Source organism: Umezawaea endophytica (assembly GCF_025061645.1).
Classification (GTDB): Bacteria; Actinomycetota; Actinomycetes; order Mycobacteriales; family Pseudonocardiaceae; genus Umezawaea; species Umezawaea endophytica.
In genome coordinates, this window is sequence record NZ_JANYMP010000001.1 from 261,591 (window position 1) to 492,276 (window position 230,686).

Annotated in this window: 156 protein-coding genes and 3 pseudogenes (1 of these 159 running past the window's edge); 81 read left to right on the forward strand and 78 right to left on the reverse strand. The window is 73.3% G+C overall.

Features of this window, described 5'->3' with window-relative positions:
• Window positions 1-34: 34 nt before the first annotated feature.
• Window positions 35-1,345 carry a hemolysin family protein gene (locus tag NZH93_RS01140; protein ID WP_259620960.1) on the reverse strand — a complete coding sequence of 437 codons (1,311 nt, stop codon included), beginning with the start codon at window positions 1,343-1,345 and terminating at the stop codon, window positions 35-37.
• Between the two features lie 74 nt (window positions 1,346-1,419).
• Window positions 1,420-2,382: a helix-turn-helix transcriptional regulator gene (locus NZH93_RS01145; protein ID WP_259620961.1), complete on the reverse strand. Its 963-nt coding sequence runs from the start codon at window positions 2,380-2,382 to the stop codon at window positions 1,420-1,422.
• A 62-nt stretch (window positions 2,383-2,444) separates the two neighbouring features.
• Between NZH93_RS01145 and NZH93_RS01150 the strand changes: the two genes are divergently transcribed.
• From NZH93_RS01150 to NZH93_RS01165, 4 genes are all read left to right on the forward strand, one after another.
• Window positions 2,445-3,062 (forward strand): DinB family protein, encoded by a 618-nt coding sequence (locus tag NZH93_RS01150; RefSeq protein ID WP_372506452.1) that lies wholly within the window; start codon window positions 2,445-2,447, stop codon window positions 3,060-3,062.
• A gap of 61 nt (window positions 3,063-3,123) precedes the next feature.
• Window positions 3,124-3,537: a DUF1761 domain-containing protein gene (locus tag NZH93_RS01155; protein ID WP_259620962.1), complete on the forward strand. Its 414-nt coding sequence runs from the start codon at window positions 3,124-3,126 to the stop codon at window positions 3,535-3,537.
• Window positions 3,538-3,582: 45 nt separating this feature from the next.
• On the forward strand, window positions 3,583-4,614 hold the full coding sequence (locus tag NZH93_RS01160) for an aldo/keto reductase (protein ID WP_259620963.1): 1,032 nt from the start codon (window positions 3,583-3,585) through the stop codon (window positions 4,612-4,614).
• Window positions 4,611-5,708: a winged helix DNA-binding domain-containing protein gene (locus tag NZH93_RS01165; protein WP_259620964.1), complete on the forward strand. Its 1,098-nt coding sequence runs from the start codon at window positions 4,611-4,613 to the stop codon at window positions 5,706-5,708. The genes NZH93_RS01160 and NZH93_RS01165 overlap by 4 nt, the downstream gene beginning before the upstream one ends.
• Before the next feature lie 6 nt (window positions 5,709-5,714).
• Here NZH93_RS01165 and NZH93_RS01170 read toward each other — a convergent pair whose 3' ends face one another.
• Window positions 5,715-8,993 carry a P-loop domain-containing protein gene (locus NZH93_RS01170; protein WP_259620965.1) on the reverse strand — a complete coding sequence of 1,093 codons (3,279 nt, stop codon included), beginning with the start codon at window positions 8,991-8,993 and terminating at the stop codon, window positions 5,715-5,717.
• Between the two features lie 184 nt (window positions 8,994-9,177).
• Between NZH93_RS01170 and NZH93_RS01175 the strand changes: the two genes are divergently transcribed.
• The gene (locus NZH93_RS01175; RefSeq protein WP_259620966.1) at window positions 9,178-9,933 is read left to right on the forward strand and encodes a hypothetical protein; all 756 of its coding nucleotides are present in this window, start codon (window positions 9,178-9,180) and stop codon (window positions 9,931-9,933) included.
• A 1-nt stretch (window position 9,934) separates the two neighbouring features.
• On the opposite strand, the gene NZH93_RS01180 is transcribed toward NZH93_RS01175, so the two are convergent.
• From NZH93_RS01180 to NZH93_RS01200, 5 genes are read right to left on the reverse strand one after another with little or no spacing between them, the layout of a single operon-like run.
• On the reverse strand, window positions 9,935-10,780 hold the full coding sequence (locus tag NZH93_RS01180; RefSeq protein ID WP_259620967.1) for a MurR/RpiR family transcriptional regulator: 846 nt from the start codon (window positions 10,778-10,780) through the stop codon (window positions 9,935-9,937).
• A gap of 8 nt (window positions 10,781-10,788) precedes the next feature.
• Complete coding sequence (locus tag NZH93_RS01185; protein WP_259620968.1) at window positions 10,789-11,697, reverse strand: ABC transporter substrate-binding protein; 909 nt, start codon at window positions 11,695-11,697, stop codon at window positions 10,789-10,791.
• Window positions 11,694-12,368, reverse strand: a complete 675-nt coding sequence (locus tag NZH93_RS01190; protein WP_259620969.1) for an ABC transporter permease — start codon at window positions 12,366-12,368, stop codon at window positions 11,694-11,696. Before NZH93_RS01190 ends, NZH93_RS01185 begins: the two co-directional genes overlap by 4 nt.
• A gap of 4 nt (window positions 12,369-12,372) precedes the next feature.
• Entirely contained in the window at window positions 12,373-13,008 is a 636-nt protein-coding gene (locus NZH93_RS01195; protein WP_259620970.1) for an ABC transporter permease, read from the reverse strand.
• Window positions 13,005-14,066 carry an ABC transporter ATP-binding protein gene (locus NZH93_RS01200; protein ID WP_259620971.1) on the reverse strand — a complete coding sequence of 354 codons (1,062 nt, stop codon included), beginning with the start codon at window positions 14,064-14,066 and terminating at the stop codon, window positions 13,005-13,007. The genes NZH93_RS01195 and NZH93_RS01200 overlap by 4 nt, the downstream gene beginning before the upstream one ends.
• A gap of 139 nt (window positions 14,067-14,205) precedes the next feature.
• Here NZH93_RS01200 and NZH93_RS01205 point away from each other — a divergent pair, with 139 nt between their 5' ends.
• On the forward strand, window positions 14,206-15,684 hold the full coding sequence (locus NZH93_RS01205) for an aromatic amino acid ammonia-lyase (RefSeq protein WP_259620972.1): 1,479 nt from the start codon (window positions 14,206-14,208) through the stop codon (window positions 15,682-15,684).
• Here NZH93_RS01205 and NZH93_RS01210 read toward each other — a convergent pair.
• Window positions 15,681-16,271, reverse strand: a complete 591-nt coding sequence (locus NZH93_RS01210) for a TetR/AcrR family transcriptional regulator (protein WP_259620973.1) — start codon at window positions 16,269-16,271, stop codon at window positions 15,681-15,683. The two genes, NZH93_RS01205 and NZH93_RS01210, sit on opposite strands and share 4 nt — an antisense overlap.
• A gap of 106 nt (window positions 16,272-16,377) precedes the next feature.
• Between NZH93_RS01210 and NZH93_RS01215 the strand changes: the two genes are divergently transcribed.
• Window positions 16,378-17,217 carry an alpha/beta fold hydrolase gene (locus NZH93_RS01215; protein ID WP_259621430.1) on the forward strand — a complete coding sequence of 280 codons (840 nt, stop codon included), beginning with the start codon at window positions 16,378-16,380 and terminating at the stop codon, window positions 17,215-17,217.
• On the opposite strand, the gene NZH93_RS01220 is transcribed toward NZH93_RS01215, so the two are convergent.
• A complete protein-coding gene (locus tag NZH93_RS01220; protein ID WP_372506453.1) occupies window positions 17,201-18,280 on the reverse strand; it encodes an enoyl-CoA hydratase/isomerase family protein in 1,080 nt (359 codons plus the stop codon). The genes NZH93_RS01215 and NZH93_RS01220 overlap by 17 nt on opposite strands.
• A gap of 412 nt (window positions 18,281-18,692) precedes the next feature.
• Here NZH93_RS01220 and NZH93_RS01225 point away from each other — a divergent pair, with 412 nt between their 5' ends.
• The 6 genes from NZH93_RS01225 (at window position 18,693) to NZH93_RS01250 (ending at window position 25,407) form a co-directional block, all read left to right on the forward strand.
• Window positions 18,693-19,211: an SCO2322-related protein gene (locus NZH93_RS01225; RefSeq protein WP_259620975.1), complete on the forward strand. Its 519-nt coding sequence runs from the start codon at window positions 18,693-18,695 to the stop codon at window positions 19,209-19,211.
• Window positions 19,212-19,520: 309 nt separating this feature from the next.
• Entirely contained in the window at window positions 19,521-20,915 is a 1,395-nt protein-coding gene (locus tag NZH93_RS50460) for a prenyltransferase/squalene oxidase repeat-containing protein (protein ID WP_259620976.1), read from the forward strand.
• Window positions 20,912-21,757, forward strand: coding sequence for an SCO2322-related protein (locus NZH93_RS01235; RefSeq protein ID WP_259620977.1), 846 nt, complete (start codon window positions 20,912-20,914; stop codon window positions 21,755-21,757). Before NZH93_RS50460 ends, NZH93_RS01235 begins: the two co-directional genes overlap by 4 nt.
• Window positions 21,754-22,878, forward strand: coding sequence for a CbiQ family ECF transporter T component (locus tag NZH93_RS01240; protein WP_259620978.1), 1,125 nt, complete (start codon window positions 21,754-21,756; stop codon window positions 22,876-22,878). The genes NZH93_RS01235 and NZH93_RS01240 overlap by 4 nt, the downstream gene beginning before the upstream one ends.
• Window positions 22,875-24,482 (forward strand): ABC transporter ATP-binding protein, encoded by a 1,608-nt coding sequence (locus tag NZH93_RS01245; protein WP_259620979.1) that lies wholly within the window; start codon window positions 22,875-22,877, stop codon window positions 24,480-24,482. Before NZH93_RS01240 ends, NZH93_RS01245 begins: the two co-directional genes overlap by 4 nt.
• 94 nt (window positions 24,483-24,576) lie before the next feature.
• Window positions 24,577-25,407, forward strand: coding sequence for an ECF transporter S component family protein (locus tag NZH93_RS01250; protein ID WP_259620980.1), 831 nt, complete (start codon window positions 24,577-24,579; stop codon window positions 25,405-25,407).
• A gap of 18 nt (window positions 25,408-25,425) precedes the next feature.
• Here the strand turns inward: NZH93_RS01250 and NZH93_RS01255 are convergent, their stop codons facing one another.
• The 16 genes from NZH93_RS01255 to NZH93_RS01330 all read right to left on the reverse strand — a co-directional run bounded on the left by NZH93_RS01255 (window position 25,426) and on the right by NZH93_RS01330 (window position 44,469).
• Complete coding sequence (locus NZH93_RS01255) at window positions 25,426-26,427, reverse strand: prenyltransferase/squalene oxidase repeat-containing protein (protein ID WP_259620981.1); 1,002 nt, start codon at window positions 26,425-26,427, stop codon at window positions 25,426-25,428.
• A 240-nt stretch (window positions 26,428-26,667) separates the two neighbouring features.
• Window positions 26,668-28,131, reverse strand: a complete 1,464-nt coding sequence (locus tag NZH93_RS01260) for a type 1 periplasmic-binding domain-containing protein (RefSeq protein WP_259620982.1) — start codon at window positions 28,129-28,131, stop codon at window positions 26,668-26,670.
• A complete protein-coding gene (locus NZH93_RS01265; RefSeq protein ID WP_259620983.1) occupies window positions 28,128-30,071 on the reverse strand; it encodes a hypothetical protein in 1,944 nt (647 codons plus the stop codon). The genes NZH93_RS01260 and NZH93_RS01265 overlap by 4 nt, the downstream gene beginning before the upstream one ends.
• A 282-nt stretch (window positions 30,072-30,353) precedes the next feature.
• Window positions 30,354-31,088 carry an SDR family NAD(P)-dependent oxidoreductase gene (locus NZH93_RS01270; protein WP_259620984.1) on the reverse strand — a complete coding sequence of 245 codons (735 nt, stop codon included), beginning with the start codon at window positions 31,086-31,088 and terminating at the stop codon, window positions 30,354-30,356.
• Window positions 31,085-32,893, reverse strand: coding sequence for a flavin-containing monooxygenase (locus tag NZH93_RS01275; protein ID WP_259620985.1), 1,809 nt, complete (start codon window positions 32,891-32,893; stop codon window positions 31,085-31,087). Before NZH93_RS01275 ends, NZH93_RS01270 begins: the two co-directional genes overlap by 4 nt.
• 84 nt (window positions 32,894-32,977) lie before the next feature.
• Window positions 32,978-33,682: a TetR/AcrR family transcriptional regulator gene (locus tag NZH93_RS01280; protein WP_259620986.1), complete on the reverse strand. Its 705-nt coding sequence runs from the start codon at window positions 33,680-33,682 to the stop codon at window positions 32,978-32,980.
• Between the two features lie 2 nt (window positions 33,683-33,684).
• Entirely contained in the window at window positions 33,685-34,443 is a 759-nt protein-coding gene (locus NZH93_RS01285) for an ABC transporter ATP-binding protein (RefSeq protein WP_259620987.1), read from the reverse strand.
• Complete coding sequence (locus tag NZH93_RS01290) at window positions 34,443-35,522, reverse strand: branched-chain amino acid ABC transporter permease (protein WP_259620988.1); 1,080 nt, start codon at window positions 35,520-35,522, stop codon at window positions 34,443-34,445. Before NZH93_RS01290 ends, NZH93_RS01285 begins: the two co-directional genes overlap by 1 nt.
• Window positions 35,519-36,427: a branched-chain amino acid ABC transporter permease gene (locus NZH93_RS01295; protein ID WP_259620989.1), complete on the reverse strand. Its 909-nt coding sequence runs from the start codon at window positions 36,425-36,427 to the stop codon at window positions 35,519-35,521. Before NZH93_RS01295 ends, NZH93_RS01290 begins: the two co-directional genes overlap by 4 nt.
• A complete protein-coding gene (locus tag NZH93_RS01300) occupies window positions 36,424-37,161 on the reverse strand; it encodes an ABC transporter ATP-binding protein (protein WP_259620990.1) in 738 nt (245 codons plus the stop codon). The genes NZH93_RS01295 and NZH93_RS01300 overlap by 4 nt, the downstream gene beginning before the upstream one ends.
• Window positions 37,162-37,166: 5 nt before the next feature.
• Complete coding sequence (locus tag NZH93_RS01305) at window positions 37,167-38,492, reverse strand: ABC transporter substrate-binding protein (protein ID WP_259620991.1); 1,326 nt, start codon at window positions 38,490-38,492, stop codon at window positions 37,167-37,169.
• 77 nt (window positions 38,493-38,569) lie between these two features.
• Window positions 38,570-39,352: an enoyl-CoA hydratase/isomerase family protein gene (locus tag NZH93_RS01310; protein WP_259620992.1), complete on the reverse strand. Its 783-nt coding sequence runs from the start codon at window positions 39,350-39,352 to the stop codon at window positions 38,570-38,572.
• Window positions 39,349-40,389, reverse strand: a complete 1,041-nt coding sequence (locus NZH93_RS01315; protein WP_259620993.1) for an acyl-CoA dehydrogenase family protein — start codon at window positions 40,387-40,389, stop codon at window positions 39,349-39,351. The genes NZH93_RS01310 and NZH93_RS01315 overlap by 4 nt, the downstream gene beginning before the upstream one ends.
• On the reverse strand, window positions 40,386-41,537 hold the full coding sequence (locus NZH93_RS01320) for an acyl-CoA dehydrogenase family protein (protein ID WP_259620994.1): 1,152 nt from the start codon (window positions 41,535-41,537) through the stop codon (window positions 40,386-40,388). Before NZH93_RS01320 ends, NZH93_RS01315 begins: the two co-directional genes overlap by 4 nt.
• Window positions 41,534-42,298, reverse strand: a complete 765-nt coding sequence (locus tag NZH93_RS01325) for an enoyl-CoA hydratase/isomerase family protein (protein ID WP_259620995.1) — start codon at window positions 42,296-42,298, stop codon at window positions 41,534-41,536. The genes NZH93_RS01320 and NZH93_RS01325 overlap by 4 nt, the downstream gene beginning before the upstream one ends.
• Window positions 42,295-44,469, reverse strand: a complete 2,175-nt coding sequence (locus NZH93_RS01330; RefSeq protein ID WP_259620996.1) for an acetate--CoA ligase family protein — start codon at window positions 44,467-44,469, stop codon at window positions 42,295-42,297. The genes NZH93_RS01325 and NZH93_RS01330 overlap by 4 nt, the downstream gene beginning before the upstream one ends.
• A 109-nt stretch (window positions 44,470-44,578) precedes the next feature.
• On the opposite strand from NZH93_RS01330, the gene NZH93_RS01335 reads away from it, so the two are divergent.
• Window positions 44,579-45,454 carry an LLM class F420-dependent oxidoreductase gene (locus tag NZH93_RS01335; protein WP_259620997.1) on the forward strand — a complete coding sequence of 292 codons (876 nt, stop codon included), beginning with the start codon at window positions 44,579-44,581 and terminating at the stop codon, window positions 45,452-45,454.
• A gap of 23 nt (window positions 45,455-45,477) precedes the next feature.
• Window positions 45,478-46,443 (forward strand): phosphotriesterase family protein, encoded by a 966-nt coding sequence (locus NZH93_RS01340; RefSeq protein ID WP_259620998.1) that lies wholly within the window; start codon window positions 45,478-45,480, stop codon window positions 46,441-46,443.
• Here the strand turns inward: NZH93_RS01340 and NZH93_RS01345 are convergent.
• Window positions 46,430-46,846 (reverse strand): hypothetical protein, encoded by a 417-nt coding sequence (locus tag NZH93_RS01345; protein ID WP_259620999.1) that lies wholly within the window; start codon window positions 46,844-46,846, stop codon window positions 46,430-46,432. The genes NZH93_RS01340 and NZH93_RS01345 overlap by 14 nt on opposite strands.
• 197 nt (window positions 46,847-47,043) lie before the next feature.
• Here NZH93_RS01345 and NZH93_RS01350 point away from each other — a divergent pair, with 197 nt between their 5' ends.
• From NZH93_RS01350 to NZH93_RS01410, 13 genes are all read left to right on the forward strand, one after another.
• Complete coding sequence (locus tag NZH93_RS01350) at window positions 47,044-47,466, forward strand: hypothetical protein (RefSeq protein ID WP_259621000.1); 423 nt, start codon at window positions 47,044-47,046, stop codon at window positions 47,464-47,466.
• Window positions 47,463-48,488, forward strand: a complete 1,026-nt coding sequence (locus NZH93_RS01355) for a hypothetical protein (protein ID WP_259621001.1) — start codon at window positions 47,463-47,465, stop codon at window positions 48,486-48,488. Before NZH93_RS01350 ends, NZH93_RS01355 begins: the two co-directional genes overlap by 4 nt.
• A 33-nt stretch (window positions 48,489-48,521) precedes the next feature.
• Window positions 48,522-49,367, forward strand: a complete 846-nt coding sequence (locus NZH93_RS50465) for a pentapeptide repeat-containing protein (protein ID WP_259621002.1) — start codon at window positions 48,522-48,524, stop codon at window positions 49,365-49,367.
• A 38-nt stretch (window positions 49,368-49,405) separates the two neighbouring features.
• Window positions 49,406-49,951, forward strand: a complete 546-nt coding sequence (locus NZH93_RS01365; protein WP_259621003.1) for an AAA family ATPase — start codon at window positions 49,406-49,408, stop codon at window positions 49,949-49,951.
• Between the two features lie 124 nt (window positions 49,952-50,075).
• Window positions 50,076-50,951, forward strand: a complete 876-nt coding sequence (locus NZH93_RS01370; protein ID WP_259621004.1) for a LysR family transcriptional regulator — start codon at window positions 50,076-50,078, stop codon at window positions 50,949-50,951.
• Window positions 50,952-51,031: 80 nt separating this feature from the next.
• Window positions 51,032-51,862, forward strand: a complete 831-nt coding sequence (locus tag NZH93_RS01375; protein ID WP_259621005.1) for a sulfurtransferase — start codon at window positions 51,032-51,034, stop codon at window positions 51,860-51,862.
• Window positions 51,859-53,208 (forward strand): FAD-binding oxidoreductase, encoded by a 1,350-nt coding sequence (locus tag NZH93_RS01380; protein ID WP_259621006.1) that lies wholly within the window; start codon window positions 51,859-51,861, stop codon window positions 53,206-53,208. Before NZH93_RS01375 ends, NZH93_RS01380 begins: the two co-directional genes overlap by 4 nt.
• A 32-nt stretch (window positions 53,209-53,240) precedes the next feature.
• Window positions 53,241-53,978 (forward strand): alpha/beta hydrolase, encoded by a 738-nt coding sequence (locus NZH93_RS01385; RefSeq protein WP_259621007.1) that lies wholly within the window; start codon window positions 53,241-53,243, stop codon window positions 53,976-53,978.
• The gene (locus NZH93_RS01390; RefSeq protein ID WP_259621008.1) at window positions 53,975-54,973 is read left to right on the forward strand and encodes a ketopantoate reductase family protein; all 999 of its coding nucleotides are present in this window, start codon (window positions 53,975-53,977) and stop codon (window positions 54,971-54,973) included. Before NZH93_RS01385 ends, NZH93_RS01390 begins: the two co-directional genes overlap by 4 nt.
• A gap of 78 nt (window positions 54,974-55,051) precedes the next feature.
• Window positions 55,052-55,513, forward strand: a complete 462-nt coding sequence (locus tag NZH93_RS01395; RefSeq protein ID WP_259621009.1) for a nuclear transport factor 2 family protein — start codon at window positions 55,052-55,054, stop codon at window positions 55,511-55,513.
• Window positions 55,514-55,559: 46 nt separating this feature from the next.
• Window positions 55,560-56,171 carry a TetR/AcrR family transcriptional regulator gene (locus NZH93_RS01400; protein WP_259621010.1) on the forward strand — a complete coding sequence of 204 codons (612 nt, stop codon included), beginning with the start codon at window positions 55,560-55,562 and terminating at the stop codon, window positions 56,169-56,171.
• Between the two features lie 79 nt (window positions 56,172-56,250).
• Complete coding sequence (locus NZH93_RS01405; RefSeq protein ID WP_259621011.1) at window positions 56,251-56,808, forward strand: dihydrofolate reductase family protein; 558 nt, start codon at window positions 56,251-56,253, stop codon at window positions 56,806-56,808.
• Window positions 56,809-56,884: 76 nt separating this feature from the next.
• On the forward strand, window positions 56,885-58,060 hold the full coding sequence (locus tag NZH93_RS01410; protein WP_259621012.1) for a hypothetical protein: 1,176 nt from the start codon (window positions 56,885-56,887) through the stop codon (window positions 58,058-58,060).
• A gap of 227 nt (window positions 58,061-58,287) precedes the next feature.
• Here the strand turns inward: NZH93_RS01410 and NZH93_RS01415 are convergent, their stop codons facing one another.
• From NZH93_RS01415 to NZH93_RS01435, 5 genes are read right to left on the reverse strand one after another with little or no spacing between them, the layout of a single operon-like run.
• Window positions 58,288-59,382 carry an LLM class flavin-dependent oxidoreductase gene (locus tag NZH93_RS01415; protein WP_259621013.1) on the reverse strand — a complete coding sequence of 365 codons (1,095 nt, stop codon included), beginning with the start codon at window positions 59,380-59,382 and terminating at the stop codon, window positions 58,288-58,290.
• Window positions 59,379-61,034: an ABC transporter ATP-binding protein gene (locus tag NZH93_RS01420; RefSeq protein WP_259621014.1), complete on the reverse strand. Its 1,656-nt coding sequence runs from the start codon at window positions 61,032-61,034 to the stop codon at window positions 59,379-59,381. The genes NZH93_RS01415 and NZH93_RS01420 overlap by 4 nt, the downstream gene beginning before the upstream one ends.
• Window positions 61,013-61,855: an ABC transporter permease gene (locus NZH93_RS01425; protein ID WP_259621015.1), complete on the reverse strand. Its 843-nt coding sequence runs from the start codon at window positions 61,853-61,855 to the stop codon at window positions 61,013-61,015. Before NZH93_RS01425 ends, NZH93_RS01420 begins: the two co-directional genes overlap by 22 nt.
• Window positions 61,852-62,829 carry an ABC transporter permease gene (locus NZH93_RS01430; RefSeq protein ID WP_259621016.1) on the reverse strand — a complete coding sequence of 326 codons (978 nt, stop codon included), beginning with the start codon at window positions 62,827-62,829 and terminating at the stop codon, window positions 61,852-61,854. The genes NZH93_RS01425 and NZH93_RS01430 overlap by 4 nt, the downstream gene beginning before the upstream one ends.
• A 14-nt stretch (window positions 62,830-62,843) precedes the next feature.
• The gene (locus NZH93_RS01435) at window positions 62,844-64,505 is read right to left on the reverse strand and encodes an ABC transporter substrate-binding protein (protein WP_259621017.1); all 1,662 of its coding nucleotides are present in this window, start codon (window positions 64,503-64,505) and stop codon (window positions 62,844-62,846) included.
• A gap of 155 nt (window positions 64,506-64,660) precedes the next feature.
• On the opposite strand from NZH93_RS01435, the gene NZH93_RS50470 reads away from it, so the two are divergent.
• Complete coding sequence (locus NZH93_RS50470) at window positions 64,661-66,949, forward strand: molybdopterin-dependent oxidoreductase (protein ID WP_259621018.1); 2,289 nt, start codon at window positions 64,661-64,663, stop codon at window positions 66,947-66,949.
• Here the strand turns inward: NZH93_RS50470 and NZH93_RS01445 are convergent.
• The 3 genes from NZH93_RS01445 to NZH93_RS01455 all read right to left on the reverse strand — a co-directional run bounded on the left by NZH93_RS01445 (window position 66,942) and on the right by NZH93_RS01455 (window position 70,322).
• A complete protein-coding gene (locus tag NZH93_RS01445) occupies window positions 66,942-68,123 on the reverse strand; it encodes an acyl-CoA dehydrogenase family protein (RefSeq protein ID WP_259621019.1) in 1,182 nt (393 codons plus the stop codon). The genes NZH93_RS50470 and NZH93_RS01445 overlap by 8 nt on opposite strands.
• Window positions 68,120-69,340 (reverse strand): LLM class flavin-dependent oxidoreductase, encoded by a 1,221-nt coding sequence (locus NZH93_RS01450; RefSeq protein ID WP_259621020.1) that lies wholly within the window; start codon window positions 69,338-69,340, stop codon window positions 68,120-68,122. Before NZH93_RS01450 ends, NZH93_RS01445 begins: the two co-directional genes overlap by 4 nt.
• An 82-nt stretch (window positions 69,341-69,422) precedes the next feature.
• Window positions 69,423-70,322, reverse strand: a complete 900-nt coding sequence (locus tag NZH93_RS01455) for a LysR family transcriptional regulator (RefSeq protein WP_259621021.1) — start codon at window positions 70,320-70,322, stop codon at window positions 69,423-69,425.
• Between the two features lie 206 nt (window positions 70,323-70,528).
• On the opposite strand from NZH93_RS01455, the gene NZH93_RS01460 reads away from it, so the two are divergent.
• Entirely contained in the window at window positions 70,529-71,068 is a 540-nt protein-coding gene (locus tag NZH93_RS01460) for a flavin reductase family protein (protein ID WP_259621022.1), read from the forward strand.
• A gap of 7 nt (window positions 71,069-71,075) precedes the next feature.
• On the opposite strand, the gene NZH93_RS01465 is transcribed toward NZH93_RS01460, so the two are convergent.
• The 3 genes from NZH93_RS01465 to NZH93_RS01475 all read right to left on the reverse strand — a co-directional run bounded on the left by NZH93_RS01465 (window position 71,076) and on the right by NZH93_RS01475 (window position 74,665).
• The gene (locus NZH93_RS01465; RefSeq protein ID WP_259621023.1) at window positions 71,076-71,468 is read right to left on the reverse strand and encodes a nuclear transport factor 2 family protein; all 393 of its coding nucleotides are present in this window, start codon (window positions 71,466-71,468) and stop codon (window positions 71,076-71,078) included.
• Window positions 71,469-71,572: 104 nt separating this feature from the next.
• Window positions 71,573-72,559 (reverse strand): ADP-ribosylglycohydrolase family protein, encoded by a 987-nt coding sequence (locus tag NZH93_RS01470; protein WP_259621024.1) that lies wholly within the window; start codon window positions 72,557-72,559, stop codon window positions 71,573-71,575.
• Between the two features lie 81 nt (window positions 72,560-72,640).
• Entirely contained in the window at window positions 72,641-74,665 is a 2,025-nt protein-coding gene (locus tag NZH93_RS01475; RefSeq protein ID WP_259621025.1) for a glycosyl hydrolase family 28-related protein, read from the reverse strand.
• A 245-nt stretch (window positions 74,666-74,910) separates the two neighbouring features.
• Here NZH93_RS01475 and NZH93_RS01480 point away from each other — a divergent pair, with 245 nt between their 5' ends.
• Window positions 74,911-75,459 (forward strand): PadR family transcriptional regulator, encoded by a 549-nt coding sequence (locus NZH93_RS01480; RefSeq protein WP_259621026.1) that lies wholly within the window; start codon window positions 74,911-74,913, stop codon window positions 75,457-75,459.
• Here NZH93_RS01480 and NZH93_RS01485 read toward each other — a convergent pair.
• Window positions 75,414-76,397, reverse strand: a complete 984-nt coding sequence (locus NZH93_RS01485; RefSeq protein ID WP_259621027.1) for a MucR family transcriptional regulator — start codon at window positions 76,395-76,397, stop codon at window positions 75,414-75,416. The two genes, NZH93_RS01480 and NZH93_RS01485, sit on opposite strands and share 46 nt — an antisense overlap.
• Before the next feature lie 117 nt (window positions 76,398-76,514).
• On the opposite strand from NZH93_RS01485, the gene NZH93_RS01490 reads away from it, so the two are divergent.
• Window positions 76,515-77,363 carry an NYN domain-containing protein gene (locus NZH93_RS01490; RefSeq protein WP_259621028.1) on the forward strand — a complete coding sequence of 283 codons (849 nt, stop codon included), beginning with the start codon at window positions 76,515-76,517 and terminating at the stop codon, window positions 77,361-77,363.
• A gap of 9 nt (window positions 77,364-77,372) precedes the next feature.
• Here the strand turns inward: NZH93_RS01490 and NZH93_RS01495 are convergent, their stop codons facing one another.
• Entirely contained in the window at window positions 77,373-78,110 is a 738-nt protein-coding gene (locus tag NZH93_RS01495; RefSeq protein ID WP_259621029.1) for a class I SAM-dependent DNA methyltransferase, read from the reverse strand.
• A gap of 43 nt (window positions 78,111-78,153) precedes the next feature.
• The gene (locus tag NZH93_RS01500; protein WP_259621030.1) at window positions 78,154-79,215 is read right to left on the reverse strand and encodes a DUF4037 domain-containing protein; all 1,062 of its coding nucleotides are present in this window, start codon (window positions 79,213-79,215) and stop codon (window positions 78,154-78,156) included.
• Window positions 79,216-79,388: 173 nt separating this feature from the next.
• Between NZH93_RS01500 and NZH93_RS01505 the strand changes: the two genes are divergently transcribed.
• Complete coding sequence (locus tag NZH93_RS01505; RefSeq protein ID WP_259621031.1) at window positions 79,389-79,928, forward strand: hypothetical protein; 540 nt, start codon at window positions 79,389-79,391, stop codon at window positions 79,926-79,928.
• 24 nt (window positions 79,929-79,952) lie between these two features.
• Here NZH93_RS01505 and NZH93_RS01510 read toward each other — a convergent pair whose 3' ends face one another.
• Window positions 79,953-81,722 carry a fibronectin type III domain-containing protein gene (locus NZH93_RS01510; RefSeq protein WP_259621032.1) on the reverse strand — a complete coding sequence of 590 codons (1,770 nt, stop codon included), beginning with the start codon at window positions 81,720-81,722 and terminating at the stop codon, window positions 79,953-79,955.
• A gap of 220 nt (window positions 81,723-81,942) precedes the next feature.
• Between NZH93_RS01510 and NZH93_RS01515 the strand changes: the two genes are divergently transcribed.
• Window positions 81,943-83,514, forward strand: a complete 1,572-nt coding sequence (locus tag NZH93_RS01515) for a lipase family protein (protein WP_259621033.1) — start codon at window positions 81,943-81,945, stop codon at window positions 83,512-83,514.
• Window positions 83,515-83,602: 88 nt separating this feature from the next.
• Window positions 83,603-85,396 (forward strand): annotated as a pseudogene (locus NZH93_RS01520) (RICIN domain-containing protein); the annotation flags it as partial.
• Here the strand turns inward: NZH93_RS01520 and NZH93_RS01525 are convergent.
• Both NZH93_RS01525 and NZH93_RS01530 read right to left on the reverse strand, forming a co-directional pair.
• On the reverse strand, window positions 85,389-85,811 hold the full coding sequence (locus NZH93_RS01525) for a hypothetical protein (RefSeq protein WP_259621431.1): 423 nt from the start codon (window positions 85,809-85,811) through the stop codon (window positions 85,389-85,391). The pseudogene NZH93_RS01520 and the gene NZH93_RS01525 overlap by 8 nt on opposite strands.
• A gap of 128 nt (window positions 85,812-85,939) precedes the next feature.
• The gene (locus NZH93_RS01530; protein ID WP_259621034.1) at window positions 85,940-86,872 is read right to left on the reverse strand and encodes an SDR family NAD(P)-dependent oxidoreductase; all 933 of its coding nucleotides are present in this window, start codon (window positions 86,870-86,872) and stop codon (window positions 85,940-85,942) included.
• 84 nt (window positions 86,873-86,956) lie between these two features.
• Between NZH93_RS01530 and NZH93_RS01535 the strand changes: the two genes are divergently transcribed.
• On the forward strand, window positions 86,957-87,883 hold the full coding sequence (locus NZH93_RS01535; protein WP_259621035.1) for an AraC family transcriptional regulator: 927 nt from the start codon (window positions 86,957-86,959) through the stop codon (window positions 87,881-87,883).
• A 270-nt stretch (window positions 87,884-88,153) separates the two neighbouring features.
• Here the strand turns inward: NZH93_RS01535 and NZH93_RS01540 are convergent, their stop codons facing one another.
• Window positions 88,154-88,927, reverse strand: a complete 774-nt coding sequence (locus NZH93_RS01540; RefSeq protein ID WP_259621036.1) for a beta/alpha barrel domain-containing protein — start codon at window positions 88,925-88,927, stop codon at window positions 88,154-88,156.
• A gap of 626 nt (window positions 88,928-89,553) precedes the next feature.
• Here NZH93_RS01540 and NZH93_RS01545 point away from each other — a divergent pair.
• Genes NZH93_RS01545 through NZH93_RS01585 form a run of 9 tightly spaced genes read left to right on the forward strand, consistent with a single transcriptional unit; the run spans window position 89,554 to window position 108,398 of the window.
• Window positions 89,554-90,828, forward strand: coding sequence for an MFS transporter (locus NZH93_RS01545; protein WP_259621037.1), 1,275 nt, complete (start codon window positions 89,554-89,556; stop codon window positions 90,826-90,828).
• Window positions 90,821-91,741: an aldo/keto reductase gene (locus NZH93_RS01550; RefSeq protein ID WP_259621038.1), complete on the forward strand. Its 921-nt coding sequence runs from the start codon at window positions 90,821-90,823 to the stop codon at window positions 91,739-91,741. The genes NZH93_RS01545 and NZH93_RS01550 overlap by 8 nt, the downstream gene beginning before the upstream one ends.
• A complete protein-coding gene (locus NZH93_RS01555) occupies window positions 91,738-93,066 on the forward strand; it encodes a condensation domain-containing protein (RefSeq protein WP_259621039.1) in 1,329 nt (442 codons plus the stop codon). The genes NZH93_RS01550 and NZH93_RS01555 overlap by 4 nt, the downstream gene beginning before the upstream one ends.
• The gene (locus NZH93_RS01560) at window positions 93,059-95,275 is read left to right on the forward strand and encodes a penicillin acylase family protein (RefSeq protein WP_259621040.1); all 2,217 of its coding nucleotides are present in this window, start codon (window positions 93,059-93,061) and stop codon (window positions 95,273-95,275) included. Before NZH93_RS01555 ends, NZH93_RS01560 begins: the two co-directional genes overlap by 8 nt.
• Entirely contained in the window at window positions 95,272-100,419 is a 5,148-nt protein-coding gene (locus tag NZH93_RS01565) for an AMP-binding protein (RefSeq protein WP_259621041.1), read from the forward strand. The genes NZH93_RS01560 and NZH93_RS01565 overlap by 4 nt, the downstream gene beginning before the upstream one ends.
• Window positions 100,416-104,762, forward strand: a complete 4,347-nt coding sequence (locus tag NZH93_RS01570) for a type I polyketide synthase (protein ID WP_259621042.1) — start codon at window positions 100,416-100,418, stop codon at window positions 104,760-104,762. The genes NZH93_RS01565 and NZH93_RS01570 overlap by 4 nt, the downstream gene beginning before the upstream one ends.
• Window positions 104,762-105,880 (forward strand): MupA/Atu3671 family FMN-dependent luciferase-like monooxygenase, encoded by a 1,119-nt coding sequence (locus tag NZH93_RS01575; protein ID WP_259621043.1) that lies wholly within the window; start codon window positions 104,762-104,764, stop codon window positions 105,878-105,880. Before NZH93_RS01570 ends, NZH93_RS01575 begins: the two co-directional genes overlap by 1 nt.
• Window positions 105,877-106,782: an aminotransferase class IV gene (locus tag NZH93_RS01580; RefSeq protein ID WP_259621044.1), complete on the forward strand. Its 906-nt coding sequence runs from the start codon at window positions 105,877-105,879 to the stop codon at window positions 106,780-106,782. The genes NZH93_RS01575 and NZH93_RS01580 overlap by 4 nt, the downstream gene beginning before the upstream one ends.
• A complete protein-coding gene (locus NZH93_RS01585; RefSeq protein ID WP_259621045.1) occupies window positions 106,779-108,398 on the forward strand; it encodes a DUF4135 domain-containing protein in 1,620 nt (539 codons plus the stop codon). The genes NZH93_RS01580 and NZH93_RS01585 overlap by 4 nt, the downstream gene beginning before the upstream one ends.
• An 18-nt stretch (window positions 108,399-108,416) precedes the next feature.
• On the opposite strand, the gene NZH93_RS01590 is transcribed toward NZH93_RS01585, so the two are convergent.
• On the reverse strand, window positions 108,417-108,758 hold the full coding sequence (locus NZH93_RS01590; RefSeq protein ID WP_276022680.1) for a hypothetical protein: 342 nt from the start codon (window positions 108,756-108,758) through the stop codon (window positions 108,417-108,419).
• 283 nt (window positions 108,759-109,041) lie between these two features.
• Between NZH93_RS01590 and NZH93_RS49495 the strand changes: the two genes are divergently transcribed.
• Both NZH93_RS49495 and NZH93_RS01600 read left to right on the forward strand, forming a co-directional pair.
• A complete protein-coding gene (locus NZH93_RS49495) occupies window positions 109,042-110,076 on the forward strand; it encodes a hypothetical protein (protein WP_276022548.1) in 1,035 nt (344 codons plus the stop codon).
• A gap of 55 nt (window positions 110,077-110,131) precedes the next feature.
• Entirely contained in the window at window positions 110,132-110,911 is a 780-nt protein-coding gene (locus NZH93_RS01600) for an endonuclease/exonuclease/phosphatase family protein (RefSeq protein WP_259621047.1), read from the forward strand.
• Here the strand turns inward: NZH93_RS01600 and NZH93_RS01605 are convergent.
• Window positions 110,899-111,666, reverse strand: coding sequence for an MBL fold metallo-hydrolase (locus NZH93_RS01605; RefSeq protein ID WP_259621048.1), 768 nt, complete (start codon window positions 111,664-111,666; stop codon window positions 110,899-110,901). The genes NZH93_RS01600 and NZH93_RS01605 overlap by 13 nt on opposite strands.
• An 80-nt stretch (window positions 111,667-111,746) precedes the next feature.
• On the opposite strand from NZH93_RS01605, the gene NZH93_RS01610 reads away from it, so the two are divergent.
• Entirely contained in the window at window positions 111,747-112,178 is a 432-nt protein-coding gene (locus NZH93_RS01610; RefSeq protein WP_259621049.1) for an Rrf2 family transcriptional regulator, read from the forward strand.
• Between the two features lie 4 nt (window positions 112,179-112,182).
• Here the strand turns inward: NZH93_RS01610 and NZH93_RS01615 are convergent, their stop codons facing one another.
• Window positions 112,183-112,830 (reverse strand): TetR/AcrR family transcriptional regulator, encoded by a 648-nt coding sequence (locus tag NZH93_RS01615; RefSeq protein WP_259621050.1) that lies wholly within the window; start codon window positions 112,828-112,830, stop codon window positions 112,183-112,185.
• A 109-nt stretch (window positions 112,831-112,939) separates the two neighbouring features.
• Between NZH93_RS01615 and NZH93_RS01620 the strand changes: the two genes are divergently transcribed.
• From NZH93_RS01620 to NZH93_RS01630, 3 genes are read left to right on the forward strand one after another with little or no spacing between them, the layout of a single operon-like run.
• Window positions 112,940-113,992: a medium chain dehydrogenase/reductase family protein gene (locus NZH93_RS01620; protein ID WP_259621051.1), complete on the forward strand. Its 1,053-nt coding sequence runs from the start codon at window positions 112,940-112,942 to the stop codon at window positions 113,990-113,992.
• On the forward strand, window positions 113,989-114,624 hold the full coding sequence (locus NZH93_RS01625) for a TetR/AcrR family transcriptional regulator (RefSeq protein WP_259621052.1): 636 nt from the start codon (window positions 113,989-113,991) through the stop codon (window positions 114,622-114,624). The genes NZH93_RS01620 and NZH93_RS01625 overlap by 4 nt, the downstream gene beginning before the upstream one ends.
• Before the next feature lie 34 nt (window positions 114,625-114,658).
• Window positions 114,659-115,255: an ABC transporter permease gene (locus tag NZH93_RS01630; RefSeq protein ID WP_259621053.1), complete on the forward strand. Its 597-nt coding sequence runs from the start codon at window positions 114,659-114,661 to the stop codon at window positions 115,253-115,255.
• Here NZH93_RS01630 and NZH93_RS01635 read toward each other — a convergent pair.
• Both NZH93_RS01635 and NZH93_RS01640 read right to left on the reverse strand, forming a co-directional pair.
• Window positions 115,246-116,265, reverse strand: a complete 1,020-nt coding sequence (locus NZH93_RS01635) for a serine hydrolase domain-containing protein (protein ID WP_259621054.1) — start codon at window positions 116,263-116,265, stop codon at window positions 115,246-115,248. The two genes, NZH93_RS01630 and NZH93_RS01635, sit on opposite strands and share 10 nt — an antisense overlap.
• Window positions 116,266-116,370: 105 nt before the next feature.
• The gene (locus NZH93_RS01640) at window positions 116,371-116,691 is read right to left on the reverse strand and encodes a 2Fe-2S iron-sulfur cluster-binding protein (protein WP_259621055.1); all 321 of its coding nucleotides are present in this window, start codon (window positions 116,689-116,691) and stop codon (window positions 116,371-116,373) included.
• Between the two features lie 454 nt (window positions 116,692-117,145).
• Here NZH93_RS01640 and NZH93_RS01645 point away from each other — a divergent pair, with 454 nt between their 5' ends.
• The 18 genes from NZH93_RS01645 (at window position 117,146) to NZH93_RS01730 (ending at window position 138,049) form a co-directional block, all read left to right on the forward strand.
• Window positions 117,146-118,666, forward strand: coding sequence for an AfsR/SARP family transcriptional regulator (locus NZH93_RS01645; protein ID WP_259621056.1), 1,521 nt, complete (start codon window positions 117,146-117,148; stop codon window positions 118,664-118,666).
• A gap of 37 nt (window positions 118,667-118,703) precedes the next feature.
• Window positions 118,704-118,844: a hypothetical protein gene (locus NZH93_RS01650; protein WP_259621057.1), complete on the forward strand. Its 141-nt coding sequence runs from the start codon at window positions 118,704-118,706 to the stop codon at window positions 118,842-118,844.
• A 4-nt stretch (window positions 118,845-118,848) separates the two neighbouring features.
• A complete protein-coding gene (locus NZH93_RS01655; protein ID WP_259621058.1) occupies window positions 118,849-120,537 on the forward strand; it encodes a putative PEP-binding protein in 1,689 nt (562 codons plus the stop codon).
• On the forward strand, window positions 120,534-121,523 hold the full coding sequence (locus NZH93_RS01660; protein ID WP_259621059.1) for an ABC transporter ATP-binding protein: 990 nt from the start codon (window positions 120,534-120,536) through the stop codon (window positions 121,521-121,523). Before NZH93_RS01655 ends, NZH93_RS01660 begins: the two co-directional genes overlap by 4 nt.
• A complete protein-coding gene (locus tag NZH93_RS01665) occupies window positions 121,520-122,317 on the forward strand; it encodes an ABC transporter permease (RefSeq protein ID WP_259621060.1) in 798 nt (265 codons plus the stop codon). Before NZH93_RS01660 ends, NZH93_RS01665 begins: the two co-directional genes overlap by 4 nt.
• Entirely contained in the window at window positions 122,304-123,107 is an 804-nt protein-coding gene (locus NZH93_RS01670) for an ABC transporter permease (RefSeq protein WP_259621061.1), read from the forward strand. Before NZH93_RS01665 ends, NZH93_RS01670 begins: the two co-directional genes overlap by 14 nt.
• A gap of 47 nt (window positions 123,108-123,154) precedes the next feature.
• Window positions 123,155-125,071 carry a RiPP maturation radical SAM C-methyltransferase gene (locus NZH93_RS01675; RefSeq protein ID WP_259621062.1) on the forward strand — a complete coding sequence of 639 codons (1,917 nt, stop codon included), beginning with the start codon at window positions 123,155-123,157 and terminating at the stop codon, window positions 125,069-125,071.
• Window positions 125,071-126,135: a hypothetical protein gene (locus NZH93_RS01680; protein WP_259621063.1), complete on the forward strand. Its 1,065-nt coding sequence runs from the start codon at window positions 125,071-125,073 to the stop codon at window positions 126,133-126,135. Before NZH93_RS01675 ends, NZH93_RS01680 begins: the two co-directional genes overlap by 1 nt.
• A complete protein-coding gene (locus NZH93_RS01685; RefSeq protein WP_259621064.1) occupies window positions 126,125-128,308 on the forward strand; it encodes a peptidylprolyl isomerase in 2,184 nt (727 codons plus the stop codon). The genes NZH93_RS01680 and NZH93_RS01685 overlap by 11 nt, the downstream gene beginning before the upstream one ends.
• A gap of 15 nt (window positions 128,309-128,323) precedes the next feature.
• Complete coding sequence (locus NZH93_RS01690) at window positions 128,324-128,572, forward strand: acyl carrier protein (protein ID WP_259621065.1); 249 nt, start codon at window positions 128,324-128,326, stop codon at window positions 128,570-128,572.
• Window positions 128,569-129,393, forward strand: coding sequence for a class-II aminoacyl-tRNA synthetase family protein (locus NZH93_RS01695; RefSeq protein ID WP_259621066.1), 825 nt, complete (start codon window positions 128,569-128,571; stop codon window positions 129,391-129,393). Before NZH93_RS01690 ends, NZH93_RS01695 begins: the two co-directional genes overlap by 4 nt.
• Window positions 129,390-130,517 (forward strand): nucleotidyltransferase family protein, encoded by a 1,128-nt coding sequence (locus NZH93_RS01700; RefSeq protein ID WP_259621067.1) that lies wholly within the window; start codon window positions 129,390-129,392, stop codon window positions 130,515-130,517. Before NZH93_RS01695 ends, NZH93_RS01700 begins: the two co-directional genes overlap by 4 nt.
• 1 nt (window position 130,518) lies before the next feature.
• Window positions 130,519-131,526, forward strand: a complete 1,008-nt coding sequence (locus NZH93_RS01705; RefSeq protein WP_259621068.1) for an LLM class flavin-dependent oxidoreductase — start codon at window positions 130,519-130,521, stop codon at window positions 131,524-131,526.
• Window positions 131,527-131,822: 296 nt separating this feature from the next.
• The gene (locus NZH93_RS01710) at window positions 131,823-132,770 is read left to right on the forward strand and encodes an arabinan endo-1,5-alpha-L-arabinosidase (RefSeq protein ID WP_259621069.1); all 948 of its coding nucleotides are present in this window, start codon (window positions 131,823-131,825) and stop codon (window positions 132,768-132,770) included.
• Between the two features lie 43 nt (window positions 132,771-132,813).
• Entirely contained in the window at window positions 132,814-134,298 is a 1,485-nt protein-coding gene (locus tag NZH93_RS01715; RefSeq protein ID WP_259621070.1) for a family 43 glycosylhydrolase, read from the forward strand.
• Window positions 134,299-134,479: 181 nt separating this feature from the next.
• Window positions 134,480-136,105: an FAD-binding oxidoreductase gene (locus NZH93_RS01720; RefSeq protein ID WP_259621071.1), complete on the forward strand. Its 1,626-nt coding sequence runs from the start codon at window positions 134,480-134,482 to the stop codon at window positions 136,103-136,105.
• A 25-nt stretch (window positions 136,106-136,130) separates the two neighbouring features.
• The gene (locus NZH93_RS01725; RefSeq protein WP_259621072.1) at window positions 136,131-137,411 is read left to right on the forward strand and encodes a sensor histidine kinase; all 1,281 of its coding nucleotides are present in this window, start codon (window positions 136,131-136,133) and stop codon (window positions 137,409-137,411) included.
• Window positions 137,408-138,049: a response regulator gene (locus NZH93_RS01730; protein WP_259621073.1), complete on the forward strand. Its 642-nt coding sequence runs from the start codon at window positions 137,408-137,410 to the stop codon at window positions 138,047-138,049. The genes NZH93_RS01725 and NZH93_RS01730 overlap by 4 nt, the downstream gene beginning before the upstream one ends.
• A 5-nt stretch (window positions 138,050-138,054) precedes the next feature.
• Here NZH93_RS01730 and NZH93_RS01735 read toward each other — a convergent pair whose 3' ends face one another.
• From NZH93_RS01735 to NZH93_RS01810, 14 genes and pseudogenes are all read right to left on the reverse strand, one after another.
• Window positions 138,055-139,224, reverse strand: coding sequence for an alpha-hydroxy-acid oxidizing protein (locus NZH93_RS01735; protein ID WP_259621432.1), 1,170 nt, complete (start codon window positions 139,222-139,224; stop codon window positions 138,055-138,057).
• A 45-nt stretch (window positions 139,225-139,269) separates the two neighbouring features.
• Window positions 139,270-139,977: pseudogene (locus NZH93_RS01740) on the reverse strand (thioesterase II family protein); the annotation flags it as partial.
• Window positions 139,974-146,048: pseudogene (locus NZH93_RS49500) on the reverse strand (type I polyketide synthase); the annotation flags it as partial. The pseudogenes NZH93_RS01740 and NZH93_RS49500, both read right to left, overlap by 4 nt.
• A 157-nt stretch (window positions 146,049-146,205) precedes the next feature.
• Entirely contained in the window at window positions 146,206-159,510 is a 13,305-nt protein-coding gene (locus tag NZH93_RS01760; RefSeq protein WP_259621074.1) for a type I polyketide synthase, read from the reverse strand.
• Window positions 159,511-159,559: 49 nt separating this feature from the next.
• Window positions 159,560-160,723 carry a cytochrome P450 gene (locus NZH93_RS01765; RefSeq protein ID WP_259621075.1) on the reverse strand — a complete coding sequence of 388 codons (1,164 nt, stop codon included), beginning with the start codon at window positions 160,721-160,723 and terminating at the stop codon, window positions 159,560-159,562.
• Complete coding sequence (locus NZH93_RS01770; protein ID WP_259621076.1) at window positions 160,723-161,901, reverse strand: pyridoxal phosphate-dependent aminotransferase; 1,179 nt, start codon at window positions 161,899-161,901, stop codon at window positions 160,723-160,725. The genes NZH93_RS01765 and NZH93_RS01770 overlap by 1 nt, the downstream gene beginning before the upstream one ends.
• 32 nt (window positions 161,902-161,933) lie before the next feature.
• Window positions 161,934-163,106 carry a class-II aminoacyl-tRNA synthetase family protein gene (locus tag NZH93_RS01775; RefSeq protein WP_259621077.1) on the reverse strand — a complete coding sequence of 391 codons (1,173 nt, stop codon included), beginning with the start codon at window positions 163,104-163,106 and terminating at the stop codon, window positions 161,934-161,936.
• A 28-nt stretch (window positions 163,107-163,134) separates the two neighbouring features.
• Entirely contained in the window at window positions 163,135-163,941 is an 807-nt protein-coding gene (locus tag NZH93_RS01780) for a thioesterase II family protein (RefSeq protein ID WP_259621078.1), read from the reverse strand.
• 26 nt (window positions 163,942-163,967) lie between these two features.
• Complete coding sequence (locus NZH93_RS01785; RefSeq protein ID WP_259621079.1) at window positions 163,968-165,209, reverse strand: MFS transporter; 1,242 nt, start codon at window positions 165,207-165,209, stop codon at window positions 163,968-163,970.
• A 40-nt stretch (window positions 165,210-165,249) separates the two neighbouring features.
• Window positions 165,250-165,459, reverse strand: coding sequence for an MbtH family protein (locus NZH93_RS01790; protein WP_259621080.1), 210 nt, complete (start codon window positions 165,457-165,459; stop codon window positions 165,250-165,252).
• Between the two features lie 32 nt (window positions 165,460-165,491).
• Entirely contained in the window at window positions 165,492-168,803 is a 3,312-nt protein-coding gene (locus tag NZH93_RS01795; RefSeq protein ID WP_259621081.1) for a non-ribosomal peptide synthetase, read from the reverse strand.
• Complete coding sequence (locus tag NZH93_RS01800; protein ID WP_259621082.1) at window positions 168,796-170,574, reverse strand: carbamoyltransferase family protein; 1,779 nt, start codon at window positions 170,572-170,574, stop codon at window positions 168,796-168,798. Before NZH93_RS01800 ends, NZH93_RS01795 begins: the two co-directional genes overlap by 8 nt.
• 1 nt (window position 170,575) lies before the next feature.
• A complete protein-coding gene (locus NZH93_RS01805) occupies window positions 170,576-190,387 on the reverse strand; it encodes a non-ribosomal peptide synthase/polyketide synthase (RefSeq protein WP_259621083.1) in 19,812 nt (6,603 codons plus the stop codon).
• 7 nt (window positions 190,388-190,394) lie between these two features.
• Complete coding sequence (locus NZH93_RS01810) at window positions 190,395-196,889, reverse strand: non-ribosomal peptide synthetase (RefSeq protein WP_259621084.1); 6,495 nt, start codon at window positions 196,887-196,889, stop codon at window positions 190,395-190,397.
• A 442-nt stretch (window positions 196,890-197,331) separates the two neighbouring features.
• Between NZH93_RS01810 and NZH93_RS01815 the strand changes: the two genes are divergently transcribed.
• Window positions 197,332-198,642, forward strand: a complete 1,311-nt coding sequence (locus NZH93_RS01815) for a Zn-dependent hydrolase (RefSeq protein WP_259621085.1) — start codon at window positions 197,332-197,334, stop codon at window positions 198,640-198,642.
• A gap of 37 nt (window positions 198,643-198,679) precedes the next feature.
• Here NZH93_RS01815 and NZH93_RS01820 read toward each other — a convergent pair whose 3' ends face one another.
• Both NZH93_RS01820 and pcp read right to left on the reverse strand, forming a co-directional pair.
• On the reverse strand, window positions 198,680-200,767 hold the full coding sequence (locus NZH93_RS01820; RefSeq protein ID WP_259621086.1) for an AfsR/SARP family transcriptional regulator: 2,088 nt from the start codon (window positions 200,765-200,767) through the stop codon (window positions 198,680-198,682).
• Window positions 200,768-201,688: 921 nt separating this feature from the next.
• The gene (pcp, locus tag NZH93_RS01825) at window positions 201,689-202,318 is read right to left on the reverse strand and encodes a pyroglutamyl-peptidase I (protein WP_259621087.1); all 630 of its coding nucleotides are present in this window, start codon (window positions 202,316-202,318) and stop codon (window positions 201,689-201,691) included.
• Window positions 202,319-202,394: 76 nt separating this feature from the next.
• On the opposite strand from pcp, the gene NZH93_RS01830 reads away from it, so the two are divergent.
• Window positions 202,395-202,922 carry an ABATE domain-containing protein gene (locus tag NZH93_RS01830; protein ID WP_259621088.1) on the forward strand — a complete coding sequence of 176 codons (528 nt, stop codon included), beginning with the start codon at window positions 202,395-202,397 and terminating at the stop codon, window positions 202,920-202,922.
• A 67-nt stretch (window positions 202,923-202,989) separates the two neighbouring features.
• Here the strand turns inward: NZH93_RS01830 and NZH93_RS01835 are convergent, their stop codons facing one another.
• The 4 genes from NZH93_RS01835 to NZH93_RS01850 form a co-directional block, all read right to left on the reverse strand.
• Window positions 202,990-203,184, reverse strand: a complete 195-nt coding sequence (locus NZH93_RS01835; protein WP_259621089.1) for a PspC domain-containing protein — start codon at window positions 203,182-203,184, stop codon at window positions 202,990-202,992.
• Window positions 203,185-203,303: 119 nt separating this feature from the next.
• Window positions 203,304-205,388, reverse strand: coding sequence for a xanthine dehydrogenase family protein molybdopterin-binding subunit (locus NZH93_RS01840; RefSeq protein WP_259621090.1), 2,085 nt, complete (start codon window positions 205,386-205,388; stop codon window positions 203,304-203,306).
• Window positions 205,385-206,371 (reverse strand): FAD binding domain-containing protein, encoded by a 987-nt coding sequence (locus tag NZH93_RS01845; protein WP_259621091.1) that lies wholly within the window; start codon window positions 206,369-206,371, stop codon window positions 205,385-205,387. Before NZH93_RS01845 ends, NZH93_RS01840 begins: the two co-directional genes overlap by 4 nt.
• Window positions 206,368-206,871: a 2Fe-2S iron-sulfur cluster-binding protein gene (locus tag NZH93_RS01850; RefSeq protein WP_259621092.1), complete on the reverse strand. Its 504-nt coding sequence runs from the start codon at window positions 206,869-206,871 to the stop codon at window positions 206,368-206,370. The genes NZH93_RS01845 and NZH93_RS01850 overlap by 4 nt, the downstream gene beginning before the upstream one ends.
• A 161-nt stretch (window positions 206,872-207,032) precedes the next feature.
• On the opposite strand from NZH93_RS01850, the gene NZH93_RS01855 reads away from it, so the two are divergent.
• From NZH93_RS01855 to NZH93_RS01880, 6 genes are read left to right on the forward strand one after another with little or no spacing between them, the layout of a single operon-like run.
• Complete coding sequence (locus NZH93_RS01855) at window positions 207,033-207,893, forward strand: STAS domain-containing protein (protein ID WP_259621093.1); 861 nt, start codon at window positions 207,033-207,035, stop codon at window positions 207,891-207,893.
• A complete protein-coding gene (locus NZH93_RS01860; protein ID WP_259621094.1) occupies window positions 207,893-208,279 on the forward strand; it encodes an STAS domain-containing protein in 387 nt (128 codons plus the stop codon). Before NZH93_RS01855 ends, NZH93_RS01860 begins: the two co-directional genes overlap by 1 nt.
• Window positions 208,276-208,689 carry an anti-sigma regulatory factor gene (locus NZH93_RS01865; RefSeq protein ID WP_259621095.1) on the forward strand — a complete coding sequence of 138 codons (414 nt, stop codon included), beginning with the start codon at window positions 208,276-208,278 and terminating at the stop codon, window positions 208,687-208,689. Before NZH93_RS01860 ends, NZH93_RS01865 begins: the two co-directional genes overlap by 4 nt.
• Window positions 208,677-209,714, forward strand: coding sequence for an ATP-binding SpoIIE family protein phosphatase (locus NZH93_RS01870; RefSeq protein WP_259621096.1), 1,038 nt, complete (start codon window positions 208,677-208,679; stop codon window positions 209,712-209,714). The genes NZH93_RS01865 and NZH93_RS01870 overlap by 13 nt, the downstream gene beginning before the upstream one ends.
• Before the next feature lie 2 nt (window positions 209,715-209,716).
• Window positions 209,717-211,477: an ATP-binding protein gene (locus NZH93_RS01875; RefSeq protein WP_259621097.1), complete on the forward strand. Its 1,761-nt coding sequence runs from the start codon at window positions 209,717-209,719 to the stop codon at window positions 211,475-211,477.
• Window positions 211,474-213,057: a fused response regulator/phosphatase gene (locus NZH93_RS01880; protein ID WP_259621098.1), complete on the forward strand. Its 1,584-nt coding sequence runs from the start codon at window positions 211,474-211,476 to the stop codon at window positions 213,055-213,057. The genes NZH93_RS01875 and NZH93_RS01880 overlap by 4 nt, the downstream gene beginning before the upstream one ends.
• 27 nt (window positions 213,058-213,084) lie before the next feature.
• On the opposite strand, the gene NZH93_RS01885 is transcribed toward NZH93_RS01880, so the two are convergent.
• Both NZH93_RS01885 and NZH93_RS01890 read right to left on the reverse strand, forming a co-directional pair.
• The gene (locus tag NZH93_RS01885) at window positions 213,085-213,489 is read right to left on the reverse strand and encodes an ATP-binding protein (RefSeq protein WP_259621099.1); all 405 of its coding nucleotides are present in this window, start codon (window positions 213,487-213,489) and stop codon (window positions 213,085-213,087) included.
• A 126-nt stretch (window positions 213,490-213,615) separates the two neighbouring features.
• Complete coding sequence (locus NZH93_RS01890) at window positions 213,616-214,362, reverse strand: hypothetical protein (protein ID WP_259621100.1); 747 nt, start codon at window positions 214,360-214,362, stop codon at window positions 213,616-213,618.
• Between the two features lie 256 nt (window positions 214,363-214,618).
• Between NZH93_RS01890 and helR the strand changes: the two genes are divergently transcribed.
• Window positions 214,619-216,802 carry an RNA polymerase recycling motor ATPase HelR gene (helR, locus tag NZH93_RS01895; protein ID WP_259621101.1) on the forward strand — a complete coding sequence of 728 codons (2,184 nt, stop codon included), beginning with the start codon at window positions 214,619-214,621 and terminating at the stop codon, window positions 216,800-216,802.
• A gap of 247 nt (window positions 216,803-217,049) precedes the next feature.
• Here the strand turns inward: helR and NZH93_RS01900 are convergent, their stop codons facing one another.
• Entirely contained in the window at window positions 217,050-218,081 is a 1,032-nt protein-coding gene (locus NZH93_RS01900; protein ID WP_259621102.1) for a DUF6461 domain-containing protein, read from the reverse strand.
• 147 nt (window positions 218,082-218,228) lie between these two features.
• Here NZH93_RS01900 and NZH93_RS01905 point away from each other — a divergent pair, with 147 nt between their 5' ends.
• Window positions 218,229-218,879, forward strand: coding sequence for a class I SAM-dependent methyltransferase (locus NZH93_RS01905; RefSeq protein WP_259621103.1), 651 nt, complete (start codon window positions 218,229-218,231; stop codon window positions 218,877-218,879).
• 21 nt (window positions 218,880-218,900) lie between these two features.
• On the opposite strand, the gene NZH93_RS01910 is transcribed toward NZH93_RS01905, so the two are convergent.
• Window positions 218,901-219,818, reverse strand: a complete 918-nt coding sequence (locus tag NZH93_RS01910) for a LysR family transcriptional regulator (RefSeq protein WP_259621104.1) — start codon at window positions 219,816-219,818, stop codon at window positions 218,901-218,903.
• A gap of 203 nt (window positions 219,819-220,021) precedes the next feature.
• Here NZH93_RS01910 and NZH93_RS01915 point away from each other — a divergent pair, with 203 nt between their 5' ends.
• Entirely contained in the window at window positions 220,022-220,459 is a 438-nt protein-coding gene (locus tag NZH93_RS01915) for a DUF6069 family protein (protein ID WP_259621105.1), read from the forward strand.
• Here the strand turns inward: NZH93_RS01915 and NZH93_RS01920 are convergent.
• Together NZH93_RS01920 and NZH93_RS01925 are read right to left on the reverse strand one after the other, a co-directional pair.
• Window positions 220,440-221,456 carry an ABC transporter substrate-binding protein gene (locus tag NZH93_RS01920; protein WP_259621106.1) on the reverse strand — a complete coding sequence of 339 codons (1,017 nt, stop codon included), beginning with the start codon at window positions 221,454-221,456 and terminating at the stop codon, window positions 220,440-220,442. The genes NZH93_RS01915 and NZH93_RS01920 overlap by 20 nt on opposite strands.
• A gap of 732 nt (window positions 221,457-222,188) precedes the next feature.
• Window positions 222,189-222,812 carry a TetR/AcrR family transcriptional regulator gene (locus NZH93_RS01925; protein ID WP_259621107.1) on the reverse strand — a complete coding sequence of 208 codons (624 nt, stop codon included), beginning with the start codon at window positions 222,810-222,812 and terminating at the stop codon, window positions 222,189-222,191.
• A gap of 49 nt (window positions 222,813-222,861) precedes the next feature.
• On the opposite strand from NZH93_RS01925, the gene NZH93_RS01930 reads away from it, so the two are divergent.
• Window positions 222,862-223,806 (forward strand): NADP-dependent oxidoreductase, encoded by a 945-nt coding sequence (locus NZH93_RS01930; protein ID WP_259621108.1) that lies wholly within the window; start codon window positions 222,862-222,864, stop codon window positions 223,804-223,806.
• Window positions 223,807-223,919: 113 nt separating this feature from the next.
• On the opposite strand, the gene NZH93_RS01935 is transcribed toward NZH93_RS01930, so the two are convergent.
• The gene (locus NZH93_RS01935; RefSeq protein ID WP_259621109.1) at window positions 223,920-225,149 is read right to left on the reverse strand and encodes an MFS transporter; all 1,230 of its coding nucleotides are present in this window, start codon (window positions 225,147-225,149) and stop codon (window positions 223,920-223,922) included.
• Window positions 225,146-230,686: the end of a non-ribosomal peptide synthase/polyketide synthase gene (locus NZH93_RS01940; protein ID WP_259621110.1), read on the reverse strand. The gene runs 13,968 nt beyond the window's last position; 5,541 of the gene's 19,509 nt are visible here — the last part of the coding sequence; its start codon lies off the right edge, out of view; its stop codon occupies window positions 225,146-225,148. The genes NZH93_RS01935 and NZH93_RS01940 overlap by 4 nt, the downstream gene beginning before the upstream one ends.

Genomic DNA, 230,686 nt, shown 5'->3' on the forward strand with positions numbered 1-230,686 from the left:
GTCGGCGCTTCCCGGCCGACCACGACCGCCGGGGTCACCCCTGCTCCACCTCGTCCTCGTCCTCGTCCGCCTTCGCCTTCGCGGCACGGCGCAGCCGCACCGACGTGATCGCGTGCCGCTCGGCGCCGAGCACCTCGACGCTCCAGCCCGAGACCTCGACCCGGTCCCCCGGCTCCTCGGGGATCCGCCCCAGCAGGACCAGCACGAGGCCCGCGATGGTGGTGTAGTCGCCGTCCGGCGCCTCGGGCAGTTCCACGCCGATGTCGACCAGGTCGTGGATCGGGAACGTGCCCGCCAGCACCATCGACCCGTCCGGGTCCGTGCGGACCGCCATGACGTCGCGGTCCGTCTCGTCGTAGATCTCGCCGACGACCTCCTCCAAGAGGTCCTCCAGCGTCACGATGCCCTCGACCGCGCCGTGCTCGTCCAGCACCAGCGCGAACTGCTCGTGCTCGGCCTTGAAGCGGCGCAGCGCGTCGGCGACCCGCAGCGAGTCCGGCAGCACCACGGCCTCGCGAGCGCGGTCCACCAGCACGCCTTCGTCGACCAGCAGGTCGCGCAGGTGGACCACGCCGACCACGTCGTCCAGGTGCCCGTCCCGCGCCACGGGCGCACGGGAGAAGCCGGACGCGGCCAGTTCGGACCGCGCCTGCGCGACGCTCAGCTCCGCGTCCAGGGTGAAAACGGCCCGGCGTGACACCAGCACCTCCTTCAGCCTGCGCTCGTGGATCTCCAGCGCGCCGTTGATGATCATGCGCTGCTCCGCGTTGAGCCCCCGCTGGCTCGCGACCAGCTCCCGCAGCTCCTCGGGGGTCAGGTCCTCGCTGTCCGCGTCCGGGTTGCCGCCGAACAGCCGCACGACCACGTTGGTCGCGGTGCTCAGCGTCCACACCACCGGGCGCGAGATCGTCGACAGGAAGTCCAGGGGCCGCACCACGAGCAGCGCCCACCTCAGCGCGTACTGCATCGCCAGCCGCTTGGGCGCCAGTTCGCCGAACACCAGGGTCACGAACGTCAGCACGATCGTCACCAGCGCCACGGCGACGGCGTTCGCCCCGCCGCCGAGGAACCCGAACAGCGGCACCAGCGGTTGTGCCAGCGACACCGCCGCGGTCGCCGACGCGAGGAACCCGGCCAGCGTGATGCCGATCTGGATGGTCGCTAGGAACCGGTTCGGGTCGCGGGCCAGCCGCACCAGCGTGCGCGCGCTCCGCCCGCCCTCCCGCTCCAGCGCCCGCAACTGCCCCTCGCGCAACGAGATCAACGCCATCTCGCTGCCCGCGAACACCGCGTTGATCAGCACCAGCACCGCGACCAGCACGATGTCGAAGCCGTATTCACCCACTTGATCCCCACCCCGACTCCGGTACATCCGTCCGGGTGATTGGACCGCACCTGACGATCACCCGCGACACCGCCCTAGTCCCGCGCCGCGGCGGCGTAGCGGCGGGCCAGGTGGGCGAAGGCGTCCTTCAGCTCGGGCGGCCCGACGACCTCGATGTCGGCGTCGAACCGGCCGACGGCCGCGGCCAAGCCCGCCCACGACCACGAGGTGAGGACCAGGCGGCAGCGGTCCGGGCCGAGCGCCTCGACGAGCCCGTCGCCGACGTACGGGGACACGGCCCGAGCGGGGAGGTCGAGGATCACCTCCCCGCGGCACGGCAGGCCGCCCTCGCCCTGGAACCTGCCGACCACGAACGCGGCCACGTCCCCGCCCGGCAGGTCGCGTGGTGTGAAGCGCGGCCCGGTGGGCGTGCGCGGGGTGATCCGGTCAGCGCGGAAGGTGCGCCAGTCGTCGCGGTCGAGGTCCCAGGCCACGAGGTACCAGCGCCCGCTCCAGGTGACGAGGTGGTGGGGCTCCGCCCGGCGCGGCGGCGTGTCCGCGTCGGCGCCGGGCGAGGTGTAGTCGAAGCGCAGGACCTCGCGGGCGTGGACGGCGGCGCCGAGCGCCACGAGCACGGCGGTGTCCACCTGCGGGGTCGGTCGGACCGCGGGCCGTTCGACCGCGGTGACCTGGAAGGTGTCGATGCGGCGGCGCAGCCGTGCGGGCATCACCTGCCGGACGGTGTTCAGCGCGCGCACGGCGGCCTCCTCGATGCCCGCGCCCGCGGTGATGGAGATCTGGAGCGCGACGGCGAGCGCCACGGCCTGCTCGTCGTCGAACAGCAGCGGCGGCAGTTCGGCGCCCGCGTCGAGCCGGTAGCCCCCTTCGGGGCCCTTGAAGGCCGCGATCGGGTAACCCAGCTCGCGCAGGCGGTCGACGTCGCGGCGCACGGTGCGCGAGCTGATGTCCAACCGTTCGGCCAGCAGCGCCCCCGGCCAGTCCCGCCGTGACTGGAGCAGCGAGAGCAGCGACAGCAGCCGTGCCGAAGTTTTCTGCATGAATCGATGGTGCCATGGAGAAGCGGCCACACCCTGTCCTCTTCCCCTGCGACTGTTGTGCCGTGCCCGACACCGAGGACGACCGGAAGGACCCGATCACCGTGACCGCCACGACCACCTCCACCCCGACGCTCGACGCCGAGCGGACCGAGCTGCTCGCCGCCCTGTCAGCCGCGCGATCCGCGCTGGTCAGGACCACGCAGGGGCTGACTGACGAGCAGGTCGGCGAACGCCCGACGGTCAGCGACCTCTGCCTGGGCGGCCTGGTCAAGCACGTCGCGTCCATCGAGGAGGGGTGGCTGCGCTTCGCGGTCGAGGGACCGTCCGCGATGAGCTACGACCTGCCGGAGGGCGTCACCTGGGCGGAGTTCGCCGCCGGGACCGCCCGCGAGTTCCCGAAGTGGGCGATCGACCACCAGAACGAGTTCCGGATGCAGCCCGGCGACACGCTGGCCGGGATCCTCGCGCGCTACGAGGAGGTCGCCGCCCGCAGCGCGGAGGTCGTCGCCTCGATCCCCGACCTGTCCGCGACCCACCCGCTGCCGGAAGCCCCGTGGAACGAGCCGGGAGCCGTGCGCAGCGTGCGCGGGGTGCTGGCGCACCTCATCTCCGAGACCGCGCAGCACGCCGGGCACGCCGACATCCTGCGCGAGGCGCTCGACGGTCGTAAGTCCAGTTGATCCCCCGCCGGGCGGCGACCGCTCGCCGCCCGGCACCCCCACACCCCTTTCGGAGATGACGATGTTCGACGTTCTCGGCGATGTGAACTGGATCGGCGTCCTGGTCGCCTTCCTGGCCCTGTCCGCGCTGGGCGGCCTGTGGTTCGCCGTGCTGTTCGGCAAGTTGTACAACGCCTCGCTGGGGCGGGACGCGGCGGCGAAACCCGTGGCGTCACCCCTGTTCTTCGCCGGGCCGCCGCTGGTGGCACTGGTGGTCAGCACGACCAGCGCGTTCCTGATGGCCGTGCTGAAGATCGACTCCTTCCCGGACGCGCTGCTGTTCGGCCTGGTCGTCGGCGTCGGGTACCTGGCGGCCAACACGGTCATGATCGCGATCAACCCCAACTTCCCGCGCCCGCTGCTGTACGCGCTGATCTCGGGGTCGTACAACCTCGTCGGCAGCCTGCTGACCGCGGGCCTCCTGGTCGCGATCTAGCCGCCCCATCCCGCACACCCCACCGAACCAGGGAAAGATGACACCGTGAAGACGCGCGAACTGGGGCGGACCGGTATCCGGGTCAGCCCGTACTGCCTGGGCACCATGATGTTCGGCCAGGCGGGCAACCCCGACGCCGACGAGTGCGCCCGGATCGTCCACAGGGCACTGGACGCGGGGATCAACTTCGTCGACACCGCAGACGTGTACTCCGGCAGCGAGTCGGAGGTGATCCTCGGCAAGGCGCTCAAGGGCAGGCGCGACGACGTCGTGCTGGCCACCAAGGTCAACGGCTCGATGGGCGCCGACCCCAACCGGGGCGGCAGCTCGCGGCGGTGGATCGTCACCGAGGTCGAGCACTCGTTGCGGCGACTGGGAACCGACCACATCGACCTCTACCAGGTCCACCACCCGGACCCGCTGACCGACGTCGAGGAGACGCTGTCCGCGCTGACGGACCTGGTGCGCGACGGCAAAGTGCGAGCCATCGGCTCGTCGAACTTCCTCGCGTCGGAGATCGTGGAGGCGCAGTGGGTCGCCGAAAGGCGTGGCCTGCACCGCTTCCGCACCGAGCAGCCCACGTACTCCGTCCTCAACCGCGCCGTCGAGCACGAGGTCCTGCCCACGTGCCAGAGGTACGGCATGGGCGTGCTCGTGTGGAGCCCGCTGGCGTCGGGGATGCTGACCGGCCGCTACCGCAAGGGCATGGCCAGGCCGGACAACGCGCGGATGCACTGGGTGTCGCGGCACCTGACCGACGAGCGCAAGCTCGACGCCGTCGAACAGCTCATCCCGGTGGCCGCGGAGGCGGGCCTGTCGCTGACCCACCTGGCGATGGCGTTCGCCGTCGCCCACCCCGGCATCACCTCCGCCATCATCGGTCCTCGCACGCTGGACCACCTGGAGGACCTACTGGCGGGCGCCGCGACCGTGCTGGACGACGCCGTCCTCGACCGGATCGACCGGATCGTGCCGCCGGGGACGGACCTCGGCCCGATCGACGTGGCCTACGTCCCGCCCGCCATCGCCCGCACGGCGCTGCGCAGGCGTCCGGCCGACGAGCGGGCCGCGGCGTGACCGTCCTCGACACCCGTGCGCTCAACCGCGCCACGCTGGCCAGGCAGTTGCTGCTCGACCGGGCCGACCTGCCCGCGGTCGACGCGGTCGAGCACCTCTGCGGCCTCCAGGCGCAGGAGCCGCAGGAACCGTTCGTCGGGCTCTGGTCGCGGCTGCGGGCCTTCACCCCGGCCGCGCTCTCGGACCTGGTGACCGGGCGGCGGGTCGTGCGCACGCACCTCATGCGCCGCACCGTCCACCTGCTCGCGGCCGAGGACGTGCTCGCGTGGCGGGCGCGGCACGACGCCATGCTGCGGCAACGGGTGCTCGGGGTGTACCGCGGCGAGTTGGCCGGGGTCGACCTGGACCAGCTCGCCGCGGCGGCCCGCGACCTGATGGCCGACGACGAGCCCCGCGCGATGGCCGAGATCGCACGGGCGCTGGCCGACCGCTGGCCGGCGCCGGGCCCGCGCGCACTGGGCGAGATGGTGGTCGCCGCCCTCGTCCCGATGGCCCAGCTACCGCCCCGCGGCCTGTGGCGCACCAGGGCGGGCGTCCGCAACCTCCCGCTGACCTCGTGGCTGGGCCAGGACATCGCCGCTCTGCCGGACGACGCCGCCGACCCGGTCGGCCAGACCCTGCTGCGCCGCTACCTGGCCGCGTTCGGCCCCGCCGCCACGGCCGACCTGCGCGCGTGGAGCGGCCTGGCAGGCCTCCCCGCCGCCGTGACCGCCCTGCGCGACGACCTGGTCTCCTTCCGCGACGACCGTGGCCGCGAACTCCTCGACCTGCCAGACGCCCCCCGCCCCGACCCGTCCACCCCCGCGCCGGTCCGGTTCCTCCCGGCGTTCGACAACGCGATCCTCGGCTACCACGACCGGAGCCGGATCATCGACGACGAACACCGCGGCCTGTCGGTGGCGGGCGAACGCGTGGTGCTGCTCGACGGGCGCGTCTCGGCGACGTGGAAGGTCACGGCGGACACCGTCTCGGTGACCCCGCTGCGGACGTTCTCGCGAGCCGAGCGGGCTGCGGTGGTGGAGGAGGGGGAAAGCGTGGCGACGTTCCTGTCGGACGGGGAGAGCAGCCGGGCGTCGGTGGGCGAGGTTCCTTGACGAGGGTCACGCCTGTTCGCCGAGCAGACCGTCGCAGACCGCGAGCACGACTTCCGGTTCGATCCGGGCGAGGACGTCGAGCGTCGCGGTCCACCTGCGCAGGCGCAGCACGGAGGCGATGAGGGCGCGTGCCTCGGTGTCGTCGCTCCGAGACGCGATGGAGACCAGGGCACGGGCCTTCAAGTCCGGGTCGCCGATGGTGTCGGCCAACGGCCGAGCCTTCTCCACGTCGTCGGCCACCACGGACACCAGCTCGGCGACGGCTCGGTCGCGCCACCGGGGCACCGCGATCGACTTGGCCAGGGATTCTGCCTTCGTGATGTCACCGGAGGCGGCCACCGCCGTCACGGTCTCGCTCATCGCCGCGGCCCGCTGGGCGGTGAAGGCGATCGTCGAAGCGAGGGCTTCCGCCGCCACCGAGAGCCGCGACGCCGCGTCGCGATTCCCGTTGGCCGCCTCCACGACGGCCAATTCCGTCAGTGCCCTGGTCCGCCAACGCGGGTCGGCGATCCCGTCCGCCATGGCGGTGGCCCACGCCGCGTCCCCGCCGTGGGCCACCGCGCTCGCCACGGCGATCACTGCCAGCGCCCGGAGATCGGCGTCGGCGATCGTCGCGGCGACCACTCCTGCCCGGTCGACGTCACCCCTGCGCGCCACTGCGACCGTGACGTCGAGCAACGCCTGTGCCCGCAGGCGTTCGTAACCGATGGAGCGGGCCAGTGCTTCGGCCTGCTCGACGTCGCCGTGCTCGGCCAGACCTGCCGAGAGCCCGGCGCACACCTCCGCTCGCTCGCGCGTGAGCCTGATGGCGCGGACAGCGGTCAGCACCGCGCCGGCGGTCCGCCCGGCCAGCGCGCCGCCACCCACCGCGGCCCGGTGGACAGAGATCAGTGCTCGCCCTCGCCAGAACGGATCGGTGATCGCACGAGCGATCGCCTCCGCCCGGTCCAGCTCCTGCCTCGCGGACATCAGCGCGACCAACTCGGACGTCGCGTGGCCTCGCCTGCCGGTCACCTCAAGGGTGTCCGCCAGTTTCTCCGCACGGGTGAGGTCACCGGTCGCGACAACGGCCCTGAGCACGGCCATCACCACGTCAGGCCGCTGCGCCAGAGGATGGCTGATGCGCGCCAGCCTTTCCGCTCCGGTCGCGAGGTCCTCCGCGCGCCGGGTGTCGCCCGTCTCCGCCACCGGTATGACCAGATCGGTGAGCGACCGCGCTCGCCAGCGCGGGTTGTGGATGGTGGTGACGATCGCTTCGGCCTTGGCGATGTCACCGGTGCGGGCGACCGCTCTGACTATCCTCCCCAACGCCTCCCACCGCTCGACCCCGCGCGGGATCCTCTGGGCGAGCGCCAAGGCGTGGGACAGCTTGCCCGCGGTGATGGCGTCAGCCACCAGATCGGGTGACGGCTGCCGCCACCGCTTCCTCCTGTTGAGTTCGAGCGCCGGTGGTTCTCCCAAGACGGGCGGTTGCTCGATGGTGCGGGCGATCGATGCCGCTCCCACCTCGTCACCGGTCGACGCCACGGCCTCCACCACGGTCGTCAACGCCCGCGTCCGCTGGACCTGGTCCGGCAGCGACCAGGCCAGTGCTTCGGCCCTGGCGTGGTGCCCGAGCCGGGTCCACGCCTCCGGCAGCCCCGGCGGGATCAGGAAGTTCCGATCGCTCAACTCGGCCCGGTAGATCACCAGCCGGATCATCGAGGACAGATCCGGATCCTGACCGTCCACGGCGTCCTGCGCACCTGCGATCTCGATCAGCGCGGCGCTGTCGCCGCCGGTCAGGTCGAGCATCCGCTCGTGGCGGGACCGGTCCAGCGCGCACCCCACCAGCCGCGAGGTCTCGCCGAGTTCGCGCAGCAACCAGAAGTACCCCCGCAGCAGGTACTCCGGAGTTCCGATCGGCCATCCCCGCTCCCGGTACCGATCGGCCCAGAGGTGCAACCGCTGCCGGTAGCCCGCCACCCGAGCCTCGCCGAGCATCCGGATCGCGTCCTGCTGGAGTTGCTCGTGGGCCAGCAGGTACACGCACGGCGCGCTGTCGGGTCCCCAGTGGACGGTCCGGCGGCTGAACGTCCGCCCGGACACCGCTCGTAGCTGTTCCTCGACCTCCCACGCCGGCCATCCGGTCAGGTCGGCGAGGTCTCGCCCGCTCAGGCCGCCACCCGCCGCGGCCACCACGCCCAGCAGGTCCCGTTCCGCGGGGGTGCCGCGCAGCAGGTGGTTGAGCTCCCGCTGAGCGTCCACCCGCACCACGTCCGCGTGCTCCGAGCGCTCCAAACGCCGGACCACGCGCTTGTCCCGCAACGGATGCCGCTCGGGTACGTCAGCAGGGATGGGCGGATCGGGCCGCCCGGCCACCACGACGCGCAAGCCCCCGATCGGGCGGGCGGGCAGGAGCGCGGCGATGCTGTGCCCGTCCGGCCCGACGGTCACACCACGATCCTCGTCGAGGCCGTCCACGACGAGGACGAGCCGCTCACCGCGTTCCCGGCAGGTGGTCGCCGCCTGGGCCAGCAACCGGAGCAGGTGCGCGTCCCGCGTCGCGTCGGTGAGCAGTTCGGGCAACGGCTGCCCCAGGATTTCCGCCACCTGTTCGAGGACTACCTCGGCGAACGCCGTTTTGTTGTTCTGACTGGACAACCGAGCGGTGACGAAGAAGGACACGACTCGGACACCGGGTGGCGGGTGCAGCACGAGCCACGACATCAGCGCGGACTTCCCGGCCCACGCGGACGCCTGCCACCACCTGTAGGACGCCCCGTGGTCGTCGCTCGCGCACCAGGCGGCCAACTCGGCCAGTTCGTCGTCCCGGTCGTGCAGCACGTCCGGCGCCAGACGAGCGACCTGTTCCAGGTAGGCGGAGCGAACCGCGGGCCTTCGACGCGGCTCCTCCCCGTCTGGCGCGTGGACGTGGACGTCACCGTGGATGTCGCGAGCCTGCAAGACCGAACCGCCGGCGTCGATCGCGACGTTGCGCGTTCCCCCCGCTCCCCGGTCCGCGCACTCGTCGTGCAGCCGCCGCCAGTGTTGGAGGTCCGTCAGCGGGTCGGGAACGACGGCGGACGTTTCCTCGGCGTGGGCGAGGCACGCTCGGACGAAGGCCAAGACGGTCCGCCACGACGGCACCCGTGACGAGTCCTGCCTGCGCAGTTCGTAGAGGGTGCTCCTGGGCAACCGCTCGTCCCGTCCACGAGCGAGACCGGCCAGCGTCGAAGCCGACGGACGGCCGACGGCGACATCCAGGTCCCGCAACGCGCGCCTCAACCGGCTTGACGAGGTCATCCACGCCATTCTCCCACTTCAGGGCCTCCGAACGAGGCGACTCACCCCGGTGGAGCATCGCCGATCAGGACGTTCCACCAAATCCCGGCCGCACCACCACCTCGTAACGCACCAGCTTCGCGGGCGATCCCCTGGGCAGGGAGCCGTGCCGCTCAGGGGGGACCTCGTGACCACCGGTGTTCGCTTGACCGATCCGCGTCCGCTCCTCCCCCTGGCGCTGATCGCCGCCCTGCTCGGGGTGTCGGCGTTGTTGGCGCTGGTCGCGCCCAGCCGCGTCACCGGCGGCGTCTACCAGGTGGACGTCGGCGGTGACGTGATCGCCACCGAATCCCTGTCCTGCCACCGGGTCGGGGACACCGCGGCCTGCGTGGTGCCGGTCGGGGGACGGGAGTTGGCGATCACCGTCGTGTACCCCCACCCGAACCCGGTCCAGCCGGGCACGTGCACGGCCGTCCACGGGGATCGCCGGGTGGCGTGCACGGCGCACGTCCTCGGTTACGGGCACGCCTCGCAGTCGGTGTGGATCGACGAGGACCTCGGGCTGACCGAGGACGAACGGGCCCGGTTGCGGGACGCCGTGCCGTGGTGGCGGTCGGCCGAGTGGCTGCCGGTGGCGATACCGGCGGTGCTCGTCGTCGGGATGGCCGGTGCGGCGTTCGTGCTGGGCGGGCGGGTCCGGCAAGCCGCGCGGTGGCGGTTGCCGGTGGCGATCGGGACCGGTCTGCTCGGGGTGGTGCCGATCGGCACCGGTTTCCTGCTGGGGTGGCCGTCGCTGGTCGCACTGGCGGTGTTGGCGGCCTGGCAGTGGCAGTCGGGCGGGACGAGCGGCGGTGGCCGTGGAGCCCGGTGGGGCCACGCGCTGAGCGCGGGAGCGGCCACCGCCGTCTACTCGGTCGTCACGCTGTTCGTCCTGCTGCTGGACGGCGGGTTCATCGACTGAGTCACTCGGCGAGGAACACCTCCCGCTTCGCGACCGTGCTCTCGAAGCGCTCCAGGCTCGCCTGCTGGTCGGTCGGCAGGGCGTTGAGCATCACGTGCAGCAGCGCCGACGAGAGCGCGGTCGACGCCGCGTGCGAGTCGAACGCGAAATCGGAACTGACCGGCGCGGCGAGCACCACCTCCGCGTGCTCGGTGAGCGGGTTGATCGGTTGGTCGCTGACCAGCACCCTGGTCAGCCCGGCCTTGCCCGCCCAGGCGAGCGCGTCGCGCGTCTCCCTCGGGTAGCGGGGCAGCGCGAACGCGAGCACGCAGGTCGCGCCCGCGTCCACGGCCCTGGTCAGCCCGTCCTCCATCAGCGTGCCGGGAACGTCGAGCACCCGGACGTCGAGGTGGACCTTCGCCGCGAAGTAGCCGAACAGCCGGGCCTGCGGCGCGGACACCCGCAGGCCCAGCACCGGCAGCGGTCGGGACGCGGCCAGCAGGGCCGCCGCCTCCCGCAGCGGACCGGGGTCGGCCAGCGAGTCGCGCAGCCACCGCAGGTTCCGGATCTCCGAGTCGACCAACTCCTGGAGGTCGTTGAGGCCCTCGGCCGGTTCGGTGGCGCGGCGGTCGAGGACCAGCGTCCGCAGGGCGGACCGGAACTCCGGGTACCCGTCGAACCCGAGCGCGAACGCGAACCTGGTCACGGACGCCTGGCTCACGCCGACGCGTTCGGCCAGGTCGACCGTGCCGAGGAACGCCGCCTCGTCGGGGTTCTCCAGCAGGTAGCGGGCAATGCGCCGCTGTGCGGGCGAAAGCCGGTGCCGCGCCAGCAGCTCGCGCAGCCCGGCTGTGCCGTCGGTGGCCACGGGCGCCCCTAGGAGGTCAGGCCCTGCTGCTTCAGCCAGGCCTCGGCGACCTTGTCCGGGTCCTCCTTGTCGTTGTCCACCTTGGCGTCGAGCTTGCTCAGCTCGTCGGTCGTCAGCTTGTCGTTGAGCAGCGCCAGCGCGGCCGTCACCTCGGCGGTCGCCTTGGTCTCGTTGATCAGCGGCGCGACGTGCTGCGCGGGCACGAGGTCCTTGCTGTCCTCCAGCACGACCCAGCCCTTGTTCTTGATCGTCACGTCGGTGCTGAACAGGTTCGCGACCTGGATGTCGCCGCCCTCCAGCGCTCCCCTGGTCAGCGGTCCGCCCGCGTCCAACGACTTGAAGTCCTTGAACTCCACGCCGTAGACCTCCTTCAGCCCGATCAGCCCGACGTACCGGGTCTTGTCCTCGGCCGGACCGCCCAGCACCAGCTCCGCGCTCGCCGCCTTCAGGTCGTCGAGCGTCTTCAGCTTGTACTTGTCCGCCGTCTCCTTGGTGACGACGAAGACGTCCTTGTTCTCCGCGCCCGCGTACGGCAGCACCTTCAGGCCCTTGGGCAGCACCGGGGTGAGCGCCGCCTGGACGTCCTCCGCCGACGTCTGCTTGGCGTTCTTGTCCAGGTACTGGAGCAGGCTCCCCTGGTACTCGGGCAGCACGTCGATGTCGCCCTGCTGCAACGCGGGCACGATGATCTCGCGCGAACCGAGGTTCGGCTTGACCGTCACCGACATGCCCTTGGCCTTGAGCACACCGGCGTACAGGTGCCCGAGGATGACGTTCTCGGAGAAGTTGGCGGTGCCGACGACGATCGCGCCCGCGTCCTTGGAACCGCTGTCGGCCGGGTCGAGGCTCGTGACGCCGCCCGAGCAGGCGGTCAGCGAGAACGCGGCGAGCACCGCGGCGGCGAGTCGGACCTTCATCGGTTGCTCCTTCGTAGTCCACGGGGGGTGAGGGGCTTCTGGAGGGCGCGCAGGGCCTGGTCGAGCGCGATGGCGACGACGGCGAGCAGCACCGCGCCCGCCAGCGCCTGCGCGAGGTCCCGCTGCGCGAGACCGTCGAAGACGTAGCGGCCAAGGCCGCCGAAGCCCAGGTAGGCGGCGATCGTCGCCGTCGCCACGACCTGGATGGTCGCGATCCGCACGCCCGCCAGGATCAGCGGGAACGCGAGCGGGACCTCCACCTGCCACAGGACCTGCCACCCGGTCAGGCCGACACCGCGAGCGGCGTCGCGGACGTCGTGGTCGACGGCCGCCATGCCCGCGTAGGTGTTCGTCACCATCACCGGGACGGCCAGCAGCACCAGCGCCAGGTAGATCGGCACCAGGCTGAGGCCGCTGAGCTGGAACGCCAGGATGACCACGCCGAAGCTCGGCAGCGCGCGGCCGAACCCGCTGAGGTTGATGGCCAGGAACGCGCCCCTGCCGGTGTGCCCGATGAGCAGACCGATGGGCAGCGCGATCAGGGCCGCGATGACAGTCGCGACCACCGAGTAGACCAGGTGGGTCCCGACCTGGGCAGGCACGCCGTCCGGCCCGCTCCAGTGCTCGCCGGTGGTGAACCAGCGCAGGATCTCCGCGAACAACTCGCCCACGGCGCTACCTCCCCGTCCGGTGCCACGGCGTCAGCACCCGCTGCACGCCGACCAGCAGGGCGTCGGCCACCAGCGCCAGCAGCAGGGTGATCACGATGCCCGCGATGATCGGCACGCCGAAGTCCCGCTGGAACCCGTCGACGAAGAGCTGCCCCAGCGCCCCCTGGCCGATGACCAGGCCGACGCTGACCAGGCTGATCGTCATCACGGTCGCGATCCGCAGCCCGGCCATGATCACCGGCAGCGCCAGTGGCAGTTCGACGGTCACGAGCGTGCGGACCCGGTCGTAGCCCATCGCGCGGGCCGCCTCCGCGACCTTCGGCGGCACGCTCTCCAGTCCCTCCACGGTGTTCCGCACCAGCACCACCAGCGTGTAGACGGTCAGGCCGACCACGACCGTGGTCGGCGTCAGCCCGGTGAGCGGCAGCAGCAGAGTGAACAGCGCCACCGACGGGATGGTGAACAGCAGGCTGGACACGCCCAGCACCACCGACTTGAGCCGCGGCACCCGGTAGGCCAGCAGGCCGAGCGGCAGCGCGACGAGCAGTCCGAAGAAGACGGCCGTCCCGGTCATCCGCAGGTGCAGCAACGTGATCGTCACCAGGTCGCCCGCGTGGTCGGGGATCCACGACCACTTCACGGGACCAGCACCTCGGACCGGAACCTCGTCGCCGACTCGTTGATCGCCCGCTGGTCGGACACGCCGACGTACCTGCCGGCGGCGTCGACCCGGACCGCCAGGCCGGTCGGTGACGAGACCGTCGCGTCCAGCCCGGCGAGCAGGGAGTCGCCGCCGGACAAGCCGTGCGCCGGGATCAGCGCGCGGTCGGACGACGACCGCCACCCCAGCGGGGTGTCCTGGTCGGACAGCACGAGCACCCACTCGTCGCCGCCGCTCTCGTCGGCCTCGCGGGCGGTCGTGGTCGGCCGCACCGGCACGTCCTCCAGGGTGGCGAGCGACAGCAGCTTCAGGCCGCGTTCCGCGCCGAGGAAGTCGGCCACGAACTCGTCGACCGGGTGCGTGAGGAGTTGGGCCGGGGTGGAGAACTGCACCAGGTGACCGCCGGTGCGGAACACCGCGATCCGGTCACCGAGCTTCACCGCCTCGTCGATGTCGTGCGTGACGAACACGATCGTCTTGCGCAGTTCCGCCTGCAAGCGCAGCAGCTCGTCCTGGAGCAGCGCGCGGACGACCGGGTCGACCGCGCCGAACGGCTCGTCCATCAGCAGGATCGGCGGGTCAGCGGCGAGCGCGCGGGCCACGCCGACGCGCTGCTGCTGGCCGCCGGAGAGCTGGTGCGGGTACCTGCGCCCGAGGTCGGCGGCCAGCCCGACGGTCGCCATCAGCTCCTCGACCCGGTCGCGCACCCGCTTCTTGTCCCACCCCAGCAGCTTCGGCACGGTGGCGATGTTGTCCGCGACCGTGCGGTGCGGGAACAGGCCCGACTGCTGGATCACGTAGCCGATGTCGCGCCGCAGGGTGGATCCGGCGATCTCGCGCACGTCCCGGCCGTCGATCCGGATGACGCCGCTCGTCGCGTCCAGCATCCTGTTGACCATCCGCAGGGTGGTGGTCTTCCCGCACCCGGACGACCCGACGAGAACCGTGATCTCGCCCTCGGGGACCTCCAGGTCCAACTCGTGCACCGCGGTGGTGCCGTCGTCGAACCTCTTGTTCACCGCGTCGAAACTGATCAAAACGATTCACCTCTTGTCATCTGTGAATACGTTCATGCAGGCTTCACTCCGAGTGGACCCGAGTCAAGGCCCCATCGGCCCCGTTCACACCCTGGAAACCACTGCCGACTCGGGCGCCACCTCGTAGGGAAGGCCGCTCATGCACCTGGAAGTCGACGTCCCGGCACCCCTGGTCGCCCCGGTCGTCCTCACCGGACGGACGCTGTCCGCGGACGAGGTCGTGCGGGTCGCCCGGTCCCACGCCCCCGTCGCGCTCGACGACGCCGGGCTCGCCCGCGTCGAGGAGTCGTGGCGCACGGCGCAGGCCCTCGTGCTGCGCCAGGAGGTCTACGGGCGCACCACCGGCGTCGGGGCGAACCGCGCCGATGTCGTCCATCACGAAGACCGTACCGATCACGGCCTGCGCCTGCTGCGCAGCCACGCGGGCGGACTGGGCGACCTGCTCGCCGAGGAGCAGGTCCGCGCCATGATGGTCGTCCGGCTGAACCAGTTGCTGGCGGGCGGCGCGGGCCTGCACGTCACCGTCGTCGAGGCACTGGCGGGCGCCCTCAACGCGGGCACCTACCCGGCCGTGCACGAGTTCGGCGCGATCGGCACCGGCGACCTCACCGCGCTCGCCGAGACCGGCCTCACCCTCATCGGCGAACGCCCCTGGCTCGGGTCGGTCCCCCAGCCGGACCCGATCACCATCGACTCCGGCGACGCGCTGGCGCTGATGAGCAGCAACGCGCTGACCATCGGCATGGCGAGCCTCGCCTGGCACGCGGCCCGGCGGCTGCTCGAGGCGACCCACGTCGTGGCGGCGCTGGCGTTCCTGGCCGTGAACGCCTCCCGCGAGGCGCTGGCCGAACGCGTCCACGCGGGCCGCCCGCACCCCGGCCAGGTCCGGGCGGCGGCCGAGCTGCGCAGGCTGCTGGGCGCGCCGACCGTGCCCGCCGCCCGGATCCAGGACCCGTTCGGCTTCCGCTGCTTCCCGCAGATCCACGGCCCAGCGCTGGACGCGGCCACCGACCTGGGCCGGGTCGTGGAGGTCGAGGTGAACGCCACCGCCGAGAACCCCCTGATCTGGGCCGACGACGACGCGGCGTACCACCACGGCGGCTTCCACTGCGCCTACCTCGGCCAGGCGCTGGACCGGACGCGGCTGGCGCTGCTGCACACCGGCCAGTTGTCCACCGCGCGCCTGGCGACGCTCGTCGAGCCGACCTACACGGGCCTGCGCCCGTTCCTGGCCGACGGCGCCGTCGGCAGCTCGGGCGTGATGATCCTGGAGTACGGCGCGAACTCGGCGCTGGCCGAGGTCCGGCACCTCGCGGAACCCGCGAGCCTGGGCAACGCCGTGGTCTCGCGGGGCATGGAGGAGCACTCCAGCTTCGCCTTCCAGTCCGCCCGGCTGGCGCTGAGGTCGCTGACCGCGTTCCGCCTGCTGCTGGCCTGCGAACTGGTGGCCGCGCTCCGGGCGCTCCGCCTGCGGGGCACCACCCCCGCCGACGGCACCCCCGTCCGCGCCGCCTACGACCTGGCCGTCGCCAGGCTGAACCCGAGCACGGTCGACCGCCAGCTCAGCCCGGACGTCGAGGTGGCCGCGGCCCTGCTCGACGAGTTCGCGGACCTCTAGCGCGCGGACGCCAGCCCGAGCAGCGCCGTGTCCACGGCGGCGACGAGCCGTCGCGGGTCGGGGTCGGCCTTGACGATCACCTGGAGCCCCTCCAGCAGCATCGTCAGCATGGCCGCGGCCGCCGGGACGTCCAGCGTGGCGGCGGCCTCCCCGGTGCGGACGGCCGCTTCCAGGCCCTGGCGGAACCCGTCCTCAACGACGGTCAGGACCTCGTGGACGCTGCACGCGACCGCCGGGTCGCCCGGCAGCAGTTCGCCCGCCGCGTTCGCGATCAGGCAGCCGCGCGGGGCGTCCTGCTCGGCGGCCACCTCGATCCAGCCGAGCAGCACGGCCCGGATGCGGGGCAGCACCGGGCCTCCCGCCAGCAGCGCGGGGGCCAGGGTGCGGGCCTTGCTGTCGCGGTAGTGGGCCAGCGCGGCCAGGAAGAGCCCGTGCTTGTCGCCGAACGTGCGGTACAGCGAGCCGGGGTGCACGCCGAGTTCGGCCGTGAGGTCGGTGACGGACGTCCCCTCGTAGCCCTTGGTCCAGAACAGCTCCATGGCGCGGTCGACGACGTCCTGCTCGTCGAAGGTGCGTGGGCGTGGCATGGGGGCAGCGTAGCCCAAATTGAACGCGCGCTCACAAACTTGCTAGCTTCGATTTGCGAACGCGCGCTCAACTACCGAGCGTGCCCAACCGTGGAGGCACACCGTGATGATCGAGGGCTTCGAGGACGGCTTCGCCGAGGTGAACGGCACCCGGCTGCACTACGTCATCGGGGGCGAGGGGGATCCGCTGGTGCTCCTGCCGGGCTGGCCGAGGACCTGGTGGCAGTTCCACAAGGTCATGCCGAAGCTGGCGGAGCGCTACCGCGTGATCGCGGTGGACCTGCGCGGCATGGGCGGCTCGGCCAAGCCCGCCGACGGCTACGACAAGAAGACCATGGCCCGCGACGTGCTCGAGCTGCTCCGCTCGCTCGGCCACGACACCGCGCACGTCGCGGGTGAGGACATCGGGGCGATGGTGGCCTACAGCTTCGCGGCGAACCACCCGGAAGCGACCCGGAAGGTCGCGCTGTGGGAGGTGGGCCACCCCGGTCGGCCGTTCACCGAGCTGCGCCTGCTGCCGCAGGACGGCCAACCCGCTCCGTGGTGGTTCGCGTTCAACCAGGTCGACCACCTGCCGGAGCAGTTGCTGGCGGGCCGGTTCCGGCTCCTCGTCGACTGGCTCATCGGCCACCAGGCCATGGACCCGGACGCCTTCAGCGAGGAGACCCGCGCCCTCTACGCCGCCGCGTACGAGGCGCCCGGCGCGGTGCGGGCCTCGAACGGCTGGTACCAGACGTTCGTCCAGGACGTCGCCGACGCGGAGGACTACCCGGTGCTGGCGGCGCCGGTGCTCGCGCTCGGCGGCATCTACTTCCCGTTCGTGCCCGCCCTGCTGGAGGGCCGGGCGAAGGACGTCCGGTTCGTCGAGTTCAAGGGCGCGGGCCACTACCTGGCGGAGGAGCGGCCAGACGACCTCGTGCGGGAACTCGTCACGTTCCTCGGGTAGCCCGTGGCGGCAGGACCAGCTCCCGGTCGCCGAGCGGGGCGAAGAAGTCCTCGACGGCCGCGTCGGTGACCTCCTCCAGCGTCGACGGGGTCCAGCGCGGGGCGCGGTCCTTGTCGATGACCTGCGCCCTGATGCCCTCCGCCAGGTCCGGCGTCCGCAGGCACGCCGTGGACACCCGGTACTCCTGGACGAGGGCCTGCTCGACCGTCTCCAGCTCACGGGCGCGGCGCAGGGACTCCAGGGTGACCTTCAGCGCGGTCGGCGACTTGCCCAGGATCCGCTCGGCCGCGTCCTTCGCGTCGGGGGAACCGAGGTCGAGCAGGTTCGCGACGACCTCCTCGACCGAGTCGGCGGCATAGCACCGGTCGATCCACTCCCGCTCCCCCGGCAGGTCAGCCGGGGGAGCGGGCAGGCTGAAGGCGCGCACGGCGTCGTCGACGTCCACGGCGAGCGCGTCGAGGAAGTCCGGCAGCCGGTCGCTCGGCACGAAGTGGTCGGCGAAGCCGCACGCGATGGCGTCGCCCGCCCCGATCGCCGTCGCGGTCAGCGCGAGGTGCGTGCCCAGCTCGCCCGGCGCGCGGGTCAGCAGGTACGTGCCGCCGACGTCCGGCACCAGACCGATGCCGACCTCGGGCATGGCGAGCCTGGTGCGCTCGGTGACCACGCGGACGCCGCCGTGGGCGGACACCCCGACCCCGCCGCCCATGACGATGCCGTCCATGATCGCGACGTAGGGCTTGGGGTACCGGGCGACGTGCGCGTCGAGCGCGTACTCGTCGCGCCAGAAGTCCAGGGTGCCGGTGCCCCCGGACACGGCGTCGGCGTGGAAGCCCCTGAGGTCCCCGCCCGCGCAGAGGCCGCGTTCACCTGCGCCGGAGATGACGACCGCGCGCACGTCGTCGTCGGCCGCCCAGTCGGTCAGCGCGGCGTCGATCCGCTCGACCACGGCGTGCGTCAGGGCGTTGATCGCCTTCGGGCGGTTCAGGACGACACGGCCGAGACCGCGTTCGCGCCGCAGGAGGACGTCGTCGGGCTCCACCTGGTCACTCCTGTCGGTCCACATCGGACGGTGCGCCCGCTGTCGTCAGCCGAACTTACAGTAGGACGTCCGACCAAATGGGCACCGGGTGAACGACGACACACCCGGCACGCCGGGGCGATCGGCGTGGCGGACGGGTTCCGATCGCGGTGGACGAGGAGCGGTGGTGAACGCTTCTCCGGACGCGGCGACATGGGTTACGGTCCAGGGACGGCCGCGTCGTGCGGCCGGACGACTCGATCCCGCTCCTGGACGGGGGAAGCCGGTCTGAACCCGGCGCTGACCCGCAACCGTGGACGTCGGCCGTGAGCCGCCGTGAGCCGGAATGCCCGCCGGGAGCGGCGCTCGTGAACTGTCGCGGACAGCGGTTCACGGGTGGCCGACCGGCCCTCGTGGCGCGGTCGCCCACCTGTGCCGCCAGGGTGGAGGAGCTGGCATGGGCGGGTTGTCCCTTCGGCGCCGGGTGATGGCGCTGTGCGTTGCCGTGGTGGCGTTCTCGCCGCTGCCCGCGGCGGTCGCCGTGAGCGCTCCGGTCACGGCACTGGTCGGCACCCCCGGCCACTGCCCGGACGCGAACGGCGTCACGGTCGTCGTCGACTACCAGGAACTGGGCGGTACCACGGAGGTCCGCTGCGCGCCCGGACCGCAGGCCACCGGCCTCGCGGCGCTGGAGAACGCGGGGTTCGCCGTCACCGGGACCCAGCGCTGGGGCAAGGCGTTCGTCTGCCGGATCAACGGCCTGCCCACGTCCGCGACCGAGCCGTGCGTGACCACGCCGCCCGCCACCGCCTACTGGTCGTACTGGCACGCGCCGAACGGCGGGGCCTGGACGTACAGCCAGCAGGGCGCGAGCGGCCGTCAGCCCCCGCTCGGCAGCTTCGAGGGCTGGTCGTTCTCGCTCAACCACGGCCCGAACGACAACCCGCCGCCGGACGTGGCGCCGGTGCGGCCGTGAGCGGCGACTTCGGCCGTGTCCTAGGCGGGCACGCGAACGTGCGTTAACGTCGAAGCGCCGGGCGGTGGTGCCGCCCGCGCAGCGAAACCAGCCCTCGGGCGGGAGAAGCCGGTCTGAGTCCGGCGCTGACCCGCAACCGTAGGCGGCGCGACGGTCGTCGCGCCGCGAGCCGGACCACCTTCCCGAGGGGTGACTCGTGGTCCTGTCGTGGTTCGCAGGTCACGGTCGGCGTGTCGTGACGGCCGGGCCTCCGCGTGGGCGGAACCGGCTCTCCGGGCGCTGCCGTGACCTCTTGGTGAAGGGGTCGTCGTGGACGGAGCACCCTCTCGGCGCGCAGCCGCCGTGGTCGGGGTCGTGGCGGTGGTGTCGACCGCGTGCCTGGTGCTCGCGCAGCCCGCGGGAGCCGCCAGGTCCGAGGAGGCGGCGAAGGCCACGACGTGGCTGGCGCGCGAACTGGTCGACGGCGCCCTGCCGGGTTTCGCGGGCCCGGACTGGGGTCTGACGGTCGACGCGCTGTTCGCGCTGTCGGCCACCCGTTCCGACCAGGGCGCGCTCACGCGGGTGACCAAGGCCGTGTCCTCGCACGTGCGGAGCTACAACAGCTACGACGACTTCGGTGTGCCGGGCGTCCGGATCGCGGGCGCGACGGCGAAGCTGCTGGTCGCCGCCGTCGCCACCGGCTCGGACCCGGAGGACTTCGGCGGGTACGACCTGCGGCGGGAAACGCTGGACCTGGTGTCCGCCGACGGTGACGACGCCGGGCGCGTGCGGGACAAGGGCACCACCCCGGACAACAGCAACACGTTCGCCCAGTCCCTCGCGGTCATCGGGCTCGCGCGGTCGGGCGAGGTGCCGCGCGAGGTCGTGGACTTCCTGGTGCGCCAGCAGTGCGCGGCCGGTGGTTTCCGGCTCTCCCCCGACCAGTTCGGCACCCCGGCCCCCACCTGCGACCAGGCCACGAACCCCGTGCTCGACCCCGATTCCACCGGCATGGCCGTGCAGGCGCTGCTCGCCGCGGACGAGGCAGGCGTCCCCGGAGCAAGGGCCGCGGCGGACAAGGGCGCGGCGTGGCTCGCGAAGGTCCAGCGCGCGGACGGGTCGTTCGGCGGCTCCGGCCCCACCGACCCGTCCAACACCAACAGCACCGGCCTCGCGGGCCAGGCGCTCGCCGCGGCCGGGCTCCAGGCCGACGCCGACGAAGCCGCCGCGTACCTCCTCGGGCGGCAGCTCACGGCCGCCAACGCGGGCGCGGCGTCCGCCGAGGTCGGGGCCATCGCGTACAACGACGGCGCGTTCACCGAGGCGGTCGCGGGCGGCATCCCGGAGTTCTCCCGCGACCAGTGGCGCCGCGCGTCCGCCCAGGCCGTGCTGGGCCTCGCGATGGTGCCGCTCGGCGACCTCGGCGAGAACACCGACCCGCCGTCCTCCAGTTCGTCCAGTTCTTCCTCCTCGTCCAGTTCCTCCTCGTCGTCCTCCAGCTCGTCCTCGTCGAGCGCGACCTCCACCACGACGACCACGACGTCACCCGAGCAGACCACCACCACCGTCACGACGACGGAGACCACGGACGCGGGAACCGGTACCACGACGGGCTCCGGGCTCGCGCGCACCGGCGCCTCGGTGATCGGTCTGACCGCGCTGGCCGTCCTGCTGGTCGTCGGCGGCGCGCTGGTGTGGTTCACCGGACGGCGGCGACCGCGGTGACGCGGCTCGCACTGGTCGCCCTGCTCGTCCTCGCCACGACCTTCGGGTTCCCGAACCCGGCCACCGCGCAGGGGTCCCCCGGTTTCTGCCCGGACGCGAACGGCGTCACCGTGGTCGTCGACTTCCAGGAGCTGGGCGGGTCGACGATCGTCCGCTGCGCGCCGGGCGACCAGGGCACGGGCCTGGCGGCGCTGAAGAACGCGGGCATCGGGATCACCGGGACCAACCGGTGGGGCGAGGGGTTCGTCTGCCGCGTCGAGGGCAAGCCCGCGCCGGAGTCCGAGAAGTGCCTCGACACTCCCCCTGCCCGCGCGTACTGGTCGTACTGGCACGCGCCGAACGGCGGGTCCTGGACCTACAGCGACAAGGGCGTGCTGAACCGCAAGCCACCGGCGGGCAGCTTCGAGGGCTGGTCGTTCTCGCTGGACAAGACGGAGACGACGAACCCGCCGCCGCGCGTCGCCCCCGTGCGGCCGGTGGTCGTGACGACGACCACGAAGCCACCCGTCGTGCCGCCGGGCACCCAACCCCCGCCCGGCACCCCGCCCGAACCCGGTGTGCCGACCCGGCCCGGTGTTCCCGGAACACCCGACGCGCCGGGCGCCACGACCACGACCACGCCACCCGAGCAGTCCAGCCCAGCGCCGTCGAGCACCTCCACCGAAACCACCGCACCATCCACATCGGACAGTGCCACGTGGTCCGGCGAGGTGGGGACCACCGCCGCCGAGGAGCGGTCCGACAGCCCGACCGGCGTGCTCGTCGGCGCGGGAACCGTGCTGCTGCTGGGGATCGCGGGCGGCGTGGTCGGGATCCGGCGCCGCCGCGCGGACGGCCGGTGACCCGGACCGCCGAGCCGACCCGCGCCGCCAGGTCGTGGTACCGCCTGCCGCGGGCGGTGCACCCGGCCGCGTGGTGGCTCTGGGCGCTCGGGATGGCGGTGGCGGCGGGCCGCACCACCAACCCGGTGCTGCTGGCCATGGTGCTCGCCGTCGTGGCCTTCGTGGTGGTGAACCGGCGCGGCGACGCGCCGTGGGCGTTCGCCTTCCGGCTCTACGCCTACCTCGGCCTGGTCATCGTCGTGATGCGCGTGCTGTTCCGGATCCTGCTGGGCGGCCCGCAGGGTGAGCACGTGCTGGTGGTGCTGCCGGAGATCCCGCTGCCGGACGTCGCGGCGGGCATCCAGCTCCTCGGCCCGTTCACCCTGGAGGAACTGCTCGGCGGCTTCTACGACGGGCTGCGGCTGGCGACGATGCTGATCTGCGTCGGCGCGGCGAACGCGCTGGCCAACCCGAAGCGGATGCTCAAGAGCCTGCCCGCCGCGCTGTACGAGGTCGGCGCGGCGGTCGTCGTGGCGCTGTCCGTCGCGCCGCAGCTCGCCGAGAGCGTGCTGCGCGTCCGGCGAGCCCGCCGGCTGCGCGGAGGTGGGCAGCGCGGGATGAGGGCGTTGCGCGGCATCGTCATCCCGGTGCTGTCCGACGCCATGGACCGCTCGCTCGCGCTCGCGGCGGCGATGGACGTGCGCGGGTACGGCCGGTCCGGCGACGCGCCACCGGCATTGCGGCGCGCCACCGGAGCGCTGGTGGTCGTCGGGCTGCTCGGCGTGTGCGTCGGGGTGTACGGCCTGATGGACGGCACGACCCGCACGCTCGGCGCCCCTCTGCTGCTGGCCGGGCTCGCGCTGGCGGGCACCGGTTTCCTGCTCGGCGGCCGCACGGTGGCCAAGTCGTCGTACCGGCCGGACCGGTGGCGGGTCGTGGACGTCGCGGTGGCGGCGTGCGGCGTCACCGCGGCGGCCGTGCTGTACCTGACGTCGTCGGTCGACGCGGCGAACCTCTACCCGTCGCTGAGCCCGCTGCGCTGGCCGCAACTGGCCGCGCTGCCCGCCTGCGGCGTGTTGATCGGCCTGCTCCCGGCGTGGATCGCCCCGCCGCCACCGTCGACCGCGGAGGTTCCCCGGTGATCGAGTTCCACGACGTCACCGTCACCTACCCCGGCGCCGACCGGGCCACGCTGTCCACAGTGGACCTCACCGTCGACGAGGGCGAGCTGTGCCTGGTGGCGGGCAGGACCGGCGCGGGCAAGTCGACGCTGCTCGGCGCGGTCAACGGTCTCGTCCCCCACTTCACCGGGGGCAGGCTCGCCGGCCGGGTGGTCGTCGCCGGGCTGGACACCCGCGAGCACCGGCCCCGCGACTTCGCCGCCGTGGTCGGCGTCGTGGGGCAGGACCCGCTCGCGGGCTTCGTCACGGACACCGTCGAGGAGGAGCTGGCCTACGTCATGGAGCAGCTCGCGGTGCCACCGGACGTGATGCGCAAGCGCGTCGAGGAGACCCTGGACCTGCTGGGCATCGCCGAGCTGCGCAACCGTCCACTCAGGACCCTGTCCGGCGGGCAGCAGCAGCGGGTGGCCATCGGGTCGGTGCTCACCGCGCACCCGAGGGTGCTGGTGCTCGACGAGCCGACGTCCGCGCTGGACCCGACCGCGGCCGAGGACGTGCTCGCCGCCATCACCCGCCTGGTGCACGACCTCGGGGTCACCGTCCTGGTGGCCGAGCACCGGATGGAGCGCGTGGCGCACTTCGCCGACCGGATGCTCTACCTCGTCGGCGACGGCTCGGTGCTCAGCGGAACACCGCGCGAGGTCATGGCGGTGTCGGAGATCGCGCCTCCCGTGGTGGAACTGGGCAGGCTCGCGGGCTGGTCGCCGCTCCCGCTGTCCGTGCGCGACGCGCGCCGGGTCGCCCACGGGCTGCGCGAACGGCTCGCCGGGCTCACCCGTCCCCCTACCCCGCCGGGCACGGGCGCGCCGGTGCTCACCGCGCGCGGGATCGTCGTGCGCTACGGCGCCCTCGTCGCCGTCCGCGGGCTCGACCTCGACCTGCACCCCGGCCGGGTCGTGGCCGTCATGGGGCGCAACGGGTCCGGCAAGTCGTCGCTGCTGTGGGCGTTGCAGGGGTCGGGTCCCCGGCAGGCCGGCACGGTCGACGTCGGGGGCGTCGACCCGGCGAAGCTCAAGTCGCGCGCGGCGCGCGGGCTCGTGGGACTCGTGCCGCAGACGCCGACGGACCTGCTGTACCTCGACACCGTCGCCGCCGAGTGCGCGCAGGCCGACCAGGAGTCCGAATCGGCACCGGGGACCTGCCGCGCGCTGCTCGACCGCCTCGCGCCGGGGATCCCGGACGACCGGCACCCGCGCGACCTGTCCGAGGGGCAGCGGCTGGCGCTCGTGCTGGCCGTCCAACTGGCGGCGGCGCCCAGGATCGTCCTGCTGGACGAGCCCACCCGCGGCTTGGACTACGGCGCGAAGCGCCACCTCGCGTCCATCCTCGCGGAGCTGTCCGCCGACGGGCACGCGGTCGTGGTGTCCACGCACGACGTGGAGTTCGTCGCCGACATCGCGGACCGGGTCGTCGTCCTGGCCGAGGGCGAGGTCGTCGCCGACGGCCCGACCGCCGACGTGGTCGTCTCCTCCCCCGCGTTCGCCCCGCAGGTGGCGAAGGTGCTGCACCCGCTGGAATGGCTCACCGTCGCCGAAGTGGCCCGAGCACTGGAGGCCGCGCCATGACCGACCACACGACCGACCCCCAGGTCACGAAAGTCCCCCACCCACAGGAACGCCTCACCGTCGCCGAAGTGGCCCGAGCACTGGAGGCCACACCGTGACGGACCACGCGACCGACCCCCGCACCGTGCGGATCACGCCGCGCAGCGCGCTCGTGCTCGGCCTCGCCTCGCTGGCCGGGCTGGCGATGTTCTTCTGGCCGCTGGTCGCGCCGCCGGAGCCGGCCTCGCTCGGCCACGCCGCCGACGCGCCGCTAATCTTCATCGTCACGCTGCCGGTGCTGATCGCGATCGTGCTCGCCGAGATCTCCGGCGGCGGCATCGACTCCAAGGCGTTGGCGATGCTGGGGGTCCTGTCCGCGATCAACGCCGCGCTCCGGCCGCTCGGCGCGGGGACGGCGGGCGTCGAGACGGTGTTCTTCCTGCTGGTGCTCAGCGGACGGGTCTTCGGGCCGGGCTTCGGGTTCGTGCTCGGCTCGACGTCGCTGTTCGCGTCCGCCCTGCTCACGGCGGGCGTCGGACCGTGGCTGCCGTTCCAGATGCTGTGCTCGTCCTGGGTCGGGCTCGGCGCGGGGCTGTTGCCGCGCAAGGTGTCCGGGCGCGCCGAGATCGCGATGCTCGCGGCCTACGGCGTGTTCTCGGCGTACTTCTTCGGCTTCCTGATGAACATGTGGTTCTGGCCGTTCACCGCGGGCGTCGACACGCAGCTCTCGTTCGTCGCGGGCGCGCCGGTGCTGGAGAACCTGCACCGGTTCGCGGTGTTCACCTTGCTGACGTCCACGGCGGGCTGGGACACCGGCCGGGCGGTCACGAACCTGGTCGCCATCCTGCTCGTCGGCCCCGCGGTGCTGGCGGTGTTCCGCCGGGCCGCCCGGCGGGCGGCGTTCGACCCGGTCGTCGACTTCGTGCCCGGCCGGGCGCGGGGATGACCCGCGCCCGACCGCACGTCACGGGCAGGTGAGGACGGGCGCGGTGTTCCGGCCGCCCGACTCCAGGGCCGCCAGTCCGACGCCCGCGAGCCCGAGGACCCCCTGCGCGGTCGCCCTGGTGGCCGTCAGCGGGTCGAACCCCGTGGCGTCGTAGGCGATGGCGCCCCGATCGGCGACCGGACCCGAGCACCCGACCTGCACCGCCCGCAGGAACGCCCTGGCCTTGGCCGCGGCCAGGAACCGGCCGCCGGACTTGAGGGCCTGCGCGGCGAGCCCGGTGCTGTTGGCGTTCGGCGTGCCGACGCCGAACCCGCCGCCGGTCGCCTGCACGCCGACCAGCCACGTCAGCCCCTCCCGCGCGTCGGCGTTCCTGCCGGTGGCGCGCAGGGCCTGCGCGACCATCGCGGTCGAGTCGACGTCGCTCGCGCACGGCGTCGCGCCGAACGTGAGCGGGAAGCCGCCGTCCGGGCACTGGGTGCCCACCAGGAAGTCCACCGCGGACGCCGGGGCGCCCGCGGGCGTGCGGTCCAGCGCCAGCAGGGCCAGCGACTGGGTGAACGCGTTGCTGAAGTCGCCGAACGCGGACCGGTCGGAGAACCGGCCGGACGGCGTCAGCAGGCCGCGCAGACCGGCGGGCAGGTCGACCCCGCCGAAGGAGGCCGGGTTCTTCCCCGCGACCTCGGCGGCGAGCAGCAGCTTGGCGTGCGCGCCCGCGTAGGCCTCACCGCCCGAACCGACGTAGCCTGCGGTGATCTCCGGCCGCGCGAGCCAGGCGACGGCCCGGTCCGCGTGGTCGTCCGAGCTGCGGGCCGCCGCGAACGCGAACACCGCGTCGACGGTCAGGCCCTGGTCGGGGTACTTCACCCCGCCGAACTCGGCTTCGAACCGCTCGCCGTCGACCAACTGGCGGGCGAGCCACCCCGACGCCGCGTCGGCGCGGTCGTGCGTGGCGGAAGCGGTGGACGGAACGAACAGGGACGCGACGCACAGCAGTGCGACGGTCAGGACACGACGTCTCACGACGGATTTCCCCTTCCCGCGGGCCACGACAGGAGCTGGAGCGCACGCGCGGCGCGGGTGATCGGGCTCGCCGCCGGAGCGGCACACCGTTGCGGGTCAGCGCCGGATTCCCACCGGACTTCCCCCGCACGCGCGCGTTCTTCAGTTGACCCGCCAAGCCTGCCGGCAGGCGCGCCGAGGTCAAGCACCCGGCCGGACGGACGCACCGCGCCTTCGGCGTCCCGCACCTCCCGCCCGCGGCTACGGGGTGGTGGTCGAGTCCAGCGCGACGTACCGGGACCTGCTGTCCGCGTCGACCTTCATCAGCGGGACGACCTTGTCCCGCGCCCGGCCGTCGTTGCCGTAGGACAGCTCGCCGCTGGCGCCGAAGACGGCGTTCTCCAGGTTGAGCAGCTTCACCGTCTGCATCACCTGCGCCGAGTCGACGAGCCCGCCGTCCTTGCCCGCCGCCGCCTTGATGGCGGCAGTGGCCGTCAGCACCGCGTCGTAGCTCATGATCCGCCCCGCGTCGTAGGAGGGGATGTCGTCGAACACGAGCGGGCGGTCCAGGAAGCCCTCGACGGCCGCGCTGCGGAACTTCCGCGTCTCTTCAAGGGGGTTGTCCCGGTCCACCACCCAGGCGCTGGAGGACGCCACCTCGGTGTAGTAGATCTCCACGTTCCGCATCGAGTTGGTCTTGAGGTCCATCGCGGCCAGTTGCGCCGAGGTGACGTCGTCGCCGGTGAAGATGCGGATCGGCTTGTCCGCGCACGCCCGGTCCTTCAGCTTGGCCACGAGCAGCACCAGGTCCCGACCCCGGCCCGCGAAGTAGACGAGGCCGGTGTCGACGGCGCAGATGTTCGGCATCATCTGCGCGAAGGCGTTGTCGACGCTGCCGAGCAGCGAGTCGTACTGCTGCTCCTGCTCGACCACCAGGTGCCCGGCGTCCTCGTACTGCTTGGTGAACGCGTCGGCGAGCGTCCTGGGGTAGAGGTCCTCCTTGTTGGTGTCCACCACCATCAGCGCCGCGGTCTCCGGGAAGTTCTTGGCCTGCTTGGCCGCCGCGGCGGCCTGGCGGGAGTTCGTCGGCGCGGGGATCAGGAGGCCGTCGAAGTGGATGTCGTCCGCGGTGATGGTGGACGCGATCACCGGGATCTTGGCCTCGGTGAGGTGGCCGATGGCCAGCCGGGCGTTCTCCAGGCTCAGGCCGATGCCGGTCACGGCGACCACGTGGTCCGAGGTGCGGCGGCGGGCGTCGACCTGGTCGGCCACCTCCCGCCAGTGCGCCATGTCACCGCCGGGGTTGGCCAGCAGCAGGCGCACCTTCGGGGTCACGCCGGACCTGTTGTGCCGCACCTGCGCCAGCCTGGCCCCCTCCAACTGGTCGACGACCCACTCCGGGGTGATGATCGACGTCGGGCTCGGCGTCATCGGCAGGAACACCGCGACGCTCACGTACTCGCCCTTCTCGACGTCCGCGTTCGCCTGCCTGATCCGGCCGATCACCGCCGACAGGGCCTGCTGGCCGAAGTCGCTCTCCCCGGCGCTGACGCCGACGCACTCACCGCCGTCGCTCCTGCGGACGTCGTCCAGCCCGTCGCAGCGGTCCATGCGGTCGCGCACGAGCAGGAACGCCGCGACGAGCAGCACGACCAGCACGGCGGCCGACCCGATCCACAGCGGTCGGCGCAGGCGGGACGGCGGGACGGTGATGGACGAGCTCATGCGCGGTACCTCTCCGCCCGGTCGTACAGGAGTATCGATCCCTGGCCGCGCTGCTGCGCCAGGTGGCTGTAGCCGTGCTCGACCCGGCCGCGCAGCACGCCCTCGGGGTCGCCGAGCGGGTCGCTCGTCAGCCACAGCGCGATCACCAGCCGGGACAGCACGAGGGTGGGCGAGTCCGCCGGGAGGTCCCGCACGAGGTCCTCGACCTGGCCGAGCGGGTCGACCGCGCGGGCGAGCCGGTTGGGCGCGGACGTGATCAGGTCCAGGTCGCGCAGCCACGTCAGCGCGGTGGCCTGGTCGAGCACCTTCGCCGGGTCGACGAACGGCGCGGCCAGGTGGGTGACCACGGCGCCGACGTCGCCGACGGCCAGGTCGTGGTAGCGGGCCTCGGCGACGTTCCCCAGCGCCTCGTGGTGGTCGCGGCACCGGAGGTTCACCGCGTTCCAGCCGAGCGGGTCGTCGTCCGCCCGTTCGGCGAGGACGTGCAGCAGCAGCTTGCGCAGCCACGGGTCGAGCGCGGAGCGCGGGTTCTCGTCCTCGTCGTGCTCGACGGTCAGCAGGAAGTTGGTGGCCAGGAAGGTGTAGAGCGACCCTCCCCCGTCCGGCAGGTCCGACCGCAGCACGACGGGGTCGGCGATGAACTCGATCCCCCGGCCCGCGCTCGCCGTGACGAGGTCGCGCACCTGCCGGTCGGACAGGTCCCGGCCGACCTTCCCCAGTGCCAGCTCCGCCAACGACTTCCCGCTCTCCTCGTCACCGGGCAGCGAGAGCACGGCGCGCAGCGCGTTCCCGGTCGGCGGGACGTCCTGCTGGGACACCGCGTCGACCAGGTCGTGCAGCGCGCCGGGACGGCCGTGCGTGAGCCGGTGGGCGAACCCCTTCGGCATCACGGCGCCCCGCCGGGTGACGACCTCCTCGGTGTCGGCGGCGGCGAGGCGGCCGAGCAGGACCAGGTACCAGTCGCCCCAGTCGGTCCGGGTGCGGCTGTCCACTTCCACCTCGGCCGGGTCGCGGGGCGGTGACGTCTCCCGGTCGCCGACGGCGTCGGTCCCCGGCCGCCGCCACGAGCCGTTCCACCCGGCGTTCCACGTGCGACTGGTCGTGATCACCACGGCGTGGTCGTCGTCGCCCCCGAAGCGCTCGCGCGCGGCCAGCAGTCCGGCGAGGAAGGACTTGCCCTCACGGGTGTGCGCGTTGTCGAGCAGCAGCACGCAGTTCGCGGTGCGCCGCATCCGCCGCAACGGGCCGGAGAACGCCTGGTCGAGGTCCGCGAGGAACGCGTCGAACACGGTGGCGTCCACCGCGGCGCGGTCCGCGCTGGACCCCCGGTCCTTCTTGTTGAGGTCGACCAGCAGGTCCCGCGCGTCACCGTCGAAATCGGACGACAGCCTGCGGATGAGCCGCAGCATCCGCCGCCGCGACACCCAGTTGAGCCCGTTGAGCAGCGTGGAGGTCGCCGTCGGCGCCCAACCGGGCAGTCCGCCGGTCTCGCCCGCCAGCCGCGCGAGGTCCAGCACCTGCTCGCGGTGCAGTTCCAGCGGGCGGTCGGCGCGCATCACCTCGTTCAGCTCCGCCAACGCCTTCGGCCGGTTCCCGGTGTTGACGTTGCCCGCCAGCACCAGCGCGCACAGCCACAGGCGGGGGAAGGCGAGCCTGCCGAACTGGGTCACCTCGCGGCTCAGGTCGAACGCCAGTTCGGTCAGGATCTTGCTCGGCCGCGCGTCGCCCAGTTCCTCGAAGTCGAGCAGCGCCCACGGGACGCGGTTCACGCAGCGCTTGCCGATCTCGTTCAGCAGCGCCGTCTTGCCGCTGCCCCTGGGCCCCAGCGCGGCCACCACCGGCAGCCTGCGCCCGCCGTCGGCGGAACGCGGCACCAACCGATCCACCAGGCTGTACGAGATCCCTCGCACGCCCGGCAGCGGACGACTCCCCTCGGACATCCGACTCCTGTCCGGTCGACCCGCACTTCTGGCGGAAAGTCCGAACAGTCTGCGGACGCCGCACCGCGCCGCGCTCCGCTTCCGCGCCGGTTCACCCCTTCAGGCCCAGCCACAACCGGAACGGCCTAGCCGTCCCCCGCAGAACTGCGGCGCGTCACGACGTGCGCGGTGTCGCGGACGGACGAGCGGACCAGGGCCTTGGGCCGCATGGACCACCCCGCCCACCCCGCCCACCCGTCCGCCCGTCCGCCCGCGACCGCGCGGCCCGGAGTCGCGGACGGCTCAGAGCGACACGGTCAGTCCACCGTCCACGACGAGCGTCTGCCCGGTGATCGCGCCCGCCTGGTCGGAGGCCAGGAACACGACCGCGTCGGCGATGTCCCGCGGGGTCGCGAGCCGCAGCGGGGTGCGGCTCTCCCGCCGGTCGACGCCCGCCTGGTCCACCACGGTGAGCGAGCCGGGGGTGGGGATGAAGCCGGGCGCGATGGCGTTGACCCGGATCCCGACCGGCGCCAGCTCCACGGCGAGCTGCCGCGTCATGCTGGCCCCGGCACCCTTGAGCGCGCCGTACATCGTGGCCTTCGGGAAGCCCGTCGTGGCGGTGATCGAGGTGATGTTGATGATGGAGCCGCCGTCGTCGCCCATGACCTTCGCCGCGCCCTGGCTGAGCCACACCATGCCCTTGATGCCGATCGCGATCATCCGGTCCAGCGTCTCCTCCTCGACGTCGGGCAGCAGCGCGTAGTGGATCCACGCGGCGTTGTTGACCACCACGTGCACCCCGCCGAACCGCTCGCCGACCACGTCGACGAGTTCGAGCACCGCCGCGCGGTCGCTGACGTCCCCGTGGATCGGGTGGACGCCGGGCGTCGCGGTGTCCGGCAGGGTCGAGAGGTCCCGGTCGGCCGGGTAGCCGACGTCCAGCCCGACGACGGCGTACCCCGCCTCGGCCATCCGCTCGGCGATGGCCGCCCCGAGCCCCCGTGCCGATCCGCTGACGACGCACACCCTGGTCATAGCGCTCTCCCTGTCGTGTCCGGTGCCCACCGCGGCGGCGCGACGCCCTCGACGGTGGCCTTGATCTGGAACGCCACGAACCGGGAGTAGATCCGGCACATCGCGAAGCTCCCGCCGAGGACGTAGAAGTTCTCCTGGCCCGTCCTCGACCACATGCCGCGCTGCTCCTCGTCCGGGCCCGGCCCCCAGATGGGTCCGACCCGGTCGGCGACCTCGTCGCCCAGCAGCGCGCGGACGCCCTCCTGCATCGGCTTGTACCCGGTGGCCAGCACGACGAGGTCCGCCTTGACCGAGCTGCCGTCGGCGAGCACCACCTCGTCCTCGGTGAAGTGGTCGATCCCCTTGCCCTGCTTGAGCTTGATCCGGCCCTCGATGATCAGGTCCGACGCGCCGACGTTGATGTAGTAGCCGCCGAAGTACCGGATGAGCTTGAGGTAGAAGCCCGTGTCGTCCTCACCGTTGTCCAGCGCGAAACCCGCCGCGCGCAGGCCGTCCAGCAGCTCCTTGTCGTCCTCCGCCATCACCTTGCTCAGCGGGCCGTGGAGCCTGCGCAGCAGCGCGTTGGGCACGGACGCGCTGCGCAGGTCGGTGTCCTCCAGCGGCCGCACGCCGTCCGCCTGGCTGTAGAGCGTGAACACCCTGGCCGCGCTGGGTTCCAGGCTCACGACCGTCGTGGACGAGCGCTGGAGCATCGTCACGTCGGCGCCCCTGAGGCAGAGGTCCTGCGCGATGTCGTGGGCGCTGTTGCCCGCCCCCACCACGAGGACCGCGCGGCCGTCGACGTCGAGGTCGTCGGTGTGCCTGCTGGAGTGGATGACCTGGCCCCGGAAGCGGTCCATCCCCTCGAACGCGGTCACGTTCGGGATGCCGCTGACCCCGGTCGCCATCACCACGTGGCCCGGCCGCATCGTCCGGATCGACCCGTCCGGGCGGCGCAGCCGGACCGTCCACTTCTTCTCGGTCTCGTCGAAGCGGCCGTCGAGGAACTCCGTGCCGGTCCAGACGTTCAGCTCCAGCGCCTTGGCGTAGGACTCGAACCAGTCCGCGAGCATGTCCTTCGGGATGTACACCGGCCAGGTGTCCGGGAACGGCAGGTACGGCATGTGGTTGACGCAGACCTCGTTGTGCAGCGTCAGCGAGTGGTACCGCCCGCGCCAGTTGTCGCCGATCCGCTCCATCTTGTCGACGACCAGGGTGGGGACGTCGAGCTGCCCGAGCCGCGCGGCCAGGGTGAACCCGGCCTGCCCCGCGCCGATCACCACCACCTCGGGGTCCTCGTCGCGGAACTCGGCGGTCCTGGTCCGGCGGTCGAGCCAGTTCTCCTTGACGTGGTCCTCGGGCCGCCGGTCCTCCCGCGGCCTGCGGCGGCCGGTCTTCTCCGGGAAGCCCTCCAACTCCTGGAGCGTGGTGAGGAACGTGAACGCGCGGAACGACCCCGACCCCTCCTCCACCAGCCGGACGAAACCCCGGCCCCGCCCCATCGCGGTGCGGAAACCGAAGAACGCCTCGATCGTCTCGATGCCCTCGCCGATCACGCCCGGCACCGGATCACCGTCCTCCAGCACGGGATCGGTGAACCCGCTGGGCCCGTGGGCCGCGCGCAACGCCGACTCGACCTCGCCCGGCCCCTGGAACGTGCGGATGTCCCACGTCAGGGCCAGCAGGTCGCGCCAGTAGCACTCGGGGGCGAACAGCGACGCCGCCGCGGCGTGGTCGCCCGCCTCCAGCGCGGCGTCGAGTGCGGCCAGCCAGGTGGCGGCGACCCGCCGCCGCGCGCTGCCCTGGGTCTCATCGGGGACGGTCATGGTGTTCCTTTCCGCGACGGTCGTGGGAAACCGAGCTGAACCTCGGTCACGGTCGTCGTCGACGGCGGGCGGGCGGGGTCGGGATCACGACTCCGGCGCGGGTTTCAGGCCGAGCCCGGACGCCCACAGGGTCGTGAGGGTCCGGATCACCTCTTCCTCCTCGTAGTCCTCGCCGAGGACCAGCCACACGTAGCAGAAGTTGCTCACCATCGAGGTGATCGCCTCGGCGACGCATCGCGGCGACAGGGTCGGGTCGACCCGGCCCTCGTTCTGGAGACGGCGGATGCCCTTCTCCGACCGGTTCCGGAAGATCTGCCGGATGTTGCGGCGCATCTCGCGGAACCGGGGGCTGATCGTCGCGACCTGCTCCAGGATGGCCAGCAGGCCCGCGTTCTCCTGGTAGGCCCGGACGTAGGCGCGCGTCACGAGTTCGAAGCGCTCCAACGGGTCCCGCGACGACCCGGTCGGCACGGACGCCGCGACGTACAGCCCCTCGTTCACCTTCCTGATGACCGCGGTGAAGATGGCTTCCTTGGAGTCGAAGTACGTGTAGAACGAACCGCTCGACATCTTCGCGAGCGCCGTGATGTCGGTGATCTTCGCGTCCAGGAAGCCGTCCCGCACGAAGATCTCGCTCGCCGCCTCCAGGAGCCTCTCCTGGGTGCGGAACCCGCGCTCGCTGCGCGGGACGAGGATGCCCGCGTCCCAGTCCTGCTCGGCGGGCGCCTGCGCCGCGTCCCCGCGTTCGACCGGGTCCTCCGTCGACGAATCCCCTGCGGCTGAACTCACCACTACCCCTTTGCCGGGTTGTCGGCGGGAACGCGAACCTCGTCGCGCTCCGAAGGAGGGGTTCCGAGGTACGCCTCGACGACCTCCGCGTTGCGGCTCACGTCCCCGAGTGAGCCACTCGCGATCACCTGGCCCTGGTTCAGCACGACCACGTGGTCCGCCAGTGCCTCGACGGCCTGCATGACGTGCTCGATCATAACGATGGCCACGCCCTGCTCCCGGCACGTGCCGACCTGCCGGATGACCAGGTCGACCTCGTGCGGGGTGAGCCCCGCCATGACCTCGTCCAGCAGCAGGACCTTGGGCCGGGACACCATCGCCCGCGCGAAGTCGACCAGCCGGGTCAGCGCCGTCGGGATGCTGCCGAGTTGCTGGTCGCGGTACTCCCACAGCTCGAACCGCTCCAGTTCGGCGCGGGCCAGCGCGTTGGCCTCCCGGTAGCCGCGGGCCTGCCGGTAGGCCGCCACCGCGACGGATTCGAAGACGTTGAGCGCGCCGACGTTGCCCGAGATCTGGAAGGTGCGGGTGATGCCCTTGGCGAAGGCGGTGGCCGACGGCACGCCGGTCACGTCCTCGCCGTCGAGGTGGACCGTCCCCCCGTCGGGGCGCAGGACGCCGCCGATGATGTTGACCAGGGTGGACTTGCCCGCGCCGTTGGGTCCGATCAGGGCGGTGATGGAGGCCGACTCGGCGGTGAAGTTCACGTCGTGCAGGACGTGGAGCCCGCCGAAGCTCTTGGCGACGTTCGCGACGGTCAGCATCAGCCCACCCTCCCGTCGACCAGTTCGCCGACCGGTTCGGCCGCGGCGGGCGCGACCGGTTTCCGCCCGGTGCCGAACACCCGCCGCACCCCGGCCTCCCAGAGCGGCATGATCCCGCCCGTCCCGAAGCGCAGCAGCAGGATCACCACCACCGCGTAGGCGATCTGCGTGTAGCTGCTGACGTTCGCCGAGGAGACGGCGAACGAGCGCAGGAACTCCTCCAGCACGGCGATGCCGATGCCCGCGACGATCGGACCGGCGAGCGTCCCCGCTCCGCCGATGATCGAGCCGACCATCATGGCCACGCCGATCTCCACGGTCAGCACGGACTCGTAGCTGACGATCTGGACGTACTGCGCGATCAGGGTTCCGGCGATCGAGGTGAGCCCCATGCTCAGCGCCATCGCCAGCGCCTGGTTGCGGACGACCTTGATGCCCATGCTCGCGGCGATCACCGGGTCCTCCCGGATGAACGGCAGCGACCGGCCGAAGTGGGTGAACCTCATCAGCGCGGCGATCCCGATCGTGATCACGACGAGGAAGCCCAGCGTCGTGTAGTAGAAGCCGCTCGGGTCGATGTACCACATCAGGTGCGCGAAGCCCTCCTCGCTGCCCGAGTAGGAGATCCCGTTGGTGTCGCCCAGGAAGGTCCACGAGGCGGCGACGCCCGCGGCGGCCAGGCTCAGCGCGAGCGTGCCGAGCGCCAGGAAGAACGCGTTCACGCCGAACCTGCTCATCAGCAGGCTGATCAGGAACCCGACCACGGCCGAGATCAGCACGCCCACCACCAGCGCGATCCACGCGTTGACCTCGTGGCGCCAGGTCAGGACGGCGACGGAGAACGCGCCCGTGCCGAACGCCACGATGTGCGACAGGGAGAGCTGGCCGACGTAGCCGCCCGCGATGTTCCAGGTGAAGTTGCGCAGCGCGTAGAGCAGCGCGACGAACCCCACGCCCACCATGGGCGGCGGCACCAGGTACGGGTACACCAGCGCGAAGAGCAGCGCGACGGTGACGACGACGGCGTTGACCCTCCTCAGTGGAGTGTCGAGGTACCGCAGCGGATTCCGGAGCGTCATCCCACACCCACCTTCGTCGAGGTCTCGGCCGGCTTGATCCGCGAAGCCGCCCGCACCACCAGGCCCTGCGGCCTGACCAGGATCACCAGGAAGAACAGGCCGTACACGAGCGCCGTCGCGAAGGTCCCCGGCGCGTACAGGCTGCCGAGCGCCTCGGCCAGTCCCAGCAGGACTCCCGCCGCGACCGTCCCCCACAGCGAGCCCGCGCCGCCGATGACCACGACGATGAACGCCTTGATGGTCAGTTCGAGCCCCAGCGCGGGCGACACCGGCTGGATCGGCAGCAGCAGGCCGCCCGCGACGGCCGCGAGCCCGCAGCCGAGCGCGAAGGTCAGCCGGTAGACGCGGCGCACGTTGATGCCCACGTGGATCGCGCCGTTGAGGCTTTCCGAGCAGCCCCGGATGATCGTGCCGATCCTGGTCCGGTAGACCAGGAACGACACGGCCAGCACGAGCACGAGGCTCAGCACGCCCGCGGCCATCCGGGGTGCGCTGATCGTCACGCCGGACGAGGTGAAGGCCTCGAACGGGTACGGGTTGGGGATCGTCTCGAACGGTTCCGGGTGCAGGACCTGGAACAGGTACTGGATGGCGATGCCCAGGCTCAGGGTGATCACGAGCTGGCTGTGGCCGCCCTTGGCCAGACCGGACTCCAGCAGGAGCCGCTGCACCAGGTACCCGACGAGCGCGCCGCCCAGCGCCGCCACGACGACCGCCCCGAGGAAGGGGAAGAACCCCTTGGGCTCCAGGGAGAGCACGCCGTACATGCCGATGAGCACGAAGTAGCCGTGGGCGAAGTTCACCACCCGCATGACGGTGAACACCAGGTACAGCCCGATGCCGATCAGCGAGTAGATGAGCCCCTGGAGCAGTCCGGTGGACGCGAGTTGGAGCACCGTGCTCATGTGGTCACCACCCCTCCTGTCGCGGCGCTGCCGAGGTAACCGCGCCGCATCAGCTCGGAGTCGGCCAGCTCGTCGGTCGGGCCCTCGCCCGCGATGACCCCGTTCTCCAGGACGTAGGCCCTGGAGGCGAGGGCGAACGCCTGGTGCACGTTCTGCTCGACCAGCAGGACCGTCGTCCCGCGTTCGTTGATCCGCGCGATGGTGCGCATGATCGACGTGACCACCAGCGGCGCCAAGCCGAGCGACGGTTCGTCGAAGACGAGCATCTTCGGTCGGGACATCAGCCCCCGGCCGATGGCGAGCATGCTCCGCTCCCCTCCGCTGAGCGTTCCGGCGAGCTGTTCGGCGCGCTCGGCCAGCCGCGGGAACAGCTCGTAGATCTCGGCCAGCACGGTGTCGGCCGTCGTCCGGTCACCCGCCGCGATGGCGCCGAGCCGCAGGTTCTCCTCCACGGTCATGCCCGCGAACAGGTCCCGGTTCTGCGGGACCACGACCAGCCCGCGGCGGACCCGGTCCCACGGGCGGACGCCGAGCAGCGACTCCCCCTGGAACGACAGGGTCTTCGCCTTGGTGGGCAGCAGTCCCAGCACACCCTCGATCAGCGACGTCTTGCCCGCCCCGTTCGACCCGACGAGGCAGACGCACTCCCCCTCGCGGACCACCAGGTCGACCTGGTGCAGCACCTCGGACCGGCCCCGCTTCACGGTGAGGCCCTCGATCTCCAGCGTGGTCATGGCGCTTACTTGCTTCCGGGGCGCGGGTAGACCATCTTGGCGGTGGCGACGTTCTCCGGGTACACGGGGATGAACTCGCCGCCCTGCAACTGCGTGACGATGCCCTCGGCCTTGGTGTTCAGGCCCTTCTCGTCGAACTTCACGCCGTGGCCGATGATGTACATGCCGTTCTTGTCACCGCCCAGGCCGTCGAAGTCGACCTTGCGCAGCGCCTGCGCGATCTTCTCCGAGTCGTCCGCCGTGCCCGCGATCGTGATCGCCTCGGCGGCGACGGCGAGCGCCGAGTAGTAGCAGGCGCCGATGCCGTCCGGCTTCTGGCCGTCGTAGGCCGCCCGGTAGTCGTCGTAGAACTTCTGGGGGGAGAACTTGGAGCCCTCCTTGCCCTTCAGCTTCTCGGTCCAGTAGCTGCCCGCCAGGTCGTTCTCGGCGATGTCGCCCGCCGACTCGACGAACTTGGTGTTGGTGTTGCCGCCGAGCACGCCGACCGTGGCGCGCGGGACGAACCCGGACGCCTTGAGCGCGGGGTAGAACTGGAACGTGCCCTGCGGGTTTCCGCCGAAGATCAGCACGTCCGGGTTCGCCGCCTGCACCTTGCTCACCAGCGGCGCGTAGTCGCTCGTGGACGCCTCGTCGTAGGAGATCGTCTCCAGGAGCCGGACGTCGGGGAACTCGTCCTTGAGGGTGCGTTCCCAGGCGGTCTTCGCCTCCGGGAAGGCGCCGAGGCTGGCGTGGACGATCAGCGCGGTTCTCACCGGGCTGCCCGCGGCCTTGGCGCCCGCCATGACGGCCCGCACCGACGCGGCGGCCCAGCCCTTGTCGGCGAGCATCGTGGGTTCGAGCTTGAACGCGTACTTGCGGCCGTCGCCGATGATCGACGCGGCGGCCTCCATCGGCACCAGCAGCGGCACCTTGATCTGGTCGGCGGTCGTCGCCGCGACGACGGTGGGCGGGCTGGCGGACGCGCCGAGCATGATCCGACAGCCGTCCTGCACGAGCTGCTTCATCAGCGCGGGCACGGCGTCCGGCTTGGACTGGTTGTCGACGGCCTTGATCACGACCTGGCGGCCGAGGATCCCGCCGAGGCCGTTGAGGTCCTTGGCGGCCAACTGGAGCGCGTTGAGGGTCTGGGTGCCGTACGCCGCCGTGGCGCCGGTGAGCGAGGCGACGTAGCCGATGGTGATCGGGTTGCCGTCGCCGCTGCCGCCGGACGCGGACCCGCCGTCACCGCACGCGGCCAGGAAACCGGTGGCCCCCAGTGCTCCCGCCCCCATCAGGAAGCGGCGGCGGGACGCCTGGATGTCGAGCAGACCGTGGGACTTGTTGGTGGCCATCGTTGGTACCTCTCGCCATTGGGAGGCGCGTCGCGCCCGAGGAGTTGTCGTGCTGTCGTGCGGGCGAAAACCCGGCCTCAACGACCGGTCCAGTGCGGTTTTCGCTTCTCGACGAACGCCGCGGCCCCCTCAAGCCGATCGGCGCTCGTGTACGGGCTCGGGCCCGGATCGAGGCGGAGCGCGGTCGAGATGGGCAGCGTCGAGCCCACCCGCACCATCGCCTTGTAGCGGCGCAGGGTCACCGGCGCGCGCTCGACGAGCTGCGCCGCGATCCCGCGGGCCCGGTCGTCCAGCTCCGCGCGCGGCGCGAGCCAGTTGACCAGTCCCACCCGGTGGGCGTCGACCGCGTCGAGCGGCTCGCCCAGGTACAGCATCTGGAACGCGATCCCCATCGGCACCAGTCTCGGCAGCATCTGGCTGCCGAAGTTCGCCCCCAGCCCCACCTTCGACTCCGGCAGCATCAGCCGCGCGTCGTCGCTCGCGATGCGCAGGTCGCACGCCATCGCCAGTTCCAGGCCGCCTCCGACGACCCAGCCGTGCAGCACCGCGAGCGTCGGTTTCCCGCACTCCAGCACCGTTTCGTACAGGTTCCGGGTCGGTCCGGCCATCGGCAGGTACGCCGCAGCGCCCGACCGGTCGTTCCCGTTCATCTGCTTCAGGTCCGCGCCCGCGCTGAACGCGCGGTCCCCGTTCGCGGTGAGCAGCACGACCCGGACCGAGTCGTCGCGGTCCAGGTCCGCGAACACCTCGACCAGTTCGCGTTGCAGCTCGGTGCTCAACGCGTTCAGGTGGTCCGGGCGGTTCAGCGTCACCGTCGCCACGGAGTCGGCGACGTGCAGCAGCAGCGGCGGCTCGGTCATCCGTCCTCCCCGGTGCCCACGCTCGCGCTGAGCCGTGGCCAGAGACCCGCCCCACCGTCCGCGATCACGCCGCGGCCCAGCAGGCCCGCCCACTCGCGGGCCGAGCCGAACTCGTCCTGCCACGCCCACAGCCGCGTGGTGAACCACGGGAGCGCGTGCTCGTCGGTGACGCCGATGGCGCCGTGGACCTGGTGCGCCCGCCTGGTCACGACCTGCGCCGCGCAACCCGCCGTGTTCTTCGCCGCCGCCGCGGCGAACGTCCGCTGCTCCGGCGAGGCGGCCGCGGCGAGGCGCACCGCCATCCCGGCGCACAGGGTCTCCTCGGCGATGGCGACCAGGTGCTGCTGCACCGCCTGGAAGGACGAGATCGGCTTGCCGAACTGCTCGCGTTCACCGGCGTAGGTCAGCGACAGCTCCAGGACGGACTCCATCGCGCCCGCCATCGCGGCGGCGCGCAGCACGGCTCCCCGTTCCCGCAGCGCGTCCGACCCGACGGGGCTGTCCACCACGGCGTGCGCGCGGACGTCGCGGAACTCCAGGGTGTCGCGCGGCTCGCCGCCGAGGTTCACCCCGCGCCGGACCACCTGCGTCGCGGGCAGGACGACGAGCGTCGTGCCGTCCACCACCGCCGTCACGTGGTCGCTGTCGCTGCCCCACGGGACGCGGTGCAGCGTTCCGCTCACGGTCCAGCCATCGCCGTCGCGGACCACGCGCAGGTCATCGTCGGGGTGGCCGACCGCGCAGGTCGTGATCCCATCGGGCTGGTCGACGCCCGCCTCGGCCACGAGCCAGGCCGCGAGCCCCGCCGTCTCCACCAGCGGCACCGGCGCGGCGGCCCGGCCGACGGCCCGCGCCAGCACGACGAGTTCGGTGAGCCCGGCCCCGTCACCGCCGAGCGCCGTCAGCCCCGCCTTGTCCAGCAGGGTCCACAGGTCGCGCGGGAACTCGCGGCCCGCGGCGGTCCGCGCGGAGCGGTCGAAGTGCTTCGCGAAGATCGCGGCCAGCGTGTCGTCCAGCAGTTCGAGTTCGTCGCTCATACCGCTCTCCGCTTCTCGCGCAGGAGGTGCTTGGCGGCGACGGTGCGCAGCACCTCGTTGGTGCCGCCGCGCAGGGTGAAGGTCGGGGCGGTGACGGTCGCCTCGGCCAGCAGCCGGTCGAACAGGTCGCCGTCCGGGTCCTGCTCGCCGCCCGCGAGGTCGCGGACGAGGTCGAGCACGTCGTGCTCGAAGGAGGTGCCGAGGTCCTTCACCAGCGTCGCCTCGACCGCGGGCACCTGGCCCTCGTCGAGCGCCCTGGCGATGGACAGGGACATGTTGCGCAGCACCCAGTACCGGGCGGCGAGCGCGCCGAGGCGGAGTTCCGCCTCCGGACCGGCCGCCCGGCGGAAGTCCAGGAAGTACCGCAGCACCGGGAAGGTCGTGAGGAACCGGTCCGGGCCCGAGCGCTCGTAGGCCAGTTCGGAGGTGACCTGGTGCCAGCCGGAGCCGACCTCGCCGAGCACCATGTGGTCGGGGACGAAGACGTCCTCGTACACCACCTCGTTGAAGTGGTGCTGCCCGTTGAGCAGCCTGATGGGCGACACGGTGAGGCCGTCCGACCTCAGGTCGACGATGAGCTGGCTCAGGCCGACGTGCTTGCGCCCCTCCTGCGGGGACGTGCGGCACAGCGTCATCGCGTAGTGGCAGTACTGCGCGCCCGACGTCCAGACCTTGCGGCCGTTGAGCAGCCAGCCGCCGTCGGTGCGGGTCGCCCTGGTGCGCACCGACGCCAGGTCGGACCCGCTGTCGGGTTCGCTCATGCCCAGGCAGAAGAACGCGTCGCCCTTGACGATGCGGGGCAGGAACTCGCGCTTGAGCCGTTCGCTGCCGAAGCTCAGGATGACCGGCGCGGTCTGGCGGTCGGCGACCCAGTGCGCCCCGACCGGCGCGCCCGCGGCGAGCAGCTCCTCCACGACGAGGAAGCGCTCGGTCGCCGACCTCCCCGGCCCGCCGTACTCCTCGGGCACCACCATGCCGACCCAGCCGCGGGCGGCCAGCCTGCGGCTGAACTCCGCGTCGGCGGCGGCGTTGATGCCCAGTTCGGGCAGGTAGGTCCCGCTGGGGAACTCCGCGGCCACGAACTCGCGCACCTGCGTGCGCAGGGCTTCCTCGTCGTCGGTCAGTGCCGACGGTCGGAACTCGATCATCGGCCATCCCCCTCGACGGCGCCCCGGAGTCGCCGGGCCTGGGTCCAGATCTGCACGCCGCGCTCGACCTCGATGGCCGTCGACCACGGCAGCGGCGACGGGTCGGCCTCCGCGCGGAACGACTTCGCCACCCGGCGGGCCAGCACCGGGTCCCCGGCGACGCGCCCGGCCAGTTCCAGCGCCCGCGCCTCGACCGCGTCGTCGGCGACCGCCTCCCACGCGAGTCCGATGTGGACGGCGCGGGTGCCGGAGACCTCCTCGCTGAACACGCCCATCGCCGCGGCGGCCTCACGTCCGGCCACGCGGGAGGAGATGGTGAAGAACCCGCCGCCGGGGTGGATGCCCGCCTTGAGGAAGCCCGCGATGAGCCGGGCGTCCTCGGCGACGATCCGCAGGTCGGTGGCCAGCGCCAGGTTCAGCCCGGCGCCGACCGCCGCCCCGCGCACGGCGCTGATGGTCGGGACCTTGATCTGCCCGACCCGGTAGAACGCGCCGTAGATGTCGTCCGTCTCGGCGTAGGCGCTGTCGCTCATGGGGTCCGCGTAGGTCCCGCTCCACGAGCGGGTGTCCGCGCCGGAGCAGAACGTGCCGCCGTCGCCCCGGACCACCACGGCGCCGATGGACTGGTCGGCGTCGATCCGCTCGCAGAACTCGGTGAGCTGGTGGGACATCTTCAGCGTGAGCGCGTTCTTGATGGACGGGTTGCTGATGGTGAGGACGGCGATCCCGTGCTCGACCTCGAACCGGACCTCGGGTGTCATGCGGTCGTCTCCTCGGTGGTGCCGGACGGGTCGCCCAGCCGTAGCAGGAAGTCCAGCGCGATGGCCCGCTCCCCGGCGTCGACCAGGCGCAGCGGGTTGACCTCCAGTTCGACCAGCCGGTCACCCACCAGGACGGCGAGCCTGCTGAGCGTCGCGATGGCGTCGGCGGCGGCGTTCAGCGCGTGCCCGGCCTGGCCGCGGAAGCCGGTCAGCAGCGGCGCGGCCTTCAGCTCCAGCACCATCTCCATGGCCGTCCGCGCGTCGACGGGGGCGAGCCTGGTCGTGGTGTCCTGGTACAGCTCGGTGGTCACGCCGCCCATGCCGACGGTGAGCAGCGGCGGGAAGCCGGGTTCGGTGTTGGTGATCCCGACGAGCAGCTCGGGCCCCTCCCCCACCTGCTGCTGCACGAGCACGTCGGTCGCGCCCTCGGCGGCGAAGCGGACGACGATCTCGTCGTACACCGCCGCCGCCTCGTCGACGCCGACCCCGAGCCGCACGCCCCCGCGTTCGGTCTTGTGCAGGACCTCGGGCGACTGGATCTTCAGCACCAGCGGGCCGCCCAGTGCCCGTGCGGCGTCGGCGGCCTGGTCCGCGGACCCGACCAAGCGCTCCTCGGGACGGCTGATCCCCAGCGCTGTCAACACCTCCGCGCCCTCGTGCTCGGTGATCACACCGCCGTGGAGTCCACTGAGGACGTCCGCGACGGTCATGTCCGACGCGGTCACCTGGCTGAAGGAGCGGGACGGCGGCGGGGCGCTCGTGGCCAGCGCGTGCAGCACGCCGACGCCGACGCGCGGCGAGTCGAACACCGGCATCCCCGCGGCCCGCAGGATCTCCCTGGCCTCGGCGGTCTGCTGCCGGGCGGCGAGCCACACGACCGCCACCGGCTTGGTCGCGCGGGCCCAGAGCCCGCACAGCCCGTGGGCCATGGACGTCGCCAGGTCGCCGGTCACCATGGTCAGGACGACCAGCACCGAGTCGACCGTGGGGTCGGCCAGCACCTCGTCGCAGACCGCGATGAACCCGTCGGTCTCGTTGGCCTTGAACATCTGCGCGGTCACGTCGACCGGGTTGGACACAGCGCCGAAGTCCGGGACGACCTCGGAGAGCCTGCGCCGCACCGGTTCGGTGAGGTCGTCGACGGTCATCCCGCACGCCTCGGCCTGGTCGGCCGCCAGACTGCCCGCGCCGCCAGAGGTCGTGATGATGCCGAGCCGGTCGCCGCCGGAGCGCGGCAGCACGCTCAGCGCGTGGGCGGTGGCGATGAAGTCCTCGACGTCGTCGGCCTGGACGACCCCGCGCTCGCGGCACATCGCGGTGAACGCCGCGTGGTCGCCGATGATCGCGCCGGTGTGCGACGTTGCCGCCCGCGCCCCCGACCCGGACACCGCCGACCGGAGCACCAGGACCGACTTCCCCAGTTCGGCCGCCCTCGCGGTCAGCCGGTTGAACTCGTCGCCGGGCACCGGGCTCTCGAGGTACATCGTCAGCACCTCGATCCGCGGGTCCTCGACCAGGAAGTTGGCGATCTCGGTCGCGCCGAGGTCGGCCTGGTTGCCGGTGCTGGCCCAGGTGCCGATCCGCAGGCCGCGCTCCCTGGCCAGGCTGAAGATCGAGCCGCCGACGGCGCCGCTCTGGCCGATGTAGGCGATGTTGCCCGGCTCGGGCACGCCCAGTTCGAGCGCGGCGGTGAACGACGCGACCACGTGGTCGTGGACCGCGACGAGCCCCTGGCAGTTGGGCCCGAGCAGCCGGACGCCGTGCAGGCGGGCCTGGCGGACCAGCTCGTCCTGGAGGGCCTGGCCGTCCGGCCCGGTCTCGGCGAAGCCCGACGCGAACACCACCGCCGCCTTCGCACCGGCCGCGGCCACGGCGGGCAACTGGCGCACGACCTCGGTCGCGGACACCAGCATCAGGACCAGGTCGACCTCACCGGGCAGGTCCTCCAGCGAGGGGTAGCAGGTGAGGCCGCCGAGGGTCCGGTAGCCGGGGTTCACCGGGTAGATCTCCCCCGCGAACCCGTGCTCGACGAGGTAGGTCAACGGGCGGGCGAAGGGGTTGCCGACCCGACCGGACGCGCCGAGCACGGCGATGGCGCGCGGCCGGAACATCGCCGAGAGCTCGGCGTTCGCGGGTGCGGCAGGCGGGGCGAAGGTTGCGGCGTCAGACACCTGGCGGCTCCCGGTTCTCACTGGCTGGGGTGTTGCGAGCATGTAACTTGAACCTGAATTCAGTGTCAAGTAGTGTTCTGGAACACACAAGATCAAGGAGTCGCCGGGCATGAGATTCGGACTGACCCACGGGAACATCGGCCCCTACTCGAACCCGGAGGCGGCCGTCGAACTGGCGGTCGCGGCGGAGGCCAGCGGGTTCGACTCGCTGTGGACCATCGAGCACGTCGTGCTGCCCACCGAGTACGAACCGCTCTACCCCGAGACGGCCGACGGCCGGATCCCGTTCGCCCCGGACCACCCCATCGCCGACCCGCTGGTCTGGATGGCGTACGTGGCGGCCCGCACGAGCACGATCAAGCTCGGCACCGCCGTGCTGGTCCTCCCCCAGCGCAACGCGCTGATCACGGCCAAGGAGGTCGCGACGCTCGACCGGCTCTCCGGCGGGCGGACGCTGCTCGGCGTGGGCGCGGGCTGGCTGCGCGAGGAGTTCGACGCGCTGCGCGTCGGCTTCGAGGACCGGGGGCCGCGGATGAACGACACGATCGGCGCGATGCGCGCGCTCTGGTCGGGTGAACCGGCCGACTTCAGCAGCGGCTCGGTGGACTTCCGCGGCGTGGTCAGCTCACCGAGGCCGCACGGGGCGTCGGTGCCGATCCACATCGGCGGCTTCACCGTCCCGGCGGCCATCCGCGCGGGCAGGCTGGGCGACGGGTTCTTCCCCGGCGGCTACGACCGCGACCGGCTCGACGTGCTGCTCAAGCGGTGCCGCAGGGAGGCCGTGGAGCACGGCCGCGACCCCGACGCCATCGAGATCACCAGCCGCTGGACGAAGAACCGCGACGAGCTGACGAACCTCGACGTCCTGCACCGGCTCGCGGAGCTGGGCGTCGACCGCGTGTCCCTCTCGACGCTGCTCTTCGACCAGGAGCACATCGCCGACGAGCTGGCCCGCTTCCAGGAAACCGTGATCGCGAAGTTCTGATCTCCAGGAGAGGAGTTCCGGCGATGCCCGCAGTTGAGTCCGTCCTCGGTCCGATCGACGCCGACGACCTCGGTCAAACCCTCATGCACGAGCACGTGTTCGTCCTCGACCAGGAGATCGAGTCGAACTACCCCGGCCGCTGGGACGAGGAGGAGCGGATGGCGGACGCCGTCCAGAAGCTCCAGGACGTCGCCTCGCGCGGGGTGCGCACGATCGTCGACCTCACCGTCCTCGGGCTCGGGCGCGACACCGCCCGCGTCGTCGAGGTCGCCAAGCAGGTCGACGTGCAGATCCTCGCCGCCACCGGCCTCTACACCTACGACGACGTCCCCATGTTCTTCCGGTTCCGCGGGCCGGGGAAGCTGGTCGACGGGCCCGAGCTGCTCACCGAGTTCTTCACCCGCGACATCACCCAGGGCATCGGCGACACCGGCGTCAAGGCCGCGATCCTCAAGTGCGCCACCGACCGCTCCGGCGTGACGGAGGGCGTGGAGCGGGTCCTGCGCGCGGTCGCCCGCACCCACCTGGACACCGGCGTGCCGATCTCGACCCACACCCACGCCCTGACCGAACGTGGGCTGGAGCAGCAGGCGATCTTCCGCGAGGAGGGCGTCGACCTGGAGCGCGTGGTGATCGGCCACTCCGGCGACACCACGGACCTGGTGTACCTGCGCAAGCTGATGGACGCCGGGTCGTACATCGGCATGGACCGCTTCGGCTTGGACCTGATGCTCCCGTTCGAGGACCGCGTCGCCACCGTCGCCGCCCTCTGCGCGGAGGGCTACGACGAGCGCATGGTCCTGTCGCACGACGCGGCGTGCTTCACCCACAACTTCGACGTCGACGTGAAGCGCGAACTGCTGCCCCGCTGGCGCTTCACCCACCTGCACGACGAGGTCATCCCCGCCCTGCTGGCACTCGGCACGACCCAGCGGCAGATCGACCGGATGCTCGTCGACAACCCCCGCCGCATCCTCACGACGACCTGACGGCGGACGTCCGCCAGCCCTCCCAACCCCGGCACAGCACGTAGGCCGCCGTGGTCGCCACCACGAGGGACAGGTCGACGAAGAAGGTCATCCGCGCGTCGGGCAGGTCCAGCGCCGCGAGCGCGAACACGGTGATCGCGGTCTTCTGGAGGAGCACCAGCTCCCACACACCGGGCTGCCTGCGCGGAGCCGCGGCCATCATCGCCCACAGCCCGGCGAACACGAGGTACGCGAACGTCCGCCACGCCTCGGTGATCACTCGCGCGTCGGACACCTGCGTCATGATCAGGACCCCGTTCGCGAACGCGCCGAGGGTGGAGACGGCGCACAACGCCAACAGCACCCGCCCGACCCGGTCGGCGGTGGAGGTGGGACGGTCGAGGAGAACGGCTCCGACTGACATGGCGGTCCTTCCGTACGGGGCGGCATCCCGGCTGTGGGCTGCCGGGACGACGATCCCGCGGCGGGAGGCGGTGTCGCGTCGGCGAAACCTACGTAGACCGCGGTGGGCGTCCGGCTGCCCCGAATGGCGGACGTCCGGGGACGCGCGGTCGCCTAGCCTGGACGAGCACTGATCGGCTGCTCCGGGCGGTGGTGCTCTTGAGCTATCCGCCGAACCGTCCTCCCGGTTACCGAGGGGAGTCGACGGCCGCAGAGCCCTGTCCGGTGTGCGGAGCCGCGTCGGAGCAGATCGCGCCGCACAGCGCGCAGTGCGGCTGGGACGGTCCGTTCCGCTGGGCTCACTGCCTCCACTGCCGCGCGGTCGCGTTCACCTGGAACGGCCTCGAATGGGAGTGCGAGAACCAGCACTGGTTCGAAGCTCTGCCCTGCCCTCGATGCCAGGCGATCGGAGTGAACGTCGAGGAGGAATTCGTCTGCGCCGGGCCCGAGGAGCACACCTTCTACTACCAATACCGGCCCTGTGAGACCTGCGAAGCGGAAATCTTCGTCTTCTTGATCGACAGCTCCGCGATCACCTGCGCGCTCTGCGGTGCCGTACAGCCGCGGGAGCAGTACTCATGAGCACCGTCATCAGCACCATCACGTCGGGTTCCGGCAAGGTCGGCCGGTATTTCACCGTGGTGAGCACGCTGCCGTCGGCCCTGCTCGTCGCGTACACCTACGTACTGGTCCGGGTCGCGGGTGCCGGACCGGTGAACTGGTCCGCGCTCGCCTCGGTCTCGCTGCACGAGGTCGCGTTGCTCGGGCTCGCGGCGCTGGTACTGGCGCTGGCGACGAACCCGCTCCAGTTCGTCCTCATCCAGGTCTTCGAGGGGTACTGGGGCAACTCGAGGCTCGGTGTCGCGCTGGCCACGGCCCGAACCGCTCACCACCGCCGCAGACTGGCAGCACTGCGTTCGGCCGAGGCGTCCGCCGACGCGGTCGTGCGGAAGCACGGCCCGGCGGCGTTGTGGTACTGGGACGTTCCCGTCGAGGCCGTCCACGCGGCGATCACCAGGGTCGAGAGCCAGCGGATCCGCGGCGGATATCCGCGGATCGGCGAAGTGCTCCCGACGACGCTCGGGAATGTGCTGCGGCGCTACGAGAACTCCGTGGGCAAGCCGTACGGACTGGATCCGCTGAGCACCATCCCCAGGCTGGCCATGGTCGGCGGTGAGCGGGAGATCGCTTACGTCCGGGACCAGCGGACCCAGCTCGAACTCGCTACGCGAACCGCGTTCGTCGCCCTGTGCGCGACCCTGGTCACGCTGGTCGTGATGGGGCGTCACGGCTTCTGGCTGCTGCTCGCCGTCGTGCCTTACGCGGTCGCCTTCTTCTCCTACCGGGGCGCGGTCGCGCTCGCCCACGAGTACGGCACCAGCCTCGCGGTTCTGACCGACCTCAGCCGGTTCGACCTGTACGACCGCCTGCGGCTCACCGAGGTGCGCGACGGAGACGAGGAACGCGCGAGGAACGCGAAGCTGATGAGGATCTTCGCCTTCGACAGCAACGTTTCCCTGCGCTACGAGCGCCCGCCCGCCACGCAGGACACCGGCTCGCCGACATCCTGCGGTTCGGCACCCGAGGAGGCTCAGATCGAATGACCACAACCGCCCACGACCTGCGACCATGTCGCTGTGGCTGGTGACGAGGACGACGGGGGTGAGCCGGGCACGACCACGCGACGACCGCTTGACGCCGCTCCACGCGGACAGGCGCCCCAGACCAGCAGGCCGAACCAACCGCGCCGCCTGTTCACGCCTTCCGCTGCTCTGGCGGCGCCACCGCCCGCCCCGGACGCACCGCGCAAGCGCGACCGTTGGCTCTGGATCTGGCCGGTCGTCGTCATCGCGGCCATGGCCGCGTTCGGCCAGTGGCTGGGCCCGTTCGGCGCCCTGCTCGCCGGAGCCGGGATCAGCGGTGTGCTTGTGCTCTACATCGGCGCGGGAGTGTTCCCACGCCCCGTTCACCTGGCCGTGGCGGTGGCGGTCTGCCTCGTGCTGATCGGTGTCTACCTCAGCTACAGCCTCGGTTTCCTCAGCGGCAGACCCGTCGGTTCGACCTCCACGCCCGACATCGGCGAGTTGCGCGACAAGGCGGCGAGAGGGCTGGTGATCAACGTCGACGGGCAGGTGCTCCGCGATGTGCAACTGGACGGTTGGCAAGCTCGGGGGGCGTCGATGCGGGGCGCCGTGCTGGAAGGTGCCAAGCTGGCGGGTGCCGATCTGCGTGGGGTGAACCTCCGCGCGGCCCGGTTGCGTGGTGCCGATCTGCGCGGGGCGGACCTGGCCGGAGCGGATCTGGGCGGCGCGGACCTGTCCGGTGCGTGCCTGCGCGGGGCGAACCTCGCGGGCGCGGTGTTGGACAAGGCGACGGTCGCCGATGCCGCGATCGACGCCGTGGTGGTGTCCGAGGAGCAGATCCGGCAGGCTGCGAGTTGGCCCTCGACCCCACCGGCCGCGGTGACGGCCTGCTCGCGCTGAGACGACCGGGTCCACAGTGGACCGGAGGACGGGAGCCCATGACCACGCCCTGGACCGACCCCGCGGTCATCCTCATCACCGGCATCCAGGCCGCAGGCAAGTCGACGGTCGCCCAGGCGCTCGCCGAACGGCTGCCGCGTTCGGTGCACGTGCGCGGTGACGTGTTCCGGCGCATGGTCGTGGGTGGGCGGGTGGAGATGGCGCCCGGCGCGTCCGACGAGGCGCTCGAACAGCTCCGGTTGCGCTACCGGTTGGCCGCCGAGGTGGGGGATGCCTACTTCCAGGCGGGTTTCACGGTGGTGGTGCAGGACGTCGTGCTCGGGGAGGAACTCGCCGGGATGATCGCGTTGATCCGGAGTCGGCCGCTGCTCGTCGTCGTGCTCGCCCCGAGCCCCGGCGCCATCGCGGCCCGCGAGGCCGGGCGCGGCAAGAACGCCTACGGGACCTGGGCGATCGAGCAGCTCGACGACGCGCTGCGGCACGAGACGCCGCGCGTCGGGCTGTGGCTCGACACCTCCGACCAGACGCCGGAGCAGACCGTCGACGAGATCCTCGCCCGCGGTCCGGTCGAAGCGGTGGTCTGACTCCACGGCACTGTGGCGCAGGTCATCGCGCGGTTCCCACGATGCGATCACCGTTGACCGAGCGGCGGACCCGTCCGTAGCTTCGACCCGGACAGCGGTCGGGTGGCGCACGTGGGGAGGGCTGGTGGCGAACGAGTCGTTGGACCTGGGGCAGCTCCGGACCTTCGTCGCCATCGCGGACCACGGCGGGTTCGGGCGGGCGGCCACGGCGTTGCACCTGAGCCAGCCCGCGGTGAGCCAGCACGTACGGCTGCTGGAGAAGCGGCTGCGGCGGACGCTGGTCGAGAAGGACGGGCGGCGGACGCGGTTCACGGCGTCGGGTGAGCGGCTGCTGATCGAGGCGCGGCAGATCCTCGCCGCGCACGACGAGGCGTTGGCGCGGCTGGACGCGACGACCCTGCCGCCGGTGACGATCGGGTCGACCGAGACCGCCGCGGAGCAGGTGCTGCCGCGGCTGCTGACCACGTTGCGGGACGCCTACCCCGGTCGTGGGGTGCAGTTCCACATCGACCGGTCCACCCAGATGACCGAGGCGGTGCTCAAGGGCTCGATCGACCTGGCCGTGCTGCTGGGTTTCGCGGGCGACACGCACGGGCAGCTCGTGGGCACGCTGCCGCTGCGCTGGTACTCGGCTCCGGCGCGGCCGGTGCCGCAGCGCGAGCAGTCGTTGTCGCTGGTCGCCTACCGGGAACCGTGCGGCATGAGGCAGCGCGCCCTGCGGCGGCTCGCGGAGGCCGGGCACCGGGTCGAGGTGACGGCGGAGTCGACGAGCCTCGAAGGGGTGATCGCGGCGGCCCGCGCCGGGCTCGGCGTGGCCGTGCTGCCGTCGGCCGGGGTGACGCCGCACGGGCTCGTGCAGCGGCACGACCTGCCCGATCTCGGCGTGATCGGCGTGCACCTGGCCACCCGCAAGGATCTGGACGCCGAACTGGCCGCCACGGCGATGAACGCCCTGGAGGGCTTCTTCGACGCGGCACCCGCGTCGAGGCTCGCGGGCTAGCGACGCATCAGGCAACTCGATCGGCACCCATCACCGATCGTGCTTGGACGGCGATCCGTTGTCCGGCTTAGGTTTGCGTCGTGCCGATCCTCATCTCCGCGGCGGAACTCGCAGCCGTCCTGCCCACCGTCCGCGTCCTCGACGTCCGCTGGAGCCTCGGCGCTCCCGACGGGAGTGCCGACCACCTCGCGGGTCACGTCCCCGGCGCGGTGTACGTCGACCTCGACGCGGACCTGGCGCGCCACGGGGACCCGCGGGACGGTCGGCACCCGCTGCCGGACACCGCGGACCTCCAGGAGGCCGCCCGCGGCTGGGGTCTGGACGACGGCGACACCGTGGTGGTCTACGACGGCGCGGGCAACCTCGCCGCCGCGCGGGCGTGGTGGCTGCTGCGCGACGCCGGGGTGGCCGACGTCCGCCTGCTGGACGGCGCCCTGCCCGCGTGGGTCGCGGCGGGCCTCCCGCTCGCGACCGGCCCCGAACGGCCCGCGCGGGGCACGATCACGCTGCGCCCGCACCACCTGTCCACAGTGGACATCGACGCCGCCGCGGCGTTCCCTGCCGACGGCGTGCTGCTCGACGCCCGCGCGGGCGCCCGCTACCGGGGCGAGACCGAGCTGGTCGACCCGCGCGCCGGTCACATCCCCGGCGCCGTCAGCGCTCCCACGTCCGACAACCTCGCCGAGGACGGGACGTTCCTGCCCGCGGACCGGCTGCGCGAGCGGTTCACCGCGCTGGGCGTGGACGGGGACCGGCCGGTGGCCGCCTACTGCGGTTCCGGCGTCACCGCCGCGCACACGGTCGTCGCGCTCACGATCGCGGGGTTCTCCCCCGCGCTGTACCCGGGTTCGTGGTCGCAGTGGGCCAACCACCCGGACCGCCCGGTCGCCACCGGACCGGCGCGGGCATGACCGGCCTCGACGGCCTGCTCGCCCACCTGCCCTCCTGGTCGACGGAGCCCGAGGTGCTGGCGCGGGCGGCACTCGACCGGTCGGGGGCGGTCCCGGACGGCCTGCCGCTCGCGGTCGTCCACGCCACGAGCGTCGACGACGTCGTGCGCACCGTCTCCTACGCGGCCGAGCACGGCGTCCCGGTCGTCCCGCGCGGCGCGGGCTCCGGGGTGTCCGCTGGCGCGCTGGCGGGCACCGGGACGATCGTGCTGGACCTCTCGCGGCTCGACCGGATCGTGGAGATCCGCCCGGACGACGGGATCGCCGTCGTGGAACCGGGGGTGATCACCGCGGACCTGGACAGGGCGGCGGCCGAGCACGGCCTGCGCTACGCGCCCGACCCGGCGAGCGCCGCGTTCTCCACCATCGGCGGCAACATCGCCACCAACGCGGGCGGGTTGCGCTGCGTCAAGTACGGGGTGACCCGCGATTCGGTGCTGGCGCTGGACGTCGTGACCGGCGACGGGCGGCTGCTGCGGACCGGGCGCACCACTCTCAAGGGCGTCACGGGCTACGACCTGACCAGCCTGCTCGTCGGGTCAGAGGGCACGCTCGGCGTGGTCGTCGGCGCCACGGTGAAGCTGCTGCCGCTCCCCCGGTCGACCGCGACGGCCACCGCGTACTTCCCGGACGCGCGCACGGCCGTCGAGGCGGTGACCGGTCTGCGCCGCGCCGGGTTGCGGCCCTCGACCATCGAGTTCCTCGACCACGCGACGCTCGTGGCGATCGACGACGCCCAGGGCGGTGACCTGAGCACCCGCGGCAGGGCGTTCCTCCTGGTCCAGACGGACGGGTACGGCGCGGAGGAGGAGATGGCCGCGGTGGTCGAGGCCCTGAAGGCGACCGCGACCCTCGTGGAGACCTCCGGTGACGCCGCCGCGGCGGACCGGCTGCTGGCCACCAGGAGGCAGGCGCTGCCGTCCATCGAGCGGCTGGGTCGGGTGCTCATCGAGGACATCGTGGTGCCGACGACCCGGCTCGCGGACGCGGTGGCGGCGATCGAGGCGATCGTGCGCGACACCGGCGTGCGGATCTTCACCTTCGCCCACGCGGGCGACGGCAACCTCCACCCGATCGTGCTGGTGGAGGAGGACGGCCCGCCCGTGGGCGACGCGGTCGACGCGCTGTTCGCGCTGGCGCTGGACCTGGGCGGGACGCTGACCGGCGAGCACGGCGTCGGCCTGCTCAAGCGCGACTGGCTGGCCGCCGAACTCGGGGAGACCGGTCTCGACCTCCAGCGCCGGATCAAGGCCGTGTTCGACCCGGCGGGCGTGCTCAACCCCGGCAAGGCGATCACCGAACGGTGACCGACGAACGAAGTCCAATGAGGGAGAACGCGGTGGCAGTGCTCGACGAGGTGGCGGCGTGGAACAACCCCGAGGGGCTGAACCCGCGGGGAACGGTCATCGTCATCCCCGGCCGGGGTGAGCACCCCGGCGTGTACGAACGACTGGGGGCGCGGCTGGGATCGGACGCGTACCGGGTGCGGGTGGTCGGCGATCCCACGGTGGACGCCGACCGCGTCACCGAGCAGGTGCGCGCGCTGGTCGCCGACGACACCCTGCCCGTGCCGCACGTGCTGGCCGGCAGCGACACCGGCGCGCTGTTCGCCGCCGCCCTGGTGGCGACGGGCGCGGTCAACGCCGACGCGCTGGTGCTCTCCGGCCTGCCGGGCACCGGTCCCGTCACCCCGGCGGACTGGGAGGGCGAACTGGACGCGCGCACCAACTGCCCGACCCACCGCACCCGGCTCACCGACGACGAGGGCGTCCGGCGCGGAGCGCTCTGGGCCCCGCCCCCGTCGGAGTGGTTCGGCCAGGCGGACCCCACCGCCGTCGACGTCCCGGTGCTCGGCGTGCACGGCGCGGACGACGTGGTCAGCCCGCTGGACGCGGTGCGCGACTGGTACGCGAAGGTCGGCTCCGCGCGGTTGGTCGGCCTCGCCGGGACCGGCCACGACGCGCTCAACAACCAGACCCACCGCAGCGCGGCGGCGACCGTGGTGCTGTTCCTGGAGCGGCTGCGGCTGGGCTCGGAGATCGTGCGGGACGAACTCACCGGGGAGCCGCCGCGATGACGCGGTACGTGGTGATCGGCGCGGGCGCGGTCGGCGCGACCGTGGCCGCCCAGCTCCACCTGGCGGGCGGGTCCAGCGTGCTGGTGGCGCGCGGCGCGCACCTCGCCGCCCTCCGCGAGGGCGGCCTGCGCTACGTGCGGCCGGAGGGCACGACCACCGTGCGCGTCCCGGTGGTCGGCGGGCCGGACGAGCTGGACCTGACCGGTGACGACGTGCTGGTGGTGGCGACCAAGGCGCAGGACGTCGAGTCGGTGCTGGCCGCGTGGGCGTGGCGGCCGGTCGTCGGGCACGACGGCCCCGCCGCGGCCGTGCTGACCGTCGTGCTGCTCCAGAACGGCCTGGACAGCGAACGGGTCGCGCTGCGCCGCTTCGCGACCGTGTTCGGCGCGGTGACCTGGTCGGCGACCAGCCACCTCGCCCCCGGCGAGGTCGTCTCCCCGTCCAGCCCGATCGCGAGCGTGTTCTGGGTGGGTGCGTACCCGTCGGGCACGCACCCGGCGCTCGACGCGCTCGCGGCGGACTTCACCGCCGCGCACCTCGCGGTGCAGGTGGTGCCGGACATCGCGCGCTGGAAGGCGGGCAAGCTCCTGGCCATCCTGCCCAACGCGCTGACCGCCGTGTACGCGCCCAGCCCGGCGCGCGACGCCGTGGCGGAGGCACTGCGCGCGGAGGCCAGGGCGGTGTTCGACCTGGTCGGGCAGCCGGTCGCGGACTTCCGCGCGGAGAGCACGGTCGACCTGGCCGGGTTCACCGCGCTGCCGATCCCCAGCAAGGAGCGGCCGGGCAGCTCGACGTGGCAGAGCGTCGCCAGGGGCGCGCCGGTCGAGTCGGACTTCCTCAACGGCGAGGTCGTGCTGCTCGCCAGGCTGCACGGCGGCTCCGCGCCGCTCAACGAGGCCGTCCTGCGCCGGGTGCACCGGGCGGTCGCGGAGGGCGTGCCCGCCGGGTCGCTCGGCGACGACGACCTCGCCCTGCTCCTGCCGGTCCACGTGTGACGGTCCCCGCTTGAAGTATGCGACAACCTGTCGTAACGTTTACGACAGGTTGTCGCATAAAAGTGGAAGGACCGTCCCGTGACCGCTCTCGCCGATCGTGCCGAGATCATCGAACTCCTCGGCCTGTACGCCGACATCGCGGATCAGAAGGAGTTCACCGACCTGCCCCGCGCGGTCTTCACCGACCCGGTGACGCTCGACTTCTCCTCCGTCGCGGCCATCCCGCCGATGACCGTGCCGCTCGCCGACTACGTCGAGATCCTCCGCGGGTCCTTCGCGCCCTACACGGCGACCCACCACGCCATCACCGGGCACGTCGTCGCCGTCGACGGCGACAGCGCGACGGTCCACGCGCACGTTCGCGCCGAGCACTGGCTCCCGGACGAGGTCGCCGCGGGCGGTCCCAACCGCTGGCTGGTCGTCGGCTTCTACGACAACGAGGCCGTCCGGACGGCGGACGGCTGGCGCCTCAGCCGCGTGCAGCTCACCTCGACGTACCAGGAGAACGCGCACCTGTCCGGCGTCGCCCAGGTCGGCTAGCGGGCCCTGGCGCGAGCGGGGAGCCCCGGCGAGGGAGGATGATCGGATGCCGCGGATCCGGGGAGCCAGCATCGAGGAGCACCACGAGATGGTGTGGACCGACCTCGCCGACGCGGTGCGGGAACTGCTGCTGGAACGCGACTACGACTCGATCACCATGGGGCACATCGCGGCCAAGGCCGGACTCGCGCGCAACACGCTCTACAACTACGCCGCCGACAAGGGCGCGCTGGTGCTGGCGCTGACCGAACGGGCGTGCGCGCCGCTGGTCGAGCGGGTGACCGCGGTCGCCTCGCGGTCCGGGGGCACCGCGGCCGAGCGGATGCGGGAGATCGTCGCGGCGGTCCTGGAGGCGTCCGCGGACCAGGCCATGCAGCTCATGTTCCGGCCGGGCTCCGGCCCGCTGGTCGCCGAGGTGCCGAAGGGGCCGGACGGTCCGTTCCACGCGATCGTGGTCGAGGTGGAGAACGTGGTCAGGGCCGGGGTCGCGAGCGGGGAGTTCCGCGACGTCGGCGACGTGGGCCTGGTGGTGGAACTGCTGTCCGGCGCCATGCGCGCGGGCGCCGAACGCATCGGCCGCGACCCGGCCGCCTTCACGGCCACGGTCCGCGCGGCGCGGGAGATCATCCTCGCGGCCCTGGTCCGCGACCCGGTCTGACGGCCTCTTCCCGCGTGGAGCGGTGAGTTCCGCGGAGTTCGGTGGTCATACTGTCGAACCCCTTGAGGAGGAACTTCAGATGCGTGATGTGACCTATTCGCTGGCCGTCTCACTCGACGGCTACACCATCGACTCGGACGGCGGCATCGACTGGGCGGCGCCCGACGACGACGTCTTCCGCTTCGCCACGGACGAGGTCCGCGGGGTCGACGTCCACCTGATGGGGCGGCGGCTGTACGAGACGATGCTGTACTGGGAGGACCCCGCCAACGTGGCGACGGACCACGAGAAGGAGTTCGCCGCGCTGTGGAACCCGCTCCCCAAGGTGGTGTTCTCCTCCACCCTGTCGGCGGTGGAGGGCAACGCCCGGCTGGCCTCCGGTGGCCTGGCGGAGGAGGTCGAGCGGCTGCGGGCCGAGCCGGGGGAAGGCTCCATCGGGATCGGCGGCTCGACGCTCGCCACGGCGGCGGCCGACCTGGGCCTGATCGACGAGTACCGGATCAGGGTCTACCCGGTGCTGATCGGCGGTGGCACCCCGTACTTCGCCCGGAACGACCGCAAGGTGGAGCTCGACCTCGTCGAGACCCGCACCTTCGACTCGGGGGTCGTCTTCCTCCGCCACCGCGTGGTGCGCTGAGCCGGTTCGGGGCACGGACGCCGTGCCCTGAAGCACCGGTCGAGCCGGGGCGGTCCGCGGAGGGCATGATGCTCCGGTGACCCTGACCAGCCAACTCGACGACGGGGCGCTCGGCACCTGGTTCGCGGGCCGCTTCCCCGGCACCGGGCGCCTGGTCGAGTCGATCGCCACCGCCGCGCTGCGGGTGGAGCCCGTGCGGTCCGCGGACCCGGCCGGGCCTGGCCACCGGGTCGCGGTCGACGGCGCGTTCCGCGCGCGGCTGGCGCTGCTGGTGGACGGGGCCCCGCCGTACGGGGCGCTGTTCGGGCTCGTCCGGGCCGGGCTGGTGTCGCGCGAGTGGGCCGATCGGACCGCGGCGTCGTTCCCCTCGCACCGCGGCCTCGACGCGGGCCGGGCGGCGCGCGGGCTGGCGTGGCGGCCGACTCCCGGCGGGTGGGTGGACCTCGACGGGCCGGTGCCGCGGTCGTCGCCGACGCGGCACGAGCCCGTGCTGTCGGAGTTCTTCGGTCGCCTGGTCCGCTACCTCGACGGGCACGCCGCGGCGGGCATCCTGGGCACGCCGAACGTGGAGGCCGGGTTCGCGCGGATGTGCGTGCTGCTCGCGGGCTGGGCGTCGGCCGAACTGCCCGTGGCACTGCTCGAACTGCACGCGCGCCAGGACTACGCGGTGGACGACCTGTGGGACCTGCCGGAAGAGGCGGTGGTCGTCGAACTGGCCGCGGTGGCCGAACGGCTGCGCCAGACCGACGGTGACCCGCGCGACCGGCCGCTGGAGCTGTGGCGCGGCTGGGGCCACGACTACGCCGAACCGGCCGGACCGGCGGCGCTCAAGCGGGCCGACACCGGGCAGGCGGGCAGCGGACTGCCCGCCGGGGTGTGGGGCGTGTCGGCGCCCGTGCTGGTCCCCCGCTGGGCCGAGGCCGACCTGCTGATCGGCTCCCGGCTGCTGGACGTGCGGACCGACACCGACGACCCGGACCGGCTGGCGCGCGGGCTGTGGCGCCTGGCCGCCCACACCTGGCTGGACACCACCGACCGCTACCGCGTCCAGGCCGTCGGCTTCTACCTGGCCCGCCACGGCCTGCACGTCACCTGGGACGCGACCACGTTCACCCACGCCCTGCTGGGCTCGGCCAAGGGCGCCGACGCGGCCCGCAAGGAGTTCCGGCGGATCGCCCGCGAGGTGATCACCGCTGAGGGCGGCCACCCGCCGCGAACCGGCCTGAAGGTCCCCTGGCGCAGCCGCTCCTGACCGGCGGCGTTGTGGCCCGACCCCGACGGCTTCGACACCGAGGCGTGCACGGGTCGCCGGCGCAGCCGCTCCTGACCGGCGGACCGGTATGGCGCGGCTTGACGGCATCGATCCACCGAAACCGAGGCCTGCCCAGTTCGCCGGCGCAGCCGGTTCTGACCGGCGGTCTCAAGCACAGGTCGGCAGCGCGAACCCCTACCGGCCGGCGTGCGCCCCACCCGACGGCCTCAGGTCGCCGCCGTCCAGTCGAGCGCCGACGGCGCCGTCGCGGCGAGGTCGGTGAGCAGCCGGTCGTTGGCCTCCAGGCCGAACGCGGGTGGCAGGAAGAGGACCACCTCGTCGGCCGCGGCGATGCCGGGGTCCGCCCGCACCGACTCGGCGACCTCGTCGGGGGTGCCGTGGAAGACCGGGCTGACGCGGAGTCCGGGCGGGAGGGTGCCCGTGACGACCGGGTCGAGCGCTCCCTGCGGGCGGGAGGCGTGCATGCCCTCCGTGCGGCGCTGCCGGTCGTAGGCGGCGTAGGTGTCCCGCAGCTCGGCGGTCGGACCGGGCAGGATCGACGCGGCCACGGCGACCGGAGGTGGCTCGGTGCGGTGCTTCTCGCGCCACGCCGTGCGGTAGGCGTCGATGAGGCGGGCCTGGTACTCGCCGAACGTCTCGCCCTCGGCGAGGTCGTGCAGCACGGTCCCGGTGATGAGGCCGATGCCCAGTTCGGCGGCCCGCAGCGCGGAGTTCAAGCTGGCCGCGCCCTGGCGGACCCGTGACCTCAAGCCGGGGCTGTGCGGGGTGACCTTCAGCTCGGTGCCGACCGGGGCGCCCTGGCCGGGACCGTCGACGGTGTGGAGCACCTCGCCGCCGACGGCCGCCAGGAAGACCCGTTGCCTGCGTTCGGCTTCGGTGCGCGCGTCGGTGTCCACGGCGCCGAAGACCGCGTCGAACGCGGCGTTGGCACCGGTGGCGACGGCCAGTTCGAGGCGATGGCCGCCGACCAGCAGGTCGGTGGTGCCCGCCGCCTCGGCCAGCAGGACCGGGTCCTGGTAGCGCATCGGGAGGACGGCGGTGCCCAGCGCGATGCGGTCGGTGTGCTGGCCCGCCGCCGCGAGGAACGGGAGCGGCGAGGAGAGGTAGTGGTCGAAGTGCCGCTGGTAGACCCACCCCGACTGGTAGCCCAGTTCCTCGGCCGACCTGAACAACCGCAGGCCGTCGCGCAGCCCCTGCTCGGGACCACCGTCGTCGGTGAACGACACCCTGGTGTTGAACCCGAGCCGGAGCTTCGGGCGGAAGGTCGGCGCCGGGCGGGCCTCGGACTGGGCGGCGGTCAAGAGACTCCTCCTGAGACGGTCCCGGCCCCGACGGGGATCGAGTCGACGAGCGCGCGGGTGTAGGGGCGGCGCGGGTCGTCGAACACGGTCGCGACCGCGCCGCTCTCCACGATCCGGCCCCGGTGCATCACCGAGACGGTGTGCGCGAGCTGGCGCACCAGCGCCAGGTCGTGCGAGACGAACACGTAGGTCAGGCCGAGTTCGGCCTGCAACGACAGCAGCACCTCGACGATGCCCGCCTGGACGCTCACGTCCAGCGCCGACGTCGGCTCGTCGAGCACGATCACGTCCGGGCGAAGCACCAGCGACCGGGCCAGCGCGACCCGCTGCCGCTGCCCACCCGAGAGGGCGCCCGGCTTGCGGGACAGCAGGTTCTCACCCAGCCCCACGGAGTCGAGCGCCTCGCGCACGCGGTCCGCCCGCTCCCGGCGGGTCCCGACGCGGAAGCGGTCGAGCGACTCCCCCACCAGGCGCTTGACCGTCCACGTGGGATCGAGGGAGGTGAAGGGGTTCTGGTACACCAGTTGCAGGTGCCTGCGGATCGAGCGCAGCTCCGCGTGCGACCGCCCGGTCACCTCCTCGCCCGCCACGGTGATGGTGCCGCGGTCGGGCTCCTCCAGGCCGAGCAGCAGGCGGATGGTGGTCGTCTTCCCCGAGCCGGACTCGCCGACGAGCGCGTGGGTGGTGCCCGCCTCGACGGTGAACGACACGTCGTCCACGGCGACCAGCGCGCGGCCGTCGACGGTGAACGACTTCGTCACGCCGCCGACCTCGATCTTGGGCCGCTCGCCCGTTCCGCCCGCCGGGCGTTCTCGCAGGTGCCGGTAGCGGTCGGGGTTGAGCGCGGGGACGTCGGCGTGCAGCTTGCGGGCGTACTCCGACGACGGCGAGGAGAACACGGACGCCGTGCCGCCGGACTCCTGCACCACACCGTCCTTGAGGACGACCAGGGTGTCGGCCCGCTCCGCGGCGATGGCCAGGTCGTGGGTGATCAGCAGCAGGCTGATGTCCAGGTCGCGGCGCAGGTCCGAGAGCAGGTCGAGGATGCGCTTCTGGATGGTCACGTCGAGCGCCGACGTCGGCTCGTCGGCGACGATCAGCGCGGGTCGCGGCAGCACCGTGAGTCCGATGAGGACTCGTTGGAGCATCCCGCCGGAGAGCTGGTGCGGGTAGGAGTCGTAGACGCGGCGGGGATCGTCGAGCCCCACCTGGGCGAACGTCTCCAGCACCAGCTCACGGTGCCCGCCGGGCTCGTCGAGGAGCGCGGCGGCCTCGCGCGCCTGCGAACCGACCGTGCGCACCGGGTTGAGCGACGTGCTGGGGTCCTGCGGCACGAACCCGATCCGCCTGCCGCGCAACGACCGGAAGCGCCGCTCGGACAGCGACAGGACGTCCTGCCCGTCGAACTCCACCAGTCCCCTGGCCCGGCCCGTCCCCTCCGGCAGCAGCCTGAGCACCGCGCGGGCGATGGTCGACTTGCCGGACCCGGACTCGCCGATGAGCGCCAGGCTCCCGCCGCGCCGCAGGCCGAAGCTCACGTCGGTGACGACCTGGTTGTCGCCGTAGGAGACGGAAAGCCCTTCGACGCGCAGCAGGGCGTCGTCGGCGGGCGCGGTGACCCGGTCGAGGGTCAGTCGGTCTTGCGGAGCCATCGGCTGATCCTGTTCACGGAGAGGACGGTGGCGATCGTGACGAGCGCGGGGGCGTAGACCAGCCACTGCGCCAGGGGGTAGTCCTTGCCGATCGAGATCAACAGCCCCCAGTCGGACGCGGGCGGCGGGTCGCCGTACCCGAGGAACGCGAGCCCGGCGATGATCAGGATCGACAGCCCGAACTGGAGCACCGCGAGCATCAGCACCGAGCGGGACGCGTTGGGCAGCACGTGCCGCACGAGGATGTGCCACCGCGACCCGCCCTGGAGGTAGGACGCCTCCACGAACACCGCGCGGCGGGTCTTGAGCACCTCCGACCTCATGACCCTGGCGAAGACCCCCACCGCCGAGACGCCGGTGGCGATGGCGGCGTTGATCGTCTCGAAGCCGAGCGAGCTGACGACCACGACCGCGAGCAGGAACGACGGGATCGCCAGGAGCACGTCGACCAGCCGCGCGAGCACGGCGTCGACCCAGCCCCCGACGAACCCCGCGATGAGCCCGATCAGCCCGCCGACCAGCACCCCGATGCCCACCGCGACCAGCGCGCTGGTCACCGAGGACGCGGTGCCGTGGACGACGCGGGCGAACAGGTCGCGGCCCAGGTGGTCGGTGCCGAACCAGTGGGCGGTGCTCGGCCCGAGGAACTTGTCCGCCGGGACGCCGCGAGCCGGGTCCTGGCCGGTGAACAGGGTCGGGACGAGCGACCACAGCAGCACGAGCGCCAAGACGGCGAACGAGGCGACGACCGTGGGCGGGAACCGCGAGGCCTGGCCTCGACGGATCACCGGCCGGGCGCGGGAGAGGGCGGAGACGCTCATCGGGCCACCTCCGCCTTGTCACGGGGCTTGGCGCCGCCGAGCCGCACCCGCGGGTCGAGCAGCGGGTAGGCGAGGTCGGCGACCAGGTTCACCACGACGAAGATCACCGCCGCGAGCGTCACGACGGCTTGCAGCACCGGGAGGTCCTGCGTCGTCACGGACCGCTCCACCAGGCTGCCGATGCCGGTGCGCCCGAAGATCTGCTCGGTGATGACGGCCCCGCCGAGCAGTTCCCCGACGGTCAGCGCGACGACGGTGACGACCGGCAGCGCCGACGGCTTGAGCAGGTGCCGCAGGAACAGCCCGGTCTGGCCGAGCCCGCGGGACCGGGCGACCGACGCGTACTCCTGTCCGGCCTCGTGGTCGAGGTTGGCGATGAGCACCTCGGCGACCTGGGCGGACACCGGGATGCCGAGGGCGATGGCGGCGAAGAACGTCGCCAGGCCGCCCTCGGAGTCGATCACCCGGAACAGCCCGAGCTGGAACGCGAAGACGTTGATCAGCACCAGGCCGATCACGAAGTTCGGCACCGACAGGAACAGCGACGGGAACGCCCTGAGCAGGCCCTGCCCGTAGCGCTTCGGCAGGTAGCGGGTGCCGAAGCCGATGGCGAACGCCAGCACCAGCGCCACCACCAGCGCCGACCCGGCGAGCAGGAGCGTCGACCCGAGCACGTCGCCGATCAGCCTGCCCACCGGCAGCCCCGACCGGAGGGAGATGCCCAGGTCCCCCACCAGCAGCCGGGACAGCGAGTCCCACAACTGCTCGTACACCGGGCGGTCCAGCCCGTAGTAGGAGACGATCCGGGCGATCTCCTCCTCGGTGAACCCGTTCTGCGGGTTGCGCAGCGTGTTCGTCACGGGGTCGCCGGGCAGCACGCTGATCACGACGAACGTGAACACGTACGCCAGCAGGATCACGACGATGGCCTGGAGGACGCGCCTCAGCGCGTACCTCGCGTAGTCGCGGTTCACGGCGCCGCCCGCCCTCAGCCGAGCCAGGCGGCGTAGTAGTTGGCGTACGCGATGCCGTTGTAGCTGACGCCCTGGAGCTTCGGCGACTGGAGGTAGATCCGCTGCACGATCTGCGTGAGCGGGACGAAGTAGCCCTGCTGGAGCACGTGGCCCTGGAGTTCGTCGAGCAGCGGGGCGCGGGCGTCGACGCTCTCGGCGCTCGCCACCGAGGAGGCGAGCTGGACGAGCTTCTGGTCGGTCTGGCCGAGCCCGAACCAGTTCTCGCCCTTGTTGGCGTCGGTCAGGACCCCGGCGACGATGCCCGCGTCGATGAAGCTCCTGGTGACCTCGTACGCGGCCACGCTCGGGCTGCCGATCTTGACGCGCTCGCCGTAGGTCACGACGTCGAACGCCTGGATGTTCACCTTGAAGCCGATCTTGCCGAGCTGCTGGGCGATCAGCTCGTCGACCGACTTGGACGTCGCCAGGTAGGGGTTCGCGTAGAGCATCAGCTCCAGCGGCTTGCCGTCCTTGGCGCGGACGCCGTCGGCACCCTTGACCCAGCCCGCCTCGTCGAGCAGGCCGTCGGACTTGGCCGCGTCGAACGCGAAGTCGGCGCTGTGGTCGGTGGCGCCGGGAACGTTGCTCTGGAACAGGGACTGCGGGGCGAGCCAGTCCTCGGTGTAGACCGTGGAGATGATCTCCTTGCGGTCGATGCCGTGCTGGAGCGCCTGCCGGACCTTGACGTCGTCGAACGGCGCGATCCTGGTGTTGACGGCGAACCCGTTGACGAACCCGAGGTAGCGCGGGGTCGCGGTGGTGAAACCCTGGTCGGAGAACGACTTCAGCTCCTGCGGGGACGGGTTGTAGGCCACGTCGGCCTGTCCCGACTGGACGGCGGAGGTGCGCACCGAGGGTTGGGCGACCAGCTTGTAGGTGATCGAGTCCAGGTAGGCCGCTCCCTGGTGCTTGAGCGCGGCGGGGGCCCAGTTGTAGTCCTCGCGCTTCTTGAGGACGACGCTGTCGCCCTCCTTCCACGAGGAGAGGACGAACGGGCCGCTGCCCAGGTCGTTCGCGAGGTCGGCCTGCTGCGCGGCGGGCAGCGCGATGGTCTTCGGTGAGACCAGGATCGAGCCGTGGTAGCCCAGGGTGGGGATGAAGCCCAGCGTCGGCGCCTTGAAGAACACCTTGACCGTGGCCGGGTCCACGACCTCGGCGTGGTCGTAGGTCTTCGGGAACAGGCCGATCGGGTTGATGCCCCTGGTCGCGTCGCCCTTGGCCCAGATGTCGAGGTTCGCCAGGACCGCGGCGGCGTCCACCGGTGTCTTGTCGGAGAACGTGACGCCCTTGCGCAGGTGCAGCGTGAACTCCGTCGCGGTGGTGTTCTGCTCCCAGCTCTCCGCGATCCAGGGGCTCACCTCGCCCTTCTCGTCGACGTAGACGAGCTTGTCGGTGAGGTGGCCCCAGATGTGGCCCTGGAAGCTGGAGATGGCGCTGTTGTTGGGGATCCAGGTGTCGCCGAGCGAGTCGATCAGGAACGTGATGTCCCCACCGGACCTCGGTTCGCCCGATCCTCCCGTGTTCGCCGCGACGCCGGGCCCACAGGCGGCCAGGGCGACGACGGTGGCGAGGCCAACGATCATCCGCAGTGTGCGGCCGGGGGGTCGGACGCGGCGTGCCGCGCGGGAGGTCTTCACGGGGCTTTCTCCTCGGGACGATGTGGGGCGGGCTTCCCCGAAATCTAGGAGCGGGCACCTCGCGGGGTCCAAGACGAAATGGGGATCGGAATCCATCGAGGACTCTGATCGACGCCCACCGCTGATCCGGACGGCGGGTGGCTAGCATCGTCGTGGTGAGCCGGAAGCAGGAGACCAGCGCCCACTGGGGGACCTACCTGGTCGAGGTGTCCGCCGACGGCCGCGACGTCGTCGCCGCCCGCGCGCGGCCCGACGACCCCGACGCGGCACCCGCCATCGGCAACGTCGCCGACGCCCACCGCCACCGTTCCCGCGTGGCGCGGCCCACCGTGCGCCGCCGCTGGCTGGAACGCGGCCCCGGCCCGGACACCGATCGCGGCGATCCCGAGGACGCTTACGTCGAGGTCGGGTGGGACACCGCGCTCGACCTGCTGGCCGGTGAGCTAGACCGGGTCAGGTCCACGTTCGGCAACCAGGCGATCTTCGGCGGCTCGTACGGCTGGGGCAGCGCGGGCAGGCTGCACCACGCGCAGAGCCAGCTCCACCGGTTCCTCAACACGATCGGCGGCTACACCCGCTCGGTCAACGACTACAGCCGCGGCTCCAGCGCGATGCTGCTCCCCCACCTCGTCGGCGCGCGGGCGGCGCTCGACCTGCGGTACAAGCCCGCCTCGTGGGCAGATGTCGCCGAGCACACCGACCTGCTCGTCACGTTCGGCGGCGTGCGGCGGTCGAACACCTGGGTGGTGCCCGGCGGGCACGCCCGGCACGTCGGGTCCGACCTCGTCCGGGCGGCGGGCCGCACCACGGAGGTCGTGGCCCTGTCCGCGCAGCGCGACGACGCGTTCGCCGAACTCGGCGCCGAGTGGGTGGGCGTCATGCCGGGGACCGACACCGCGGTCATGCTCGCGCTGATCCACGTGCTGGTCGTCGACGGCCTCGCCGACGACGCGTTCCTCGCCGCCCACACCGTGGGGGCCGACGAGGTCCGCCGGTACGTGCTCGGCGAGGCGGACGGCGTGCCGAAGACACCGGAGTGGGCCTCGGCGATCAGCCGGACGCCCGCCGCGGTGATCCGCTCGCTCGCCCACCGGATGGCGGCCGGGCGCACGCTGGTCAACGTCGTGTACTCGTTGCAGCGCGGCGAACGCGGCGAACAGCCGATCTTCGCCGGGTTGACCCTGGCGGCGTTCCTCGGGCAGATCGGCCTGCCCGGCGGCGGGTTCGTCCACGGCTTCGGGTCGATGGGCGACTACGGGGTGGGGGTCGCGGGGGCTCCGCTGCCGACGTTCCCCCAGGGGCGCAACGCCGTGGCGGACTTCATCCCGTGCGCGCGGATCAGCGACCTGCTCCTGCTGCCCGGCTCGGAGATCCCCTACAACGGCGGGACGCTGCGGCTCCCGGAGACGAAGCTCGCCTACTGGGCGGGCGGGAACCCGTTCCACCACCACCAGGACCTCCGCCGACTTCGGCGGGCACTGTCCACACTGGACACGTTTGTGGTGCACGAGACGCACTGGACGCCGACCGCTCGGCACGCGGACGTGGTCCTGCCCGTCGCGAGCACGCTGGAGCGCGACGACGTGGCCGCGGGAGCGGGGGACAGCAGGCTGCGGGCGTCACCCCGCGCCGTGCCACCTCGTGGTGAGGCGCGGGAGGAGCTGTGGATCTACACGGAGCTAGCCCGGCGGCTGGGGGCGGACTTCGCCGAGGGGTTGGACTCGCGGCAGTGGTTGGAGCGGATCTACGAGGAGTGGCGGGCCGCGCCGGGGTCGCCGCCCGCGCCGCCGTTCGAGGAGTTCTGGCGCGACGGGGGCGTTCCGCTGCCCCAGAACCCCTATCGGGACACGGTGTTCGCCGATTTCCGCGCTGGTCAGCCGTTGGGGACGCCGAGCGGGCGGATCGAACTGTTCTCGGCGACGCTGGCGGAGTTCGGGCTGCCCGACGTCGCCGGGCACGCCGAGTGGCGGGAGCCGACGCAGTGGTGGGGCTCCCCGCAGGCCGCGGAGTTCGACCTGCACCTGCTGTGCAACCAACCCTCGCACCGGCTGCACAGCCAGTTGGACATGGGGGCCGCGAGCCGGTCGACCAAGGTCGCCGGGCGGGAGCCGGTGCGTCTGAACCCCGCCGACGCCGCCGCCCGTGGGCTGGTCGACGGGGACGTGGCGCTGGTGCGCAGTGCTCAGGGGAGCCTGCTGGCCGGGGTGGTCGTGACGGACGCGCTGGTGCCCGGTGTGGCGCAGATGCACACCGGGGCGTGGTTCGACCCGAGTGCGCCGGAGGTCGCGGACTGCGTGAACGGGAACGTGAACGTGCTCACCCGCGACGTGGGCACGTCGACGTTGACGCAGGCCACGAGCGGCGCGCACGTGCTGGTGGCGATCAGCCGGTACGACGGGGTGGTGCCGCCGGTTCTGGCCTATGAACCACCGGTGATCACTTGAGAACTCGCTTCCCCGCCGCGACCAACGCCGTGTCCTCCTGGGGTGGGTGGACGCGGACGCACAGGACGTCGCGCAGGTGGCGTTCGAGGGAGTTGCGGCGGGACAGGGCGGGGTTGCCGAGTGCGGCGACCGCCGTCTGCACGGCCGCCACGACCGCGCGGGCGATGGCCACCTTGAGCACCGACAGGTGGGGGGTGATCGTCGTGTCGCCGGCTTCGAGGCGCAGCAAAGCGCCGTGCAGCAGGGTTTCCGCCTGGGCGATCTGGAGGTCGATCTCACCCGCGACCGCCTGGATCCGTTCGGTCGTGGCGATGGGTCGGCCGAGCGCGGCGGGCACCCGTGACCGGGCGAAGTCGGCGAACGCCCGCCTGGCGGCCTTGGCGACGCCGAGGTAGAGCGCCGGGTGGCCGAAGCTGCCCGGTCCCGCCGCGGCCGCCGGGTCGCGGTAGACGCCGTCCGCTCCACGGGGGATCTCGATGAACGCGTCCGCGGGCAGCTCGACGTCGGAGTAGACGACGTCGTGCGTGTTGGAGGCTCGCAGACCGAGGTGGTCCCAGGTGTCGACCCAGGTGATGCCGGGCAGGTCCCCGGCGACGATCACGTGGCCGACGCGCGGGGCGTCCGGGTCGCCGTCCGGCTCGTCGGCCACCGCCCACACCACGTGGTAGGCCAGCGCCGCGCCGCCGGTCGCGTAAGCCTTGTGGCCGTTGAGGATCCAGCCGGACGACGTGCGTCGGGCGGTCGTCTTCGGCAGGCCGCCGCGAGCCGGGGCGCCGAGTTCCGGTTCGGCGCGGATCGCGTTGACCGGGGCGGGCCCGCGCACCGAGCGGGCGAGCACGTCGTCGTAGAGCGCGGTCGGCCAGTGCACGTTCGCGGCCTGGGAGGCGTGCGCCATCAGCGTGTTCGCCACGATCAGCGCGACGGACGGATCGCCCTCGCCCAGTGCGGTCAGGACGCGGGCCGTCTCGCGGGCGCCCAGTCCGGGGCCGCCGTACCGCTGTCCGACGGTGGCGGTGAGCAGGCCCGCGCGGTGCGCGACCTCCAGGCCCCGCACCGGCACGGCTCCGCTGTGGTCGTACTCCGCCGCCGTCTCGGCGACCTCCGCCGTGACGGCCGCGAGCGCCTCGTCGGACAGGTCGGGAACGGGCAGCGCGTGCACCTCGGTGGTCGTCACGCCCGGCCCGCCGTCGCGTACCGCCGGTAGTCCTCCGCGTAGTTGCCCAGGTGCTCGGCCTGGAGCGTGCCGCGCCTGCCGGTCGCCTTCCGGTGGGCGATCTCCTGGCGCACCAGGGGGAGCACGTGCTTCCCGTAGTCCACGGCGTCGGCGAGCGTGTCGTAGCCGCGGATGCTCACCAGGTCCGCGCCCGCGTCGACGTAGTCGAGGATCGCGGCGGCCACGGTCTCCGCCGAGCCGACCAGTGCCGTCGACGCGCCGCCCGCGTTGGTGACGGCGGCCGTCCGGGTCCACAGCGCCCGGTCGTAGAGGTCGGCCTTCTCCGCGAACGACAGTGCCCGCTGCGAGCCCACGTTCTGCGGCACGCCCTTCTGCTGGAGGGCCTGCTTGCCGTAGGCGAGCCTGCTGTAGGTGTCGGCGATCTTGGCGACGTACTCGTGCGCCTTCTGCCAGGCCAGCTCGTCGGTCTTCGCGACGATGGGCCGGAACGTCACCCAGATGCGGGGCAGAGTCGTGCGGCCGGAGGCACGGGCGATGGCCCGCACGCGCTCGATCTCGCCGCGCAGGTCGTCCAGCGGCTCGCCCCAGAAGCTGAAGATGTCGGCCTTCTCGCCACCCACCTGGAAGGCCTCGTCCGACTGGCCGCCGATGGAGATCGGGATCGGCGAGTCGTAGGGCGCGAAGCCGGGGCCGAACTCGTCGAACCGGTAGAACTCGCCGTCGTGGCTGAAGGGCGCGGGCTCGGTCCACGCGCGCCGCAGCAGGTCGATGTACTCCGAGGTGCGGGAGTAGCGGCGGTCCTTGGGCAGGTAGTCGCCCTGGCGGGCCTGCTCGGCGACGCTGCCGCCGGAGATGAGGTGGACCACCGCCCTGCCCTCGGTGAGCTGGTCCAGCGTGGCGAGCTTCTGGGCGCCGACCAGCGGGAACGTCGTGTTGGGGCGGAGCGCGACGATGGGTTTGATCCGCTCGGTGAGCTGGCCGACGGCCGAGGCGAGGACGAACGAGTCGGCGGTGCCGGAGCCGTAGGGCAGCAGCGTGTAGTCGTAGCCGCCCTCTTCGAGCGAGCGGACGTAGGTGCGGAAGTACTCCAGGTCGATGCCGCGGGTCGGGATCGGGTTCAGCTCCGTCGACGGGTTCAGGTGCGACAGGCTGATGAACTCGACCTCCTGAGAGGCGGACTCGGGGATCTGCTGGCCGAATGCGGGTGCGCTGGTCACGCACCGAACGTAGGTCGGCACCCGGACGGGCGTCCAAGACAAGTGCGCGATGGATTCCCATAGGTCCGCGTTATGGACGGGGTCACGCCCCCTGCGCGGCGGTGCCCGCGGGCGGCACGAGCTGGAGGTGGGGGCGCTGCGCGAAGAACTCGACCCCCGCCGACAGCGCGGTCCGCTCCACCTCGGCCGCCAGGCCGCGGCGGGCGACCATCCGCAGGTGCGTCGTCCCCGCGTCGGGCAGGTCGCCGCAGACCGTCAGCCCCGACGGCCGACCACCCGCGCTCGGCAGCAGCGCGACGCCGAGACCGGCCCGGACCCCGGCGAGGACACCCTCCAGCGTCGTGGACTGCGCGGTGACCTCGACCCGGTGCCCCTCGCCGGTGAGGACCGACAGCGCCCGCTCCCGGAGCCCGCACGGCTCCTCGAACGCGATCAGCGGCCACGTCTCGCCGGGGTCGCGCGGCCTCCACCCCCGTGCGGTGTACCAGACCAGCGGGAGCCGTCCGACGACGTGCCCGGCGCCCTGCCCGCCGGGGTCGAGGACGAACGCGAAGTCGACCGCGCCCTTGCCGACGGCCTCCGCGAGCTGGGTCGACCGGCCGATCTCGAAGCGGGTGGCGCAGTCGGGGAACGCGGCCTGGAGCGCCCGGATCATCTCCGGCAGGATCTGCTGGGCGCTGTGCTCCGTGGAGCCGACGACGATGGTCCGGTCGCGCTCCGCCTCCAGCCGGTGCAGCGACGCGTCGTGGACCTCGATGATCCGCCGCGCCTCGGCCAGGACCCGCTCGCCCTCGTGGGTGAAGCGCATGGTGCGCCCGTCCCGCTCGAAGAGCTTGCGCTTGAGGCCGCGTTCGAGGAGCCGGACGTGCTGGCTCAACGCGGGCTGGCTGATGTGGCGCACCGCGGCGGCCTTGCCGAACCCACCGCACTCGGCGATCGCGATCAGCGTGCGCAGGTGTTCGAGGTCCAGCGAGGTCGTCATGCGCCGATTAGAGCCGATCGGAGCAGCGTTCGAGACCCCCGACCGGCATGTGGGAACACCCCGCCCGCCCTTGCCAACCCATCACGCGCCCGCATGGGAAGTGATCGCGAAAGGCGCTTGGACGCGCGGGAGGGCCGCGGGCGAAGGTGGACGGGCCGGTCCCGCCGTCGGCCGGGAGGCCGGGGTACCCACCGATTGGAGTTCCGATGGGCCTTCGCACCGATCTCCCCGGCTCGGGGGAACCGCGCGGCGACGCCGTCCGCGCCTCTCCGGGCGGACTGGACCCCGTTCGGCTGCGCGCGGCCTTCGGCGCGTTCCCGAGCGGGGTCGTCGCCGTCGCCGCGCGGGTCGACGACCGGGTCGTCGGCCTGGCGGCCAGTTCGTTCACCTCGGTGTCGCTGGACCCGCCGCTGGTGTCGTTCTCGATCGCCACCGCCTCCAGGACGTGGCCCGCGCTGCGCCGCGCCGACCACCTGGGCGTGACCGTCCTGGCCGACCACCACGACCTGGTCGCCCGGCAGCTCGCGGGCCCGGCCGACGCGCGGTTCGACGGGCTGGACGTGACGTTCGGCGACGGTGGCGCGGTCACCCTCGCGGACGGGATCGCCTGGTTCGACACCACGATCGACCGCCACGTCGAGGCGGGTGACCACACCATCGTCCTGCTCCGGCTGCACGCCGTGGCGCACGCGGAGGGGTCACGGCCGCTGGTGTTCCACCGCAGCGGGTTCGGGCTGGGCCGGTAGCCCCGGCTCAGGCCCGCGCGGCCTCCTCGGCGATCCGGCCGAACTGGGCGCCCATGGCCTCGGACAGGGCGACGGCGGCGGAGAGGGGGCGGACCATGACGGTCAGGGAGTCGATCAGCCCGTCCTCGTTCACGTGCAGGAAGTCGCAGCCGTTGATCTCCTTGTCGCCGACGCGGGCGGTGAACACCAGCGCGTGGTCCTGGCTGTCCGGAGCGCCGATCTCCCGCACGTAGCGGAAGTCGGTGAAGACCCGGAAGACCCCGCGCAGGATCGCGGCGGTGATCGGCTTGCCGGGGTACGGCGCGAACGCCACCGGGCTGGTGAACACGACGTCGTCGGCCAGCAGCGCCTCCAGGGCGTCGAGGTCGCCTACCTCCACGGCTTTCCGGAACGGGTGCATCAGCCCTCCATGGTCACTTTGTTGACTAGTAAAATCTAAGATTAATCATCAAGGTGCAGCGTCGTCTAGGTGGCTCCGCGCGTCTGGACCCCCAGCCGCTGAACTCACACCCCGGACGTAAGCGCGGCCAGTTGGTCCGCGTACTCGATGCGGGCCACCCAGTCCTGCGGCCAGGCGGCCAGACCGTGCGCGGCGCCGACGAACGCCCCGGCCAGCGCGGCGATCGAGTCGGAGTCGCCGCTGGTGCGGGCGGCCCGCACCACGGCGGCGACCGGGTCGTCGGCGTGCCGGAGGGCGCAGTAGAGGCCGGTCGCCAGCGCCTCCTCCGCGATCCAGGCCGCGCCGGTGGCGAGGCACGCGTCCTCACCGTCGTCCGGCTCGCCCAGCGCGGCGACCAGCGTCTCCAGGGCCGCGGCGCACTCGTCCCAGCCGCGGGCGATGAAGTCGGCGGACGTGGTCGCCCCCGGCACCTCCCACAGCGTCCCCAGCCAGTCCTCCAGGTAGACCGTGCGCCGCTCGGCGCAGCGCCGGAGCAGCGCGGCGGGCACGTCGGCGAGGGCGAGGCCGTCGACCAGCAGCCGCGTGGCGTACGCGGTGAGCTCGGACGCCACCAGCGCCGTGGGGTGACCGTGGGTCATCGCGGCCTGGAGCTGGGACACCCCGGCGAGCACGTCGAGGTCGAGCCCCGGCACCAGGCCGACCGGGGTGACGCGCATGTTCGCGCCGCACCCCTTGGACCCCGTGACGGTCGCGTCGACCCACGGCAGCCCCTCCGCGAGCCCACCGACCGCGCGCAGGCACGTCATCCCCGGCGCGCGGTTGTTCTCCGGGCTGCGCGCCCACGCCACGAACCGCTCCCGCAACCGCGGCTCCAACGCCTCGGCGGTGTACCGGTCGACCCCGTGCAGCGCCCAGGCGACCGCGAGCGCCATCTGCGTGTCGTCGGTGACCAACGCCGGATCACCGTCCAGGTCGGACGGTCCGGTCGGCCCGAACCGCGCGTCGATCTCGGTCACGCCGAGGAACTCCGTCGGCTTGCCGAGCGCGTCCCCGAAGGCCAACCCGTACAACGATCCCGCGATCCTGTCCATGGTCGGCGACCCTACGTGGACCCGGACCGCCCACACCCGAAGAGGGGGCCGGTCGCCCGGCCCCCTCCGCCTACCCGAGCGTCACCACGCGGACGGCGCGGGCGGTGGGACGACGGGCGGCCGGTCGTCGCAGGTGATGGTGTTCGGCAGTTGCCACGGCGCGAGCCAGCCGCCGTCGTTGCCGCCGCGGTCCGCGAGCGAGAACTCCGAGCCGGCCGGGGTGAAGTTGAACGACCCGCAGTTGTTCACGCCGACCGCGCCGACGTTGCGGGCGTCCACGTTCTCGAAGGACGCGGACCCGGCCGCGCGGGCGCTGACGACCGACGTGCCGGTCCCGTCGACCCTGATGTCCTCGAAGTGGACACCGGTGATCGAGTACCGGTCCTTCACCGGGAAGTCGGTGACCAGCATGACCGCGTTGTAGGTGTTGTCGAGGAAGTGGTCGCCGACGACCTGGACGTCGGCGTTGATGTCCTGGTCCAGCGCGTAGAGCCAGATCGCGCCGAGGCCGATCTTCCAGTTCAGCTCGAACGTGCCCGCGCGGACCGTGGTGTTGTCGGTGATCCGCACGTAGCCGGTGAACGGCTCGGCGCCGAAGCGCGACCCGACGTGGATGCCGCTGCCCTCGCGGACCGGGTCGGCGACCAGGTTGTTCGAGACGGTGGTGTCCGTGCCGCCGTAGAGGGCGATGCCGTTGGCGAGGGTCGGCGTCTGCACGGTGTTGCGGTCGAAGGTGTTGCCGGAGTTCTGCGTCCTCTCCGACCACATCGCCAGGCCGTCGTCACCCGAGTTGCGGACGAAGTTGTTCGACACCAACGACTTCGTCACGCCGGTGTGGAAGTTGAGGCCGTCGGCGACCTGGTCGACGATGATGTTGTCGCTGACCCGGACGTTGGTCATCGGACCGTCGAACCACAGACCCACCTTGGTGTGCCGGATGTGCAGGCCGCGGATCGTCGAGTCGCTCATCGCTCCCCCGACGCCGTTGACCTGGTCGGTGTCGACGCGCTCGCGCACGTCGCCCTCGATCGCGAACCCGGACAGGTGCACGTTCCTGCTGCCGCCTGCGGAGGCGTCCTTGCCGTAGAAGCCGACCCCGGTGTGCACCGACCCGTCGGGAGCGGGCGTGCTCAGCGCGACCTCACGGCCCTTGACCACCGTGTGCCAGTTGCCCGCGCCCTCGATCGTCACGTCGTCCACGATGATGTGGCGGTTCACCTGGAACGTGCCCGGCGGCAGGTAAACCTTGCGGTGCAAGCGCTTCGCGACGGCGATAGCCGCGTCGAAGGCGTTCGCCGAGTCGCGGCGGCCGGTCGGGTCGGCGCCGAACAGCAGCACGTTCACGGCCCTGAGGTCGACGTGCGGCAGGCCGACGAGTTCGGAGTCCAGCAGATCGATCACCGTCCACGCGGCAGCCGTCCCGGTCGGTGCGGTGAGCCGCACCTTGGCACCCGCGGCGTAGGTCCGGTCCAGCTTGACCCGCAGTTCGTCGTAGAAGTGGGTGGGGCGGAACGGGGTCGTGATCACCGGGGCGGGCGTCGTCTGCGAGGGGACGCAGGAGCACTCGGTGATCCACCAGTCCGGGTGCAGCAGGCCCGCGTTCGGGTCGTTGGAGAACGGGTACTGGTTGTACAGCCACGAGTACTGCGACGTGAGGGTCGCGGTCTTGTCGTGCCGCCCGTTCACCGACACGTCGAGCGGCGCGGTGATGCCACCGCCGTTCGGCGCGTCCGGGATGCTGTACCGGACGGTGATGGCGTTGGCCCGGCCGGGCAACGTGAACTCCACGTGCTGCCCCGGCGCCAGCCTGACCGCCTGGCGACCGGACGCCTCCGCGGGCAGCGTGTACGCCGTCCGGTCGGGACCGATGACGGTGCCGTTCGTCGCGGCGTTCTCCGCCTCCTGCTCGACGAAACCCACCTTCGCGCCCCGGCCCTCGACCAGGGTCGGCGCCAGGGCGGCGCGCGTGACGACCGGACCGGCCGCCGCGACCGCGGTGCCGACCGGGCAGAGGCTCGCGGTGACCACCACCGCCGCCGCGACCGCGAACCACCGCGACCGCCCGTGGGAACGCCTCGCAGCAACTCCACTGGTGCTCCGTGACATCAGGGACTCATTTCTTCAGCTTCTCGGGGACGGACCGTCCGGCGACAGGGTGAGACGACCTTAGGATGCGGTTCGACTACCCACAAGAAGCTGTAAGGAAGTTTCGTATTTTAGCTTCCTATTTGCACAACTAGCCAAGTTTCTTGCGCGGACTTGCCGCAACCACCGGCGAGGACGCGGTGCCTCGCGAGCGGCCGGACCCGAAAATGCCCGGAGGCGAACGGTCGCCGCACTAGGCTCCGCACATGGAGCTGGCGTTGCCGGAGTGGACCGTGCTCGCGCTGCTGAGGGAGCAGCCGAGGCACGGGTTCGCCATCGCGGCGCTCACCGCGGCAGGCGGCGCGGTCGGCAGGGTGTGGTCGGTGCCGCGGCCGATGGTCTACCGGGCGTTGGGGCGACTGGAGGACGCGTCGCTGATCGCCCCCACGACCCAGGAGTCCGGGCCCGGACCGCAGCGGACCGTCTACGCCCTCACCCCGGCCGGGCACGCGGCGGTCGACGAGTGGCTGGGGCAGCCTGCCGAGCACGTCCGGTTGCTCCGGTCGCACCTGCTGGTCAAGCTGGCGCTCCTGCACCGCCGCGGCCTCGATCCCCGTGACCTGCTGCGGGAGCAGCGCGTCGTGCTGCGACGGGTCGTGGCGGCCATCGAGACCGACCGGGGTGAGGGGTTCGACGCGGTGCTGCTGTCGTGGCGCCACACCAACGCGACCGCCGCGCTGCGGTTCGTCGACGACCTGGCGGGCGACCGTCAGCGGATCAGCCCGGCCCGCCTGCGGACCCAGGACTGCGACTGACCGCACTCGGCGGCGATGGCCTTCCAGCTCAGACCGGCCGCGCGGCGGTCGGCGAGGTACTCGGTCACGTCCGCGAAGCCGAACCGGGTGGCCACGGCGTCCGCCCGGTCCCGCAACCCGCGGCGCGCCGCCGCGTGCGAGACGGGGGTGAGGCCGTGCCGGGTCAGCGCGGTCCGCACGGAGGTGCGGCTCAGCCCCGTCTCGGCGGCGATGGCCTGCACCGACCGCGCCCGCCCCAGGTGTCGGTCGCGCAGGTACTCGGGCACGGTGGCGAAGCCCAGGTCGGCGAGGACCGGCAGCCACGGCGCGTCGAGGCGCAGGACCCGCGCCCGTGACGCGATGGCGACGGCGGTGTCGGGGGCGACGGTGGCGAGGTGGCGGGACAGCCAGTCCTTGTGCAGCCCCGCTTCGCGGCTGATCGCGGCCAGGCTGCGCCCCGCGAGCACGCGGTCGGTGACCAGCGCGCCGATGTCCGGGAACCCGAGTTCGGCCGCCACCTCGGCCGCGGCCATGCGCAGCCGGTCGAACGCGCGGCGCCGGATGGCCGCGTTGCGCGCTTCCGGCGAGATCGCGGCCAGGGCGCGCAACGTCTTGGCGCGGCGCTGCTCGGGGTGCCGCCGCCCGCGGGCGGCCCTCGCGGCGGCCTCGGTCAGCGCGCCCGACCGCGCTCGCTCCTGCCCCTCCTCGCACCACGCCCGCACGACGGGATCGCTCGCCCGCCGCCTGCGCAGGGAGTCGGCCCGCAGGCGCCGGGTCGTCTCGCCCTCCAGCGGAGCGTTCCGCTCCAGGCCGAACTCGCGGCGGTAGGCGGGCTCGTCCACGCCGTGGGCGCGCAGGTGCGCCAGGACGGACCTGAACCAGTGGCCGCACAGGTGGCACAGGACCCGGTCACCGTCGTGCACGACCGAACCGATCGGCGCGTGGTCGGCGAGGGTCACGGCAGCACCTCCACTAGTCACAGTGAGACTAGAGCAGCCGCGGACGGGGGTAAAGGCCCGTCGGGCGGTGGCCATGGCCCCGGAGCCCGCGACCGGGTGCGGGGTAAAGTCCGTCCGGTGGGTCGGATCGCGCGCATCGGGGTGTTCTACGACGGCACCTGGTTCGCCTACCTGAGCGACTTCTACGCCACCGCGCACCAGCGGGCGGCGAGGATCTCGCTCGACGGCTTCCACGACGCGCTGCGCTGGTACGTCCACGCGGAGACCGGCCGGCCGCTCGACGACTGCGTGCTGCACGAGGCGCACTACGTGCGCGGTCGCATCCAGACACCCGCCGCGTCCTTCGACCACGTCCTGACGGCGGCCGGGATCACCCGTCACGACCTCCCGCTGCACGGCGGCAAGGAGAAGGGCGTCGACGTCCACTTCGCACTGGAGGCGTGGGACCGCGCCACCTCCGTGCCGCTCCAGTGGGTCGTGCTGATCACCGGGGACGCCGACTTCTCCCCGCTGGCCTCGAGGCTCGCCGATCGCGGCGTGCGGGTGGTCGTGCCGGTCGTTGACGTCCAGTCCTCCCCCGGTTCACCGCCGCCCGCCTGGACCCCGCGCACGGCGGCCCCGCTGCGCGCGGCGGCGACGGCCACGCCCTCCTTCGACGCGCTGTTCGCCCCGACCGACCGCCGCGACTACCCGTTGCGGCACCCGTTCGTGCGGTCCACGGAGGCCGTGGCCTCCCCCGTCGGCGCGCCGCGGGGCAGGCGGCGCGGCACCGTGAGCGGCTGGCGGGCCGGGCAGTCCCACGGGTTCATCACCGACACCCGCGGCGGCTCGTGGTTCGTCTCGCGCGACGACCTGCCCGAGGACCACACTCCGCTCCCCAACGGCACCCCGGTGTCCTTCACCGGCTCACCAACGCCGACCCCCGGCCGGAAGTACCCGCGGGCGTACTCGATCCGCCGCGAGTGACCCCCTCGGTCAGGTGAGGGGTTTCTCCCAGATCGACACGTGACCGCGGCTCTCGCTGGTGAACGGCCTGCCCGTCCAGTCCTCCCAGCGCTCGCGCGGCCGCAGCCCGGCGAGCTGGGCCATCAGGTCGAGCTCCGACGGCCACACGTACCGGAACGGGATGGAGCGGTACTCGCCGCGGCCGTCGACCACCTCGACGTAGTTGGAGTTGGTCGCCTGGGTGGCCACGTCGTAGACGTCGAACGCCCACCCCGTCGGGCTGACGTGGAACGGCACGACGTTCTGACCCGGCGGCAGCCTGCGCAGCTCGGGGACCAGCACCTCGACGACGAAGCAGCCGCCCGGCTCAAGGTGGGCCGCGACGGTGCGGAAGCAGTCGACCTGCGCGGCCTGCGTCGTCAGGTTCATGATCGTGTTGAAGACCAGGTACGCGACCGAGAACGTCCCGTCCACCCTGGTCGTCGAGAAGTCGCCGATCGTCACCCCGATCTCGGCGCCGCCGGGTTTGGCGCGCAGCCGGGCGACCATCGCGCGGGACAGCTCGACACCGTGGACGGGGACACCGCGCCGGGCCAGCGGGAGCGCGAGGCGCCCGGTGCCGACACCCAGTTCCAGCGCCCGCCCGGCACCCGCCAGACCTGCCAGGACGGCGACCGCCGGGTCCACCACACCGGGCTCGAACTCCGCGGCCGACGACTCGTCGTACCGCGCCGCCACGCTCTCCCCGAAGTACCCGTCGTCGTCCACGACCCGACCGTAACGACCGCGATCAGTCCGCCGCACGTCCTTTTCACCCCAGGCCGTCGAGTCCGGGACCGGCGACGTAGCGGCGCCGCCGGTCGAGGAACGCCCGGTCGGTGAGGTCGGTGCTGTCGACGTACTGGTCGATCGCGCCGACCGGGGGCAGCGCACGGAGCGCCGGGTCGGCGATCGTCGCGACCAGCGCGTCGGTGAAGCGGTGGGCGTCGAGGACCAGGAACGGCCGGTCGTGGAAGTAGCGGACCCGCGGGTCGAGCGGCTCGGTCAGGCCGAGGTCGTTGTGCAGTCCGGCGACGACCTCGTAGGCGGGTGAGAGGTGCCGCTCGCGGTCCTGCCAGCTCCGCGCGGACAGCGCGGCCGACAGGTGCCCGGTCAGCGCCGGGGCGCAGGGCAGTGCGGCGAAGGCGGTGCCCAGCCACTTGCCGTACGGCGGGTACACCCGGTTCACCAGCAGGCACAGCCTCATCAGGTCGCGGACCTGCCGGGCGGCGACCACCGCGGAGCCGAGGTCGTCGCCGACCTCGCCGCAGCGCCCGACGAACGGCTCCTCCTGGGACAGTCGTTTCCACTGGCAGGCCAGGACGTGGCGCCACACGTCGTCCGGGTACCAGGCGAGCCGCTCCCGGTGGGACTCCAGCCGCCCCAGCCCGTCGTGGAAGACCGCGCCACCGGTCAGCTCGCGCAGCACCTGCGTCGGGACGGCCAGCCAGTCGGCGGTCGTGAGGGCCGCCGGGTGAGCGCCGAGCTGCGAGGTGAAGTAGTCGTCCAGGTCGACGACGTGCACCCAGTGCCGTGCGGGAGCGTCCGACGGGAACGCGAAGCGGACCGGGTAGCCGCGGAACTCCGCGGGCAGCTCGCGGTCGAGCAGCGCGTCCAGGTCGGCCGCACGGGCGGCGGAGTCCTCACCCCCGAGGAAGAGCTGGAGGCGCGGCCCCCAGGCGTGGTCGGTGGAGCGCGCGGTGTCGAAGCCCTGCACCTCCGAACCCCAGCCGATCAACGCCGCCGAGTGCGGCACCCCCTCCACGATCGGGGCGACCACCTCGGTGTGGAACAGGGCCGCCAGTTCGAGACCTGGCACGAAGGTTCGCGTCACGCCCGCCACCCTGCCAGGAGCGCCGACGGCGGGGCTTCCCCTTTTCCACCACGCGCCTGAGCCGAACGCGCGGTCGTCGGACTGCGTTCCGACGAGCCGGTGTTGGGTCGACCGCCGCTGTCGGCGGGTGCCGGTCGATGCCACAGTGGTGCCAGTCGGACGGGAGGATCATCATGCGGGCAGGGGTCGTGCTGGGCGCGGTGCTGGCTCTGAGCGGGTCGGTGTTCACGGCGGGGCAGGCGACGGCGGCGGGGTCGTGCAGCACCAGGACACCGTCGTCCACACCCGGTGGGGTCGTGGTCCGCGTCGTGTGCAGCGGGCCGACCGCGTTCATCGACGGCTACGGAAACGACTCGACCGACGCCAACCGGGAAGCGCTGCTGCTGCGGCAGTTCCAGGTCACCGTCGGCCCGACGTGCAGCGGGACGTCGAGCCGGGTGGACACCGGCGGGTACTCGCTGAGGATGACCTGTAGCTCGCCGACCAACTTCATCACCGCGTACGGCACCACCCTCTCCGACGCCGCCGCCGAGGCCCGGCTGCTGGAGACGTCGGCCCCGAACAGGGCGTGCACGCACACCTTCGTCGACCGGGTGTCCGGGGGCTACGAGGTGGACGGCCACTGCACGTCGCCGACGATCTTCTTCAGCGGCGTCGGGAGCACGGTGACCGGCGCGGCGGTGAACGCCAGGCTCGCCGCGGGCCTCGGCTGACGCACCAGGGGTGCTCCTACCGCCCTACCCCACCTTCGAGCCGGTAACCGGGACGTGGCCCCGGCTTTCGGGTCGGGGCGCGACGACGCACCTGGACCTCTCCGACTCGGCGGCGCCGTTGACCGCCGTCACGCAGAACTCGTAGTTCCAGGTGCCGGGGAACAGGTAGGCCACCCCGTGGCTGGTGCCCTCCACCACGCCACCATCCACTGTGGACGGACCACCACCGGTGGTGTTCCGCACCCACACGCGGTACCCGGCCGCTCCACTCGATCCGGTCCACGCCAGCCGGACCGTGGTGGCGTCGGTGGACGTCACCTGGAGGTCCGTCGGTGGCGGCGGCGTCCCGGCGCCGACCGTGACGGGGCGGGCCCCCGCCGGGATGCCACCGCCCGCGGCGTTCCACGTCGCCACCGCCACGCTGTAGCGGTGGCCGGGCACCAGCCCGTCGAGGTGCGCCGACGTGCCCTTGACCGCCGTGCCGCCGATCCACGCGCCGGGCGTGTCCTTGTCCAGGGTGATGATCTGGTACCGGTCGATCGTCGACGTGTGCTCGCCGGTCGGCTCGGTCCACTCGACGTCGACGCCCGTCGCCGTGGCGCGGGTGACGATGTCCTCCGGCCCGCGAGCGGTCTCCGGGTGGGCGACGGCGCTGACGACCGGGGACCAGTCGGACCTGACCTGGTCGCCGTTCTCGGTGCGGACCTGGTACTCCCACTCCTGGCCGTCCACGGTCCACGTGGTGTCGTGGCGGTTCGCCGCCGCCCTCGACTCGGCCCACGCCGTGGCGCCCTTGAGCCTGCTCCGCACGGTGTAGCCGTAGGCGCCGAAGACGGCGTCCCAGGTGACCGTGACACCACCGGGACTCGCCGCGGCGACGACGTCGGCCGGGACCGGGGTGGGCCGGGCCGGGATCGTGCCGGGCAGGGCGGGCACCGAGGACCCGAGGCCGTAGCTGTCGTGCAGGGTGCGCTCGAAGGCCTGGGCGATCTTGTACTCGCCGGTCGCGTTGGGGTGCAGGCCGTCGTAGCCGTCCGGGCAGCCGTCGAGTTCGCAGGCGTAGTTGCCGCGCCAGTCGACCAGCGCCACCGGGGAGGCCGGGGTGCTCCAGGACGGGATCGCGGCGGCCAGCATCCCGTTGTAGGCGTCGGTGTTGCGGGGCAGGTCCTCGCGACCGTCCATCCTGGTGCGCTGCGGCACGTTGGCCAGGGCGAACCTGATGTCCGGCTTGGCGGCGCGGGCCTGCTCGACCAGCGTCCGCATGCTGTCGAGGGTGCCCTCCGGTCCGCTGACGAACCAGCCGAGGTCGTTGAACCCGAGGCCCACCAGCAGGTAGTCGGGTTGGTGCAGCGCGACCTGCTCGCGGATCAGGGACTTGTCCTGGGCCGCTTGGCGACCCCACACGGCGAAGTGGTCGCTGTCGAACGGCTCCGTCCCCGCGGCGTACGCGCCGGAGGTGCGCGGCGGGCCGGGTGGAGGTGGCTGCTCGCCCTGGAGGGGCGGCACGGCCGGGGGCGCGGCGACGGCGGCGTCCTGGGTGCCGGTGTACGGGCCGACGAAGTCGACGGCCACGTCCTCACCCCTGAACCACTCCCACAGCCGGTAGCGCCAGGTCCAGTCGCCTTCGGCGCCGTGCGACATCGAGTCGCCCACCACCATGACCTTGATCGGCTCCCGGTCCGGCTCGGCGCCCGCGGTGCCCGTGGCGCCTGCCCCGACCAGGACCGCCGACAGGACGAGCGAGGCCGCGAGCCTCCACCGAGGACGGTGCGGCCGGGGTTCGGGGAGCGGCATGGAGGTCTTCCTTCCACCAGGTCGTCGGCGCCCGTGATCATGGCGTGCCGCCCGGTCGGCCGACAAGCGACGAACGGCTGGTAGGCCCATGTGAGACGACTCGACCCGTCCACTGAGGACGGTGCGGCGCGGGTGACACCACCGGGTGAACGACCACCGAACGGGTGCCTGGTCCGGTTACATTCCTCGCCGCAGAGCACCGTCGAACGAGGAGGACCCGGTGGCCCCACCCCCGACGGCGGGCACGCTCCTGGCCCACGACGCCCTGCCCGCAGCGTTCCGGCCATCGCACGCCGCCGACGCGGTCCGGGTGGTGTACCAGGGCGTCGGCTACGACGGGGCGAGCCGGGAGGTCAGCGGATCGGTGTTCCTCCCCGTCGGAGCGCCGCCCGCGGGCGGCTGGCCGGTGGTGAGCTTCGCCCACGGCACCACCGGGCTCGCGGACCACTGCGCGCCGTCGCGAACGGGGCTGAGCAGGCTGGAACGCGACCACGTGGCGCGGTGGCTGGCGGCAGGCTACGTCGTCGCGGCGACCGACTACGAGGGGCTGGCCACCTCAGGCCCCCACCCGTACTTCAACGGCGAGGCGGTCGCGGACGACGTGATCGACGTCGTCCGCGCGGCGCGGGGCCTCCACCCCGACGTCAGCGGGTCCTGGCTCGTGGCGGGGTTCTCCCAGGGGGCGCACGCGGCGCTGTTCGTCGGGCTGGTGGCCCACCACTACGCGCCCGAACTCGACTTCCTCGGCACGGTCGCGCTGGCTCCCCCGGTGCACCTACCGCTGCTGGTCGACGTCCTGACCGGTGACGGTGGCCGCCGGGTGTCCGTGCTGCTGCCGTTCCTGCTCGCGGGCCTGCGCGCCTCGCACCCGGACTTCGACCCGCGGCCCTTCCTCACCGACGCGGGCGGCGCGCTCGTCGACGTGGCCTCCACGGCGACGCTGGTGGACATGTTCCGCGCCATCGACCGGCAGACCAACGACGCCACCGGGATCACCGGGATCCGCGCGCGGCCGGGCATCGACCCGGTGCTGCACGCCTGCCGCGTCCCGGTCACCAGGATGGACCGGCCGGTGTACATCACGGCGGGCGACTCCGACGAGGTCGTGCCGGTCGAGGTGGTGGAAAGCTTCGTCGCGGACCTGCGCCGCACCGGCACGGCGGTGCGCTTCGACCGGCACGGCGGGGCGACGCACGCCGACGTGCTCGCGGCGGGTCACGAGCAGGTGGTCGCGTGGAGCGGCACCCTGGCCGCGAGCGCGCGCCCGGCGGGGCCGGGCGTGACGAGGTTCGGCGCGCTCGACGCCGACGGGGACGGGCGGCTCACCGAGGACGACTTCGAGGTGTTCGCGCTGCGCCTGGTCCAGGCCTTCGGCGAGGCGCCGGGGTCGCCGACCGCGCTCGCGGTCCGCCACCACTACCGCGAGCTGTGGCGGGCGGTCGCGCGCCGGTCGGACCTGGACGCCGACGGCGCCGTCAGCCAGGCCGAGTACCTGCGCCTGCTGGACGGGGCGGCACTCGACGACGGGTTCGACCGGGACGTCCGGCCGCTGGCCGAGGCCGTGGTGCGGCTGGTCGACGCCGACGGGGACGGTGTCGCGGACGCCGCCGAGTTCACCCGCCTGCTGCGCGCGTGCGGGCTGTCCGACGAGGAGTCCGCCGTCGCGCTGGCCGCCGTGGACCACGACGGGAGCGGGTCGGTGTCGGTGGTGGAGGTCGTGGAAGTGGTGCGGGACTTCTGCCTGGACCCCTCGCGGGGCGAGGCGGGTCGCTGGGTGTTCGGGCGGACCTGAGCGCTCCTGCCGCGGGCTGGTCGCTCGGCCGAGCGGTCCCTTGACGACCCGAATGTGAGCGCTAACATTCGGGGCGACACCGACGTCGGAGGGCTGGTGGCAGGGCACGCGGGACTCGTCCGGCGCCATCACCGTCGACACCGCGGAGTGGCCCGGCGGGATGAAGGCCATCGCCGACTACATCCACGGCAAGGGCCTGAAGGCGGGCATCTACACCGACGCGGGCCGGGACGGCTGCGGCTACTACTTCCCCACCGGCCGACCGGCAGCGCCTGGCAGCGGCAGCGAGGGCCACTACGAGCAGGACCTGGAGCAGTTCCAGCGGTGGGGCTTCGACTTCGTCAAGGTCGACTGGTGCGGCGGCGACGCCGAGGGCCTCGACCCGGAGACCACCTACCGGGCGATCAGCGCGGCGAACCAGCGCGCCACCGCGCGCACCGGCCGTTCACTGCTCCTGTCGATGTGTAGCTGGGGCAAGGGGAACCCGTGGAACTGGGGGCCCGGCACGGCCCCGATGTGGCGCACGAGCACGGACATCATCTACTGGGGGCAGACCGCGTCCCTGCCGCCGGTCCTGTCGAACTTCGACCAGGCGCAGCACCCGGTCTCGCAGCACACCGGGTACGTGAACGACCCGGACATGCTCACCATCGGGATGCCCGGCCTGACCGACGCGCAGGGCAGGACCGAGATGGGCCTGTGGGCGATCTCGGGCGCGCCCCTGTTGGCGGGCAACAACGTCGCCACGATGAGCACGGCCACCGCGGCGACGTTGAAGTCACCCGAGGTAGTCGTGGTCAACCAGGACGCGCGTGGCCTGCAAGGCGTGAAGGTCGCCGAGGACACCACCGGGCTCCAGGTCTACGGCCGGGTCCTGTCGGGTTCCGGTCGGCGGGCCGTGCTCCTGCTCAACCGGACCGCGTCCGCCGCGCCGATCACCGTGCGCTGGACCGATCTCGGCCTCACGGCGGGAGCGGCGAGGGTGCGCGACGCCTGGGCCGCCACCGATCTCGGGAGCCCCACCACCGGTTACACCAGGACCGTGCCCGCGGGCGGTTCGGCGCTGCTCACCGTGACGGGCACCGAGACGACCTCCGCGACGTACGAGGCGGAGGCCGCGGGCAACACCCGCGCGGGCTCGGCGGCGGTCGAGCCGTGCGCGGGCTGCTCCGGCGGGTCCAAGGTGGGCCGGATCGGCGGCGGTGGCGCGAACACGCTGCGGTTCAACGGGATCAGCTCGGCCGCGACCGGTCTCTCGGTCGCCTCCATCGTCTACACCAACGGCGGGACGACCCCGTTGACCGCGACCCTCACGGTCAACGGGCAGACGCCGACCACCATCGTCCTCCCGCCCACCGGCTCCTCCACCACGGCGGGCACGGTGTCCGCCCTCGTCTCGCTGCGCAAGGGGACCACCAACACGATCACGGTCGCCAACCCCTCCGCCAGGACGGCGGACCTTGACGCCGTGGAACTCTCCCCGCTGCCCGGCACGAACGGGCGCGAGGTCGTCGGCGCGCAGTCCGGCCGTTGCCTGGACGTCGACCGCGGCACGATCACCAACGGCACCCGCCTCCAGTTGTGGGACTGCGCGGGCGGCACCAACCAGACGTGGGTGCCCAACGCGCGGAAGCAACTGGTCGTGTACGGCACCAAGTGCCTCGACGCGTTCGACAACGGCACCGCCAACGGGACCGAGGTCGTCATCTGGGACTGCAACGGCCAGACCAACCAGCAGTGGAACGCCAACGCGGACGGCACCATCACCGGCGTCCAGTCGGGCCTGTGCCTCGACGCCTACGGGAACGGCACGGCGAACGGGTCGAGGATCGTGCTGTGGACCTGCGGTGGCGGCGCGAACCAGCGGTGGTCGCTCACCTGAGCAGCAGGACGCCGGTGAGCACGAGGGCCACGACCTTCGCGACCTCCAGGGCGATGTACACGTGGTGGGCGTGCGAGCGCGGCGCGTCCGCCCCGGCCAGCACCAGGTCGGACCGGCGGGTCAGCCGCGGCCGGACGGCGAGGAGTTGCGCCAGCAGCACGGCGACCGCCGCGGCACCCGCGACCACGGAGCCGGCGGGCGGCGAGCCGAGGAGCGCCGCGACCACGAGTACCACGGCCAGGACCGCTTCGGCGGTGTTCAGCGCGCGGAACACGACCCGGCCGATACCGAGCCCGATCCGCACCGTGACATCGGGCGCGCGGAACTTCAGCGGCGCCTCCAGGAAGGAGATCGCCAGTACCATGCCCAACCAGAGGAACGTGACCGCCACGGCCACCGCCCGCCCCGCGTCCAGCACGGTGACCCCCTCGCTCAAGTCCTTTGTGGACACCCGATTCGACGCGCTCCCGCCAGCGCCGAGTGTAGCCGGCCCACCGCACCGGCACGCAGCCCGCGCGACTACAGCCGCCCGCGCCGCCCCCATCACCCCAGCGCGCGCGAGCCGAGTGCCCACAACCGTTCCGCCGCTTCCGGGTCCACCGCGTGCGCGGCCACGCCGCCGGGGTGCCCTTCAACGGCGACCGGGGCCACCTGGTTGCCCTCTACGTACTGCCCGGTCAGGTCCCGGACCAGGGGTGAGCCCGCCAGCAGCACCGAGGCGGCGGCGCCCTCGGCCAGTGTCCGGGAGTACGGCTGCTCGATGATCGCGCCGTGCTCGTCCATCGCGCCCATCGCCTTCATCGTGGCGTCGTCGACGTGGCGCTGGAGGCCGGTCATGACCCAGCCGGGGTTGACGGCGTTGGCCGTGACGCCGTCCTCGGCCCACCGGCGGGAAGCGCCCACGGCGAGCAGGACGTCCGCGGTCTTCGACTGCCCGTACGCGGACCACCGGTCGTAGGGCCGCCGCTCGAACTGCGGGTCGGCGAAGTCGAACGGCGCGTCGCGGTGCGCGCCGGAGCTGACGACCACCAGCCGGGACCGGCCCGCGGCCCGGAGGTGGCCGTGCAGCGCGGAGGCCAGGGCGAAGTGGCCGAGGTAGTTCGTGGCGAGCTGGAGTTCCCAGCCCAGCGCGGTGACCCGGCGCTCGGGGATCGCCATGACGCCCGCGTTGGCGACGAACACGTCCAGCGGGCCCGACCAGGCGCGGGCGAACGCGGCGACGGAGTCGAGGTCCGCCAGGTCGAGGGCGGCCACCCGAACGGCGCCCGTCGGGAGTTCGGCGACCAGCGCGGCGGCACCGGCCGGGTCGCGCACGGCGACCGTGACCTCGGCCCCGGCGCGGGCGAGCGCCCGGACGGTCTCGGCGCCGATGCCGGAGGCGCCGCCGGTCACGACGATCCGGCGGCCGACGAGGTCGACGCCGTCGAGGACCCGCGTCGCGGTGGTCCGGGCGGTGAAGGGGAGCGATGTGGTCATGTGACCGACCGTAGGTCCAGCCTCCTGGACTCACTATCATTCGGAGTCCACGATCCTTTAGCCATCGTCCAGGAGGAGGTGCTGGTGGATCCGCTGGAGAACGTGCTGTCACTGCTGGAGACGCGCGGCTACCTGTCGTCCGGCCTGGTCGCGGGCGGGAGCTGGGCGGTGGCGTTCGACCCGCCGGAGGGCGTCAAGTTCAACACCGTGCGGCGCGGCCGGTGCAGGCTGGCGGTCGACGGGCTGCCCGACGAGGTCGACCTCGCGGAGGGCGACTGCTTCCTGCTGACCCGGCCGACCGCCTTCCGGCTCGCGGGTGGCGAGCCGACCACCCCCGTGCCCGCCGGTCCGCTCTTCGCGGCGGCGGCGGTGACGCACGGCGGCCCGGCCCGCACGGGTGAGGGCGCGGACGTCGACCTCATCGGCGGCGGCTTCACGTTCGGCGCGCGGGCCCGAGCCCTGCTGCTGGACGCCCTGCCGCCGGTCCTGCACGTGCCCGCGGGCACGCCGGAGGCGGCCACCGCGCTGTGGGCCATCGGGCAGGTCGACGCCGAACTGCGCCAGGACCGGCCCGCGGCGGGCCTGGTCGCCGAGCACCTCGCGGTCGTCATGCTGATCCAGGTCCTGCGGCGGCACCTGGCCACCGACCCGCGGTCGACCTCCGGCTGGCTGGCGGGGCTCGGCGACCCGGTCGTGGCCCCGGCGCTGCGGGCGCTGCACACCCATCCGGACCGCGCCTGGACGGTGGCCGCGCTGGCACGGACGGCGGCCGTGTCGCGGTCGACGATGGCCGCCCGCTTCCGCGACGTGGTCGGCCGCGGACCGGTCGACTACCTCACCGGCTGGCGGATCGAACTCGCCGCGGACCGCCTGCGCCGCGGCGCGGACACGATCTCGGTCATCGCCCGCGACATCGGCTACGGCTCGGAGAGCGCGCTCAGCGTGGCGTTCAAGCGCGTCACGGGCCAGTCCCCCGCCTCCTACCGCAGGGCCCACGCACCGACCCCGTGACGGGACGTCCAGGACACGGACACCCGTCCCCCGAACCGCGGCGACCCCATCACGAAGAATCGACGATCCGCGCGCAGAGCCCTCACCGGAGGACGACAGGCACACCCAAAAGGGCTTGACCTGTTTTCCTCCTGCGGAAAACACGCACTACAGGCACCCCGCACTCACACCGTGAGCCCAATAGCCGCCACACCACCGCAATTACCAATCACGGCGACAACGACAACAAGAAAAGAAACCCGAACCACTCTCATCGTCGCGAATATTTGCTCACGCAGTGCGCGAATCCTGTAGCTCGCCGACCCCGAAGTGCGATTCCGCGGCTTCTCGGAAATCCTCCATCACCGTGACCGGGGGACGACCGTCGTCGAAGAGGACGCTGTTCACCAGAATTCCGGCCGCCCCCGCCGCCGCGGCGTCGCGCACGTGGTCGACGGTGCCCACACCGCCGTCCAGGACGACCGGGACGGGCAGCTCGCAGGTCTTGACGAAGGTCGCCGTGTCGAGGATGCCCGCGCGGGCTCCGATCGCCGAGCCCATGACGCGCAGTAGCGGGCACCCGACGTCGACCGCCCCCCGAGCGGCCTCGTGATCGTTGGACAGCAGTGGCAGGACGATCAGCGACGGGTCCCACTCGATCAGCCGCCGAGCCGCCTCGACGACCTCGTCGTCGCGCGAGGAGCGGAGGTCCGGGGTGAGGACCTCCAGCTTGATGACGCGCTCCCCGGTCATGTCCACGGCCAGCTTCGCCACGCGAACGGCCTCGTCGGCGCTGGTGCGGAGGTTGACGTTGACCATCTTCACGTAGGCCGAGACGTCGACCCGCTCGCCGACCTCGTCGTAGCCGACGCCGGCGAAGCCGTGTTCGAGCGCGTCGCGGCGACGGCTCTCGTCGAGCCGGTGGGTGTTGATGGGCAGCACGTTGGTCCCCGACGCGCGGAGCAGGCCGACGACGGTGTCCAGGTCGGCCCGGTGACGCTCGGTGCCGAAGCAGTGCCAGAAGGAGGTCAGCCGCACGTCGGCCACCGTGATCAGCTCAGTCATGTCGCTCCTCGTCCGGACGTGGGCAGGACCGGTCCGGCCGGACGCGCGCCAGCACGCCCCGTCCGACCCGACTTGTCCCGGTGAATAGCTCGGCAACCGCTGCGCCGAAATAGCGGCGGACTCGCTCCTCGCAGCATTCCCTTCTGCCGAGTTGATTCGCTCCGATGGCGAATCCCGCTCGAACCTGCCCGCGAACTCACCATTGCGGCATTCCAGAAGACCTGTCAATTGTGATGGGCGTCACACCGCATTACCTCTTGCGCTCGGCGACTCGTCATCACACGATGTAATCGCTGGGGAGCGCGGTTCACGATTCACTTTCTTTGCCGGTCTATCGCACCACGTGCCGTAGACCGGCTCAGTCGCCACAATCCCCGCATGGATTTCGTCCGTGCGGCGGGTCTGCTTCGGCATGCCCGCCGCACGGGCGGAAGTTGTCCGTTCCCACAGGAGAGGAGGTGATCACGATGCCCACTGCGACCTTCCACGACTCCCTGCTCGACTCGGACGAGGCGGCGGCTGTGCAGGCCTCTTTCGACGAGGCCCTGGAGTCCGACGACTAGATGAACGCGCGGCTCGTCGGGCGCTCACGCGTCCGACGAGCCCGCTCTGGGGGATGGATCCGATTGACCACGAACACCGCGCCCCCACGGGCGCCTCGCACCTCGACGAACCTGCGGCTGCTGGTCTCCGGCCAGCTCCTCAGCCTCGTCGGGAGCGAGGTCACCAAACTCGCCCTGCCGCTCTACGCGCTGGGCACCCTGCACGCCACCTCCGGCGAGACCGGCCTGCTGCGCGCGGCGGCGCTGGCCCCCGCGCTGGTGGCCGCGCCGCTGGTCGGGGTGTGGGTGGACCGCCTGCCGCGCAAGCAGGTCCTGGTCGTGACCGCGCTCGCGCAGGCGGGCGTGCTCGTCGCCGTCGCGGCGACGCTGACCAACGAGGACTCCGGGCTCGGCCTGTTCGTGGCCGGTGTCGTCGTGCTGGGGGTGCTCGCCCAGATCGGCGAGGTCGCCTACCCGAGCTTCGTGCCGACCGTCGCGGGCGAGGGGGAACTGGCGCGCGCCAACGGGAGGCTGTTCGGCGCCCAGTCGTTCGCCGAGGCGGTGGGCCCCGGCCTGGCAGGCATCCTGCTCGCCAGGATCGGCCTCGGCCTGGTGCTCGTGCTGGACGCGCTGACGTTCCTGGTGGCCGCCGCGACGCTGCTGCGCGTGCGGGTTCGGGAAACCGTCGCGCCACGCGCGCACCGAACCTTCCGCCAGGACGTGACGCTCGGCGTGCGCGCCGTGCTCGCGCACCCGCTGCTGCGCACCACCGTGCTGGTCGCCGCCGCCTACAACGTGCTCGACACCGCCGCCACCACGGCGTTCCTGGTCCACGCGACCACCGGCCTCGGCATGTCCACGACCCAGGTCGGCGTGGTCGTCGGCGGCGCCGGGGCGGGCGCGGTACTGGGCAGCGCCCTGTCCCGCCGGCTGTGCGCGGCGGTCGGGCTCGGCCGCGGCATGGTCGCGACCTTCGCCGCGGGCACCGTCGCCCCGGCACCCCTGCTGCTCGCCGACGACGCGAGCACCACGACGGTCCTGTTCTGCGCGGCGGTGTTCGCCACGTGGGCCTTCTGCGTGACCGCCTACAGCGTGCAGGCCCTGTGCGTGCGGCAGGCGGTGACGCCGGAACCGCTGATGGGCCGCGTGATGGCCGGGAGCTGGCTGTTCGTGCTGGGCGCGCTGCCGATCGGCGCGCTGCTCGGCGGAGTGGCGGGCGACGCGTGGGGCGCGGGTCCCGCGCTGGCCGCGGCGGTCTGCGCGCTGCCCCTCACCCTGCTGCTCCTGACCAGGTCGCCGGTGCCGAAGCTCACCGCGCTGCCCAGCGTCGACGACTCGTTCTGGCGCGCCCATGCCTGAGCCGACGACCGCGTTGCGGGCCGCGCCGGTGGTGATCGGCTGCTGGGCCTGGGGCGACCGGCGCACCTGGGGCTACCGGACCCGGTTCGGCGACGACGACCTGCGCGCCGCGGTCGAGGCGCTGGACGCCGCGGGCCTGCGGTGGTTCGACACCGCGGAGGTCTACGCGGGCGGCCGTTCCGAACGCCTGCTCGGCGACCTGCTGGCCGGGCGGCCGGACTTCGCCGTGTCCACCAAGTTCTTCCCCTACCCGTGGCGGCTGGGCGCGGGCCAGTTCCGCCGCGCGCTGGACGCGAGCCTGCGGCGGTTGAAGCGGGACAGCGTGCAGCTCTACCAGGTGCACCACGAGGTGCCCGCCGCGCTGGCCCGCCGGTGGGCGGCGCACCTGGCCGCCGCGCGCCGGGACGGGGTCATCGAGGCGATCGGCACGTCCAACCTGTCCGCGCCCGCGTTGCGGGTCGTGGTCGAGGCGTTGGCGGAACACGGTGAACGCGTTGTGGCGCACCAGGTCCGCTACAACCTGTGCGACCGGCGGGTCGAGCGGACGGACGTGCCGGACCTGTGCCGGGAGCACGGGATCACACTGCTCGCCCACAGCGCGCTCGGCCAGGGCCTGCTGTCCGGCCGCTACCGCGCGGGCACGGCCATGTCCGGCCGCCGCGCGTTCCCGGTCCAGGTGCTGGCGCAGGCGGAACCGCTGCTGGCGCTGCTCGACCGGTACGCGGCCAAGCTCGACGTGACCACCGCGGCCGTCGCGCTGGCGTGGCTGCGGCACCGCGGCGCGACCCCGATCGTCGGCGTGCACGACCGCGCGCAGGCCGAGGGTGTCGCCGCGGGTGTGCCCGTGGTGCTGCCGGAGACCATGGCCAAGCGCCTGGACGCCGTCTCCGCGCCGTGGCGGGGGAAGTCGTGAGCACCGCGGGCGGGCTGGACCCGCTCCGCGCGCGGCTGGTCGCGCTGATGTCCGCGGCGACCCACCCGACCGCGCCCGCGCAGGAGCAGATGTTGGGCGCGGCGTCGGCCGGGCCGTCCCCGCACGTGGACCTCGTCGCGGCCAGGGTGACCGGTCCGGTGGACCTCCCCGCGCTGCGGGCCGCGCTCGACGCCCTGGTGCGGAACCACGAAGCGCTGCGAACCCACTTCACCTTCGAGCCGGAGCCGCGGATGGTCGTGCGGCCACCCGAACCGGCCGAACTCGTGGTCGAGCCCATCACCGGGGTCGAGGCCGCCGCGGCACGTGCCCGCGCCCTGCTCGGCACACCGGTCGACGTGCGCACCCCCGTGCCGCACCGCGCGGTGTTGCTGTCGCACGGCGAAAACGACCACGTGCTGCTCGCCGCTGTGCCGCACCTGCTGTTCGACGAGCACTCGCACGGCGTGTACCTCGACGACCTCGCGGCGCTGCTGCGCGGCGAGCAGCCGCCGCCTCGCGGCCGGTACCGGGAGTACGCGCTGGAGCAGGCCGCGCTGCTCGCCGACGGCACGGCCGTGCGGCGGCGGGCCGAAGCACTGGCGCCGCCGCTGTCGAAGGCGACCTGGCCCAAGTCGCCGGAGCGCCGCCGGTACCGGCAGTCCGTCGTGGCCGACCGGTGGTCGGCGGACTGGCTCGACGACGTCGTGCGGCGGCTCGCCTCGCGCGGCACCACCCTGAACATGGCGTGCACGGCGGCGTGGGCCGCGGCCCTGCACGCGGTGACCGGCGTGGGGGACGTGCGGATCGGCACGTCGCTGGCCAACCGGGCCGACCCCGCGCACGTCGGCACGATCGGCCTGTTCGCCACCATGTCGGTGCTGCGCCTGCCGGTCGCGGACGGCGACACCGTCGGCGACCTGCTGGCCAGGGCCCGGCGCACGGCGATGGGGGCGATGGCCGACGCGCACGTCCCGCTGTCCGCGCTGCTCGCGGAGTTGCGCGGCGCGCACCCCGGCTTCCGGGCGTCCAGCCTGTACGAGGCGACGCTGGTGTTCGTCGGCCACGGCGAGCCCGTCCTCGCCGGTCCGCGCACGACGCTGCGCGCGGTCGACGGGTTCGACGCCGACGAGGGCCCGCGGCCCGCGTTCCAGCCGGTGCAGTTGGCGGTGCGGCTGGGCGAGGGTGCCGAGGTGCGGCTCGGCTACGACGGCGACCTGCTCGGCGAGACCGACGCCACGACGCTGCTGCGGCTGCTGCGGGCGTTCCTGCGCGCCGCCCCGGACCGGACGGTCGCCGACCTGGCGCGGGAGGTGGCCGATGGCTGACACCGCCCTCCCGCGCTGGTGGGACCTGTCCCCCACCGCCGTCCGGGCCCGGACGGCGGTGCGCGCGACCGCGGTCAGGGTCGGCGCCACGACCGCCGCCGCCCTGAGCGCGCTGGGCGTGAGCGGCGGACCGGTGGCCGAGGAGGTGCGCGCCCTGGCGGCGATGCGCCGCTTCCACCGCGCCGCGGGCAAGGCGCGTGACGACCTGTTCCCCCGGCTGCGCGTCGACCGGCGCGGGGTGCCGCTGGTGGCCGGTACCGAGCCGGAGGTGTGGCGGGGCCTGGGTTTCGCGTCGGCCTGGTCGCACGGCTTCACGATGGACCTCACCCGCAGGCGCGTCGCGGGCACGTCGGGCGCGCTGTTCGGCGGCGCCGCGACCGAGGCCGACGCCCGGCAGCGGCGGATCGGCTTCGCCTTCTACGCGGAGCGGATCGTCGCCGCGCTGCCTCCGGGGCAGCGCGCGCTGCTGGACGCCTACGCCGACGGCGTCAACGCCCTGCTGGAGCGCGTCACGCCTTGGGAGCACACGGTTCTCGGCGTCACGCCGGACCCGTGGTCGGCGGTCGACAGCGTGCTCGTCGTGCAGGACCTGTTCCAGCAGCTCACCGATCCCGGTGAGCACGAGCTGCGGGCCCGGCTGGACGCGCTGCTCGGCGCGGGCCGGGGCGCGGAGCTGCTCGCGGGCACCGTCGGCACCACCACCGCCGTGGACGGCACACCGCGCTCGGACGCCCAAGGCCTGGACCTGCTGCGCGAGGCCATCGCCGCCGCCGTGCTGGAAGGGCGTGAGCAGGCCCAGCCGGGCGGCCCGGCCCCGGTGCTCGGCTCCAACGCCTGGTCGGTCGGATCGGTGCTGGCCAACGACGTGCACCTGCCGCTCGGCGTGCCGAACACCCTGTTCTTCGCCCGTGCCGTCGTCGACGGCGACCCGGTGCAGGGCTTCCTGCGGCCGGGTGTGCCCGTGTTCCTCGCGGGCGCCACCCCGTGGCTGGCCTGGGGTCCCACGAGGTTGTGCGGCCGGACCAGCGCCCGGCTGCCCGCGGGCTCACCGGGCACCGAGGTCGTCGTGGACCGCGTCGACGCCGAGACCGGCACGCGGGTGGTGCTGGCCGAGGCGGGCCCGGTGCTGTCGGACGGGGACGTGCTGCGCTGGCTCGCCCTCGAGCCGGGCGGGGTCGAGTTCGGGCTGTCCGCGCTCCCCCGCTGCCGCACCGCCGCGCAGGCGTGCGAGGTGGCCGCCGCCGCGGGGTCACCGCCGATCAGCCTGCTGGTCACCGATCGCGACGGGCGCCAGGCGTGGACGGTCGGCGGTCGGGTCCTCGCGCACGACGAGCTGGTGGAGCCCGCCGCCGTGCCGCGCGTGGTCGACCCGGCGACCCGTGTGCTGGTGACCGCCAACAACGACCTCGGCGTCCCCGGTCCCGACGGCTCGGTGTCGAGCAACGCCTACCCGCACGACCGCGCCCGCCGCATCACCACGCTGGTGCGCCGGTCCACACCGACGGCGACCGTGCAGTCCGATGTGGACGCCGCGTTCTACGCGCCGTGGCGCGCGGTGTTCCGCCCGTACCTGACCAAGTTCCCGGCCGTCGCGGCGGCCGTCGAGGGCTGGGACGGCACGGCGGGCGTGCAGGCGACGGGCCTGCACTACCTCGTGCTGCTGCACGGCCTGCTGCGCGGCAAGGTGCTCGCGCCGCTGCGCCCCCTCGTGGCCGCGGACGACCTGTTCGGCCCGGCCGAGCTGGGCGCGCTGGACGCCGAACTGGCCCAGCTCGTCGGCGAGGCGTCGCCGGACCTGCTGCCGCCGGGGTTCCGCGACTGGCCGCACCTGCTGCGCTGGTGCGTGCTGGCGGCGACCCGCTACCTGGAGAAGCAGCTCGGCCCGGACGCGCCGACGCTGCCGTGGGGCGCGGTGAACCGGCTCGGCCTGCGGCACCCGCTCTCCGCCAGGCTGCCCCGGCTGAGCTGGGCGCTGGACCGCCCGAACCTGCCGCGCCGCGGCTGCCTCCAGACGGTGGACGCCGCCGCGCCCGGATTCGGCGCGGCCATGCGCTTCGAGTGCGACCCGGTGGCGGGCCGGTTCCGGGTGAGCTGGCCAGGCGGCCAGTCCGGCGACCCGCTCTCCCCCGGCTACCGCTCGCTGTTCGCCGACTGGGTCGCGGGACGCCTCGTGCCGCTGCCGTTCCCCACCGGAGAGGAGAGGCCATGACGGGCACCGACCTGGTCACCGCGATCCGGCACCACGCCGAGCACCGGCCGGACCACCCCGTGCTGTCCTGGTTGGACGGTCTGTCCGAGCTCACCGGGGTGCTGACCTCCGCGGAGGTGGACCGGCGGGCCGCACGGGTCGCCGCGGCCCTGCGCGCCGCGGTCGAGCCCGGTGCCAGGGTGCTGCTGCTGTTCCCGCCCGGTCTGGACTTCGTGCCCGCGTTCGTCGGGTGCCTGTACGCGGGGTGCCTGCCGGTGCCGGTGTACCCGGTGCTCGACGGCGAGGGCCTGGCCGTGATCGGGCGCGTCCGCGACGACTGCGGCGCGTCCGCCGCGCTGGTGGCCGACGAGGCGACCGGCGCGGCCGTGGGACCGCTGGTCGGCCTGCCGGTCGTCCTGCCGGGCGACGACGAGTTCCGCCCGTCCGGCCCGGTGGACCTTGGGGCGACCGCGTTCCTCCAGTACACGTCCGGCTCGACGTCGGCGCCCAAGGGCGTCGTCGTGACGCACGGGAACCTCGCCGCGAACCTGGAGACGATCCGCGGGGTGTTCGGGCACGGCCCGGACAGCACGATCCTGAGCTGGCTGCCCGTCTACCACGACATGGGCCTGATCGGGAACGTGCTGCACGCCCTGCGCACCGGTTCCCGCCTGCTGCTGGGCTCACCGCTGGACTTCGTCCGCGACCCGCTGGCGTGGCCGCGCGCGGTCGCCCGGTACGGCGCGGACACCAGCGGCGGGCCGAACTTCGCCTACGACCTCGTGGTGCGGGCCGTCGAACGGCACGGGCTGCCGGAGATCGACCTGAGCGGCTGGACGCGCGCCTACTGCGGCGCCGAGCAGGTGAACCGCAAGAGCATGGACCGGTTCGCTCGAACCCTGGCCCCGCTCGGGTTCGACGCCGGGGCGCTCATGCCGTGCTACGGCCTGGCCGAGGCCACGCTGCTGGTCTCGTCGGTCTCCCCCGGTGTCGGGGTGAGCGGCGCGGACGTCGTGTCGTGCGGCACCCCGCGCGACTGCGAGGTGTCCGTTGTGGACGGTGCGGGCGAAGCCGTGGCTCCGGGCGAGGTGGGCGAGGTCGTGCTGGCGGGCCCGTCGGTGTCGCCGGGCTACTGGTCCGACGGCGGTCCGGTCGGCCGGGACGGCAAGTGGCTGCGCACCGGCGACCTGGGGTTCCTGGCGGACGGCGAGCTGCACGTCACCGGCCGGTCGTCGGACGTCCTGGTCGTGCGGGGCCGCAACCACCACCCGTACGACGTCGAGCGGCTGGTCACCGCCGAGGTGGCCGCGTTCCGCCCCGGCTGCGTGGCGGCGTTCGCGGTGGACGGCCGGGTCGTCGTGGTCGGCGAGCTGCGCGAGGGCGCCGTGCTCACCCCCGCCGACGCGCAGCGCGCGGCGTCCACGATCGCCTCCGCCCACGGCGTTCCCGTCGCGGAGGTGCTGGGCGTACCGCGCGGCGGCGTCCCGAAGACCACCAGCGGGAAGCTCCAGCGCCGCCGGTGCGCCGCGCGGTACCGGGACGGCGTGTACGACGAGCACCGGCGGACGGCCGCGGCGGTCACGACGAGTTCGATCGGCGCGCTGGTCGGCGAGGTCCTCGGCTGGGACCGGGTCGACGACGAGGTGCCGCTGGCCGCGCAGGGCCTGGACTCGGTGGGCGCGGTGCTGCTGGGCCACGCCCTGGAGCGCGAGCACGGCGTGGTGCTGCCCGTGCGGGCGCTGCTGGACGGCGCGCGTCCCCGTGACCTGGCCGAGCACCTGGCGGTCGCGCCGAAGGCCCGGCAGGCCACAACCGTCGCGAGTGGACGGTTGTCGAAAGCCCAGGAAGCGCTGGTGTTCCTGGACGCGATGAACCCCGGCGGCGACGAGTACACCGTCTCGCACGCCGTGGAGCTGCCGGACGACGTCGACCTCGGGACGTTCCGCACGGCGCTGCGGATGGCGGTGCTGCGGCACCCCGAGCTGGGCGTGCGGATCGTCGGCGACGACCGGGGCTGGCGGCGCGAGCCGGTGGACCCGGACGCGCTGCGCGAGGTGCTGGCTCCCGTGCCGGTCCCGGTGCGCGAGGAGTGGCTGCGCGACCAGCTCACCGACGTCGCCGAGGTGCCGTTCGACCTGGCGGAGGGTCCGCTGGTGCGCCTGCACCTGTGGCGGACCCCGCGCCGCACCGTGCTCCAGCTCGTCGCGCACCACGCGGTGCTGGACCTGTGGTCGCTGTGCCTGGTGCTGCGCGACGTGGCCACCGCGTACGACGCGCTGGTGCGCGGGGCGCTGCCCCGGCTGGCCGCCGTGACCCCGTACGACACCTACGTCGCCGCGCAGGAGGAGTACCTGGCCTCACCCGCCGCGGCGGCCCGGTCGGCCGCCCTGCGCGACCGGCTGCCCGCGCAGGCCGAGGCGCTGGGCGTGCGCACCGACCGGCCGCGCACGTCCCGCCGTGGCAGCCGGGGCGCGACCGCGCACGGCGTCCTCGACGGGGACGCGGCCCGGTTCGTGCGCGAGTCCGGGCCGGTGCCCGCGCTGGTCGCGCTGTGGGGCCTGTGCCTCGGCCGCTACGACACCCCCGGCCCGGTCGTGGTCGGCGTGCCCGCGGCCGGACGGCCCGGCGCCGCGCTCGGCCAGGTCGTCGGCCTGTGCACCAACACCGTGCCGGTCGCGGTGGACACCGACCCCTCGCGACCGCTGGCGGACCTGGTGGCCGACGTGCGCGGCCAGCTCCTCGACGGCGTCGAGGAGGGCCTGTACCCGCTCAGCGCCGCCGTCGAGGCCGTGCGCCCGCCGCGGGCGCCCGGCCGCACGCCGCTGGTCGAGACGCTGCTGGTGCTCACGGAGAACCCGTTGCCCTCGCTGGCCGGGCTCGCGGACGTGCTGTCCGGTGTGGACGGTGCGGCCGTCCGGCTGGGCGGGCTGGAGCTGCGCAACGTCGAGGTGCCGCGGCGGAGCTGCCGGTACGACCTGGACGTGGTGGTCACCGAGCGGGGCGACGGCTTCGCCGTGCGGCTGGACTACGCGGCCGACCTGTTCACCGACGACACCGCCCGGTCGATCCTGGACACCTTCACCGCCATGGTCCACGCCGCCGCGCGCGCCGGGACCGCCGCCGACACGCACGTCCTGTCCACACGCGACCGCGACTGGCTGGACCGGGTCGGCCGCTCGGACACCGCCGCGCTGCCCGAGGACCCCGCGACGATGGTCAGGAGGGTCGCCGAGGCGACCCCCGACCTGCCCGCCGTCGAGGCGCCGGACGGCACGCTGACCTTCGCGGAGTTCCACGACCGGGTCGGCACACTCGCCACCGCGCTCACCCGTGCCCTGCCGGACGACGCCGCCCTGCCCGCCGAACGCCAGGTCGCGCTCCTCGTGGGCCCGTCCGCCGACCTCGCCGTGGCGATGTTCGCGGCGTGGCGCGCGGGACTGGGCATCGTGCCCCTGCCCCCGGAGTTCCCGGACGACCGGCTGGGCGTGATGCTCGACGGCAGCGGCGCACGGCTGCTGCTCGCGGGCCGCGAACAGCAGGACCGGGCCCGAACGCTCGCCGAAGGCGGCAAGACCGTCGTGGTGGCGATCGACGCGGGAGACGCGGGAGATGCGGGAGTCGCGGGCCGGCCAACAGCGGACCGGACACGCGCACTCGCCGAACCCGCCACGGCCGACCAACCACCGCTCGACCAGGCACGAGCGCTCGCCAAACCCGCCACCGCCGACCAGGCAGCGCTCGACCAGGCAGCGCTCGCCGACGGCGGCCAGACCGTCGCGGTCGTCGCCAGCACCGCCGACGACTCCGCCACGACCACCACCGACCTTCCGCCACCCGACCGGACCGCGCCCGCGTTCACCGTCTTCACCAGCGGCTCCACCGGTACGCCGAAGGGCGTGCTGGTCCGGCACGACCACCTGTCGCCGCACATGGCCTGGTTCGGGGACCGCTTCGGGTCCGGGCCCGGCACGCGGATCGCGCAGACCCTGTCACTGGGCTTCGACTTCGGGTTGCAGGAGCTGTTCACCACCATCCCGTTCGGCGGCTGCCTGGTCGTCCCCGACCCGGCCGACCGGCGTGACGGCCGCCGCTACGCGCGGTTCCTGCGCCGGGCGGCGGTGACGGTGCTGTTCACCACGCCGTCGTTCGCCGACGAGCTGGCCGCCACCGGTGAACCGCTGCCGGACCTGCGGGTGGTGCTGCTCGGCGGTGAGGTGCTGACCGGTGCGACCGTGGTGGCGCTGCGCCGCCTGCTGGCGCCGGACTGCCGGGTCTTCAACGGGTACGGGCCCACCGAGGCGACGGTGAACTGCCTGGCCCACGAGGTCACCGAGGAGGACCCGCCCGCTGTGCTGCCGGTCGGCGCGGCGACCTCGGGCAGCAGCGTCCTCGTCGTCGACGAGGACCTGCGGCCGGTGCCGGTCGGTGCCACGGGCGAACTGCTGATCGGCGGCAACGGCGTCACGGGCGGTTACCTCGCCGGACCGGTGGGCGGGTTCGTGCCCGACACCGCGTTCGGCGGGCCGGACGGCCTCGCCTACCGCAGCGGCGACCTCGGCCACGTCCGGCCCGGCGGCGGGTTCGTCGTGCACGGCCGGGCCGACCGGCAGGTCAAGGTGCGCGGTTTCCGGGTCGAGCCCGCCGAGGTGGAGCACGTGCTGCGCGGCCGGGACGACGTGACCGCCGCCGTGGTGCTGGCCGTCGGCAGGCCCGTGCGGCTGGCCGCGTTCGTGGTCGGCGCCGCCCGCCCCGAGGAGCTGACCACGTGGCTGGCCCGGCACTTCCCGCGCAACCTGGTGCCGGAGCAGGTGTTCGCGCTCGACCGGATCCCGTCGACCCCCAACGGGAAGGTCGACGAGTCGGCGCTGCGCGACCTCGCCGAGACGGCCGGGGTGCTGCCACCCGGTGAGGCCCGCTCGCCCGGCTCGGTCGAGCGGGCCGTGTGCCAGGTGTGGGAGCAGGCGCTCGGCGGCGTGCCGGTGGCCGCGGACGCCAACGTGTTCGACCTCGGCGCGCACTCGCTCGTCGTGACCCGCGTGCACCAACGGCTGGAAGCCGTGCTGGGCCTGACCTTCCCGGCGCACAGCCTGTTCGACCACCCCCGGCCGAGGTCCTTGGCCGAGTACCTGATGACCGCCGCGATGGACTTGGAGGCCGACACATGACCACTCCCGCCGAAGAGCACCCTGGTTCCGTCGCGATCATCGGGATGGCCGCCCGGCTACCCGGTTCCGACGGCGTGGCCAAGTTCTGGCACGACCTGCGCGAGGGCGTGGAACGGGTGGTGAAGCACAGCCGGGAGGAGATGCTCGCCCGCGGCGCCTCCGAGGAGCAGGTCGACGACGAGTACTGGGTCAACGCCTCCGCGCCCTTGCAGGACGCCGAGTCGTTCGACGCGTCCTTCTTCGGCTACTCGGCGCGCGAGGCCGCGGTGATGGACCCGCAGCACCGGATCTTCCTGGAGTGCGCCCACCACGGCCTGGAGGACTCCGGGTACGACCCGACCCGCTACCCCGGCCTGATCGGGGTCTACGCGGGCGCCACGATGAACACCTACGTGCACTACAACCTGATGGCCAACGCCGACGTGGTGTCGGTCATCGGCGACCTCCAGACGATGATCGGCAACGACAAGGACTACCTGAGCACGCGGGTGTCCTACAAGCTCGACCTGCGCGGGCCCAGCATGGCGGTGCAGACGGCGTGCTCGTCGTCGCTGGTGGCCGTGCACATGGCGTGCCGCGCGCTGCTCGACGACGAGTGCGACATGGCGTTGGCGGGCGGCACGTCGCTGCGGATGCCGCACGGCGCCGGGTACCTGGCCAACCCCGGCGGCACGTCGGCCCGCGACGGGCACTGCCGCGCGTTCGACGAGGCCGCGGCGGGCAGCGTCACCGGCAGCGGCACGGGTGTGGTGGTGCTCAAGAAGCTGGACGCGGCCCTGCGGGACGGGGACACGATCCACGCGGTCATCCGCGGCACGGCCGTGGGCAACGACGGCGGCACGAAGGCGAGCTTCACCGCCCCGAGCATCGAGGGCCAGGCCCGCACGATGGTCCGGGCGATCCAGCGGGCGGGCCTGGAGGCGCGCGACATCGACTACGTCGAGGCGCACGGCACCGGCACGCCGCTGGGCGACCCGATCGAGGTGGCCGCGCTGACCAAGGCGTTCCGCACCACCACCGACGAGGTCGGCTACTGCCACCTCGGGTCGGTGAAGCCGAACATCGGCCACCTCGACGCGGCGGCGGGCATCGCGGGCGTGATCAAGGCGGTGCTGGTGCTGAAGAACCGCAAGGTGCCGCCGGTGGTCAACTGCGTCCGGCCGAACCCGAAGCTGGACCTGGACCGGTCGCCGTTCGTGGTGCCGCTGGAACTGACCCCGCTGGACTCCGACGTGCCGCTCCGCGCGGCGGTGAACTCGCTGGGAATGGGCGGCAGCAACGCTTTCGCGGTGCTGGAGGAGGCACCGCGGACGCGGGCGAGCGGTCCGTCGCGGCGCAGGCACCCGGTGCTGCTGTCGGCCCGCGACCCGCTGGCGCTCGACGACCTGGGCACCGCGTTCGGGCAGTGGACGCGGGAGAACGCGCACCGCGACCTGGCGGACGTGGCGTACACGCTGGCCACCGGCAGGCGCCGGTTCGAGCACCGGCGCGCGGGCGTGGCCACCGATCTGGAGGACGCGGGCTTCGCCATCGGCACCTCCGGCAGCAGCAGGCAGCTCACCACGCGGATCACCGGCACCACGCACGTCGGCCTGCTGTTCCCCGGCCAGGGCGCGCAGCGGGTCGGCATGGGCTCGCGGATCGCGGCGGGTGATCCCCGGTTCGCCGCGCACCTGGACCACTGCCTGACCCTGTTCGGCGACCTGGGCGGGCTGGACCTGCGGGCGCTGCTGCACCCGGCGGGCGGCGACACCCCCGAGGCACGGGAGGTGTTGGCGCACACCGAGAACACGCAGCCCGCGCTGTTCGCCGTCGAGTGGGCGCTGGCCCGCACGCTGCTGGACTACGGCGTGAAGGCGCGCGGCCTGCTCGGTCACAGCGTCGGAGAGTGGGTGGCGGCGACGCTGGCAGGCGTGTTCACCCTGGAGGACGCCGTCGAGCTGGTCGCCCTGCGCGGACGGCTGCTGGCGGGCACGCCGGAGGGTTCGATGCTCTACGTCGACCTGCCGGAGCACGAGGTGCGGGCCGTCCTGCCGTCGGACCTCGCGGTGGCCGCCGTCAACGCCGAGCGGCTGACCGTGGTGTCCGGCGCGCCCGCCGCGGTGGCCGGGTTCGCCTCCCTGCTCGCCGAGCGCGGCGACGTGACCACCGGGTCCCTGCACGTGACCAGGGCGTTCCACTCGCCCCTCGTCGCCGACGCGGCCGAGGAGCTGCGCGAGGCCGTGGCGGGCCGCACGCTCGGCGCCCCGACGATGCCGGTGGTGTCGAACGTGACCGGCGCCGTGCTGACCGCCGAGCAGGCCGTCGACCCGGACTACTGGCGCGACCAGGTCGTGTCGCCCGTGCGGTTCGCCGACGGGATGACCGCGCTGCGGGAACTCGGGGCCGACGTGCTGCTGGAGGTGGGTCCCGGCAAGGGGCTGACCGGGCTGCGGCCCGCGGCCGAGCAGGCCGACGGCGTGGCCGTGCTGGTCGGCGCGCGGGGAGCCGAGCCGCCGGACCTGCTGGACACGCTGGTGGCCTGCTGGTCGCGCGGCGTCGACGTCGACTGGTCCGCCTACTACGAGGGCGAGCTGCGGAGCAGGGTGCCGCTGCCGCTCTACCCGTTCCGCCGCGACCGGCACTGGTTGGAGCCCAAGGGTTCCGCCACGACGCCGCGGGTCGCGGCGGTCGAGACCGAGCAGCGGTTGGACGCCGAGCGGTGGCCGCACCGGCCGAGCTGGTCGCAGCACGCGCCGGTGCCCGCCGCGACGACCGCGGTGGTGGACGGTCCGCTCACCGGAGCCGACCTGCCCGGTGGCGCGGAGGAGCCGGTGGCCGTCGTGCTGCGGCAGGCGCCGGACACCCCCGTCGACGAGGCACTGGAACTGGTGCGCACCACCGTGAAGGCGCTCGCGGCGTCGGGCCGACCCCGGCTCGCGCTGGCCGTGGTGACCACGGGCGCGGCCGACCCGCGGCCGGGGCGGTCGCTGGCCGATCCCGCGGCGGCGGCCGTGGCCGCGGCGCTGCGGGTCGCGGGCCAGGAGCACCCGACGCTGCGCACGTGCCTGGTCGACGGCCCGGACCTCGGGTCGGAGGCCGTGGCGGCGCTGGCGTGGCGGTTCGAGTCCGGCTCGGTGCTCGCCGTGCGGGACGACGCGGTGTGGGAGTCGACGTTCGTCCCCGGCCCCGCGTCGGGCCCGGCCGCACCGCCGACGCGGTGGCTGGTGCTCGGAGGCGTCGGCGTGTTCGGCCGCGCGTTCGCCGAGGCGGCGTTCGCGGCGGGCGCGGACCGCGTCATCGCGCTGGACACCGCCCGGCACACCGGACCGGACGACCACGACGGCCGCTGGTCGGCGGTCGTCGGGGACGCCGCGGACCCGGTGGCGGTCTCGGCGGCGCTGGCGGAGCTGGGACCGGGAGCCGGTGTCGTGCACGCGGTCGGCCTGCCGGGCGCGACGGCGTTCGGGCCGCTGACCGAACTCACGGCCGCGCAGGTGGCCGAGCACCTGGCGGTGAAGCGGGACTCGACCGGCGTCGTCGCCGAGGTCGCCGCGGCCCACGGCGTCCGGGAGGTGCTGCTGGTGTCGAGCCTCGCGTCCGTCCTGGGTGGACTGGGCGGGTTCGGCTACGCGGCGGCCAACGGCTGGCTCGACGGCACGGCGCAGCGGCTGGACGGCCGCGACGGGGTGCGGTGGAGCGCGGTGGCGTGGGAGCACTGGCAGGAGGCGCAGCCCGATCCGCGCGATCCGCGCACCCGGTACGCGCTGGTGGGCAAGGAGCTGCGGGCGGCGATCGACGTGCTGCTGGCCCGTGCGCCGGAAGCCGCGCTCGCCCTGTCCACTGTGGACCTGGGCACCCGCGCGGCCCGGCTGCGGACCGTCGCGGCGCAACCGCCGAAACCCGTGGCCCAGCCCCGCAAGGCCGCCGCCAGGACGGCGAACCTGACGCCGATGCAGCGGGTCGTCGCCCGCACCTGGTCCGAACTGCTCGGCATCGAGGACTTCGGGGTGCACGACAACTTCCTGGAGCTGGGCGGCAGCTCGCTGGGGTTCATGCAGACCGTCACGAAGCTGCGGCGGATCTTCGGCCTGGAACTGTCGATGGTGGAGCTGTTCGAGACGCCGACCGTCGCCGCGCTGGCGACGCACCTGGAGGAGCTGGGGCTGTCCGCCGACCAGGCGGGCGTCGACGCCGCTCCGGCCCCGGCCGCCGCTCAGGCTCCCGAACCGGCGCCGGCGCCGGCACCGGTACCGGTCGCGGCACCGGCCGACGACGACGCGTCGCTGGTGGACCGCATCCAGGCCATGTCCGACGACGAGGTGCGGGCGCTGCTCGCCCAGTACGAGGGGAGGGAGGGCTGATGGAGCTGTCACCGGAGCGCCGCAGGCTCCTGGAGCTGATCGGCGGCGAGACCCCGGCACCCACCCCGCCCGCGATCAGCCTGTTCTTCTTCGCCGCCGACCTCGACGACGAGCCGGAGGAGAAGTACGACCTGATCCTGCGGTGCTCGGAGCTGGCCGACGAGCTGGGCCTGCACGCGGTGTGGGTGCCCGAACGGCACTTCGACGGGTTCGGCGCGCCCTACCCCCGGCCCGCCGTGCTGCTGGCCGCCATCGCCGCGCGCACCGAGCGGCTCCGGCTGCGGGCGGGCAGCGTCGTGCTGCCGCTGCACGACCCGCTGCTGGTGGCCGAGGAGTGGGGCGTGCTCAGCGCGCTGAGCCGCGGCCGGGCCGGGATCTCCCTGGCGTCCGGCTGGCACGCCCACGACTTCGTGCTGCGCCCGGAGGTGTTCGCCAACCGCAAGTCCGTCCTCGTTGAGCACTACCGGACGATGCGGCGGCTGTGGCGGGGCGAGGAGGTCAAGCGCGAGGCACCGGACGGGCGGGTGGTCGACGTGCGCGCCTACCCCCGGCCCCGGCAGGAGCCGCCCGCGTGGCTGACCAGCTCGTCCAACCCGGCGACCTGGCTGACCGCCGCCGAACTGGGCGTCAACGTGCTGACCGCGCTGCTGGAGCAGAGCGTGGAGGACGTCGCGTCGAAGGTGTCGCTCTACCGGCAGGCGCTGGTGGCGGCCGGGAACCTCACCCGGCCGGAGGTGACGCTGATGCTGCACACCCACGTCGGGCCGGACGACGAGACCGTGCGCGACCGGGTGCGGCAGCCGTTGAAGGACTACCTGTCGGCGCACATGGACCTGTTCGCCAAGCAGGCGACGGCCGAACTCGGGGTCAACCCCGAGGACGTCACCGACGCCGACCGGCAGTTCCTGCTGGAACACGGGTTCGCCCGCTACTACTCCTCGGCAGGCCTGTTCGGCTCGCCGTCGACCTGTCTGTCCAGAGTGGACGAACTGGCCGCGGCTGGTGTGACGGAGCTGGGGTGCCTGGTGGACTTCGGCCTGCCCCCGGACCAGGTCCTGGAGTGCGTGCGCGGTCTTGGCGACCTCCGGTCGGCCCTCTCGGAACGGGGCTCGCCGTGACGCGGTGCCTCGCGGTGTTCCACGAGGGGCGGCGGCTGCCCGACGGGTCCGCGCCCTTCGGCGGCAACAGCCTCCAGCACGGCACCGCGGTGTTCGAGGGGATCCGCGGCTACTCGGGCGTGGCCGGACCGGCCCTGTTCCGCCTGGACGACCACCTGGCGAGGCTGCTGTCCTCGGCCCGCCTGCTGGGCATCGACCACCCCTACGACCTGGCGGAACTGCGTTCCCACGTGCTGACGGCCGCGGCCTCCCACCAGGGGGACGTGTACGTGCGGCCGGTGCTGCTGACGCTCGACACCGTGCTCGGCGTCGACCTCCGGGCCCTGCCGTTCACGCTGGTGACCGGGCTGTGGCCCGCGCCGGGCCGGGATGTGCGGCCGACCGGCGCGGCCAGGCTGACCGTGTCGCCGTGGCGGCGGCCGTCGGCGACGTCGTTCCCGGTGCGCGCCAAGGCGACCGGCGCCTACGCCAACTCGGCGCTGGCCAGGACGGCGGCCGTGCGCGCGGGGTTCGACGACGCCGTGCAGCTCGACCCGGACTCGGGGCGGGTGGCGGAGGCGACCGTGGCCAACGTGTTCGTCGTGCGGGACGGGCGGATCCGCACGCCGTGGCTGGCGGACAGCGTGCTGGCGGGCATCACCAGGGCGTCGGTGCTGGACCTCGCGGGAGGGCTGGGGCTGCCCGCCGAGGAGGGCCCGGTGACGGTGGAGGACCTGCGCGCGGCGGACGAGGTGTTCCTCACCGGCACGGCCGCCGAGATCGTGCCGGTCGGGGCGGTCGACGACGTGGTCTACGGCGCCCGACCGGTGTGCGAGGCGCTGGTGGAGGCGTTCCGCCGGGCCGTGACCGGGGCGACCGACCACGGCTGGCTGACGCCGGTCCGGGCCGGGGCGGCGGCGTGACGACCGACCCGGCGGGCCCGCTGCTGGGCGGCGCGGCGGAACTGGCGGCGATCGAGGACGCCGTCCGGTGGGGGCGGGCGACCGACTGGTGGCCCGCGCCGGACGCCGTGGTGGACGGCGGCGCCGAGCCTGCCGATCCCATCGTCGACCTGTGCGGAGCCGAGGGCGATCGGCCGATGGGCGTGCTGGGCCTGGTGTTCCCGGCGGCGCGCGCGATCCGGGACGCGGCGGTGCGGGACGTGCGCGGGCTGGGCCTGCCGGGCCTGGCGCGAGCGGTCAGCGCCGCCGTGCCGCTCTCAAGCCTGCACGACGTGGTGGTGCGGGCCGTCGTCGCCGACCTGCACGCGGTGCGCGACGCGGGCGGGCTGGGCGCGGGCACGTCGCGGGGGCGGTTCGAGGAGTTCTGCGCGGGACTGGCCACCCCCGCGGGCAGGCGGGCCGTGTGGGACCGCTACCCGGTGCTGGCCGGGCACGTGCGCGGTCTCTGCGGCCGGTGGCACCGGTCCGTGGTCGAGTTGGCGTCCCGGCTCGCCGACGACCGGCCCGGCTCCGGCGAGGTGCGGAGCCTCCGGCTGGGCGCGGGTGACGGGCACCGCGGCGGACGCGGTGTGGCGATCGTCGGGTTCGAAGACGGCGAGGTGGTCTACAAGCCCCGGCCCGCCGACGCGGACCGCGCGTTCGCCGCGCTGGTCGAGTGGTTCAACGGCACCGGCCCGGCGCTGGAGCTGCGCTGCCCCGGCACGCGACCGGGGGCGGGCTACGCGTGGGTCGAGTTCGTCGAGCACCGCGCGGGCACCGACGCGCGGGCCTACCACCGCCGGGCGGGCGCCCTGCTCGCGCTGCTGTACGCGGTGCTGGGAACGGACATGCACCAGGAGAACGTCATCGCGCGCGGCGACGAGCCGGTGCCCGTCGACCTGGAAGCCCTGTGCACGCCCCTCGCGCGACCCGCCGACTGGTCGGTGGCGCGCACCGGCCTGCTGCACACCGGCGGCGTCGACATCAGCGGCCTGGGCGGCGGCGCCCCCGGCCCGCACCCGGTGCCGTCACCGACCGTCCGCGACCGGGGCACCGACACGATGCACCTGGTGTGGGCCACCGGGACGCGAACCACATGGCTGCCGAACCGCCAGGTCGTCGACGGCACGCGCACCCGGCCCGCGGACCACGTCGACAGCCTGGTCGAGGGGTTCGCCGAGGCCTACGACCGGCTGGCACGCTCCCGGAAGGCGCTGCTGGCACCGGGCGGCCCCGTGCACGCGCTGTCCACCGCCGCGCTGCGGGTGGTGCTCCGCCCGACGACCGTCTACAGCAGACTGCTCGCCGAACGCGCGCACCCCGCGCACCTGTCGAGCCCGCAGGCCCAGCGGGACGTGTTGGCACTGCTCGGTTCCGACGCCGTGGCGACCACCGAGGCCGCCCAACTCGCCACGGGCGACGTGCCGCTGTTCGAGTTCACGCCGACCGGCCGCGACCTGACCGCCGGGAACGGAACGGTCCTGCGCAACGCCCTGCCGCACCAGCCGTACGACGCCGTGCGGGCCGTGCTGGACCGCCTGTCCGACCAGGACCTGACCCGCCAAGCCGACCTGATCCGCACCGCCTGGCAGGTCTGACGCCGGGGTCGGCCCGCGTTACCCGTCGAGGCGCACGGTGATGCTGACGCGGCCCCGGTCGTCCCGGTGGGCGACGGCGTGCCCGCCGCGGTCGACCCCGTCCAGTTCCAGCGAGAGCGGCCCGCCCTCGCCGAGGAAGTTGCGCCACCACGTCTTGGAGTCCGGCAGGGCGACGGTGATCGTCACGGTGTCCCCGGTGCGGCGGTAGGCGACGGGCGTGCTGAACGTGCGCCCCGAACGGCGGCCGGTGTAGGTCACGACGGTGAGCCGCCTGCTGACCGCCTTCCCGAACCGGGGAGAGGTGCGCAGCGCGACCACGCACCCGTTGACCCGGTTCACCACCCGCTCCGGGAACCACATACCGGTTCGCACGAAATCCTCCACACCTGTTGCCCTGAAAGGGAAAAGCCCCGACTTCGATCACGCTAACACGGTGAGGCGCGGCCGCGGCCGAATCGCGTCCAAGTGAGAGGCCGGGCGGTGGCGGCCTCTCGCATCGGCCGTACGGACCACGCGCGCGCCGCCCGGCGTTCGGCGAACGCACGCTTTCACCGGAGAGGGGTGGTCGCTGCCGGACGGGTGGTGTACCCCTTGTCGAGCGCGCTCGTGGGAGGCGTTCGTCGTCGTGGGGGTGGAGATCCGGATGGCTCGGTCGAAGCGCGTCGTGCGGGACGTGGTGCTGGTCTCGGTGCTGACCGCGGTCGGGGCGGTCGGGCTCGTCGCGGGGGTCGCGGGGGTTCGGCTGCTGGCCGCCCGCGGGGTCGAGTTGAAGGCGACCGTCGAGGTCGAGGGCCGGGTGGTGGACGGGTTCCGGCCGACGGACGAGAAGGCGCTGGTGGTGTGGTCGACCGAGGAGGGGGACGAGCAGTCGACCTGGTTCGCGCTGGACGAGCCGGGGCGGTGGGCTCCGGGGCAGGCGTTCCGGGTGCGGTACGACCCTCAGGAGGGCTCGGACAAGGGGCCGTTCCTGCCCAAGGCGCTCAGGGACAAGGTCGACGTCGTGTCGGGCGAACCCGACGCGCACAACGCCGACCACGACGCCGGGTGGGACTACTGGTGGCCGACCGCGGCCATCGGCGGTGTCGCGGCGCTGGTGCTGCTGGCCTGGGCCGCGCGGTTGAGGCTGAACCAGGTGGCCGCCGCCGCGCCGCCCGTGCCGATGCGGGTGGTGGCGGTCCGCGGTCGCAGCTCGGCCCTCGGCACGAAGGACAGCGTGGCGCTGCTGCTCGCGCCACCGGACGCCCCGCTCGACACCGACGCGCTGAGCGGGCTCGACCCCCTCCCCCGCGAGCTGCCGGGGCTGCTGTGGCAACGCGTCTACTGGCACCCCGCGGTGGAGACGATCACGCCCGGCGCGACGGTGCGGGCGCGGATCAAGGACGGCTTCGGCAGGCGCGCGGTGGTCGAACTCGACGGTGACGTCCTGACCCAGCCCGCCGGGCGCCTGCGCGCCACGGCACACCGGGGGATCTCCTACACCGTGCCGGAACCGCGGGCCTACGCGCGCTACGCCGTGTCCCAGCGCCCGCCGCCGGTGGTGTGGCTCGTCCCGATCCCGGCGGGCCTGTTCAGCGCGGCCCGAGGCCACTTCCTCGCCGACGCCCCGCTCATCATCCTCGGCCTGCTGGTGCTCACCACGTTCGCCTGGGCGTGGTTCACCCCCGCCCCGGAGGCCTGACGCGCCCCCGTACGGCGGTACGGCGGGCCACCGGTCCGGCACGAGCATGGTCGACATGACCCCACCGCGCCGGAGCACCGGCCTGCTGCTGGCCGTGATCCTGCTGACCGGGCTGGTGACCGTCTCGGCCCGAGCCGCCACCGCGTTCAAGGTGGTGCAGATGAACCTGTGCAACAGCGGGATCGCGGGCTGCTACCAGGACGGGCTCGCGGTCGGCGAGGCCGTGACGATGATCCGGAACCGGCAGCCGGACGTCGTCTCGGTGAACGAGGTGTGCCTGTCCGACCTGCCCGGTCTCACCGCGGCGGTCGGCGCGAGCGCCCAGTACCGGTTCGCCTTCGTGCGCAACAGGTCCACGGGCTCCGACTACCAGTGCACGGCGGGCCGCGGCGCGTACGGCAGCGGGATCATCGTGAAGGAGGGCATCACCTCGGGCGGGACCGGCGTGTACACCGCGCAGGACGGCGGCACCGAGATGCGGGCCTGGGCGTGCGCGCTGAGCGCGGTGCGCGGGTTCACCGCGTGCACCACGCACCTGAGCACCACCGCGACCACGGCGCTCGCGCAGTGTCGTGAACTCCTGCCCGCCACGGCCCTGTCCTTCGACCCGACCGGCTCGCCGACGACCCGGCACGTGGTGCTGGGCGACCTGAACCTCAGGTACAGCCCCGGTTCTCCCACGAACGCGCAGAACTGCGTCCCGTCGGGCTGGTTCCGCAAGGGCGACGGCGACGTGCAGCACGTCACCGCCCGCACCCTCGCGTTCGTCTCGACCCAGACCTACTCGATGTCCCGCACCGACCACCCGGCGTTCGTCGTGAACTACACCTTCTGAGGCGCGGCGAGCGGCACCGGCTGCCCGTCGCCGACCAGCGCCGCCGTGATGCCGCGCGCCTCGGCCGCGCGGCGGAAGCGCCCTTCGACGTCGGGCTGCTCGACGTAGGTGGGCGGGTGGTGGAAGAGCCCGTGGTGGATCGCGCAGGCGGTCGTCGCCCCGAGGACGGCGGCGGCCTCGACCGCCTGCTCGGGCGTCAGGGTGGCGGGCACGTCGACCTCGTAGCCCTCGAACCTGGCGATCACGCCGTTGACGGGCAGGAACGCGACGTCGAACGGGCCGTGATCGCGGGCGATCCGCCACCAGTTGCCGTGCCACATGGTGTCGCCGCAGTGGATGATCCGCCGTCCCGCTCCCTCCACGACCCAGGCGACCTGGGCGGCCTCGTCACCCCGCCAGTCCATCGAGGTCACGGGCGTCACCGTCAGCGGGCCGATGCGCCGGGGCTCCCCCAGTTCCTGCGGGATCGCGTCGACGCCCGCCGCCCGCAGCTCGGGCGCGCTCGGCGCGTGGCAGCCGACGGTCCCCGTGGTCGCGAGCCGGGCGATCAGCTCGTGGTCGTAGTGGTCCGGGTGCAGGTGCGTGAGCAGCGCGTGCGTGCCCGGCGCCGGGTCGATGGGGAGCAGGGGCCACTTCGGCTCCCCGAGGACGGCGACGAGCGGGTCGGCGTTCTCCAGCGGGTCGATCAGCAGGCGGGTGTCGTCGAGGGTGATCTCGACGCCCGCCCAGGCCAGGCGTCGCAGGTGGAGGGTCATGGGACCTCAATTCGTAATCGTCATGGTTGCGGATTGCCCCAACCGTAGCCACAACGGTTGCGATATGACAAGGTGGGCGGGTGGCCCGATCGACGAACACCCGGTTCGCCGTCGCCGTGCACGTGTTGACCTACCTCGCGGGCGACACCGGCGACCGCCCCGTGAGCTCGGACGAACTCTCCACGAGCACCAACGTCAACCCCGTCCACGTGCGCCGGGTGCTCGGCCCGCTGCGCGAGGCGGGGCTGGTGCGGTCACGGCCCGGCGTGCACGGGGGCTGGGAACTGGCCGTCGACGCGGCGGACGTGACGCTCGCGCGGATCTGGCGGCTGCTCCAGGGCGACGACCAGGTGCTCGGCCTGCACGGGCCGAACCCGACGTGCGAGGTGGGCCGCGACGTCCAGGAGTCGCTGACGGCGCTCGACCGGGTGGTCGCCGACGCCGTCGCCACCGAACTGGCCCGGTTCACCGTCCACGACGTGCTGACGCGGGCCGTGCCGAAGCCGCTCTGACGCCCTACCGGAGGTGGGCCAGCGCGGTGATGACGCGCTCGGCGATGTCCGCGGGCCACGGGTAGGCGACGGTCACGGCCCGCTGGTGGGCCAGCCCGTGCAGGCCCAGCCACAGCGCGACCCCGTCGGCGACCAGGTCGTCGCTGGTGGAGATACCGGCCTCGACGCAGGCGCCGAGCCCCTCGACGAGCAGGCCCATGCTCGTGTCGCCGAGCGAGGACAGGTCGCTCTCGGTCAGGGTCGTCTTGTCCAGGTCCGGCATCCAGAGCCCGCCGAACATGGTGCGGTAGCGGCCGGGGTGGTGCTGGGCGAACTCCAGGTAGGAGTGGCCGATGGCCAGCAGCCGCTGACGGGGGTCGTCGCCCGCGGCGTCCAGGCCGGCGCGGAGCCGCTCCTCCAGTTCAGTGAAGGCCTGCCGCACGACGGCCAGCATGATGCTCGGCTGGTCCGGGAAGTGCCGGTAGATCGAGGGAGCGGCGATCCCGACCTTGCGGGCCACCGCCCGCAGCGTGACGGCACCCTCGTCGCCGGTCTCGTCGAGCAGGTCGACCGCCGCGGCCACGATGTCGTCGCGCAGACGGGACCCCTCCCCCCGCCGGTTGCGGGCGCGGGCGGGCTTCGACTCGTCGACCACCGTCGTGTTCTCCACCATGCTGTCAGCTTACAAGAAGAAGCTTATCGGTGTTGCCTCTTGCGCTCGGTAGCCGAACAGTCGTAGCCTTACGCCTGTAACCACAACCCGCCGAACACGGAGGAACACCATGAACAGCACCGTCGCCACCCGCGCCACCGAGGTCGTCCTGCCCGGCAAGGTCGAGCCGACCGGCCTGGAGGTCCACGTCCGCGACCTGCCCGCCCCCGCCGCGGACCAGGTCGTCCTGCGGATGGAGGCGACCGGCGTGTCGTTCGCCGAGCAGCAGATGCGGCGCGGCAAGTACTACGACCAGCCCGCGTTCCCCTTCGTGCCCGGCTACGACGTCGTCGGCACCGTGACCGCCGTCGGCGCGGGCGTGGACGCCGGGCTGGTCGGCCGCCGGTTCGCCGCCGTCACCAAGGTCGGCGGCTGGGCCAGCTCCCTGCTGGTCGACGCCGGGGACCTGGTGGCCGTGCCGGACGGCGTCTCGTCCGCCGCCGCCGAGACCGTGGCGGTCAACGGGGTCACGGCCTGGCAGATGCTGCACCGGATCGCGCGGGTGCGCTCCGGCGGGACGATCGTCGTGCTGGGCGCCAACGGCGGCGTCGGCTCCACGCTCGTGCAGCTCGCCAAGCACGCCGGGATGACGGTGATCGGCACGGCGTCCCCGCGGCACCACGACACGGTGCGCGAGCTGGGGGCGATCCCGGTCGACTACCGCGATCCGGCCATGTACCAGCGCATCCGGGAGATCGCGCCGGACGGCGTGGACGCGGTGTTCGACCACGTCGGCGGCTCCGGCCTGGACGCGTCGTGGGACCTCCTGCGCAAGGGCGGGACGCTCGTGTCCTACGGCACCGCGGCGACGAAGGACGAGGAGGGCAACTCGCAGCTCCCGGTGCTGAAGTCGTTCGCCCGCCTGGCGCTGTGGAACTACCTGCCCAACGGCCGGAACGCGCACTTCTACAACTTCTGGGCGGGCAAGCGCAGCCTGGAGCGCTTCCGCGCCAAGCTGCGCGAGGACCTCACCCGCGTGCTGGGCCTCGTGGCCGACGGTGTCCTCACCCCGCAGGTCGCCGCCGAGTACCCGCTGAGCGAGGCGGCCGCGGCGCTGGCGCTCGCCGAGTCGCGCACCGTCGCGGGCAAGGTCGTCATCGTTCCCGACGCGCCCAGGTCATGAGCGACGCGGCCGGTCCGCCTCGCCCCCGCGCGAGGCACCGCCGCGGGGAGGGCGACCTGCTCCGCGCCGAGATCCTGGCCGCCGCCACCGAGCTGCTCGACGCCAGTGGTGACGCTCGCGCCGTGACGCTGCGGGCCGTCGCCCGCGGCGTCGGGATCACCGCCTCGTCGATCTACCCGCACTTCCCGGACCAGTCGTCCGTCGTTCTCGCCGTCGTGCGGCAGGCGTTCGCCGGGCTGGTCGACTGGCTCCGGTCCGCGGTCGACCAGGCGGACGACGACCCCCGGCAGCGGCTGCACGCCCTCTGCCAGGCCTACCTGGACTTCTCCCACGACCATCCCCGGCGCTACCGCACGATGTTCGGCGGCATCTGGACGTCCGCCGCCGACAGCGGCACCACCCCCGACGTCCTCGCCGACCTCGGCGCCGAAGCGGTCGACCTCGTCGTCGACTGCCTGACCGCCTGCGTCGCCGCGGGCTGCTGCACCAGCGAAGACCCGGAGGCCGACGCGGTCGCGCTGTGGGTGGGGCTGCACGGCCTCGCCCACCAGCGCGCCGCGAGCAGCGCCTTCCCGTGGCCCGCCGACATCACCCGGCGGATCACCGTCCCCCTCTCCCACCTGGTCGCCTGACCCGCTCGGGCGACACCCACCGGAGGCACCAGCCATGAGCACCGCGACACTCCCCGCACCGACCCCCGCCCTCCGCGTCGGCGAGGTCGACAACCGCGCCACCTACGTCAGCTTCGGCCTCGCCTACGTCCTCGGGCACGGCGCCGCCGCGCTCTCCCGAGGCGACGACCCGTTGGTCGCCCTGCCGGGCTGGCTGCCGATGACCCTGCTCGGCATCGGGCTCGCCGCGGGCACCGCGTACAGCACCGCCGCCGCCCTCCGAGCCCAACGGGGAGCGAGCGAGCCCGACGTCCTGTCCGGCAAGCTCCTCGGCGCCTCGTGGATCGGCGGCTTCGCCGCGCTCTTCCTCGCCATCACCGGCTTGTCGTCCACAGTGGATGTACCCGACCTGCAAACCGCGCTCTGGCCAACGGGTTCCGGTCTCGTGGTCGGGCTGCTCTACCTCGGCGAGGGCGCCGTGCGCCGCAACGTCCTGCACTACTGCCTCGGCGCGTGGCTGGCGCTGACCTCCTCGGCCGCGCTCTTCCTCGGCACCCCAGGACTCTTCTGGGTCCTCGCCGTCGCGGGTGGCGGCGGCTACGCGGTCGCCACCCACCTGGAGCGCGCCCGCCTCGTGCGCGGTCAGCAGTAGAGCGAGCCGAACAGGCCGATCAGGTCCGCGCCGGGCACTCCCCCGCCCACCGGGTTGTAGGACAGCGCGGCCCGGCGGCCGTCGTCGGCCCGTGTGGCGTAGGTGAGGTAGCCGATCAGTTCGCCGCCGTGGCCCCAGACCGAACGGCCGCACGGCAGGTCGAAGCGCTGCAACCCCAGGCCGTAGGCGAAGATCGTGCCGGTGTCGACGGTCTCCCGCATGGCGGCGAGGGAGGCCGCGGACGTCAGCCGCCCGCCCAGCAGGGCGTCGAGGAACCGGGTGAGGTCGTCCGCGGTGGAGATCATCTCCCCTGCCGCCCAGTCCAGCGACGGGTTCATCAGCGTCGCGTCGACCAGCTCGCCGTCGACGGTCGTGTAGCCGCGGGCGTGCGGGTGCGGCAGGCCGGGCCACCGGCCGGGCACGATCGTGTGGTCCAGCCGCAACGGCCGGAGCACCCGCGCCCGCACCTCGTCGCCGTAGGTCCGCCCGGTCACCCGTTCCACCAGCATCCCGGCGACGACGTAGTTGGTGTTCGAGTAGTGCCACCCCTGGCCCGGCGGGAAGTACGGCTCCCGCGAGGCCGCCACCGCCAGCAGCTCCTCCGGCGCGTAGGACCGGAACCGCTCCGCGCCCCGCCACCTGTTGGTCGACCAGCCGGCCTCGTGGGCGTAGTCGTAGAGCCCGCTCGTGTGGTTGAGCACCTGCCGAACCGTCATCCGGTCCCCGTTCGGCACACCGCTCACGTACCCGCCCACCGGGTCGTCCAGCCCCACCCGCCCCTCGTCCACGAGTTGCAGGACGACCGTGGCGACGAACGTCTTGGTCACGCTGCCGATGCGGAAGTACCCACCGACCCGCGCCTCACCCGCGGCGTCCGCGCGCACACCCCCCGAGTCCTCGACGGTGAGCAGCGCACCCGACACCCACCCCTCCTCCACCCAGTCGCCCAGCACGGGGAACACGCCGGACAGGGCCAGCACCGTTGCGGTAAAAGCACTTCTGATGATCACGTGGTCAATGCTGGCGCGGGGCGGGCAGGCGGGCCATGGGGTGCGCCGCACGGTCCGCTGTGGAAAACCACACCTCCGGCCGAGTGGACCGGGACGCCCGGCCGGTCACAGCCGCCAGGGCGGGGCGGTGGCCAGGACCGCGCGCAGGGGTGCCGCGCCGAGGTCGAGCACCACGTCCGTGACGGGCACGGCCCGACAGGGCAGGCACAGCCCGGCGGCCCGCTCGGCGTCGTCGAGGACCGAGTCGGCGACCGGCAGCGAGTAGCGCACGCGCCCCTCGACCAGGCGGCCCTTGCACGCCCCGCAGCCGCCGCGCCTGCACCGGTACGGGCTGCGCCACCCGGCTCGGCGCAGCGCGTCGACCACCGTCTCGTCGGTTCGGGCGTCCACGCGGACGTCGTGCGGCAACACGGTGACCTCGGGCATCACGTCGACCTCTCTCCGCGAAGTTCCAGCACTACGGAGAGTGTATGACCAGTTCAACAGGTCGTTCAAGTCTGAACTTCCAGAATTCTCCCGAATTCTCCCGCAAGTATCGGAGACGAGGATCGGCGCGCCGCCACCCAGTGGGACCGCCGCCAGGACGGACCGCGGCAAAGGACAGTCCACAGTGGACTTGATCACCAGGTCCACAGAGGACCGGAGGCAATTCCGGAACGGACGAGTCTGGCAAATACCCCACCCCGCGCCCGCGGGCCCCGGACGGCGATCATTGCGGGCCGTGACCAAGTGCGCCACAGTAGATCACGCGGACCGCACTGGCGGGTCTGGGGTTGAGTAGGTCCGCGAGTCCATTGTGGACAGGCTATGACCTGGGGGTCTATTTGCCATGCGATCATATCCCGGCGGAGGGCGGCCCGTGCTGCCCGTGAGTGGTGGAATGGATCCGGCCGAGCGCCTCGCGGTGCGGTTGCTGGGTCCGCTGGAGGTGGTGGTCGGGAGGCGTCCGGTGGACCTGACCACCGGTCGGCTCCGCACGCTCGTCGTGACGTTGGCGCTGTCAGCGGGCAGGCCGGTGACCGTCGACCAGCTCGCGATGGCGGTGTGGGGGCCGGACCTCCCGATCGACGTCCGCCGGACCGTGTCGACCTACATGACCCGGCTCCGCAACGCGCTGGGCGCGGAGTCGATCGTGTTCGACCCGGCGGGCTACGTGCTGCGGGCCAGGCCGGACGACGTCGACGCCCTGCGGTTCGACAGCCTGCTGGACGCCGCCGCGCGGGCCGTCGACCCCGCTCGGGAAGCGGAGCTGGTGGACAAGGCCGTGTCGCTGTGGCGCGGGTTCCCGTTCGAGGGGGTGCACTCGGCCTGGCTGGAGGCGGGCGAGGCGCCGCGGCTGGTCGACCGGTACCTGTCGGCGGTGGAGCACCGGGCCCACCGGCTGGCCGTGGCGGGCCGCGGCGCCGACGTGCTGCCGCTGCTGCGGGAGCTGACGGCGCTGTTCCCGCTGCGGGAGTCGCTGTGGGCTCGGCTGCTCGTGGTGCTGGACAGGTGCGACCGGCCGGTCGAGGCCCTGGAGCACTACGAGGTGATCCGGGTGCGGATCAGCCGGGAACTCGGGGTCGATCCGGGGCCGGAGCTGCAACGGATCTACCGGGAGCTGCTGGGCCGCACGGTCACCGGCTCGGTGCCGGAGCCGAGGCGTCCGCTGGAGGTGGTGCCGCGCCAGCTACCCGCCGACGTCCACGGGTTCGCAGGCCGGGCGGTCGAGGTCGAGGCGTTGGACGGGCTGCTCGACGACGAGGCGGACCAAGGAGTGCGCGCCGCCCGGATCGTCGTGATCGACGGGGCAGAGGGGGTCGGGAAGACGGCGCTGGCGGTGCACTGGGCGCACCAGGTCGCCCACCGCTTCCCGGACGGCCAGGTGTACGTCGACCTGCACGGACGCGACCCGGCGAGCCGCGCGATGTCGCCCGCGGAGGCGGTGGACGCCCTGCTCGACTCGTTCCTGGTGCCGGAGCGGTACCGCCCCGGTGGCGTCGAGGGCCGGGCCGCGCTCTACCGCAGCGTGCTGTCGGGCAGGCGCGTGCTGACGGTGCTGGACAACGCCCGCGACGCCGCCCAGGTCCGCCAGCTCCTGCCCGGCGGTCCCGGTTGCGTCGCGGTGGTGACCGCCAGGACCCCGCTCACCGGGATCGTCGTCGCCCTCGGCGCGCGGACGATCCGGTTGGACCGCCCGACCGTCGACGAGGCCAGGCAGCTCCTGGCCCACCGGCTCGGCGCGGACCGGGTCCGCGCCGAGCCGGACGCCGTGGTGGAGATCATCGACTCGTGCGGACGGCTGCCGCTCGCCCTGGCTCGGGTGGCGACCCGAGCCAGGGCCCGCGCGGGTCGCCCGCTGGCGGAACTGGCCGCTCAACTGCGCGGCCGGAGGGCCCCCGACCTGCCGTCCGACGGATGAAGGCGATCTGAAACAGCCCGTCCCTACGCTCGCCGCCATGACCGAATCCGCGCGCAGCGCAGCAGCAGAAGACCTGGCCGAACTCGAGTTCTCGCCGCTCACCCCGGAGGAGGCGGCCGAAGTGGACGACCGCGTGTACCTACTCGGTGTCCGCCGGGAGTACTACAACGTCCGTTGACGAGATGAGCGATCGATCCCGACCGCTCACGAACCCGATCTCCGTCGCCCACCCGGTGGTGGAGGTCGGCGAGGACCTCGTGACGCGAACCCCGCCGACACCACCACGCGGCACGGCGTCCGTGAACGCCGTCGCCGCCCGCCACGCCCGCGGTGAGCTCACCTCCGCCGAAGCCGTGGCCGCCGTCGACCCGCACGAGTTGGAGCGTGCGCTCACGTTGACCGCCGACACCAGCGGTCTGGACGCCGTCGTGCACGGTCTCGGCGTGGCGCCGGGCATCGCCTGCGGCCCCCTGGTGTTCAGCACGGAGGCCGCCGTCGCCGCACGGGCGGACGGCCTGGAGCCGGTCCTGGTCCTGTCCGAGTCACGGCCGGACGACCTGCCGGGTCTGCTCGCCGCCACCGCCGTCGTCACCGAGCGGGGTGGGCGGACCACCCACTCCGCCGTCGTCGCGCGGGCGCTGGGCCGTCCGTCCGTCGCGGGCCTCGTGGACGGCGTCGTCATCGACGACGCGGAACTCCTCAGGGGCGCGCGGGGTGACGTCCTCGTCGCGGGCGACGTCGTGACGGTGGACGGGTCGGGCGGGACGGTGTTCCGCGGCCGCCCGGCCGAACCGCTCGCGGGCGGGCACGGGAACACCGAGATCCTGCGCTGGCTCGACACCGCGCTCGCGGACCTGCCCGGCCTGGCCGTGAAGGTCAACGCCGACTCGGCCGAGGCGGCGGCGCGGGGGCGGGAGCTCGGCGCGACCGGCGTCGGGCTGTTCCGCGTCGAGCACGTGTTCCTCGGCGACCGGCGCGCACTGCTCGAACGCGTGCTGATCGCCCGTCCGGGGCCCGAGATGACCGAAGGACTCGCGGACGTGTACTCCGTGCTCCGGTCCGAGTTCGTCGACCTGCTCAGGGTCGTCGACGGCCAGGACGTGGCGATCCGGCTGCTGGACCCGCCGCGGCACGAGTTCCTGCCCGATCCGGCGTCGGCGGCGGCCGACGGCGTGCGGGCGGTGTTGGCCAAGCTGCGCGAGCACAACCCGATGCTCGGCGTGCGCGGGGTGCGGCTGGGGATCCTCGTGCCCGCGCTGACCGTCGCGCAGATCCAGGCGCTGGTGGACGCGGTGCTGGAGGTCCGCCGGTCCGGGCACGACCCGCGGCCGGAACTGCTGGTGCCGATGGTGAGCACGCCCGCGGAGGTGGACGTGGTGCGGGGTCTGCTGGACGACGTGCGCGCCCACGCCGGAACCACCGCAGAGGAGCTGCCGATCGCGATCGGCGCGATGGTCGAGACACCGCGGGCCGCCCTCCTCGCCGGACGGCTGGCCGAGCGGGTCGACGCCCTCTCCCTGGGCACCAACGACCTGACGGCGCTGGTGTGGGGCCTGTCCCGCGACGACGCCGACCGGCACCTGCTGCCCGCCTACCGGGACCTGGGCGTGGTGGAGCACTCGCCGTTCGAACGGCTCGACCTCGAAGGTGTCGGCGCGGTGATCCGGCAGGTTGTCCGGGACGCGCGCCGGGTTCGCCCCGGCATCCGGATCGGCGTGTGCGGCGAGCAGGCCGCGGAGGCCTCGGCGGTGGAGTTCCTCGCCGACGCCGGGGTCGACTACATCTCCTGCGCGGCGCCGAGGGTCCCGCTGGCCCGGCTGGCCGCCGCCCGGCACGGACTGCCGCCCCGGAACCCGGAGGAAGGGCCGTGAGCGGGGCCGCGATCGAGGTCGAGGGCCTCGGTCGGACGTTCAAGGTGCGCGGCGGCGACGTCGTGGCGCTCAAGGACGTGAACCTCACCGTCGGGCAGGGCGAGATCGTCGGCCTGCTGGGCAGCAACGGCGCGGGCAAGACGACGTTGACGAAGATCCTCGCCACGCTCCTGCTGCCCACCGGTGGGACGGCGCGCGTCCTGGGCCACGACGTCACCTCGGACCTGCGGGAGGTCCGCCGGTTGACCGGCGTCGTCCTGGGCGGGGAGCGCGGGCTCTACGCCAAGCTGACCGGCCGGGAGAACCTGCGGTTCTTCGCCGTGCTCGCGGGTGTCGGCAGGCGCGGGCTGGTGGACCGGCTGGAGGCCGCGCTCGACCACGTCGGGCTCGCGGACGTCGCGGACCGCGCCGTGGAGACGTACTCCAAGGGCATGCGCCAACGGCTGCACCTCGCCATCGGGATGATCAACGAGCCACCGGTGCTGCTGCTGGACGAACCCACCGTCGGCCTAGACCCGGTCGAGGCCGAGCGCCTGCGCCAGGACGTCGCCGTCCTCCGGAGCCGCGGCACGTCGGTGCTGCTGACCAGCCACCTCCTGCTCGACATCGAGCGGCTCGCCGACCGGGTCGTCATCCTCGCCGACGGGGAGGTGGCGGCGGACGTCGAGGTCGCCGAGTTCGCCAAGCTCGCGGGCTACACGGCGATCGTCACGGTCCGCGGCACCGGGTGCCCGCCCGTGCTGGACGGCGCGCAGGCGTCCCGGTTCGCCGTGGACGACCTCACCGAGGCGAGCGGGCTGTGGACGCTGCGGCTGCGCGTGCGCGACTGGAGCGTCGAGTCCTTCGGCCACCTGGGGGCCGTGCTGGGCGGCGCCACCATCCTGGGCGTGGACGTCGCGCCGCTGCGGCTGGAGGACGTCTACTCGCACGTCGCGGCGCAGCTCGCCGCGAACGGCCGCACCGGGGTCGGCGAGGTGCGCCCGTGACCGGACCACCTCTGCTGGGCGACCGCCTGCGCGGCGCGGCGTGGACGTTCCTCACCGCCGCCCGCACCGAGCAGCGCTCCATGCGCGGCAACCCGCTGCTGCTGGTCAACGCGGGTTTCCTGCCCGTCGTGCTGCTCGTCATCGCGGTCGAGGCGCAGCGCCCGCCCGCGGACCGCGCCGCGCAGATCGTCACCTCGGTGATGCTCACGGCGCTGTGGGGGTCCACGGTCTGGACCAGCGGTGGCGTGCTGCGGCGCGAACGGACGTACGGGACGCTGGCCCGCTGCGTGTGCGGCGTCGAGTCGCCCACGGTGGTGCTGTTCGGCAAGAGCCTCGGCGCGACGCTCTACGGCGTCGGCACGATCCTGGTCGCGACGGTCGCCACGGTGCTCGCCCTGCGCCTGCCGGTCGCCTTGGCGCACCCGTTCTGGCTGGCGGTGGGCCTGCTGGTGGTCGTCGTCTCCGCCACCACGCTCGGGGCGCTGCTGTCCTGCCTGTTCCTGCTCACCCGCAACGGGCTGCTGTGGTCCGGCGCCCTGATGTACCCGGTGTTCGTCCTCGGCGGGCTGCTGATCCCCCAGGACGTCCTGCCCGTGTGGCTGCGCTGGGTGCCGCAGTTGCTGAGCCTGCGGTGGATCAACGAGTTCCTGTCCGACGCGGCCGGACCGGGCCCGTCCGCCACCCCGCTCGCCGTCGCCGTGGCGCTGACCGTCGCCTACGGCGTCGTCGCCACGCGCACCTACCGCTGGTCCATCGACAAGGCGCGGCAGCGGGGTTCCCTTGACCACGCGTGAGCGGACGCCTGCGAGCACGGCGCTGTGGCGGGCGGCGGAAGCCGTCCGGCTCGGACGGCGCGAGATGAGCGCGACCCTCCCGCCCGCGGCCTCGATCTTCGCCACGCTGCCCAAGGGCGTGCTGCAGATCGTGTTCTTCACCGTGCTCGGCGGCGTGGTCGCGGGCCAGGACCACCGGCAGTTCGCGTTCGTCGGCGGCCTGGTCCTCGCGCTGACCACGACGAACACGGTCAACGTCATCAACGTGCCGTTCGGGGACAAGTACTTCTCGACGTTCTGGCGGATCCGCCACGGCGACGTGCCCGTCGCCGTGGTCCTCTACGCCCGCGCGGTGCCGTACCTCGCCGTGGGGTTCGGCCTCTTCCTCGCCGAGGCGGCGATCGCGGCGGCCGTCCTCGGGATGACCGACGTCGCCCTGCGCCTGCTGCCCTGGCTGCCGGTGTTCGCGCTCATGGCGTGCGGCTACGCCCTGCTCGGCATCGCCGCCGCCACGGCGACGATCGCCAAGCGCGCCGACGTCCTGGCCCCGAACATCCTGGGTTACTTGACGATGCTCTGCGCAGGCGCCTTCCTGCCCCCCGGCCGGGTCGGCTGGATCGACGCGATCGGCTCGGTGCTGCCCGTCCGGCACGGACTGGCCGCCGTCCGCGCGGGACTGGACGGCCGCCCGTGGCTGACCGAAGCCGTGCTGGAACTGGTGATCTGCCTCGCGTCGGCCGCGCTCGGCCTGCTCGCCGTCGCCGTGCAGACCCGCCGGGCGGCCAGACACGGGCACGACGACTTCGCCTGACCGGCTCCACGACCCGCCGCGGCCGCACCGACGAACTGGGGGACCTGATGACCCGCACCGACATCCCGCTACTCCCGTCGCGCACCGCGGCGACGGCCGTCGACCCCGCGACCCCACCGAGCAGGCGGCTGCGCGTCGCACTGGTGAACATGCCGTGGGCCAGGGTCAACGCCCCGTCCATCCAGTGCGGACTCCTCCAGGCCATCACCCGCCGCGCCGGGCACGACTGCGACACCCAGTACCTGAACATCGAGTTCGCCGCGTTCCTCGGCGGTCCCGGCTACGAGAAGATCGCGATGATGGACGCGATGCGGGACTACTTCCTCGGCGAGTGGCTGTTCTCCTACGCCGCGTTCGGCGAGGTCCTGCCGCCCGCGGACTACCTCGCCGCCTTCCCCGAGGTCGAGTCGGACTGGGCCGAGTGGACCGACGGGGACCGGGAGGACCTGGTCCGGACGCAGCGGGAACGGCTGCCGCGGTGGATCGCCGACGTCGCCGCGCGGCCGGAGTGGGCCGACTACGACGTCGTCGGGTTCACCTCGACGTTCCTGCAGAACACCGCCGCGCTCGCCCTCGGCAAGGCCCTCAAGGAGAACCACCCCGGGATCTCCCTGGTCTACGGCGGTGCGAACTTCGACAGCGAGATGGGCCTCGAGTACGCGCGGAAGCTGCCCTGGCTCGACTACGTCGTGGTCGGCGAGGGCGACGTGGCGTTCCCGGCGATCCTCAAGGCCATCGCGGACGGCCGGGAGGTCCGGCTGACGAACGTGCACCGGCACGGCCACCCGTCCGCGCCCACGGCGAACGACCGGCTGGGGCCCGCAGGGCTCGACGACCTCCCGATCCCGGAGTACAAGGACTACTTCGACGCGCTGAACAGGTTCGGCCGCCTCAACGTCCTGCCGGAGGACCAGATCCGGCTGCCGGTCGAGTTCTCCCGCGGCTGCTGGTGGGGGCAGAAGCACCACTGCACGTTCTGCGGGCTGAACGCGCTCAACATGGCGTTCCGGGCCAAGTCCGGGCCCCGCGCGGTCGACGAGCTGGCCGCTCTCCTGCGCGAGTACCAGATCGTGCACGTGGACGCCGTGGACAACATCCTCGACATGAAGTACCTGACGTCGTTCTGCGCCGAGCTGGCGGAACGGCACTGGGACGTCAACATGTTCTTCGAGGTCAAGGCGAACCTCACCCGCGAGCAGCTCAGGATCATGCACCTGGCGGGCATCATGCGCGTCCAGCCCGGCATCGAGAGCCTGAGCACCAACGTGCTCAGGCTGATGCGCAAGGGTTCCAGCGTCCTCATCAACGTCCGCCTGCTGAAGTGGGCGCGGTACTACGGCGTGCACGTCTCGTGGAACCTGCTCGCGGGCTTCCCCGGCGAGACCGAGGAGGACTACGCCGAGCAGCTCCGGCTCATCCCCCTGCTGTACCACCTGGAGCCGCCGTCGGGCTGCCGGAAGATCTGGCTCGAACGCTTCAGCCCGTACTACACCGACGAGTCCTTCGAGATCACGGGCAAACGGCCCCAGGAGTGCTACCGGCACATCTACCCCGCGGACCTGGAACACGCGAAGATCGCCTACTTCTTCGACTACCAGGCCACCGGGGTCTCCGACACCACGGTGAAGGCGGTCAACACCGCGATCGAGATCTGGGAGGAGCGCTCGGCGGCGAAGGCGAGCCTGGTCGTGCAGCGGTTGCCCGGCAGGCTCACGATCGTCGACAAGCGGACCGAGGAGGCGCGCCGCCTGGTGCTGACCGACTGGCGGGCCGACGCCTACGACGCGTGCGGCGACACCGCGCACACGGCCGCCAAGGTGCGGCAGGTGGTGGCCGCGCGCGGTCACGACGTGGACGTCGAGCGGGTGACGACCTTCCTCGACGGGTGCTGCCAGGCGGGGATCATGATCTCCGACGAGGGGAAGTACCTCGGTCTCGCCCTGCCCGAGAACCCCGGTTGGTGATGGCGGGCGCGCACCTGCCCGCGCTCGGGCGAGAGGTGGCCACCCGGTTGGCGACGTCCGAGGGAGCGGACGCCGCCTTCCTGGCGGGTGGCACCGCCGTGGGGCTCGGCAGCGGATCCAGCGACCTCGACGTGTACCTGGTCGGTCCGGGGCTGCGCGAGTCCCGGCGGCAGCTCTTCGCCGACGGCGTCCGGGTCGACGTCCAGGTGCTCGCCACCGAGCGGCTGGACGCGCTCGTCGACAGCGTCGTGCTCGACTACCCGGCGCCCTCGCGCGACCGGGTGGGGGACGCCGACCTGGCGGTGGCCGTGCGGCTGCTCACCGCGGACGTCGTCACCGACACCGGCCACCTCACGACCCTGAAGGAACGGCTGACCGCCTGCCCGCTCCCGTTGCGCCGCAGGGTCGTCAGCGGGTGGGCGCGCGTCGCGTACTCGGCCGTCGAGGACGTCGCCGGGTTGCGGGGGTCCGCGGACCGGCTCGACCTGGACGCCGCGGCCACGGCGGGCCACCGGGCCCTGCTCGCCGCGGGCAAGGCGCTGGCCGCGGGGTGCGGCGACCTGCACCAGGGCGAGAAGTGGGTGTGGCACCAGCTCGCCCGCAGCGCGCCCGCCGCCTTCCCGCTCGACGAGTACCGGCGCCTCGCGCACCCCGGCGCACCGGAACCGGGTTCCCCCCACGGTTTCGCGGAACTCGCCGCGTTCGTCCAGACCTGCCTGGTCGCGGCGATGACCCTCGGCTGGTGGGAGGTCCCGCTGGAGCACTGGCCCGGTTGGACGGACGGGGGCGGACCGCTGCGGCGGGCCGGGTTCTTCGTCCCGTGCTCGTCCGACGCCGGGACGGTCGTCGTCGGACCCGGCGCGCGGCTGTTCCGGGCGCCGCCGGAGGCCCTGCTGGTGTGGGGCCTGTGCGACGGCGCGTCCCCGGACGAGGTGGTGGGCCGGGCGGAGGCGCTCCGGCCGCTCGCCGAGCCCTGGAACGGCCTCACCGGCAGGCGGTGCCACACCGTCCTGCGTGAACTTGCGGACGCGGCCCTGATCATTGGAGCGCACCTTGAGGATTGACCACGCCCGGAGTGCCACCCTGGACCTCTTCCTCGCCGTGCAACGAGAACTGCACGACCGCTTCTCGTTCGAGTCGATGCTCATCCCCCGCCCCACGGTGCCGGAGGTGGTGGCGTTCTGGGACGGGTTCGCGTCCTGGGCGCCGATCGTCCGGAACAACATCCCGGCCGCCGTCGCCGCCGCACCCGACCCGGAGAAGCTGGTGGCGCTCGTCGACGACGAGCGGCTCGTGCCCGGCGCGGAGCTGATCGCGAGGGCGATGGCCACCGCCGAGCCGACCCTGGCGCCGATCATCGCCGGGTACGAGGGCATGCGGGACCGCGCGGCCGCCGAACTGGACTCGATCCTCGTCCCCGACCAGTACCTCCCCCGGCTGTGCGAAGCGCTCGGGTCGCCGCCGACGACGCGGGTGCTGGACCTCCACCTCGTGCCGTTCGCGCCGCACACGCCCGCGGTCGGCTACCTCACCGAGAACGGGTCGCTGACCGGCCTGCACGTCGACTGCAACCGCTTCCGGGGCACGACCATGGCGGACAGCGTGCTCACCCTGCTGGCCTGGGCGCACCTGATGGAGACGCGGGACGACCCGAGCAACCTGTCGGTCGAGCTGGTGACCCGGCTGCCCGGCTCCGCGCCGTACCAGCGACGGCTGCGGGTGCTGCTGACCAAGATCCTCGTCGAGGTGCTGGCGGGCCACCTCGTGCGCGCCGCGCGCCCGGAGCACCGCCCCTGCTCCGACGTCCTCGGCTCGCAGTGGCGGTACCCCAGGCTGTTCGCGGTCGCGGAGCGGCACTGGACCCGCTACCTGCGCGGCGACCTCGGCCGCGCGGAGGCCCTGGACGGCCTGGCCCGAGACCTCTCGGCGCACAGCCCGCGCTGGTTCGTCGACCACGTGGACCCGGCGAGCCTCGCGGCGGACTTCTACCTGCTGGAGTGGATGGCCGCGGCGGGCGACCGGGACGCGGGCGCGCGGCTGGCCCGGTGGCTCCCCCAGTTGTGCTCCGACCTGGCAGGCCACTTGGACGTCGCCATCGGCAGCGAACTCGGCCACTTCAGCCGGGTGCCGCTGGAGCTGTGCGAACCGGAGCTGGCGGACTTCCTGCGCGCGATCGGCGAGGGCGACAGCCGCGTGCTCTGGCCGCGCCTGCGCACCGAACTCGGCCACGCCCGCGCGCTCGACCTCGCCCGCCAGGCGTTCGCCGGGCCGGGGATCGAGTTCGGCGGCGCGGCGTGGCGCCCGATCGCGGAGATGATGACCCGCTACGTGACCGGGGAGCTCCCGGACCTGGTCTTCGTCGACCAGTGCTTCACGCTGGAGCACAACAACGGGTCCGTCTTCGACAAGTTCTACGACGTGCAGGACGTGCCGACCGTGCTCGACGCCCAGGCCAGGACCGACGTGGACCTGTTGGCGCGGCACGCCTCGGCCGCGGTGCGGGCGCTGTACCGGCACCACCGGGGCCAGGGGCCCGCGCCCGCGGGCGAACGGCCGAGCTGGTTCGAGCTGAGCCTGCGCGACGCCCGTCCGGGAGGACTGGGCTGCGGCAACCGGGCCGAACCCGGCGACCTCGACCCCGCGACCGATCCGCTGCTCCGAGGCCCGGTCACGGTGCGGAAGATGCGCGTCCGGTCACCGCTGCCGGACACCCTCACCACCTACCGGTCGGCGCTGGCCGTCCTGCACACCACGATGGGCGACATCACCCTGCGGCTCTGGGTCGACCGGGCGCCGTACACGGTGGACAACTTCATCGGGCTCGCCACGGGCGGCAAGGCCTGGCGCGACCCGCTGACCGGGCAGCCGGGCGTGGGCGGCTTCTACGACGGCACGGTGTTCCACCGGCGGGTGCCGGGGTTCCTCATCCACGGCGGCGACCGGCTCGGTACCGGCGAGGGCAGCGCGGGCTACCGCTGGTTCGAGGAGATCTGCCGGGGCCCGGTGTTCGACCGGCCGTTCCGGGTGGCGATGGCCAACCGGGCGGGCCCCGGATCGACCAGCACGGGCTCGCAGTTCTTCATCACCGTCGCGCCCGCGCCGCACCTCGAAGGGTCCTACGCGGGATTCGGCGAGGTGCTCGCCGAAGAGTCCGAACGGGTCGTGCTGAAGATCGCGGAGTCACCGGACCCCGTGCTCGTCGAGTCCGTGACGGTGACCGCCACGCCCACCGCGTGAACCCAGGGAGGGACAATGGAAGCACAGGTGAGGACGATCCTCCGGGAGCACTCCGGGCTCGGGAACGCCGTGCGGGCCATCGGCATCCACGACAGCCTGTGGCTGATGGGCATGACGTCCGCGGCGAGCGTCGAGGTGATGCTCGCGCTCGAATCGACCTTCGGCTTCGAGTTCCCGGACAGCGAGCTGCGGCACGCCACCTTCGCGTCCATCTTCAGCATCGTGCGCTCCGTCCGGGACCTGACCGGGAGCGTCGCGCGGTGACGCCCGGCATCGCGTTGATCCCCACCACCGCCGCGGGCGTCCACCTCTCCACGGGCGGCTTCGAGGCCGTCGTGCGCGGCCTCTCGTCGGCACTGGCGGCGCTCGCGCCCCACGACGTGCGGCAGCTCCGCACGCCACCGGTGATCGCCCGCGAGATCATCGAGAAGGTCGGCTACCACCGGTCCTTCCCGCACCTGCTGGGCCGGGTGTCCGCCAGGGCCGACGACGGCGCGCCCGCCGAGTCGGACCTGGTCCTGCTGCCCGCCGGGTGCTACTGCGTGTACCCGGTCTACGCGGGGGCGCGCCTGGAGTCCTCGACGGAGCTGAGCGTCGAGGCGACGTGCTTCCGGCAGGAGGCAGGCGCCGAACCGGGGCGGCTGCGGTCGTTCCGGATGCGGGAGTTCGTCCGGCTCGACACCGCCGACCGGTGCCTCGCCTGGCGCGACGACCGCCTCGCGGCCGCGCGGGACCGGCTCGCCGAGCTGGGCCTGGAGACCGAGAGCGAGGTCGCCAGCGACCCCTTCTTCGGCCGCGGTGACCGGATGATGCGGATGCTCCAGGTGGAACGGGGGCTCAAGATCGAGCTGCGCGCGGAGGTGGCACCGGGGCAGGTGCAGGCGGTCGCCTCGGGCAACTACCACACCGACCAGTTCGGCGGGCTGTTCTCGATCACCGGCCCGGACGGCCGGGTGGCGCACACCGCGTGCCTCGCGTTCGGCTACGAACGGCTGGCGCTCGCCGTGGCGCACCGGCACGGCGCGGACCCGCACGACTGGCCGGAACGGGTTCGGAAGGTCCTCGGCCTGGAGGTTCCGGCATGACGTCCACGACCGGGCTCCGGCCCGAGGCCCGGCTCCTGCTCGCCCTCGCCGCTCCCCGCTGGGACACCACCAGCGCCGACACCGTGCGGGAGCACTGGGAGGTCGGCCCTTCCCTGGACTGGCCGTACTTCCTGGACCAGGCGCTGAGCCAGCAGGTGATCTGCGCGGTCGGCCGGAACATCGGCCGCCACCTGCCAAGGGACAGGTCGATGCTGCCGCACCCGTGGATCTATTCGGCGGCGTACGAGGCGAACTCCCGGCGCAACCGGAGCCTGTTCGCCGAGTTCGGCCGGATCCTGCACGCGTTGAACCGGCGCGGGGTGAGGTACGCGGTCCGGAAAGGACCGTCGCTGTGCGCGCTCGTCTACGACGACCCCGGCGTCCGGCGGATGAGCGACCTCGACGTCCTGGTCGAACGGGGATCGCTCGACGACGCCGCCGAGGTCCTCGCGGAACTCGGCTACGCGCAAGGGGTTCCGTCGCCAAACGGCGACCGCGTGATCCCGCACGAGCGGAAGACGAAGCTGTTCTGGGCGGTGCACCTGAACAACGCCCTGCCGTTCCTGAAGACGACCACGGACCCGGAGGTGCGGTGGTTCGAGGTGGACCTGTGCTTCGACCTGTTCCAGAAGCGGTCGGCGGGCGGCGTCGAGGTCGGCGCGGTGCTCGACCGGGCCCGGCGGGCGGTGGTCTGCGGGGAGCCGTCGTTCGCGCTGGACCCGCTGGACCAGGTGCTGGACATCTGCCTGCACCTGTACAAGGAGGCGACCAGCTACCTGAGCATCGCGCAGGGCCGCGACCTCGTGCTCCAGCGCTTCATCGACGTGAAGGAGTCCCTCCGCGCCACGGCGCCCGGCGACCTGGACCGGCTGCCGCGGTACGTCCGCGACGTCGGCGCCGAGCGGGAGCTGTACTTCGCGCTGCACCACACCGACCTGCTCTTCCCCGGCGCCGTTCCGGCCGAACTGCTGAAGCACCTGGAACCGCGGGACCGCGGGTACCTGGACGAGTACGGCGCTCTGGAGGACCGGACCAGGCGGTGGGACCAGGGTTTCCTCGACCGGCTGTTCAACCCCGACCGGTGGCGGGAACTGCCCGCCTCCTCGTCCATCCCGACGGCCTGAGGTGGGCGAGCGCCTGGAGGTGATCGGCACGGCCACGGTCCCGTGGCTGCCGCCCTCGCACGACTTCCGCCCCCACCTGGCCGCGCTCGCCCGGCGCGCCGAACGCCACGGCTTCACCGGCCTGCTGGTCTTCTACGACCACCTGGTCCTCGACCCGTGGGTGGTGGCGGGCCTGCTGCTCCAGGAGACCTCCACGCTGGTCCCGCTGGTCGCGGTGCAGCCGTACGCCGTGCCGCCGTTCACCGCCGCGAAGACGATCGCCGGCCTGACCTCGCTGTACCGCAGGCGCGTCGACCTCAACATCATCACCGGTGCGGCGCCGGAGGAGCTGGACCAGATCGGCGACCCGCTCGACCACGACGGGCGCTACGCGCGGGCGGCCGAGTACGCGACCCTGCTGCGCAGGCTGCTCGGCTCCGACGAGCCGCTCACCTGGAACGGCGAGCACTACCGGTTCCGGGCCCTGCGGATCAACACCGAACTCCCGCGCCACCTCCTCCCCCGCGTCTTCGTGCCGGGGTCGTCCGAGGCGAGCCGACGCCTCGGCGACCAGGTCGGCCACGTCACGATCACCCACCCCGAGCCCGTCGACCTGTTCGCCGCGAGCTTCGCGGCCTCCCACCGGGATTCGGTGCTGGAGATGGGCATCCGCGTCGGGCTGGTCGCGCGGCCCACGGCGGAGGAGGCCTGGGCCGCGGCGCTCGACGGCCATCGGGTGGACCGGGCGGCCAGGCTGCGGACGCTCCTGAAGCGCGAGTCCGAGTCCGACTGGAACCGGCGGCTGGCCCGGTTGGCGTCCGAGGCCGACGTCCACGACGACGTGTACTGGACCGGCCTCTACAGCACCGGCCGGACAGGGGCTCCCGTGCTGGTCGGCGGCTACGAGCAGGTGGCGGGCTACCTCGACCGGTACCGCGCGCTCGGCGTCTCGAAGCTGCTGCTCACGAAGGTCGACACCGAGGACGACTTCCGCCACGCGGGCGCGGTCCTGAGCCTCCTCGACCGGTAGGCCACGCCGCACCGGAGCGCCATTCCCCCTCGACCGGCATGTTAGCGATAACAGCATTGATCGAGTTCGGTCGCGGAGAATCGCCGGGTTCGACACGTTCGAGCAGCTAGTGCTGGCAGTGAGGGGACTCCTGTCGAAGAATTCGATTCCGGCTTCCCTGTTAGCGATAACAGGAGCGCTTGTCGAATCAGACCGCGCCCACTACCGTTCCGAAGACGCTCCCAGTAGTTCTGGCCAGCGGGTACGCACGCCGCCGCACCCACTACGAGGAGATCGAGGACACCGTGGTCCCATCGATGAAACGCGCCCTGGTGCCTGCGGTCGCGCTGGTGTTGATCGTCGCGACGGCGACACCGGCGTCGGCCTACCCCGCTCCCGGCCGGGTGACCGGTGACGTCGGCGTGCACGACCCGAGCGCGGTCAAGCGGCCGGACGGCAGCTACCTGGTGGCGCACACCGGGAACGACATCGCGCTCAAGACCTCGACCGACCGGATCGCCTTCCGCAACGCGGGTTCGGTGTTCCCCGGCGGCGCGTCGTGGACGAGCGCCTACACCGGCGGCGGCCGGAACCTGTGGGCACCGGACCTGTCCTACCGCAACGGCCAGTACTACCTGTACTACTCGGCCTCGACGTTCGGCTCCAACAGGTCCGCGATCTTCCTGGCCACGAGCCCCAGCGGCAACTCCGGCACGTGGACCCACCGCGGCCTGGTGGTCGAGACGCGGACGTCGGACAACTTCAACGCCATCGACCCCGACCTGGTGGTGGACGACCAGGGCCGCTGGTGGCTCAGCTTCGGCTCGTTCTGGTCCGGTATCAAGATGATCGCGCTCAACCCGTCCACCGGCCTGCGCTCGGACAGCACGATCCGCTCGGTCGCGGGCCGCAACGGCGGTGCGATCGAGGCGCCGAACATCGTCAAGCGCGGCAACTACTACTACCTGTTCGTGTCGTTCGACCTGTGCTGCCGCGGGGCGGCCAGCACCTACCGGGTCATGGTTGGCCGCTCCACCAGCGTCACCGGGCCGTACGTGGACCGCAACGGCGTGGCGCTCACCTCCGGCGGTGGCACCGAAGTGCTCGCCGGGCAGGGCAGCGTCCACGGGACGGGGCACCAGGACGTGCTGGCCGACAACGACGGCGACGTCCTGATCTACCACTACTACGCCGACAACGGCACGTCGCTGCTGGGCATCAACCTGCTCGCCATCGACTCCGCAGGCTGGCCCTACGTCCACTGACCACCCCACCACGACACCCGTGCAGCGTCACAGGGAGAACACCGTGACACCGATCAACGCCGTCCGTCGACGACGGGCCGCCCTCGTCCTGTCCACCACCGCCGCGCTGCTGGGCGGTATCACCTCGGCGCTGCCACCCGCCGCGTCGGCGGCGGTCGTGGACACGAACGCCTCCTACGTCCTGGTCAACCGGCACAGCGGCAAGGCGCTGGACGTCTACGACCTGGCGACCGGCGACGGCGCCCGGATCGCGCAGTACACCCGCAACGACGGCGCGTGGCAGCAGTGGCAGTTCCTCGACTCCGGCGGCGGCTACTACCGGCTGAAGTCCAGGCACAGCGGCAAGGTCCTCCAGATCTCCGGCGGCTCGACCGCCGACGCGGCCGACGTCGTCCAGTGGACCGACGGCAACACCACCAGCCAGCAGTTCCGGCTGGCCGACTCCGCAGGCGGGTACGTGCGGCTGCTCAACCGCGGCAGCGGCAAGGCGGTCGAGACCTACGAGTGGTCCACCGCCGACGGCGCGCGGGTGGTGCAGTGGCCCGACCTGGACGGGGCGAACCAGCAGTGGCTGCCGGTGAAGCTCGCCGCCGGCACCTTCACCAACCCGATCAAGCGCAACGGCCCGGACCCGTGGCTCCAGTTCCACAACGGCTACTACTACCTGGCCACGACGACGTGGAACTCGACGATCACGATGCGCAGGTCCCGCACGCTGGCGGGCCTGTCGACGGCGGCCGACCAGACCGTCTTCACGCTGTCCGGGCGCCCCAACCGGTGCTGCAACATGTGGGCCCCGGAGTTCCACCTGCTCAACGGCCGCTGGTACCTCTACTACGTCGCGGGCCAGAACGTGCCGGACTACAACCCCACCCAGCGGCTGCACGTGCTCGAGTCCTCCGGCACGGACCCGTTGGGCCCGTACACCTTCAAGGCCGACCTGGGCAGCACCTGGGAACTGGACCCCAGCATTCTCCAGCACGGCGGGAAGCTGTACCTGATGGGCAGCGCCATGGACGGCACGCAGAGCCTGACCATCACCCCGTTGAGCAACCCGTACACGATCAGCGGCAGCAGGCGCACCATCAGCCAGCCGACGCTGGCCTGGGAACGGCAGACCGGCGCCGTGAACGAGGGCGCGGAACCCCTGTACCGCAACGGGAAGACCATGATCGTGTACTCGGCGAGCGCCTGCTGGGGCCCGGACTACAAGCTAGGCCTGCTGACGCTGACCGGTACCGACCCGCTGAACCGCGCGCACTGGACGAAGTCGGCCAACCCCGTGTTCCAGCGCAACGACGGCAACGGCGTCTTCGCGCCGGGGCACAACGGCTTCTTCAAGTCCCCGGACGGCACGGAGGACTGGATCGTCTACCACGCCAACGACTCGGCGGGCGGCGGCTGCGACATGAACCGCTCCACCCGCGCCCAGAGGTTCACCTGGAACTCCGACGGCACGCCGAACTTCGGCACCCCCGTCCGCCTGGGCACCTCGCTCGCCGCCCCCTCCGGGGAACCGGCGAGCTGACCGGACCGGGCTCGGCCGGACCCCTCACGACGCTCCGGCCGAGCCCACCCCCCGATCGGTGGAGGCGATCAACCGTCCGGTGGGGAGGGAGGTTCAGCCACCGGACCGGCAGTCGGGACGACGCGTGCAGCGCCGCCGGGCCGGGAGGCTGGAGCCCTTCGGTCCGAGGGGAGCTTGACGCATGTCAGAGGTGGACGCGGGCTCGGTGAGCCGTCGCGGGTTGTTGGTCGGCGCGGGCGCGGCGGCGGTCGCGGCGCTGGGCACCGGGGCGGCCGGTGCCGCGGAAGCGGAGGCGGGAGCGGAGTCGGCGTTCGGGCCGGTGACGATCCGCCCCGACGACTCCCGCTACGAAAACCTGCTGCGGGGCAACAACTTCCGGTTCGTCGGGCGGCCGGACGAGATCCGCGTGGTCGGGTCGACCGGCCAGGTGGTGCGGGCGGTGTCGGAGGCGGTGCGGTCCGGCAGGCGGGTCGCGGTGCGCAGCGGCGGGCACTGCTTCGAGAACTTCACCGCCGACCCCGCCGTGCGGGTGCTGCTGGACCTGTCGCCGATGAACGCGGTCGGCTACGACGCCCACCGGCGGGCGTTCGCCGTGCAGCCCGGCGCCACCCTCGGCCACGTGTACCGGACGCTGCACACCGGCTGGGGCGTGACGATCCCCGCCGGGAGCTGTCCGGAGGTGGGCGCGGGAGGGCACTTCGCGGGCGGCGGGTACGGGCCGCTGTCCCGGCGGCACGGCTCGGTGGTGGACCACCTGCACGGCGTGGAGGTGGTGGTCGTCGACCGCGACGGCACCGCCCGCGCGGTGGTCGCCACCCGCGACCCGGCCGACCCGAACCACGACCTGTGGTGGGCGCACACCGGCGGTGGCGGCGGCAGCTTCGGCGTCGTCACCCGGTACTGGCTGCGCTCCCCCGGCGCCACGGGCGCGGACCCGGCCCGGCTGCTGCCCGCGGCGCCCCGGCGGATGCTGCAACACGTGCTGTTCTGGGCCTGGGACCAGCTCACCGAGCAGTCGTTCACAACGCTGCTGCGGAACTTCGGGACGTGGCACGAGCACAACAGCGCGCCCGGTTCTCCGCAGGCCGCGGTGTACGGCATCCTCCAGGCGTCGCACCGCGCCGCGGGCACCGTCATGCTGGCCGTGCAGGTCGACGCGGACGTCCCGGACGCCGACGGCCGGGTCGCGGAGTTCATCGCCGCCGTCGCCGCGGGCACCGGTCTCGCCCCGGTGTTCGAGGACCGGCGGACGCTGCCGTGGCTGCACCGGATGACCTGGCCCGGCAGCGGCGAGCCCGGTGACGTGGTCACCCGGCGGTACAAGATCAAGGCGGGCTACCTGCGGCGCTCGTTCACCGAGGCGCAGCTCGCGGCCGTGCACCGCAACCTGACGAACCCCACCGGCGGGCCGGGCTCCGGGATGCTGCTCATCGGCTACGGCGGCCAGGTCGGCGCGGTGGCCCCGGACGCGACCGCGGTCGCCCAGCGGGACGTCGTCATGAAGGCGGTGTACCAGGCGGTCTGGGCCGAGGAATCCGACGACGCGGCCAACCTCGCGTGGGTGCGCGACCTCTACCGCGACGTGTACTCCGCGACCGGCGGTGTGCCCGTGCCCGGCGACGTCGACGACGGCTCGTACGTCAACTACCCCGACGTCGACCTGGCCGACCCGGCGTGGAACACCTCGGGCGTGTCCGCGCAACGGCTCTACTTCAAGGAGAACTACCCGCGGCTGCAACGGGTCAAGGCCCGGTGGGACCCGCGCGACGTCTTCCGGCACGCCCTGTCCGTCCAGCCTCCCCGGTGACCCGGCTGCCGGCAGGATCACGCGGGTGACCGAGCAGGCGACGCGGTGGTCCGCGGTGACGACCGTCGGACCCCACGCCCTGCTGGCGTTCCTGGCCGCGACCACCTACGCGGTCGAGGGCCCGGCGGCGCGCGTGGACCTGGTCCTGTGCGCGCTCACGGCGGCGTGGGTGCTGGGGGTCTTCACGCTCCGCCCGGCCTGGCGCGAGCGGACGCCGGTGATGGTCGTGTTCGTCACCGTGCTCATCGTGCTCACGGCCGTCCTGGTGGTCAGGGCTCCGTGGTTCGGCCTCTTCACCCCGGTCTGCTACTTCTACGCGTTCCGGCTCGTGCCGTGGCCGTGGCAGCCGGTCGGCGTCGGCGCGGTGGCGGTGGTGGCGGGCACGGCGCAGGCGTACGACGTGGACAAGGCCACGGTCGTCGGCCTGGCCACCTACCTCGTCGTCGTGGCGGCGAACGCGCTGCCGCTGTGCGCTTTCGCCTGGTTCGCCCGGCGCGCGGCGCGGCAGGAGGAGGAGCGGGAACAGGCGCTGCGCGAGGCGCGCGAGGCGAACCGCAGGCTGGCGGAGTCGCTGGCGGAGAACGCCGCGCTGCACGAGCGGCTGGTGGCGCAGGCGCGGGACGCGGGCGTGCGGGACGAGCGGGAGCGGATGGCGCGGGAGATCCACGACACCCTGGCGCAGGGACTCACCGGCATCGTCAGCCAACTGCGGGCGGCCGAGCACGCGGGCGACGACCCGGCGGGGTGGCGCGGGCACGTCGCCACCGCGACGGACCTCGCCAGGGAGAGCCTGTCGGACGCGCGGCGGTCGGTGCACGCGCTGCGCCCCGAGCCGCTGCGCACGGCCCGGCTGAGCGAGGCGCTGGCGGGCGTCGCCGAGCGGTGGTCCGCGACGCACGGCATCCCGGTCCGGGTCGTGACGACCGGGACCGCGCGGCCGGTCCGACCCGAAGCCGAGGTCGCGCTGCTCAGGATCGCGCAGGAGGCGCTGGCCAACGTGGCCAAGCACGCGCGGGCCACCAGGGTGGGAGTGACGCTGTCGCACCTGGAGCGCGAGACGGCGCTGGACGTCCGCGACGACGGCACGGGGTTCGACACCACCGCCCGCGGCCCGTCCGCCGGAGGTGGCGGGTTCGGGTTGATCGCGATGCGCCAACGGATCGAGGGCCTGTCCGGCACACTGCTGGTCGAATCGGAGCCCGGCGGCGGCACGGGCATCTCGGCCCGCGTCCCGGCCGAGCCCGCGGAGGGGTGCGCGTGCGGGATCGGACCCGAGCCGCGGCACCGGACGGAGGTGACCGGGTGACCGACCCGATCCGGCTGCTGGTCGTGGACGACCACCCGGTCGTGCGGGACGGCCTCACGTCCCTGTTCGCCCGCGACCCTGGGTTCGAGGTGCTCGGCGAGGCAGCCGACGGGGCCGAGGCCGTTCGGCTGGCCCGGTCCCTGCGCCCGGACGTCGTTCTCATGGACCTGCGGATGCCCGGCCTGGACGGGGTGAGCGCGACCAGGGAGCTGTCGGCCACGACGCGCGTGCTGGTGCTGACCACCTACGACACCGACGTCCACGTGATCCCCGCGATCGAGGCGGGCGCCACCGGCTACCTCCTCAAGGACGCGCCCCGCGACGAACTGCTGCGCGCGGTCCGGGCCGCGGCGCGCGGCGAGGCGGTGCTCGCGCCGTCGGTGGCGGCCCTGCTGATGAACCGGGTGCGCCGCCCCGCTCCCGGCCCGCTCAGCCCGCGCGAGCTGGAGGTGCTCCACCTGGTCGCGGGCGGGGCGACGAACAAGGAGGCCGCGGCCGAGCTGTTCCTCACCGAGGCCACCGTCAAGTCCCACACCCTGAACATCTACGCCAAGCTCGGGGTGAACGACCGCGCCGCCGCCGTCACCGAGGCGTTCCACCGGGGGCTGCTCGTCCCGCGAGCGCCGGAACGGCACTGAGGACGTCAGCCGAAGTCGTAGGGCGCCGGGTGCGCCTCGGGCATCAGCAGGTCCGGGGTGACGTCGGCGGTGCTCCGGCACCCGGCCAGCGCCATCGCCAGGTCGAGGTCGGCCAGCAGGCAGCGCAGGACGTGCGCGACACCGGCCTGGCCGTCGAGGGCGAGGCCGTAGAGGTACGGCCTGCCGTACAGGACCGCGTCGGCGCCCAGCGCCAGCGCCTTGAGGACGTCGCTGCCCGTGCGGACGCCGGAGTCGACGAGGACCGGCACGTCGTTGCCGACGGCGGCGCGGACGGCGGGCAGCACGTCCAGCGCCGCGACGGTCCCGTCGAGCTGGCGGCCCCCGTGGTTGGAGACGATCACGCCGTCCACCGCTTCCAGGTCCAGCGCCCGCCGGGCGTCTGCCGGGTGCAGGACGCCCTTCAGCAGGATCGGCAGCGACGTGACGGTGCGCAGCCAGGGCAGGTCGTCCCAGTCCAGCGCCGGGTTGGCGAAGACGCGGGCCCAGTGCTGGAGGACGGAGCCCCCGTCGGGCAGGCCCGCGAGGAACACCGGGTCGGAGGTGAAGTTAGCGATCCCGTGCCCGTGCAGGAACGGCAGGTAACCGCTGTCCAGGTCGGTGGGCCGGTAGCCGAACGTCGGCGCGTCCACGGTGAGCACGATGGCCGTGTAGCCGCTCTGCTCGGCGCGCCGCACCAGTGACGCGGCGACGGCCCGATCCGACGGCCAGTAGAGCTGGAACCACCTCGGCCCCGCGACGGCAGCGACGTCCTCCAGGCTGTGCGACGACCCGGTGGACAGGACCAGCGGCACCCCCGCCTCCGCCGCGGCCCTGGCCGTGGCCAGCTCCCCCTCGGGGTGCGCCACGGTCTGGGCCGCGATGGGCGCCAGCAGCACCGGCGACGACAGGGTCCGGCCGAACAGGGACACCGACAGGTCGCGCTGGGCGGCACCGCGCAGCATCCTCGGCACCAGGTGACGACGCGCGTACGCCCGCCGGTTCAGCCTGCCGGTCTCGCCGGTCCCGGCGTCGCCCAGGACGTAGCCGACGGCGGCGGGGGTCATGACGGCGCGCGCCTGCTCCTCCAGCGCGGTCAGGTCCGTCGTGAGCGCGGGTGTGCCGCCGCCGATCCCGGCGAGGTAGATCTCGCGCACCGCGTCGGCGGGCGTGGCCATCGGGGCGCTCCCGCGCTCCAGGAGGCGGTCGGCGAGCAGCCTGGCCACGTCCGGATCACGGCCGGTGAGGGCGAAGTGGCCGCCCACCAGCAGTTCGGTGTCGAAGCCGTGGGTGGTGTGCCGCGCCCAGCCGCCGGTCTGCTCCAGGGTGTTCTTGGGGTCGGCGTCGGCGAGCAGCACGGTGACGGGCGCCGCCACCAGCGCGTCGGGCGGGCAGCGGTAGCGGCGCAGCGCCCGGTGGTCGGCGCGCAGCAGCCGGAGGATCTCCGCGACCACGTCCTCCTCCCGCAGCAGCGCTTCCGGCACGCCGCCCAACCGCCGCAGCTCGGCGACGACGTCGGCGTCGTCCAGCGCGTCGAGGTCGCGTTCGCCCCAGTCCTCGCTCGGCGGCCGGGCGGCCGAGACGAACAGCCGGGCGACCGCTCCCCGCTGTTCCAGCAGCCGGGTGGTCTCGAACGCGACGAGGGCTCCCATGCTGTGCCCGAGCAGGGACAGCGGCCGGTCGGTGTACGGCGCGAGCAGGCGCGCCGCCTCGCCGGCGAGGTCCGCGATGTCCGCGGCGCACGGCTCGGACCGGCGCTCGCGGCGGCCGGGGTACTGGAAGGTCAGGACCTCGACGTCCTCCGGCAGCGCGGCGGCCAGCGCGGTGAAGGCGTCGGCGGAGGCACCCGCGTGCGGGAAGCAGGCCAGCCTCGCCGCGGGGTGCCTGCGTGGCCGCGGCGCGCGGACCGGGGTGTTGTCGGTCAGGGTCATGACGTCCCCTCCTCGGGTGCGGGCTCACCCAGGCGTTCCGCCAGGTGCGCCGGGGTCGGCCAGTCGTAGATGAACGTGGCGGGCAGCCGCGTCCCGGTCGCGGCGGCGATCCGGTTGCGCAACTCCACCGCCGCGAGCGAGTCGAGGCCCATCCGGTCGAACAGCTCGCGCGGGTCCACCGCCTGACCGGAGGCGTGGCCCAAGACGACCGCCGTCTCGTGCCGCACGGTGTCCAGCAGCGACGGTCCCTCGACCGGGGCGGGCGCGACCGGGGCGGTGCTCCGGGAGAGGTCGCGCAGCATCGGCGCGGTGCTGTCCCGCAGGCCGTCGAGCGCCCACTCGGCGGCGACGGCCGTCGGCGCGGCGCGGCGGATCGCGGCGTCGAACAGGGCGAGGCCGCGCTGGTCGGAGAGCCCGGCCACGCCGGTGCGCGCCAGGCGGGCGAGGTCGGCGGCGGCCAGGTCGGCACCCATGCCGTCGGCGCCCTCCCACAGGCCCCAGACCACGGAGGTCCCCGCCCGCCCCGCCGAGCGCCGCGACTCGACCAGTGCGTCGAGGAAGGCGTTGCCCGCGGCGTACCCCGCCTGCCCTGCGGTGCCCAGGGTCCCGGCCAGCGAGGAGAAGACGACGAACGCGCCGAGGTCGCGGGTGGCGGCGTGGAGGTTGAGCGCCGCGTCCACCTTGGGGCGCAGCGCGTGCTCCAGCTTGTCGGGGGTGAGCGACGCGAGCACGCCGTCGTCGAGCACGCCCGCCGCGTGCACCACACCGCCGAGGCGGACGCCGTCGCGGTCGAGGTCGGCCAGTGCCGCGTCCAGTGCGGCGCGGTCCGCGGCGTCGCAGGCGATGGCGCGGACGTCGGCTCCGAGACCGCGCAGGTCCTCGACGGCACGGGCCGCCTCGCCTCCCGGCGCCGGGAGGCTCCGGCCCATCAGCAGCACCTGCCGCACCCCGTGCTCGACGACCAGGTGCCGGGCGACGAGTCGGCCGAGGTGCCCGTGGCCGCCGGTGACCAGCACGGCCCGGTCGGCGTCCCACAGCTCGTCCGCCGGAAGGGTGAGCACCACCTTGCCGACGTGCTTGGCCTCGCCGAGGTGCCGGAACGCCGACGACGCCCGTCGGACGTCCCAGGTGGACACCGGGGGCGGTGCGAGGACTCCCCGGTCGAACAGGTCGAGCAGCGCGGTGAGCATCTCCCGCATCCGGTCCAGGCCGGGATCGCGGACGTCGTAGGCGCGGTAGGACACGCCGGGGTGGGCCGCGGCCACCTCATCGGGGTCGCGGTGCTCGGTCTTGCCCATCTCCAGGAAGTGGCCGCCGCGCGGCAGCAGCCGCAGGGAGGAGTCGATGAACTCCCCCGCCAGGCAGTTGAGCACCACGTCGACGCCCCGGCCCCCGGTGCTCGCGAGGAAGCGCTGCTCGAAGTCGAGCGCGCGGGACGACGCGATGTGGTCGTCGGGCAGTCCGGCGGCGCGCAGGGCGTCCCACTTCGCCGGGCTCGCGGTGGCGAAGACCTCGGCGCCCAGGTGGCGGGCGAGCCGCACGGCCGCCGTGCCGACCCCGCCGGACCCCGCGTGCACGAGGACGGAGTCGCCCGCGCCGAGGCCCGCCAGGTGCACCAGGCCGTGGTAGGCGGTCAGGTAGGCCACGGGCACCGCCGCGGCCTGCTCGAAGGTCCAGCCGCGCGGGACGCGGACCAGTAGCCGGTGGTCGGTGAGCGAGACCGGCCCGATGCCCGCGAACAGGCCCATCACCCGGTCGCCGGGCCGCAGGTCGGTGACGCCGGGTCCCGTTTCGAGGACGACGCCCGCGCCCTCACCGCCCTGGCCGGTGCTGGTGGCGTCCGGGTCGACCGACGGCGGGATCACCCCGAGGGTGAGCAGGACGTCGCGGAAGTTCAGCCCGGCGGCCCGCAGCCGCACCCGGACCTGGCCGGGCGCGAGGGGTTCGGCCGCTTCCGGCCACGGGGCGAGCGCCAGGTCCTCGAAGGTCTGCCTGCCGACGAAGTCGAGGCGCCAGTGCGGCTCCCCGGCGGGCGGCGTCAGCACCGCGGCGGGCTCCACGGCGGTGAGCGTCGGCCGGTAGGCGGCTCCCGCGCGCAGAGCGAGCTGGGGCTCCCCCGTCGCGAGCGCCGCGACGAGGACCCGGTCGGACGCCGGGTCTCCGTCGGAGTCCACGAGGACGAACCGGTCGGGGTGTTCGGCCTGGAGCGAGCGCACGAAACCCCAGGCGGCGCGGTGCGCGAGCCCGGTGGGGTCCTGGTCGCCGTCCACGGCGACGGCGTTCCTGGTGCGCACCACCAACCGCGTGCCCGCCAACCGCTCGTCCGAGGTGAGGGCGGTCGCGACGGACAGGACCCGGTGCAGCACCTCGCGCACCGCGACGGCCGGGTCCGCGTCCGTGGCGGAGCAGGTCAGCAGGAGCCGGTCCGGAGCCACCGGGTCGACGAGAGCCGCCAGGTCGTGGACGTCCGAAACCTCCCGGAGGTCGCCGCCCGCGTCGGGCAGGTCGGTCAGCGGGGTCCACGACGGGAAGAGCAGGCCGTCGGCGTCCGCCCCTTCGGCGGACCTCGGCAGCAGCGTGAGGGAACGGATCGAGACCACCGGGTTCCCGTCGGCGTCGGCCGCGTCGACCGACACCGCGCGCGGACCCGCCGGGGCGAGGCGGACGCGCAGCCGCGATCCGGCGGGGGCCAGGGTGCGCACCCCCGCCCAGGCGTAGGGCAGCAGGGGGCCGTCGCCCAGGCCGTCGAGGGCGATGGCGTGCAGGGCGGCGTCGAACAGGGCCGGGTGCACGAGGTAGTCGGCCGGGTGGAGCCCGGCGTCGGACAGCGCCACCTCGGCGAACACCTCGTCGCCGCGCCGCCACAGGGCTCGGACGTCCCGGAACGCGGGCCCGTAGTCGAGGCCGCTCGCCGACAGGTCGGCGTAGAGCCGGTCCGGCGTCACGTCCACCGGTTCCGCGGCCACCGGCGGCCACACGCGCAGGTCGGCGGGCGGCTCGGCGGGCCCGTGCGCGAGCGTGCCGCTGGCGTGCCGGGTCCACTCGCCCGGCTCGTCGTCCTCACGCCGGGCGTGCACGGTGACGGAGCGGAGCCCGGCGTCGTCGGGGCCGGTGACGGAGACCCGCACCTGGAACTCCGCGTCCTCCGGCACCGCGAACGGCGCCTCCAGCACGAGTTCCTCGACGACGTCGCAGCCGGCCTTGCGCGCCGCCCAGTCGGCCATGGACACCAGCGCCGTCCCCGGCACCAGCACCGTTCCGCCGACGCGGTGGTCGGCCAGCCACGGGTGGTCGGCGAGCGACAGCCTGCCGCTCAGCAGGAGGCCGTCCGAGCCCGGCAGTTCGGCCAGCGCGCCCAGCAGCGGGTGACCGGACGGGGTGAGGCCCGCCGCGCGCAGGTCCGCGGTCGGATGGCCCGGCGGGGTGGTCGCGGGCAGCCAGTAGCGCTCGCGCTGGAAGGCGTAGGTCGGCAGCGAGACGCGGGCGGGCCGGTCGGCGAAGACCTCCGCCCAGTCGACCGCCTGCCCGCTGACGTGCAGGTGCGAGACGGCGGTCAGCAGCGCCTCGACCTCCGGCCGGTTCGGCCGCAGGGACGGCACGGGCGCGCTCGTCACGGGCTCCGGGACGTCGGCCAAGCAGTCGGCGGCCAGCGCGGCCAGGTCACCGCCGGGCCCCAGTTCCTGGAAGCGCGTGCAGCCCAGGTCCACCAGGCTGTGCACGCCGTCCTGGAACCGGGTGGTGCCGCGCGCGTGGCGCACCCAGTAGTCCGGGTCGGCGAGCTGGCCGGGTTCGACGGGCTTCCCGGTCAGGTCGGACACGAGGGTGATCCGCGGTTCGCCGGGCGTCAGGCCCGCGGCCACGTCGTGCAGCTCCGCGAGCACCGGGTCCACCAGCGGGGAGTGGAAGGCGTGGCTGACCCGCAGCCAGGTCGCCGTGCCACCCGCCGCCCGGAACGCCTCGACCACGGCCGTGAGCGCCTCGCGGTCACCCGAGAGCACGGTCGACTCGGGCGCGTTGACGGCGGCCACGGCCAGCTCGTGCTCGTGACCCGCGATGAGGGCGGCGGCCCGCACGTCGGTCGCGCGCAGCGCCACCATCGCGCCGCCCTCCGGCAGCCGGGCCATGACCCGGCCCCTGGTCGCGACGAGCGCGGCGGCGTCGGCGAGCGTGAGCACCCCGGCCACGTGGGCCGCCGCCAGTGCGCCGACCGAGTGCCCGAGCACCGCGTCCGGCCGCACCCCCCACGACTCCAGCAGCCCGAACAGGGCGACCTCGCAGGCGAACAGCGCGGGCTGGGTCCAGTCGGTCCGCCCGAGCAGGTCGGCTCCGCCGGTCGCGAAGACCACGTCCCGCAGCGGGCGGTCGAGGTGCGGGCGCAGGGCGTCGCAGACGGCGTCGAACGCCTCGGCGTACGCCGGGAACGCCCGGTACAGCTCCTGCCCCATGCCGGGGCGCTGGGAGCCCTGCCCGGCGAACAGGAACGCCGTCCTGCCCTCGCCCGCGGTGTCCCGCACCAGGCGCGGCGCCGTGCCGTCGGCGGCGACCGCGTGCAGCCCCGCCTCCAGGTCCGCCCGGTCGGCGGCGAGCAGCACCGCGCGGTGCTTGAGGGCCCCGCGGGTGGTGGCGAGCGAGAAGCCGAGCGCGGTCAGGTCGGCGGTCGGGACGGTGGCGAGGTGGCTCAGCAGGCTATCCGCCTGTGCCCGCAGCGCGGGGGCGCTGCTCGCCGAGAGCAGGACCGGCACGGTGGTCAACGGGGTCGAACGCCGTGCCGCCGCGACCTCCGCGACCGGTCCGGCCTCCAGGACGACGTGGGCGTTGGTGCCGCTGATGCCGAACGAGGACACCGCCGCCCGCCTCGGGTGCTCGTTCTCCGGCCACGGCACCCGCTCGGTCAGCAGCGCCACCCGGCGGTCGGACCAGTCCACGTACGGCGTGGGCCGCTCGACGTGCAGGGTCGCGGGCAGGACGCCGCGGCGCAGCGCCTCGACCATCTTGATGACCCCACCGACGCCCGCCGCCGCCTGGGCGTGCCCGATGTTGGACTTCAGCGAGCCGAGCCGCAGCGGGCGGTCCGGGGTGTGCGCCCGGCCGTAGGTGGCGAGCAGGGCCTGCGCCTCGATGGGGTCGCCGAGCCTGGTGCCCGTCCCGTGCGCCTCGACGACGTCGACCTGCGCGGCCGACACCCCGGCGTCGGCGAGCGCCTGTTCGATGAGCTGCTCCTGCGCGGCGGCGTTCGGCGCGGTCAGGCCGTTGCTGGCGCCGTCCTGGTTGACCGCGGAGCCGCGGACGACCGCCAGCACCTCGTGGCCGTTGCGCAGCGCGTCCGACAGCCGTTCCAGGAGCAGCAGGCCCGCGCCCTCCGCCCAGCCGGTGCCGTCGGCGGACTCGGAGAACGCCTTGCAGCGACCGTCGGCGGACAGGCCGCGCTGCCTGCTGAACTCGATGAACGAGGTGGGCGTCGCCATGACCGTCACGCCGCCCGCGAGGGCGAGGGCGCACTCCCCGCGCCGCAGCGACTGGGCGGCGAGGTGCAGCGCCACCAGCGACGACGAGCACGCGGTGTCGACCGTGACGGCGGGCCCGGTGAGGTCGAAGGTGTAGGCCAGCCGCCCGGAGGCGACGCTGCCCGCGCTGCCCGTGCTCAGGTACCCCTCGTACTCCTTGGGCGCGGGGACGAGCCGCGACGCGTAGTCGTCGTACATCGCGCCGACGAACACCCCGGTCCGGCTGCCGCGCACCGACGTCGGGTCGAGGCCCGCGCGTTCGAAGACCTCCCAGGCGATCTCCAGTAGCAGCCGCTGCTGCGGGTCGATCGCGTGCGCCTCGCGCGGCGAGATGCCGAACAGGTCGGCGTCGAAGCTCGCGGCGTCGTGCAGGAACCCGCCTTCACGGGCGTACGACGTCCCCGGCGTGTCCGGGTCCGGGTCGTAGAGCGCCGCCAGGTCCCAGCCGCGGTTGTCCGGGAACGGGCCGACCGCGTCCACGCCGTCGGCGACGAGCCGCCAGAGGTCCTCCGGCGACGTGACCCCGCCGGGGTAGCGGCAGGCCGTGCCGATGATCGCGATCGGCTCGTGGTCCCTCTCCTCGGCCTCGCGGAGCCGTTTGCGGTAGTCCTGCGCGTCGGCGACGGCCTTCTTCAGGTAGGTCCGCAGTTCCTCTTCGTTTGCCACGTGAATCTCAGCTCTCCGCCGTGGTGCCGCTCGTCCGGGTCTGGTGGGGTGGGGCTGCTCAGGTGAAGTCGTTGATCAAGGCGAACAGCTCCTCGTCGCTAGCGGAGTCCAGCCGGGCGGGGTCGTCGCGGCGGCCCGCCGCCTCCTCGGCGGCGTCGAGCAGGGCGCGGAGTTCCGCGGTGATCCGCTCGAAGGCGACGGGGTCCTCGGCGGCCCGCCGCACGGCGTCGGTGAGCTTGCCGAGCCGCGCCGTGACCGGTTCGTCGACCGGGGCGCGTTCGGCGGCCACCAGGTCGCGCAGGTGGCGCACGAGGGCGGCGGGCGTGGGGTGGTCGAAGACCAGGCTCGCGGACAACCGCAGCCCGGTGCTCCTGGTCAGCAGGTTGCGCAGTTCCACGGAGGTCAGCGAGTCCAGGCCCAGCTCGCGGAACGGGCGGTCCGTGCCGACCGCGGCCGGGTCGCCGTGGCCGAGGACGGCGGCCACGTGACCGCGCACGAGGTCGGCCAGCACCCGATCGGCCTCGTTCTCGGGCAGGGAGGCCAACCTCGCGGCGCTGTGGGCGGGCGTCCTCGTGACGGGCCGTCGCACGAGTCCGGACAGCAGGGGCGGCACGGGGTCGCGCAGGGCGTCGACGTCCAGGCGGGTCACGGCCAGCACCGCGTCGGCCGCGCGCGTCGCCGCGTCGAACAGGGCGAGGCCGTCGGCGGTGGCCAGCGGTCGCAGACCGGTGCGGGCCAGGCGCCGCAGGTCGGTCTCGGCGAGGTGCCCGCTCAGCGCGCTGGCCTCCTCCCACAGCCCCCACGCGAGCGACCGCGCGGGTTGGCCGAGCGACGCCCGGTGCTCGGCGAGGGCGTCCAGGAAGCTGTTGGCCGCCGCGTACCCCGCCTGCCCTGCCGTGCCGAGCAGCCCGGCGACGGAGGAGTAGAGGACGAAGGCGTCTAGGTCCCCGGTCAGCTCGTGCAGGTGCCAGGCGGCGTCGAGCTTCGCCGCCAGCACCTTGTCCAGGCCCTCCTCGGTCAGGTCGGCGAGGACCGCGTCGTCGACCACTCCGGCGACGTGCACGACCGCGGTCAGCGGGTGGTCCTCGGGGATGTCCGCCAGCACGGCCGCCAGCGCGTCCCGGTCGCTCGCGTCGCACGCGGCGACCGTGACGTGCGCGCCCAGGTCGGCGAGTTCGCCCGCCAGCTCGGACCCGGCACCGCGGCGGGACACCAGGAGCAGCCTGCGCGCCGCGTGCTCGGTCACCAGGTGGCGGGCGAGGTGCGAGCCGAGCGCCCCGGTCGCCCCGGTGATCAGGACGGTGCCCCGGTCCCACCGGACCGGTTCCCGCACGGCGGCGTCCGCCGCGACCAGCCGGGGCACCAGCACCCGGCCGTCGCGCACGGCGAGCTGCGGTTCGCCCAGCTCGGCCAGGCCCGACGGGACGGTGTCCGTGTCGAGGTCGGCCAGGACGATCCGGCCGGGGTGCTCGGTCTGGGCGGTGCGCAGGAGGCCCCACACGCCCGCGGCGGCCAGGTCCGCGACGCCTTCGCCGTTGGTGGCGACGGCGCCCCGGGTGGCGACGACGAGGGTCGACCGGTCGAACCGCTCGTCGGCCAGCCACGTCCGCACGGAACGCAGGGTCCGGCCCAGCACCTCGCGGGCCGCCGCAGGCAGGTCAGGTCCGGCCGACCGGACGGCCAGGACCACGGTCTCCGGGACGGGTTCCCCACCGAGGAACTCCGTCAGGTCTTCGGTGGTCGGGTGCTCCTCCTCCGCGAGGAGAGCGGTCGGCAGCGGGGTCCACGCGACTCGGTGCAGCCCGCCGGCACGGGCCGCGCCGCGCTCGAACGGCCGCAGCACCAGGGAGTCCACGGCGGCGACGGGCGCGCCCGTCGCGTCGGCGACCGTGATCGACGACGTCAGCTCCCCCGTCTCCCGGAGGTGGACGCGGAGCGTGGACGTGCCGGTGGCGGGCAGGGTCACGCCGCGCCAGGCGAAGGGCACCCGCGGCCCGTCCGCGTCCAGCAGCAGCGGGTGCAGCGCCGCGTCCAGCAGGGCCGGGTGCAGCGCGTAGCGGCGGGCCTCCGGCCGGAGCGCCTCGGGCAGGGCGATCTCGGCGAACAGCTCGCCGTCGCCGCGCCACGCCCGGCGCAGGCCGCGGAACGCCGGGCCGTACGCCAAACCGGTGTCGTAAAAGCCGTCCAGCGAGACCTCAGCGGCCATCGGCGGCCACGCGGTCAGGCCTTCGACGACCGCGGAGGCGGGGGTCAGCGTGCCCTCGGCGTGCGTCGTCCACGGGCCGTCGGCGGACCGCGCGCGCAGGGTGAAGTCGCGGTGGCCCGCCCCGTCCGGCTCGCCGACGGCGAGCTGGAGCCGCACGGCCGCCGTCGACAGGACCAGGGGCGCCGACAGCGTCAGCTCCCCGATCCGCGGCAGCCCGACGTGCTCGCCCGCGCTCACCACCATCTCCACGACCGCGCTCGCGGGCACGAGGAGGACGCCCGCCACTTCGTGGTCGGCGAGCCACGGGTGCGTGTGCGTGGACAGCCGCCCGGTGAACACGTGGGTGTCGCGGTCGGCGGCGCTCAGCACGGCGCCGAGCACGGGGTGGCCCGTGGCGGTCAGGCCGAGACCGTCGGCGTCGACGGCCCCCTCGGGCGCCGACAGCCAGTACCGCTCGTGCCGGAACGCGTAGGTGGGCAGGTCCACCCGACGCGCGCCGGGGAAGACCGCGCCCCAGTCCGGGGTGGCACCCCGCAGGCGCAGCAGGGCTAGGGTCCGCGCGATCGCCTCCGCCTCGGACCGGCCGCGCCGGAGCGTCGGGACGACCTCCGCGTCCGCGTCGGCGAGGCAGGTCCGCGCCAACGCGGTCAGGACGGCGTCCGGACCGAGTTCGACGAACGTCGTGACACCCTCGCGGTCGAGGCAGCGCACGCCGTCCGCGAAGCGCACGGCGTCGCGGACGTGCCGCACCCAGTACTCCGGGGACGTCACCTGCTCCTCGGTGCCGAGCGTCCCGGTCACGTTGGAGACGACGGGGAAGCGCGGAGCGCGGAACGCCAGGGTTCCCACCACGGCGCGGAAGTCGTCGAGCACCTCGTCCACGTGCGGCGAGTGGAACGCGTGGGACACGGACAGGCGGGACGTGCGGACGCCGTTCGCCCGCCACCCGGCCGCGACCTCGTCCGCCGCGTCGGCGTCACCGGAGATCACCACGGCCCGAGGTCCGTTGACGGCGGCGACGGCGACCCGGTCCCTGTGCGGCAGGAGGGAAGCGCGCACGGCGTCCTCCTCGGCCTCGATCGCGATCATCGCGCCGCCGCGCCGGGCCGCTCCCATCAGCCTGCCGCGCTCGGCGACCAGGAGGCACGCGTCGGGCAGGTCGAGCACGCCCGCGACGTGCGCAGCAGCGATCTCGCCGACGGAGTGGCCGAGCACGTGGTCGGGCGTGACGCCGTGGTGCTCGAACAGCCGGTACAGCGCCACTTCGACGGCGAACAGCGCGGCCTGGGTGAACACCGTGTCGTCAAGCAGCGCCGCCTCCGGCGTGCCCGCCTCGGCGAACAGCACCTCCTTGAGCGGGCGGGGCAGGCGCGGGTCCAGGTGGCGGCACACCTCGTCGAGCGCCGCCGCGAACGCGGGGTGCGTCGCGTGCAGGTCGCGGCCCATGCCCGGCCGCTGGCTGCCCTGCCCGGTGAACAGGAACGCGGTCTTCCCCGACGTCCGGCGGCCGAGCACGGTCCCCGGCGCCGGTTCGCCGTCGGCGATGGCGGCGAGGCCGCGCAGCAGCGACTCGCGGTCCGCGCCGACCGCCGCGGCGCCGTGGTCGAGCAGGGCGCGGCCTGTGGCCAGCGAGTACCCGACGTCGGCGGCGGACAGGTCGGGGTGGTCCTCGACGTGCCGGGCGAGGCGGGCGGCCTGTGCCCGTACCGCGGTCTCGGTCCCCCCGGTCAGCAGCCACGGAACGGTGCCGTGGTCGGGTTGTGCGGTGGTCTGCGGTTCGGCGTCGGGGGCCTGTTCGAGGATGACGTGGGCGTTGGTGCCGCTGATCCCGAACGACGAGACGCCCGCCCGCCGCGGCCGTCCCGGTTCCGGCCAGTCGTGCTGCTTCGACAGCAGCGCCAAGCCGCTGGACTCCCAGTCGACGTGCGGCGTCGGCAGGTCGGAGTGCAGCGAACGCGGCAGCACGCCCGCCCGCAGCGCGCCGATCATCTTGATCACGCCACCGACACCGGCGGCGGCCTGCGCGTGGCCGATGTTGGACTTCAGCGACCCGACGTACAGCCTGCGGTCGCCGACCCGGCCCGTCCCGTAGACCGCGGCCAGCGCCTCGGCCTCGATCGGGTCCCCCAGCACGGTTCCGGTGCCGTGGGCTTCCACCGCGTCCACATCGGACGGTCCCAGACCCGCGTCCGCCAACGCCGACCGGATCACCGCCTCCTGCGACGGACCGTGCGGCGCGGTCAGGCCGTTCGACGCGCCGTCCTGGTTCACCGCGGTCCCCCGTACCACCGCCAGCACCCGGTGGCCGAGGCGGCGCGCGTCGGACAGCCGTTCCACCAGCAGCAGGCCGACTCCCTCGGCCCACCCGGTGCCGTCCGCGCCCGCGCCGAACGACTTGCACCGGCCGTCCGCCGCCAGACCGCGCTGCCGGGAGAACTCGACGAAGGTCGTCGGGCCGCTCATGACCGTGACACCGCCCGCGAGCACGAGGTCGCACTCACCGGACCGCAGCGAGCGAACGGCCAGGTGCAGCGCCACCAACGACGACGAGCACGCCGTGTCGACCGTGACCGCTGGGCCCCGCAGGCCGAACGTGTAGGACAACCGTCCGGAAAGGACACTGGATAGGTTGCCCGCGAGCAGGAACCCCTCGAACTCCGCGGGTGTGCCCGCGAGCCGCGAGGCGTAGTCGTCGTACATGGCGCCCGTGTAGACGCCGGTGTTGCTGCCGCGCAGCGCTTCCGGGTCGATGCCCGCGCTCTCGAACGCCTCCCAGGCGGTCTCCAGCAGCAGGCGCTGCTGCGGGTCGGTGGCGGTCGCCTCGCGCGGGGACAGGCCGAACAGGTCGCGGTCGAACAGGTCCGCGTCGTGCAGGAACCCGCCGTCGCGCGTGTACGACGTGCCGATCCGCTCCGGGTCCGGGTCGTAGAGCCGGTCGAGGTCCCAGCCGCGGTTCGTCGGGAACCCGCCGACCGCGTCCACCCCGTCGACCACCAGGCGCCACAGGTCCTCCGGCGACGACACCCCGCCGGGGAAGCGGCACGCCATGCCCACGATCGCGACCGGCTCGTCCTCCCGGACCCGCGTGACGGGCTCGGGCTTCGGCTTCTCCGCTCCCAGCAGGGACAGCAGGTGCTCGGCGAGCCGCGCGGGCGTGGGGTGGTCGAAAGTCACGGTGGCCGTCAGCCGGAGGCCGGTGGCCGCCGCCAGCCGGGTGCGCAGGTCCATGCCCGCCAGCGAGTCGAACCCGAGGGCGTCGAACGTGCGCCGCGCCTCCACCGGGCTCCCGTGCCCCAGCACCGCCGCGGCCTCGGCGCGGACCAGGTCGAGGACCGCGGCCACCCGTGCGAGCTCGGGCAGCGCGCCGATCCGGCCCGCCCAGCCCGCCGTGGGCCGGGCGCGGACGGCCGGGCGCGGCGCCAGCGCCCGGTAGAGGTGCGGCACGTCGCCATGGGCGGGTTCCAGCGCGGCGGGCACCACGAGGGGTTCGCCCGCGGCGAGGGCCGCGTCGAACAGGGCGAGGCCCTGCGCGGCCGACAGCGGCCGGATGCCCGCGCGTTCCCACCGGGCCAGGTCGGCGGCCTCCAGGCCGGAGCCCATGCCCGCGTCCCACAGGCCCCACGCCAGCGAGGTGCCCGCCAGCCCGCGGGACGCGCGGTGGTGGGCGAGGGCGTCGAGGACGGTGTTGGCGGCGGCGTAGTTGGCCTGGCCCGCCGTGCCGGTGACGCCGGAGACGGAGGAGAAGAGGACGAACGCCGTCAGGTCCAGGTCCTCGGTCAGCTCGTGCAGCACGCGGGCGGCGTCGGCCTTGGGCCGCATGACCTCGGCCAGGCCCGCTTCGGTCAGGTTCTCCACGGTCGCGTCCGCCAGGACCCCGGCGGTGTGCACGACGGCCGTCAGCGGGTGCTCGGCGACGAGCGCGGCCATCGCCGCCCGGTCCGCCACGTCCGCGGCGGTGGTGGTGACCGTCGCCCCCGCCGCGGTGAGGTCGGCGGCGAGGTCGTCCGCGCCAGGCGCGTCCGGGCCGCGGCGGCTGACGAGCAGCAGGTGCCGCACGCCGTGCTCGGTGACGAGGTGTCGGGCGACGAGGGCACCCAGACCTCCGGTGCCGCCGGTGATCAGCACCGTGCCCCGGTCGAGCCGGGGCGCCTTCCCGAACCGGCGACTCCGGCCCAGGCGGGGAACGTGGAGCTTCCCGGCACGGATGGCGACCTGCGGCTCCCCCGTGGCCACCGCGGCGGCCACCAAGGCGGTCGACGCGGTGTCGACGTCGACCAGCAGGACCCGGCCGGGGTGCTCGGACTGGGCGGAGCGGACCAGGCCCCAGACCCCGGCGGTGTCCAGGTCCACCTCATCGGTGGGGAGCACGCCGACGGCGTCGCGGGTGACCAGGACCAGGCGCGCGTCCCCCGGATCGGCCACCCAGTCCTGGACCAGGCGCAGCACGCCGGGCAGCGTCTCGACGTGGACCACGACGTCCTCCGGGGAGGACTCGGCGACGGGGGTCGGGACGACCGGCCAGTCCACCGTGAGCACCGTGCTCGCCGCCTTCGGCGCCGGGCGCAGCACCAGCGAGGTGATCGACGCGACGAGGGTGCCGTCGGGTTCGGCGACCACCAGCGTGGTGGTGCCGTCCTCGTTCGGGGTGCTGCGGACCCGGAGTTCGGTGGCGCTGCTGGGGTTCAGGGTCACGTCGCGCCAGTGGAACGGCAACTGGAGCCGCCCGCCGTCGAGGACCAGGGCGTGCAGGGCGGCGTCCAGCAGGGCCGGGTGCACGCGGAACTTCCCGCTGTTCTCCCGCAGCGAGATCTCGGCGTAGGTGGACGTCCCTGACCGCCAGACCGCTTGCAGGCCTTGGAAAGCGGGTCCGTAGTGGTAGCCGAGTGCCGAGAGGCGCTCGTACTCGCCGTCGACCGGCACGGCCGTCGCGTCGGCGGGCCAGTCGAGATCGGCGGTCGGCTCGGCGGTGTGGGCGAGGACGCCGGTGGCGTGCCGGGTCCACACCCCCGCTTCCGGGCGGGCGTGGACCGTGAAGGCGCGGTGGCCCTCGGCGTCGGGGGCGGCCACGCGGACCTGGAGGTCGTTGTCCCCCAGCGGTTCGAGCGGTGCTTCCAGGGTCAGCTCGGCCACGCGAGGAACACCGAGCCGGTCGCCCGCGGCGACGGCCAGTTCGACGAAGGCCGTGGCGGGGACGAGGACACGCCCGCCGATCGTGTGGTCGGCCAGCCACGGGTGCGTGGCCGGGCTGACGCGTCCGGTGAACACGGTGTCCGCGCGGTCGGCGCCCTCCAGCTCGCCGACGAGGAAGGGGTGGTCGGCGGGCACGAGTCCCAGCGCCCGCGCGTCGGTGCGCGGCACGGCGTTCTGCCAGTGGTGCTCGCGCTGGAAGGCGTACGTCGGCAGCGGAGCCGGGACCGCCTGGGGGAAGAAGGAACCCGCCCGCAGCGGCGCGCCGTTCACGTACGCCTTGGTGATGCCCGCGCTGAAGGACTCGGCCTCGTCGTGGCCGGCGCGCAGCAGCGGCACGACCGTCGCGGCGCCCTCCAGGACGCTCGCGGCCAGTGGCGTCAGGACGGCGTCCGGGCCGACCTCGACGAACACCGTCGCACCCAGCTCGGCGAGTGCGCGCACCGCGTCGGCGAACAGGACCGCGTCGCGGATCTGCCGCGTCCAGTGGTCCGGTGAGGCCAGGTCTGCGGCGGTGGCGCGCTCACCGGTGACGGTCGAGACGACCGGGATCAGGGGAGGGTGGAAGTCGAGCCCCGCCGCGACCGCGCGGAACTCCTCCAGCACGCCGTCCATGTGCGGGGAGTGGAAGGCGTGGCTCACGGTGAGGCGGCGCACGCGGCGACCGGCCGCGCGCCACCGGGCGGCGACGCGTTCGGCCTCGTCCGCGTCGCCGGAGACGACAACCGAGCGGGGACCGTTGACGGCGGCGAGCGAGACCCGGTCCGTCAGCGAGTCCAGCACCTCGTCCGGCTCGGCCTCGATCGCGATCATCGCGCCGCCGCTCGGCGCGGCCCCCATGAGCCTGCCTCGGGCCGCGACGAGCCGTGCGGCGTCGGGGAGGGAGAGCACGCCCGCCGCGTGGACCGCGGTGATCTCGCCGATCGAGTGCCCGGCCAGCAGGCCGGGGACGGCGCCGTGGTGGTCGAGGAGCCGGAACAGGGCCGTCTCCAGGGCGAACAGGGCGGGCTGGGTGTACGACGTGAGGTGCAGCGGGCCGTCGTCGGCGAACATGACGTCGCGCAGGGGTTCGTCGAGCAGGCCGTCGAACGCGGCGCACACCTCGTCGAGGGCCGCGGCGAAAACCGGGTGCGCCGCGTGCAGGTCCCGGCCCATGCCCGCGCGCTGGGCGCCTTGGCCGGTGAACAGGAAGGCCGTGCGGCCCGCGTCGACCGCCGAGCCGCGGTGCAGGGTCGGTGCCTGGGCTCCGGTCGCGAGGGCGGTCAGACCGGAGCGGAGGTCGGCGCCCCCGAGGACCACGGCGCGGTGCTCGAAGGCCGAACGGGTCGTGGCGAGGGCGAGTCCGACGTCGGCGGGATCGGCCCCGGACGTGTCGAGGTGGGCCAGGAGCTTCGCGGCCTGGCCCCGCAGCGCGCCCTCGCTCCGGGCGCTCAGCACCCACGGGGCCGGAATTCCCAGGCTCGGTCCCGTTCGCGCCTCATCCGGTTCGACGTCGGGGGCCTGTTCGAGGATGAGGTGCGCGTTGGTGCCGCTGATCCCGAACGACGAGATCCCCGCCCGCCGCGGCCGCCCGGACTCCGGCCAGTCCCGCCGCTCCGACAGCAGGGTCAGGCCCGCGGTGTCCCAGTCGACGTGCGGCGTGGGCAGGTCGGAGTGCAGCGAGCGCGGGAGCACACCGGTCCGCAGCGCACCGACCATCTTGATCACCCCGCCGATGCCGGCCGCGGCCTGGGCGTGGCCGATGTTCGACTTCAGCGACCCGACGTACAGCCTGCGGTCACCGACCCGGCCCGTCCCGTAGACCGCGGCCAGCGCCTCGGCCTCGATCGGGTCCCCCAGCACGGTGCCGGTGCCGTGGGCTTCCACCGCGTCCACATCGGACGGTCCCAGACCCGCGTCCGCCAACGCCGACCGGATCACCGCCTCCTGCGACGGACCGTGCGGCGCGGTGAGACCGTTCGACGCGCCGTCCTGGTTCACCGCGCTGCCCCGCACCACCGCCAGCACGGGGTGCCCGAGCCGTCGGGCGTCCGACAGCCGTTCGACCAGGACCAGCCCCACGCCCTCGGCCCACCCGGTGCCGTCCGCGCCCGCGCCGAACGACTTGCACCGGCCGTCCGCCGCCAAGCCGCGCTGCCGGGAGAACTCGACGAACATGCCCGGTGTGGACATCACCGTCGCGCCACCGGCGAGCGCGAGGTCGCACTCACCGGACCGCAGCGACCGGACGGCCAGGTGCAGCGCCACCAACGACGACGAGCAGGCCGTGTCGACCGTCAGCGCGGGCCCGGTCAGCCCGAGTTGGTAGGCGATGCGGCCGGACGCGACGCTCGTGGTGGTGCCGGTCAGCACGTGCCCGTGCGTTGATTCGGGCGCCTCACTCATCCTCGGCCCGTACTCCAGAGCGGTGGCGCCGACGAACACGCCGGTGTTACCGCCCTTCACCGACCTCGGGTCGACGCCCGCCCGTTCGACGGCCTCCCACGCGGTCTCCAGGAGCAGCCGCTGCTGCGGGTCCATCGCCTCGGCCTCGCGCGGCGAGATGCCGAAGAACGCCGCGTCGAACTCGCCCGCGTCGTGCAGGAAACCGCCGTGCCGCACGGTGCTGCGGCCGGGCAGTCCGGGTTCGGCGTCGTAGAGGTCCGCGTCCCAGCCGCGGTTCGTCGGGAACTCCCCCACCGCGTCGACGCCGTCGGCCACCAGCCGCCACAGGTCCTCCGGCGACGACACCCCGCCGGGGAAGCGGCACGCCATCCCGACGATCGCCACCGGCTCGTCGTCCCGGAGCCGTTGCCGCGCAGGGGTTTCGGCGGGAGCGGTGTCCCGCGAGGCGGCCTCGACGAAGGCGGCCAGCGCGGCGGGCGTCGGGTGGGAGAACAGGAGTCCGCTGGGCAGCACCAGACCGGTGGCGTCCGCGAGGGCCGTCCGCAGCTCGGTGGCCATCAGCGAGGTGAAACCCAGGTCGGTGAACGCGGTGTGCGCGGGCACCCGTTCGCCGGGTCCGCTGCCCAGCACGGCCGCGATGTGCCTGCCCACCAGCACTTCGACGTCGGGCGCGGGGTCGAGCGCGACCGGGAGGGCCTGGACGGCGGGCGCGGCGAGCGGCGGCACGACGGCGCCGACCTCGAACCAGTGGTGCCTGCGCTGGAAGGCGTAGGTGGGCAGCTCGACGAAGTCCGGGGCGGCCGGGAACACCGCGGCCCAGTCGACCGCGTGACCCCGGACGTGGGCCCGTGCCACCGCGGCGAGGACCGTGTCGACGTCCGGGCGATCCGCGCGCAGCACCGGGACGGAACCCGCCGCGTGCGCCGAGAGCACCCCGTCCGGCCCCAGTTCCAGCAGGGTCGTGACGCCCTCGGACGCGAGCGTGCCGACCGCGTCCAGGAAGCGCACCGGCCGCCGGACCTGCTCGACCCAGTAGTCGGGTGACGTGAGTCGGTCGGCGACCGCGCCGGTAACCGTGGAGACCACCGGGATGGTCGGGGGCAGGAACGTGAGCGCGGCGATGGCGGTCCGGAACTCGTCGAGCACCGGGTCCACGTGCGGCGAGTGGAAGGCGTGGCTCACGTCGAGCCGCTTCGTCCGACGCCCGCGCTCGGCTAGCGCGGCGGCGACGCGGTGAGCGGCCTCCACGTCCCCGGACACCACGACGGAGTCGGGGCCGTTGACGGCGGCGACGGCCAGCCGTCCCCCTTCGTCGCGCAGCAGGTCGCGCACCTCGTCCTCGGTGGCCCGCACCGCCACCATGGCCCCGCCCTCGGGCAGGGACCCCATCAGCCGGGAGCGGACCGCGACGAGCCGGGCCGCGTCGGGCAGCGGGAGGACCCCGGCGACGTGGGCGGCGCTGATCTCGCCGATCGAGTGCCCGGCGAGGAAGTCGGGGCGCAGGCCCCACGATTCGAGCAGCCGGAACAGCGCCACCTCCACCGCGAACAGCGCGGGCTGCGTGTAGCCGGTGCGGTCGAGGTCCTCGCCGCCCTCGGCGACCACGTCCGCGAGCGGCCGGTCCAGGAACGGGTCCAGCTCGGCGGCGACCTCGTCGAAAGCCCCGGCGTAGCGGGGGAAGGCGTCGTACAGCCCGCGCCCCATGCCCGCGCGCTGCGACCCCTGCCCGGTGAACAGGAAGCCGAGCTTCCCCGGCGCCACCGCTCCCGTCACGACCGCGGCCGACGGCGTGCCCGCGGCCAGCGCGTCGAGTCCGCTCAGCAGACCGTGGCGGTTCGAGGCGGTGACGACCGCGCGGTGATCCAACAGCGCGCGCCGGGTGGCCAGCGCGTGGCCGATCGAGGCGACCGAGTGCTCCGGGGTGACGAACTCCCGCAACCGCGCCGCCTGGGCCCGCAACGCCGCCTCGGTGTGCCCGGACACCGACCACGACAGCACCTGACGGTCACGGTCGGCGGTCTGCGGAACGGCGACCGCGGGCACCGCGGCCTGCGAACCAGCGGCCAACGGCACCGCGTCCATCCGCGCCGCGAGCGGCGGAACAGCGGCCTGCGAAACGGCATCCACCCCCACCCCGGCCTCCGAAACGGCGGCCTGCGAAACGGCTGCCTCCGAAACCGCGGCCTGCGGGACGGTGTCCAGCACGGCGAGCGGTTCGGTGAGGAGGGCGTCCGTCCAGGTCGTGGGCGGCTGGGCGAAGATCGGCTCGGCGGCGGTCGGCGGGCCGGTCCTCGGTGCGGGTGGTTCGGCCACCACGACGTGGCAGTTGGTGCCGCCCATCCCGAAGGAGCTGACACCGGCCACCAGCGGGCGGTCCTCGCGCGGCCAGGGGGTCAGCCGTCGCTGGACCTCCAGGCCCAGCCAGACCAGCGAGAGGCGCGGGGCGGGGGCTTCGAAGTTGAGGCTGGCGGGCAGTTTGCGGTGGCGGATGCTCAGCAGCACCTTGATCAGCCCGGCGATGCCGGCGGCGCTCTCCAGGTGCCCGATGTTGGTCTTGACCGAGCCGATCCGCAGCCGCGCGTCGGCGGCCCGACCGCAGCCCAGCGCACCGCCCAGCGCGGCGGCCTCGATCGGGTCGCCGATCGGGGTGCCGGTGCCGTGCAGCTCGACGTACTGCACGTCGTCGACGGCGACGCCGGACTTCCCGTACGCCTCCCGCAGCATCGCCTCCTGGGCGGGCGCGCTCGGCACGGTGAGGCCGTCGGTGGCGCCGTCGTTGTTGATCGCGCTGCCCAGGATCACGCCGTGGATCCGGTCGCCGTCGGCCCGCGCCAGGCCCAGCGGCTTGAGGACGACGACCCCGCCGCCCTCCCCCGGCACGAAACCGTTGGCACGGCCGTCGAACGCGTAGGTCGTGCTGTCCGGCGACAGCGCGCCGAAGCGCTGCTCGGCCAGCACGTTGCCGGGCAGCAGGTTCAGGTTGACACCCGCGGCGATGGCGAGGGTCGATTCGCCGCTGCGCAAGCTGGAGCAGGCGAGGTGCACCGCGGCCAGCGAGGACGACTGGGCGGTGTCGACCGTCAGGCTCGGCCCGTTGAGGCCGAGGTGGTAGGAGACCCGGTTGGCGATGATCGCGCGGTTGACGCCGGTCATCGTGTGCTGCGTGATCGCCCGCTCGCCCTGCTGGTGCACCAGTGCCGCGTAGTCGTCGCGCAGCGCGCCGACGAAGACCGACGTGCGGCTGGCCCGCAGCGAGGCCGGGACGACGCCCGCGTCCTCGATCGCCTCCCACACGAGTTCGAGCACGAGCCGCTGCTGGGGGTCCATGGCCGCGGCCTCGCGCGGCGAGACGTGGAAGAACGCCGCGTCGAAGTCGCCGACGGAGTCGAGGAAACCGCCGCACCGGGGTCCGGGGACGCCTTCCCACCGCCCGTCCGGGGCGTCGACGACGGCGTTCCTCCCCTCCTCCAACAGCTTCCAGTAGGCGGCGGGGCCGTCGGCGTGGGGGAAGCGGCACGCGTAGCCGATGACGGCGACGGCCTCCAGCTCGGGCTCCGGGACGCGGTGGGTCTTCTCGGCGGACACGTGACTCCTCACTCGACTTCCGTAGGTGCGGGACGGTGTTCGGCGTCCGCTACCACTCCACCCGCAGGCGGGCGAGGCCCCGGATCGACAGGCCTTCCTTCCACACCACCGACTCCGGGCCCTCGGCGACGCGCAGGTCGGGGAAGCGCCGCAGCAGGCGTTCCAGGACGATCCGGAGCTGGAGCCTGGCGAGCGGCGCGCCGACGCAGCGGTGCACGCCGTGCCCGAACGTCAGGTGGGGGACGTCCTGCCCGCGCGGGCACAGGCCTTCCGGCGTCGTCCAGGTGTCGGTGTCCCGGTTGCCGTGCAGCAGCGAGACGACGACGGCCTCACCGGCCTGCACGGTGACCGCGCCGAGCCGCACCGGTTCCACCGCGACGCGGGGGAAGCTCAGCGGGGTGGACGGCGTCAGCCGCAGCAGCTCGTCGACCACCGGGTCCAGCGTCTCGGGACGGGCGCGGAGGTCCGCGTGAGCGGCCGGGTCCGACAGCAGGGCGAGTACCGACAGACCGATCTGCCCGACGGTGGTCTCGTACCCGGCCATCAGCAGGGACAGCCCCAGCGTCAGCAGTTCGCCCTGCGACAGGGTGCCCTGGTCGTGCGCCGCGATGAGCCCGGTGAGCAGGTCCTCGTCGGTGCCCCGCCGCTTCCGCTCGATCAGCTCCGCCATGTAGTCGACGAGTTCGAGGCGGCGCCGGGACTTCTCCCTCGGTGTGCTGGCGGAGATGTCGAACAGCACCTCGACCCGGTCGCGGAAGAGGTCGCCGTCCTCGGGCGGGACGCCGAGCAGCGAGCACAGCACGGACAGCGGCAGCGGTGTCGCCAGCTCCGCGACGAGGTCGGCGCCGGGCCCGGCCGCGGCGAGCGCGTCCAGGCGCTCGTCGGCGAGGCGTTCGACGGCCGGTGTCAGCGCGGCCACCCGGCGGGTGCTGAACGCCCCGCTCACCACGCGGCGCAGCCGGGCGTGGTCCGCGCCGTCCATGCTCATCACGGCGTCCGGCGCGGGCTGGGAGTCGTTGAACCGCGGCGCGCCCGGTTTGGTCGCCGCCGCCCGGCTGAAGCGCTGGTCGGAGAGCACCAGGCGACCGAGGGCGTAGTCGCGGACCAGCCACATCTTGTCGCCCATCGGCGTGACGATCGGGACGACACCGTCCCCCGGCGTCATGAACGCCGGGAGCGGCCCGAGGTGGTCGGCGCCGTGCCGCGCGCCCATCACGTGCTCTTCCGCGGGCCCGCGGTGACGCGGCGTTCCGCCTCGCGCAGCGTCTCGACCGTCCGGTTGAAGGCGATGCGCACGTGGTCGCGGCCTTCGGCCGGGTCGCCGAAGAACGGCGCGCCGGGGGCGACCAGCACACCGGAGCGCTCCAGCAGGGCGAGCGCGAACGCCCGGCAGTCCTCCCGGCCGCCGGTCAGCGGGCTGATGTCGGCGAACAGGAAGATGCCGCCCTCCACGGGCGCGAACTTCATCCCCATGCCGGAGAACACCTCCTGCGCCAGGTCGCGACGGCGGCTCGTCTCGCGGCACACCTCGTCCAGGTCGACCGACCGCGCGGCGCTCGCGGCCGCCGCCTGGAGGGGCGCGGCCGTGCCGTTGGTGGTCAGCTCGTGCACGCGCCGGAACGTCTCCGTGCGCACGGGGTCGCTGCGCAGGAAGCCCAGCCGCCAGCCGCTCACCGCGTGACTCTTGGACAGCGAGCCGATGACGACGTTCCGCCCGGTGAACGCCGGGATCTCGGTGGCCGAGACGTGCGCCCTGCCGTCGAAGACGAAGGAGCGGTACACCTCGTCGCAGATCACCGTGGCGTCCCAGCGCTCGCAGAGCGCGGCGATCTCCTCCATCTCCTCGCGGCTCAGCACCCGGCCGGTGGGGTTGGCCGGGGTGTTCAGCAGGACCGCCCTGGTCCGGGCGTTGAAGGCCGCCGCCAGTTCCGCCGGGTCGTACCGCCACTCCGGACCGTGCAGCCGGACGAACCGGAGGCGGGCGCCGACCAGCGCGGCCGACGCGGCGAGCTGCTCGTAGCCCGGCGAGAACAGGACGACCTCGTCGCCGGGGTCCAAAGTGGACAGCAGGGCGATGTAGAGCGCCTCGGTCGCGCCCGCGGTGACGGTGATCTCCCGCTCCGGGTCGGCGCCGTCGCCGAGCATGTCGGCGATCAGCCGCCGCAGCTCGGCGTCGCCCGCCGGGTGCTCGTACTGGTTCCGCCCGGCCCGCATGGCCGCCGTCGCCTCGTCGACGAGGCTCGCCGAGGTCGACGGGTAGCCGGGGGTCCCGACGGCCAGGTCGATGGCTCCGCTCGCGCGGGCCATAACGAACAGCTCGGTCAGGCTGTTGCCCGCGAGCCCCGCCGTCCGCGTGGACGTCGGCGCTCTCCGGGACTCCGCGTGCACCATGTCTTGTCCTCCTGGGGAAGTGGTCGCGTGCTTCAGATCTCGGGCCAGTCGGCCGGGTCCACCCCGTGGCGGCAGAGGAAGGCGTAGGCGATCCGCTCCAGCCCGATGCCGACGCACCCCGAGTACGCGGGCGACCCGCCCGCGGTCGTGATGTCGAACGCCTCGCCGAACTTCGTGCCGTGCAGGTTGAACGAGCCGACGGAGATCGTGCGCCCGTCGACCACCGGCATCTGGAGCTCGTACTTCATCCTCAGCGCCCGCTGGACCATGGCCCGCTTGGCGTCGGCGCCGTTGGTGAAGAACGGGTCGTTGGCGATCTCCACGTGGCCCGCGAGCCGGAGGTCGTCGACCAGCGAGCACACCGCCGTGACGAGGTTCTGCCGCAGGTCGGTCACCCACTTGCGGCTGCCGAAGAAGACGACCTCCCGCATGGTGAAGTCCCACAGGCGTTCCAGCGTGAGGTGGTAGCGCGACTCGAACCGGAAGATCTTGCCGGTGGCCGTCAGCACCGCGCCCCCGTCCGGCACCCGGCTCCCGGCGAGCTGGTGGTAGGAGTGGTAGCAGACCGTGGGCGACAGGCAGTACCCGATGTGCTCGGTCCGGCTGTCCATGAAGGACGACTTGTCCTCCGCCGCCTCGAACTCGGTCGCGAACCCCTGGTACACGTCGGCGTCGGAGTGGAAGCGGCCGACGGTCATCAGGAACTGCGGGAAGGAGTCGAAGTACCCCGCCCGGTGCAGCGCGGTGGTGGGGATCAGGGCCGGGTACCAGTTGTCGACCGCCCCGAACCCCTCGACGGCCAGCGCGCGCACCCGGTGGTCGATCCGGTACAGCAGGGTCGCCAGCGCTCCGGCCGCGGCGTAGGCCCCGTCGCCCATCCTGGTCACGAGACCGTGCCGCTCCAGGTCGCCGAACTCGACGCGCGAGGCGCGCGGCATCGCCATCGACTGCCACACGGCCGGGTTGTCCTCGACCCCGCCCTGCGGCAGCACGTCCCGGCCCACCACCAGGTTCAGCTTGCGGCCGATCTCGGCCGGGTCGACGTCGACGGCCGTGGAGATCTCGACCTCCCGGACCTCGCCGCCCAGCCCGTGCACGAGGGTGAACCCGTGGATCTCGGACGCGGCGTAGTAGACGCGCTTCGCGAACTCCTCCGCCATGCCCGCCGGTACTCCGGGGGACAGTGCGATCGAGTACTCCGGCATCGGTGCGACTCCTCAACGGCGAAAGCGCTCACTGGTCGACAGCTCGGCGGCTGTCCTGGTCACGGAGGTGCGCGGGGGCGGCCAGCTCGCCGCGCACCAGGTTCAGCAGCGCCGTGCGCGCCGTGTGGACGAAGAAGTGGCTGCCGGGCAGGACGTGGTGCTCGAACCGGCCGGTGCTCTCCGCCGACCACGGCTCCACCCTGGTGTGGGGGACGTCGGTGTCCTCGGCGCCGCTGAACGCGATCACCGGGCAGGTGAGCGGGCTCCCGGACCGGTACTCGTAGGTCTCGAACACCGCGAAGTCGGCCCGGATCGTCGGCAGGAAGTGCCGCAGCAGCCCCGGTTCCTCCAGCACCTCCTCGGGCAGCCCGCCGAGGATCCGGAGCCGCTCGACCACCTGCGCGTCCGTCCCGTCGTGCACCGGCGGGTGCTCCCGCGCGAGCCGGGGAGCCGGGCCGCCGGAGACGAACAGCGCCCACGGCTCGTCCGCGCCGCGCCGCCGGAGTTCCCGCGCCAGCTCGAACGCGACGAGCGCGCCCAGGCTGTGGCCGAAGAGCGCGTACGGCACGTCCAGCTCGTCGGTGATGCCCGAGGCCAGCGCGTCCACGAGCGCGTCGAGCCGGGCGAAGGCCGGTTCCCGCAGGCGGGTCTGGTGGCCGGGCGGTTCGACGGGGCAGACCTCGACGTCGTCGCCGAGAGCGCCCCGCCACGGCTGGTAGACCGAGGCCGCCCCGCCCACGTAGGGCAGGCAGAACAGCCGGACGGCGGGTGCCGTCGGGTGCGGCGGGCCGACGATCCAGCCTCCGGCCCGCCGGTCCGTGCCTTGTGAAGCCATGGGGTGCAAGGGATTCCTCCTCTCGACTACTTGCTGATCTCCGCGTCGACGTCGGGCTGGTCGGTGTCGTCCACGTCGGCGACCGACTTCTCGACCTCGGGCACGGGAACGCGGGCGACGAACAGCGACACGGCGCACAGCGCGGCGGCGACGGCCATCGCGATGTACATGGCCTGGTACCCGAGCACCCCGATGAGCACGGCGCCCGCGGCGATGGACGCCGACTGGACGGCGTCGGTGACGCTGCTGACCGCCGCGTTCGCCCGCCCCTGCATGCGCGAGGGCGTGTACAGGTGCAGCGCGGTGCCGAGCGCGACCATCACGAACGGCAGGCCGAGTCCGAACAGGACCACGCCCGCCAGGAAGAAGGGGACGCCCGGCAGCAGGCAGAACCCCAGTCCCGCGGCGATCAGGACGTAACCGGCACTGGTGCCCCTGACCTCGCCCCACCGCTTCACCGCCGTGCCCGCGATCAGCCCGCCGAGCACGGAACCCCCGCCCTGGAACGAGGTGATCACACCGAGGAACGCGGCCTGCTGCCCGAGGCCCTGGTTCGCCGCGAAGATGGCGGTCTCCAGCAGGCCGACGACGGCCATGAACGCCAGCGTCGTGAGCGAGAGGCGGAGCAGGAGCGGCACGCCGCGGATGAAGCGGAACCCGGCGACGACGGAGGTGAGGAACCGCTCACCGGCGGGCTCGGGCTCGGATTCCACGACCTTGATGGACACCAGCAGCAGGACGGCCACCACGAACGTCCCGGTGCCGAGCACCGCGAGCGAACGGCCGCCGAACGCGACGTACACCGCCGCGCCGAGCGCCGGGGACACGATCCGCACGCCCTGGCTGACGGCGATGATCAGGGACCGCGCCGCCGCCGCGTCGGCGGACGGCAGGACGTCCTTCAGCAGCGCCGGCGAGGCCGGGCTCGCGGAGAGCACCCCGTAGCAGAAGGTGACCACGTAGATGATCCACACCTGCTCCGCGCCGCGCACCGCCAGCAGCGCGAGGAACAGCACGGCCATGCCGCTGTACATGCCGACCATCAGCCGCTTCCGGCTGACCCGGTCGACGAGGTGGCCGAGCAGCGGCGCGAACAGCCCCGGCACCGTGATGGCCAGGAACACCGCGCCCGCCGCGGCGTTGGACCCGGTCAGGTCCTTCACCCAGATGGCCAGCGAGAGGTAGACGGCCGTCTCGCCGAAGCTCGTCACCACCCCGCAGACGAAGAGCCTGCGGAAGCGCGGGTTGGTGCGCAGTAGCGTCCACATGAGAGTTCCCTCGGTGCCGCGGGTGGGGTGGGGCGGACGGTCAGTTCTCGCCCATGGCCAGGCGGAGGCTCTTGGGCCGCATGTCGGTCCACACCTCTTCGACGTGCTCCAGGCACTTCTCCTTGGTGCCGCTCACGCCGACGGCGTGCCAGCCCGCCGGGACGGCCCTGCCGACGGCCCAGATCGAGTACTGCTCCTCGTCGTTGACGACGACGTCGTACTCCGGCGCGGTGGTGGTCGACTCGCTCATGGTGGTTCTCCTCGCTGGTGTTCGGATCGGGTTCAGCCGGTGGGCGCGTTCTCGGTGTCCCGCGCGACCGCGGTGACGAGGGCGCGCAGGGTGGGCTCGGCCAGGAAGTCGGCGAGGTCCACCTCCACGCCGAAGGACTCGTCCACGCGGGCGAGCAGCTTCAGCGCCTTGATCGAGTGGCCGCCCAGCGCGACGAAGCTGTCGTCCGGGCGGGCGTCGGCCGTGCCGAGGGACTCGCACCAGAGCGCCGTGACGGCCTCGGCGAGGGGGTCGTCCTCCGGCGGTGGCCCGGTTTCGCCGTGCGGCGATGGGAGGTCCTCGGGCAGGGACGCGAGCAGCGCGGCGCGGTCGACCTTGCCGTTCGCGTTGAGGGGCAGGCGATCGGTGACGACGACGGCCGGGACCATGTACCCCGGCAGGCGGGTGCGCAGGGCCTCGCCGATCCCGGCGGCGTCGGCCAGGTCGGCGCCACCGGTGACGCAGGCCAGCAGTTCGGTGCTGTCGGCCGTGGCGCGGGCGAACACGACAGCGTCGGTGACGCCGGGCAGTGACCGCAGCGCCAACTCGATCTCACCGAGTTCTACCCGGAACCCGCGGACCTTGACCTGGTCGTCCGTGCGGCCGACGAAGTGGAACGTCCCGTCGGCCGTCGGCCGCACCCGGTCCCCGGTGCGGTACAGCCTGCCGCCCGCGGGACCGAACGGGTCGGGCACGAACGAGGCCGCCGTGAGCGCCGGGTTCCCGTGGTAGCCCAGTGCCAGGCCCTCTCCCCCGACGTACAGCTCGCCTTCGACGCCTGCCGCCACCGGTTCGCCGTGGAGCCCGAGCGCGTAGGCGGTCGAGCCGGAGACGGCCCGGCCGATCGACAGCGGGCCGGGGTCGAGGTCGGCGGGGGTGACCCGCTGGAGGGTGCTGACCGTGGTGTTCTCGGTGGGGCCGTAGACGTTCACGACCCGCGCGGGCGGCTGGTGCGCCATCAGCCGCGTCAGGCGCTGCTCGTCGGCCTTCTCGCCGCCGAAGATCAGCAGCCGGACGCCGCTCATCGCGTCCGGCGCGAAGTCGATCACCGTGTGGAGCAGCGCGGTGGGCAGGCCGAGGACGGTGACGCGCTCCTCGTCGAGGAACGCGCGCAGCCTGGCCGGCGACAGGGCGTCCTCCTTGTCGCCCACCACCAGCACGGCGCCGGAGCCCAGCGCGCCCCACAGCTCCAGGATGGACGCGTCGAACGCCGGGTTGCAGAGGTGGGCGACGCGGTCGTCGGAGTGGTAGACGATGCCCTCGGCGTCGGGCACCAGTCGGCTGATCCCGCGGTGCGGGACGACGACGGTCTTCGGACGCCCGGTGGAGCCGGAGGTGGAGATCAGGTACGCGGGGTCCTCGCCGACGACCCGCACCGGGACCGCCGGGTCGGCGCGGCGGGCGCGGAGCAGGTCCTCCAGGTCGAGGACGCGCAGCTCCGGCGGGAGCGACGGGTGCGACCCGGTGACGAGCACCGCGTCGGCCACGCCGAGCAGTGCCGTGCGGACGCGGTCCGGCGGCTGGTCGGGGTCGAGCGGCAGGTAGGCGCAGCCCGCGTAGAAGATGCCCAGGTACGCGCACACCGAGTCGATCCCGCGCGGCAGCGGGACGGCCACGACGCCACCGCGGCGCAGGCCCGCGGCCCGCAGGCCGGTGGCGATGGCGACCGCCCGCTCGTCGAGCTGCCGGTACGTCAGCTCGACGCCCCGGTGCCGCACCGCGGGCGCGTCCGGCCGTTGCGCGGCGCGCAGGCGGACCAGTTCCGGGATGGGCCGCAGGCCGCCGGTCGCGGCGCGGTCCGGGTCGGTGTGGGACGTGGCGGCGGTGGGCGGGCGGCCCGGCAGGCTCAGCGGCGCGTCCGGGCGGGCGAACGCGGCCCGCGCGGCGTCGACCAGTCCGGTGTGGACGTCCACGGCCTTCTCCGCGGAGAACAACCCGGTGAGGTACTCGAACTCGGTGGTCGTGCCGTCCGGCCCGCGGGTGACCGACCACAGCAGCTCGTACTTGGCCGTGCCCGTCGGCAGCAGCTCGCGGTGCGCCACCAGCCCGTCCAGCCGCAGCGCGGTGCCCGCGGCGTCGAGGTAGGTGAGACCGGCCTGCACGAGCGGCGCGCGGGCGGGGTCGCCGCCGGGACCGAGGTCCTCGACGACGGTCTGGAACGGCACCCCCCGGTGGGCCAGGGCCTCGGCGGTCGCGCGCCGGACCTGGCGGGCCAGGTCCCTGGTGGTGGTGCCGTCCGGGAGGAGCAGCCGCAGCGGCACCGGGTCGACGAACATCCCGATCTCGCCGCGCTGCTCCGGGGTCCGCGAGGAGGCGGCGATGCCGATCACCACGTCCCGTTCGCCGGTCAGCGAGACGAGGCCCGCGACGTAGGCGACGATCCAGGTCATGAACGGGCTGAGGCGTTCACCGGCCGCGAGGTCCGCCATGCCCGCCAGCAGGTCCTCCGGGCAGGCCAGCGCGTGCACGGCGCCCGCGCTGCCCGGTGACGCCGTCCGCGGCAGGTCGTGCGGCAGCGCGATGCCCCGCGGGGCGCCGGCGAGGGTGCGCCGCCAGTAGGCGCGGGACTCGTCCTGATCGAACAGCCGCGAGGACGTCCCGGCGACCGCGTCGGCCCTGGGCCCGACCTCGGCCCCGGAGTACAGGCGGCCGAGGTCGTCCTCCAGCACGGCGAGCGAGGCGCCGTCGCACACCAGGTGGTGCACGGTGAGCAGCAGCAGGTCGTCCTCGTCGCCGCGGTCGACGGCCAGCGCGCGCAGCAGCGGCGGGTTCGCCAGGTCGAACGGGCGGCGGGCGTGCTCGTCGATCAGCTCCCGCACGGTCGTCTCCGGCAGGCCGAACGCGTCCAGCCAGCGGCACTCGACGGTCGCCGCGGCCGACGTGACCGCCCGGCCCGGTGCCTCGAAGCCCCGGCGCAGGGCGTCGTGCCGGGCGACGAGCGCGTCGAGCGCGGTCCGCAGCCGCGGCACGTCGACGCGTCCGGGAACCCGGTACAGCGCGGCGATGTGGTAGGTCGGCGAGCCGGGGTGCAGCCGTTCCGCGAACCACAGCCGTTCCTCGGCCGGGGTGAGCGGACGCTCCTCACCCGCGGGCCGGGGGTCGGTCAGGAACGACAGCAGCCCACCGAACTCCGGGTGCTGGTACACGAGGTCGAGGTCGAGATCGGTGCCGGTGAGGGCCCGCAGGCTGATGGCGGTCTCCACCGCCAGACCGGAGTCGCCGCCCGCCTCGAAGAAGTCGTCCTCCGGGCTGACGTGGTCGACGCCGAGCATGGCGCACCAGATGCCCGCGACGGCCTCGCGCAGACCGTCGGGCCGCTCAGTCATCCGAGCCTCCCGCCACGGGCTCACGGACGACCAGCCAGTCCCCGATCGCCAGCGCGTCGATGGTGGAGCGGGCGTAGGTCTCGACGGCTTCGACCGGGGTGCGCACGATCGGCTGGCCGCGCAGGTTGAACGAGGTGTTGAGCACGACCGGCGTGCCGTGGTCGTCGCCGAACCGGCGGATCAGCGCGTGGAAGCGCGGAGCCGACTCCTGCTCGACGACCTGGACCCGCGCGGAGCCGTCGACGTGGGTGATCGACGTCAGCCGCTCGCGGTACCGCTCGCGCACCTGCGTGACGAACAGCATGTGCCGGTAGCGGCTCTCCTGGCCCTCCTCGATCTCGAAGTACTCCCCCGCCTCCTCGGCGATCACCGCGGGCGCGAACGGCCGGAACTCCTCGCGCTGCTTGACGACCGCGTTCAGGTGCTCGCGCATGTTCGGCGCGGTCGGGTCGGCCAGGATGCTGCGGTTGCCGAGCGCTCTCGGGCCGAACTCCATGCGCCCCTGGAACCAGGCGACCACGGAGCCCGATCCGATGAGGACGGACACCTCCTTCAGCAGCGACTCGCCGGGCAGGCGGCGCACCTGGTGGCCGGGTCCCAGCGCCGCCACGGCCGCCTCGACGTCGGCGTCGCCGAACTCGTCGCCCCAGTAGGGCATCCCCATCGGCTGGGGGTCGGCGGGGACGTGCTCGCGCAGCACGTGCAGCGCCGCGCCGAGCGCGGTCCCGTCGTCGCCCGCCGCGGGCTGGATGAAGACCCGGTCGAACAGGCCGCTGCGGGAGATGAGCCCGTTGGCGGTGCAGTTGAGCGCGACACCGCCGGCCAGGCAGAGGTTCGAGGACGTCGGTCCGCCCTCGATCCCCTCGCGCAGCACGAAGAGCAGCCCCTCCTCCACCGCCCGTTGCAGCACGGAGGCGATGTCCATGTGCCGCTGGGTGATCGGCGCGTCCGGGTGGCGCGCGGGCCCGAACAGCTCTTCGAGGCGGCGGATCGCGCCGCTGTGCGTCTCGCGCTCGGCGGGTGTCCGGTCGTGGGCCAGCAGCGGCACGGCCAGCGCGCCGCCCGGTCGGACCTCGACCAGCTCGACGTCCGGGAAGGCGCCGGTGTCGCCGTAGGGCGCGAGCCCCATCACCTTGTACTCGTCCATGCCGGGCAGGAACCCGAGGTACTGGGTGACGACGCTGTAGAGGATGCCGAGCGAGCTGGCGATCGGGTACGTGCGGAGGGTTTCCAGCGTGCTGCCGCGTCCGGCGAACAGGGAGGTCGACTCCGCCTCGCCCATGCCGTCGGCCACGAGCACCACCGCGTCGGGGAACCCGCTCAGGTGGTAGCTGCTGGCGGCGTGCGCCAGGTGGTGGGGTACGCGGACGAGCTTGCGCTCCCAGTCCTGGTCCGGGTAGTGCGCCCGCAGCACCTCGAGCTGGACCTGCTCGCTGTAGGCCTCCCGGTACCAGCGCCGGAGGTTGTCGTCCAGCTCGAAGGCGGGCGATGGCTCGTAGCGGAACCCGTGCGCGACGAGGTCGACGTCGTCCAGCGTCACGCCCGCCATGCGCAGGCAGGCCTCGATGGCGTCCACGGGGAACGCGCCGGTGCCCTTCACGCCGTCGTGGCGCTCCTGCGCCGACGCCGCGACGACGCCGTTCTCGTCGACCAGCGCGGCGGCCGAGTCGAGGCCCTGCACCAGGCGCTGCTCCCGCCAGTCGAGTCCGGGCGTCAACCGCTTCTTGAGCGCAGCGGTCCGGTCGAGCCCGCTGAAACCGAGGACCAGCACGTCAATCTCCTGTCTGAGCGGTGGAGCCGCGGAGGGCGTCGGCGACGGCCTTCACCCGTGGGCGGCGCATGAGCTGGAAGTGGTCGCCGTCGACGTGCGTGACCGCGAGGGTCCCGGTCAGGCCGCGCCACGCGGCGGCGATGAGGTCGGCGCCGTCACCGGACGCGAGGACGAGGTCGGTCGGGCCGTCGAACGCCGCCGGGCGGTGCTCCACGAGACCGGTGAACACGTCGCGCCAGAAGGCCATGAGCGCGGCGAGCGTGGGCCCGTCGAGTCCGGCCACGGCCGCCGGGTCCACCCCGAGCGTCACGAAGAGGCGGTCGGCCCCGTCGAACTCCAGGAGCGGCGCGGGTCCCCGGTCGAGGACGGCCCCGCGGAGCGCGGCGAGGGTGGCGATGTCCAGCCGTTCCGCCTCCACGTCGGCGGTGCGCCGCGGATCGGAGTCGACCAGGACGAGGCGGTGGACGCGGATCCCCCGGTCGGTCAGCGCGCGGGCCAGCTCGTGGGCGATCACGCCGCCCGCCGACCAGCCCGCGACCACCGGCTCGCGGTCCCCGAGCACCGGTGCCAGTTCGTCGGCGTACCGCTCGGCCAGTCCGGTGAGGTCCGTCGCGCCGGAGTCCTCGCCGCCGATGCGGCCCTGCACGCCGAACGCCTCGAAGTCGGCCGCCACCTCGCCGAGGAGGTCCCGGTAGCTGAACAGCGTGCCGCCGACGGGGTGGACGAGGACGAGCGGACGGGCACCCCGGACACCGCCGAGTGGCACGACGGCGCGGTTCTCGGCCGGTCCGCCGCGGAGGAGCCCGTCGACCCGTTCGGCCTGCTCCGCGACGGTGGACGCCGTGTACAGGTCGGCCAGCGGGATCTCGGTCGCGAAGTCGCGGCTGAGCGCCATCCTGAGGCGGATGGCGAGCAGGGAGTGCCCGCCGAGGCCGAAGAAGTCGTCGTGCGCGCCGACGTCCGCCAAGCCCAGCACCGCTCGCCAGGCGGCGGCGATCCGCTGCTCGGTCCCGGTTCGCGGGGCCACGACGTCCCGGCGGGGAAGGCGGGTGTCGACGTCCTCGGGAACGGTCAGGGCCTTGCGGTCGAGCTTGCCGCCGACGGTCATCGGCAGCGCGTCGACCGGCACCAGCACCGCCGGGACGGCCGCGGCCGGGAGCCTGCCCAGCAGGTACTCGCGGATCCGGTCGAGCGCGATCCCCTCGGCCACGACCAGGTGGCCGACCAGCCGCAGCCGTCCGCCGACGCGGTGGGCGGAGACCGCCGCCGCCTCGATCGCGGGGTGGGCGCGCAGCACCGCTTCGACCTCTTCGGGTTCGACGCGCTGGCCCTGGATCTTCACCTGGTGGTCGTTGCGGCCCAGGAACTCGATCTGCCCCTCGGCGGTGTACCGACCGAGGTCACCGGTCCGGTACAGGCGGCTGCCGGGCTCGCCCCACGGATCGGGCACGAACACCGCGGCCGTCGCTCCCGGTCGCCGGACGTAGCCGCGACCGACACCGGGTCCGCCGATGACGATCTCGCCGGGCGATCCCGGTGGCACCTCGTGCAGGTCGTCGTCGACCAGGTGCACCCGCACGTTGCCGTACGGCCTGCCGATCACCGACGACTCGTGCGCGCCGATGTCCGCGTACGCCGCGTCGACCGTCACCTCGGCGGGGCCGTACATGTTGTGCCCGACCACCTCGGGGTGCGAGCGGAAGGCCTGCCACAGGTCCGGCGGGCACACCTCCCCACCGAACGCGATCAGCTTCGGCGGGTGCGGGGTGTCCAGCAAACCCGCCTCCACCATGACCTGGACCTGCGAGGTGGCGACGTCGATGACGTCCACCGCCCGTGACGGGTCCTGCGCCAGCTCGACCAGGTGCCTCGGATCACGACCCTCCACACCGGACACGACCAGCAGCAGGTGGCCGTCCAGCAGCGGCAGGACCTGCGTCAGGAAGAAGTCGGAGATGAACGCGGACGTCCCGGTCAGGACCCGCGCCTGCTGCCCGGCCGCCAGCCCGGCTCGCCGCATCCTGGGCATCAGCAGGGTTTCCGCGTAGTTCGCCAAGCCGCCGTGGTCGACCATCACGCCCTTCGGGCGACCCGTCGACCCGGACGTGAACATCACGTACGCCAGGTCCCGAGCGCCCACGCGAGGCAGGTCGACCTCCGGCACGTCGGCGTCCGACTCCGGGGCCAGGGTCGACCACGAGTCGGGCGCGGCCGTCGGGTCCGACGACACGACCACCGCCGGGACCGCGTCCGCCACCATCACGTCCAGCCGCGCGGCGGGCAGTTCCGGGTCCAGGGGCAGGAAAGCACCACCGGCCTTCCACGCCGCCCACACCGCGATCACCGCGTCGACACCGGGCCGCAGGTGCAGACCCACCACGTCACCGCGCCGAACTCCGGCCGCGACGAGTCGCCGGGCCAACACTTCGCTGCGCGAGTCCAGGTCGGCGAAGCTCAACCGCTCGTCACCCGACTCCACCGCGACGGCGTCCGGCCACAACACCACACGCTCGCGGAACAGCTCGTGGACGGGCGTGGCGCACACGGGCGCGGTGGTGTCCCCGGTCCACTCGGCGACGCGGCGCTGTTCGCGGTCGCTCGCGCGGAGGAGTTCGGCCACCGCGACGCGCGGGGACCCGCCCACCGCGTGCAGCAGGTCGGCGAACGACGCCGCCAGGTCCTCGGCCGCGCCAGCCTCGAACAGCCCGGTGTTCAGCGCCAGGGAGAGGTCGAGCCCGTCGGCGGTGCGCGCCGTGGCGAGGGACAGGTCGAACCGGTTGGCGCTGCCCTCGATCGGCAACTCCCGGAGGACCAGGTCGGCGGGTGCGCGATCGGCCGGGCCGGAGGGGTCCGTGCCCGCGGTGAAGGAGAACATGGTGCGGAACAACGGGTTCGCGCCCTCGGCCCGATCCGGCGCCACCGCCCGGACCACCTGTTCGAACGGCGCCTCCTGGTGCGCGAAGCCCCCCAGCACCACCTCCCGCACCCGGCCCAGGTGCGTCGCGAAGTCGTCGTCGGGGTGGACGACCACCCGCAGCGCCAGGGTGTTCACGAAGAAACCCACCAGCGGCGCGAGATCGGCGTGGTCCCGACCGGACACCGGCACGCCAACGGTGAAGTCGCGTTCGCCGGACCGGCGGGCCAGGAGGAGGGAGTACACAGCGAGGTAGACCATGAAGTCGGTGGCCCTGACCTCCGCGCGCACCCGGTCGAGCCCGACCAGCGCGTCGGCCGCGACGGTGCGCGAACTCGCCTCGAACGGCGCGGCGCCACCCTGCGCGCGACCGCCGGACGAGCGCGGCCACGGCGGCGGCGCGTCGTCGAGCGCCCGCCGCCAGTAGGCGATGGCGTCGTCCGCCTGGCGTTCGACCAGCCCGCGGTGCCAGACCGCGTAGTCGGCGTACCGCACGTCCAGCGGCGCCAACCCGGCACGGGCCGGATCGCCACCAGCCCGGTACAGGGCCCAGAACTCCTGCTCGACGATGTCCGAGGACCACTCGTCGATCGCCACGTGGTGCGCCACGAACAGCACCACGTGCCGATCCGCCGCCAGCCGCCACACGGTCACCCGCAGCACCGGCCCGGTACCGAGGTCGAACGGCCGTGCCACCTCCGCGTCGACGAGACCCGGCAGCTCCGCCTCCACGGCGTCCCGCACCGTCGGACCGCTCCAGGCCGCGGTGCCGACGCGCTGCACCACCCGGCCCGCGTCGTCGACGTGCAGCGTGGTGCGGAAGGACTCGTGTCGCTCCACCAACGCCTGGACCGCCGCGCCCACCGCGGCCACGTCGAGGTCACCGTCCACCTCGAAGCCCCAGGGGACGTGGTAGGTCGGGCTCTCCGGGGCCAACTGCCAGAGGAACCACTGCCGTTCCTGCGCGTGCGACGCGGGCAGTTCACGCCCCTCGACGCGGGGGATCCCCGCGACCGCGCCCGCCGCGACGCCCCGGTCGATCAACTCGGCCTGGCCCGCGACGGTCGGGTGCGCGAACACCTCGTGCAGGGCCAGGTCGGCGCCCAGCTCCGCCCTGACCCGCATGGCGAGCCGAACGGCCAGCAGAGAATGCCCGCCCGCCGCGAAGAAGTCCTCGTGCACACCGATGTCCGCCAGGCCCAGCACCGACTGCCAGGCGGCGGCGACCTTCCGCTCGGTCGCGGTCCTCGGCGCCACCGCGTCCCGGCCGAAGAGCCGAGCCTCGACGTCGTCCGGCACGGTCAGGGCCTTGCGGTCGAGCTTGCCGCCGACGGTCATCGGCAGCGCGTCGACCGGCACCAGCGCGGTCGGGATCGCCGCGGCCGGGAGCAGGCCCGCCAGGTGCTCGCGGATCTCGTCCCGGTCGAGCGCGAACCCCTCGGCCACGACCAGGTGGGCGACCAGCCTCGGCCGTCCGCCCGCGCGGTGCACGCCGACCGCCGCCGCGTCGACGGCGGGGTGCCCGCGCAGCGCGGACTCGACCTCCTCGGGTTCGACGCGCTGGCCCTGGATCTTGACCTGGTGGTCGTTGCGGCCCAGGAACTCGATCTGCCCGTCGGCGGTGTACCGCCCGAGGTCACCGGTGCGGTACAGGCGACTGCCCGGCTCACCCCACGGGTCCGGCACGAACACCGCGGCCGTCGCTCCCGGCCGACCGGCGTAACCGCGGCCCACGCCGGGGCCGCCGACCACGATCTCACCGACCGCTCCCGGCGGGACCAGGCCAAGGGTCTCGTCCACCAGGTGCACCCGGACGTCCCCGAACGGCCGACCGATCACCGGTGTGAGGTGGGCGCCGATGTCCGCGCAGGTCGCGTCGACCGTCGTCTCGGCAGGCCCGTACAGGTTCTGCGCGACGACCTCGGGGTGCGAGCGGAGGGCCCGCCACAGGTCGGGTGGGCACGCCTCGCCGCCGACCGCGACCAGCCTGGGCGGGTGCGGGGCGTCCAGCAGCCCCGCCTCCACCATCACCTGGATCTGCGAGGTCGTGGCGTCGATGACGTCCACCGCCCGCGCCGGGTCCTGCGCCAGCTCGACCAGGTGCCGCGGGTCCCGCCCTTCCGCGCCGGACAGCACGAGCAGCAGGTGGCCGTCCAGCAGCGACAGGACCTGGCTCAGGAAGAAGTCGGAGATGAACGCGGACGTCCCGGTCAGCACCCGGCACCGGCCACCGACGTCGAGCCCGGCCCGGCGCATCCTGGGCAGCAGCAGGGCTTCCGCGAAGTGGGCCAGGTTGCCGTGGTCGACCATCACGCCCTTGGCGCGGCCCGTCGACCCGGACGTGAACATCACGTAGGCCAGGTCCCGAGCACCGACGCGGGGCAGGTCGACCTCCGGCACCTCGGCGTCCGGGTCCAGTGACACGGTGCGCCACGAGGTCGGCGCCGTCTCCTCCCGCGACACGACCACCGCCGGGGCCGCGTCCGCCACCATCACGTCGAGCCGCGCGGCGGGCAGTTCCGGGTCCAGGGGCAGGAACGCGCCGCCCGACTTCCACACCGCCCACACGGCGATCACCGCGTCCACACCGGGCCGCAGGTGCAGACCCACCACGTCCCCGCGACGCACACCGGCCGCGACCAGCCGCCGGGCCAGCACCTCGCTCCGCGAGTCCAACTCCGCGAAGCTCACCACGACGTCACCGGACTCCACCGCGACGGCGTCCGGCCACAGCCCGACCCGGTCGCGCAGCGACTCGTGCACGACGCGGTGCTCCACGGCCCGGACGGCCTGCCCGGACCACGCGGCCAGGAGTTCCCGGTCACGGCGGCTCGCGCGCAGGAGGTCGGCCACGGCGGTGCGCGGCGAGCCCGCCACCGCGTGCAGCAGGTCGGCGAACGACGTCACCAGGTCCTCGGCCGCGGGTGCGCCGAAGCAGTCGCCGCTGAACTCCAGGGTCAGGTGGAGCCCGGCGGCCGTGCGCGTCGTGCTGAGCGACAGGTCGAAGCGGTCGTTCCCGCCGCCGAGCGGCAGTTCGCCGACGGTCAGGCCGTCGGGGGCGAGTCGGTCCGCGAGGTGCCCGCCATCCGTGAAGGAGAACATGGTGCGGAACAACGGGTTCGCGCCCTCGGTGCGATCCGGCGCGACCGCTCGGACCACCTGTTCGAACGGCGCCTCCTGGTGCGCGAAGGCTTCCAGCACCACCTCCCGCACCCGGCCCAGGTGCGCGGCGAAGTCGTCCTCGGGGTGGACGACCACCCGCAGCGCCAGGGTGTTCACGAAGAAACCCACCACCGACGCGAGATCCGGGTGCGTCCGACCGGACACCGGCACGCCAACGGTGAACTCGCGATCACCGGACTGGCGGGCCAGCAGCAGGAAGTACACGGCGAGGTAGACCATGAAGTCGGTGGCCCCGACCTCCGCGCGCACCCGGTCGAGCCCGGCCAGCGCGTCGGCCGGGACGGTGTGCCCGAGTTCGCCCGCCCCGGCGTTCTCCGCCAGGGCGTGCGGCCAGGAGGACGCCGTGCCGCCGAGGGCCCGCCGCCAGTGGGCGAGGTCCTCCTCCGCCCGGCTCTCCACCAGGTCCCGGTGCCAGGCGGCGTAGTCGGCGTAGGTGACGTCCAGCGGTGCCAGACCGGCGGCGGCGACGTCCCCGCCCGCCCGGTACAGCGCCCAGAACTCCGCCTCGACGACGTCCAGCGACCACTCGTCGATCACGACGTGGTGCGCCACGAACAGCACCACGTGCCGGTCCGGCGCGGTCCGCCACACGCTCACCCTCAGCACCGGCCCGGCGCTGAGGTCGAACGGCCGCTCCACCTCCCGGTCGACGAACGCCCGCAAATCGGCCTCGGCGACCTCGCGCACGGTCGTTCCACCGCTCCACCCGGCGGCGACGCGGTGCACCACCCGGCCTTCGTCGTCCACGTGCAGCGTGGTGCGGAACGACTCGTGGCGCTCCACCAACGCCTCGACCGCCGCGCCCACCGCGGCCACGTCGAGGTCACCACTCACCTCGTAACCCCACGGGACGTGGTAGGTCGAGCTTTCCGGCGCGAGCTGCCAGAGGAACCACTGCCGTTCCTGCGCGTGCGAGGCGAGCAGGTCGCGGCCCTCGCCGCGGTCGATCCGCGGGATGCCCGCGACAGCGCCCGCCGCGGCGCTCCGGTCGATCAGCTCGGCCTGGCCCGCGACGGTCGGGTGCGCGAACACGTCGTGCAGGGCCAACTCCACGCCCAGTTCCGCCCTGACCCGCATCGCGAGCCGAACAGCGAGCAGCGAATGCCCACCCACGGCGAAGAAGTCCTCGTGCACACCGACGCGGACGTCGCCGAGCACCGCCTGCCACGCGGCGGCGACCCGTTCCTCGGTCACCGTTCGCGGCGCGACCACGTCCGCCGCCTCGACGTCGTCCGGCAAGGTCAGCGCCAGGCGGTCGAGCTTGCCGCCGACCGTCATCGGCAGGGCGTCCACCCGCGCCAGCACCGTCGGGACCGCCGGCGCGGGCAGCAGACCGACCAGGTGCTCGCGAATCCGCTCCCGGTCGAGCGCGAACCCCTCGGCCACGACCAGGTGCGCGACCAGCCGCAGCCGTCCCCCGACGCGGTGGGCGGAGACCGCCGCCGCCTCGATCGCCGGGTGGGCGCGCAGCACGGCCTCGACCTCTTCGGGTTCGACGCGCTGGCCCTGGATCTTGACCTGGTGGTCGTTGCGGCCCAGGAACTCGATCTGCCCGTCGACCGTGAACCGACCCAGGTCGCCGGTCCGGTACAGGCGGCTTCCCGGCTCGCCCCACGGGTCCGGCACGAACACCGCCGCCGTCGCGCCGGGCCGCCGCACGTAACCGCGCCCCACGCCGGGTCCGCCGATCACGATCTCCCCCGCCGACCCCGGCGGGACCTCGTGCAGGTGCTCGTCGACCAGGTGCACCCGCGCGTTCCCGTACGGACGGCCGATCACCGGCGACCCGTGCGCCTCGACGTCCGCGTACGCCACGTCGACCGTCGTCTCGGCGGGACCGTACTGGTTGTGCCCGACCACGTTCGGGTGCGAGCGGAAGGCCTGCCACAGGTCCGGCGGGCACGCCTCGCCGCCGAACGTGATCATCTTCGGCGGGTGCGGGGTGTCCAGCAAACCCGCCTCCACCATCACCTGGACCTGCGAGGTCGCGACGTCGATGACGTCCACCGCCCGCGCCGGGTCCTGCGCCAGCGCGACCAGGTGCCGCGGGTCCCGGCCCGCCACACCGGACACGACCAGCAGCAGGTGACCGTCCAGCAGCGGCAGGACCTGCGTCAGGAAGAAGTCGGAGATGAACGCGGACGTCCCGGTCAGCACTCGGGCGTGCTGCCCGGTCGCGATCCCGGCCCGCCGCATCCGCGGCAGCAGCAGGACTTCCGCGTAGGTGGCGAGGTTGCCGTGGTCGACCATCACGCCCTTGGCGCGGCCCGTCGACCCCGACGTGAACATCACGTACGCCAGGTCCCGCTCCCCCACCACCGGCAGGACGACGTCCGGCACGTCCTCGCCCGCCGGGAACAGCGTCGGCCGCGAACCGGGCGCGGTCGCCGGGTCCAGCGACACGACCACGGCCGGAGCCGCGTCCTCCGCCATCGCGTCGAGCCGCACGGCGGGCAGTTCCGGGTCGAGGGGCAGGAACGCCCCGCCCGCCTTCCACGCCGCCCACACCGCGACGACCGCGTCCACACCGGGACGCAGGTGCAGACCCACGACGTCCCCGCGCCGAACCCCGGCCGCGACGAGCCGCCGGGCCAGCACCTCACTGCGCGAGTCCAACTCCGCGAAGCTCAACCGCACGTCGCCGAACTCGACCGCGACGGCGTCCGGCCACCGGCCCACCCGCTCGCGGAACAGCTCGTGGACGGGCGTGGCGCACCTGGGCACGGTGGCGTCGCCGGTCCACGCGGCCAGGCGCTGCTGTTCGTCGTCGCTCGCGCGCAGCAGGTCGGCCACCGCGCGCCGGGGCGATCCACCCGCCGCGCGCAGCAGGTCGGCGAACGAGGACACCAGTTCCTGGGCCGCTTGGGCCTCGAACAGGGCTGTGTCGAGCTGGAGCGTCAGGTGCAGGCCGTCCGGGGCGCGGGTGGCGCCGAGCGCCAGCTCGAACCGGTTGCCGCTGCCCTCGATCGGCAGGTCGCCGACGACCAGTCCGTCCGGGGCGTGGTCGGACCTGTCGCCGGAGCCCGTGCCCGTGCCCGTGGTGAAGGAGAACATGGTGTGGAACAACGGGTTCGCGCTTTCGGCGCGACCCGGCGCGACCGCTCGGACGACCTGTTCGAACGGCGCCTCCTGGTGGGCGAACGCCTCCAGCACCACCTCGCGCACCCGTTCCAGGTGCGCGGCGAAGTCGTCTTCGGGGTGGACGACCACCCGCAGCGCCAAGGTATTCACGAAGAAACCCACCAGTGGCGCGAGGTCGGCGTGCGTCCGACCGGACACCGGGACGCCCACCGTGAGGTCGCGCTCGCCCGAAGTCCGGGCGAGCAGCAGGAAGTACACGGCCAGGTAGACCATGAAGTCGGTCGCCCCGACCTCCGCGCGCACCCGGTCGAGCCCGGCCAGCGCGTCGGCCGGGACGGTGTGCGACGCCCCGGCGGGAGCGGACTTCTGCCCGTGGGTGTGCGGCCAGGGCGGCGGCGCGCCTTCGAGCGTTCGACGCCAGTAGGCGAGGTCTTCGTCCGACCGCCGCGCGACCAGCTCGCGGTGCCAGACCGCGTAGTCGGCGTACCGGACGTCCAGCGGCGCCAACCCGGCACGGGCCGGGTCACCGCCCGCCCGGTACAGCGCCCACAGCTCCTGCTCGAAGACGTCCGAGGACCACTCGTCGATCGCGACGTGGTGCGCCACGAACAGCACCACGTGCCGATCCGCCGCCAAGCGCCAGACGGTCACCCGCAGCACCGGCCCGGCGCCGAGGTCGAACGGCTGCCGCACGGCCGCCTCGACCAGCGCGGGCAGAGCGGCCTCGTCCGCGTCCAGCGCGGTCAGACCACCCCACTCCGCGGTGCCGACGCGTTGCAGCACCAGGCCTTCGGCGTCGACGCGCAGCGTCGTTCGGAGGGACTCGTGCCGGTCGACCAGCGCGGCCACGGCGGCGTCCAGCACCGCCACGTCGAGGTCACCGCTCACCTCGTAGCCCCAGGGGACGTGGTAGGTCGAGCTGTCCGGCGCGAGCTGCCAGAGGAACCACTGCCGTTCCTGCGCGTGCGACGCGGGCAGCTCACGCCCTTCGACGTGGGGGATCCCGGCGACCGGCGCGCTGCGGTCGATCAGCTCGGCCTGCGCGGCGATGGTCGGCCGTTCGAACACCTCGTGCAGGGGCAGGTCGGCGCCCAGCTCGGCGCTGATCCTCATGGCGAGGCGGATGGCGAGCAGGGAATGCCCGCCCAGGGCGAAGAAGTCGTCGTGCACGCCGACGCGGGAGCCGCCCAGCAGCCCCAGCCAGACCGCGGCGATCCGCCGCTCGGTCCCGGTGCGCGGGGCCACCACCTCCCGGTGGGGAAGGCCCGCCTCGACGTCGTCCGGCACGGTCAGCGCCGCGCGGTCGAGCTTGCCGCCCGCGGTCATCGGCAGCTCGGCGATCGGCACCAGCACGGCCGGGACCGCCGCGGCGGGCAGTCGGGACGCGAGATGGGCGCGGACGTCGTCCTGGTCCAGCGGACCGCCGACCGGGACCAGGTGGGCGACCAGCCGCAGCCGTCCGTCGGCGCCGAAGCGGTGGGCCGAGACCGCCGCCGCCTCGATCGCGGGATGGGAGCGCAGCACCGCCTCGACCTCTTCCGGTTCCACCCGCTGCCCCAGGATCTTGACCTGGTGGTCGCCGCGGCCGAGGAACTCGATCTGCCCGTCGACCGTGTACCGGCCCAGGTCCCCGGTGCGGTACAGCCTGCTTCCCGGCTCACCCCACGGGTCCGGCACGAACACCGCCGCCGTCGTGCCCGGCCGCCGCACGTACCCGCGGCCCACACCCGAGCCGCCGACGACGATCTCGCCGACCGTCCCCGGCGGGACCGGTTCCAGGGCGTCGTCGACCAGGTGCACGCGCACGTTCCCGTACGGGCGGCCGATGACCGGCGAGTCGTGCTCGCCGAGGTCCGCGAAGGTCGCGTCGACCGCCGTCTCTGCCGGGCCGTAGGTGTTGTGCGCCGTCACGCCCGGACGGGACCTAAGCGCGTGCCACAGGTCGGGCGGGCACGCCTCGCCACCGATGGCGATCAGCTTCGGCGGGTGCGGGGCGTCCAGCAGCCCGGCCTCCACCATCACCTGCACCTGCGAGGTGGTGGCGTCGATGACGTCCACCGCGGACTCCGGGTCCTGGGCCAGCTCGACCAGGCGCCGCGGGTCCCGACCCTCGGGTCCGGCCAGCACCAGCAGCCGGTGCCCGTCCAGCAGCGGCAGGACCTGTTCCAGGAAGAAGTCGGAGAGGAACGCCGACGTCCCCGTCAGCACCCTGGCCCGCTGCCCCGACTCGATCCCGCCGCCGCAGATCCGGGGCAGGAGGAGGGCTTCCGCGAAGTTCGCCAGGTTGCCGTGGTCGACCATCACGCCCTTGGGCCGCCCCGTCGAGCCCGACGTGAACATCACGTACGCCAGGTCGCGGGCACCCACGCGCGGCAGCTCCACGTCCGGCACCTCGGGGTCCGGGTCCGGGGACACGGTCCGCCAGGACACCGGCGTCGCCTCCTGGGACACGACCACCGCCGGGACGGCGTCCGCCACCATCACGTCGAGCCGCGCGGGAGGCAGGTCCGGGTCCAGCGGCAGGAACGCGCCGCCCGCCTTCCACACCGCCCACACCGCGACGATCGCGACGACACCGGGCCGCAGGTGCAGGCCCACCAGGTCCCCGCGCCGCGCACCGGCCGCCACCAGGCGCCGGGCCAGCACCTCGCTCCGCGCGTCCAGCTCCGCGAAGCTCAGCCGCTCGTCACCCGACTCCACCGCCACGGCGTCCGGCCACGACACCGCGCGCGCCCGCAGCAGCTCGTGCACGGGAAGCCCGGACACCGGCGCGCCCGTGCCCTGCCACGAGGTCAGCAGCCGCTCCTCCGCGGCGCCGAGCAGGGACGACGCGCGGTGGTGCGCCTCGCCGTCGGCGACCATGGCGCGCAGGACCCGCAGGTGGCTGTCGCGCAGCCGCAAGACCTGGTCGGAGGTGAGGCCGTCCAGGGCGTAGTCGATCTCCAGGAGCAGGCCGTCCGCGCCCGGCTCGTGGCTGAAGGTCACGTCCAGCGGGAAGTTCGTGCGCGCCACGCCGGGGAGCACCGGGTCGGTGCCCGCCTGGTCGATCGTGCCGTCCGTCGCGAGCCGCGCGATCCGGTGGAAGTTGTTGTAGGTGAGGTTGGACTCGAACAGCGGCCGGTCGCCGCCGAACTCGCGCTGGAGGGCGGCCAGCGGGTAGCGGCGGTGCGGCAGCAGGTCCCGCTCGGCGCGGAAGACCGCCCGCGCGAGGTCCCGCCACCCGCCCTCGGGCAGCCGCACCCGCAGGGGCACGGTGTTCAGGAAGAGGCCGCGCGCCTCGGAGCCGTCGGTCTCCTCCAGCCGTCCGTTGGACGTCAGGCCGAGCAGCACGTCGGTCGAGCCGGTGTGCAGGGCGAGCACCTTGAGGTGCGCGGCGAGCACGACCGACTTGACGGGCACCGAGGCGCGACCGGCGAACTCCTCCAGGCCGCGGAGCAGTTCGGCGGACAGCGGGGTGGTCAGCGATCCGTGACCCGCGGCGTCGTCGCGCACGTGCCGCTCGCCGTCCACCCGCTCGCCCGCGAGGGCGGCGTCCCAGCGGGCGATCCGCCCGTCGGGGGCCCCGGCGAGGCGGTCCCGCCAGAACTCCCGGCTCTCCGGCGAGGCGAGGGCCTCGCGTTCGGCGGCGACGAAGTCCCGGTAGAGGGAGCGCAGGGGCTCGACCGCCCGCCGCTGTCCGGCGAGGAGTTCGCGGTACCGGTCGGTGATCTCCGCGAGGGTGGAGACCACGCTCCACCCGTCCAGGACGGCGTGGTGCTCGGTGATCGTCCACTGGAAGGCGTTGTCGGACAGCACGTGCACGGCCATCCGCAGCAGCGGTGCCGCGGTCAGGTCGAACCGGTCGCCCTGCTCCCGCCGGACGTGCTCCAGGAGCACCTCGTGGCGGTCGTCGGTCCGGCGCAGGTCGACGACGGTGAAAGGCACCTCGACGACCGAGTGCACGAGCTGCGTCGGCTCGCTGAACCCGACCAGGTCGAACGACGTGCGCAGCACCGGGTGCCGGGCCACGACGTGGTCGACCGCCGCCCGGAAGCACGCCTCGTCGAAGCGGCCTGCCAGCCGCAGGGTCTCCACGTTGTGGTAGGCGTTCCGGGCGCGGTCGCGCTCCATCTCGTAGACCATGCCGACCTGGAGCTCCGCCATCGGGTAGGCGTCGTCCAGCCCCTCCGGCAGCAGCGCGCGGTCGGCTTCGGCGAGGAGGGAGAACGGGCGGGTCGCGCGGTCCTCGTCCGGTGCGGAGGGCGCGGCGGTCGCGGCGAGGTCGGCGAGCGTGGGGGCGTCCAGGAACTCCTGGAGCCCGACGGAGAACCCGGCGTCCCTGACCCGGCCCAGGATCTGGATGCTGCGGATGGAGTCGCCGCCCAGGTCGAAGAAGTTGTCGTGCCGTCCCACCCGGTCGACGCCCAGCACCCGGCGCCAGATGTCGGCGAACAGGTTCTCCAGGTCTCCCAGTGGCGACACGTACCGCTGTTCCAGCTCCGGCCGGTCCGCGGCGGGCTCGGGCAGCGCCCGGCGGTCGACCTTCCCCTGCGGGGTCAGGGGAAGCGCGTCCAGCGTGACGAAGTGCCGCGGGATCATGTAGTCCGGCAGCCGGGCGCCGAGCCAGGCCCGCACCTCGTCGACCGGCGGCGGGGCCGCGGCCGTCTCCGGCACGAGGTAGGCGACGAGGTCGGTCCGCCCGTCGGCGTCGGTGCGCGGGGTGACGGCGGCTTCGAGGACGCTCCGGTGGGTGGCGAGGACGTTCTCGATCTCGCCGGTCTCGATCCGGTACCCCCGGATCTTCACCTGGGTGTCGGCCCGGCCCTGGTACTCCAGGCCACCACGGGCGTTCCACCGGGCCAGGTCGCCGCTGCGGTACAGGCGGGCGCCGGGCACACCCGACACGTGGTCCGGCACGAACCGCTGGGCCGTCAGCGCGGGCAGCCCGGTGTAGCCGCGGGCCAACCCCGCGCCCGCCACGTGCAGTTCGCCGGTCACGCCGACGGGGCAGGGGTTTCCGTGCCGGTCCAGCACGTGGACGCCGAGGTCCGGCAGCGGGACGCCGATGGGGCTGACGTCGCCGTCGACGTGCCCGGCGTCGAGTTCGAGGTAGGTGACGTGGACGGTGGTCTCGGTGATGCCGTACATGTTCACCAACAACGGCGCCGCGTACCCGTGCCGCGAAGCCCACCGCCGCACCGACGGCCGGTGCAGCGCCTCACCGCCGAACACCACGGCGCGGAGCGCGAGATCACCGCCGAAGCGCTCGTCGGCGGTCTCGAACTGCCGGAAGGCAGACGGAGTCTGGCTCAAGATCGTCACGGCCTCGTCGCGCACCAGCGCGTGGAACGCCTCCACATCACGACTCGTCGCATACGGCACCACCACCAGACGACCACCGGTCGTCAACGCACCCCACATCTCCCAGACGGAGAAGTCGAACGCGAAGCTGTGGAACAACGTCCACACGTCATCCTGCCCAAACGGCAACCGCTCCCGCACACCACCGATCAACCGCACCACGTTCCGGTGCGTCACCGTCGTCCCCTTCGGACGACCCGTCGACCCCGACGTGAAGATCACGTAGGCGGCGTGGTCCGGGTGGACGGCCGGGAGTTCGACGTCCCCGGCCTCCGCGGGTCCGTCGAGGTCGACCTGCTCCCACGGTCCACTCGGGACGGACGCGGCCGTCGCGGCGTGCACCACGACCAGCGGCGCCCCGACGTCCCGCAGCATGAACTCCAGGCGGTCGGCGGGGAACGCCGTGTCCAGCGGCACGTACACGCCACCCGCGCGCAGCACGGCGAGGCACGCCACGACGGTCTCCCACGACCGCTCCAGGTACACCCCGACGCACACCTCCGGCCCGACGCCGAGGCGCCGCAACCGGTGCGCCAGCAGGTCCGCGCGGTCCAGCAGCTCCCGGTAGGTCAGGGAGACGCCGGAACCGGTCAGCGCCATCGCGTCCGGCCGGGCCGAGGCCGCGGCCTCCACCAGCTCGTGCACGGTCGTCGCGCCGGGCACGTCGACCGCCGCGCGCGACCACTCCGCCACCCGCCGGGCCTCGCCGCTCGGGACGAGCACGGACGTCGTGTGGAGCGACGAGGGGTCGGCGGTCATCGCGTGGAGCGCGCTCAGGTGGTAGTCGCGCAGGAGCACCGCCTGCTCGCCGTCGACCTTGCGGGTGTCGTACTCCAGTTCCAGGCGCAGGCCGTCGGTGCCCGCTTCGCGGCTGACCGAGACGAGCAGCGGGAAGCTGGTGCGGGCCGACCCGGACGACCCCTGGTCGGCGGTGTCCAGCCGCCACGAGCCGTCGCCGTCGGCGAGCCCGCCGAACTGGTGGAAGTCGTTGTAGACGAACCCGACGTCGAACAGCGAGGCGCCGCCGAGTTCGCGCTGGAGAGCCGCCATCGGGTAGCGGCGGTGCGGCAGGACGTCCCGTTCCGCCTCGAACACCGCCCGCGCGAGGTCCTGCCAGCTCCCGTCCGGGAGCGCGACCCGGAACGGCAGGGTGTTGAGGAACAGGCCGCGCACCTCGGCGCCGTCCGCCTCCTCCAGCCGCCCGTGGAACGAGAGCCCGGTGGTCACGTCACCGCCGCCGGTGACGGCGGAGAGCACGCGCAGGTGCGCCGCGAGCACGGCCGTCTTGAACGGCACGCCGGCGCGACGCGCGAACGCCTCGACGTCCGCGCGGAGTTCGGCGGGCAGCGTGGTGACGAGCGAGCCGTGGCCCAGGTCCTCGTCGCGGTCGTGGCGCTCGCCGGGGACGGTGTCCCCCAGCCCGTCGGAGACGACCGACCAGCGGGGCAGGGGGCTCCCGTCGGTGCCCGCCAGGCGCTCGCGCCAGTACCGCCTGCTCTCCGGTGAGGTCAGTGCCGCGCGCTCGGCCGCGATGAAGTCGCGGAAGGACGAGCGGAGCGGGGCGGGCCGGACGTCCTGCCCGGCGAGGAGGGCGTCGTAGGTCGTGCTGATCTCGGCGAGGGTGGACGTGAGGCTCCAGCCGTCCAGGATGGCGTGGTGCTCGGTGACGGACCACTGGAAGGCGTTGTCGGACAGCACGTGCACGGTCATCCGGCACAGCGGTGCCGCGGCGAGGTCGAGCGAGATGCGCCGCTCGGCATCCAGGTGCTCGTCCACCGCCGCGCGCCGGGTGTCCTCCGGCGTCGCACGCAGGTCGACGACGGAGAGGGGGATCTCGGCCGACGGGTGCACGAGCTGCACGGGCACGCTGAAGCGGCTCATGGCGAAGGAGGTCCGCAGGACGGGGTGCCGCGCGGTGACCAGCGCGAGCGCGGCGCGGAAGCGGGCCTCGTCGAACGTTCCGGCCAGCCGCAGGGTGTGGACGTTGTGGTACGGCTTGCGCTCGGGGTCGCGCTCCATCTCGTAGACCATGCCGACCTGGAGCTCCGCCATCGGGTAGGCGTCCTCCAGCCCGTCCGGCAGCAGTGCGCGGTCGGCGTCGGCGAGCACGGAGAACGGCTCGGACCTCACCGTGTCGACCGCGTCCTCGAGCGCGGCGGCGAGTCCCGCGGGCGTCGGGTTCGCCAGCATCGTCGCCAGGCTCGCGGTCAGCCCCGCCTCGCGCGTCTCGCCGAGGACCTGGATGCTGCGGATGGAGTCGCCGCCCAGGTCGAAGAAGTTGTCGTGCCGTCCCACCCGGTCCACGCCGAGCACCCGCGACCAGACCCCGGCCAGCAGCTCCTCGACCTCGCCGACCGGCGGGACGTACTCCTGCGCCACGTCCGGCCGCGCCTCGTCCGGGTCGGGCAGCGCCCGCCGGTCCACCTTCGCGTTCGACGTGAGCGGCAGGACGTCCAGGAGCACGAACAGCCGCGGCACCATGTAGGTCGGCAGCCGCTCCCCCAGCCACGCCCGGACCTCGCCGGTGGACGGCGCGTCCCCGGCCGCGACGAGGTAGGCGACCAGGTCGACCCCCGCCGACGAGTTCGGCCGGGTCACCACGACGCAGTCGCGCAGGGCGGGGTGGTCGCGCAGCGCGGCCTCGACCTCGCCCAGCTCGACGCGGTACCCGCGCACCTTGACCATGTGGTCGACCCGGCCGAGGAACTCCACCAGGCCGTCGGCGGACCAGCGGCCCAGGTCGCCGGTGCGGTACAGGCGTTCACCCGCCCGGAACGGGTGCGGCAGGAAGCGCTCCGCCGTCAGCCCCGGCTGACCGAGGTAGCCGCGCGCCAGGCACGGTCCGGACACGCACAGCTCGCCCGGCGTCCCCACCGGCACGGGCTGACCGGCGTCGTCGAGCGCCCACACCTCGGTGTTCGCCAGGGGAACGCCCAGCGGCAGCGGACCCGCGGGCACGTCACCGCGCCGGAACGAGCCGCACACCGAGAACGTCGTGGTCTCCGTCGGCCCCCAGCCGTTGACGACCTCCAGGTCCGGGCAGCGCTCCAGGATCCGCGCCACGTGCGCGGGCGACACCGTCTCGCTGCCGGTCAGCACCCGGCGCAGGCCGTCGAACAGCCGCGGCTCGTGGTCCACCAGCAGCGCGAACAGCGACGCCGTGGCGTGCAGCACCGTCACGGCGGACCCGGTGACCCACTCGGCGACCTCCTGCGGTCCGTACCGGACGGTCGGGGCCACCACGAGGCGCGCGCCGCCCACCAGCGGCGCCCACACCTCGAACGTGGACACGTCGAAGGACGCCGAGGCGATCTGGAGCAGCGTGTCGTCCGGCCCCAGGGTCATGCTGTCGGCGCCGTGCAGCAGCTCGGTGACGTTGCGGTGCCGGGTCACGACGCCCTTGGGCCGTCCCGTCGACCCGGACGTGAAGATCACGTAGCAGCCGTGGTCCGGTCCCGCGCCGCCGTCGAGGTCCTCGTCGTCGCCCGACAGCGGCTCGTCCACCGCCAGCACCCGCCAGGGCCCTCCGGGGACGCTGCCCGCGGCGGCTCCCGCGGTGAGCACCAGCGGGGCCGCGGACCGGTCGAGCATGTACTCCAGCCGGGACGCCGGGAACGCGGGGTCCAGCGGCACGTAGAGGCCGCCGGCCTTCAGCACCGCGAGCCAGCCGACGACCAGCTCGACAGACCTCTCCACGCACACGCCGACCGCGATGTCGGGGCCGATCCCGAGGTCGCGCAGCTTGCGCGCCAGGCGGTTCGCCCGCGCGTTCAACTCCCGGTACGTCACCGACTCCGCGCCGGAGACCACGGCCACGGCGTCCGGCGACGCCGCCACCCGCTGTTCGACCATGCGGTGCACCGGCGTGGGCGGCACCTCGACGGCGGTCGAGTTCCACGACTCCAGCACGGCGCGCTCGGCCTCGCCGAGCAGCGACACCCACCGGTGCGCGGCGTCCGGGTCGGCGACCATCTCGGCCAGCACCCGCAGGTGGTACCCGCGGAGGAGGGCGACCTGGGTGGCGGCCAGCGCCCGCGCGTCGTACTCGAGCTCCAGGTTGACGCCGTCGCCACCGGGCTGCCGGACGAACGCCGCGACCAGGGCGAAGTGCGTGCGCGCCACGTCGCCCGCGGGCACGTCGTCGGCCTCGGCCGGGATCTGCTGGAAGTCGGTGTAGACGAAGTTGGTCTCGAACAGCGGCGCGCCGCCGAGGTCGCGCTGCAACGCGCCCATGGGGTAGCGGCGGTGCGGCAGCAGGTCGTTCTCGGCGTCGAAGACGGCCCGGACGAGGTCCCGCCAGGTGCCGTCGGCCAACCGCACCCGCAGCGGCACGGTGTTGACGAACAGGCCGCACACGTCGGCGCCGCCCTCCTCCTCCAGCCTGCCGTTGGCGGTCAGCCCGACCACGACGTCCGCCGACCCGGTGACCAGGCCCATCGCCTTCACGTGCGCGGCCAGCAGCACCGCCTTCACCGGCACCCGGCACGACCGGGCCAGCTCGCGCAGCCGCGGCGGCAGGTCCGCGGGCAGCGGCGTCACCAGCGAGCCGTACCCGCGGTCCGCGTCGTGGGTGTGCCGCTCCCCCGCGACGGGTTCGGCGGTCGGCGTGACCGGCCGGTCCGGGGACCAGCGCGGCAGGCGGCCGTCCGGCGGTTCGGCCAGCCTCCGACGCCAGAACTCGGTGCTCTCCACCGATTCCAGGGCGGCGCGCTCGGCGACGATGTAGTCCCGGTAGGTCGAGCGCGGCGACTCGGCCGCCGGTTCCCCGCCCGCGAGGAGGAGCCGGTAGGCGTCGGTGATCTCCGAGACCAGCGAGGCCAGGCTCCAACCGTCCAGGATGGAGTGGTGCTCGGTGAACGTCCAGTGGAAGGCGGTGTCGGACAGGACGTGCACGCCCGTGCGGCACAGCGGCGCCACCGAGACGTCCAGCGGCGTGCGCCGCTCGGCGTCCAGGTAGGCCGACAGCGCCGGGGCCGCGTCCAGGCCGCGGAGGTCGACCACGGTGAGCGGCACCTCGGCCGAGTCGAACACGAGCTGCATCGGCTCGCTGAACCCGACCAGCGCGAAGGAGGTGCGCAGGATCGGGTGCCTGGCCACGGCGTTGGCCAGCGCGCGCCGGAAGCACCGCTCGTCGAACGCCCCGGCGACCTTCAGCGTGTGCACGTTGTGGTAGGGCAACCGCTCCGGGTCGCGCTCCATCTCGTAGACCATGCCGACCTGGAGCTCCGACATGGGGTACGCGTCCACGAGCCGGGGCGGGTCCTGCGTGATCACCGTGTCCTCCACCGCGCTCATCCGGTCGTCACCGCTCGCCGGTCGTGCGCGCGGCGAGCAGCTCGCGGTCGCGGTCCGAGAGCATCGCGAACGGCGAAGCCTTGGCGGGCGGCGGTTCCACGGCCTTCGGCGGCCCGACGACCAGGCCGAGCGCCTCGACCGTCGGGTGCTGGTTCAGGTCCTGCAAGCCGACGACGAGCCCCTTCGTCCGCGCCTGCCCCACGACCTGGATGCTGCGGATGGAATCGCCGCCCAGGTCGAAGAAGTTGTCCTGCCGACCGACCCGGTCGACGTCGAGCACCCGCTGCCAGATCTCGGCCAGCAGCTCCTCGACCGCGCCGACCGGCGGGACGAACTCCTCGGCGTCGTCCTGGCGGATCTCCTTCGGCTCCGGCAGCGCGCGGCGGTCGATCTTCGCCCGCGGCGTGAGCGGCAGCTCGTCGAGGAACACGAACAGGCGCGGCACCATGTAGCTCGGCAGCCGCTGCCCCAGCCACGTCCTCAGCTCGCCGGACGTCGGGGCGGCGCCGTCCATCACCGCGTAGCCCACCAGGTCGATGCCCGCCGTGGTGTTGGCGCGGGTGACCACCACGCACTCGCGCAGGTCGGGGTGCTCGCGCAGCGCGGCCTCGACCTCGCCCAGCTCGACCCGGTAGCCGCGCACCTTGACCATGTGGTCGGTGCGGCCGAAGAACTCCACCCGGCCGTCGATCGACCAGCGCCCCCGGTCACCCGTGCGGTACAGGCGTTCCCCGGCGCGGAAGGGGTGCGGCACGAAGCGCTCCGCCGACAGCCCCGGCCTGCCGAGGTAGCCGCGCGCCAGGCACGGGCCCGAGACGTACAGCTCGCCGGACGAGCCGACCGGCACCGGCAGCCCGGCTTGGTCCAGCACCCACACCTGCGTGTTGACCAGCGGGGAACCCAGCGGCAGCGCGCCGGACGGCACGGTGCCGCGGGTGTAGACGCCGCACACCGAGAACGTCGTGGTCTCCGTCGGGCCCCAGCAGTTCACCAGCTCCAGGTCCGGGCAGCGTTCCAGTACCCGCTCCACGTGCGGCGGTGACACGGTCTCGCTGCCGGTCAGGAAGCGGCGCAACCCGTCGAAGGTCTGCGGCTCGTGGTCGACCAGCAGCGCGAACAGCGACGCCGTGGCGTGCAGGACCGTCACGCCCGCGTCGACGACCCACTCCGCGATCTCGCGCGGCCCGTACTGCACCGGCGGTGCCAGCACCAGCCGAGCGCCACCCACCAGCGGCGCCCACACCTCGAAGGTCGAGTTGTCGAAGGACAGCGGCGCGAGCTGGAGCAGGGTGTCGGTGGGGTTGAGCGTGAGGAACTCGCCGCCGTGCAACAGTTCCGTGACGTTGCGGTGCCGCGTCACAACACCCTTCGGCTGCCCGGTCGACCCGGACGTGAAGATCACGTAGAAGCCGTTGTCCAGCGCCGCGCCGCCGTCGAGGTTCCGCTCGTCGCCCCCGGTCCACAGCGACTCGTCGACGGCCAGCACCCGCCACGGTCCGTCCGGCACGCGGTCGACGACCTGCTCGCCCGCGAGGACGAGGTCCGCGGACACCTCCCGCAGCATGTACGCCATGCGGTCGACGGGGAACTCGGGCTCGATCGGCACGTAGACGCCGCCCGCCTTCAGGACGGCCAGCAGGCTGGTGATCATGCCGAGCGAGCGGTCCTGGCACAGCGCCACCGGCACGTCCGGTCCGACGCCGAGGTCGCGCAGCCGTCGGGCCAGCCGGTTCGCCCGCGCGTTCAGCTCGCCGTAGGTCAGGGCGACCCCGCCCGACTCCACCGCCACCGAGTCCGGCGACGCCGCGACCCGCTCCTCGAACATCCGGTGCACCAGCACCGGCGGCACCTCGCCCTCGTTGGCGTTCCACGAGTCCAGCAGCCCGCGCTCGTCCTCGCCGAGCAGCGGCACCCACCGGTGCCGGGCCTCCGGGTCGGCCACCATCTCGGCCATGACCCGCAGGTAGTAGTCGCGGTAGAGCAGGACCTGGTCCGCTGTCAGGACTTCCGTGTGGTAGTCCATCCCGAACAGCAGGCGGTTGGAGTACGGGTTGCGGATCACGCCCACGTTGAGCGGGAAGTTGGTGGGTTCGGCGCGGTCCGTGGTGAAGCTGTCGATCTTGTCGTCCTCGATCCGCATGAGGCCCGGCCCGAAGGCCTTGTCCAGCACGTGGAAGTGGTTGTGGACGAAGTTCACCTCGAACAGCGGCTCGCCACCGATCTCCCGCTGGAGCGCGCCGAGCGGGTAGCGCCGGTGCGGCAGCAGTTCGCGCTCGGTCTCGAAGACGGTCCGCACCAGGTCGCGCCAGGTGCCGTCGGGCAGCTCGACGCGGAACGGCACGGTGTTGAGGAACATGCCGCGCACCTCGGTGCCGCCGTCCTCCTCCAGCCGTCCGTTTGCGGTGAGCCCGACCAGCAGGTCCGAACTGCCGGTGACCAGGCTCATGACCTTCAGGTGCGCCACCAGCAGCACGGCCTTGAGCGGCACGGAGCACTCGCGCGCCAGGTGGCGCAGCCCGTCGCACAGGTCCTCCGGCAGCAGCGTCTCGACGGAGCCGTACCCCTGGTCGGGGTGGTGCTCGCGCCACTCGTGCTCCTGCGCCCGCCCGGTCAGGCTCGTGGGGCGGTCGGTGGGCCACCGGGGCAGGCGGCAGTCCGGCCGGTCGCTGACGCGGTCGAGCCAGAACGCCCTGCTCTCCTCCGAGGCCAGCGTCTCCCGTTCGGCGGCGATGAAGTCGCGGTAGGCGGAACCGGGCGGGGTGAGCACCGGGTCCTCACCGGCCAGCAGCCGCTGGTACACCTCGGCGATCTCGGAGATCGTGGAGTGCAGGCTCCAGCCGTCGAAGATGGCGTGGTGCTCGGTGATCGTCCACTGGAAGGACTCGTCGGTCAGCCGGTGCAGGGCGAAGCGCAGCAGCAGCGGCCGGGAGTGGTCGAACGGGCGGCGGCGCTCGGAGAGCACGTGGTCGTCGAGGAGCCGGTCCCTGGTCGCCTCGTCGTGGTGGCGCAGGTCCGCCACGATGAACGGCATCTCCGCCGTCCGGTGCACGAGCTGCATCGGCTCGCTGAAACCGCTGAGGTCGAACGAGGTGCGCAGGATCGGGTGCCGGGCGATGACCCGTGCCGTCGCGTCGCGGAAGGCCGCCTCGTCGTAGGGTCCGACGATCCGGAGCCCGTCCAGGTTGTGGTACGCCCGGCGCTCCGGGTTCAGCTCCATCTCGTAGACCATGCCGACCTGGAGCTCCGCCATCGGGTAGGCGTCCTCCAGCCCCTCCGGCAGCAGCGCCCGGTCCTCTTCGGACACCAGCGCGAACGGTTCGCGCACCACGGGCTCGGTCCCCTGCGCGACAACGGTTTCCACGCGGGTCGCGAGACCCGCCGTCGTCGGGTCGCGGAACAGGTCCTGGAGGTCGAACGAGAGCCCGCCGTTCCTGGCCTGGCCGAGGACCTGGATGCTGCGGATGGAGTCGCCGCCCAGGTCGAAGAAGTTGTCGTGCCTGCCGACCCGGTCCACGCCCAGCACCCGCTGCCAGATCTCGGCGAGCACCTCCTCGACCTCGCCGACCGGCGCCACGTACTCCTGGGCCAGCTCGGGGCGGACGGCCTCCGGTTCGGGCAGTGCCTTGCGGTCCACCTTCCCCTGCGGGGTCAGGGGAAGCGCGTCCAGCGCCACGAAGTGGCGGGGGACCATGTAGTCCGGCAGCCGCTTGCGCAGCCAGGCGCGCAGCTCGTCCGTGGACGGCGCCGCGCCGTCGGCGACCAGGTAGCCCGCCAGGTCGGTCTGGCCGTCGGGCCCGCGGCGGGCGACGACAGTCGCCTCCAGCACGCCGGGGTGGGTCCCCAGCACCGTCTCGACCTCGCCGGTCTCGATCCGGTAGCCGCGGATCTTCACCTGGGCGTCGGCGCGGCCGACGTACTCCAGCCCGCCCCGCGCGGTCCAGCGGCCGAGGTCCCCGCTGCGGTAGAGGCGTCCACCGGCGTCGCCGGTGCGGTGGTCGGCCACGAACCGCTCGGCGGTCAGCGCGGGCAGGCCGGTGTAGCCGCGGGCGAGTCCCGCGCCGCCGACGTGGATCTCCCCGGTCACCCCGATCGGGCAGGGTCGGCCGTGGGCGTCCAGCACGTGCACGCCCAGGTCTGGCAGGGGCCTGCCGATCTGGCTGAGGTCGCGCTCCAGGTCCACCTCGGTCAGTTCGAGGTACGTGACGTGGACGGTGGTCTCGGTGATGCCGTACATGTTCACCAGCAACGGCGCCGCGTACCCGTGCCGCGAAGCCCACCGCCGCACCGACGGCCGGTGCAAGGCCTCGCCGCCGAACACCACGGCCCGCAACGACAAGTCACCCGCCGCCTGCTCGTCGACGGTCTCGAACTGGCGGAACGCCGACGGCGTCTGACTCAGGATCGTCACCGACTCGTCACGCACCAGCGCGTGGAACGCCTCCACATCACGACTCGTCGCATACGGCACCACCACCAGACGACCACCGGTCGTCAACGCACCCCACATCTCCCAGACGGAGAAGTCGAACGCGAAGCTGTGGAACAACGTCCACACGTCGTCCTGCCCAAACGGCAACCGCTCCCGCACACCACCGATCAACCGCACCACGTTCCGGTGCGTCACCGTCGTCCCCTTCGGACGACCCGTCGACCCCGACGTGAAGATCACGTAGGCGGCGTTGTCGGGCTCCACCTCGGGCAGCGCGTCGCCGTGGACCTCCACCGCGTCCTCGACGTCGACGAGCTGCCACGGGCCCTCGGGGACGGCGGCGGCGGTCGGCGGGTGGACGAGGACGGTCTTCGCGCCGACCTCGTCGAGCATGAACGACACGCGGTCGGCGGGGAACGCCGTGTCGAGCGGCACGTACACGCCGCCCGCCTTCAGCACCGCGAGGCACGCCACCACCATGTCCGGCGAGCGCTCCAGGCACACCCCGACGCAGACCTCCGGTCCCACACCCAGCGCCCGCAGCCGCCGCGCCAGCGCGGACGAGCGCCGGTCCAGCTCCCCGTAGGTCCACGTCGTCCCGGCGCCGGTCAGCGCCACGGCGTCCGGGTGCTCGGCGGCCCACCGCGCCACGAGGTCGTGCACCGTCCCGGCCGGGAGCGTGCTCTCGGCGCCGGACCAGGACGCCACCAGCTCGGCCTCCTCGGTGGACAGCAGGTCGACCTCGCTCAGCGGCAGGTCGGGCTCGACGACGACCCGGCGCAGCAGCGTCTCCCAGTGGCCCACGAAGGCGCGCACGGTCTCGGCGTCGAACAGGTCGGTCGCGTACTCGACCTCCAGCCGCAGCCCGTCGGCGCGGCGGAAGACGGACCACGTGAGGTCGTACTTGGCGGTGCCGGTGGAGACCGTGCTCCGCTCGAAGGTGACACCGTCGTCCAGGACCCCGGCGTCGTCCTCCTCGTGCAGGGCGAAGACGACCTGGACGATCGGGCTGTACCCGAGGTCGCGCTCCGGGTGCAGGTGGTTCACCACCACGTCGAACGGCACCCGGCTGCGCGACAGCGCGTCCAGGACACCGGCGCGGGTGCGGGCGACGAGCGCGCGGAACGTCGGGTCGTCCGCCAGGCTGGTGCGGATGACGAGGGAGTCGGCGAAGAACCCCATGACCTCGTCGAGCGCCGAGGGGCCGCGACCCGCCGTCGGCGAGCCGAGCACGACGTCCTCACTGCCCGAGTGCCGGGCGACCAGTGCCTGGAAGGCCGCGACGAGGGCCACGTACGGCGTGACGCCCGCGTCCGCGGCGAACTTCTCCAGCTCCGCGAGGGGGACACCGGTCAGGTCGAAGTGCTCGGTGCGGCCCCGGTAGCTCAGCTCGGCGGGCCGCGGGCGGTCGGCACCGAGGTCGAGGACGGCGGGCGCGCCGTCCAGCGCGCGGGTCCACGCCTCCAGCGACCGCGCGGCGGAGGCGCCGGCCATCACGTCGCGCTGCCAGAGCGCGTAATCGGCGTATTCGACGGCCTGCGGCTCCGCCGTCGCGGCCCCGGTCCGGTAGGCCTCCAGGAGCCGGCGCTGGAACACCTCCACCGACCAGCCGTCGCAGGCGATGTGGTGGAACGTCAGGTGGAGCCAGTGCGAGTCCTCCGCCAGCCGGAAGAGGTGGGCGCGGAGCATCGGGCCCTCGGCCAGGTCGAACGGCCGCCGCGCGTCCTCCTCGACCAGCCGGCGCGCGTCGGCCTCCGCCACGTCGACGACCGGGCAGGGCAGCTCCCGGCGGTCGGTCACCTCCTGGCGCGGGCCGTCCGGCCCCTCCCGGAACACGGTGAACAGCACGTCGTGCCGGGCGGCCACGGCGCTGACGGCGGCGGCGAGCCTGCCTGCGTCCAGCGGGCCGGTGAACCGGAGGGTGACGGGCGTGTTGTAGACCGGGCTGCCCGCCAGCCAGCGGTCCAGGAACCACAGCCGCTGCTGGCCGTAGGAGAGCGGACCCCGTTCGGCCGCACGGGCGCGCAGAACCGCAGGGGCAGGTGTCTGCCTGTCCTTGTGGAGGCTTCCCATGAGTTTCCCTTTCCTACCGATGGAATCATCCGGCCGTTTTCACCAAAGGGGTCTTGCCGAAGACTAGGCAGCCGCACTCGAACGGGTCAACGAAGCTCCCGAACCCAAAAGGGAAACGATGGCCCGACAATAGAATCCCAATAGGAACGGACCGAACCGAAAATAGTGCCGCTCACGACGACCGGTGAGCGCCACGGCGAATCGTTCGACTATTCTCGCAGCTCAGAGGCCCGTTCGCCACCTCGACCAGGCCCACCTGTACCGATTCACCGAAGCGGTCGAGCACGCTCGAACAGCAGGTCAAAGCAACCGAATAGGGGTCCCATCGCCCAGCGAAAGCACACGGGTAGCGCGGCGGCCCACACTATTGTCGTCCGGGCAGACCGAGGCCACGTCTGCGCTGTCCCGCCGGGTATTCGCCCGGCGAACGGGAGGAAGAGCTATGCCCAAGCAGAATCTCCAGGCTCGCGGACCGGTCGACGGTTTCCTGGAGGGCCACGCCGGGCTCCGGATCGACGGCGCGAGGCTCCTCGACCGCCTGGAGGAACTGGCGAAGATAGGCGCCGACCCCGCGGGCGGCATCACCCGGCTGGGCCTCAGCGCCCAGGAGAACGCGGCGATGGCCTACCTGCGGGACCTGTGCGCCGAGGCGGGTCTGGCGACCGAGACCGATCCCGCGGGCAACCTGCTGGTCCACCGCCCGCGCACCCGGCGCGAGGCGGCGCCCGTGCTGCTCGTCGGCTCCCACGTGGACACCGTGGTGCAGGGCGGCAGGCTGGACGGCGCCTACGGGGTGATCGCCGCGCTGGAGGTGCTCCAGGTCCTGCACGAGAACGACGTCGACCTCCCCGTCGAGATGGTCGCGGTCGCCTTCGCCAACGAGGAGGGCGCGCTGATCCAGACACCGTTCTGGGGATCGCGCGCGCTGTGCGGGTCCCTTGAGGACGGACTCGCCGCGGAGGACCGGGCGGGGCGGCCGGTCAGCGCGTACCTGGCCCAGGCCGGCGGTTCTCCCGAGCGCCTCGCGGACGCGGCGTGGTCGCCCGGCGCCATCGCCGCCTACCTGGAACTGCACATCGAGCAGGGCCCGTCGCTCGAACGCCTCGGCGTGCCGATCGGGGTCGTGGACGGGATCGTCGGGCGCACGATCCTCGACATCGACGTGGTGGGCGAGGCCCAGCACGCGGGCACCACCCCCATGGCCGACCGCCGGGACGCCATGGTCGCCGCCGCCGAGATCATCCTGGCCGTGCAGCGGATCGCCACCGAGGACGCCGTGTGCGCGACGGCCACCACGGGCTACCTGGAGGCGCACCCCAACGTCACGAACACCATCACCGGCACCGTGCGGCTGACCGTCGAGGTGCGCGACACCGATCCGGCCAAGCTCGTCCGCGGTGAGGCAGCCGTGCGGAGCGAGTGCGCTCGGGTGTCGGCGGCCTCCGGCTGCGCCGTCGAAGCGCGCGCCTCGATGCGGTCGCGCTCGGTGTCGACCGCTCCCCCGCTCCGGGACGCGGTCAGGGGCGCCGCCGACACCCTGGGGCTGCCGCACCTGACGATGCCCAGCGGCGCGGGCCACGACGCCCAGATCGTCGCGCTGGTGGCCCCGATCGGCATGATCTTCGTCCCCAGCAAGAGGGGCATCAGCCACGCGCCGGGAGAGGACACCGCACCCGCCGACCTCGTCCACGGCGCCAACGTCCTGCTGCACTCCGTCCTGGGCGCGCAGACCGCCGCGGCGGAACGGGTCTGAGCCTGCCGCTCCGCACCCGCTCCCGGCCGCGGAGCGGTCACATCGGCAGCGCCGGACGCCGCCCCTGGCGGGTCGGGGACTCGGCGAAGGTGACGGTGCACATCGCCAGGCCCCAGGCGTGCTCGGCGAAGCCGGCGCTCGTGGCCTGGCGCACGGCCGTCAGCACCCAGGAGCGCTCACGGGTGTACCAGCCGGCCGAGTCCGCGATCAGCCGCTCCGACAGCGAGCCCGGCAGTTCCCACCGGCTCGCCCCGTTGCCCGCCAGTTGCAGGTGGTGGCCGCCCTGCACCCGGTGTGCCTTCTCCGACAGGTGCAACAGGGCGCCCAGCAGGCGCTCGAACGCCTTCCTCAGCGACTCCTCGCCCTCCTCGGCCTGCCGCCTGCGCGCGTAGCCCAGGATCCAGCCGGGGACCCAGTAGCGGGTGCCGTCGGCGTGCGGGCGGACGACCACGAGGTCGGCGTCGGCGAGTTCGTCGAGCAGCGCCTCCGACCGCGCGACGCCCACGTCCAGCAGCGGCGCCCCGACCCACGAGGCGAAGTCCGCCGCCTCGACGAGCGGCAGCAGGCGGAAGAGGCGGCGGGCCTCCTCGGTCAGACCGGCGTAGGCGAGGTGCACGCCGGTCTGGTCCTCGAGGTCGTCCAGCCAGCTCGACCCGCTGTCCAGCCGGGCGATCATGTCCGCCACCGTCCAATGTGGATGCGAGGCGAGACGGGCGGCGGCCAGCCGCAGCGCGAGCGGCAGGTACCCGCACGCCTCGTTCAGCGCGACCGCGGCGTCGTGGTCGGCGTCGATCCTGGCGCGCCCCGCGATGCGGCCCGCGAGTTCGAGCGCGCTGCCCTCGGTGAACGGCGTCAGGCGCACGCGCACCGCGGCGGGGAGTCCGGCGAGCGGCTGCCGGGACGTGACGACCACCCGGCACAGCGGCGTTCCCGGCAGCAGCGGGAACACCTGGCTCTCCGAGACCACGTCGTCGAGCACCACCAGCGCCCGGCGGTCCGCCATGAGGTCGCGGTAGGTCTCCGCCCGCTCCTCCCTGCCGTCGGGGACGTCCTGGTCGGCGAAGCCGTACGCGCGCAGGAACCGCCCGAGGATGTCGTGCGGGTCCTCCGGCACGCCGTCGTGGGAGAGCCGGGCGAAGAGCTGCCCGTCCGGGAAGTCCGGGGCGAGCCGGTGGGCGGCGTGCACGGCCAGGGTGGTCTTGCCGACTCCCCCGCGCCCGGTGACCACGACCGTGGGGACGGCGGTCCCGTCCCGCGGCTCGGACACCTCCATGAGGCGTTCGAGGCTCCGGCGGCGGCCGGTGAAGTCCACGATGTCGGCCGGGAGGCGGCGCGGCCCCCTGCTCCGCACCGGCGACGGCCGCGGCTCGGCGGGTCTGGACAGCGCGGGGTCGTGGACCAGGATGCGCTGGTAGAGCCCGCTCAGCTCCTCGCCCGGCTCGATGCCGAGATCGCCGACGAACCGCGCGCGGGCCTTGCGGTACTCCTCCAGCGCCTCGGCCTGCCGCCCCACGCGGTAGAGCGCGGTCATCAGCAGCGCGAGCAGCCGCTCCCGCCGGGGGTGGGCGGCCACCAGGACGGCCAGTTCGCTGACCAGCTCGTGCGGGGCACCCAGTCCGTGCGCCAGTTCGAGTTCCAGGCACTCCTCGTGCACGGCCAGGCGCTTCTCGTCCAGCGCGGCGGCCACGCGGCGCAGGAGCTGGCTGCCGACACCGGCGAGCGCGGGCCCGCGCCACAGCGAGAGGGCCGATCGCAGTTCACCCACGGCGCGCCGCGGAACCCCGTCCGCGACCGCCGCGTGCGCGGCGACCACGTGGGCCTCGAAGGAGTGCAGGTCCAGTTCCCCCTCGTCCACCCGCAGCCGGTAGCCGGGGGCGCAGGTGTCGACGAGGTCCCGCCCGCCGGAGAGCTGTCTCCGCAGCGAGGAGATGCAGATGTGGATCTGGCTCCGGCTGGTCGCCGGGGGCGCCTCGTTCCACACCCCGTCGACCAGGCGGTCGACGGGCACGATCCGGTTGGCCTCCACCAGCAGCAGCGCCAGCACCGTCGTCTGACGCGTGCCGCTGATCTCCACGACGGCTCCGTCGCGCCGCGCTTCGAGCGGCCCGAGAATGCGGTACTCCATGCCTCGCTCCGGGGTCCTCGACAGTCGGGTGGCGGGTGCGGGGATCACCGGTCCGGCACCCGCGTGCCCCGGTGCCGTCCGGGCACGCACGTCAACCCGGTCGATCACCACGCCCGCCACCGGCCTCGTGACGACCCGGCGCTCCCCGACCTCGGCACACCACGCTCCTCGACCACTTCGGTTTGGCGAACCGGACCCCCGGCGGTATTGAGAATCCCGATGACCGCATGAAGCGAACCAATGGACGCGGGTAAAAGCCGGCACATTCCCCGGCGCCCTGCGCCGAACGCCACGACCATCGGGCCGAATCCATCGGAAAACAACATGCCGACCACCTTGTTCATCTTCCCGGTACCTCACGGGAAGAGACCGTTCAACAGGGAAATCGAGACTTCACGCAGGTCAGGACAATTTACTTCGGAAGGTGAACTATCGAGGAACCTAGCACGGGCGTCAACGAGAGGTGAATGCTCCAACCCGGTGAACCGACCGGTGCGCACCGATCGACCCGACCGCGTCGGACTTATCCCGACCATACCTCTACCCGCCCACCTCCGGCAGGTCAGGGCTTCCTCGATGATCATTTCTTGGCTGCGCGTTCGTTTACCGCTAATCAGCACTGTCAGTAACGAACAATGATTGCGCTACGCAACCGCCGTACCTGACGCGGGTCAAGGAGAAGGTGGTCGACACATACACGATCCGTGATATTCCACGACTTCGCACACTCTCAGTGCGACTACCGGGAGAACAGTTCCGCCGCGCATTACCACTTCAACTCCGACAAGACAATGGGGAGGCGCCCCACCATTCCCGGTAATGAATACGCTCAAACACGGGTACCCATTACCCAGTAGGTCCGGGGCGCTCAGGGCGCGGTGATCCCGCGAAGGAAGGCGCGCACGGCCGAGCGGCCGGGGTTCACGCGCGGTCTTCGAGGGACTCCAGCGCCACGGTGGTCGCGAGGCGGAGGGCGCGGGTGATCGTCTCGTGCGCCATCGACGGCTTCGGCGAGGTCATCCCCGCCACCTGGCCGGGTTCGTAGGGCACGTGGATGAACCCGCCGACGGCGTGGGGGCGCTGCTGGGCGAGCGTGCGCATCAACCGGTAGAACACGTGGTTGCAGGTGTACGTGCCCGCGGTGTTGGACACGCTCGCCGGGATGCCCTCCTCCACCAGCCGGGCCACGATCGCCTTGACCGGCAGGGTGCTGAAGTACGCGGCTGGCCCCTCCTCGTCGACGGGCTCGTCCACGGGCTGGTAGCCCGCGTTGTCCGGGACGCCGGGGTCCTCGATGTTGACGGCGACCCGCTCGACGGCGATGTCCGCCTGGCCCCCGGCGAGGCCGGTGCAGATCACCACGTCCGGCCGGTACCGCTCGACGGCCTCCACCAGCGCCGGGCCCACCGCGCGGAAGTCGACGGGCAGTTCCACGGCGTGCAGCTCGCCCGGCCCGGACCACTCGTCGCGCAACGCCCGCACGGCGTTCCACGACGGGTTCGTCGTCTCGCCGCCGAACGGTTCGAAGCCGGTGAGCAGGATCGTCGGCATGGTGCCCTCCTCGTCGTCGCGGGCCGCCGTGGCCGCGCCCGTTTACCGTAACGGTAGCTAGCGTTACAGTAAACCCATGGCCGACGAGTTCGCGTTCACCACGGGGCACACCTGGGCAGACTTCCTCGCGACCAGGACGAACGTCCACGGCCCCGCACCCGCGGAGTCGCTCACGACGGCCGAGGATGTGCGGCGGTGGCTCGACGCGGTCGGCCTCGCGCCGGACCACGCCCCGCGCCCGGACGACCTGGCACTGGTCCACGAGGTCAGGGAAGCGCTGCGCGCGGTCGTGCTGACCCGCCTCGGCCACCCGCTCCCGCCCCGCTCCCCCGACCTCGCCGCCGCGACCGCGGCGCTGCGGCGATCGACCGCGACGGCGGAACACGACCCGGTCACCGCCCCGAACTCCTGCGCCGCAGCGCTTTCCCGGATCGTCACCAGCGCCACCGTCGACCTGGGACACCCCGCGCTGCGCTTCCTGACGTGCGCGGAACCCGTGTGCGGCAAGGTGTTCTCGGACCGCGGCGACACCCGCCAGCGCTACTGCACCCCCCGCTGCGCAACCCGCGCCCGCGTCCGGTCCCACCGAGGAAAGTCCTCTTAGGACAGTGGAAGCACGGCGAGGGCCCCGGACCGAGTCGGTCCGGGGCCCTCCGCGCACGAGCGTCAGGTCAGCGGGACGGCAGGATCGCCCACAGCGCCAGGTAGACCACGAACTGCGGTCCGGGCAGCAGGCAGGACAGGACGAACAGCAGTCGCACCGTTCCGGGCTTCATCCCCCAGCGCTCGGCGAGGCCCGCGCACACGCCCGCGATCTTGCGGTTGTTCCTCGGCCTGCTCAACGTCGTCGGCATCGTGCTGCTCATGAGTCACCTTCCGGGTAGCACCCACGCCGGGGGACCACGCCCCCGACCTCCTGTGCGTCTCAGCTCTCCCACGGGATGCCCGGCGGCGCGCTTGCGCAAACCGACGGCCCGCCGACCGGTCAGCTCAGGAAGTGGTCGAGCGTCAGGGGCAGGTCCCGGACGCGGACGCCGGTCGCGTGGTGCGCGGCGTTGGCGATGGCGGCGGCGGTGCCCACGATGCCGATCTCGCCGATCCCCTTGGTGCCCATGGGGTTGACGTGCGGGTCGTGCTCGTCGATCCAGAGCGCCTCCACCCGCGGGACGTCGGCGTTGGCGGCGATGTGGTACTCGGCGAAGTCGTGGTTGACGACGTGGCCGAACCGCTCGTCGAGCACGCTCCGCTCGTGCAGCGCCATCGACAGGCCCATGGTCATGCCGCCGACGAGCTGCGACCGCGCCAGGCGGGGGTTCACGACCCGCCCCACCGCGAAGACGCCCAGCAGCCGGGAGACCCGCACCTCGCCGGTGTCGACGTGCACCCGGACCTCCGCGAACTGCGCGCCGAACGCGTGCTTCGCGTACTCGTCGGAGGCGTCGTCCTCCGGCATCGTCGCGGTCAGCTCGTCGCCCTCGTCGGGGTCGTCGCCGAACTTGGCGCGGAACTCCCGAGCGGCGGCCACCACGGTCGACCCCCACGACGTGATGCCGGACGACCCGCCCGCGACGGTGGCCTTGGGCAGGTCGGTGTCGCCGATCCGCAGCTCGACGTCGGCGAACTCCACGCCGAGCGCGTCGGCGGCGACCTGGGCGAGCGAGGTCCACGTGCCGGTGCCGATGTCGGCGGCCCCGATCTCCACCCGGAAGCGCCCGTCGACGGTGCGGCGGACGGTCGCGGCCGACCCCGGCATCTTGTTGACCGGGTACGTCGACGACGCGACCCCCGTGCCCACCAGCCAGTCCGACTCGCGGCGGGAGCGCGGGGCCGGGTCGCGGTCGTCCCACCCGAACCTGCGCGCGCCCTCCCGCAGGCAGGCGACGAGGTTGCGGCTGGAGAACGGTTTGCCCGACTCGGGCTCCACCTCCGGCTCGTTGCGGACGCGGAACTCGACCGGGTCGACGCCGCAGGCGATGGCCAGTTCGTCGACGGCGCTCTCCAGGGCGAACATGCCGGGACACTCGCCGGGGGCGCGCATCCACGACGGCACGGGGACGTCCAGCGCGGCCAGCCGGTGCGTCGTGCTCCGGTGCGGCGCGGCGTACATCATCCTGCTCGGCACGGCCGTCTGCTCGGCGTACTCCTTGATCCGCGACGTCTGCTCCACCACGTCGACGGCGACGGCGCGGAGCCAGCCGCCCTCGTCGCAGCCGAGGCGGACGCGCTGGATCGTGGGGGTGCGGTAGCCGACGAGGGAGAACATCTGCTGCCGGGTGAGGGCGAGCTTCACCGGTGTGCCGGGAACGGCCTTGGCCGCCAGCGCGGTGATGATCACGTTGACGTGCGCGGTGCCCTTGGAGCCGAACCCGCCGCCTACGTGCGGCGAGACGACCCGCACCCGCTCCGGGTCGAGCCCCAGCACCTCCGCCGCGGTGTCGCGGGTCGGGTGCACGCCCTGGGTGGAGTCGTGCAGGACCAGGTCGCCGTCCGACCAGAGCGCCGTGGTGGTGTGCGGCTCCATCGGGTTGTTGTTGTACCAGGCGGTGGTGTACGTGTGGTCGACGGTGAACGGCGCTTCCGCCATGGCCGCGTCGACGTCCCCCTGCGAGGTGTCGGTCTCCGCGCCCGCGTTCACCTCCTCCGGCGCGTACAGGTCGTCGCGGTCGGCGCCCAGGTGGACGTCGTGGGGCGCCTCGTCGATCCGCACGTCGACGAGCGCGCCCGCCTGCCGGGCGATCTCCGGGGTGCGCGCGACCACGGCGGCGACGACCTGCCCGCGGAAGTCGACGTCGTGGGACTGGAGGACGGCCAGTTCGGCGTCGTCCGTGGACGCCAGGCGGGGCGCGTTGTCGGGCGTCAGCACCGCGAGCACGCCGTCGAGGGCCAGCGCCGCCTCGGCGTCGACCGAGGTCACCCGTCCCCGCGCGACCTCGGCCTGCACGAGGTGCAGGTACGCGGGGTCGGTCACCCGCTGGTCGCCCGCGTAGAGCGCGGTGCCGGTCACCTTCGCCGCACCCTCGACCCGCGCCGGGGAGGCGCCGAGCACGTGCGGTCGCAGCAGGTCGGTCATCGTTCCCCCAGGCTCAGGTCACGCAGGGCGGACACCAGCGTGTTGCGGACCAGCGGCACCTTGAACCCGTTGTCGGGCAACGGCCTGGCCGCGGCGAGTTCGGCGTCGGCCGCCCGCCGGAACACCTCCTCCTCCGCCGGTGAGCCGAGCAGGACCTCCTCGGCCCGCCTGGCCCGCCACGGTTTGTGCGCCACCCCGCCGAGCGCGACGCGGACGTCGCGCACCACTCCCCCGTCGACCCGCAGCACCACCGCGACCGACACCAGCGCGAACGCGAACGAAGCCCGGTCCCGCACCTTCCGGTACAGCGACCGCGTCCCGTCCGGCAGCGGCGGCAGGTCGACGGCGGTGATCAGGTCGGCGCGGGTCAGCACCGTGTCCCGGTCGGGTTCGTCACCGGGCAGCCGGTGCAGGTCGACCAGCGGCACGACGCGCTCACCGGCCGGGCCCCGCACGACGACCCGCGCGTCCAGCGCGGCCATCGCCACCGCCATGTCCGACGGGTGGGTCGCCACGCACTGCTCGGAGGCGCCCAGGACGGCGTGCTGGCGGTTGTAACCGCCGATCGCCGAGCACCCCGTGCCCGGCTCCCGCTTGTTGCACGGCGTCGACACGTCCTGGAAGTAGGAGCAGCGGGTGCGTTGCAGCAGGTTCCCGCCGGTCGTGGCCAGGTTGCGCAACTGGCCGCTCGCCCCGGACAGCAGTGCCCTCGCCAGCACGGGGTAGTCACGCAGGACGACCGGGTGGGCCGCCAGGTCGCTGTTGCGCGCGGTGGCGCCGATCCGGAGCCCGCCGTCCGGCAGTTCCTCCACGCCGTCGAGCGCCAGCCCGCCGATGTCGACCACGACGTCCGGCGACGTGACGCCCAGCTTCATCCGGTCGACCAGGTTCGTCCCGCCCGCGAGGAACACCGCCTCGCGCGCGTCCGCCGTGGCGACCGCGCCCGCGACGTCGGTCGCGCGGTGGTAGTCGAAGGGGATCACCGGGCGACGTCCTGGATCGCGTCGACGATGTTCCCGTACGCGCCGCAGCGGCACAGGTTGCCGCTCATGCGCTCGCGGACCTCGTCGTCGGACAGTTCGACCGGGCCGGTCAGGTCGTCGGTGACGGCGCTGGGCCTGCCGTCCCGAGCCTCGGCGAGCATACCCACCGCCGAGCACACCTGGCCGGGCGTGCAGAACCCGCACTGGAACGCGTCCCGCTCGACGAAGGCCTCCTGGACCGGGTGGGGCCGTCCTCCCGCCCCGAGCCCTTCCGCGGTGGTGACGGTGGCGCCGTCGTGCGCGATGGCGAAGGTGAGGCAGGTGACGACCCGCCGTCCCCCGAGCAGGACGGTGCACGACCCGCACTGCCCGTGGTCGCACCCCTTCTTGACCGAGGTCACACCCAATCCCTCGCGCAGCGCGTCCAGCAGGGTGGTCCTGCTGTCCACCCGCAGCGTCCGGGACCGACCGTCCACGTCCAGCTCGACGTCACCGTCCACGACCGACTCCTCGCCTCGTCACCCGTGGAGACTTCCCCGTGATCCGGGGTTCAACCCGCGAGTCACCCGACGGGGCGCACCCCCTTACGACCGCCACGCACCACGCGCCTGCCACCGCCGCACTAGTGTCTGGGCAAGGCATGGGGTACTAGGAGGATTGCGTGGTTGGCGAAGCAGAGCACGGGCACCGCTTGACCGAGTTGCTGCGGTCGAACACCGACGCGCTGGTCGCGGCGTGGGTCGAGGCCGTGGCGACGACGTTGCGCGGGCGGACGACCGGCGCGGAGCTGGAGCGGGACTTCCGCGAGCTGTTCACGTCGCTGCTGCCGGTGGCGTCCGGGGACGGCCGCGACCTGAGCGGACACGCCTACGCGGAGCTCAGGTCGCTGCTCGGCGACCTGTCGCGGTCGCGCGCCCGGCAGAACTTCAGCCCGTCGGAGACCGCGTCGAGCGTCTTCGCGCTCAAGCGGGTGGTGTTCGAGCTGGTCAACGGCCAGGACGACGCCGAGCTGTTCCGGCAGGTCCTGTCGTTCTCGACGCTGCTGGACGGGCTGGGCCTGCTGACGTTCGAGGCGTACGCCCGTGCCCGCGAGGAGATCATCAAAGAGCAGTCCGAGCAGTTGCTGGAGCTGACCACCCCCGTGGTCAAGCTGTGGGAGGGGGTGCTCGCGGTGCCGCTGGTCGGCACGCTGGACTCCGCCCGCACCCAGGTCGTGATGGAGAAGCTGCTCGAAGCGCTGGTCGAGACCGGCTCCGAGCACGCCATCATCGACATCACCGGTGTGCTCGCGGTCGACACGCAGGTCGCCCAGCACCTGCTCAAGACCGTGGTGGCCGCCCGCCTGATGGGCGCCGAGTGCACCATCTCGGGCATCCGCCCCCAGATCGCCCAGACGATCGTCGCGCTCGGCATCGAGTTCGGCGACATCGCGACCAAGGCCACGCTCGCCGACGCGCTGCGGCACGCGCTGCGCCGCGACGGCGTCGAGGTCGTGCGCAAGGGCGAGCGGGGGGCCCTCTGATGGAACGCGTGCCGATCCTCAAGATCGGCGGTGTGCTGCTCGTCTCGATCCAGATCGACCTCCAGGACCAGAGCGTGCTCGCGCTCCAGGAGGACCTGGCCGAGAAGATCAGCGCCACCGGCGCTCACGGGGTCGTCATCGACATCTCCGCGGTGGAGATCGTCGACTCGTTCATCGGCCGGATGTTCGCCACCATCGCGTCCATCTCCCGGCTGTTCGACGCGGACACCGTCGTGGTCGGGATGCGGCCCGCCGTGGCGATCACCCTGGTCGAGCTGGGCCTCACGCTCGGTGGCGTGCGGACCGCGCTGGACCTCGAACGCGGGATGAGGATCCTGGAGAACATCGGTCGCGAACGCGGGCGCACCGGCCTGGAGGCTCGGTGACACCCCGGTCCGACGGGCCGGAGGAACTCCCCATCAGGGCGGACGACGATGTGGTGAGGGTGCGCCAGCTCGTGCGCACCTACGCCCAGCAGGTCAAGCTGTCGCTCGTGGACCAGACGAAGCTCGTGACGGCCGCCAGCGAGCTGGCGCGCAACACGCTGGTCTACGGCGGCGGCGGTTTCGCGCGGGTGGAGATCATCACCGCGGACGGTCGCACCGGGATCCGGGCGTCGTTCCACGACGAGGGGCCGGGCATCCCGGACCTCTCGCTCGCGCTGGCCGACGGCTGGAGCAGCGGCAAGGGGATGGGGCTCGGGCTGTCCGGCGCGCGCAGGCTGGTCGACGAGTTCGACCTGGACTCCGAGGTCGGCCGCGGCACGGTCGTGATGGTGGTGAAGTGGAAGCGCTGAGCGAGCCCACGTGCCTGCCCGTTGCCGAGGACGTCACCTGGATCAGGGTCGAGGAGCCCGCCGAGGCGGGTCGCGTCCGGCGGGCCGCCACGGCGCTGGCCGAGAGGCTGGCGTTCCCCGCCGCGCGGGTGGCGGAGATCGGTGTGGCGGTGACCGAGATCGCCACGAACCTGCACAAGCACGCCCGTGAAGGGGTGGTGCTGGTGCGGTCGGTGCGCGGCACGACCGAGGCGGCCGTCGAACTGCTGGCCGTCGACGGCGGGCCCGGCATCCGCGACGTCGGCCTGGCGTTCGAGGACGGCCACTCCACCACGGGCACGCTCGGTGTGGGCCTCGGTGCCGTCAACCGGCTGGCCGACTCGTGCGCGATCACCTCGCGACCGGGTCGGGGTACGGCGCTGTCCGCGCGCTTCCACCCGCGTCGCGGCCCGCACGCCGAGTTCCCCGAGGACGTCGCCGCGGGCGTGACCCGCGCGATCGGGGGTGAAGAGGTCTGCGGCGACTCCTACGCCATCCGCCGGAGCCCCGGCAGGCTGTCGCTGATGATGTGCGACGGGTCCGGGCACGGCCCGCTGGCGGCGACCGCGTCGCAGGCGGCGGTCCGGCTGTTCTGCTCCCTGTCCCCCACCGCCCCGGAGGACGTGGTCGCCCGCATCCACCGGGAACTGCGCGGTACCCGCGGCGGTGCGGTCGCGGTCGCGGAGGTCGACCTGGTGGCCCGCACGGTCCGGTACGCCGGGCTGGGCAACATCGGCGCCGCCGTGGTCGGCGACGGTCAGAAGCGCGGCATGGTCTCGGTCCCCGGTGTCGCCGGGTACCAGGCGCGCACGATCCGCGCGTTCGACTACCCGCTGCCCGACGACGGGGTCGTGGTCATGCACTCCGACGGCCTCACCGAACGCTGGACGGTGGAGCACGACGACGACCTGATGAGCGCGGCCCCGCTGGTGGTCGCGGGCAGTCTGCTGCGCGACGCGGGCGTGCGCAAGGACGACGCCTGCGTCCTCGTGGCGCAGACTTACTGACCATGGACGCCGACGTGCACGCCGACCTGACGCGGATGACCATCCGTGGCGAGTCGGACGTGTTCCAGCTCCGCGGCCGGGGCAGGCAGGTCGCCGCGGCCGTCGGGCTGGACAGCCAGGACCAGATCCGGGTGGCGACCGCGCTCAGCGACGTCGGCCGGGAGCTGGTCCGGCAGTCCGCCGAGGCCACCGCCGTCTTCCGGCTGCGGCTCAGCCCCGTCCTCGCGCTCGTGGTGGACCTCGACTGGGTCGGCGGGATCACCTCGACGGGTCCCGGCTGGCACACGGCGCGGATGCTCCTGCACTCCGTCGAGCTGGACCAGGGCGTCGGCGGGGGCACCATCACGATGGTGCGGCACCTGCCCTCCGGGGTGCTGGCGCCGTCGCCGGAGCAGGTCGACGGGATCCGCGGCGCCCTGGGCGCGAAGACCGAGGGCAGCGCGCTGGACGAGCTGCGGGCCCAGAACCAGGAGCTGCTCGAGACGCTGGAGGACCTGGAGCACAAGCGCCAGGAGCTGGAGCGGGCCAACGACGAGCTGGAGGAGACCAACCGGGGTGTCGTCGCGCTGTACAAGGAGCTGTCCGACGAGCTGGAACAGACCAACACCGGCGTCGTGGCGCTCTACGCCGAACTGGACGAGAAGACCACCCAGTTGCGCCTGGCCGCCGAGGCGCGCACCCGGTTCTGGTCCAACATCAGCCACGAGCTGCGCACCCCGGTCAACTCCGTCGTCGGCCTGACCAGACTGCTCGCCGTGCCGGGCGCCGATCCGCTCACCGACGACCAGCGCAGGCAGGTGGAGCTCATCAACGACTCCGGCACGACGCTGCTCGCGCTGGTGAACGAGCTGCTGGACACCGCGAAGGCCGAGTCCGGCAGCCTGCGGCCGAAGCCCGCGCCGGTCGACCTGGCGTACATGTTCGTGCAGCTCCGCGGCGCGCTGCGGCCGATGATCCGCTCGGGCGAGGTCCGGTTCGTCGTCGACGAAGACCTGCCTCCGCTGCCCGTGCTCGTCACCGACGGCACGATGCTCGTGCGGATCCTGCGCAACCTGCTGTCCAATGGGCTCAAGTTCACCGAGCGCGGCGAGGTCCGGCTGTCCGTCGTCGAGGACGGCGACGCCCTCCGCTTCCTCGTCACCGACACCGGCATCGGCATCCCGACCGACCAGCAGGACCGGGTGTTCGAGGAGTTCCACCAGGTGCCGAGCCGCCTCCAGACCGGGCTCACGGGCACCGGGCTCGGGCTGTCCTACGCGCGCAGGCTCAGCGAGATCCTCGGCGGGGACCTGACGCTGACCAGCACTCCGGGGCAGGGCACCGAGGTGGCGCTCAGGCTGCCGCTCGGGGCCGTGGCGGACATCCCGCTGACCGCTCTCGGGAACACCCTGCTGGTCGAGGGCGACGACGACTCCCGCGCCCGGCTGCGGGCGGAGATCACCGCTCTCACCGACGACGTGGTCGAGGCGAAGGACGGGCGGGCGGCGCTCAGCGCGGCCACCGGCAGGCGGCCTGACCTGATCTTCCTCGACGCCGAGGCGCCGCTGGTGACTGGTGGCGAGGTGCTGGCGGTGCTCCGCCGGGACCCGGTCCTGTGCCGAGTTCCCGTGGTGGTGGTTTGCTCGGACGACCCTGGCGGTACCGAACTCATGGCGGCCACCTTGGGCGCCTCCCTGCTCGCCCGGTCGGCGATCTCGCCGGAGTCGGTGAGGCAGGCGATCCGGGAAGCCCACGTGGCGGTGCGAAGGACGGTGTCCAGTTGAGCGCTCAGACCTCTTCACGGCGGCTGGTCTCGCTGTCCGGTCCGGCCAGGATCCTGGTCGTCGACGACCTGGAGGCCAGCCGGTACATCACCGCGAGCTGGCTGCGCCGCAGCGGGCACCTCGTGACCGAGGCCGTGACCGGCAGGCAGGCGCTGACCGTGCTGGGCGAACAGGACTTCGACCTGGTGATGCTGGATGTGCACCTGCCGGACATGAGCGGCTTCGAGGTGTGCGAGATCATCAAGGCCGACCCGGCGACGGCGGCGCTGCCGGTGATCCACGTGTCGGCCACCTACGTGGAGCCCGAGGACAAGACCACCGGTCTGACCCGCGGCGCGGACGCCTACCTGACGGAACCCGTCGACCCCGGTGAGCTGCTGGCCACCGTCGAGGCCGCGCTGCGCTACTACCGCGCGAGGATGCTGGCCGAGCGCCTCGCGAACCGGCTCACCCTCCTGACCCGCGCCACCCTCGCGATCAACTCCGCCACGACGTTCGACGGTCTGACGTCGGCCGCGGCGCTGGGCGCGGCCGACGTGCTGGACACCACCGCGGTCGCCGTGCTCGTCACGGCGAAGGACCTCCGGGTGGGCACCACCGACGGGTCCGGCGCCGCGGCGCTGACCTCGGAGCCGCTGGACCTGATCGCCGACGTGCTCGCGGACACGCTGGGGTCGAGCGAGGGCGTCGAGGTCGTGGTGCTGGACAGCCCGCCGTGGAACCCCGGCACGCCCGCCTCGGTGGTGGTGGCGCGCAGCAAGGCCGGCCGGGCCCCGGTGTGCGTCGCGGTCGACGCCGCGGCCGTGACGACCGACGAGGAGCGCAACCTGCTCGTCCAGCTCGGCCAGGCGACCGCGGTCGCCGCCGACGGGATGCGGGCGCTCACCGAGGAGCACCTGCTCGCGCTGACGCTCCAGCGCAGCCTGCTCCCCCGCCACCTGCCGGAGGAGCCGGGCCTGCCGATGGTCGCGCGGTACCTCCCTGCGTCGGCGAACGCCGAGATCGGCGGCGACTTCTACGAGGTCACGGCCGTCGGCTCCCGCCTGCTGATCGCCATCGGCGACGTGTGCGGGCACTCGATCGAGGCCGCGACGGTCATGGGTGAGGTGCGCCACGCCCTGCGGGCCTACGCGATCGAGACCGACGACCCGGCCACGATCCTCACCAAGCTCGACCGCATGCTCCAGCGCTACCACCCGCGCGGCGGGCTCACGACGGTGTGCCTGGTCCTCGTGGACCTGGCCGAGGGCACGATGGACGTGGCCAACGCGGGCCACGTGCCACCGCTGGTGTCCGACGGGGACGGGACGCGGGTGCTGGGGGTGAAGGGGCCGCTGCTCGGCATCGGTCTCCCCCACCCGCCCGCCACCCGGTTCGAGCTGCCCGTCGGGACGCTGGTGGTCCTGACGACCGACGGCCTGGTCGAGCGGTCGGACAGCGACCTGGACGAGGGCATGGAGGCGCTGCGGGCGGCGGTGGCGCACGACGCCGACCTGGACGGCCTGTGCGACGGCCTGCTGGAGCGGTTCGGCGGGGACAAGCGGGACGACATCGCCCTGCTGGCGTTCCGGCGGACGTGAGCGCGGTCCCCGACCCGACCGGGGCGCTCACCTGGTCGGGTCGGGGATCTCCGCCCACACGGTCTTGCGGTCGGCGTAGCGGTCGACGCCCCAGTCGGCGCCCATCGACTTGATCAGCACCAGCCCGCGGCCGCGGAACTCCCCCAGCGACGACGTCCCCGGTGTGAGCGGCGAGTCGGGGACGGCGTCGTCGACCTCCAGGCGCACCAGCCCCTCGCCGCTCCGGTGGTCCAGGCGGATCAGCCGGGGCGCTCGGGCGTGCTCGTAGGCGTTCGCGGCGAGTTCGGTGGCGATCAGCTCGGTGTCGGCGACGAGGTCCGGGTCCGCGTCGGCCAGCACGGTCCTGATCCACGCCCGCACCTGCGACAGCGGGAGCACCTCGCGGTCGGCGAGGTGGAACTCGTGGTGCGGGCCCGACGTCGACGTGCTCACCTGACTCCTCGGCTCGGGACACCGCCGTCGGTCCGGGACCGGCGGCGGCAGACGCAAGACGGCTACCCCGTCAGGCCGTCCACCACACGTCCGACCGCCGAGCGGTCCGGTGGTTCCCTCCCAGGACTACTCGGGGGCGCGGCGGGACGGGGGCGGCGCGGTCACGGCCAGCGTCACCGCGCCCAGGAGCAGGACCAGGGCTCCGCCGTGCAGGGCGGTCGTGGCGACCGGTCCGAGTGCGGGCACCGTGGCACGTGCGGACAGCGCCGTGTCGACCGTCCGCGAGCCGTCGTGGTTCAGCACGACGACGGTCCACTTCCCCTCCTCGGCCTGCCACGCGAGCGAACCGATCCCGTACGCGACCCAGATCGGCCGGGCCGCGGGCTCGCTCGGCACGGGGCCGCCGTCCTGGTGCCGGTAGCGGAATTCAGACCCGTTCGGCCGCACCACGTCGTGGTCCACCCCGGACAGGTAGTCGGCCACGTCGTCGGCCGCGCCGATGCCGACGAACACGTCCTGGTCGACCTCCAGTTCGACGACACCGAGCCAGTCCTGCCCGACGGGCAGCCCGGCCTTGGTCCAGCGCATGTCGACGGCGCCGAACGACAGCGCGTAACCGCTGGTGTGGAACGGTTTCGACCCGGTGCCGAGGAACCCGTCGGCGTCGCGCAGGCTCGCGTCGGCCCAGCGTCCGAGCGATCCCGCGCCGGAAAGGGCCGAGCCGAGGACGAGCAGGAGCGCGCCGACCACGACGACGGCGGTCCGCCCGCTCGACCGGCCGCGGACCACCCGCGGAACCGGATCACCGGTGCTCGTCGGCGGAAGCTCGTCGACAACGTTGTCCTGGAGGAACGGCGGGTGTACGTCGCTCATGTCGCCAACGTACGCGGTAAGTCCGGAGCGTTGGGGACCACTTGTGCCGCAACGACTTCACCCGTTCGGGATACGCCCGTCCGCCGATGGTCCGGACGCCGCGCGACGGTGGTGGAGAGCCTCACCGGGGGGATGCGGAAAGGGGAATGGCCACCTCTTCCCACTTGAACTTATAGCGCACCGGGGGGCTTGCCGCAAGACCCCGGTGGTACCGCAGAATCATCGACCGGAGCCGGAACCGGCGAGTGAGGGGCTTGTGTCGATCCAGGGGTACGAAGAAGAACTGCGGTCCGAGCGGGACTACGTGGCCGGGCTGTACGCGCGGCTCGACGCCGAGCGCGCGCGGGTGAAGGACGAGTACGACACGGCGCTGGGGGGAACGGGCGGGACGCCCATGGAGCGGGACGTCCGGGTGCGCACGTCGGCGAGGGAGGTGAAGCGGCTGGACCTCGGGGACAACGGGCTGTGCTTCGGCAGGCTGGACGCCCTCTCCGGTGAGCACTCCTACATCGGCCGGATCGGCCTCTTCGACGAGGAGGACGACTACGAGCCGGTGCTGCTGGACTGGCGGGCGCCCGCGTCGCGGGCGTTCTACGTCGCCACCGCCGCGAGCCCGGAGAACATGCGCAGGCGCCGCCAGTTCCACACGCGCGGGCGGCAGGTGGTCGACTTCACCGACGAGGTGCTCGGCCGTCCGGACGGCGACGAGCGGGGGGACGCGGCGCTGCTCGCGGCGGTCAACGCGCCGCGCGGCGACGGCATGCGCGACATCGTGGCGACGATCCAGTCCGAGCAGGACGAGATCATCCGGCTCGACCACCCCGGTGTGCTGGTGATCGAGGGCGGTCCCGGCACCGGGAAGACCGTGGTGGCGCTGCACCGCGTCGCCTACCTGCTCTACACCCAGCGGGAGCGGATGGAACGGCACGGCGTGCTCGTGGTCGGGCCCAACCCGTCGTTCCTGCACCACATCAGCCGCGTGCTGCCGTCGCTCGGCGAGTCCGACGTGGTGTTCACGACCACCGGCGGCCTCGTGCCGGGTCTGCGCGCCACCGCCGTGGACACGCCGGAAGCCTTGCGGCTCAAGGGTTCGCTGAAGATCCTGGAGGTGCTCAGGGCGGCCGTGGCCGACCGGCAGCGGCTGCCGGAGAACCCGCTGCCGATCGAACTGGGCGGCGTCACGGCCCGGATCGACGCCGAGACGGCGGCGTGGGCCAGGGACGAGGCGCGGGCGAGCGGCCAGCCGCACAACGAGGCCCGCGCGGTGTTCACCGAGATCGTCACCTACGTGCTCACCGAACGGGCGATCAGCCGCATCGGCAAGGGCTGGCTGTCCCGGTCGGACCGCGAGGCGTGGGAGCGGACGCGGGCCGACCTCGTCAAGGAGCTGTCGGCCGACGCGGCGTTCACCGCGGCGCTCGACGAGCTCTGGCCCGTGCTGACACCGCGGGACCTGTTGGGGGCGCTGCTGGAATCGCCCGAACGGCTGCGGGCGGCGGGCGCCGACGAGGCGCTGCGGCGGGCGGACGGCTCCGCCTGGACGGTGTCGGACGTGCCGCTGCTCGACGAGCTGGTCGACCTGCTGGGCGCGGACAAGTCGGTCGACCGGGCCGCCGAGCGGGAGCGGAAGGCCGCGGCCGAGCACGCCGCCGCCGTGCTGGACGGGCTCGTCGGCCGCCAGGACTCGATGGACGACGAGGACCACCTGTTCGCCACGGACCTGCTCTTCGCCGAGGACCTGGCCGAGCGCTTCGTCGAGCACGACACGCGCAGCCTCGTCGAGCGCGCCGAGGCGGACCGGGACTGGACCTACCGGCACGTCGTCGTCGACGAGGCGCAGGAACTGTCCGAAATGGACTGGCGGGTGCTGATGCGCCGCTGCCCCGGCCGGTCCTTCACCGTCGTCGGCGACCTCGCGCAGCGGCGGTCCGAGGCCGGGGCGACGGCGTGGGGCCCGATGGTGGAGCCGTACGTGCCCGGCCGCTGGGTCTACCGGTCGCTGACGGTGAACTACCGCACCCCGGCGGAGATCATGGGCGTCGCCGCCGCCGTGCTCGCCGACTTCGCGCCCGGCGTCCAGCCGCCGGAGTCGGTGCGGGCCTGCGGCGTGGCGCCGTGGTCGAGGCGGGTCACCGAGGACGGACTGGCCGCGGCCGTCGAGGAGTTCGTGCGGGACGAGGCCCAGCGGGAGGGGACCTGCGTCGTGATCGGCCCGCCGGACGTGCCGGGGACGGTCGCGGTGTCGGAGACGAAGGGCCTGGAGTACGACGCCGTGCTGGTCGTGGAACCGGAACGGATCCTCGCCGACGGACCGCGTGGCGCGGCCGAACTGTACGTCGCGCTGACCCGCGCGACCCAACGGCTCGGCGTGCTGCACCGCGGCCCGCTGCCGGAGGTCCTGGCCGGGCTCACCGCAGTGGGGAGCCACCCTCAACGCTGATGCCGGTGGGAAGGAAAAGGCACCAGGCACACCGTCAGGGCCACGCAAGGCGTCCCAACGCGGCCAAACGCCTGGCCCGCGTGGGAAACGGCCCGGCACGCCGTCAGAGCCGCGACCGCCGCGCGCAAGGCGCCCCGAAGCGGCCGACCGGCCTGACACGCGTGGGCAACAGCCCCGGCACACCATCAGGCTGCACCGACCGCCGCGCGCAGGGCGTCCCAGCGCGGCCGAACGGCCCGGCCCGCCGTCAGAGCCGGGCCGCGACCGCCGCGCGCAGGGCGTCCCAGTGCGGACGGTCGGCCTGGCAGGCGTGGGCGATGGTCTCCGCGACCGCGTCGACCGGGTCGGCGGAGCGGGCGGTCAGCGCGGCGGCGTAGGCGTGGGCCCTGGCCGTCAGGGCGCGTTCGGCGGTCGTGTCGGCGGTCCTGCGGGCGAAGTCGGCCCGCAGGACCGCGGCCGGGTCGACCTCGTCGGTGGGCGCGCACCTGTCCCAGCGGAGTTCCAGCGCCCGCTGGTGGGCCGCGTGGGACAGGGCGGCCAGGTCGTCGGGGTGTTCGGGCGGGTAGGTGATGCCGTTGGCGGCGCAGGCGCGTGCCGCCGCGGCGTCCGCCAGGTCGCGCAGCAGGTCCGGGTCGGCCGCGGGGAGCGCCTCGAACACCTCGGGGGCGTTCACGGCCAGCCAGCCCGTGGTGCCCGACAGCGAGTCCGGGTCGGCGATCACGGCGGCCGGGTGGGCGGCCAGGGCCCAGGTGGCGCCGAGCCGGACGCCGGTGACCTGGTCGACGAAGGCCAGCGCGGACGCGCACAGGGTGTCCGCGTCCTCGAAGTCGAGGCCGACCAGGAAGGGCGTCAGCGGTCCTGCCTGCGGGAGACCGCCGAGGGCGAACTCGAAGGTCCCCACGACCTCGCCGTCCCTCGCGAGGCTGATCGCGCTGTCGAAGTCGACGTTCCAGTAGGCGCAGACCGCGACCCCTCCCACCGAAAGGCGGGCCAGCGTCTCGGGCAGCGAACCGTGGAAACCGTTGTCCTCGACGAGGACCACCCAGCCGCTGTGCTCGCCCGCCAGCACCAGCGGCAGTTCGTCGGGGAAGGCGTTGGTGGTGGCCGTGCCCGCGTCGACGATCGTCGTCAGCCGGGTGGGTCCGTCCGCGCCGAAGCGGGCCAGGGCCTCGGCCGTGGTCAGGCCCCGAACGGCGGTGAGGCACAGCGCTTCGGACGGCAGGACCTCGGCGGCCAGCATCCCGGCGTAGTGCGCGACCGCGGGCGTCGACGAGGGCATGGGAAGACCTTTCCACGAACGGGCCGCCGGGTTCCAGCGGAACGCGGCCGGCCGGCCGGAACGGCCCGGAGTCGTTGCCGCCACTGGCCTTTGCCGAATCGGCAACGTTGGTGGCGTGGACCGCGGCACCCGGTGCAGGGTGGCACCATGACGCACAGCCACGACCACTCCACCACCACCTCCGCCCCCCACACCGCCGCCGAGTGGGACGACCGCTACGCGGGCGCGGAGCGGTTGTTCAGCGGCCGCCCCAACTTCGCGCTCGTCACGGAGGTCGACGGGCTCCCGCCGGGCCGGGCGCTCGACGTCGGCTGCGGCGAGGGCGCGGACGCGGTCTGGCTCGCGGGCCGGGGCTGGGAGGTCACGGGGCTGGACGTGTCGCGGGTGGCGCTGGACCGCGCGGAGCTGCACGCCCGAGAAGCGGGAGCCCGTGTGGAGTGGGTGCACGCGGGCCTGGCCGAGGCCGTGCTCCCGCCCGCCGGGTTCGACCTGGTGTCCGTGCAGTACCCGGCCCTGCCCAGTTCCCCCGACCGCGCCGCCGAACGGGCGCTGCTGGCGGCCGTGGCACCCGGAGGGCTCCTGCTCGTGGTCTTCCACGCCGGGTTCGACGGCGACGTCGCCAGGGCCCGCGGGATCGACCCCGCCGACTACGTCTGGCTCGCCGACGTGACCTCGCTGCTCGGTGACGGCTGGGAGGTCCACGTCGACGAGGACCGCCCCCGCGACACGCCCGCGGGCGGCGCCGGACAGCAGCACCACACCCACGACGTCGTGCTCAGGGCACGGCGCTCGGCCTGACGAGGTCACCGCGGCCCGGTCTCACATCCGGGCCGCCACGGCGAGCAGGCGTTCGCGCATCCACTGGTGGGCCGGGGCGAGCATGTTGCGCGGGTGCCAGAACACCGCCAGCGTCACCTTCGGCGCCTCGATCGCCAGCGGCACCTCGCGCAGCCCGAGCGCCGGACCGAGCCGGTCGAACAGGTGCCGGGGCGTCAACGTGACCAGGTCCGATCCCGCGACCGCCTGCAACGCCAAGGTGAACGACTCCACGGTGACCGGGCTCGGCTGGCTCAGGCCCTGCTCGCTCAGCTTCACCTCGGACACGACCCGCTGCCCGGCCACGCCGTTGACCTGGACGGCGCGGGTGCTCGCCAGCGCCTCGGCGGTGAGCGGCTCGACCACCGCGTCGTTGTCCCGGTCCGCCACCGCGATGAACTCGTCGGTGAACAGCGGGACGTGCGGGAAGCTCAGCAGTTCCGGCGTCTGGAGCTGCAACGGCCAGAACAGCACGTCGCACCAGCCGGTCCGGAGCAGTTCGACCAGTTCCGCGCGCAGCGGCACCACGTTCACCCGCACGCCCGGCGCGTCGACGGAGAGGCCCCGCAGCGCGGGCAGCACGAGGACGCCGGACACGTAGTCGCCCGCCATGAAGGTGAACGTGCGCCGGTCGGTGGCCGGGGTGAAGGAACGCCCGGAGCTCAGCACCTCGCGCGCGGCGACCAGCGCGGTCTGCACGGGCTGGCGCAGCGACTCCGCGAACGGCGTGAGCACCATCGCGCGGCCGTCGCGGACCAGCAGCGGGTCGTTGAAGTGGCGCCGCAGCTTCGCCAGGACCGCGCTCATCGCGGGTTGCCCCATCACGAGCCGGTCCGCCGCCTTCGTCACGTTGCGCTCCAGCAGCAGCGCGTTCAGCGGGACCAGCAGGTTCAGGTCCAGCCTCCCCCAGTCCGTGGCCACCGCGGTGATTGTCCTCCCCGCCGGTGGACGTGACAAGCGAGCGCCGCAGGTCAGGACAACCATCGAGCCGGTCGATGGGATCCATGCGGAATTCGTCGGTTCTGGGGCCGGTGGTCCCGCCCTACCCTGGCACTTGACCACGGTCGTTCCACAGTGGACTGATCACGGGCGCGCGATCCACGCGACGACGGAGGGACATCACGATGACCGACACCAGCGGCTCCCGGACCCAGCGGCCCGCCGTCGCGAACGACCGAGCCGTCATCGGCGTCATCCTCGCCTCGCTGGCCTCCATCGCGCTCAACTCCGTGATCGCCGCGCTCGCCTCCGCCGCGCTGCCCGACGGAGGCGTCCGCATGGGCTTGGAGCTGAAGGAGTACGCGCCGCTGACCGTCGCCGGGGTCCTGATCGGCACGCTCGTCTGGCACGTCGTCCGCAGCCGGGCCCGCGATCCCCGCGCCGTCCTGCGGGTGCTCGTCCCCGTCGCGGTGCTCGTCTCGTTCGTACCGGACTTCGGGATCCTCTCGGCGGGCGCGACGCTCCTCAACTCGCTGGCCCTGATCGCGATGCACGTCGTCGTCGCGGCCGTCACCGTGCCGATGCTGCTCAAGGTGCTGCCGCTCAGCCGGTCCGACCGGTGACCAGCATCGGCTTGACGTCGAAGTCGTTCTGCAGCAGGCCGTAGGTCCTCATGAGGTTCGAGACGCGCTGCAAGCGGCTGAGGTCCAGCGAAGTGGGGTATTCGCCGAAGTGGACGAGGGTGGCCGTGTCCCGGTCGACCTTGGCGTAGTCGACCAGCAGCGACTGCACGGTCGCGTGGTCGGCCGCGTCCCGCTGCCCCTTGACCATGGCGCGCTGGAAGGCGGCGACGGTGTTCGGGTTCTGCTGGGCGAACTTCCCCGTCGTGCCGTAGCCGGCGATCGGGATGCCGTCGGTCGGGCCGGAGGCCGCGTAGAGGAACGGGATCTGGCCCGCGTTGCGCTGGGCGCGGGTGATGAACGGTTCGCTCATGAAACCCGCGTCGACCACGCCGCTCTCGATCGCGGCCTCCATGTCGGGCATGGGCATCGCCTTGAACGTCACCTTGTTCAGGTCGACGTCGTTGCCCTCCAGCGTCGCCTTCGCGGTCAGCTCGGCGATGTTGTTGAACGTGTTGAGGGCGATCGTCTTGCCCTCCAGGTCGCGGGGCGACTTGAAGCCCGAGTTCGCCTTGCCGAGGATCATGAACATCCCGGTCTTGGCCTGGTAGCCGTCCGCGATGAGCTTGAGCCCGTCCGCGCTCTTGGCGTCGTCCTTGGCCTGGGCGGCGAAGAACGAGACCCAGTTGCCGAAGGTGACGTCGAGGTCGCCGTTGATGAGGGCCGGGATCGCCGCCGCGCCGCCCTGGACGGTGACCGGCTCGACCTCGAGGCCCTCCTCGTTGAAGTAGCCCTTCTTGATCGCGATGTGCACCGACGCGACGTCGACGATCGGCAGCAGCCCGATCTTGATCTTGGCCTTCTCCGGCGCGGGCCCGGCCGCGGCGCCCGACTCGGCGTCCGCGTCGCCGAGCAGACCACAGCCGGACGCGGTGAGCAGGACGACAGCGGTCAGCAGCCCGGTCAGGGTCCGCGCGGGTCGGCCGCTTCGACGGATCATGTGCTGGAACTCCCCGGTGTACGTGACGCGATATCCGGACGAGGCGAGGACGCGGGATCAGCGATCCCGTCAACCGATGAGCAGGCTTTCGGCGGCTCGACACCTCTCCCGGCATTGCGGTCGGTTTCCGATGACGCGACGACGGGTCCACATGCTGGCACAGAAAGCGAAAGGGGCATAGTCGAAAATGCAAACCCGAATTCATGGAATACACCTTTCCGCTCAGCGGAAGCCCATCTTTACGAGCAGCGCAAGATCCGCTACGGCGGTCGCCGACCACTCCGGAGCAGCCCTTACGACTCCCACCTGCGACGCGTCCCCACCGCCCGGCCAAGACTGGACGATGCGGTTACGCCGAACCAGGCGATCTATTCCACGGTCATCGTCATAGCGAAATCACCCGAGAATCGGCGGAACAGGAGTCCGGGAGAAACAGGAAAAGATTTACCCATTCGACCCGAGCGGGCCTAACACTCGAATAGACCAGGAAAGGAGTCCCGGCCGTCCGCCCCCCTTTCCGCAGGTCGAGCCCGCGGCGAGCGGGAAGGCGTTCACCGGGGAAATGGCCGGGTGGTACCCGGCGGAGGGCAACCCGGTGCGCCGAATTCCCGTTACCGGCCAACCATCACGCCCGGTGACCAACCAATCGCGGAAAGGAACACGAACGGAGGAGAACCAATCGGACGCGGACGTACCGCCATCCGCCGTGGACCACCCCCGGCGGGGCGGGACTCAGCCGCGGGACAGCGGGAGGCGGACGGCGGGCGGGAGCGCCGCCGGGACGGGATCGGCCTGGAACGACTGGAGCATCAGCGCGGCGAAGCGGCGGGACGCCGCCACCCTCATCGCGGGCGACTCGACGCGGATGCCCTCGTTCGCCATCAGCGCGAGGCTGATGTCCTCCAGGACGAAGTCCCGGCGCAGCGCTCCCGCGTCCTGCGCGCGGCGAACCAGGTCGAACAGCATCCGCACCGTGCGGTCGCGGTCGGCGGCGAAGTCGACCGCCTGCGGGAGCTGCGAGGTGAACGCGCGGGCGAAGCCCCGGTCCAGGGCGTGCACCTCCATGAGCCTCTCGACCACCAGGCAGAACCCGCTCCACGGGTCGTCCGCCGCCAGGCCTTCCTCCACGATCGCCGAGCACGAGGCCATCTGCTCCGCGAAGGCTTCGGTCAGCAGCGCTTCCTTCGTCTGGAAGTGCCGGTAGACGGTCGCGACGCCGACCTCGGCGCGGCGGGCGATCTCCCGGATCGGCACGTCGAGGCCGTCCGCGGCGAAGGCCGCGCGGGCGACCACGAGGATGCGCAGGCGGTTGTCGCGGGCGTCCGACCGGAGGCTCGTTCCCACTTGTGCCGTCACCCCTCTCACTTTAGCCAACCGGACGGGGTGCTCCGTTACGGTCCGGCGCATGAGAGCAGTCCAGTTCACCGAGTACGGCCCGCCGAGCGTCGTGCACGTCGCCGAGGTGGCGGCGCCGCACGCCGGACCGGGTGAGATCCGCGTCGCCACCAGGGTTTCCGGGCTCTCGCCCGGCGAGACCACCATCCGCTCGGGGGCGCTGCGGGACGTCGTGCCCGCGACGTTCCCGTACCGGACTGGGTTCGACGCGGCGGGGGTGGTGGACGAGGTCGGCGACGGCGTCACGGGTGTCGGCGTCGGCGACGAGGTGTTCGGCACGACCCGGCCCGCCGAGCGCGGCGCCAACGCGGACTTCGTGGTCCTGACCGCCTGGGCCCCCAAACCGGCTGCGTGGAGCTGGGAGGAGGCGGGCGGCGCGGCGGGCGCCGTCGAGACGGCCACCCGCGTCCTGGACCGGCTCGTGGTCGGCGCCGGGCACACCCTGCTCGTCCAGGGCGCGGCGGGCGGCGTCGGCACCGTGGCGGTCCAGCTCGCGGTCGCCCGCGGCGCGCGCGTCATCGGCACGGCGAGCGAGCGCAACCACGACCTGCTGCGGTCCCTCGGAGCGGAGCCGACGACGTACGGGACCGGTCTGGTGGAACGGGTTCGCGCGCTGGCACCGTCCGGAGTGGACGCGGTGTTCGACTGCGCGGGCGGGGCGCTGCCGGACCTGGTCGCCATCGCCGGCGACGCGGCACGCGTGGTGACGATCGCCCCCGACTTCACCGCCGCGGCCCACGGCGTGCACCTGTCCCACGGAGCGCCCGCCGGTGAGACGGCCGCGGGCTCCGCCGACCCGTTGGCGGTGCACGGTCTCGCCATCGCGGTCACGCTCGCCGAGAACGGCGGCCTGCGGGTACCGGTCGAGGCGGTGTTCCCGCTCACCGAGGCCGCCGCCGCGCACGAGCTGAGCGAAACCCGCCACGCACGGGGGAAGATCGTGCTGGCGCACTAGGGTTCCCGGGTTCGAGCGGTGAGCACGCCAACCTCCTACCCCGGCGCGTCCGGGTCGAAGCCGCGCTCGATCAGGACCCGCAGCGACCACCAGGCGCGCTCGCCGCGTCCGGGCTAGTCCGCGGTCACCTCGGCGGGTTGCTCGGAGCGGGAGAACCTGCGCAGCGTGGGGTTCAGCGTGGCGAACACGGTGAGCGCCGCGGCGCCGCCCGCGCAGGTGAGGATCGCCTGGGTGGGTGGCAGGAGGCCCGCGAGCGCGCCGCCGACCGCTGGGCCCGCGATGGCGGCGATGCCCAGCGCGACGCCCATGACGCTGCTCAGCCTGCCGCGCAGCTCGTCCGGGGTGAGCAGCAACTGGTAGGTGGTGATCGTGGTGTTCGCGGTCGGCGCCAGGAACGCCGCCGCCGCGAACAGCACCCCTGTCGGGTAACCGGGGTCGACGACGAGCGCCAGCGGGATCAGCGCGGTGATCGCCCAGAACACGCCGACGATCGACGTGTGCGGTCGCAGCAGTCGGTGCAGGCGGGGTGCGACGAGCGCGCCCAGGATGCCGCCCGCGCCGAGCATGGCCCCCATGACGCCGATCTGGCCCGCGGGCACCCCCTGCTGCTGGGCGATGGCGATCATCAGCAGGTAGAAAGCCTGGAAGAACAGGTTGAGGCCGACCGCGCAGATCGCGACGACCCGGACGACGGGCTGGTGCCACACCCACTTCAGCCCGTCGCGGACCTCGTGGTGGAACCGCCCGTGCGCCGGGCGTTCGCGGTGGCGCGCGGGGATGCGGACGAACAGCAGCGACAGGAACGTCGCCACGTGCGTCACCGCCTCCAGCGCGAATGGCACCCAGCGCGCCAGGCCGAACAGCACGCCGCCGAGCGCGGTGCCCGAGAGCTGGCCGACGTAGCCGCGGGCGGCGTTCATCGCCACGGCGGCGGGCAGGTGGTGCTCGGGCACGACGGCGGGCAGGGCCGCTTCCTCGGCGGGTTCCGACAACGCCCGGCAGACGCCGAGCACGACGACGGCAAGCACCACGTGGGGCAGGCCCACCGCGTCCCACCACAGCCCGACGACGAGCGCGGCCATCGCCACCGCCTGCACGGCTTCGCTGACGAGCATCACGGTCTTGCGGTTCCACCGGTCGACCAGCGCCCCCGCGGGCAGCCCGACCAGCAACTGGGCCGCCGCGCTCGCCCCGAGCACGAGGCCGGAGGCGACCGCGGAGCCGGTCAGCACCAGCACCAGCAGCGGGAGCGCGATGGTGGACGCGCTGGACCCGGCTTCGGACAGCGCCTGCCCGATCCACAGCAGCCGGTAGTCGCGGTTGCGCGACAGCGGCGCCGTCACGAGTCGGCCCGGCAGTCGGCGGCGATGCCGCGCAGCGCGTCGAGGAAGTCCTCCGCGACCCGCCGCACCGTGGCCCCGTCGTGCCTGTCCGGCTGGTAGTACCAGGTGAACCGGAGTTCACCCGCGGCCACGCCGCCGACCACCTCCAGCAGGTGCGGACCCCGGTCCGTCGGGTCGGAGTCCTGTCCGACGGGGTCGAGCACGGCCCGGTACAGCCCGCCGTCGGCGTGGTCCGCGGTGCTGCCGGACTGGCCGAGGTAGTTGAACACCACCTGCGGTCCCGGTCCGGCGAGCCGCTCCCGCACCTCCGGCCGTCCCAGGTGGCGCAGCGCCCCGAAGCCGAACCCGTTGCCGGGCACCGTGCGGAGCTGCCTGCGCACCGCCTTGACCAGGTCGCGCCACGCGGGCCGGTCCTCGTCCGGGAGTGTGAGCCCGACCGGGTAGAGGGTGGTGAACCAGCCGACCGTGCGGGAGAGGTCGGCGCCGAGGACGTCCTCCCGGCCGTGGCCCTCCATGTCCAGCGACACGGTGCGCCGCCCGGTGAACCGGGACAGCGCCAGTGCCAGCGCGGCGAGCAGGACGTCGTTGACCCTCGTGCGGTACGCGGTGGGCGCGTCGTGCAGCAGCGCGTCGGTGTCCTCCGCGCCCAGCACCACGTGCACCGTGTCCGCCGAGGCGCCCGGTGTCGGCCTCTCGTGGTCCACCGGCAGCGGCGCCGCGTCGAGCGCCGCCGCCCAGTGGTCGACCTCGTGGTCCAGCGCTCCCCCGGCGACGTGCCCGGCGAGCCCGCCCGCCCAGTCCCGGAACGACGTGGACTTGGCGCCCAGGTCCACCGGCAGGCCCGCCAAGGCCTGCCGGTAGGCGGTGTCCAGGTCGTCGAGCAGGATCCGCCACGACACGCCGTCCACGACGAGGTGGTGCACGGCCAGGAACAGCAGCGGTGACGGCATCGCGTCGGCGTGCAGCAGCACGATCCGGAACAGCGGCCCCGTGGCCAGGTCGAAGCCCGCGTGCGCCTCGTCGGCGATCTTCACCACGTGCGCGTGCCGCTCCTCCTCGCCGACCGGGGTGAGGTCGTGCCGCTCCAGCACCCCACCCGGTTCGACCGGGGCGTTGTGCTGGCGCCACTCGCCGTCGACGTGCTCGAAGCGCATCCGCAGCGCGTCGTGGTGGGCCAGCACGGCGGCCAGCGCCCGTTCCAGCGCCGCCTCGTCCAGGTCGGAGGTCAGCTCCAGCAGCATGGACTGGTTGAAGTGGTGCGGCGCCACCGTCCTGGTCTCGAAGAACCACCGCTGGATCGGGGTGAGCGGCACGGCGCCGACCACCTCCGCGGTGTCCGCGGGCGCGGTCTCGACCTCGGTCACGTGGGGTGCCAGCGCCTCGATCGTCTGGTTGCGGAACAGGACCTTCGTCGTCAACGCCAAGCCGGCCTTCCTCGCGCGGGAGACGACCTGGATGACGAGGATGGAGTCACCGCCCAGCTCGAAGAAGTTGTCCCGCACCCCGACGCGGTCGACGCCCAGCACACCGGCCCAGACCTCGGCCAGCGCGGCCTCGACGGGGTCGCGCGGCGGCACGTGGCCCATCCCGTCATCGGGCGTCGGCTCCGGGGCGGGCAGCGCCTCCCGGTCGAGCTTGCCGTTCGGCGTGACCGGCAGGGCGGGCAGCCGCACGAACGCCGACGGCACCAGGTACGCGGGCAGGCGGTCACCCAGGAACGCGCGGAGTTCACCCGGTTCGGCCTCGGTGACGACGTAGGCCACCAGGCGGGCGTGGCCCTGGCCGGTGTCCCTGGCCACCACGGCCGCCTCGGTCACCCCTGGGTGGCCGAGCAGCGCCGACTCGACCTCGCCCGGCTCGACGCGGTGCCCGCGGATCTTGACCTGGTCGTCGATGCGGCCGAGGTACTCGACCACGCCGTCCGCGCGCCTGCGGACCAGGTCGCCGGAGCGGTACATCCGCTCCCCCGGCGCGCCGAACGGGCAGGCGACGAACAGGGCCGCGGTCAGGCCCGGCCGGTTCAGGTAACCCCTGGCCAGCCCGTCGCCCGCGATGCACAGCTCACCGGGCACGCCGAGCGGAACCGGCCGCAGCAGGTCGTCCACGACGTAGAGGCGGGTGTTCCAGGCCGGGTGGCCGATCGGCACGGGTCCGGGGGCCAGCGGCTCACCCGGTTCGACGCGGTGCTCCATGCACCCGACGGTCGTCTCGGTCGGACCGTACTCGTTGACCACGACGGCGGTGGGGTTCGCCCGCCGCCACTCGTCGACCGCCTCGCCGAGCAACTGCTCCCCGCCGACGACCAGGTCACCGGACGGCGACAGGTCGGCGGGGACGGTGCCCAGCAGCGGCAGGTGGCTGGGCGTGGCCTTGAGGAACGCCGTCCGCTCCGCCGGGCCGGCGTCCTCGTCCAGGTCGCTGACCACGACCCGACCACCGACGAGCAGCGGGCCGAAGAGGGTCGTGACGGTGAGGTCGAACGAGACCGGCGAGTGCAGCACCGCCGCGCCGCGCAGGCCGGGGTACACCTCGCAGGCCCACGCCAGGTAGTTGACCACCGAGCGGTGCTCGACCACGACCCCCTTGGGGCGACCGGTGGAGCCGGACGTGTAGATCACGTACGCCGGGTCGTGGGTGGTCAGCGGCCGGGTCCGGTCCTGGTCCGTCGGGTTGAGGTCCGTCGGGTTGAGGTCCGTCGGGTTGAGGTCGGGGTGGGAGTTGGTGTCCCGCAGCGGTTCCGGGTCGTCCAGGACCAGGGCGGGTCGGGCGTCGTCGAGCACGAACGCGACCCGGTCCGCGGGCTGGTCCGGTTCGACCGGCACGTACGCGGCACCCGACTTGAGCACGGCCAGCACCGCGACGACCAGTTCGGCGGAACGCGGCAGCGAGAGCGCGACGTACCGGCCGGGGCCGACGCCGTCCGCGATCAGCCGGTGCGCCACGCGGTTGGCGCGGGCGTTCAGGTCCGCGTAGGTCAGCGACCGGTCGCCGTCCACCAGCGCGGTCGCGTCCGGTGTGCGCGCCACCTGCGCCTCGACCAGGTCCGCCAGCGTGGCGTCGGGAACGGCGTGGGCGGTGTCGTTCCACGCGTGCAGCACGTGCCGCCGCTCGTCGGCGCCCATCAGCGGCAGGTCGGCGAGCGGGCGGTCGGGATCGGCGACCACGCCCTCCAGCAGCACGCCTAGGTGACCGGTCATCCTCTCGACGGTCGCCGCGTCGAACAGGTCGGTGCTGTAGTTGACCGCCCCGTGCAGGGCGTCGTCGGACTCCTGGAACTCCACGGTGAGGTCGAAGTTGGCCGCCACCACCGGCAGCGGCAGGTCCTCGACGACCAGGCCCGGCAGGTCCGGCGCGGGCTCCGGGGTGTTCTGGTGGATCACCATCGCCTGGAACAGCGGGGTGCGGCTGGTGTCGCGCTCGGGCCGCAACTCGTCCACCACGCGCTCGAACGGCACGTCCTGGTGGGCGAACGCGTCCAGCGCCGTGCCCCGCACCTCCCCGAGGAACTCGCGGAACGTGCGGGTCCCGTCGACGGTCGACCGGAGCACCAGCGTGTCGACGAAGAACCCGACCAGGCCCTCCAGTTCGGCGCGCTCCCGGCCGGAGGCCACGGTGCCCACCGCGATGTCGTCCTGCCCGGACCAGCGGGCGAACAGCACCTGGCACGCGGCGACCAGCGCCATGAACAGGGTGCCGTCTTGGTGCTGCGCCAAGGCCTTGAGGCGTCCGGCGACCTCGACCGGCACGGTGAACGTGTGCACCGCGCCCCGGTTGGTGCGCACCGCGGGCCGGGGCCGGTCGGTCGGCAGTTCCAGCGGCGGGACACCGGCGAGCCGGTCCCGCCAGTGCGCGAGCTGCTCGTCCAGCAGCGGCCCGATCAGCCGTTCCCGTTGCCACACCGCGAAGTCCGCGTACTGGACCGGCAGGTCGGGCAGGGTGGTGCCGCCTCGGTACAGGAGGTTCAGCTCGGTGGTCAGCACGCCGTTGGACCAGCCGTCGGTGATGATGTGGTGCGCCAGCAGGAGGAGCACGTGGTCGTCCTCCGCCACGCGCAGCAGCAGCGGGCGCAGCAGTGGGCCGCGACCGAGGTCGAACGGCCGGGTGCACTCCCGCTCCAACGCCTCGGTGAGCCCGTCCTCGGGGACGTCCAGCACGGGCACCTCGACGTCGTGGGGCGGGTGGACGACCTGGACGCCGTGCCCGTCCACGGTCTCGAAGGTGGTGCGCAGCGACTCGTGCCGGGCCACCAGCGCGGTCAGCGCCGTGCCGAGGGCGTCCACGTCCAGGTGGCCGCGGAGCCGCAGGATGGACGGCGAGAGGTAGTCGGTGCTCTCCGGCTCGAACTGGTCCAGGAACCACATCCGCTGCTGGGCGAACGACAGCGGCAGTGCGCCGCCGCGCGGCACGCGCGGGATCGCGGCCTCTGCCCGGCCCTGACCGAGCGCCTCGACGAGCCGGGCGACCGTGGGCGAGCTGAACAGCACCCGCGGTGACACGGGCGCGTCCAGTTCGGCGCGCAGCCGGGACACCACGCGGATGCTGAGGATGGAATCGCCGCCCAGCTCGAAGAAGTTGTCGTCGAGCCCGACTCGCGGCACGCCCAGCACGTCGGCCCAGATGCCGCAGACCCGGTCCTCGACCCGCGTGCGCGGAGCGCGGTAGGTCGCGGCGTCGGCCCGCAGGTCCGGCGCGGGCAGGGCCTTCCGGTCGACCTTCCCGTTGGCCGTCATCGGGAGCGCGTCCAACGCGACGAACGCGGAGGGCACCAGGTAGTCCGGCAGCCGCTCGGCCAGCCACGCCCGCAGGTCGGCGGGACCGGTCGACACGACGTAGGCCACGAGCCGCCGGTGACCGTCGTCCTGCCGCGCGACGACCACGGCTTCGCGAACGTCGGGGTGCCTGCTCAGGACGGCCTCGACCTCTCCGGGTTCGATGCGGAAGCCCCGGATCTTGACCTGGTCGTCGGTACGCCCCAGGTAGTCCAGCGTGCCGTTCGCCAACCACCGCGCCCGGTCACCGGTGCGGTACATCCGCTCCCCCGCACCACCGAACGGATCGGCCAGGAACCGATCAGCGGTCAACCCCGGCCGACCCAGGTAACCACGAGCGACCTGAGCACCGGCCAGGAACAACTCCCCCGGCACCCCAACGGGAACCGGTCGCAGGTCCTCGTCGAGCACATAGGCCCGCACGTTGCGCAGCGGACGTCCCACGACGGGAGACCCAGGCGCGACACGGCACGACAGCGCGTCCACAGTGGACTCAGTGGGCCCGTAGAAGTTGTAGCTGTCAGTACCGGGCACGTCGGCCAACCGCCGCCACAGCGCCTCACCGATCGCTTCACCGCCCAACATCAGCACCTTCGGCCGGTGCTTACCATCCAACAGCCCCGCCTCCAGCAACTGCCGGGCGTAGGACGGCGTCAGGTCCAGGAAGTCGATCCGCCGATCCACCACGTAGTCCACGAGCGCGGGCGGATCCAACCGAACGTCCTCGTCCAGCACGTGCAACTCGTGGCCATCAGCCATCAACACGAC

Coding starts and splice junctions, on each gene's coding strand:
- NZH93_RS01605 (WP_259621048.1), bottom strand. CDS start 111,666: ATGACCCTCCACCTGCGACGCCTGGCCTGGGCGGGCGTCGAGATCACC.
- NZH93_RS49495 (WP_276022548.1), top strand. CDS start 109,042: ATGGCTCGGTCGAAGCGCGTCGTGCGGGACGTGGTGCTGGTCTCGGTG.
- NZH93_RS01325 (WP_259620995.1), bottom strand. CDS start 42,298: ATGACACCCGAGGTCCGGTTCGAGGTCGAGCACGGGATCGCCGTCCTC.
- NZH93_RS01465 (WP_259621023.1), bottom strand. CDS start 71,468: ATGCACCCGTTCCGGAAAGCCGTGGAGGTAGGCGACCTCGACGCCCTG.
- NZH93_RS01405 (WP_259621011.1), top strand. CDS start 56,251: ATGCGTGATGTGACCTATTCGCTGGCCGTCTCACTCGACGGCTACACC.
- NZH93_RS01700 (WP_259621067.1), top strand. CDS start 129,390: ATGACGTCCACGACCGGGCTCCGGCCCGAGGCCCGGCTCCTGCTCGCC.
- NZH93_RS01630 (WP_259621053.1), top strand. CDS start 114,659: ATGAGCACCGCGACACTCCCCGCACCGACCCCCGCCCTCCGCGTCGGC.
- NZH93_RS01890 (WP_259621100.1), bottom strand. CDS start 214,362: ATGAGCGACGTACACCCGCCGTTCCTCCAGGACAACGTTGTCGACGAG.
- NZH93_RS01310 (WP_259620992.1), bottom strand. CDS start 39,352: ATGACCGAGCCGCCGCTGCTGCTGCACGTCGCCGACTCCGTGGCGACG.
- NZH93_RS01785 (WP_259621079.1), bottom strand. CDS start 165,209: ATGTGGACGCTACTGCGCACCAACCCGCGCTTCCGCAGGCTCTTCGTC.
- NZH93_RS01575 (WP_259621043.1), top strand. CDS start 104,762: ATGGAGCTGTCACCGGAGCGCCGCAGGCTCCTGGAGCTGATCGGCGGC.
- NZH93_RS01290 (WP_259620988.1), bottom strand. CDS start 35,522: ATGACGCTCCGGAATCCGCTGCGGTACCTCGACACTCCACTGAGGAGG.
- NZH93_RS01765 (WP_259621075.1), bottom strand. CDS start 160,723: ATGGGCGCGCGGCACGGCGCCGACCACCTCGGGCCGCTCCCGGCGTTC.
- NZH93_RS01905 (WP_259621103.1), top strand. CDS start 218,229: ATGACGCACAGCCACGACCACTCCACCACCACCTCCGCCCCCCACACC.
- NZH93_RS01530 (WP_259621034.1), bottom strand. CDS start 86,872: ATGACCACATCGCTCCCCTTCACCGCCCGGACCACCGCGACGCGGGTC.
- NZH93_RS01675 (WP_259621062.1), top strand. CDS start 123,155: ATGACCCGCACCGACATCCCGCTACTCCCGTCGCGCACCGCGGCGACG.
- NZH93_RS01640 (WP_259621055.1), bottom strand. CDS start 116,691: ATGCCCGAGGTCACCGTGTTGCCGCACGACGTCCGCGTGGACGCCCGA.
- NZH93_RS01620 (WP_259621051.1), top strand. CDS start 112,940: ATGAACAGCACCGTCGCCACCCGCGCCACCGAGGTCGTCCTGCCCGGC.
- NZH93_RS01505 (WP_259621031.1), top strand. CDS start 79,389: ATGCGGGCAGGGGTCGTGCTGGGCGCGGTGCTGGCTCTGAGCGGGTCG.
- NZH93_RS01775 (WP_259621077.1), bottom strand. CDS start 163,106: ATGCCGGAGTACTCGATCGCACTGTCCCCCGGAGTACCGGCGGGCATG.
- NZH93_RS01225 (WP_259620975.1), top strand. CDS start 18,693: ATGGGCGGGTTGTCCCTTCGGCGCCGGGTGATGGCGCTGTGCGTTGCC.
- NZH93_RS01645 (WP_259621056.1), top strand. CDS start 117,146: ATGGATCCGGCCGAGCGCCTCGCGGTGCGGTTGCTGGGTCCGCTGGAG.
- NZH93_RS01860 (WP_259621094.1), top strand. CDS start 207,893: ATGGAACGCGTGCCGATCCTCAAGATCGGCGGTGTGCTGCTCGTCTCG.
- NZH93_RS01185 (WP_259620968.1), bottom strand. CDS start 11,697: ATGAAGGTCCGACTCGCCGCCGCGGTGCTCGCCGCGTTCTCGCTGACC.
- NZH93_RS01460 (WP_259621022.1), top strand. CDS start 70,529: ATGGGCCTTCGCACCGATCTCCCCGGCTCGGGGGAACCGCGCGGCGAC.
- NZH93_RS01540 (WP_259621036.1), bottom strand. CDS start 88,927: ATGACTGAGCTGATCACGGTGGCCGACGTGCGGCTGACCTCCTTCTGG.
- pcp (WP_259621087.1), bottom strand. CDS start 202,318: ATGCCGACGATCCTGCTCACCGGCTTCGAACCGTTCGGCGGCGAGACG.
- NZH93_RS01770 (WP_259621076.1), bottom strand. CDS start 161,901: ATGGTGCACGCGGAGTCCCGGAGAGCGCCGACGTCCACGCGGACGGCG.
- NZH93_RS01820 (WP_259621086.1), bottom strand. CDS start 200,767: ATGGAGTACCGCATTCTCGGGCCGCTCGAAGCGCGGCGCGACGGAGCC.
- NZH93_RS01425 (WP_259621015.1), bottom strand. CDS start 61,855: ATGAGCGTCTCCGCCCTCTCCCGCGCCCGGCCGGTGATCCGTCGAGGC.
- NZH93_RS01260 (WP_259620982.1), bottom strand. CDS start 28,131: ATGAGCTCGTCCATCACCGTCCCGCCGTCCCGCCTGCGCCGACCGCTG.
- NZH93_RS01300 (WP_259620990.1), bottom strand. CDS start 37,161: ATGACCACGCTGGAGATCGAGGGCCTCACCGTGAAGCGGGGCCGGTCC.
- NZH93_RS01355 (WP_259621001.1), top strand. CDS start 47,463: ATGAGCACCGTCATCAGCACCATCACGTCGGGTTCCGGCAAGGTCGGC.
- NZH93_RS01735 (WP_259621432.1), bottom strand. CDS start 139,224: ATGGCCACGCCCGCCGACGCGGTGCGCGAGATCTACCTCGCCGGGATC.
- NZH93_RS01335 (WP_259620997.1), top strand. CDS start 44,579: ATGAGATTCGGACTGACCCACGGGAACATCGGCCCCTACTCGAACCCG.
- NZH93_RS01680 (WP_259621063.1), top strand. CDS start 125,071: ATGGCGGGCGCGCACCTGCCCGCGCTCGGGCGAGAGGTGGCCACCCGG.
- NZH93_RS01215 (WP_259621430.1), top strand. CDS start 16,378: ATGATCGAGGGCTTCGAGGACGGCTTCGCCGAGGTGAACGGCACCCGG.
- NZH93_RS01510 (WP_259621032.1), bottom strand. CDS start 81,722: ATGCCGCTCCCCGAACCCCGGCCGCACCGTCCTCGGTGGAGGCTCGCG.
- NZH93_RS01805 (WP_259621083.1), bottom strand. CDS start 190,387: ATGAGCGCGGTGGAGGACACGGTGATCACGCAGGACCCGCCCCGGCTC.
- NZH93_RS01210 (WP_259620973.1), bottom strand. CDS start 16,271: ATGCCACGCCCACGCACCTTCGACGAGCAGGACGTCGTCGACCGCGCC.
- NZH93_RS01835 (WP_259621089.1), bottom strand. CDS start 203,184: ATGAGCAGCACGATGCCGACGACGTTGAGCAGGCCGAGGAACAACCGC.
- NZH93_RS01615 (WP_259621050.1), bottom strand. CDS start 112,830: ATGGTGGAGAACACGACGGTGGTCGACGAGTCGAAGCCCGCCCGCGCC.
- NZH93_RS01565 (WP_259621041.1), top strand. CDS start 95,272: ATGACGGGCACCGACCTGGTCACCGCGATCCGGCACCACGCCGAGCAC.
- NZH93_RS01600 (WP_259621047.1), top strand. CDS start 110,132: ATGACCCCACCGCGCCGGAGCACCGGCCTGCTGCTGGCCGTGATCCTG.
- NZH93_RS01155 (WP_259620962.1), top strand. CDS start 3,124: ATGTTCGACGTTCTCGGCGATGTGAACTGGATCGGCGTCCTGGTCGCC.
- NZH93_RS01295 (WP_259620989.1), bottom strand. CDS start 36,427: ATGAGCACGGTGCTCCAACTCGCGTCCACCGGACTGCTCCAGGGGCTC.
- NZH93_RS01275 (WP_259620985.1), bottom strand. CDS start 32,893: ATGACCGTCCCCGATGAGACCCAGGGCAGCGCGCGGCGGCGGGTCGCC.
- NZH93_RS01650 (WP_259621057.1), top strand. CDS start 118,704: ATGACCGAATCCGCGCGCAGCGCAGCAGCAGAAGACCTGGCCGAACTC.
- NZH93_RS01365 (WP_259621003.1), top strand. CDS start 49,406: ATGACCACGCCCTGGACCGACCCCGCGGTCATCCTCATCACCGGCATC.
- NZH93_RS01875 (WP_259621097.1), top strand. CDS start 209,717: ATGGACGCCGACGTGCACGCCGACCTGACGCGGATGACCATCCGTGGC.
- NZH93_RS01560 (WP_259621040.1), top strand. CDS start 93,059: ATGGCTGACACCGCCCTCCCGCGCTGGTGGGACCTGTCCCCCACCGCC.
- NZH93_RS01795 (WP_259621081.1), bottom strand. CDS start 168,803: ATGACTGAGCGGCCCGACGGTCTGCGCGAGGCCGTCGCGGGCATCTGG.
- NZH93_RS01455 (WP_259621021.1), bottom strand. CDS start 70,322: ATGACGACCTCGCTGGACCTCGAACACCTGCGCACGCTGATCGCGATC.
- NZH93_RS01470 (WP_259621024.1), bottom strand. CDS start 72,559: ATGGACAGGATCGCGGGATCGTTGTACGGGTTGGCCTTCGGGGACGCG.
- NZH93_RS01830 (WP_259621088.1), top strand. CDS start 202,395: ATGGCCGACGAGTTCGCGTTCACCACGGGGCACACCTGGGCAGACTTC.
- NZH93_RS01655 (WP_259621058.1), top strand. CDS start 118,849: ATGAGCGATCGATCCCGACCGCTCACGAACCCGATCTCCGTCGCCCAC.
- NZH93_RS01780 (WP_259621078.1), bottom strand. CDS start 163,941: ATGGCTTCACAAGGCACGGACCGGCGGGCCGGAGGCTGGATCGTCGGC.
- NZH93_RS01420 (WP_259621014.1), bottom strand. CDS start 61,034: ATGGCTCCGCAAGACCGACTGACCCTCGACCGGGTCACCGCGCCCGCC.
- NZH93_RS01380 (WP_259621006.1), top strand. CDS start 51,859: ATGACCGGCCTCGACGGCCTGCTCGCCCACCTGCCCTCCTGGTCGACG.
- NZH93_RS01930 (WP_259621108.1), top strand. CDS start 222,862: ATGAGAGCAGTCCAGTTCACCGAGTACGGCCCGCCGAGCGTCGTGCAC.
- NZH93_RS01320 (WP_259620994.1), bottom strand. CDS start 41,537: ATGATCGAGTTCCGACCGTCGGCACTGACCGACGACGAGGAAGCCCTG.
- NZH93_RS01920 (WP_259621106.1), bottom strand. CDS start 221,456: ATGATCCGTCGAAGCGGCCGACCCGCGCGGACCCTGACCGGGCTGCTG.
- NZH93_RS01170 (WP_259620965.1), bottom strand. CDS start 8,993: ATGACCTCGTCAAGCCGGTTGAGGCGCGCGTTGCGGGACCTGGATGTC.
- NZH93_RS01205 (WP_259620972.1), top strand. CDS start 14,206: ATGCACCTGGAAGTCGACGTCCCGGCACCCCTGGTCGCCCCGGTCGTC.
- NZH93_RS01315 (WP_259620993.1), bottom strand. CDS start 40,389: ATGAGCGACGAACTCGAACTGCTGGACGACACGCTGGCCGCGATCTTC.
- NZH93_RS01550 (WP_259621038.1), top strand. CDS start 90,821: ATGCCTGAGCCGACGACCGCGTTGCGGGCCGCGCCGGTGGTGATCGGC.
- NZH93_RS01590 (WP_276022680.1), bottom strand. CDS start 108,758: ATGTGGTTCCCGGAGCGGGTGGTGAACCGGGTCAACGGGTGCGTGGTC.
- NZH93_RS01570 (WP_259621042.1), top strand. CDS start 100,416: ATGACCACTCCCGCCGAAGAGCACCCTGGTTCCGTCGCGATCATCGGG.
- NZH93_RS01790 (WP_259621080.1), bottom strand. CDS start 165,459: ATGAGCGAGTCGACCACCACCGCGCCGGAGTACGACGTCGTCGTCAAC.
- NZH93_RS01400 (WP_259621010.1), top strand. CDS start 55,560: ATGCCGCGGATCCGGGGAGCCAGCATCGAGGAGCACCACGAGATGGTG.
- NZH93_RS01480 (WP_259621026.1), top strand. CDS start 74,911: ATGGAGCTGGCGTTGCCGGAGTGGACCGTGCTCGCGCTGCTGAGGGAG.
- NZH93_RS01915 (WP_259621105.1), top strand. CDS start 220,022: ATGACCGACACCAGCGGCTCCCGGACCCAGCGGCCCGCCGTCGCGAAC.
- NZH93_RS01710 (WP_259621069.1), top strand. CDS start 131,823: ATGAAACGCGCCCTGGTGCCTGCGGTCGCGCTGGTGTTGATCGTCGCG.
- NZH93_RS01305 (WP_259620991.1), bottom strand. CDS start 38,492: ATGGCCACCAACAAGTCCCACGGTCTGCTCGACATCCAGGCGTCCCGC.
- NZH93_RS01220 (WP_372506453.1), bottom strand. CDS start 18,280: ATGTGGACCGACAGGAGTGACCAGGTGGAGCCCGACGACGTCCTCCTG.
- NZH93_RS01145 (WP_259620961.1), bottom strand. CDS start 2,382: ATGCAGAAAACTTCGGCACGGCTGCTGTCGCTGCTCTCGCTGCTCCAG.
- NZH93_RS01475 (WP_259621025.1), bottom strand. CDS start 74,665: ATGTCACGGAGCACCAGTGGAGTTGCTGCGAGGCGTTCCCACGGGCGG.
- NZH93_RS01815 (WP_259621085.1), top strand. CDS start 197,332: ATGCCCAAGCAGAATCTCCAGGCTCGCGGACCGGTCGACGGTTTCCTG.
- NZH93_RS01810 (WP_259621084.1), bottom strand. CDS start 196,889: ATGGGAAGCCTCCACAAGGACAGGCAGACACCTGCCCCTGCGGTTCTG.
- NZH93_RS01690 (WP_259621065.1), top strand. CDS start 128,324: ATGGAAGCACAGGTGAGGACGATCCTCCGGGAGCACTCCGGGCTCGGG.
- NZH93_RS01840 (WP_259621090.1), bottom strand. CDS start 205,388: ATGACCGACCTGCTGCGACCGCACGTGCTCGGCGCCTCCCCGGCGCGG.
- NZH93_RS01625 (WP_259621052.1), top strand. CDS start 113,989: ATGAGCGACGCGGCCGGTCCGCCTCGCCCCCGCGCGAGGCACCGCCGC.
- NZH93_RS01265 (WP_259620983.1), bottom strand. CDS start 30,071: ATGTCCGAGGGGAGTCGTCCGCTGCCGGGCGTGCGAGGGATCTCGTAC.
- NZH93_RS01270 (WP_259620984.1), bottom strand. CDS start 31,088: ATGACCAGGGTGTGCGTCGTCAGCGGATCGGCACGGGGGCTCGGGGCG.
- NZH93_RS01900 (WP_259621102.1), bottom strand. CDS start 218,081: ATGCCCTCGTCGACGCCCGCGGTCGCGCACTACGCCGGGATGCTGGCC.
- NZH93_RS01340 (WP_259620998.1), top strand. CDS start 45,478: ATGCCCGCAGTTGAGTCCGTCCTCGGTCCGATCGACGCCGACGACCTC.
- NZH93_RS01285 (WP_259620987.1), bottom strand. CDS start 34,443: ATGCTGACCGTCGCGAACGTCGCCAAGAGCTTCGGCGGGCTCCACGTC.
- NZH93_RS01390 (WP_259621008.1), top strand. CDS start 53,975: ATGACGCGGTACGTGGTGATCGGCGCGGGCGCGGTCGGCGCGACCGTG.
- NZH93_RS01720 (WP_259621071.1), top strand. CDS start 134,480: ATGTCAGAGGTGGACGCGGGCTCGGTGAGCCGTCGCGGGTTGTTGGTC.
- NZH93_RS01345 (WP_259620999.1), bottom strand. CDS start 46,846: ATGTCAGTCGGAGCCGTTCTCCTCGACCGTCCCACCTCCACCGCCGAC.